The organism is Gracilibacillus sp. JCM 18860, assembly GCF_055395245.1.
This window is the reverse complement of the sequence record NZ_AP043868.1, coordinates 1,880,001-2,110,686: the sequence shown is the minus strand read 5'-3', so window position 1 is coordinate 2,110,686 and position 230,686 is coordinate 1,880,001. Positions and strand designations below refer to the sequence as shown.

The 230,686-nt window shown below is 37.5% G+C and carries 205 protein-coding genes, 9 tRNA genes, 2 pseudogenes and 3 riboswitches (2 of these 219 only partly in view); of the genes and pseudogenes, 166 read left to right on the top strand and 50 right to left on the bottom strand.

Annotated elements, in window-relative coordinates:
- The 3 genes from kduI to ACZ5R4_RS10625 form a co-directional block, all read left to right on the top strand.
- A protein-coding gene (gene kduI, locus ACZ5R4_RS10635) for a 5-dehydro-4-deoxy-D-glucuronate isomerase (protein ID WP_054788474.1) crosses the window boundary here: on the top strand, positions 1-458 show its 3' portion. Its footprint begins 373 nt before the window's first position; 458 of the gene's 831 nt are visible here — the last part of the coding sequence; its start codon lies beyond the left edge, outside the window; its stop codon occupies positions 456-458.
- A gap of 12 nt (positions 459-470) precedes the next feature.
- Positions 471-1,253 (top strand): 2-dehydro-3-deoxy-D-gluconate 5-dehydrogenase KduD, encoded by a 783-nt coding sequence (gene kduD, locus ACZ5R4_RS10630; RefSeq protein ID WP_109984700.1) that lies wholly within the window; start codon positions 471-473, stop codon positions 1,251-1,253.
- Between the two features lie 65 nt (positions 1,254-1,318).
- Positions 1,319-2,170 (top strand): sugar phosphate isomerase/epimerase family protein, encoded by an 852-nt coding sequence (locus ACZ5R4_RS10625; protein WP_109984701.1) that lies wholly within the window; start codon positions 1,319-1,321, stop codon positions 2,168-2,170.
- A gap of 308 nt (positions 2,171-2,478) precedes the next feature.
- Here ACZ5R4_RS10625 and ACZ5R4_RS10620 read toward each other — a convergent pair whose 3' ends face one another.
- The gene (locus ACZ5R4_RS10620) at positions 2,479-3,021 is read right to left on the bottom strand and encodes a hypothetical protein (protein ID WP_277677993.1); all 543 of its coding nucleotides are present in this window, start codon (positions 3,019-3,021) and stop codon (positions 2,479-2,481) included.
- Between the two features lie 82 nt (positions 3,022-3,103).
- On the opposite strand from ACZ5R4_RS10620, the gene ACZ5R4_RS10615 reads away from it, so the two are divergent.
- Together ACZ5R4_RS10615 and larC2 are read left to right on the top strand one after the other, a co-directional pair.
- Positions 3,104-3,724 (top strand): TetR/AcrR family transcriptional regulator, encoded by a 621-nt coding sequence (locus tag ACZ5R4_RS10615; protein ID WP_464368451.1) that lies wholly within the window; start codon positions 3,104-3,106, stop codon positions 3,722-3,724.
- Positions 3,705-4,169 (top strand): nickel pincer cofactor biosynthesis protein LarC2, encoded by a 465-nt coding sequence (gene larC2, locus ACZ5R4_RS10610; protein WP_464368450.1) that lies wholly within the window; start codon positions 3,705-3,707, stop codon positions 4,167-4,169. Before ACZ5R4_RS10615 ends, larC2 begins: the two co-directional genes overlap by 20 nt.
- Here larC2 and ACZ5R4_RS10605 read toward each other — a convergent pair.
- Together ACZ5R4_RS10605 and ACZ5R4_RS10600 are read right to left on the bottom strand one after the other, a co-directional pair.
- The gene (locus ACZ5R4_RS10605) at positions 4,161-4,598 is read right to left on the bottom strand and encodes a PH domain-containing protein (protein ID WP_054788478.1); all 438 of its coding nucleotides are present in this window, start codon (positions 4,596-4,598) and stop codon (positions 4,161-4,163) included. The two genes, larC2 and ACZ5R4_RS10605, sit on opposite strands and share 9 nt — an antisense overlap.
- Before the next feature lie 50 nt (positions 4,599-4,648).
- Positions 4,649-5,641, bottom strand: a complete 993-nt coding sequence (locus tag ACZ5R4_RS10600; protein WP_277677992.1) for a LacI family DNA-binding transcriptional regulator — start codon at positions 5,639-5,641, stop codon at positions 4,649-4,651.
- Positions 5,642-5,789: 148 nt separating this feature from the next.
- Between ACZ5R4_RS10600 and ACZ5R4_RS10595 the strand changes: the two genes are divergently transcribed.
- The gene (locus ACZ5R4_RS10595) at positions 5,790-7,262 is read left to right on the top strand and encodes a tagaturonate epimerase family protein (protein WP_054860723.1); all 1,473 of its coding nucleotides are present in this window, start codon (positions 5,790-5,792) and stop codon (positions 7,260-7,262) included.
- 21 nt (positions 7,263-7,283) lie between these two features.
- The gene (gene uxaC / locus ACZ5R4_RS10590; protein WP_277677990.1) at positions 7,284-8,684 is read left to right on the top strand and encodes a glucuronate isomerase; all 1,401 of its coding nucleotides are present in this window, start codon (positions 7,284-7,286) and stop codon (positions 8,682-8,684) included.
- Positions 8,685-8,763: 79 nt separating this feature from the next.
- Here uxaC and ACZ5R4_RS10585 read toward each other — a convergent pair whose 3' ends face one another.
- Positions 8,764-9,138 carry a PH domain-containing protein gene (locus tag ACZ5R4_RS10585; RefSeq protein WP_054860721.1) on the bottom strand — a complete coding sequence of 125 codons (375 nt, stop codon included), beginning with the start codon at positions 9,136-9,138 and terminating at the stop codon, positions 8,764-8,766.
- Positions 9,139-9,256: 118 nt separating this feature from the next.
- Positions 9,257-9,658 (bottom strand): secondary thiamine-phosphate synthase enzyme YjbQ, encoded by a 402-nt coding sequence (locus tag ACZ5R4_RS10580; protein WP_109984707.1) that lies wholly within the window; start codon positions 9,656-9,658, stop codon positions 9,257-9,259.
- A gap of 104 nt (positions 9,659-9,762) precedes the next feature.
- On the opposite strand from ACZ5R4_RS10580, the gene ACZ5R4_RS10575 reads away from it, so the two are divergent.
- Both ACZ5R4_RS10575 and ACZ5R4_RS10570 read left to right on the top strand, forming a co-directional pair.
- Positions 9,763-10,140, top strand: a complete 378-nt coding sequence (locus ACZ5R4_RS10575) for a RidA family protein (RefSeq protein WP_109984708.1) — start codon at positions 9,763-9,765, stop codon at positions 10,138-10,140.
- Positions 10,141-10,256: 116 nt separating this feature from the next.
- The gene (locus ACZ5R4_RS10570; RefSeq protein ID WP_109984709.1) at positions 10,257-11,174 is read left to right on the top strand and encodes a DUF1002 domain-containing protein; all 918 of its coding nucleotides are present in this window, start codon (positions 10,257-10,259) and stop codon (positions 11,172-11,174) included.
- Positions 11,175-11,851: 677 nt separating this feature from the next.
- Here ACZ5R4_RS10570 and phnE (ACZ5R4_RS10565) read toward each other — a convergent pair.
- The 4 genes from phnE (ACZ5R4_RS10565) to ACZ5R4_RS10550 all read right to left on the bottom strand — a co-directional run bounded on the left by phnE (ACZ5R4_RS10565) (position 11,852) and on the right by ACZ5R4_RS10550 (position 15,223).
- Positions 11,852-12,661 carry a phosphonate ABC transporter, permease protein PhnE gene (gene phnE, locus ACZ5R4_RS10565; protein WP_109984710.1) on the bottom strand — a complete coding sequence of 270 codons (810 nt, stop codon included), beginning with the start codon at positions 12,659-12,661 and terminating at the stop codon, positions 11,852-11,854.
- The gene (gene phnE, locus ACZ5R4_RS10560) at positions 12,661-13,461 is read right to left on the bottom strand and encodes a phosphonate ABC transporter, permease protein PhnE (protein WP_464368449.1); all 801 of its coding nucleotides are present in this window, start codon (positions 13,459-13,461) and stop codon (positions 12,661-12,663) included. The genes phnE (ACZ5R4_RS10565) and phnE (ACZ5R4_RS10560) overlap by 1 nt, the downstream gene beginning before the upstream one ends.
- A complete protein-coding gene (gene phnC / locus ACZ5R4_RS10555) occupies positions 13,454-14,233 on the bottom strand; it encodes a phosphonate ABC transporter ATP-binding protein (RefSeq protein WP_054860718.1) in 780 nt (259 codons plus the stop codon). Before phnC ends, phnE (ACZ5R4_RS10560) begins: the two co-directional genes overlap by 8 nt.
- Before the next feature lie 75 nt (positions 14,234-14,308).
- A complete protein-coding gene (locus ACZ5R4_RS10550; protein ID WP_109984712.1) occupies positions 14,309-15,223 on the bottom strand; it encodes a phosphate/phosphite/phosphonate ABC transporter substrate-binding protein in 915 nt (304 codons plus the stop codon).
- A gap of 201 nt (positions 15,224-15,424) precedes the next feature.
- Between ACZ5R4_RS10550 and ACZ5R4_RS10545 the strand changes: the two genes are divergently transcribed.
- The 5 genes from ACZ5R4_RS10545 to ACZ5R4_RS10525 all read left to right on the top strand — a co-directional run bounded on the left by ACZ5R4_RS10545 (position 15,425) and on the right by ACZ5R4_RS10525 (position 22,889).
- Positions 15,425-17,152 carry an ABC transporter ATP-binding protein gene (locus ACZ5R4_RS10545; RefSeq protein WP_277677985.1) on the top strand — a complete coding sequence of 576 codons (1,728 nt, stop codon included), beginning with the start codon at positions 15,425-15,427 and terminating at the stop codon, positions 17,150-17,152.
- Positions 17,139-18,953, top strand: coding sequence for an ABC transporter ATP-binding protein (locus tag ACZ5R4_RS10540; protein WP_464368448.1), 1,815 nt, complete (start codon positions 17,139-17,141; stop codon positions 18,951-18,953). The genes ACZ5R4_RS10545 and ACZ5R4_RS10540 overlap by 14 nt, the downstream gene beginning before the upstream one ends.
- A 66-nt stretch (positions 18,954-19,019) precedes the next feature.
- On the top strand, positions 19,020-21,380 hold the full coding sequence (gene helD, locus ACZ5R4_RS10535; protein WP_109984715.1) for an RNA polymerase recycling motor HelD: 2,361 nt from the start codon (positions 19,020-19,022) through the stop codon (positions 21,378-21,380).
- A gap of 103 nt (positions 21,381-21,483) precedes the next feature.
- Positions 21,484-22,323: an aldo/keto reductase gene (locus ACZ5R4_RS10530; protein WP_109984716.1), complete on the top strand. Its 840-nt coding sequence runs from the start codon at positions 21,484-21,486 to the stop codon at positions 22,321-22,323.
- Between the two features lie 329 nt (positions 22,324-22,652).
- On the top strand, positions 22,653-22,889 hold the full coding sequence (locus ACZ5R4_RS10525) for a DUF362 domain-containing protein (protein WP_054788484.1): 237 nt from the start codon (positions 22,653-22,655) through the stop codon (positions 22,887-22,889).
- A 92-nt stretch (positions 22,890-22,981) separates the two neighbouring features.
- On the opposite strand, the gene thiW is transcribed toward ACZ5R4_RS10525, so the two are convergent.
- Positions 22,982-23,455: an energy coupling factor transporter S component ThiW gene (gene thiW, locus ACZ5R4_RS10520; RefSeq protein WP_464368484.1), complete on the bottom strand. Its 474-nt coding sequence runs from the start codon at positions 23,453-23,455 to the stop codon at positions 22,982-22,984.
- Between the two features lie 122 nt (positions 23,456-23,577).
- A riboswitch (TPP riboswitch) is annotated at positions 23,578-23,688 on the bottom strand.
- Between the two features lie 127 nt (positions 23,689-23,815).
- Between thiW and ACZ5R4_RS10515 the strand changes: the two genes are divergently transcribed.
- The 23 genes from ACZ5R4_RS10515 (at position 23,816) to ACZ5R4_RS10405 (ending at position 56,420) form a co-directional block, all read left to right on the top strand.
- Positions 23,816-24,784 carry a ring-cleaving dioxygenase gene (locus tag ACZ5R4_RS10515; protein ID WP_464368447.1) on the top strand — a complete coding sequence of 323 codons (969 nt, stop codon included), beginning with the start codon at positions 23,816-23,818 and terminating at the stop codon, positions 24,782-24,784.
- Positions 24,785-24,964: 180 nt separating this feature from the next.
- Positions 24,965-26,104: an oligogalacturonate lyase family protein gene (locus ACZ5R4_RS10510; protein WP_109984718.1), complete on the top strand. Its 1,140-nt coding sequence runs from the start codon at positions 24,965-24,967 to the stop codon at positions 26,102-26,104.
- Between the two features lie 338 nt (positions 26,105-26,442).
- Positions 26,443-26,904, top strand: coding sequence for an SRPBCC family protein (locus ACZ5R4_RS10505; protein WP_109984719.1), 462 nt, complete (start codon positions 26,443-26,445; stop codon positions 26,902-26,904).
- 607 nt (positions 26,905-27,511) lie between these two features.
- Positions 27,512-28,786 (top strand): extracellular solute-binding protein, encoded by a 1,275-nt coding sequence (locus ACZ5R4_RS10500; protein WP_464368446.1) that lies wholly within the window; start codon positions 27,512-27,514, stop codon positions 28,784-28,786.
- 27 nt (positions 28,787-28,813) lie between these two features.
- Positions 28,814-29,695, top strand: coding sequence for a carbohydrate ABC transporter permease (locus ACZ5R4_RS10495; RefSeq protein WP_109984720.1), 882 nt, complete (start codon positions 28,814-28,816; stop codon positions 29,693-29,695).
- 119 nt (positions 29,696-29,814) lie between these two features.
- Entirely contained in the window at positions 29,815-30,663 is an 849-nt protein-coding gene (locus tag ACZ5R4_RS10490) for a carbohydrate ABC transporter permease (protein WP_109984721.1), read from the top strand.
- Between the two features lie 74 nt (positions 30,664-30,737).
- A complete protein-coding gene (locus ACZ5R4_RS10485; protein ID WP_464368445.1) occupies positions 30,738-32,591 on the top strand; it encodes a glycoside hydrolase family 127 protein in 1,854 nt (617 codons plus the stop codon).
- Positions 32,592-32,671: 80 nt separating this feature from the next.
- Positions 32,672-33,535, top strand: coding sequence for a Cof-type HAD-IIB family hydrolase (locus tag ACZ5R4_RS10480; RefSeq protein ID WP_109984723.1), 864 nt, complete (start codon positions 32,672-32,674; stop codon positions 33,533-33,535).
- 177 nt (positions 33,536-33,712) lie between these two features.
- Complete coding sequence (locus ACZ5R4_RS10475) at positions 33,713-34,639, top strand: ArsR/SmtB family transcription factor (RefSeq protein ID WP_054860707.1); 927 nt, start codon at positions 33,713-33,715, stop codon at positions 34,637-34,639.
- Positions 34,640-35,022: 383 nt separating this feature from the next.
- A complete protein-coding gene (locus tag ACZ5R4_RS10470; protein WP_464368444.1) occupies positions 35,023-36,870 on the top strand; it encodes a family 43 glycosylhydrolase in 1,848 nt (615 codons plus the stop codon).
- A gap of 276 nt (positions 36,871-37,146) precedes the next feature.
- Positions 37,147-38,928, top strand: coding sequence for a glycoside hydrolase family 2 protein (locus ACZ5R4_RS10465; protein ID WP_109984724.1), 1,782 nt, complete (start codon positions 37,147-37,149; stop codon positions 38,926-38,928).
- Positions 38,929-38,947: 19 nt separating this feature from the next.
- Positions 38,948-40,510 (top strand): arylsulfatase, encoded by a 1,563-nt coding sequence (locus ACZ5R4_RS10460; RefSeq protein WP_277678457.1) that lies wholly within the window; start codon positions 38,948-38,950, stop codon positions 40,508-40,510.
- Between the two features lie 93 nt (positions 40,511-40,603).
- Positions 40,604-42,154, top strand: a complete 1,551-nt coding sequence (locus tag ACZ5R4_RS10455; protein WP_464368443.1) for an extracellular solute-binding protein — start codon at positions 40,604-40,606, stop codon at positions 42,152-42,154.
- Positions 42,155-42,259: 105 nt separating this feature from the next.
- Positions 42,260-43,195, top strand: a complete 936-nt coding sequence (locus ACZ5R4_RS10450; RefSeq protein ID WP_054860751.1) for an ABC transporter permease — start codon at positions 42,260-42,262, stop codon at positions 43,193-43,195.
- Positions 43,196-43,223: 28 nt separating this feature from the next.
- Positions 43,224-44,117, top strand: a complete 894-nt coding sequence (locus ACZ5R4_RS10445; RefSeq protein WP_109984727.1) for a carbohydrate ABC transporter permease — start codon at positions 43,224-43,226, stop codon at positions 44,115-44,117.
- 44 nt (positions 44,118-44,161) lie between these two features.
- Positions 44,162-48,277 (top strand): carbohydrate-binding protein, encoded by a 4,116-nt coding sequence (locus ACZ5R4_RS10440; RefSeq protein WP_464368442.1) that lies wholly within the window; start codon positions 44,162-44,164, stop codon positions 48,275-48,277.
- A 124-nt stretch (positions 48,278-48,401) separates the two neighbouring features.
- Positions 48,402-49,484: a glycoside hydrolase family 172 protein gene (locus ACZ5R4_RS10435; RefSeq protein WP_109984729.1), complete on the top strand. Its 1,083-nt coding sequence runs from the start codon at positions 48,402-48,404 to the stop codon at positions 49,482-49,484.
- Between the two features lie 161 nt (positions 49,485-49,645).
- Complete coding sequence (locus tag ACZ5R4_RS10430; protein WP_109984730.1) at positions 49,646-50,416, top strand: DeoR/GlpR family DNA-binding transcription regulator; 771 nt, start codon at positions 49,646-49,648, stop codon at positions 50,414-50,416.
- Positions 50,417-50,528: 112 nt separating this feature from the next.
- Positions 50,529-52,262 carry a sensor histidine kinase gene (locus ACZ5R4_RS10425; RefSeq protein WP_277678453.1) on the top strand — a complete coding sequence of 578 codons (1,734 nt, stop codon included), beginning with the start codon at positions 50,529-50,531 and terminating at the stop codon, positions 52,260-52,262.
- Between the two features lie 6 nt (positions 52,263-52,268).
- On the top strand, positions 52,269-53,036 hold the full coding sequence (locus tag ACZ5R4_RS10420; RefSeq protein ID WP_054860705.1) for a response regulator transcription factor: 768 nt from the start codon (positions 52,269-52,271) through the stop codon (positions 53,034-53,036).
- A gap of 114 nt (positions 53,037-53,150) precedes the next feature.
- Positions 53,151-54,479, top strand: a complete 1,329-nt coding sequence (locus ACZ5R4_RS10415) for an ABC transporter substrate-binding protein (RefSeq protein WP_109984732.1) — start codon at positions 53,151-53,153, stop codon at positions 54,477-54,479.
- Positions 54,480-54,654: 175 nt separating this feature from the next.
- Complete coding sequence (locus tag ACZ5R4_RS10410) at positions 54,655-55,533, top strand: carbohydrate ABC transporter permease (RefSeq protein WP_054789188.1); 879 nt, start codon at positions 54,655-54,657, stop codon at positions 55,531-55,533.
- Between the two features lie 20 nt (positions 55,534-55,553).
- Entirely contained in the window at positions 55,554-56,420 is an 867-nt protein-coding gene (locus ACZ5R4_RS10405) for a carbohydrate ABC transporter permease (protein WP_109984733.1), read from the top strand.
- 42 nt (positions 56,421-56,462) lie between these two features.
- Here ACZ5R4_RS10405 and ACZ5R4_RS10400 read toward each other — a convergent pair whose 3' ends face one another.
- Complete coding sequence (locus tag ACZ5R4_RS10400) at positions 56,463-57,092, bottom strand: YesL family protein (protein WP_245902332.1); 630 nt, start codon at positions 57,090-57,092, stop codon at positions 56,463-56,465.
- Positions 57,093-57,287: 195 nt separating this feature from the next.
- Here ACZ5R4_RS10400 and ACZ5R4_RS10395 point away from each other — a divergent pair, with 195 nt between their 5' ends.
- From ACZ5R4_RS10395 to ACZ5R4_RS10305, 19 genes and pseudogenes are all read left to right on the top strand, one after another.
- Positions 57,288-58,784: an extracellular solute-binding protein gene (locus tag ACZ5R4_RS10395; RefSeq protein ID WP_245902333.1), complete on the top strand. Its 1,497-nt coding sequence runs from the start codon at positions 57,288-57,290 to the stop codon at positions 58,782-58,784.
- 386 nt (positions 58,785-59,170) lie between these two features.
- On the top strand, positions 59,171-60,025 hold the full coding sequence (locus ACZ5R4_RS10390) for an AraC family transcriptional regulator (RefSeq protein WP_109984735.1): 855 nt from the start codon (positions 59,171-59,173) through the stop codon (positions 60,023-60,025).
- Between the two features lie 334 nt (positions 60,026-60,359).
- Positions 60,360-61,343: an aldo/keto reductase gene (locus tag ACZ5R4_RS10385; RefSeq protein ID WP_109984736.1), complete on the top strand. Its 984-nt coding sequence runs from the start codon at positions 60,360-60,362 to the stop codon at positions 61,341-61,343.
- A 687-nt stretch (positions 61,344-62,030) separates the two neighbouring features.
- Positions 62,031-63,779, top strand: a complete 1,749-nt coding sequence (locus ACZ5R4_RS10380) for an ABC transporter ATP-binding protein (RefSeq protein WP_109984737.1) — start codon at positions 62,031-62,033, stop codon at positions 63,777-63,779.
- The gene (locus ACZ5R4_RS10375; protein WP_109984738.1) at positions 63,776-65,800 is read left to right on the top strand and encodes an ABC transporter ATP-binding protein; all 2,025 of its coding nucleotides are present in this window, start codon (positions 63,776-63,778) and stop codon (positions 65,798-65,800) included. Before ACZ5R4_RS10380 ends, ACZ5R4_RS10375 begins: the two co-directional genes overlap by 4 nt.
- 73 nt (positions 65,801-65,873) lie before the next feature.
- Positions 65,874-67,061: an ROK family transcriptional regulator gene (locus ACZ5R4_RS10370; protein ID WP_109984739.1), complete on the top strand. Its 1,188-nt coding sequence runs from the start codon at positions 65,874-65,876 to the stop codon at positions 67,059-67,061.
- A gap of 105 nt (positions 67,062-67,166) precedes the next feature.
- Positions 67,167-68,006 (top strand): AraC family transcriptional regulator, encoded by an 840-nt coding sequence (locus tag ACZ5R4_RS10365; protein ID WP_109984740.1) that lies wholly within the window; start codon positions 67,167-67,169, stop codon positions 68,004-68,006.
- A gap of 119 nt (positions 68,007-68,125) precedes the next feature.
- Positions 68,126-69,406, top strand: a complete 1,281-nt coding sequence (locus tag ACZ5R4_RS10360) for a sugar ABC transporter substrate-binding protein (RefSeq protein ID WP_109984741.1) — start codon at positions 68,126-68,128, stop codon at positions 69,404-69,406.
- A 76-nt stretch (positions 69,407-69,482) separates the two neighbouring features.
- Positions 69,483-70,790: pseudogene (locus tag ACZ5R4_RS10355) on the top strand (carbohydrate ABC transporter permease).
- The gene (locus ACZ5R4_RS10350) at positions 70,790-71,632 is read left to right on the top strand and encodes a sugar ABC transporter permease (RefSeq protein WP_109984742.1); all 843 of its coding nucleotides are present in this window, start codon (positions 70,790-70,792) and stop codon (positions 71,630-71,632) included. Before ACZ5R4_RS10355 ends, ACZ5R4_RS10350 begins: the two are co-directional and overlap by 1 nt.
- Before the next feature lie 22 nt (positions 71,633-71,654).
- Positions 71,655-72,731, top strand: a complete 1,077-nt coding sequence (locus tag ACZ5R4_RS10345) for a glycoside hydrolase family 53 protein (protein WP_109984743.1) — start codon at positions 71,655-71,657, stop codon at positions 72,729-72,731.
- Between the two features lie 9 nt (positions 72,732-72,740).
- Positions 72,741-74,795, top strand: a complete 2,055-nt coding sequence (locus ACZ5R4_RS10340) for a beta-galactosidase (protein WP_109984744.1) — start codon at positions 72,741-72,743, stop codon at positions 74,793-74,795.
- 487 nt (positions 74,796-75,282) lie between these two features.
- Positions 75,283-76,281 (top strand): substrate-binding domain-containing protein, encoded by a 999-nt coding sequence (locus ACZ5R4_RS10335; protein ID WP_181397554.1) that lies wholly within the window; start codon positions 75,283-75,285, stop codon positions 76,279-76,281.
- Between the two features lie 21 nt (positions 76,282-76,302).
- Positions 76,303-78,108: a cache domain-containing sensor histidine kinase gene (locus tag ACZ5R4_RS10330; protein ID WP_109984849.1), complete on the top strand. Its 1,806-nt coding sequence runs from the start codon at positions 76,303-76,305 to the stop codon at positions 78,106-78,108.
- A complete protein-coding gene (locus tag ACZ5R4_RS10325) occupies positions 78,105-79,304 on the top strand; it encodes a response regulator transcription factor (protein ID WP_109984746.1) in 1,200 nt (399 codons plus the stop codon). The genes ACZ5R4_RS10330 and ACZ5R4_RS10325 overlap by 4 nt, the downstream gene beginning before the upstream one ends.
- Positions 79,305-79,961: 657 nt before the next feature.
- On the top strand, positions 79,962-81,068 hold the full coding sequence (gene chvE, locus ACZ5R4_RS10320; RefSeq protein ID WP_277678444.1) for a multiple monosaccharide ABC transporter substrate-binding protein: 1,107 nt from the start codon (positions 79,962-79,964) through the stop codon (positions 81,066-81,068).
- Between the two features lie 67 nt (positions 81,069-81,135).
- Positions 81,136-82,668 (top strand): multiple monosaccharide ABC transporter ATP-binding protein, encoded by a 1,533-nt coding sequence (mmsA, locus tag ACZ5R4_RS10315; RefSeq protein WP_464368441.1) that lies wholly within the window; start codon positions 81,136-81,138, stop codon positions 82,666-82,668.
- A 3-nt stretch (positions 82,669-82,671) separates the two neighbouring features.
- Entirely contained in the window at positions 82,672-83,832 is a 1,161-nt protein-coding gene (mmsB, locus tag ACZ5R4_RS10310) for a multiple monosaccharide ABC transporter permease (RefSeq protein ID WP_054860697.1), read from the top strand.
- Between the two features lie 373 nt (positions 83,833-84,205).
- On the top strand, positions 84,206-86,485 hold the full coding sequence (locus ACZ5R4_RS10305) for an Ig-like domain-containing protein (protein ID WP_464368440.1): 2,280 nt from the start codon (positions 84,206-84,208) through the stop codon (positions 86,483-86,485).
- 46 nt (positions 86,486-86,531) lie between these two features.
- Here ACZ5R4_RS10305 and ACZ5R4_RS10300 read toward each other — a convergent pair whose 3' ends face one another.
- Entirely contained in the window at positions 86,532-86,819 is a 288-nt protein-coding gene (locus ACZ5R4_RS10300) for a hypothetical protein (protein ID WP_054789211.1), read from the bottom strand.
- A gap of 395 nt (positions 86,820-87,214) precedes the next feature.
- Here ACZ5R4_RS10300 and ACZ5R4_RS10295 point away from each other — a divergent pair, with 395 nt between their 5' ends.
- From ACZ5R4_RS10295 to ACZ5R4_RS10260, 8 genes are all read left to right on the top strand, one after another.
- Positions 87,215-88,147, top strand: a complete 933-nt coding sequence (locus ACZ5R4_RS10295; RefSeq protein WP_277678458.1) for an ABC transporter permease — start codon at positions 87,215-87,217, stop codon at positions 88,145-88,147.
- Positions 88,148-89,017, top strand: a complete 870-nt coding sequence (locus tag ACZ5R4_RS10290) for a carbohydrate ABC transporter permease (RefSeq protein ID WP_054860692.1) — start codon at positions 88,148-88,150, stop codon at positions 89,015-89,017.
- A 17-nt stretch (positions 89,018-89,034) separates the two neighbouring features.
- On the top strand, positions 89,035-90,576 hold the full coding sequence (locus ACZ5R4_RS10285; protein WP_109984750.1) for an extracellular solute-binding protein: 1,542 nt from the start codon (positions 89,035-89,037) through the stop codon (positions 90,574-90,576).
- Positions 90,577-90,724: 148 nt separating this feature from the next.
- Complete coding sequence (locus ACZ5R4_RS10280) at positions 90,725-92,257, top strand: extracellular solute-binding protein (RefSeq protein WP_109984751.1); 1,533 nt, start codon at positions 90,725-90,727, stop codon at positions 92,255-92,257.
- Between the two features lie 134 nt (positions 92,258-92,391).
- Positions 92,392-94,656: an AraC family transcriptional regulator gene (locus ACZ5R4_RS10275; RefSeq protein ID WP_464368439.1), complete on the top strand. Its 2,265-nt coding sequence runs from the start codon at positions 92,392-92,394 to the stop codon at positions 94,654-94,656.
- Between the two features lies 1 nt (position 94,657).
- Positions 94,658-96,712 carry a glycoside hydrolase family 65 gene (locus tag ACZ5R4_RS10270; protein ID WP_464368438.1) on the top strand — a complete coding sequence of 685 codons (2,055 nt, stop codon included), beginning with the start codon at positions 94,658-94,660 and terminating at the stop codon, positions 96,710-96,712.
- 25 nt (positions 96,713-96,737) lie between these two features.
- Positions 96,738-99,122 carry a glycosyl hydrolase family 95 catalytic domain-containing protein gene (locus ACZ5R4_RS10265; RefSeq protein WP_464368437.1) on the top strand — a complete coding sequence of 795 codons (2,385 nt, stop codon included), beginning with the start codon at positions 96,738-96,740 and terminating at the stop codon, positions 99,120-99,122.
- Positions 99,123-99,137: 15 nt separating this feature from the next.
- Positions 99,138-99,827 (top strand): DUF624 domain-containing protein, encoded by a 690-nt coding sequence (locus ACZ5R4_RS10260; RefSeq protein ID WP_109984755.1) that lies wholly within the window; start codon positions 99,138-99,140, stop codon positions 99,825-99,827.
- On the opposite strand, the gene ACZ5R4_RS10255 is transcribed toward ACZ5R4_RS10260, so the two are convergent.
- Entirely contained in the window at positions 99,824-101,401 is a 1,578-nt protein-coding gene (locus ACZ5R4_RS10255; RefSeq protein WP_109984851.1) for a Vga family ABC-F type ribosomal protection protein, read from the bottom strand. The genes ACZ5R4_RS10260 and ACZ5R4_RS10255 overlap by 4 nt on opposite strands.
- 477 nt (positions 101,402-101,878) lie before the next feature.
- Here ACZ5R4_RS10255 and ACZ5R4_RS10250 point away from each other — a divergent pair, with 477 nt between their 5' ends.
- Positions 101,879-102,001: a GapA-binding peptide SR1P gene (locus tag ACZ5R4_RS10250; protein WP_425454586.1), complete on the top strand. Its 123-nt coding sequence runs from the start codon at positions 101,879-101,881 to the stop codon at positions 101,999-102,001.
- Between the two features lie 158 nt (positions 102,002-102,159).
- Positions 102,160-104,235 (top strand): glycosyl hydrolase 115 family protein, encoded by a 2,076-nt coding sequence (locus tag ACZ5R4_RS10245; RefSeq protein ID WP_464368436.1) that lies wholly within the window; start codon positions 102,160-102,162, stop codon positions 104,233-104,235.
- Positions 104,236-104,300: 65 nt separating this feature from the next.
- Here ACZ5R4_RS10245 and ACZ5R4_RS10240 read toward each other — a convergent pair whose 3' ends face one another.
- Positions 104,301-104,948 carry a helix-turn-helix transcriptional regulator gene (locus ACZ5R4_RS10240; protein WP_109984757.1) on the bottom strand — a complete coding sequence of 216 codons (648 nt, stop codon included), beginning with the start codon at positions 104,946-104,948 and terminating at the stop codon, positions 104,301-104,303.
- A gap of 172 nt (positions 104,949-105,120) precedes the next feature.
- On the opposite strand from ACZ5R4_RS10240, the gene ACZ5R4_RS10235 reads away from it, so the two are divergent.
- The 8 genes from ACZ5R4_RS10235 (at position 105,121) to ACZ5R4_RS10200 (ending at position 113,376) form a co-directional block, all read left to right on the top strand.
- Positions 105,121-105,741 (top strand): superoxide dismutase, encoded by a 621-nt coding sequence (locus ACZ5R4_RS10235; protein WP_054789132.1) that lies wholly within the window; start codon positions 105,121-105,123, stop codon positions 105,739-105,741.
- Between the two features lie 109 nt (positions 105,742-105,850).
- Positions 105,851-106,843, top strand: coding sequence for an acrylyl-CoA reductase family protein (locus tag ACZ5R4_RS10230; RefSeq protein WP_109984758.1), 993 nt, complete (start codon positions 105,851-105,853; stop codon positions 106,841-106,843).
- 336 nt (positions 106,844-107,179) lie between these two features.
- Positions 107,180-108,307, top strand: a complete 1,128-nt coding sequence (yfkAB, locus tag ACZ5R4_RS10225; protein WP_109984759.1) for a radical SAM/CxCxxxxC motif protein YfkAB — start codon at positions 107,180-107,182, stop codon at positions 108,305-108,307.
- Between the two features lie 100 nt (positions 108,308-108,407).
- Positions 108,408-109,463: a Delta(5) desaturase DesA gene (desA, locus tag ACZ5R4_RS10220; protein WP_054860686.1), complete on the top strand. Its 1,056-nt coding sequence runs from the start codon at positions 108,408-108,410 to the stop codon at positions 109,461-109,463.
- A gap of 92 nt (positions 109,464-109,555) precedes the next feature.
- A complete protein-coding gene (locus ACZ5R4_RS10215) occupies positions 109,556-110,032 on the top strand; it encodes a DinB family protein (RefSeq protein WP_109984760.1) in 477 nt (158 codons plus the stop codon).
- Positions 110,033-110,131: 99 nt separating this feature from the next.
- Positions 110,132-111,271, top strand: a complete 1,140-nt coding sequence (locus tag ACZ5R4_RS10210; protein WP_342767746.1) for a sensor histidine kinase — start codon at positions 110,132-110,134, stop codon at positions 111,269-111,271.
- Positions 111,268-111,867 (top strand): response regulator transcription factor, encoded by a 600-nt coding sequence (locus tag ACZ5R4_RS10205; RefSeq protein ID WP_109984762.1) that lies wholly within the window; start codon positions 111,268-111,270, stop codon positions 111,865-111,867. The genes ACZ5R4_RS10210 and ACZ5R4_RS10205 overlap by 4 nt, the downstream gene beginning before the upstream one ends.
- A 90-nt stretch (positions 111,868-111,957) precedes the next feature.
- Complete coding sequence (locus ACZ5R4_RS10200; RefSeq protein WP_109984763.1) at positions 111,958-113,376, top strand: DHA2 family efflux MFS transporter permease subunit; 1,419 nt, start codon at positions 111,958-111,960, stop codon at positions 113,374-113,376.
- Positions 113,377-113,426: 50 nt separating this feature from the next.
- On the opposite strand, the gene ACZ5R4_RS10195 is transcribed toward ACZ5R4_RS10200, so the two are convergent.
- Positions 113,427-114,254: an MBL fold metallo-hydrolase gene (locus tag ACZ5R4_RS10195; RefSeq protein WP_054789128.1), complete on the bottom strand. Its 828-nt coding sequence runs from the start codon at positions 114,252-114,254 to the stop codon at positions 113,427-113,429.
- 252 nt (positions 114,255-114,506) lie between these two features.
- Between ACZ5R4_RS10195 and ACZ5R4_RS10190 the strand changes: the two genes are divergently transcribed.
- Together ACZ5R4_RS10190 and metA are read left to right on the top strand one after the other, a co-directional pair.
- Entirely contained in the window at positions 114,507-115,106 is a 600-nt protein-coding gene (locus tag ACZ5R4_RS10190; protein ID WP_109984764.1) for a YpjP family protein, read from the top strand.
- Between the two features lie 208 nt (positions 115,107-115,314).
- Positions 115,315-116,220, top strand: a complete 906-nt coding sequence (gene metA, locus ACZ5R4_RS10185; protein ID WP_109984765.1) for a homoserine O-acetyltransferase MetA — start codon at positions 115,315-115,317, stop codon at positions 116,218-116,220.
- A 53-nt stretch (positions 116,221-116,273) separates the two neighbouring features.
- Here metA and ACZ5R4_RS10180 read toward each other — a convergent pair whose 3' ends face one another.
- On the bottom strand, positions 116,274-116,636 hold the full coding sequence (locus tag ACZ5R4_RS10180; RefSeq protein WP_109984766.1) for a carboxymuconolactone decarboxylase family protein: 363 nt from the start codon (positions 116,634-116,636) through the stop codon (positions 116,274-116,276).
- A 155-nt stretch (positions 116,637-116,791) separates the two neighbouring features.
- On the opposite strand from ACZ5R4_RS10180, the gene ACZ5R4_RS10175 reads away from it, so the two are divergent.
- From ACZ5R4_RS10175 to ACZ5R4_RS10145, 7 genes are all read left to right on the top strand, one after another.
- Positions 116,792-116,947, top strand: coding sequence for a hypothetical protein (locus ACZ5R4_RS10175; protein ID WP_181397558.1), 156 nt, complete (start codon positions 116,792-116,794; stop codon positions 116,945-116,947).
- 127 nt (positions 116,948-117,074) lie between these two features.
- Positions 117,075-119,009: a BglG family transcription antiterminator gene (locus ACZ5R4_RS10170; RefSeq protein WP_109984767.1), complete on the top strand. Its 1,935-nt coding sequence runs from the start codon at positions 117,075-117,077 to the stop codon at positions 119,007-119,009.
- Positions 119,010-119,135: 126 nt separating this feature from the next.
- Positions 119,136-121,055 (top strand): PTS fructose transporter subunit IIABC, encoded by a 1,920-nt coding sequence (locus tag ACZ5R4_RS10165; RefSeq protein WP_109984768.1) that lies wholly within the window; start codon positions 119,136-119,138, stop codon positions 121,053-121,055.
- A gap of 194 nt (positions 121,056-121,249) precedes the next feature.
- Positions 121,250-122,518 carry an ammonium transporter gene (locus ACZ5R4_RS10160; RefSeq protein ID WP_109984769.1) on the top strand — a complete coding sequence of 423 codons (1,269 nt, stop codon included), beginning with the start codon at positions 121,250-121,252 and terminating at the stop codon, positions 122,516-122,518.
- Positions 122,519-122,543: 25 nt separating this feature from the next.
- Positions 122,544-123,506, top strand: coding sequence for a DUF294 nucleotidyltransferase-like domain-containing protein (locus tag ACZ5R4_RS10155; protein ID WP_109984770.1), 963 nt, complete (start codon positions 122,544-122,546; stop codon positions 123,504-123,506).
- Positions 123,500-124,222, top strand: a complete 723-nt coding sequence (locus ACZ5R4_RS10150) for an exonuclease domain-containing protein (RefSeq protein WP_109984771.1) — start codon at positions 123,500-123,502, stop codon at positions 124,220-124,222. Before ACZ5R4_RS10155 ends, ACZ5R4_RS10150 begins: the two co-directional genes overlap by 7 nt.
- Before the next feature lie 22 nt (positions 124,223-124,244).
- Positions 124,245-124,484 (top strand): MerR family transcriptional regulator, encoded by a 240-nt coding sequence (locus ACZ5R4_RS10145; protein WP_054788226.1) that lies wholly within the window; start codon positions 124,245-124,247, stop codon positions 124,482-124,484.
- Between the two features lie 46 nt (positions 124,485-124,530).
- On the opposite strand, the gene ACZ5R4_RS10140 is transcribed toward ACZ5R4_RS10145, so the two are convergent.
- Entirely contained in the window at positions 124,531-125,313 is a 783-nt protein-coding gene (locus tag ACZ5R4_RS10140; RefSeq protein WP_109984772.1) for a TIGR00266 family protein, read from the bottom strand.
- A gap of 319 nt (positions 125,314-125,632) precedes the next feature.
- On the opposite strand from ACZ5R4_RS10140, the gene ACZ5R4_RS10135 reads away from it, so the two are divergent.
- Positions 125,633-125,809, top strand: coding sequence for a hypothetical protein (locus ACZ5R4_RS10135; RefSeq protein WP_181397560.1), 177 nt, complete (start codon positions 125,633-125,635; stop codon positions 125,807-125,809).
- Between the two features lie 101 nt (positions 125,810-125,910).
- On the opposite strand, the gene ACZ5R4_RS10130 is transcribed toward ACZ5R4_RS10135, so the two are convergent.
- A complete protein-coding gene (locus ACZ5R4_RS10130) occupies positions 125,911-126,696 on the bottom strand; it encodes an RDD family protein (RefSeq protein ID WP_109984773.1) in 786 nt (261 codons plus the stop codon).
- A gap of 88 nt (positions 126,697-126,784) precedes the next feature.
- Here ACZ5R4_RS10130 and ACZ5R4_RS10125 point away from each other — a divergent pair, with 88 nt between their 5' ends.
- Positions 126,785-127,756, top strand: a complete 972-nt coding sequence (locus ACZ5R4_RS10125; RefSeq protein WP_109984774.1) for a stage II sporulation protein M — start codon at positions 126,785-126,787, stop codon at positions 127,754-127,756.
- On the opposite strand, the gene ACZ5R4_RS10120 is transcribed toward ACZ5R4_RS10125, so the two are convergent.
- The 8 genes from ACZ5R4_RS10120 to pepT form a co-directional block, all read right to left on the bottom strand.
- Positions 127,736-129,091: a DUF58 domain-containing protein gene (locus ACZ5R4_RS10120; RefSeq protein WP_109984775.1), complete on the bottom strand. Its 1,356-nt coding sequence runs from the start codon at positions 129,089-129,091 to the stop codon at positions 127,736-127,738. The genes ACZ5R4_RS10125 and ACZ5R4_RS10120 overlap by 21 nt on opposite strands.
- Positions 129,045-129,974, bottom strand: coding sequence for an AAA family ATPase (locus ACZ5R4_RS10115; RefSeq protein WP_109984776.1), 930 nt, complete (start codon positions 129,972-129,974; stop codon positions 129,045-129,047). The genes ACZ5R4_RS10120 and ACZ5R4_RS10115 overlap by 47 nt, the downstream gene beginning before the upstream one ends.
- Positions 129,971-131,113 (bottom strand): DUF4350 domain-containing protein, encoded by a 1,143-nt coding sequence (locus ACZ5R4_RS10110; RefSeq protein ID WP_464368435.1) that lies wholly within the window; start codon positions 131,111-131,113, stop codon positions 129,971-129,973. Before ACZ5R4_RS10110 ends, ACZ5R4_RS10115 begins: the two co-directional genes overlap by 4 nt.
- The gene (locus ACZ5R4_RS10105; RefSeq protein ID WP_054860676.1) at positions 131,110-131,772 is read right to left on the bottom strand and encodes a DUF4129 domain-containing protein; all 663 of its coding nucleotides are present in this window, start codon (positions 131,770-131,772) and stop codon (positions 131,110-131,112) included. The genes ACZ5R4_RS10110 and ACZ5R4_RS10105 overlap by 4 nt, the downstream gene beginning before the upstream one ends.
- A 13-nt stretch (positions 131,773-131,785) precedes the next feature.
- On the bottom strand, positions 131,786-132,712 hold the full coding sequence (locus ACZ5R4_RS10100) for a DUF7847 domain-containing protein (RefSeq protein WP_109984778.1): 927 nt from the start codon (positions 132,710-132,712) through the stop codon (positions 131,786-131,788).
- 178 nt (positions 132,713-132,890) lie between these two features.
- Entirely contained in the window at positions 132,891-134,372 is a 1,482-nt protein-coding gene (locus tag ACZ5R4_RS10095) for an MDR family MFS transporter (RefSeq protein ID WP_109984779.1), read from the bottom strand.
- A complete protein-coding gene (locus tag ACZ5R4_RS10090) occupies positions 134,372-135,202 on the bottom strand; it encodes a TetR/AcrR family transcriptional regulator (RefSeq protein WP_181397562.1) in 831 nt (276 codons plus the stop codon). The genes ACZ5R4_RS10095 and ACZ5R4_RS10090 overlap by 1 nt, the downstream gene beginning before the upstream one ends.
- A gap of 201 nt (positions 135,203-135,403) precedes the next feature.
- A complete protein-coding gene (gene pepT / locus ACZ5R4_RS10085) occupies positions 135,404-136,633 on the bottom strand; it encodes a peptidase T (RefSeq protein WP_109984781.1) in 1,230 nt (409 codons plus the stop codon).
- Positions 136,634-136,752: 119 nt separating this feature from the next.
- Here pepT and fni point away from each other — a divergent pair, with 119 nt between their 5' ends.
- Complete coding sequence (gene fni, locus ACZ5R4_RS10080) at positions 136,753-137,784, top strand: type 2 isopentenyl-diphosphate Delta-isomerase (RefSeq protein ID WP_109984782.1); 1,032 nt, start codon at positions 136,753-136,755, stop codon at positions 137,782-137,784.
- Positions 137,785-137,800: 16 nt separating this feature from the next.
- Positions 137,801-138,799, top strand: a complete 999-nt coding sequence (locus tag ACZ5R4_RS10075; protein WP_277678542.1) for an NAD(P)/FAD-dependent oxidoreductase — start codon at positions 137,801-137,803, stop codon at positions 138,797-138,799.
- A gap of 107 nt (positions 138,800-138,906) precedes the next feature.
- On the opposite strand, the gene ACZ5R4_RS10070 is transcribed toward ACZ5R4_RS10075, so the two are convergent.
- On the bottom strand, positions 138,907-139,446 hold the full coding sequence (locus tag ACZ5R4_RS10070; protein ID WP_109984784.1) for a M15 family metallopeptidase: 540 nt from the start codon (positions 139,444-139,446) through the stop codon (positions 138,907-138,909).
- A 120-nt stretch (positions 139,447-139,566) separates the two neighbouring features.
- Here ACZ5R4_RS10070 and ilvD point away from each other — a divergent pair, with 120 nt between their 5' ends.
- Positions 139,567-141,258, top strand: coding sequence for a dihydroxy-acid dehydratase (ilvD, locus tag ACZ5R4_RS10065; RefSeq protein WP_464368434.1), 1,692 nt, complete (start codon positions 139,567-139,569; stop codon positions 141,256-141,258).
- 157 nt (positions 141,259-141,415) lie between these two features.
- On the opposite strand, the gene ACZ5R4_RS10060 is transcribed toward ilvD, so the two are convergent.
- On the bottom strand, positions 141,416-142,537 hold the full coding sequence (locus ACZ5R4_RS10060) for an NAD(P)/FAD-dependent oxidoreductase (RefSeq protein WP_464368433.1): 1,122 nt from the start codon (positions 142,535-142,537) through the stop codon (positions 141,416-141,418).
- Between the two features lie 193 nt (positions 142,538-142,730).
- Between ACZ5R4_RS10060 and ACZ5R4_RS10055 the strand changes: the two genes are divergently transcribed.
- From ACZ5R4_RS10055 to ACZ5R4_RS10045, 3 genes are all read left to right on the top strand, one after another.
- On the top strand, positions 142,731-143,723 hold the full coding sequence (locus ACZ5R4_RS10055) for an ABC transporter substrate-binding protein (RefSeq protein ID WP_054860749.1): 993 nt from the start codon (positions 142,731-142,733) through the stop codon (positions 143,721-143,723).
- A gap of 81 nt (positions 143,724-143,804) precedes the next feature.
- Positions 143,805-144,797, top strand: coding sequence for an ABC transporter permease (locus tag ACZ5R4_RS10050; protein ID WP_109984787.1), 993 nt, complete (start codon positions 143,805-143,807; stop codon positions 144,795-144,797).
- Positions 144,790-145,584, top strand: a complete 795-nt coding sequence (locus tag ACZ5R4_RS10045) for an ABC transporter ATP-binding protein (RefSeq protein WP_054788236.1) — start codon at positions 144,790-144,792, stop codon at positions 145,582-145,584. The genes ACZ5R4_RS10050 and ACZ5R4_RS10045 overlap by 8 nt, the downstream gene beginning before the upstream one ends.
- Positions 145,585-145,895: 311 nt before the next feature.
- Here ACZ5R4_RS10045 and ACZ5R4_RS10040 read toward each other — a convergent pair whose 3' ends face one another.
- Positions 145,896-146,894 (bottom strand): Gfo/Idh/MocA family protein, encoded by a 999-nt coding sequence (locus tag ACZ5R4_RS10040; protein WP_464368432.1) that lies wholly within the window; start codon positions 146,892-146,894, stop codon positions 145,896-145,898.
- Between the two features lie 474 nt (positions 146,895-147,368).
- On the opposite strand from ACZ5R4_RS10040, the gene ACZ5R4_RS10035 reads away from it, so the two are divergent.
- Positions 147,369-148,556: an aminotransferase-like domain-containing protein gene (locus ACZ5R4_RS10035; protein ID WP_109984789.1), complete on the top strand. Its 1,188-nt coding sequence runs from the start codon at positions 147,369-147,371 to the stop codon at positions 148,554-148,556.
- Between the two features lie 31 nt (positions 148,557-148,587).
- Here ACZ5R4_RS10035 and ACZ5R4_RS10030 read toward each other — a convergent pair whose 3' ends face one another.
- From ACZ5R4_RS10030 to ectA, 4 genes are all read right to left on the bottom strand, one after another.
- On the bottom strand, positions 148,588-149,016 hold the full coding sequence (locus ACZ5R4_RS10030; protein WP_054788235.1) for a YueI family protein: 429 nt from the start codon (positions 149,014-149,016) through the stop codon (positions 148,588-148,590).
- A gap of 318 nt (positions 149,017-149,334) precedes the next feature.
- A complete protein-coding gene (locus ACZ5R4_RS10025) occupies positions 149,335-149,721 on the bottom strand; it encodes an ectoine synthase (protein WP_054788215.1) in 387 nt (128 codons plus the stop codon).
- Between the two features lie 68 nt (positions 149,722-149,789).
- Entirely contained in the window at positions 149,790-151,058 is a 1,269-nt protein-coding gene (gene ectB, locus ACZ5R4_RS10020) for a diaminobutyrate--2-oxoglutarate transaminase (RefSeq protein WP_054860669.1), read from the bottom strand.
- 86 nt (positions 151,059-151,144) lie between these two features.
- Complete coding sequence (ectA, locus tag ACZ5R4_RS10015; protein WP_464368431.1) at positions 151,145-151,654, bottom strand: diaminobutyrate acetyltransferase; 510 nt, start codon at positions 151,652-151,654, stop codon at positions 151,145-151,147.
- Between the two features lie 347 nt (positions 151,655-152,001).
- Here ectA and ACZ5R4_RS10010 point away from each other — a divergent pair, with 347 nt between their 5' ends.
- On the top strand, positions 152,002-152,859 hold the full coding sequence (locus ACZ5R4_RS10010) for a VanW family protein (protein ID WP_109984790.1): 858 nt from the start codon (positions 152,002-152,004) through the stop codon (positions 152,857-152,859).
- A 46-nt stretch (positions 152,860-152,905) separates the two neighbouring features.
- Here the strand turns inward: ACZ5R4_RS10010 and ACZ5R4_RS10005 are convergent, their stop codons facing one another.
- A complete protein-coding gene (locus ACZ5R4_RS10005; RefSeq protein ID WP_054860668.1) occupies positions 152,906-154,375 on the bottom strand; it encodes a catalase in 1,470 nt (489 codons plus the stop codon).
- Between the two features lie 407 nt (positions 154,376-154,782).
- Here ACZ5R4_RS10005 and ACZ5R4_RS10000 point away from each other — a divergent pair, with 407 nt between their 5' ends.
- The 4 genes from ACZ5R4_RS10000 (at position 154,783) to ytzI (ending at position 157,344) form a co-directional block, all read left to right on the top strand.
- Complete coding sequence (locus ACZ5R4_RS10000) at positions 154,783-155,556, top strand: ABC transporter ATP-binding protein (RefSeq protein ID WP_109984791.1); 774 nt, start codon at positions 154,783-154,785, stop codon at positions 155,554-155,556.
- Between the two features lie 12 nt (positions 155,557-155,568).
- Complete coding sequence (locus tag ACZ5R4_RS09995; protein ID WP_109984792.1) at positions 155,569-156,498, top strand: bile acid:sodium symporter family protein; 930 nt, start codon at positions 155,569-155,571, stop codon at positions 156,496-156,498.
- Positions 156,499-156,566: 68 nt separating this feature from the next.
- A complete protein-coding gene (locus tag ACZ5R4_RS09990; protein WP_054860665.1) occupies positions 156,567-156,914 on the top strand; it encodes a DUF1360 domain-containing protein in 348 nt (115 codons plus the stop codon).
- A gap of 253 nt (positions 156,915-157,167) precedes the next feature.
- Positions 157,168-157,344 (top strand): YtzI protein, encoded by a 177-nt coding sequence (gene ytzI / locus ACZ5R4_RS09985; protein ID WP_464368430.1) that lies wholly within the window; start codon positions 157,168-157,170, stop codon positions 157,342-157,344.
- A gap of 316 nt (positions 157,345-157,660) precedes the next feature.
- Here ytzI and ACZ5R4_RS09980 read toward each other — a convergent pair whose 3' ends face one another.
- The gene (locus ACZ5R4_RS09980) at positions 157,661-158,827 is read right to left on the bottom strand and encodes an iron-containing alcohol dehydrogenase (RefSeq protein ID WP_464368429.1); all 1,167 of its coding nucleotides are present in this window, start codon (positions 158,825-158,827) and stop codon (positions 157,661-157,663) included.
- A 332-nt stretch (positions 158,828-159,159) separates the two neighbouring features.
- Between ACZ5R4_RS09980 and ACZ5R4_RS09975 the strand changes: the two genes are divergently transcribed.
- The 3 genes and pseudogenes from ACZ5R4_RS09975 to ACZ5R4_RS09965 all read left to right on the top strand — a co-directional run.
- Positions 159,160-159,579 carry an Ohr family peroxiredoxin gene (locus ACZ5R4_RS09975; RefSeq protein ID WP_054860663.1) on the top strand — a complete coding sequence of 140 codons (420 nt, stop codon included), beginning with the start codon at positions 159,160-159,162 and terminating at the stop codon, positions 159,577-159,579.
- Between the two features lie 91 nt (positions 159,580-159,670).
- Complete coding sequence (locus tag ACZ5R4_RS09970; RefSeq protein ID WP_464368428.1) at positions 159,671-160,426, top strand: helix-turn-helix domain-containing protein; 756 nt, start codon at positions 159,671-159,673, stop codon at positions 160,424-160,426.
- Positions 160,384-161,217: pseudogene (locus tag ACZ5R4_RS09965) on the top strand (IS3 family transposase); the annotation flags it as partial. The gene ACZ5R4_RS09970 and the pseudogene ACZ5R4_RS09965, both read left to right, overlap by 43 nt.
- 242 nt (positions 161,218-161,459) lie before the next feature.
- Here the strand turns inward: ACZ5R4_RS09965 and ACZ5R4_RS09960 are convergent.
- On the bottom strand, positions 161,460-161,774 hold the full coding sequence (locus ACZ5R4_RS09960; protein ID WP_054861623.1) for a hypothetical protein: 315 nt from the start codon (positions 161,772-161,774) through the stop codon (positions 161,460-161,462).
- 113 nt (positions 161,775-161,887) lie between these two features.
- Positions 161,888-163,066: a CynX/NimT family MFS transporter gene (locus tag ACZ5R4_RS09955; RefSeq protein WP_464368427.1), complete on the bottom strand. Its 1,179-nt coding sequence runs from the start codon at positions 163,064-163,066 to the stop codon at positions 161,888-161,890.
- Between the two features lie 185 nt (positions 163,067-163,251).
- Between ACZ5R4_RS09955 and lepB the strand changes: the two genes are divergently transcribed.
- The 12 genes from lepB to ACZ5R4_RS09895 all read left to right on the top strand — a co-directional run bounded on the left by lepB (position 163,252) and on the right by ACZ5R4_RS09895 (position 174,294).
- A complete protein-coding gene (gene lepB / locus ACZ5R4_RS09950) occupies positions 163,252-163,800 on the top strand; it encodes a signal peptidase I (RefSeq protein WP_054788213.1) in 549 nt (182 codons plus the stop codon).
- 64 nt (positions 163,801-163,864) lie between these two features.
- A riboswitch (TPP riboswitch) is annotated at positions 163,865-163,973 on the top strand.
- Between the two features lie 93 nt (positions 163,974-164,066).
- Positions 164,067-164,891 carry a bifunctional hydroxymethylpyrimidine kinase/phosphomethylpyrimidine kinase gene (thiD, locus tag ACZ5R4_RS09945; RefSeq protein WP_109984798.1) on the top strand — a complete coding sequence of 275 codons (825 nt, stop codon included), beginning with the start codon at positions 164,067-164,069 and terminating at the stop codon, positions 164,889-164,891.
- Positions 164,891-165,697 (top strand): hydroxyethylthiazole kinase, encoded by an 807-nt coding sequence (gene thiM / locus ACZ5R4_RS09940; protein ID WP_464368426.1) that lies wholly within the window; start codon positions 164,891-164,893, stop codon positions 165,695-165,697. The genes thiD (ACZ5R4_RS09945) and thiM overlap by 1 nt, the downstream gene beginning before the upstream one ends.
- On the top strand, positions 165,697-166,341 hold the full coding sequence (thiE, locus tag ACZ5R4_RS09935) for a thiamine phosphate synthase (RefSeq protein WP_464368425.1): 645 nt from the start codon (positions 165,697-165,699) through the stop codon (positions 166,339-166,341). Before thiM ends, thiE begins: the two co-directional genes overlap by 1 nt.
- Positions 166,342-166,399: 58 nt before the next feature.
- Positions 166,400-166,924 carry a type 1 glutamine amidotransferase domain-containing protein gene (locus ACZ5R4_RS09930; RefSeq protein WP_109984800.1) on the top strand — a complete coding sequence of 175 codons (525 nt, stop codon included), beginning with the start codon at positions 166,400-166,402 and terminating at the stop codon, positions 166,922-166,924.
- A 383-nt stretch (positions 166,925-167,307) separates the two neighbouring features.
- Positions 167,308-168,456, top strand: coding sequence for an MFS transporter (locus tag ACZ5R4_RS09925; protein ID WP_109984854.1), 1,149 nt, complete (start codon positions 167,308-167,310; stop codon positions 168,454-168,456).
- 102 nt (positions 168,457-168,558) lie between these two features.
- Positions 168,559-170,067, top strand: a complete 1,509-nt coding sequence (locus tag ACZ5R4_RS09920) for a BCCT family transporter (protein WP_464368424.1) — start codon at positions 168,559-168,561, stop codon at positions 170,065-170,067.
- Between the two features lie 207 nt (positions 170,068-170,274).
- Positions 170,275-170,751, top strand: coding sequence for a DUF456 domain-containing protein (locus ACZ5R4_RS09915; RefSeq protein WP_054861635.1), 477 nt, complete (start codon positions 170,275-170,277; stop codon positions 170,749-170,751).
- Between the two features lie 19 nt (positions 170,752-170,770).
- Positions 170,771-171,574 (top strand): bifunctional hydroxymethylpyrimidine kinase/phosphomethylpyrimidine kinase, encoded by an 804-nt coding sequence (thiD, locus tag ACZ5R4_RS09910; RefSeq protein ID WP_109984802.1) that lies wholly within the window; start codon positions 170,771-170,773, stop codon positions 171,572-171,574.
- A gap of 422 nt (positions 171,575-171,996) precedes the next feature.
- Positions 171,997-172,902: an ABC transporter ATP-binding protein gene (locus tag ACZ5R4_RS09905; protein WP_054788231.1), complete on the top strand. Its 906-nt coding sequence runs from the start codon at positions 171,997-171,999 to the stop codon at positions 172,900-172,902.
- Positions 172,895-173,845 carry an ABC transporter permease gene (locus ACZ5R4_RS09900; RefSeq protein WP_109984803.1) on the top strand — a complete coding sequence of 317 codons (951 nt, stop codon included), beginning with the start codon at positions 172,895-172,897 and terminating at the stop codon, positions 173,843-173,845. The genes ACZ5R4_RS09905 and ACZ5R4_RS09900 overlap by 8 nt, the downstream gene beginning before the upstream one ends.
- Before the next feature lie 17 nt (positions 173,846-173,862).
- A complete protein-coding gene (locus ACZ5R4_RS09895; RefSeq protein ID WP_109984804.1) occupies positions 173,863-174,294 on the top strand; it encodes a DUF4064 domain-containing protein in 432 nt (143 codons plus the stop codon).
- Positions 174,295-174,341: 47 nt separating this feature from the next.
- Here the strand turns inward: ACZ5R4_RS09895 and ACZ5R4_RS09890 are convergent, their stop codons facing one another.
- The gene (locus ACZ5R4_RS09890; protein ID WP_054861629.1) at positions 174,342-175,277 is read right to left on the bottom strand and encodes a DUF4349 domain-containing protein; all 936 of its coding nucleotides are present in this window, start codon (positions 175,275-175,277) and stop codon (positions 174,342-174,344) included.
- 287 nt (positions 175,278-175,564) lie between these two features.
- Between ACZ5R4_RS09890 and ACZ5R4_RS09885 the strand changes: the two genes are divergently transcribed.
- The 6 genes from ACZ5R4_RS09885 to murB all read left to right on the top strand — a co-directional run bounded on the left by ACZ5R4_RS09885 (position 175,565) and on the right by murB (position 184,741).
- Complete coding sequence (locus ACZ5R4_RS09885; RefSeq protein ID WP_109984806.1) at positions 175,565-176,824, top strand: argininosuccinate synthase; 1,260 nt, start codon at positions 175,565-175,567, stop codon at positions 176,822-176,824.
- The gene (gene argH, locus ACZ5R4_RS09880; RefSeq protein WP_277678191.1) at positions 176,821-178,248 is read left to right on the top strand and encodes an argininosuccinate lyase; all 1,428 of its coding nucleotides are present in this window, start codon (positions 176,821-176,823) and stop codon (positions 178,246-178,248) included. The genes ACZ5R4_RS09885 and argH overlap by 4 nt, the downstream gene beginning before the upstream one ends.
- A gap of 190 nt (positions 178,249-178,438) precedes the next feature.
- Positions 178,439-179,533: a carbamoyl phosphate synthase small subunit gene (locus ACZ5R4_RS09875; RefSeq protein ID WP_109984808.1), complete on the top strand. Its 1,095-nt coding sequence runs from the start codon at positions 178,439-178,441 to the stop codon at positions 179,531-179,533.
- On the top strand, positions 179,526-182,762 hold the full coding sequence (gene carB / locus ACZ5R4_RS09870) for a carbamoyl-phosphate synthase (glutamine-hydrolyzing) large subunit (protein ID WP_464368423.1): 3,237 nt from the start codon (positions 179,526-179,528) through the stop codon (positions 182,760-182,762). Before ACZ5R4_RS09875 ends, carB begins: the two co-directional genes overlap by 8 nt.
- Entirely contained in the window at positions 182,759-183,700 is a 942-nt protein-coding gene (gene argF, locus ACZ5R4_RS09865) for an ornithine carbamoyltransferase (protein ID WP_109984810.1), read from the top strand. The genes carB and argF overlap by 4 nt, the downstream gene beginning before the upstream one ends.
- A 117-nt stretch (positions 183,701-183,817) precedes the next feature.
- Positions 183,818-184,741: a UDP-N-acetylmuramate dehydrogenase gene (gene murB / locus ACZ5R4_RS09860; RefSeq protein ID WP_464368422.1), complete on the top strand. Its 924-nt coding sequence runs from the start codon at positions 183,818-183,820 to the stop codon at positions 184,739-184,741.
- Between the two features lie 398 nt (positions 184,742-185,139).
- Here murB and ACZ5R4_RS09855 read toward each other — a convergent pair whose 3' ends face one another.
- Entirely contained in the window at positions 185,140-186,066 is a 927-nt protein-coding gene (locus ACZ5R4_RS09855) for a helix-turn-helix transcriptional regulator (protein WP_054861631.1), read from the bottom strand.
- Between the two features lie 65 nt (positions 186,067-186,131).
- On the opposite strand from ACZ5R4_RS09855, the gene ACZ5R4_RS09850 reads away from it, so the two are divergent.
- The 8 genes from ACZ5R4_RS09850 to ACZ5R4_RS09815 all read left to right on the top strand — a co-directional run bounded on the left by ACZ5R4_RS09850 (position 186,132) and on the right by ACZ5R4_RS09815 (position 192,787).
- Positions 186,132-186,647 (top strand): GyrI-like domain-containing protein, encoded by a 516-nt coding sequence (locus tag ACZ5R4_RS09850; RefSeq protein ID WP_347836736.1) that lies wholly within the window; start codon positions 186,132-186,134, stop codon positions 186,645-186,647.
- A 240-nt stretch (positions 186,648-186,887) separates the two neighbouring features.
- Positions 186,888-187,220 (top strand): PadR family transcriptional regulator, encoded by a 333-nt coding sequence (locus ACZ5R4_RS09845; RefSeq protein ID WP_054861632.1) that lies wholly within the window; start codon positions 186,888-186,890, stop codon positions 187,218-187,220.
- The gene (locus tag ACZ5R4_RS09840; protein ID WP_277678189.1) at positions 187,220-188,197 is read left to right on the top strand and encodes a permease prefix domain 1-containing protein; all 978 of its coding nucleotides are present in this window, start codon (positions 187,220-187,222) and stop codon (positions 188,195-188,197) included. The genes ACZ5R4_RS09845 and ACZ5R4_RS09840 overlap by 1 nt, the downstream gene beginning before the upstream one ends.
- 580 nt (positions 188,198-188,777) lie before the next feature.
- Positions 188,778-188,929: riboswitch (FMN riboswitch) on the top strand.
- A gap of 162 nt (positions 188,930-189,091) precedes the next feature.
- Positions 189,092-190,180: a bifunctional diaminohydroxyphosphoribosylaminopyrimidine deaminase/5-amino-6-(5-phosphoribosylamino)uracil reductase RibD gene (ribD, locus tag ACZ5R4_RS09835; protein WP_464368421.1), complete on the top strand. Its 1,089-nt coding sequence runs from the start codon at positions 189,092-189,094 to the stop codon at positions 190,178-190,180.
- Complete coding sequence (gene ribE, locus ACZ5R4_RS09830) at positions 190,180-190,815, top strand: riboflavin synthase (protein WP_054788203.1); 636 nt, start codon at positions 190,180-190,182, stop codon at positions 190,813-190,815. Before ribD ends, ribE begins: the two co-directional genes overlap by 1 nt.
- A gap of 10 nt (positions 190,816-190,825) precedes the next feature.
- A complete protein-coding gene (locus ACZ5R4_RS09825; protein WP_277678187.1) occupies positions 190,826-192,046 on the top strand; it encodes a bifunctional 3,4-dihydroxy-2-butanone-4-phosphate synthase/GTP cyclohydrolase II in 1,221 nt (406 codons plus the stop codon).
- A gap of 1 nt (position 192,047) precedes the next feature.
- A complete protein-coding gene (ribH, locus tag ACZ5R4_RS09820; RefSeq protein ID WP_464368420.1) occupies positions 192,048-192,515 on the top strand; it encodes a 6,7-dimethyl-8-ribityllumazine synthase in 468 nt (155 codons plus the stop codon).
- A gap of 53 nt (positions 192,516-192,568) precedes the next feature.
- A complete protein-coding gene (locus ACZ5R4_RS09815) occupies positions 192,569-192,787 on the top strand; it encodes a hypothetical protein (RefSeq protein ID WP_347836591.1) in 219 nt (72 codons plus the stop codon).
- 157 nt (positions 192,788-192,944) lie between these two features.
- On the opposite strand, the gene ACZ5R4_RS09810 is transcribed toward ACZ5R4_RS09815, so the two are convergent.
- The 4 genes from ACZ5R4_RS09810 to ACZ5R4_RS09795 all read right to left on the bottom strand — a co-directional run bounded on the left by ACZ5R4_RS09810 (position 192,945) and on the right by ACZ5R4_RS09795 (position 196,216).
- Positions 192,945-193,424: a glutathione peroxidase gene (locus ACZ5R4_RS09810; protein WP_054788202.1), complete on the bottom strand. Its 480-nt coding sequence runs from the start codon at positions 193,422-193,424 to the stop codon at positions 192,945-192,947.
- Positions 193,425-193,472: 48 nt separating this feature from the next.
- On the bottom strand, positions 193,473-194,123 hold the full coding sequence (locus ACZ5R4_RS09805; RefSeq protein ID WP_464368419.1) for a hypothetical protein: 651 nt from the start codon (positions 194,121-194,123) through the stop codon (positions 193,473-193,475).
- Positions 194,124-194,220: 97 nt separating this feature from the next.
- A complete protein-coding gene (gene trhO, locus ACZ5R4_RS09800; RefSeq protein WP_109984816.1) occupies positions 194,221-195,195 on the bottom strand; it encodes an oxygen-dependent tRNA uridine(34) hydroxylase TrhO in 975 nt (324 codons plus the stop codon).
- A 139-nt stretch (positions 195,196-195,334) separates the two neighbouring features.
- Positions 195,335-196,216, bottom strand: a complete 882-nt coding sequence (locus ACZ5R4_RS09795; RefSeq protein ID WP_281269931.1) for an NAD(P)-dependent oxidoreductase — start codon at positions 196,214-196,216, stop codon at positions 195,335-195,337.
- 97 nt (positions 196,217-196,313) lie between these two features.
- Between ACZ5R4_RS09795 and ACZ5R4_RS09790 the strand changes: the two genes are divergently transcribed.
- Positions 196,314-196,658, top strand: coding sequence for a TraR/DksA C4-type zinc finger protein (locus ACZ5R4_RS09790; RefSeq protein ID WP_054861489.1), 345 nt, complete (start codon positions 196,314-196,316; stop codon positions 196,656-196,658).
- A 32-nt stretch (positions 196,659-196,690) separates the two neighbouring features.
- Here ACZ5R4_RS09790 and ACZ5R4_RS09785 read toward each other — a convergent pair whose 3' ends face one another.
- Positions 196,691-197,947: a S1C family serine protease gene (locus ACZ5R4_RS09785; RefSeq protein ID WP_464368418.1), complete on the bottom strand. Its 1,257-nt coding sequence runs from the start codon at positions 197,945-197,947 to the stop codon at positions 196,691-196,693.
- Between the two features lie 242 nt (positions 197,948-198,189).
- On the opposite strand from ACZ5R4_RS09785, the gene ACZ5R4_RS09780 reads away from it, so the two are divergent.
- From ACZ5R4_RS09780 to ACZ5R4_RS09765, 4 genes are all read left to right on the top strand, one after another.
- Complete coding sequence (locus ACZ5R4_RS09780; RefSeq protein ID WP_109984819.1) at positions 198,190-198,879, top strand: response regulator transcription factor; 690 nt, start codon at positions 198,190-198,192, stop codon at positions 198,877-198,879.
- Positions 198,876-200,231: a sensor histidine kinase gene (locus ACZ5R4_RS09775; RefSeq protein ID WP_109984820.1), complete on the top strand. Its 1,356-nt coding sequence runs from the start codon at positions 198,876-198,878 to the stop codon at positions 200,229-200,231. Before ACZ5R4_RS09780 ends, ACZ5R4_RS09775 begins: the two co-directional genes overlap by 4 nt.
- 80 nt (positions 200,232-200,311) lie before the next feature.
- Positions 200,312-202,141: a translational GTPase TypA gene (gene typA / locus ACZ5R4_RS09770; protein ID WP_277678179.1), complete on the top strand. Its 1,830-nt coding sequence runs from the start codon at positions 200,312-200,314 to the stop codon at positions 202,139-202,141.
- 107 nt (positions 202,142-202,248) lie between these two features.
- Positions 202,249-202,527, top strand: a complete 279-nt coding sequence (locus ACZ5R4_RS09765; protein WP_277678178.1) for a YkvA family protein — start codon at positions 202,249-202,251, stop codon at positions 202,525-202,527.
- Between the two features lie 22 nt (positions 202,528-202,549).
- Here the strand turns inward: ACZ5R4_RS09765 and ACZ5R4_RS09760 are convergent, their stop codons facing one another.
- Both ACZ5R4_RS09760 and ACZ5R4_RS09755 read right to left on the bottom strand, forming a co-directional pair.
- On the bottom strand, positions 202,550-203,887 hold the full coding sequence (locus ACZ5R4_RS09760) for an ABC transporter permease (RefSeq protein WP_464368417.1): 1,338 nt from the start codon (positions 203,885-203,887) through the stop codon (positions 202,550-202,552).
- Entirely contained in the window at positions 203,884-204,576 is a 693-nt protein-coding gene (locus ACZ5R4_RS09755; RefSeq protein WP_054788953.1) for an ABC transporter ATP-binding protein, read from the bottom strand. Before ACZ5R4_RS09755 ends, ACZ5R4_RS09760 begins: the two co-directional genes overlap by 4 nt.
- 183 nt (positions 204,577-204,759) lie before the next feature.
- On the opposite strand from ACZ5R4_RS09755, the gene ACZ5R4_RS09750 reads away from it, so the two are divergent.
- From ACZ5R4_RS09750 to ACZ5R4_RS09710, 9 genes are all read left to right on the top strand, one after another.
- Entirely contained in the window at positions 204,760-205,935 is a 1,176-nt protein-coding gene (locus ACZ5R4_RS09750) for a CapA family protein (RefSeq protein ID WP_464368416.1), read from the top strand.
- Positions 205,936-205,983: 48 nt separating this feature from the next.
- Complete coding sequence (locus tag ACZ5R4_RS09745; RefSeq protein WP_464368415.1) at positions 205,984-206,796, top strand: DUF368 domain-containing protein; 813 nt, start codon at positions 205,984-205,986, stop codon at positions 206,794-206,796.
- Between the two features lie 70 nt (positions 206,797-206,866).
- Positions 206,867-207,187, top strand: coding sequence for a thioredoxin family protein (locus tag ACZ5R4_RS09740; protein WP_109984825.1), 321 nt, complete (start codon positions 206,867-206,869; stop codon positions 207,185-207,187).
- Between the two features lie 101 nt (positions 207,188-207,288).
- On the top strand, positions 207,289-207,981 hold the full coding sequence (locus tag ACZ5R4_RS09735) for an ABC transporter ATP-binding protein (RefSeq protein ID WP_109984826.1): 693 nt from the start codon (positions 207,289-207,291) through the stop codon (positions 207,979-207,981).
- A complete protein-coding gene (locus tag ACZ5R4_RS09730; protein WP_054861496.1) occupies positions 207,978-209,375 on the top strand; it encodes a hypothetical protein in 1,398 nt (465 codons plus the stop codon). Before ACZ5R4_RS09735 ends, ACZ5R4_RS09730 begins: the two co-directional genes overlap by 4 nt.
- 110 nt (positions 209,376-209,485) lie before the next feature.
- The gene (locus tag ACZ5R4_RS09725; protein WP_054861497.1) at positions 209,486-209,950 is read left to right on the top strand and encodes a MarR family winged helix-turn-helix transcriptional regulator; all 465 of its coding nucleotides are present in this window, start codon (positions 209,486-209,488) and stop codon (positions 209,948-209,950) included.
- A gap of 101 nt (positions 209,951-210,051) precedes the next feature.
- Positions 210,052-210,291: a glutaredoxin family protein gene (locus ACZ5R4_RS09720; RefSeq protein ID WP_109984827.1), complete on the top strand. Its 240-nt coding sequence runs from the start codon at positions 210,052-210,054 to the stop codon at positions 210,289-210,291.
- Positions 210,292-210,360: 69 nt separating this feature from the next.
- Positions 210,361-210,702 (top strand): YppG family protein, encoded by a 342-nt coding sequence (locus ACZ5R4_RS09715; RefSeq protein ID WP_054788948.1) that lies wholly within the window; start codon positions 210,361-210,363, stop codon positions 210,700-210,702.
- Between the two features lie 217 nt (positions 210,703-210,919).
- Entirely contained in the window at positions 210,920-211,651 is a 732-nt protein-coding gene (locus tag ACZ5R4_RS09710) for an alpha/beta hydrolase (protein ID WP_109984829.1), read from the top strand.
- Here ACZ5R4_RS09710 and ACZ5R4_RS09705 read toward each other — a convergent pair.
- On the bottom strand, positions 211,648-212,553 hold the full coding sequence (locus ACZ5R4_RS09705; protein WP_109984830.1) for a DMT family transporter: 906 nt from the start codon (positions 212,551-212,553) through the stop codon (positions 211,648-211,650). The genes ACZ5R4_RS09710 and ACZ5R4_RS09705 overlap by 4 nt on opposite strands.
- A gap of 634 nt (positions 212,554-213,187) precedes the next feature.
- Between ACZ5R4_RS09705 and ACZ5R4_RS09700 the strand changes: the two genes are divergently transcribed.
- Entirely contained in the window at positions 213,188-214,654 is a 1,467-nt protein-coding gene (locus tag ACZ5R4_RS09700; protein WP_109984831.1) for a DEAD/DEAH box helicase, read from the top strand.
- Between the two features lie 43 nt (positions 214,655-214,697).
- Here the strand turns inward: ACZ5R4_RS09700 and ACZ5R4_RS09695 are convergent, their stop codons facing one another.
- Both ACZ5R4_RS09695 and ACZ5R4_RS09690 read right to left on the bottom strand, forming a co-directional pair.
- Positions 214,698-215,144 (bottom strand): hypothetical protein, encoded by a 447-nt coding sequence (locus tag ACZ5R4_RS09695; protein WP_277678171.1) that lies wholly within the window; start codon positions 215,142-215,144, stop codon positions 214,698-214,700.
- Positions 215,145-215,191: 47 nt separating this feature from the next.
- Positions 215,192-215,956, bottom strand: coding sequence for a rhomboid family intramembrane serine protease (locus ACZ5R4_RS09690; RefSeq protein WP_464368414.1), 765 nt, complete (start codon positions 215,954-215,956; stop codon positions 215,192-215,194).
- 150 nt (positions 215,957-216,106) lie between these two features.
- On the opposite strand from ACZ5R4_RS09690, the gene acpS reads away from it, so the two are divergent.
- From acpS to ACZ5R4_RS09615, 15 genes are all read left to right on the top strand, one after another.
- Entirely contained in the window at positions 216,107-216,475 is a 369-nt protein-coding gene (acpS, locus tag ACZ5R4_RS09685; RefSeq protein ID WP_054788946.1) for a holo-ACP synthase, read from the top strand.
- A 45-nt stretch (positions 216,476-216,520) separates the two neighbouring features.
- A complete protein-coding gene (locus ACZ5R4_RS09680; protein ID WP_464368413.1) occupies positions 216,521-218,020 on the top strand; it encodes an NAD(P)H-hydrate dehydratase in 1,500 nt (499 codons plus the stop codon).
- A 54-nt stretch (positions 218,021-218,074) separates the two neighbouring features.
- On the top strand, positions 218,075-219,091 hold the full coding sequence (locus ACZ5R4_RS09675) for a LolA family protein (RefSeq protein WP_054861504.1): 1,017 nt from the start codon (positions 218,075-218,077) through the stop codon (positions 219,089-219,091).
- Positions 219,092-219,237: 146 nt separating this feature from the next.
- Positions 219,238-220,353, top strand: a complete 1,116-nt coding sequence (gene alr / locus ACZ5R4_RS09670) for an alanine racemase (protein ID WP_054788945.1) — start codon at positions 219,238-219,240, stop codon at positions 220,351-220,353.
- A 126-nt stretch (positions 220,354-220,479) separates the two neighbouring features.
- Positions 220,480-220,761, top strand: a complete 282-nt coding sequence (locus ACZ5R4_RS09665) for a CopG family ribbon-helix-helix protein (protein WP_054788944.1) — start codon at positions 220,480-220,482, stop codon at positions 220,759-220,761.
- 3 nt (positions 220,762-220,764) lie between these two features.
- Positions 220,765-221,115: a type II toxin-antitoxin system PemK/MazF family toxin gene (locus tag ACZ5R4_RS09660; protein ID WP_109984836.1), complete on the top strand. Its 351-nt coding sequence runs from the start codon at positions 220,765-220,767 to the stop codon at positions 221,113-221,115.
- Positions 221,116-221,443: 328 nt separating this feature from the next.
- Entirely contained in the window at positions 221,444-222,310 is an 867-nt protein-coding gene (locus tag ACZ5R4_RS09655) for an RsbT co-antagonist protein RsbRA (RefSeq protein ID WP_054861506.1), read from the top strand.
- Positions 222,311-222,323: 13 nt separating this feature from the next.
- Positions 222,324-222,680 (top strand): STAS domain-containing protein, encoded by a 357-nt coding sequence (locus ACZ5R4_RS09650; RefSeq protein ID WP_109984837.1) that lies wholly within the window; start codon positions 222,324-222,326, stop codon positions 222,678-222,680.
- 2 nt (positions 222,681-222,682) lie between these two features.
- On the top strand, positions 222,683-223,087 hold the full coding sequence (locus ACZ5R4_RS09645) for an anti-sigma regulatory factor (RefSeq protein ID WP_054788943.1): 405 nt from the start codon (positions 222,683-222,685) through the stop codon (positions 223,085-223,087).
- 134 nt (positions 223,088-223,221) lie between these two features.
- Complete coding sequence (locus tag ACZ5R4_RS09640; protein WP_109984838.1) at positions 223,222-224,232, top strand: PP2C family protein-serine/threonine phosphatase; 1,011 nt, start codon at positions 223,222-223,224, stop codon at positions 224,230-224,232.
- Between the two features lie 169 nt (positions 224,233-224,401).
- Complete coding sequence (locus tag ACZ5R4_RS09635) at positions 224,402-224,737, top strand: STAS domain-containing protein (protein WP_054788941.1); 336 nt, start codon at positions 224,402-224,404, stop codon at positions 224,735-224,737.
- 2 nt (positions 224,738-224,739) lie between these two features.
- Positions 224,740-225,216: an anti-sigma B factor RsbW gene (gene rsbW, locus ACZ5R4_RS09630; protein ID WP_054788940.1), complete on the top strand. Its 477-nt coding sequence runs from the start codon at positions 224,740-224,742 to the stop codon at positions 225,214-225,216.
- Positions 225,188-225,979 (top strand): RNA polymerase sigma factor SigB, encoded by a 792-nt coding sequence (gene sigB / locus ACZ5R4_RS09625; protein WP_109984839.1) that lies wholly within the window; start codon positions 225,188-225,190, stop codon positions 225,977-225,979. Before rsbW ends, sigB begins: the two co-directional genes overlap by 29 nt.
- Positions 225,979-226,584 (top strand): SpoIIE family protein phosphatase, encoded by a 606-nt coding sequence (locus tag ACZ5R4_RS09620; protein ID WP_109984840.1) that lies wholly within the window; start codon positions 225,979-225,981, stop codon positions 226,582-226,584. Before sigB ends, ACZ5R4_RS09620 begins: the two co-directional genes overlap by 1 nt.
- A 78-nt stretch (positions 226,585-226,662) precedes the next feature.
- Positions 226,663-228,831 (top strand): Tex family protein, encoded by a 2,169-nt coding sequence (locus ACZ5R4_RS09615; RefSeq protein ID WP_109984841.1) that lies wholly within the window; start codon positions 226,663-226,665, stop codon positions 228,829-228,831.
- An 86-nt stretch (positions 228,832-228,917) separates the two neighbouring features.
- Here the strand turns inward: ACZ5R4_RS09615 and cmpA are convergent, their stop codons facing one another.
- On the bottom strand, positions 228,918-229,031 hold the full coding sequence (cmpA, locus tag ACZ5R4_RS09610; RefSeq protein WP_109984842.1) for a cortex morphogenetic protein CmpA: 114 nt from the start codon (positions 229,029-229,031) through the stop codon (positions 228,918-228,920).
- Positions 229,032-229,133: 102 nt separating this feature from the next.
- Between cmpA and ACZ5R4_RS09605 the strand changes: the two genes are divergently transcribed.
- The 10 genes from ACZ5R4_RS09605 to ACZ5R4_RS09560 form a co-directional block, all read left to right on the top strand.
- Positions 229,134-229,589: a SprT family protein gene (locus ACZ5R4_RS09605; protein ID WP_054788939.1), complete on the top strand. Its 456-nt coding sequence runs from the start codon at positions 229,134-229,136 to the stop codon at positions 229,587-229,589.
- Between the two features lie 169 nt (positions 229,590-229,758).
- Positions 229,759-229,833: transfer RNA gene (locus ACZ5R4_RS09600), tRNA-Asn, on the top strand.
- Between the two features lies 1 nt (position 229,834).
- Positions 229,835-229,925 (top strand) — tRNA-Ser (locus tag ACZ5R4_RS09595).
- A gap of 10 nt (positions 229,926-229,935) precedes the next feature.
- Positions 229,936-230,007: transfer RNA gene (locus ACZ5R4_RS09590), tRNA-Glu, on the top strand.
- A 76-nt stretch (positions 230,008-230,083) separates the two neighbouring features.
- Positions 230,084-230,160 (top strand) — tRNA-Asp (locus tag ACZ5R4_RS09585).
- 4 nt (positions 230,161-230,164) lie between these two features.
- Positions 230,165-230,239, top strand: a tRNA-Gln gene (locus ACZ5R4_RS09580).
- Positions 230,240-230,350: 111 nt separating this feature from the next.
- Positions 230,351-230,426 (top strand) — tRNA-Lys (locus ACZ5R4_RS09575).
- Between the two features lie 21 nt (positions 230,427-230,447).
- Positions 230,448-230,531, top strand: a tRNA-Leu gene (locus ACZ5R4_RS09570).
- A gap of 69 nt (positions 230,532-230,600) precedes the next feature.
- Positions 230,601-230,677, top strand: a tRNA-Arg gene (locus tag ACZ5R4_RS09565).
- Between the two features lie 4 nt (positions 230,678-230,681).
- Positions 230,682-230,686: transfer RNA gene (locus ACZ5R4_RS09560), tRNA-Pro, on the top strand; it runs 72 nt beyond the window's last position.

The window sequence follows — 230,686 nt, the reverse complement described above, 5'->3', positions numbered from 1 at the left end:
ATATTAATTCAGCACCAGCACACCATACTTATCCAACCGTGAAGATCGATATTAAAGATATTAAGCCACTGGAATTAGGAGAGCCAGGTACGTTGAATGAACGAAAAATTCACCAATATATTCATCCAAATGTGTGTGAAAGCTGTCAATTACAAATGGGCTTAACGATGCTTATGCCAGGAAGTGTTTGGAACACGATGCCTGCACATACTCATGACCGTCGAAGTGAAGTCTACTTATATTTTGATATGGAGGAAAATACGCGTGCCTTCCACTTTATGGGCGAGCCAGAAGAAACAAGGCATCTTGTTCTGAAAAATGAACAAGCCGTTATCTCACCAAGTTGGTCCATCCATTGTGGTACAGCAACTAGTAACTATACATTCATTTGGGGAATGTGTGGCGAAAACATTACTTATGATGATATGGATCATATAAGTATGGATCAGTTACGATAAGGAGGTAGTGTTATGAGTGCAGGAATCCAAGATTTTTCACTAAATTATTTTTCATTAAAAGGAAAAACAGCGATCATTACTGGTGGTAACACGGGTCTTGGTCAAGCGTATACCGTTGCACTGGCAGCAGCTGGAGCGGATGTGTTCGTTGTGACACATGGAACGAATTGGGATGACACAAAAGCATTATTAGAAGGAAAAGAAGGGAAAGCACAATTCTATCAGGCTGATTTAATGGATCGTGAGCAACTATCCAATGTGGTTCCTGCTTGTCAAAAGGAGTTTGGCACAGTAGATATATTAGTCAACAATGCTGGGACAATTCGCCGTAATCCTTTATTAGAGTATAAGGATGAGGATTGGGATGATGTGATGGCACTAAATTTGGATGCTGTCTATTTTCTAAGCCAAGCGGCAGCAAAGGCTATGGTCGCACAAGGTTCAGGCAAAATCATTAATATCGCCTCCATGCTCACATTCCAAGGAGGAAAATTTATACCGCCATATACAGCAAGCAAGCATGCGGTAGCGGGCTTGACTAAATCGTTTGCCAATGAATTAGCAGAGCATGGGATCCAAGTGAACGCAATCGCACCTGGATATTTTGCAACCAAAAATACAGCGCCCATCCGTGCCGATGAAAAACGAAATGCAGAGATTTTATCAAGAATTCCTGCGGGCTATTGGGCAGAGCCAAGTGATTTAATGGGTACAGTAGTCTACCTCGCAAGCCGAGCATCTGATTATATGAATGGTCATGTATTAGCCGTAGATGGTGGCTGGTTAGCAAGATAATAAAAGAGTGACTAGCTGTTTGGTTAGTCACTCTTTTCATTTTTTGATGATGAGGAGGGTCCATATTGGAACTTAATCTAGGAATACGAGCACACGATATCACCTATCAAGATCCAGAGCAGATCGCAGAAGAGGTATCTTCCAAAGGATTAGGCTCTGTTCAATTAGCATTGGCCAAATCCTTCCCAAATCTCCCGACCCAAACAGGAGCCTTAAGTCCAGGCTTTGGCAAATATATGTACCAAGCTTTTTCCAAAAAGAAGGTAAATATCGCCATACTAGGTTGCTATATTAATATGATCCATCCAAATGTAGAAAAACGTAAGCAGCTTTTGGCAAGATTCAAGGAACATATTCGATTTGCGAAAGACTTTGGATGTAGTATCGTCGGCTCTGAAACAGGCAATATTCGTGAACAAATGGGTTATACAGAGGATAATTTTACAGAAGAAGCATTCCAAAAGGTAGTAAAAAGTATTCGTAAATTGGTAGAAGAAGCTAAAAAGTGGGGCATTATTGTTGGGATAGAAGGGGGCATTAATCACCCGATCCATACGCCTCAGTTGATGAGACGCTTATTGGATGAGGTTCCGTCTAGCCAGCTACAAGTTATCTTTGATCCTGCCAACTTTATGTCAATGGAAAATTATCAGAATCAGGCAAAAGTGTTTCAAGAATCATTTGAGCTCTTTGGTGAAAGAATTGTAGCGATTCACGCAAAGGATTTTATTATTGAAGACAACTGGATTAAAATGGTGCCCGTTGGACAGGGAATGCTGCGCTATGATTATTTATTTTCTTGGATCAAAAAGCATAAGCCCTTTGTGGAAGTCTTGTTGGAAAATACGAAAGAGCCGTATATTGATGAAAGTATAAAGTATCTGCATAAAAAGTTTGCGGAAGTAGATGGGGCATAGACGTTTCACAATATTGCCAAGTGTAGACTGATGAAATTGGGAAATATAACTAACCCAAGCGAGAGCTCAAGTGTAGGTGTCTGAATTAATCTGTATATCGGACATCTCAGTTGAGAGATCAGGCTGAAATGTCTAATAAAACCAGATATCGGACAATTTAAACGAGAGGTCAAGCGGAGTTGTCTGGTAAAACCAGATATCAGACAATCCAAGGGAGAGCTCAAGACAAAACTGTCCAATAAAACTAGATATCGATCAATCTAAGCGAGAGCTCCAGCCAAACTATCCGATAAAACGAAGATCATCACTTAAAATGTGCCTTTTTGTTGACGAGGAAATACCGTATAACTAAAACTAATCAGGAAATCTATTATTAAAATAATAGACCAGAGACGAAAGATATGGAAAAGCTGTTCCGTCTGAGGATTATTATTAATATAATAAATAATTGCGAAAATAATGCCACTACCAATAACCCAGGATAATAAATGGCGGAACCAGCCTTCTCTTTCAATTTTTGCATATTCACTTCCATATTTTTTCTTCTTATCTGGCTTCGGCCCATTGCGAAAATAATAGGCAAAGCGAACATCCGCCCATGCAATCATGCGATGGCCAAAGGCTATACTTACCCCGATATAAATAGCTGCAATCCCGTGAACCGTCGTTGCTACTGCGCCGTTCTTTAAATCTATTACTGTTGCCACGAGTAATAACAAGTCTACAATTGGGGTGCAAATTAATAAAAGGTTTCCTAACTTTCGTTGATTGAACACATATCTAGCGATTAGACCAGCCAATACAAAAATCCAAAAGCCTACCTCACATGCAATAATAATCCACGCAATCAAAATTTTCTTCACTCCTTTTTAGTACAACTGTATTAAATCATATCACATTTCTTAAATAATACAAGTGTGTTAAAATAAAAATATGCCAAAATTCGTGGATCATGAAAAAAGAAAAATAAAAATTGCAGAAGCAACCTGGAAGTTAATCGTCGAGCAAGGAATTGAGCAAGCTACGGTTAGAAAAATAGCACAAGAATCAGGCTTATCGGTTGGGGCCTTACGACATTATTTTACAACACAGTCTGAATTATTAAAATTTTCAATGGAGCTAGTCGTACAGCGGGTAATGGATCGTACGCATTCGACTAATTACAAAGGCTCCCCCTTTGAAATAGCAGTGGATGCTATTAGCGAAGTACTACCAATTGACTCTGATCGTAGGGTAGAAATGGAGGTGTGGTTTGTTTTTTCAGCCAAAACCCTTGTCGATCAAAGCCTTCGTTCTGTTGGAGAAAAAACGTATCAAAATATGCATCAAGGATTGTATCGGGTTTTAGAATTCCTATACTCCCAACATTTATTAAAAAAGGACATTGACCTAGAAATGGAGGCAAATCGCTTGCACCCATTAGTAGATGGAATGGCTTCCCACCATCTACTCTATCCGTCTATTTATACGTATGAAAAAATGATAGCAACATTGAGGTACCATTTAAAAACATTATGGAATGGAGATGATCTAAATGAGTCTACATCCTCCTAATCATGAGCACACAGATGAACAGATGTTAAAGGTAGAAGTCAACTTAGATGATACACCTGGCGAATGGCTAGGATATGTGATGGATCAATTATTTGAAATGGGCGCAAATGATGTATATTATACACCCATTTATATGAAAAAAAATCGTCCAGCTGTACAACTCCAAGTCCTTTGTAAAAAGAATATTTTAGAGAATATTAAGCAGATTATACTCACCGAAACGACAACACTTGGTATTCGCTACTATCCTCTTACCGTTTATCGAATGGAAAGGAAAATGCAAACAATCGATACGAAGTGGGGAAAAGTAACGATAAAAGAGGGGATTTGGGAAGGGAAAGTAATCCAAGCATCCCCTGAATATGAAGATTGTCGTAAGCTAGCAGAGCTACATCAAGTTCCATTAAAGGATATCTATGCAGCAGTTTGGCAACAGCTAAAATAATGAAAGATGGGGGCACCTTTTATGTAGCTCGTGTAAAAATGTTTCCTTCTTGCAAGGTGAAATTTTCACACTACCTAACATTCCTTTTTTATAGTAAATTTCAACGCCATCCTTAGACGACATAATGCGGTAGCCTGTTAACATATCGTTAGTTGAAGTGATTTTAGTAATATCGCCATATGGAATTTTACTTCTGAATGGCCCGCCTTTTACATAAAGATAATCGTTTGTAAGCACATACCTTATGCCGATAAATGGCCAAATGATGATTCCGATTAACAATAGAAGAATGGATAATAAAATTGCTACATCTAATCGTGTAATATGAGGATCTAAAAACAACGGTAATAGAGTAACTGATGTGATAATCATCATAGCGATACCAATCAATAAGGCAAAAGAACGGTCTAGTTTTGAATAAAATACCATGAAATTACCTCCTACGACTGATTACGGAATAGGAGGTAAAATGGTTTCGTTTATTTTTTCTTTGGAGCAGGACCTGAGCTTTCCCTTTCTGTTAGTATGGGGGATAGTTTTTTCACTAAATTCTTCTCTTCCTTTGATTCAATTTGTTCAATAATGGCATGGACGATTTCCTCTGCTAATAAATCTACAGGTACACCGATACACGTCATGGGTACCTCTAATGTTTCCATTTGTGGGATATTGTCATAGCTAATCAAGGAAATATCCTTTGGAATCTCCAGATTTTTCTCCTGAAGGGCTCTTAGAATACCTCCACTAATATCATAGCTTCCACCAATAATTGCTGTTGGTTGCTGTTGTTGATGAAAGATCTCTTTTACAGCACTATATCCATCAAACCAATTTAATCCTCCAGCATCAATAATTTGAGTATGTCCCGTTAACCCATGCTGCTTCATTGCCTTTGTGTATCCTTCAACTTTTTCTAATTGAAGCACATCGTCTGTTTCGTGGAGACCAATGTAGGCAATATTCCGATGTCCAAGCTCGTACAAATATTGGACTGCATGCTGCATTGCTTTTTCGTGATTAGCGTCTATAATCGGATAGGAGAAGGTTCTTTTTTCCGACACACCATAGGCTACCATTGGTATATTCTCTTGGGTGATCGGTGAACTGGTCGATTCCTCAAACACAATCATGCCATCTACTTGAAATTTTTTAAAGGTTTCAATGGCTGTTTCTGGTTGATCAACTGATAAAATCATCGAGTATGGAGTTGCTTCAAAGGCTTTGCTTATATTCGTAACTAAAGTGGCTAGTACAATTCGTTCAATAGTTGGCCAAAGTAGTCCAATTACTTCCGTTTTTTTGCGAACGAGCTGCTTAGCTGCTAAGTTTGGTTCATAGCCCATTTCTTCAGCGACTTGAATGATTTTTCTTTTGGTTACTTCCTTTACTAGCGGGCTATTGTTCAATGCTTTTGATACCGTCGAATAGCTAACACCAGCCACTTTAGCAATATCTTTAATGGTTATTGACATAACATCACCTATAACTTTCTTAGAAAATATTTATTTATTGGTTGTGTTCTATTTTTAAATAGTATATCATAAAAATAACAACGTTGTTATTTATTTCTTAAAAATAACTGAAACCGTTAACATGTAATTTAAAAGGAGTGGAGACATAGTGGAACAATTTACAGATGTAGTGCAGGCATTAGCGCAAGGTAAGCAACCAGCCTCTAATAATCATATCTCGGTTTATGAAAGCTCATTTGAACAAAAAGATGGAACAAATGTGATAATGGCAAAAGCAGGAACAGAAAAATATTTAGTTGCTGCAGGGCAAGGAGAACTATTCAATAGCCTGACAGGTGACACCGTGGCAGGTGGAAAAGTATGTGGGTTAACACATGAAAACCGTATAGTCCTAAATAAATTTTTTGCTTACACGGTACCTCAAGCATTTGGTACAGAAATAGCGACAATGGGACTTGGAGATCGATTGGGTGTGGCATCCCCTGGCCATATTGAAACAACACGAAATCGCAAGGTAAAACCAATTTTGGCACAACAAAGTATTCGAGAACTAACCCTATTAAATCGAACAATGACAGATATATTAGATGCAGCAAGCTTTGCTGTGTTCCAGGAAGGCTATAAGGATGGATATGGTGCCGATGCAGATCATATCAAACTAGAAAAGGACATAGAATATGCTCTAGAATTGGGCTTTAGTTTTATTACATTAGATTGCTCAGAGCAGATCCGAAATGACGTTGAGGATGCTCAAAAGGAATATGCTGGATTACCTGTCGATCGAAAAGAATATTATAACCATTATTTGAACAAAACATTTGAAGTACAAGGCTTGAATATTACATTTGACGATGAAAGCTTAGCGAAAAACGTTTTAGTATATGGAGAAGCAATAGATTTTATGGAGCATGTCTATAATGAGTATATTTCAAAGGCGGAAAAAGCAATAGATTTTGAGATTTCCATTGATGAAACAGAAACTGTAACAGCACCAGAGGCTCATTTCTTTGTGGCAGAGGAGTTAAGAAGAAGAGGAGTTACAGTACAAAGCTTAGCACCAAGATTTTGCGGTGAGTTCCAAAAGGGAATTGATTATATCGGTGATCTGGAGCAATTTGAAAAGGAATTGCATGAACATGCAGAGATTGCTAAATACTTCGGTTATAAGCTAAGCATCCACTCAGGTAGTGATAAGTTCAGTGTATTCCCGATAATTGGTAAGTATACAGAAGGGTTATTGCACATCAAAACAGCAGGAACGAACTGGTTAGAGGCTGTTCGTGTTATTGCTGTAGAGAATCCGGATCTGTATCGTCGTATGCATGTATATGCAGAGGATCATTTTGAAGAAACATTAAAATATTATCATGTAACACCTGATTTAGACAGTATTGCTCCATTAAATGAAACGGCTGACGCTGATCTACCAACATATATGGATCATGATGCAGCTCGTCAATTATTCCATGTCACTTATGGAATTTTATTAACAGCAAAAAATGAAGCAGGTGAGGATTTATTCCGCAAAGAATTTTTTGATACCCTATTGAATAATGAAGATACGTATCGTCAAGGCTTAGTGAAGCATATTGGTCGTCACTTAGACTTATTAGGACTTTAATCAAGAGAAAGTAGGGATAAAATGAAAGCATTTATGGACGAGAATTTTGTCTTAACCAATGAAACTGCTAAAAAACTTTATCACAATTATGCGAAGGATCTACCAATTATTGATTACCATTGTCACCTAAGTCCTCAGGAAATCTATGAGAATACGAAATTTGAAAATATTACGAAGGTATGGCTATATGGAGATCACTATAAATGGCGTGCAATGCGTGCAAATGGTGTGGAGGAAAAGTACGTAACAGGTGATGGCAGTGATTATGAGAAATTTCTAGCATGGGCAAAAACTGTCCCAATGCTAATAGGTAATCCACTGTACCATTGGACACATCTCGAGCTAAAAAGATATTTCGGTATAGAAGAGCCTTTAAATGAAGATACTGCACCAGCGATTTGGAATAAAGTAAATGATCTATTAAATAGTGGTGAATGGAATGTTCGTGATTTTATTGTGAAATCAGGTGTGGAGGTGGTCTGTACAACAGATGATCCAACAGATTCCCTTGAATATCATGAAAAAATTAAGGCAGATGCTGATTTTGATGTCAAGGTATTACCAAGCTTCCGCCCAGACAAAGGACTAGAAATTAATCGTGAAACCTTCCTTCCATGGGTACAAAAGCTAGCAGAAGCATCTAGTATTTCCATTGATTCCTATGATGCTTTCTTGAAGGCACTTGCTAATCGTATCCATTTCTTCCATGAAATCGGTGGGCGTGTTTCGGATCATGCATTGGATGTGATGATGTATGAAGAAGCGTCTGAAGAAGAGGTTGCTAGTATTTTTGAAAAGGCATTAGCAGGCAATAAAGTTAGTTTAGAAGAAGAAAAAAAATATAAATCCTATACCCTTACCTTCTTAGGAATGCAATATCACCAAAAGGGCTGGGCGATGCAATACCACATTAATGCCCATCGAAATAACAATACGAGAATGTTTAATGAATTAGGACCAGATACTGGGTATGATTCGATGAATGATGATCTTTTAGCAAAGCCTTTACAGAAACTATTAGATTCATTAGATCAAGCGGATGCTTTACCGAAAACGATTCTTTATTCATTGAACCCGCGTGATAATGTGACGATTGCGACACTTATTGGTAGCTTCCAAGGTGGCGGGATTCCTGGGAAAATGCAATTCGGAACCGCATGGTGGTTTAATGATACGAAGCTTGGCATGATTAACCAAATGGAAACATTAGCAGATATCGGTGTATTCAGTCGCTTTATCGGTATGCTAACAGATTCGCGAAGCTTTTTATCTTATACACGTCATGAATATTTCCGCCGCATCATGTGTAATTTGATTGGTGAATGGGTGGAAAATGGGGAATATCCTAATGATGAAGAAACATTAGCAAAAATCGTCCAAAATATTTCTTATTATAATGCAAAAGAGTATTTTGGTTTTTAATGGAGTGCTTTGCTCTGATGGTTTTTATTCGGCCCTTACATGCATTCGTGGATGAATGCATGTAAGGGCTGTTTTGCCTCTATAAAACATAACTAGCTAATACACTCTGAACCTCATAAATATTCAAGCTTTTATTAAACTGTTTTTGAAATGGAGTAGAGCTTCCAGAAACCCATATTTTTAATTCAGCGTCTAAATCAAAGCTCCCAGCAGTCTCAATACTAAAGTAGGTAATATTTTTATACGGAAGTGAAAGGATTTCTGTTTTCTTTCCAGTGACGCCTTGCTTATCCACTAAAATCAATCGTTTATTGGTGAAAATAAACAGATCACGAATCAATTTGTAGGCTTTTTCCACTTGTTCGCCTTGTGCTAAAGTGGTGGAGAATTCCTTTTCGATATCACTCACTTTCATTTCAGAAGCATTTCCCATTAGTCCATCTAAAAATCCCATCTTTAAAACCTTCCTTCATTGTTTATCCTTTGCCTTATTATATAATCAAGAACGATTTATCATGCACTTTCTTTATTGCGAAAAGTGGAATAATAGCATAGATGTAGTAAATGATATGCTATCCTTCGATCAGCTTCACATGAAATTTCCGATGTCTAGGTCCGTCGAATTCACAAAAATATACGCCTTGCCATGTTCCAAGCACTAGTTCTCCATCTGAGATCACTAATGTTTGATTATGCCCAACTGTACTCACTTTTAAATGGGCAGCCGTATTTCCTTCCATATGCAAATCCTTCTGGTGCTCCCAAGGGTAAACCTCATCTAAACGGCGTAGGAAGTCTGTTTTAACATCAGGATCAGCATTTTCATTTACCGTAATTCCAGCAGTCGTGTGTAACGATGAAACAATGATAATTCCATTTACAACATTATTTTCCTGGATGAATTGCTGAACATGTGACGTAATATCAATCATCTCATCATGTTTGCTCGTTTTTAATGGGAATAGCTTTTCCATTTGTTCTCAACCCTTTCTAAAAATGTCTCTATAAATATTCTACTAAAAATCGTTTCTATGTTAAAATTTCAAGTGAAGGAAATGATAGAAAGGATGCGATTCATTTGGTAAAAGCACTACATACAAATAAAGCCCCACAAGCAATAGGGCCATACTCACAAGCAATAGATATTGGAGATTTAGTTTTCGTATCTGGTCAAATTCCATTAGATCCAGAAACAATGGAAGTAGTGGAAGGAGATATTGCGGCACAAACAGAGCAGGTGATGAAAAATCTTCAAGAAATTCTTTCTGAAGCAGGACTAACGTTTGCGAATGTAGCAAAGTTTACTATTTATATTACAGATATGGATAACTTTGCGACAATTAATGAAACTTATTCAATGTTTTTACAAGAGCCATACCCTGCTCGTGCGACGGTAGAAGTGAGTAAACTACCAAAAGGAGTAGGCGTAGAGATGGATGTTATCGCCAAAAAGTAATGTAGATAGTCTTCTTTCTAGTAGCTTTGTTAGAAAGAAGATTTATCTTTTTTCTTCCCATATTTTCATAAATCCTGCATAATATAAGTGTAAGTCTAAGAAAAAGGAGAAAATCTATGAAAAAGTTAATTTGGATGCTTGTATTAACAGCTTTGATAGGACTAGCTATCGTGCCAGTAGCTTTTGCTAGTGAAGGTAATACCAATACGGATGATGTAGGAATAGATGAGCGTAACGGAAAACCAAAGGTCGTACTCGGTGAGGCTCTGTCTGAGGAACAAAAGGACAAGGTTCGAAGCTTACTAAAAGCAACCGATCCAGACCAAGTGGAGGAATATATCGTTACAGCTGAGGACCTAGTGAATTTTATTGGTGGCGACCCAAGCTCCAACATGTATTCTTCTGCCAAAATTACACGTAAAAATGAGGGTTATGGTGTTGTTGTTAATATTGTAAACCCAGAAAATATTACCCAAGTAACTAATGAGATGTATGCCAATGCTTTACTGACAGCTGGAGTAGAAAACGCGCTAATTGAAGTGGCATCTCCTTTAAAGGTAAGTGGCCATTCTGCTTTAACAGGAATTTACAAAGCCTTTAATGTTGATGGGGAGCAGTTAGATCAAGAACGAATGGAAGTAGCGAACGAGGAATTAGATGTCGCAACAGACCTTACTGAGCAATCTGGCATTGAAAAAGAAAAGGTTAGTCAACTTTTAACAGAGATTAAGCAGGAAATAGCAGACCAAAATCCTGCAACTAAAGAAGATGTCGAAAGAATTGTTAGTGAACAATTAGAGAAATTAAATATAGAGTTGAGTCCAGAAGATAGAGAAATGCTAACAAACCTATTTGAAAAAATGCGTAATATCAATATTGATTTCGGTAAAGTGACCGATCAGTTAGATAGTATTGTCAGTGATTTAAAAGGAAAATTAGATGAAGTGACCGGTGGAGATACAGAAGGATTCTGGCAATCAGTCAAGGATTTTTTCAAAAATATCGTTGATGGAATTAGAGGATTGTTTAATTGATGAATCTGACTTAGCTTGGTGAAAGCACTGCGCATGTTTAGGCAGTGCTTTCTTTGTTCAATTTTTATATTCTTGCGTGCATTGAAGCATTTGATAAACAAGAACGAATACTACCATAATAAAACGTATTATAAACGGAGCCCCTTGCCGAGGTAATGATTAAAGATCGTATAAAACGCATTATAAGCGAAGCCCCTTTGCGAAGTGATGATTAAAGATCGTATAAAACGCATTATAAGCGAAGCGCCTTGCTGAAGTGATGATTATAGCCCGGATAAAACGCATTTCAATCGAAGCCTCTCACCGAAGTGATGATTATAGCCTGTATAAAACGCATTATAAGCGGAGCCTCTCGCCGAAGTGATGATTAAAGATCGTATAAAACGCGTTATAATCTAAGCGCCTTGCTGAAGTGATGATTAAAAGATCGTATAAAACGCATTATAAGCGAAGCTTCTTGTCGAAATGATGGTTAAAGATCGGATAAAACGCATTTCAATCGAAGCCTCTCGCCGAAGTGATGATTATAGCCTGTATAAAAACGCATTATAAGCGGAGCCTCTCGCCGAAGTAATGATTAAAACCCTAATAAAATACATTTTAACAAATACTCCCGCCATAAGGATGTCCACATAGCTTCAAGCAAGAACACAGACGTATTACAATTGAACATCCACCTATACTAATCTTTTCCGGATAAACCCAGAAATCTGGTCAATGATCGTGACAGTGATAATAATAACTAAAAGGATCATTCCGACCTCTTCCCAGTTCCGATTCATATAAGCAAACGTAATGAGTGTTCCGATACCTCCTGCCCCTACAATACCAAGAACAGAGGATGCGCGAACATCGATTTCAAACCGATAAATAGCATAGGATAAAAACTCGGGCAAGACCTGTGGTAAAATCCCATAAAAAAGGATTTGTAATTTATTCGCACCGCTTGCTTCCAATGCTTCCATAATATCCATATCGATCGACTCTATTACTTCCGCATACAATTTTCCTAACATTCCAGTTGAACCAATCGCAATGGCAAGTACTCCGGCAAAAGCATTTGGGCCAACAGCCGCAACAAAAATAATCGCCAAAATAATTTCAGGAAAAGCTCGAACTGCCCCGAGAATCCACATTCCGATATTATTTAAAAATTTATTTCGTACAATATTGGTGGCACATAAAAAGGCAAGTGGAACCGCAAGAACAGCAGCAGCTAATGAGCCAGTATAGGCAATAAAAATTGTCTCGAACATCTTACCGAAAATAGAAGAGGTTTCCTGCCATGCAGGTTGGAAAAATCTTGGAATTATTCGATCGAAATTCTCCATTGTTCTTGAACTAAAAATGACATCCCATTTAATCGTAACACTTGAGATCGTCCAAATATAAATCCATACAATAATTATCAAAGTTATGATTCGTTTTATTAAAGTCCATTTACTTCGTGGTTTTGTCGGAAGGGTAATTTCAACATTTTTCGCCATTACAAAAGACCCTCCCTTAACTTTGCGCTTAGGAAGTCAATGATGACAACTACTACAAAAATGATGATAACGATCGTACTTACAGCAGGATAGTTCATGAAATTAATTTCTTTATTGATTAATTGTCCAACCCCACCTGCACCGACGAGTCCAAGAACGACAGATGCCCGTATATTAATCTCAAAAACATATAAACTAAAAGAGATAAATTGGGGTAGGATTTGTGGTACAATCGCATAACTAATCGTTTGAAGTGCATTTCCTCCAGTTGATCGAATCGCCTCCGTAGGATTCATATCTATTGCTTCAATAATTTCACTCATTAATTTTACTAGAATTCCAACGGCAAAAATAATTAAAGCGATAATACCAGAAAAAGCGCCAATTCCGAATAATCCAACGAAAACTACAGCTAATATAATGTCAGGTATGGTGCGAATAATATTTAAGATAAATCGCATAAATTGATAAATAATGGAATTAGTCATGACATTTCTAGCAGCTAATAGGGAAAAAGGAATACTGATCAATACGGCAAGAGTTGTTGCAATAATCGCCATATGGATTGTTTCAAACAACTTTGGCCAAATTTGCTCGACATATCCCCAATCTGGTGGAAAGAAATCACCGATTAGGCCAAAGATGTTCGGAATTTTGATGAAAAAATCAATTATAAAGGATTCAGTAATGATGGAACTAAGTAAATAAAAGCCGATCACAACAACAGCAGAAATAGTAAAAATTCGTTTTGTTCTGAGAGGGTATAGACCCCGAGGAATGAAGGATGCTTTCTTATCCATCGATTTCCCCTCCTCCACGCTTATCCTCTTCACGGATCGATCGACCATAGATCTCTTCAAATGTCTTCTCCGTCACTTCACTCGCTGGCCCATCGAATACGATCTCACCTGCTCGCATGCCGATAATACGATCTGCATATTCGATTGCCATATCGATAAAATGCAAATTAACAATCGTTGTAATATGGTCTTCTTGATTAATTTGCTTTAAATATTGCATGACCTGATGAGAGGTAGGAGGATCAAGGCTTGCGACAGGCTCGTCTGCCAAAATTAATTTTGGCTGTTGTGTCAAGACACGAGCAATGCTTACCCTTTGTTGTTGTCCGCCACTTAATTCATCGGCACGATTATAGAGCTTTTCCTCAATATTTACTCTCTTTAAGTTTTCATAAGCAAGTAGTTGTTCCTCTTTAGAAAAAATATTAAAAATGCTTTTCCATGTTCCGGTATAACCCAATCTACCGGAAATAACATTTTTCATTACTGTCGAACGCCTAACAAGGTTATAGTTTTGAAAAATCATGCCGATCTTCGTTCGGAGCTTGCGTAACTCCTTGCCTTTTAAACGAAGAATATCGTTGCTATCTACTAATAACGCTCCGTCTGTTGGAGTCACTAGTCGATTAATACTCCGTATAAACGTTGACTTACCAGCACCAGAAAGTCCGACAATAACAACAAATTCTCCTTGATTAATTTTAATATTGATATCTTTCAACCCTTGGGTTCCGTTGGGATAGACAAGGGAAACATTCTGAAATTCAATCATGACACTGTCCCTTTCTTTCTCTAATTAGATGGAAAAACAGGAGAGAGCGTGCTCTCTCCTGTTATTTTCAAAATTTTAAAGATCATTGATACTAATGGAGTCACTAAATTTCTCATACGTGTCTCTTACAACATCATATTCGCTATCTTCAGCTTCAATAATAGCATCCCAGCTGTATACATCATTCATAATTTTAATCATTTCTTCCTCTTCATTAAAGCCTAAGAAGGTATCCTTTATTTTTTGTACAAATTCATCATTTAGTTCACTTGTGACAGAAATCGTATCATTTGGAATTTCAGAGGTATACGTAAGAACGCTTAATTTATCCATTATGTCTGGGTATTCTTCTTCTAATTCTGTACGAACATCATCAAAAGTTGTTGCCACATCAGCTTCTTCGTTGTAGACAGCAATTGCTGAGTTGTCGTGGCCACCAGTTTGAATGGAATTGCTGAAGAAGTCTGTTTCAGGATTCTCCACATTAAACTCGTCCATTATTTGTGCAGCTGGGAACAAGTATCCACTTGTAGAGGTAGGATCACCATATGCCCAAACTTTTCCTTCTAAATCCTCTAGATTTTTAATATCCGAATCTGAACGTACTAAATATTGTGCTTTATATGTTCCACTGCCATAACGCTCAGACTTAAGAATTACCTCCACATCATGCTTTTCGTTTGCTAATACATAGGCAAAAGCAGGGATGAAACCGATCTGTACTTCATTTGTACCCATTGCCTCAACGAGTGCTGTATAGTTTGTCATTACTTTTCCTTCAACCTCTACCCCAAGTTTTTCTGCAAGCTTGTCCGCTAAAGGTTTTACCGTATCAGCAATCGTATCCGAATCCTGTGAAGGGACGAATCCCATGACCAATTTATCAGGTGTTCCTTCTCCACCTCCGCTTGCTTCTCCGTCACTACTACCACAGCCTGCAATGATTAGAACAGCAATCATTGAAATAAAAAGCCAGCCTATTTTTTTCATTCTTTCTTTTCCCCCTAGAGATCTTTTTGCATTACAATAGTATTATCTATACAAAAAATGTGGAAATCTAGGGTATTTACCAAAACCTAACAAAACTATCAAAAAATTTATAAATTTTACGTCAGTTTAAAAATACAATTAAATGGAGTAAGCGTTTTACTTCCTATATAATAAAGAAGTAAGCTGATTTGGGGGAAGAGTATGAAAAAAGTATTTCAATATGCCATGCTGTATAAAACGGCGATGTTCATCGCATTAGCGCTCATGATTGTTGAATTAATTGTGGAATTAGTCCAACCAATGATTATGTCCAAAATAATTGATGATGGGATTATAGCTGGAGATATGGAGACGATTTATTTTTATGGGGCTATTTTATTATTCATGACACTGGCTGCATTTATTGCAGGAATAAGCAGTTCCTTTTTTGCTGCAAAGGTGAGTCAAGGTGTTGGCTATGATCTTAGAAAAGATATGTTTCACCAATTGCAGATGTTCTCTGCTATGAAGATAGAACAGTTTCAGACATCTACCTTATTAACAAGGCTCACAAATGATGTTACCCAAATACAGGGCTTGCTGTTTGCCTTTATGCGAATAATGCTTCGTGCACCATTATTTATCATTTTTGGTATAGTAATGTCCTTTACCATTAATCCATCATTAGCATTTATTTTATTATCCACTATTCCAGTATTGTTTATCATTATGATTTTTCTCATGGTAAAAGGAATGAATCTTTTCCGCATGGTACAAGAGAAAATCGATCAGGTGAATAACATTATTCGTGAGAACTTACTTGCGATAAAATTAGTGAAAGCTTTTCATCGGATTGGATTCGAAAAGAAACGTTTTTCTAAGGTGAATCATTCCTTAAAGGAACAAAATAAAAAAGCCTTATGGGTAATGGAAATGGTGATGCCGATTGTGATGCTAATTATGAATATCGCCATGATTGTCCTATTATGGTTTGGGGCAGTACAGCTTGAATCAGGATCTGCTCAAGCAGGTGAGGTTGTCGCAATCATTAATTATGCGACAAGAATGCTTGCTTCCTTCGGTGTCTTTTCCTTTTTATTGATGAACCTTTCAAGAGGAAGAGCTTCCGCAATCAGAATAAATGAAATTCTTAATACTGCAACAGATGATGCGGTATCTACCACTTCGGTGAAAGGCTTGGTAAAGGGAGGGGTTTGCTTTGAAAAAGTATCCTTCCAATATCCGAAATCTGATCAACTCACATTACATTCTATATCGTTTGAGGTAGAATCAGGGCAAAAAATTGGTATTCTCGGTGAAACTGGTTCTGGTAAAACAACCTTACTTCATTTGATTCCCTATTTGTATCAAGCAACAAGTGGTATGATTAAGATCGATCATGTGCCAATTGAAAAGTGGGGAAACAAGGTGCGACATGATATCACCCTAGTGCCACAGGAAGGGTTTCTCTTCTCAGGTACGATCCGTGAAAATATCTCTTGGGGGAATGACCATTTAACCGCCGATGAAATTGAAAAAGTCGCGAAAGAAGCACAGTTACATACTTTTATTGAAACATTACCCGAAAAATACGAAACACTAATTGGTCAACGAGGAGTGAATTTATCTGGTGGTCAAAAGCAACGCTTGTCGATCGCCCGTGCACTAGCAGATAATCCAAGTATTCTGTTGTTAGATGACAGTACGAGTGCCCTTGATGCTGCAACAGAACACCTTGTACTAGAAGCCATTCGTGAACGACAATGTACTACCTTTATTGTTTCACAAAAGATTAGTTCTGTTATCGATGCCGATCAAATTATCATTCTCGATAAAGGGAAAATAAAAGGAATAGGATCACATGAGAAATTAATGCAAAAGCTTCCACTGTACCAAAAGATGTGGAGATCCCAGAAGAAGGAGGGAATTGGAACTAATGAAACAGAGTAACCAATCTAACATTCTTAAATCAAGACACCACCCTCCGATTGGGAAAAAGCCAAAAGTGAAAAATTTACGTTATACGGTGAGGAGAATATGGAGTTACATGGCAACAGATCGTTGGTTATTTTGGCTTGTTATTTTCTTTGTTGTTCTTAGCTCCATCCTAGGATTGTTAGGCCCCTATTTTATAGGAGTAGCTGTTGATACAATGACAGGAGAGGCAAACTTATTTACTTTTTCACAAATTTTAGGTATTCTCATTGTCGTATTTATTTTTCATTCCCTAACGTTAGCCCTGCAAAATTATTGGATGATCGAGATTTCGCAACAAACTGTCTATTCTATGAGAAAAGATTTATTTGCACATGTTCTTCTTTTACCACTTTTATATTTCCAAAAATCTCAAAGTGGGGATTTGATGAGTCGGCTGACGAATGATATAGAGAATGTCAGTCGTACATTGAATACAGCGGTTATCCAATTAACAACGAGTATATTGACATTAGTCGGAACATTAGCTGTCATGTTTTGGCTTAGCCCATTGCTAACATGGATGACGTTAACGATAGTTCCGATGATGTTTTTTGGGATGAAGTGGATTACGAATAGAACAGGAAAATATTTCAAACAACAACAGAATGAATTGGGGAAAATGAATGGTTTTTTAGAGGAAACCTTATCTGGCCATACAATGGTAAAACTATTTCATCAAGAACACAGGGTAATCGACCAATTTGACAGCCACAATCAACCATTACGAAATGTAGGGTACTGGGCACAAGTCTATTCTGGATTTATTCCTAAATTGATGAATACATTAAACAACTTTAGCTTTGCAATTATCGTCGGTATAGGTGGTTGGGTTGTATTATCTACAAACGCCACAAGTGTCTCCATCGGAATCATTGTTACCTTTACGACTTATGCCCGTCAGTTTACCCGACCATTGAATGACTTAGCCAACCAATTTAATATTATTCTCTCAGCAGTTGCAGGGGCAGAGCGTGTGTTTGAGGTAATGGATGAAGAGCCGGAGGAAAGGAAAAAGAAACAATCACTGACAAACGTTGACGGAGATGTATTGTTCCAAAAGGTAACTTTCTCATATAATGAGGAAGAGAAAGTATTAAGAAATGTTTCTTTTCATGCAAAGCCTGGTCAAACGATTGCACTTGTCGGACCAACGGGCGCGGGGAAAACAACCATTATTTCTTTATTAGCAGGGTTTTACCAGCATTATAATGGCAGTATCCTATTAGATGGTCAGGATATTTCCGCTATTTCTTATGCAAGCTTACGTGATCAACTAGGAATTGTCTTACAGGATGCCTATTTATTTGATACAACTATAAGAGAAAATATTCGGTATGGAAAGCTTGATGCAACAGATGAAGAAGTGATGACAGCAGCAAAGCTTGCCAATGCCCATTCCTTTATTGAGCAGCTTCCAGATCAATATGATACGATACTAGAAGGAAATGGACATGGAATTAGCCAAGGTCAAAGACAGCTAATTTCAATCGCTAGAGCTATGTTGCGCAACCCATCCATTCTTATATTAGACGAAGCAACGAGTAGTATTGACACCATTACCGAAATAAAGATAACCGATGCGTTAAAACGATTAATGAAAGGGAAAACTAGTTTCGTTATTGCTCATCGATTGAACACCATTCAAGAAGCTGATTTGATACTTGTCTTGAAGGACGGAGAAATTTTAGAGCAAGGAAATCATCAAACACTTATACATGAAGGTGGTTTTTATGCTAATCTAGTAGCAACACAACAAAAAACTGGTCATGGATAATTTTACCGGTATAAAACTTTTGAAATTATTGGGTATAGTAAAAGTAAGCGTCATGGAGGTGAAAAAATGACGGAAGATAGACAAAAGCATGAACGAATACAGGAACAAAAAAGAGTCGATGAAGTAGTAGCGGAAATTAAACGCAAAATTAATCTTTTACAAACAAAGGCGAAGCAGCTAAAAAAAGACGTGATCGATATTCGTCGTGATTTCTGGGAAGACGTTACCGTTAATATAGAAGAAATGGATGATAAAATTGAAACAGAAGCAAGTATAAAGCAGCAAGCAGAATTCCTCTCCGAACGTGAGCGGAGCCATGGGCAGGTAAGCGAAAGACTAGATATTTTAGAGCGTTTGAAGGATACCCCTTATTTCGGACGGATTGATTTTCGACCAGAGAGAGAAGAGAAGGAGCTGCCAATTTATATTGGGCTTGCCTCTGTTTTGGATAAAGAAGAAAATGATTTCCTAGTCTATGATTGGAGAGCTCCAATAGCGAGTATGTATTACGATTTTCCTCCAGGTCCAGCAAATTACGACACAGTTCAAGGAAATATTTCCGGGGAAATAACACTAAAACGTCAATATATGATAAGAAATGGCGAACTAAAAGGAATGTTTGACACTGGTCTCACAATAGGAGATCATTTATTACAGTCTGTATTGGGGAATCAGGCAAACACAAAAATGAAAAGCATTGTGGCCACTATTCAACGAGAACAGAACCAAATTATTCGTAACGAGAGAAGTAAGGTATTAGTCGTACAAGGAGTTGCTGGAAGTGGTAAGACATCTGCCGCATTACAAAGGGTGGCCTATCTTCTATATCGTTATCGAGAGACCTTAACCTCAGAACAGATTGTCCTATTCTCGCCGAATCCATTGTTCAATAGCTATGTTGCGACAGTATTGCCTGAGCTAGGTGAGGATAATATGCAGCAAATGACTTTTTATCAATACTTACACCTACAGTTAAATGATAGTTTTCAACTAGAAACCCCTTTTGAGCAAATGGAGTACTATTTGCAGGAAAAGGGTGATAATTATACAGCAAGAGTAGAGGCAATGCATTATAAAGCTAGTCTATCCTATAAGCATGTGATCGATGACTATTTAGCACAGCTAGCAAGCAATGGTTTAGTTTTTCGAAATATTACTTTTCGTGGCCAGATTATTATTCCTAAGAAGGCAATCGAACAATATTTTTATCGAACAGAATCCAACCTTTCTATTCCAGAACGTTTGGAAAAAGTTGCTAACTGGTTATTACATCAGTTAAAAAAAGTTGAAAAATACGAAAGAGAAAAGGATTGGGTACTTGAGGAAAGTGAATTGCTGGAAAAAGAAGATTATGTCGATGTCCACCATACATTACAGGAAGAAAATCGGTTCACAGAGGATACCTTTGATGATTATGAACGGGAAGAGGCACTATTAAGAAAAAGGGTGGTAGCAAGTAAATTAAGACCACTTCGTCTCAAAATAAGAAAATTGGCTTTTGTTGACCCATTAAAAACATTTCGAAAATTATTTCAACCTTCTTTCCAAGTTAAGGAGAACATTTCCCTTCCATCACATTGGGAGGAAATATGCCGATTAACAGATAATCATTTAAAGAAGAAATTTTTAACATGGGAGGATGCTCCAGCATATATTTATTTCGAAAAAAGTCTGCTCGGTTTCAACGCACAACGTACGATCCAGCACTTGTTTATTGATGAAGCACAAGATTACACGCCATTTCAATTTGCTTTATTGAAAAAAATGTTTCCTGTTAGCAGGATGACCTTATTAGGAGATATTAATCAAGCAATCTATGCTCATGCACTAGAAAATGAGACGTTGCTATCTGAGAAATTAGAGGAAAAGCATGAAAGAATTGTATTGACGAAAAGCTATCGATCAACAGAACCGATTGTATCTTTTACGAAAGCTTTTATGCCTAATGGTGATTTGATTGAACCCTTCGAAAGAGAGGGGAATCTTCCTATTCTAATGGAAGTTGAACAAAATGAAATGGCAGAAGAAAAAATGATTTCACAAATACGACTCTTTCGGGATCAGGGCCATGAGACGATTGCCATTGTTGGTAAGACCATGGAGGAATGCCAGCAATTACACGAAAGACTACGTCATCGCATTCCTGTCAGCTTAATGACACAAGAAGCACATACCTTTAGTAAAGGAATTGTGATTATTCCCGCATATCTTGCAAAGGGAATAGAGTTTGATGCTGTTATTCTGAGCAATGCTTCTGACAAAAACTTCCATCACGCCTTAGATCGAAATCTGTTTTATACAGCATGCACGAGAGCAATGCATGAGCTTGCACTATTTTCTATTGGACGCCCAAGCCGTTTTATAGATGAAGTACCTAAAGCAAGATTCAAGCATTATAAAATTCACGAGATTATGGCGAAAAAATAGTGATCGTTTCAAAACGGTCACTATTTAAGTTGAGCTACTTATTTTCATTATCGAGCATTTTGTGGGAAGATAATATCGTAGTGAAACAAAGGGAGGAATGAAAATGGTGAAAAGTTTACAATCCACCACAACGTTAAACAATGGGGTAGAAATGCCTTGGTTTGGTCTTGGTGTTTTCCAAGTGGAAGATGGAGAAGAAGTCATTAATTCTGTAAAATGGGCTCTCGAACATGGCTACAAGAGTATTGATACTGCCGCCGTCTATAAAAATGAAGAAGGTGTAGGACAGGCCATAAAAGAATCAGGAATTCCTCGCGAAGAACTATTTATCACATCAAAGCTTTGGAACAAAGATCAAGGCTATGAAGAAACGTTACAAGCTTTTGAAACGACGTTACAAAAATTAGGTTTAGATTATTTAGATTTATATTTAATCCATTGGCCAGTACCAAAGCAAAATAAATACAAGGAAACATGGAAGGCGATGGAAAAGCTATATCAGGATGGCAAAATTCGTGCTATTGGTGTAAGTAACTTCAAAGAGCATCACTTGGAGGATTTATTAACTGAGGCAAAGATTGTGCCGATGGTAAATCAAGTAGAATTCCATCCACATCTACAACAAAAAAGCTTACATGAATTTTGTAAAAAGCACAACATACAGCTAGAGGCATGGTCTCCCTTAAAGCAAGGTCAAATTTTATCTGATGAGACGATAACTAAAATTGCGAAGCATCATGGAAAATCAACCGCTCAGGTTATTTTACGATGGGATCTACAAAAAGAGGTTGTGACAATTCCGAAATCGGTGAAACAACATCGTATTCATGAAAATGCCGATGTGTTCGATTTTGAATTATCAGAAGAAGAGATGAAATTAATTGCTGATCTGAATAAGGAAGAGCGTATCGGACCAGACCCAGATGATTTTGATAAGAGATAATAAAAAAAGAAAGACGCTGAGACATAACTAAATAGAGAGAATCAAAATCCGAACAATATTCTGACTAAGCGTAGTCAAAATACGCAGACTCCAGTGGGAACAGCACGAGCTGAAGATCCACTTTGCAAAGCGGTTTTCTTTGCAAAGTTAGCAGATCGCCGTGCCCACGGAAAGCGAAGTATTTTGACGAAGCGATTGCAGTGCAGAAATATTAACGTTCGGATTTTTTCCTTCTTACTAATCTTTTGTCCCAGGCGCTTTTTCTTGCAAAATGCTAGGAAGATAAGATATCGTAGTTAATAGATTTAAACACTTAAGGGGGTTTCGAATTGGCTTTTGTAATAACGGAACCTTGTCAGGCAGAAAAAGCTGGTGAATGTACTACTGTTTGTCCAGTTGACTGTATTGTAGAAGGTCCAGATCAATTTTATATAGATCCTGATGTGTGTATTGACTGTGGGGCATGTAAAGCTGTCTGTCCAGTGGATGCCATCGAAGAGGAGTATGATCTTACTCCTGAACAGGAAGTTTTCTTGGAAAAAGCAGAGGCATATTTTGCACGTTAGAAAATTAAAAAGCTAACTTATTCGTTAAAAAAGACGAGTTTCTAACGTAGTAATAGCAAAATGCGACCATCATAAGCATGGTCGCATTTTCTTTACTTAGAGGAAAGTGGTTGGTGTAACAGATTCGTAGTTTTTATCTTTGATAGAATCAAAAGTCCAATTAAAGCACCAGTGACACTACTTACTAAAAAGCCTGGTAGGAAGGCAAGTGCCCCAACAGAAGTGCCCATAAGAAGATAAGCATATGGGACAGATAGAAAGGAACCAACAACACCTGTACCTATCACTTCTCCAACTGCTGACATTTGTTTCTTACTTGTTAGTCGATAAAGAATTCCTGCAAGTAATGCACCAATCATCCCACCTGGGAATGCTAATAGTGTACCTAGTCCAAGAAGATTTCTCAATAGACCGATCACAAATGCAATCAATAAAGCCGGAATTGGCCCTAGAGTTACGGCTGCCATCACGTTAACGGCATGTTGAACAGGATAGGCTTTGGCGATGCCAGTTGGAAACCATAAAAACTGTGATCCAATCGTTCCAACCGCGACATATACTGCCATCGTTGTAAGTATTAATGTTCTTTTTTTCACAATATTCTCCCCTTATTTTTGTGTATAGAAAACGGTAGTAGAGGGAAAATATAAAAAGCCAGCTCCAAAATGGACCTGGCTTCACATACCAATAGTAAGATCAGCTACTTCCCTCCGCTGGTATAAACCAGATCAGGTCCTTAAGGGTTGAAAAGCACATGTGCTTCTCTCTCAGCCATTCATTGGCACCCCTAGTAGTTATACACGTATAGAATTTAATGAAAATTTTATCATAAGTGGGTGAAAAGTCAATAGGTGATGCTAATTACTTTGAATTCGAGATATTTTGTCATATAATTGTAGAATAGAACAACGTGGAGGGGTGACTACATGGAATTAAAAGGTATCCATCATGTATCAGCAATAACTGCTAATGCTAAGGACAATTATCGTTTTTATTCTAACGTGCTTGGGATGAGATTAGTAAAGAAAACGGTAAACCAGGATGACCCCAGTATGTATCATTTATTTTATGCCGATGAACAAGGAAGTCCTGGTACAGATCTTACCTTTTTTGAAATAGCAAGAGCAGGACACACCTATACTGGGAATCAAAGTATTTCACAAACTTCTTTAAGGGTACCAGATGATGAAGCTCTAGCCTATTGGTTAGATCGTTTTCGGCAATTTAAAGTGAATCATGAGGGAATGGGAGAGCAATTTGGGAGAAAGGTAATTCGATTTCGTGATCATGAAAACCAACGATTAGTTTTAGTGTCAGATCAGACCAACCAAGGGGTAGCTTCTGGTATTCCATGGACAAATAGTGCAGTTCCACAAGACAAAGCGATTACAGGTCTTGGGCCTGTTCAATTAACCGTTCCAGATATCTCCCCTACTGCACGAGTATTAACAGAATTATTAGGTTTTCGCCAAGTTGGAAGCTACCCTTCTCGTAATAAAGGGATGCCAGATGTAGAAGTTTTCTCAACTGGAGAGGGTGGAACTGGGGCAGAATTGCATGTAGAGCTAAGCTCAGATTTGCAGAAAGAAAGACCTGGACGTGGAAGTGTGCATCACGTAGCATTACGAGTCGACAACCGAGCAGAATTGGAAAAATGGCACGAAAAAATTCGAAGGGAACGACTACCAAACTCAGGATTGGTGGATCGATACTATTTTCAATCCTTATACTTTCGAGAGCCAAATGGTATTTTAATCGAGTTGGCTACAGACGGACCAGGGTTTGCTACAGATGAAGAAACGGAGCATTTGGGTGAATCTTTAGCTTTACCTCCATTTTTAGAAGACCGTCGAGAAGAGATTGAATCGAGGTTAGAGCCATTGGATACAAAATAGGACAAATGGTAGATCGATAACGGAAATAGATTGGTTATATGAGCACCTCTAATCAGGTGCTTTTTTCTTTTTGGCTGAATAGTATAGTTAATATATAATCGGATCATTGTTCATTAAGAGTTAGTAAGCTATTGTAAATGTAAATGTTTTATATTGTAGAAGAAAAAAGGAGATGAGAAGATGGGGAAGGGAAAAGAGTGGCAACCGGAATGGAGGAAATTTCAAGATAGAATTACTGGTATATCTACTCTCCAACTAACAAGCTATACTGGACATAGTCATCATTTTTATTTTACGGAGAATGGCTGGTATGACGAAGGTCGTAAACTATTATTTTGTTCAGATCGTAATAATAAAACAGATTTATTCAGCATCTGTATAGAAACAGGTGTAATTACCCAATTGACTGATCATGATAAAACCTATGAAGGACTTTCACCATGTTTACATCCTGATGAAACGAGAGTTTACTTTCGTAAAGATCAGCAGATAATAGAATTAGATCTAAATACTTTGAAAGAAAAAGTAATATATGAAGAATTAAGCTCATGGTTAGGTGGAAACCTAAATTGTACGGCAGACGGAAAATACTTAATTACTTGTAAGAGAGAGGATCTCTCAGATAAGGTTTATACAGATCTAGGGAATGGCTATATTGGTCATCGTGCATTAATGGAAGCAAGACCAAAATCTCAAATCATCAAGATTTCTCTCGAAACAAATGAGGTAACAGTAGTGTATCAAGAAGATAACTTCATTACCCATATTAATACCTCTCCAACAAAAAAAGAATTAATTACGTTTTGCCATGAGGGACCATGGAATTTGGTGGATCATCGTATTTGGGTACTTAATATCGAGTCTTTGGATGTGTGGAAAATTAGAGAGAGAAAAGAAGAGGACGAAATGATTGGACATGAATATTGGTATCAGGATGGAGAAACAATTGGCTATCATGGATTTAGGCAAGATCGGACAGGCTTCTTTGGCAAAATTAAATATGATCATACGGAAGAAGAAGAAGTTGAGTTTAATTTTGTAAATTGGCATGCCTTTTCGAATGATTTTTCAAAAATAGTGGTAGATGGTAGAGCCCCTTTAAAGAATATCATTATATGGTACAAGAACGAGGATGGATTTTCTAAACCAAAGGTTCTTTGTGAGCATAGATGTAGCTTTCATGTACAAAAGGTTCATGCACACCCTAGGTTTACACCAGACGGGAAGAAATTACTTTATACAAGCGACCGAAACGGCTATGCAAATCTTTATCTTGTAGATGTTCCAGATGATGCAAATGAACTGCCGGATTATGTGTAGCTTTGAAATATAATCGCGACGTTTTACCCTTTGGATATCCTTTTGTCCAAAGGGTATTTTAATAATAACAATAAAATAAAGTTGTATATATAACGAATATGAATTACTTAGTTAAGCGGAAGTCTGATCCAATATCGATTTTCCTTATAAATTAGATCTTGTTGTTCCCAATACTTTAGATTATCTATACACACCAATGTGTTATGCAAGAATTTAATAGAGAATGAACTTTTAAGCAATCGGAAAGAAATACTTATCAGTCATATATGATAAACTTAAGATTGATACCAAAAGTAATAAAATAAGGAATGAAGCTAGAAAGAGGAAGGAGAAATAAGATGGTAACATTGAATCATATCCCGACTGTTAAATCAGAAATGCTAATTCGGAGACCAGTTGATGAAGTATTTGAAGCTTTTATTAACCCGGAAATTACTACAAAGTTTTGGTTCACCAAAAGTAGTGGAAGATTAGAGGAGGGAAAGCATATTAGATGGGAATGGGAGATGTACGGCGTTTCTGATGATCTATATGTAAAAGAAATTAAGCAAAACAAACTGATTCGGATCGAATCATCGGACAACACAAAAACCGAGTGGTCGTTTTTCCCGCGAAATGAAAATGAAACATTTGTTTCAATTACAAACTCAGGGTTTGCAGGCAATGGAGATGATATGGTAAACAATGCCATTGATTCAATGGGGGGATACACGATGGTGCTCTGCGCGTTAAAAGCACTTCTTGAGCATAACATCATTCTGGCTGTTGTAGCTGACAAAGCCCCTGATGCTCACGTTTAATGTGAAGAATTAGTGACTTTTGACCTGAAAGAAGCCACTTTAAGGGATAAAAATATTGCTCTCCACGCATACAGTTGGTTCAGTTACACCTGTCAGTTGAAAAGCTGTTCTGTTCAAAATGTTTGTATAAATCGAAAAACCCAGATCAAATATTCAAATACTTTGGAATGGAGTTACTCACTATTCCCTCAAGCTACACATGGATATAAGAAGACCTAAGTCTAATGAAAATTAGATTTAGGTCGTTTTTATTGAAATTGTAGACTATAATCTATTTTCTCTGATACCGATATCCATAGGTTCTTATTTGGCTTGTGTAACCTGGTTCACCCTTTCCGCCTTTTAATCCAATTAATTTTCTAAAGTCCCCTGATAATTATTTCCCTTCTAATGATAGATTTAAATCTCAGAGATTAGATGGAAACATATATTTTCCCTGTTTGCTCCAATAAAAACATAAAATGTGTAATAAAACACAAATGAGATAAATTAATGTTGACATATTAAAAATGTAAGCGTATTATTTTACTAATGTTACATATAATTTGTAATAAAACAAAAATTGTAACGATTTACCCTTTTTTTCGTTACAAGGAAAGGAGAAAAAATGAATAAAATTTTCAAACTGATGCTGATTTTACCTTTCTTTCTTTTTGTGTTAGCTTCGTGCTCCTCAGACAGTGAAACGAATAATAATGCCAAAATTAAATTAGACTTCTGGACATTGTTTGGTGGAGGTGATCTCAGTTTTATGGAAGAAATAGTAGAGGAATTTAATAACAGTCAAGATGAGATTGTTGTCAATATGCCGGCGATAAGAAACAGTGATTACTATACCAAACTGGTAACTAGTGTTGCTGCCAATCGAGGACCGGATGTAGCAATAGCGCATACTTCTAAAATTCCTGAACTTAACAGTCGGGGGTTAACAGAGCCAATTGATGATTTTGCAGAAGAGGTAGGGCTCGATTTTAATGAATTCACTAAAAATCTAGTCGAAGGAACTAATTTGAATGGGAAGCATTACGGTGTTCCGATTGATACACATCCATTTATTATGTATGTAAATAATGATCTTGCAGCCCAAGCGGGAGTGTTAGATGAAAATGGAAACATCATAATGGAAGAAACACCTGAAGGGTATATCGATTTTCTGCTCAAAATAAAGAAAGCGCTACCGGATAAAATACCATTAGCGATTAGTAATGCTGGCGCAGACCCATTTCGTATGTGGTGGGCATTTTACTTTCAAATGGGAGGGTCACCAATTTATTCAGGGGATCTGTCCAGTCCAGATGTAACGATCGATCGAGAAATAGCGATTAAGGCGGCGAACTATGTGCGTTCTCTCTTTCATGAGCATGAGATTGTCCCATTAAACCTTGCCGATTTTTATCAGGATTTTCAAACAGGTCGAGCAGTTACCATGACAACAGGGGTTTGGGCGACTGGAATCTGGGAAACAACGGAAGGGTTAGATTTTACTGCGCTGCCTTTACCGAACCTTTTTGAGCAAAAAGCAACATGGGGAGATTCCCACACACTAATTATGCCAATAAAGGAAAATACGACTAGAGAGAAACAACTCGCTGTTGTAAAGTTTATGGATTTCGTAACAGACCGTGGGGTTGATTGGGCGGAAGCAGGTCATATTCCAGCAAAGAAATCGGTTGTAGAGTCACAAGAGTTTCAAGATCTTCCTTATCGATCTGATTATGCAAAAGTAGCAGAATATGTTGCTCTACCAAACAAGACAGCCTATGGAGATATGTCTAAAAGAGTCTTTGAACAAAATCTGGATTTAGCCTGGACAAACAGAGAATCTACAGAAAAAGTGATTGACACACTGATTAAAGATTTAGAGAACCTCGTGAAGAAGTAAATTTTAGTTGAAAGGAGAAGAAAACGAATGAAAAAATCATTATGGAAAAAGGACCTTTATGCTGGTTTGTTCTTGTTACCCTTTTTTCTAGCTTATGTAATTTTTACGATATTTCCAATCTTTAAAGGTTTACAAATGAGCTTTTTTAATTGGTCGTTAATAGAAAAAGGTGAATTCACAGGGTTTAGCCAATATATTGCTTTGTTTACAGATATAGACTTCTGGCAATCGTTATGGAATACGACATTGTTTGTCATCCTATCAACCCCAGGAATGATCATACTAGCACTTTTGTTAGCTTTACTAGCAAATTTAAATTCGAAATTAAAGACATTATTTCGCAGTGCTTATTTTCTCCCAAGTATATTATCGGTTTCCGTTATTTCTTTCTTGGCGATTTTTATATTACAACCTTATAATGGTTTCCTTAACAACTTCATTCAGTTATTTGGAATAGATGCAGAGCCTTTTTGGTTAAGTAATCCTGTATTGGCATGGGTAAGTATTGTCGGGGTTACGTTATGGTGGACAGTGGGTTTTAATATGATTTTGTTTTTAACAGCTTTACAAGACATTCCTGATCACTTGTATGAAGCGGCAGAAATAGATGGTGCCACTCGCTGGCAAATGTTTAAATCGATTACATTGCCACAGCTTATACCGATTTCAAGGGTGATTTTGTTGCTACAGGTTCTTAGCTCATTCAAAGTATTTGCTCAAATTCTATTAATTACAGATGGAGGACCCGGGACTTCCACAAGGCCACTAATACAGTACATTTATGAGATGGGATTTGAGAGATATGACCTTGGTTATGCTGCTTCTATGTCCTATGTTCTGTTCTTTATCCTGTTAGTATTATCTATTATTCAAATTCGTGCAGGAGGTCAAGGAGGGCGAATGATTTAAATAGATTGGCAAAACTTCAGTAAGTCAGCAATGCACTGCATCTATAATGGGAAATTAAGACAAACACATTAACTCTAAGTATAAGGAATGCAAGTTTTTCTAAAGAAAGGAGAATTTTTATGAGTACCCCTAATGCACTACTAGAACGGAATCGTGATCCACTCCGTTTATTAAAGGTTATCATTGCTTTAGTTGTGGCTTTACTATTTATCTTTCCGATCATTTGGATGCTATTTGTTTCGTTAAAACCAAAAAATATGGCTGTCGCCAATCCATTAGATTGGTTTACTCCACCATATACCTTTGCTAATTATACGGAGATTTTAATGGAAAGTGATGTGCTTCTCTGGCTGTGGAATAGTGTGATTATTGGTGTAATCACAACAGTATTAACATTAATTATTACTTCTTTAGCTGCTTTTGCACTATCGAAAATGCAATTTCGTTATAAGACTCCAATTTTTCTATTCTTTTTGGCTGGAATGATGGTCCCAGGGGAGGCTACGATTATTCCACTCTTTGAGATTGTAAAAAGTATGAATATGCTAGATACCTATGCTGGATTGATTTTACCTATGATTGCCTCCCCAATTGGTGTAATCATATTAAAGAGCTTTTTTGATAGTGTCCCGCACGAGGTAATGGAAAGTGCTAGAATTGATGGTTGCTCCAACTGGCGTTTATTTTGGAATATTGTGCTTCCTTTAGCCAAACCTGCTCTTGCTGCAATAGCTATTTTCACTTTTATTGGATCCTGGAATAACTTTTTGTGGCCTTTTCTAGCTATCGTTTCTGAGGAATTATATACCTTACCAGTAGGAATTCCAACATTTAATTCTACTTATTCCTCTAGTTATATGTTACCGATGACCGTCAATGCTATCGCATCGATCCCTGTCATTATTGCCTTTTTACTATTTGAAAAACAGATAGTAAAGGGTGTAAGTTTTACAGGATTAAAAGGTTAATTAGTTAAGGAGATCGGTGGCTGGTAGCCGATTTCCTTCCATCTCGCTGTTATTTGAAAGGTAGGGAATAAAGCATGAAACAAACAAGATGTTCAGAAGTATCATTTACGAATGTCACCATCCTAGATGGTTTTTGGAAAGACCGATTTTATGACCACCAAAAAACAACATTACGTGCCTCTCTAGATAAGTGCTGGCAAACGGGCAGAATTGATAATTTCTCAAAAGCTGGTGGGTTAATGAGCGGTGATTTTGAAGGGATTTTTTTCAATGATTCCGATGTATATAAGGTGTTAGAAGGGGTCGCCTACTCCTTAGCTAATCAATATGACTCAGAACTTGAATGTGAAGCGGATGATATCATTGATAGAATTGCAAGTGCGCAAGAGGAGGATGGCTACCTCATGACTTATTATACTTTAGTAGAGCCAGAGAATAAATGGACAGATATGGACAAACATGAAATGTATTGTGGAGGCCATTTAATAGAAGCAGCTATTGCCTATAAGCACGCTACTGGAAAAGATAAGCTATTGGGGGTTGCTTGCAGATTGGTAGATCATTATGATACCATTTTTGGCCCAAGTAAACGACACTGGGTTTCTGGCCATGAAGAAATCGAACTTGCCCTAACGAAGCTTTATCAAGAAACGAGTGAAAAGCGTTATCTAGATTTGGCAATATGGTTATTGGAGCAAAGAGGAAGAGGGCTTGGGGAAGGTGCGATTTGGAATAAAGAAGATTGGGGCCCAGCATATTGTCAAGATGATCAGTTAGTACGTGAAATAGAAAAAGTCAAGGGGCATGCGGTGAGGGCGATGTACCTGTATACCGCTATGTCTGAGGTTGCCCGCTTAACAGAAAAGGAAGATTATTTAGCTGCTTTAGATAGAGTATGGGAAAATGTGATCACTAAAAATATGTACATTACAGGGGGGATTGGCTCTTCTCATCATAATGAGGGTTTTACGAAGGATTATGATTTGCCAAATGAAACTGCCTATTGTGAAACCTGTGCATCTGCAGGAATGATATTTTGGAATCATCGAATGAATCTATTATATGAGGATGCCAAATATGCGGATATTGTTGAGACCGAGCTATATAATGGACTTTTGAGTGGTGTATCTCTTGATGGAAGGAAATTTTTTTATGATAATCCACTCGCCTCGAATGGACAGCATCATCGAGTAGAATGGTTTGGCACTTCGTGTTGCCCAACTCAGTTAGCTAGATTTATACCTTCGATTGGGAATTATCTGTATAGTGTTAGTAATGATACCCTTTATATTAATCAGTTTATCCATAGTAAATCTAATGTGACATGGAATGAAAAGCAGGTGTCTATTACACAAAAAACGAATTACCCATGGGATGGGAAGATTGATCTGCAGTTCGATCTCCAAAGTGAGTCATCGTTTGAATTAGCTGTAAGATTACCAGGCTGGTGCAATCAATATAGGCTACTGCTTAATGGGGAACTATTAGAGGAATATCAATCGGAAAATGGTTATGTAAAAATAAACAGAGTATGGCATGCAGAAGACCGGATAACGCTTGATCTACATATGGAAGTAGAAAAAGTCTATTCTTCTCCAGCAGTTAGAGAAAATGTTGGTAAAGTAGCTTTGCGAAACGGTCCATTAGTCTATGCGTTTGAAGGTGTGGATCACCTCAATAGAGATTTAGAAAGAATTTTTTTATCCGATTCATCACATTTCACCACAAAATTTGATGAATCGATTCTTAGCGGAGTGAGTGTCATAAAGAGTAATGCGTTATACGTGAAGGATGAATGCTTAAAGGAACCCTTATATCACAGCAATAAACCTGATTTAATACCAATTGATATCAAAGCAGTGCCATATTACAGTTGGAATAATAGAGGTAATGGTCAAATGCGTGTTTGGTTGAATCATAGAATATAAAACTGCTTATTAAACGATGAGTCCCCCTATTAATTATCTCTGTGCTATAATGGATATTGTGTTGAAAGGGGGATATTTTGATGTCTTTTTTTATGCCTAAAGCTATTTGTTTAGATATGGATGGCACATTACTAAATAATAAAAATGAATTAAAAAAACAAACGATTGATGTAATACAAGTCATCAGAGAGAAAGGGATCCGAGTATTTATTGTCACTGGTAGATCGTTGAATGAGATTTATGATTCTGCTCCGAAGGATTTAGAACTAGATGGATTTGTAACAGCAAATGGAATGATTACTTACGTAGAAGAAAAAAAATTGGTAGAACATAGCTTGTCCACAGACCTTGTTCAGAATGTTATTTTATCTGCCAGAGAGCATGGGATTTATTATGAAGTACATCCGAATGACGGTCAGCGCCTGAGCTTGAAGCAGGATCAATCTTATATGAAGGATATGATCGAAAAAGACAAGCCGGAGGAAGTAGGAATAAATGAATGGTTAGAGAGAGAAGCCGCTATAGCTGAAGACATTGCTTGGGTTGAAAAAATACCTGAGCAAAAGTATGCCAAGATATATTGTTTCAGTACAGAACATAAGCAAATGGATGCTTGGATTCAGGAGCTAGAAAGAATGAAAAAAGAAGAGGATTTTACAACCTCCTCCTCTTCCTATCATAATGTGGAAGTAATGGTAGCAGGAGTAAACAAGGCTACCGGAATTAAAGCACTGCTGGAATTATACAACATAGCTCCAGAGGATACGATGGCAATAGGTGATAGTAATAATGATTTGCCGATGATGCGTTATATTGGTTACCCAGTTGCTATGAAAAACGGAACAGATCAAGTGAAGGAAATCGTAAAAGAGATCACTGCATTTACGAATGAGGAAGACGGAGTAAGAAAATACTTGCAAGAATACTTTTCAATAAACAAATAGTAGCCAGCTTCAAAAATCAAGTGATCGAGCCATCGCTTGATTTTTTTAATAAAAATTAAAAAATTTAAACCAAATGCTAGAATTTTATATAAACACTAGATAAAAACATTTTTTTTGTTTATATTTATGATAGACTTAATACTAATTGGGAACAAACTGTTTAGGGAGGGGTTAGAATTGTTGGAGCTTTCTATTAATGAACCAGAAAAATTAAGTAAAGTAACACATGCATTATCCTCGAAGGTAAGACTTAGTATTCTTGAATTATTAAATAAAGGAAATTTAAACATACATCAGCTAGCGGAGTCTTTAAATATACCGATCTCTACAGCTGCTTCGCACGTCAGAGTATTAGAAGAAGCAAATCTTATCTTGACTGAATTAAGGCCAGCTAGTAGAGGTGCGATGAAGGTGTGTACCCGCAATTTTGATGACGTACATATTGTTTTGAACAGTCTACATAAGTCGTCCGCAAGTGATTTAAAAACATACGAAATTGAAATGCCTATTGGGCAGTATGTGGACTTTCAAGTAGCACCTACTTGTGGGATGGCAAACCATGAAAGGTTTTTAATTCCGGAAGATTCCCCGGTTTACTTTCATAATCCCGAAAGAATTCAGGCTCAAATTATCTGGACGCGAAAAGGATTTCTAGAGTATAAATTCCCTATCGTGATTCATCCTGATTCTGTCATAAAAGAAATTCAGTTTTCGCTAGAATTATGCTCTGAAGCACCTAATTATGATCCTAATTGGCCTTCAGATATCACGGTCTGGGTAAATAATGTCGATATAGGTACATGGACTAGTCCAGGTGATTATGGGGATCGGCCAGGAAAGCTGAATCCAACCTATTGGAAAGATACTACAAGTACTCAATATGGAACATTAAAAACATGGAAGATTTCAAATGAAACTACCATGATAGATGATTTTCACTTATCTAATACCACATTAGCAGATTTAGCGCTATCAGATAAGGATTATATTACCTTTAAAATTGGAATTAAAGAGGATGCGGTTCATAAAGGTGGTATTAATATATTTGGAAAAGAGTTCGGTGATTATGAGCAGGATATTAAACTGAAAATTCTGTTCGAATAATGTGATTCGAGAAGAGGTCTTCGGTCAAAGAAAACTAACGCATTTCTTCCTTCATTGAGAGTGTGTTAGTTTTTTTATTTTCTGCTTGAGATTTCAAAATGCCCTCCCTTTATTGTGAAATAGCTTGTATCCGAATGGAATGATTAGTAAAAACAAGCATTGACTTATCTATAATGAAAGCGTATTCTTTAACCTATGAACAGCTAATGTGTATAAAAACATGAATATTGAATGAAAGGGAGGGAAAATTGTTTCATCCATTGCTAAATGAGAAAGGGAGTGATGAAACAAGGACTTGAATACCTTGATATTTTGATTGATTACGGAAAAATGGCTCTGTCCCTATTTGCTTTGGATTATATTTTTTAAAGGAGATGATAAAAATGAATTCAATAAAGAAAAAAACCTATATTCTTTCCTTGTTTTTACTTGTGTTGTCCTTGTTTATTGCATCCTCTTATTTTGCTAAAAGTAAATCTGGAACAAAATCAATAAAAGCTTCTACTACTACATTTACTAATCCAATTAATACAGCGGGAGCAGACCCGTATGTCATGCTGCATTCGGATGGATACTATTATTTCACGCGTACTTTAGGCCATCGTATCGATATTTGGAAGTCAAGAACGCTGACAGGGATCGAACTTGGTGAACGAAAAACAATCTGGACGAAGCCGGATCACTTAAAAGACATTTGGGCTCCGGAAATCCATTACATTAACGGAAAGTGGTACATTTACTACACGGCTAATACAGGTTGTGGTGATGCGTGTCGTGGCGTGTATGTCCTAGAAAATGATTCACCTGACCCGCTTCAAGGAGAATGGATCGAGAAAGGTAAGGTCAACACACAATACGATGGTCTTGATGGATCTGTTTTTGAGCATAAAGGAAAGTTATATTTCATGTATGCGGCATATGGTGACTGGTCGGGAGAGCATGGTAGTGCAGTCGCTGTTGCACCTATGTCTAATCCATGGACATTAGATGGTGAAAATGTGATCCTAACCTATCCAGAGTATGACTGGGAAAAGAAAGGCATGCATGTAAATGAAGGGGCGGTGATCTTAAAACGAAATGGCAAAGTTTATCTTGTTTATTCAGGTAGCGCTTGTTGGGAGGATGATTATGCAATCGGAATATTAACTGCTTCCGAGGATAGTAATTTATTGGACCCACACGCTTGGTCCAAATCAAAGGAACCAGTTTTTAAGAAGTCTATTAAAAACAGTGTCTACGGTCCAGGTCATAATTCTTTTGTTCCATCTAAAGACGGAACGGAAGACTGGATTGTTTATCATGGTAACAGCGCTCCTGGGCAAGGGTGTAGTGCTCGCCCGACGAGGATCCAAAAATTCAGTTGGAACGAGGATGGTACACCGAATTTTGGTGAGCCATCAACAGAATTAATGAATGTTCCATCAGGGGAATATAAAATAGAGGCTGAGCATGGGATAATAAACAAAGCAAAAGTAAACGACCGACCGGGCCAAGAAACGGTGACACTGAATAATAAAAATAGCTCCATACTTATTGAGGATGTGAATGTTCCGGAAGCTGGGACATACACCATAACAGTTAAATATGCCAACAATGCTAGACCTGATGCGGAAAATTATATCTACGTGAATGATCAACCTGTATCGATATTGACCTATCCATATACTGGTAAGAAAAACTTTGAAGAAGTCACAATGGAAGTTGATCTTAATAAGGGGTATGATAACACGATTAAATTCATGAAGAAAAAACATGTGGTGGAAATTGATTATGTCGAAATTTCTGGAGAGGTTAATTTTTCAATAGAATCTGGGGTTGAGTACAAATTAGTAAATCCTAATGGTGGGAAAGTATTAGATGTAGAGGATGGTTCATATAATGTTAGAACATGGGATGGATCTGATGTTACTCTGTCGCAACGTTGGAGAATGACAGATGTCGGTGACGGCAAGTATAGTGTAAAAAATACTAACAGTGGAAAATATTTAACTGTTGATGGTGATCTGACCGCACCGTGGGTAAATGTAAACCTCCAAGCGTGGAATGGAACGGATGCACAAAAGTGGAGTATAGAAAAAGTAAGTAATAAATATTATAAATTGATCAATGTAGCTAATGGAAAAGCATTGGATGTGGATGGTGCGAGTATTGATCGCGGTGCGAATATAGGTACATGGGAAGATCTCCCTAGTGGGCCAGCACAAATGTGGTTGTTTTATCCATTAGATTAATGATTGATGAGAAGAGACTAACTATTGAGTTAGTCTCTTCTTCTTTAGGTGATGTGATATCACTTCATTTATTAAAACAGAAAATTTGAATTAAACTATAAAAATTAAATTTAAGTATTGACTTTTAGGATTTGAAAGCGTAATCTTATACATAATAAACAGATATTAGGAATTAAAGCAGAAATAGTGAATAAAAATAAATAAATACTGCTTATTTAAAAAAAGAATAATATCTGATGGGTGTATTGATTATTAAGGAACAAAGGAGAGAATAGTATGTCAACAAATGTAACCACTTATCAAAGAACAGAATATCCACGTCCTCAATTTCAACGGGATACTTGGATGAATTTAAATGGCCAATGGAATTTTCATTTTGATGATGAAAATATTGGGGAAAAGGAGTCATGGTACAAAGCGGCAAGTTTTACTAAAGATATTCAAGTACCCTTTACTTATGAAACCGAAGCAAGCGGTATTGGGGAAGAAGCATTTCATCCCAACGTTTGGTATCAAAGAGAATTTGAGATTCCTAAAGATCAAATAGGAAAAAAAGTTATCTTACGTTTTCAAGCAGCTGACTATTTAACGAAGGTGTGGATCAACGGTATTTTCATCGGAGAGCATGCAGGCGGAAATTCGGCCTTTTCCTTTGATATAAGCCATGCAGTTGAAGAAACAAAAACTAATAAAATCGTTGTAAAAGTCGAAGATAGTCAGAGCTGTATGCAACCAAGAGGAAAGCAGCGTTGGATTGATGAAAACTTTGGTTGCTGGTATGTACAGAACACCGGTATTTGGCAGACTGTCTGGCTTGAATTTCTGGAAGAAGAACATATGGAAAGCGTAAAAATAACCCCAAATATCGATAAAAATACCGTAGCGATGGAGTACAAATTGAATGGAAAGGTGCAGGATAATTGGAGATTAGATGCTGTGATCCACTTTAACGGGAAAAAGGTAAAACAGTTGTCCATTGTACCAGATCGTGAAAGCGGAAGATTTGAGATAGATTTGCAGTCTGATCTCCATGAATGGAAGGTGTTTTATTGGTCACCACAGCATCCTAATTTATATGATGTCACTTTTCAGTTAACAGTAAATGGATCTGTTAAAGATGAGGTGGATTCCTATTTTGGAATGAGGAAAATATCTATTAAAGATGGCCAGATACTTTTAAATAATGTGCCTATCTATCAGAAGCTTTTGCTAGATCAAGGATATTGGAAGGAAACGATGCTTACCCCTCCATCAGATGAAGCGATGATTGAAGATATCGAGAAAACCTTGGCTATGGGATTCAACGGTGTTCGTAAGCATCAAAAACTAGAGGATGAACGATTTTTATATTGGTGCGATAAAAAAGGGTTACTCGTTTGGTCAGAAATGGCTGCAACCTATGAGTTTAGTGATCAAGCCATTGAGAACTTTACAAAAGAATGGTTAGAAATCATGCAGCAGCATTATAATCATCCATCTATTATTACGTGGGTTCCTTTCAATGAGTCGTGGGGTGTTCCAAAAATATTCAACGATAAGAAACAACAGGCATTTACGGAATCGATTTATTACTTATCGAAAGCAATCGATGGGGAACGTCCGGTAATTGTCAACGATGGCTGGGAGCATACTGTTTCCGATATTATCGCCCTTCATGATTACGAAGAGCTCGGATCTGAATTTGCTCAGCGTTATAAAGATAAGCAACTGATCTTAGAAAATAAGCTTCCTCACAATAAGCATAAATATGCGTTTGCAGAGGGGTATAGCTACCAAGGTCAGCCAATAATGATTACAGAGTACGGTGGTATCGCCTTTAACCATGAAAGTGGCTGGGGATATGGTAATCAAGTAGAAACTGAAGAGGAATTTCTAAAAAGATATCAAGATATTACAGATGCTATTAAGTCCATTCCATACATTTGTGGCTATTGTTATACGCAAACAACGGATGTTCAACAAGAGGTGAACGGTTTATTGAGAGAAGACCGTACTCCGAAAATCGCCTTAGAAAAGATTAAATCTGTCAATGATGCGAAAAGAAAACCAAATACCTAATGATTTAGGAGGAATTAGAATGACGTCCAATAATAAACCAAATATTGTGTTAATTCTTGCAGATGATCTAGGGTATTCTGATTTAAGCTGTTTTGGAGGGGAGATCGATACACCGAATATCGATAGTCTTGCCTCCAATGGATTGCGATTCACTCAATTTTATAATTCTGCTCGGTGTTGTCCTAGCCGAGCCTCCCTTTTAACAGGGGTTTATCCACATCAAGCAGGGGTTGGAGAGATGACTGAGGATCGTGAAACACCTGGATATCGGGGGTTTTTAAAGGATCAATGTGTGACACTTGCTCAAGTACTAAAGGGTGGAGACTATCACACTTATTTAGCGGGTAAATGGCATGTTGGGAAGCAGGGTCCGATTAAAAAAGGATTTGATGAATTTTATGGTCTTTTAGGTGGCTTTACGAGTTTTTGGGATCAGAAGGATTATTCCCGATTACCAGAAGGAAGACCTCAGCACCAGTATAAAGATGGAGAGTTTTATGCAACAGACGCTATTACTGATTATGCACTAGATTTTATGGAGGATTCTAGAAAGGATGATAAGCCTTACTTTTTATATCTCTCCTATAATGCTCCTCATTTCCCTTTACAAGCACCTGAAGCGGATGTTGCTAAATACGAGGGAATGTATGATAGAGGCTGGGACAGAATTAGGGAAGAACGTTTTAATCGATTGAAGGAGCTAAAGCTTATTCCAGAGGATGCCAAGTTACCACCGCGGTCAGAATACTGGAGTCGTGACAGAGAGATTCATGGTGTTATTCCTTCGTGGGATTCACTTGATCCGGATCGCCAGAAGGATCTATCAAAAAGGATGGCAATATATGCAGCAATGGTGGACCGGATGGATCAAAATATTGGAAGAGTGATAGAGGACTTAAGAGAGAATAATGAGTTAGACAACACATTGATCTTATTTTGTTCAGATAACGGTGCATGTGGTGAATGGGACCCATGGGGATTCGACAATTGGATCACCACCTCGAATTTCCTCCATCGTAAAGGAGATTTAGACAAAATGGGTGGTCCAGATTCCTATCATAGCTATGGATCTGGCTGGGCAAGCGCATGTAGTACACCACTTCGTCTCTATAAACATTATGGACATGAAGGAGGAATCAGTACACCATTAATTGCACAATGGCCAAAGGTTGTCACACGTCAAGGAGAGATTGATCATCGACCAGGTCATTTCATTGATTTTATGGCAACAATGGTTGATATTGCTGGGGTAGAATACCCTGAAAAATATGAAGGACATCAAATTCTTCCAATGGAGGGTAAAAGTATGCTACCTGCATTCCTTGGGAAGGAAGAAGAGCAAAGGACACTTTGTTTTGAGCATGAGCAACATTGTGGTATCAGACATGGAAAATGGAAGCTATCGAAAATAAAAGAAAGAGATTGGGAGCTTTATAATATAGAAAATGATCGAAATGAATTAGTGAATGTAGCGGATATCTATCCAGAGCTAGTGGAGAAATTAACATCAATGTGGAAACAATGGGCAGATAGAACAAATGTTACTCCAAGACCGAAAACGAACCTTTATCAATCATCATGATCTTGACACTCCATCTTCATTTAGATGGATTTCTTTTTACCATTTATGAAAACGCTAACAAAATTTGTTTTTAAAAATGAAGGAGGTAAAAAAATGAAAAAGTTTGTCTTGTTACTTATTCTGGTAGGTTTCTTGGCTGGGGGATGCTCGAATTCAGAGGAAGTTAAGCAAGATCATGTGGATGAAGGACCTTCCGAAGGTTTCCGTGAGGAGGGTATGCCCATTGTGGAGGAAGAAATAGATTTAAGGTTTTTTGCAAGAAGATCACCTGTAAATTCGCCATATCAAGATATGCGAATGTTTCAGGAATACGAGGAAATGACTAACATGAACATCGAATGGGATGATGTCCCTCAAGATGGATTTGCTGAAAGAAAGAACTTAGAGTTTTCCTCAGGCGAATTGCCGGATGTATTCTATAAATCTGATATTTCGCAATTAGAGGCAGTGGAGTACGGATCATCAGGTATTCTCATTCCACTTGAAGAATTGTTAGAGGAGTATGCGCCTAACCTAACAGCACTCTACGAAGAGTATCCTGAAATAAAAGCATCGATCACGGCTCCTGATGGGCATATATATGCATTGCCTGCATTGATAACATTAAATGCAGCTCGTACGGATAAAATCTGGATTAATAAAACATGGCTAGATAACTTAGGGCTTAAAGAGCCAACGAATCCTGATGAACTGATAGAGGTATTAACGGCTTTTAGAGATAATGATCCAAATGGAAATGGCGAACAGGATGAAGTACCAATGACTTCTCGTAACTGGGGACAATTAATGAACTCCATGGCTGGTTCGTGGGGACTGGTTAATCAAATGGGATATCAGCTTAATATTAAGGACGATCAAGTAAATATATGGATGACAGATGATAGACTCAAGGAATATTTGCAATTTTTAAACAAATTATACACTGAAGGATTAATGGATAGAGGGATATTCACCCAGGAAGAATCGATATTTGTCGGAAATATGACGGCAGGAAAGGTCGGCATTTTTTGGAATCAAACAACAGATGCCTTTAATGATGTGAAAGAGCATTATATTGGAATGTCACCAATTGTCGGTCCACATGGCGATCAACTACATCCATCTTCTCCAATCGCAAGGGATTTCGGAACATTTGCTATTACTTCGGCAAATGAATATCCACAGGAAACCATGAGATGGATTGACCATTTCTTTAGTGAGGAAGGCTCTATTTTCTTCCGTTATGGAGTGGAAGGAGAAACCTTTGAATATGATGAAGAAGGAAATCCCCAATACTTAGGATCCGTGTCTGGAGAGAAAATTGGCCAGTTTACTCCATGGCCAGGTGGAGGTTCACCTCAGCTCGTGACAGAAAAAAATGCATCTGCTATTAATCCACCAGAAGCACAAGAGGCACAAGGAAAGTTAGATCCTTATTTACCAGAAGCAGTCTATGGTGCTCCGATTTTCGATGAGGATACAACGAAAGAAGTTGAGCAATTAAGGCAGGATATAGATATGTATTATCAAGAATCGACGGCTAAGTTTATTACTGGTGACCTAAGCTTTGAGAAGTGGGAAGAGTATGTGGCAACACTTGAAAATATGGGATTAGATCGTTTGGAGGAGATCTATCAGGAAGCATACGATTTAAATTATAAATAACTTTTAGAAAAAAATGTCGCTAAGTACAATTAGTGCTTAGCGACATGATAGAAGAGAGGGTGTTATAGAGTGGCTACTTTTAAGAGTGATGCTTCTCATTCAGACATAGAGCTAAGGAAAAAGACGGTACCAAGAAGTAAAGTCATACTCAAGCAAGTAATAAAGCGCTATGATTTGTATCTTATGCTCTTATTACCACTACTTTGGTATATAATCTTTCAATATGGCCCTATGTATGGATTACAAATTGCTTTTAAGGATTTTAATCCAGCCTTAGGCTTCATGGGGAGTGATTGGGTAGGCTTTGAGCATTTTGAACGGTTTTTTTCTTCCTACTATTTTGGTAGATTGCTATGGAACACATTTTCCATTAGTGTACTGTCCTTAGTCATCGCTTTTCCTATCCCTATTATGCTAGCACTATTAATTAATGAAATACGGAGTACAGCGTTAAAAAAATGGGTGCAAAATGTAACTTACATTCCTCACTTCATCTCTGTTGTTGTTATTGTTGGGATGTTAAGTTTATTCTTAGATCCTGATAGTGGATTTGTTAATGTTTTGCTTCAATCCTTTGGAAAGGATTCGATCGCCTTTTTAGAGAAGCCAGAATGGTTTAAGACAATATTTATTGGATCGAATATTTGGCAAAGTATGGGCTGGCAATCCATTATATATGTTGCCGCACTTAGTGGAATTGATCCACAGTTGTATGAAGCTGCTAAAATAGATGGTGCGACAAGATTTCAACGAATTATCCATGTTTCCTTGCCCGGAATCTTTCCCATCATTATCATTCTATTAATTTTGGATATCGGACAATTTATGAATGTTGGATTTGAAAAAATTTTATTAATGCAAAATAGTTTAAATTTGGAATCCAGTGAAGTCATTCAAACCTTTGTCTATAAGAACGGTATTTTAAACGGAGATTTTAGCTACAGTTCTGCTATAGGTTTATTTAATTCGATAATTAATTTTATTTTATTAGTCTTAGTAAACCATTTTGCACGGAAAAAGGCAGAGACGAGTTTATGGTAGAACACTTTTCAAGAAAGGAGTACTTGTCATGACTTCTCGTACGAAAGGAATATCCGATGGAAAAGTATTTGACTTCTTGGTTGGCGTAATGTCTTTCATTATTTTGGCAGTGGTGCTATATCCTTTGATTTTTGTTGTAAGTGCTTCCTTTAGTGATCCTTCAAGAGTGATGAATGGCGAAATGTGGTTATTGCCGAAAGGCTTTACTGTAGATGCCTATACGGAAATCTTTAAGAATAGTGACATTTGGAATGGCTATAAAAACACATTTATCTATACAACATTAGGTACCTTTATCAATATTATTCTAAGTACACTTGCTGCTTATCCACTATCGAGGCGAGATTTACCTGGTAGGAACATCTTTATGTTTTTAATAACATTTACGATGTTTTTTCATGGAGGTCTAATTCCAACCTTTTTAGTTGTCCAAGATTTAGGGATGGTAGACACGATTTGGGCTATGGTTATTCCAAATGCAATTGCGACCTATAATTTAATTGTCATGAGAACATATTTTCAAACAAGCATACCATGGGAGCTTCAAGAATCCGCCATGATTGATGGTTGTTCTAATATTAAGCTTTTATTTAAGATTATTTTGCCACTGTCCAAGCCGATTATTGCAGTAATGGTTTTGTTCTATGCAGTGGGGCATTGGAATGCATTTTTCAATGCATTAATTTATTTGCGAGATGATCAACTTTACCCATTACAGCTCATCCTTCGAGAGATCTTACTTGTCAATCAACTAAGTGGTACAGAGTCCGCTGGTATGTTTGGCATGGATGAAAAGATATTACTCGGTGAAAGTATTAAATATGCCTTAGTAGTCGTTGCTAGCGTGCCAGTACTAATTATGTATCCATTTGTACAAAAGCACTTTGTAAAAGGTGTCATGATTGGTTCTATAAAAGGATAAGCACAATTTTGATAATATTTATAAAAGCGAAGGAGCTGAACATGATGAATAAATTCACTTTATCCTTCATCACTTGTTTGATTGGCTGTTTTGTATTTTTTCCTTCTATTTCTTTAGGTTATAGTAATCCATTAGATATACCTGATTCCTGGGTGTGGGATCATGGAGGATTCTATGGAGAAGGGGATCCTTATATACTTAAGCATAACGGAATATACTACCTCTATGTGAGTACAGTCGATGATAAGAGTGGAGTAAAGGTATGGAAATCTAATAATCTAATAGATTGGGAGTATGGTGGTCTGGTCACAGAAGAAGCAAGTACAAAAGCAGCATATGCGCCAGAAGTAACGTATTGGAATGGTGCTTTTTATATGTACACATCTCCAGGAGGTAATGGTCACTATGTATATAAAAGTGACAGTCCTCTTGGTCCTTTTAAGAAACAAACAGAGAATCTAGGGATGGGTATAGATGGCCATGTGTTTATAGATGATGATGGTAAGTGGTATTTTTATAGCACAGGATCGAATCAGATTATAGCTAGGCCAATGAGTGATCCCTATACCTTCGGTGAACCAGTGGATACGGGAGCTGCTATGAACGGCTGGACAGAAGGAGCTACACTACTTAAAAGAAATGGGAAATATTTTATGACCTATACTGGTAACCATATATGGAATAAAGCATACCGAATTAACTATAGTAGCAGTGATGTGCCAACAAATGGCTTTGGAGATGATTCCTATCAAAATCCAATTATCATTCAAACCGAAGGATCACATACAGGATTAGGTCATAATTCCATTATTAAAGGCCCAGATCTCGATACTGATTATATCGTTTACCATAGTCATGCTAATCCAGGACGAGAAACGAATATCGATAGAATTGTTTGGAATGGGGATAAAATGCTTACTCTTGGCCCAACGACGACGGCACAGCCTAATCCAGATATGCCTGAATTTAGTGATCTATTTAAAAGAGATATAATCGGTGACGACTGGGAGAACGTTAATGGCGGAGATTGGAAAATAAGTAATAAGAAATGGTTATCTCAAGATAAAAAAGGGGATGAAAACTGGTATCGATTAGTCACAACGGAAAAAACAGCTGAAAATTATACAGCGGAGTTCAATATGAAGATGAAAGAACAGGGAACTAGTGATAATCCTAGATTTGGAGCGATATTTTCCTACACAGATGAAGAAAATTATGGTGTGGCGCTGTTAAGCCCTAAGAAAAATCGATTAGAAACCTTCTTTAAAGTAGATGGTATTGATCAAGGGTGGGAGAGCACAGATTTACCATCTGGATATGACTACTCTAATCTTCATCAAATTCGAGTGGAAAAAGAAGACGACACCTTTAAGATTTACGTTGATGGAATGTTAAAACAAACGAGAAAGGGTCTTAAACTGAATGGTGGAAAAACAGGATATACCACTCAAGATTTAAGTGCGCACTTTGGTTATGTTGCCTTTAGTAATAAAGTAAATGGAAGCAATGCCTTTGATGCTTATAAGCCTTTACCTGGATCAATTGAAGCTGTACATTACAACACTGGCGGGGACGGAAAAGGATATCATGAATTAACAGATAAAATTAATTTGGAGTACAGAAAAGATACAGTAGATATTGAACGTAATTCTGAAGGTGGATATATGGTTGGATCCAATCAGAAAGGTGAATGGCTGAAGTATAACACGAATATAAGTGCGAGTGGGAAATATGATTTGTCCTTGAGAGTAGCATCTGAAGAAGAAAATACTAGAGTAAAGCTTTGGTTGGATGAAGAAACGGATTTAACTGGAATAGTAGCCATTCCAGACACAGATGGCAATTGGCAGAATATCCTCGTGGATGGAGTTGCGTTGCCAGAAGGAAAACACACGATTAAGGTGGAAGTACTTGAAGGTTCCTTCGATTTTTCTCAATTGAAAGTGAACAAGCATAAAAAAGTAACTGCTCTTTACGATGACTTTAATGATGGGAATGATGAAGGTTGGACTAGCTATGATGGTGACTTTATAGTGGACACGAATTTGCCAAGTCCTTTTGATGCCTATAAACCAGTGCCAGGGAAAATAGAAGCACCATATTACAATACAGGCGGAGAAGGCGTTGCTTATCATGATAGAACATCGGATAATATTGGTGGCGTTCTTCGAGAGGATGCGGTCGATATTCGGAACAAACCCCAAGGCGGTATGGCGGTTGGATGGAACCAGACAGGTGAATGGCTAAAATATAATATAAACGTAAAAGAAAGTGGTGAATATCATTTCAGTATTGATACAGCTACTACGTTTACGAATGCCAAAATGAGATTATGGCTAGATGACGAAATAGACTTAACTGGCGTAGTGGATGTTCCGAGTACAGGTGACTGGAATAATTGGAATCCCGTTACGGTCGAAGGGATACGCTTACCTGAGGGTGAACATACAATTAAACTAGAAATAGTCAATGGAGAATTTGATTTTGCCAGCCTTCAGTTTGCTTCTTATGAAATTTACAAGCCTCTTCCTGGATTACTTGAAGCAGAAGATTATAATTCTGGTGGTCAAGGAGTAGCTTATCTGGATAATACGGAAGGTAACAGTGGTGGTGAATATCGCGACGAGGATGTGGATATTCGACTGCTACCTCACGGTGGATATGCTATAGAAAGCTTCGAACAGGGAGAATGGTTGAAATATAACGTCGATATTAGTGAGGAAGGCAATTACGGCTTGGATTTAGTGGTATCTTCAACCGATGACAATGCCCAAGTAAAATTAAAGTTAGATGATGAAGCTATTTCAGATACAATAACCATTCCTAACACCGGTGGCAATAACAATTGGGAAACTATTACTTTTAACGATATTCCATTACCAGAAGGCAAGCATGTAATTACCGTGGAAGCAGTAGAGGGCGAATTTGAACTTTCCAAAATGATCGTGCAAACCTTTGATAATCATAAAGAACTCCCAGGCACCATAAAGGCTGTAGACTATATCACTGGTGGTGAAGGTGTGGGCTACCACGATCTTACTGCTGGTAATACGGGAGGAGAGTTCCGTGAGGATGATGTAGATATGAGAGTACACCCAGACGGTTCTTATAATATTGGGTGGAATCAAAAAGGAGAATGGTATAAATATAATGTAAATGTAAGTGAAGGTGACAACTATACGTTGGATATGAAGGTTGCCACAACTTTTAAAGATAGCCAGGTAAGATTATGGCTAGATGATGAGATTGATTTAACAGGAGTAATAGATATACCAAGTACAGATAGCTGGGACGACTGGTCAAGTGTCATTAAAGAGAACATCTCATTACCTGCTGGAGACCATACGATTACAGTAGAAGTTGTAAATGGCGAGTTCGATTTTCATAGCTTTCGGTTTTATCAAGGGCCGAAAGAAGAAATGGAAATAGAAGGGGAGTATACCGCAAGCCTTGGAACATTCGCAAAATCGGTTATCGGGGAAAAAGATTGGAAAGATTACAGTGTGGAAGCAGATATTAATTTAGTGGATGGCAATGGTGAAGCCGGATTAATTTTTAGAGTAAACAACCCAGCCGATGGAATCGAATATAATCAAAACAGATCAGACTTCATGCAAGGCTATGTAGCCTATCTAGATGAAGATGGGGTGCATCTAGGAAAACTAAATTATAATTGGGGGTATTTGGATGGGGTGAAGATACCTGGTATAAAGGATGAGTGGCAGCATATGAAGGTAGAAGTGTTAGGATCCAATATTCGTGTATATGTAGGGGATATGGAGACCCCGAAAATTGATTATGATGATCATAGTGTCACGGCAATTAGTCATGGGAAAGTTGGGGTGAAAAGCTTATTTAGTAACGCTAAAATTGACAATTTCCTTGTAAAACCTATAGATATTAATCATCTTTCAATTGAGGAAATACTCAAAACAAATGAGAAGCTCGGTAACCTAAGTACACCCTTGTATAGGAAATTATACAATAAATTAAATCAATCACAGCATCATATGGACAAAGGTCGGATCGGACAAGCAACAAAGCACCTTAAGGACCTACTAATGAATCTAGAAAGAAATAAAGAAAAAATGGCTTTCCGTATTTATGAACAATTAAAATATGATGTAAATTATTTGATAGAATATTTGCAAAATAAATAAGAAATATTTTAGTTATTAATCCTTGTGCTAATTTTTCTTAAGACCCCACTTCAACATTGGGAAGTGGGGAATCTCTGTCAGAAAATGTCCAATGGAAGATTTCATTTAATGGGAGGTTAGGAAAATGAGTGGATTTAATGGGTTAGGAATGGGCTTAGGAAGCTTATCGAGATTATCCAAAGCGAAAACAAGGTCGATTAGTGCAGAAAACTTTGATGGGGGAAAAGGTAGAGGGGGAATGGCAACAGAAGGAACAGGTGCAGAAGCAGCAAGAGACTTAGGTCAAGGATGGAAGGTTTCCCCGTCTGTGATGTTGAAATCGAACACTTCTTTTACGATTGCTAATATAGAAGGGCCTGGTGTTATCCAGCACATTTGGATGACTACTTTCCCAGCACATTGGCGCGATTTAATTATCCAAATGTTCTGGGACGATGAAGATCATCCCTCCGTCGAAGTTCCATTTGGTGATTTTTTCTGTAACGGATGGAACGAGAGATGTCATGTTAATTCGATACCGATATCTGTTAATCCTGCTGGGGGAATGAATGCCTATTGGGAAATGCCGTTTAGAAAGTCAGCAAATATGAAGGTCGTTAATCTCAGTGATCAGGAATTCCCTCTATATTATCAAGTGGATTATAGCTTAACTGACATCCCAGAAGATGTTGGGTATTTTCACGCACAGTGGAATAGGAGTAATCCGTTGGCTTATAAAGAAGTTCATACAATTGTTGATGGAATTATGGGTCATGGTCATTACGTTGGTACTTATTTGGCATGGCAAGTAAACAGTAATCAATGGTGGGGCGAGGGAGAGATTAAGTTTTATATGGATGGAGACGAGGATTTTCCGACGATATGTGGAACTGGGACAGAGGATTATTTTGGCGGTGCCTGGAATTTTGAACAACCAAAAGGGGAGTATGGTCAATATTCAACAGCTTTTTTAGGTATGCCCCAAGTGATTAAACCTGATGGGCTTTACCGAGCGAATCAACGATTTGGAATGTATAGATGGCATATCATGGACCCAATACGCTTTGAAGAAGATTTGAGGGTAACGATTCAAGCTCTAGGGTGGCGTTCAGGAGGAAGGTACCTCCCGTTGCAAGACGATATTTCTTCTGTAGCTTATTGGTATCAAACGGAACCGCATGGGGATTTTCCAACACTACCTAATAAAGATGCGTTGGAAATTATTTAGATGGTGAATAAAAATCTTCTATTACATTACCTAGCTATAAACCATCTATAATTTGCTTATTTTTTTGTATAACCTATGATAGAATGAATACAAATAAAAACTGGAAGCTTCAATTATAAATGGGAAATAGGTAGCCGTAAAATAGAAGGTGGGCATAGACTATGTTAGTTGCAGAAAGACACCAACGCATTGTGGAGGAAGTGAATCAGAAAAAAAGTGTGCGGGTATCAGAATTATCTGCACTTTTCTCCGTAACAGATGAAACAATCAGAAGAGATTTAGAGAAGCTAGAAAAGGAAAAAAAGCTAGCCAGAAGCCATGGAGGAGCTGTAAGTATTGAACCTTCTTCAGATGGACCAGAGATTCCTTTTCAAGAACGGGAAATTACTCATGTAGAGGAAAAGAAACAAATAGCAAAAGAAGCGGTAAAACACATTGTAGAGACCGATAAGATCTTATTAGACGCTAGTACAACCGCTTTATATGTTGCCAAAAATTTACCGAATATACCCATTACCGTTTTAACTAATTCGGTGAATGTTGTCTTAGAATTAAGTAAAAAACATCATGTAACGGTTATTTCAACTGGTGGGACGTTACTTGCCCGCTCCTTTTCATATGTCGGTCCCCTAGCAGAGCGTTCGATTGATTTATATCATGTGAATAAGGCATTTCTTTCTTGTAAAGGGATCCATTTCGAAAAAGGCATTAGTGAGTCCAATGAACAACAGGCACGTGTCAAACAGAAGATGATCGAGATTGCAGATACGACTTATATATTAGCAGATCATCATAAATTTCATCAACAAGCCTTTGCACATGTTTCGAAATTAGATCAAGTTCAACGGATTGTAACAGATAGCCAAGTGGATGAAGAGGATGTTCATCAAATAGAAGAATTAGGATTACAAGTGATCAAAGCCATTACTTAACTTGTAGAGACACTTAGTAAGAAATTACTAGGTGTTTTTATTTGTCGTAATATGATAGTATAATAGTATCATAACTTAGGTTATCCGATAAACAAAGTCGCGGAGTGATAGAATGCTCAAACATATTAAAAAGTGGAATACATTAAGAAATCAATTACTAGTCGTCTATTTATTCGTTATCTTACTAGTACTAATCATAGTTAGTGCCATTACTTACATTTCGGTAGAGGATTTGTTACAAAATAATGCAGAAGAACAAATTAGACAAACGGCTATTGAATCAAGTGGCCGTTATGATTCTTTATACGAGCAATTAAATATGGTAACGAAACAAGTAATTACGAATGAAGAAGTACAACATACCCTATTCAATGAAACAAGAGGAGATACCATTACATTTGACCAAAGACAATCCTTAATGAATACCGTGAATCTAATTCAAGCAAATGCGGATGGTATTTATTCCATCGAAATTTATACAAAAAATTACGAGCGTGTCATCCCGATTGATTCTACGAGTCTAGTTGATAGGGTAAATAAAAAGTGGATTACAGCTGCCAATGAAGCAAGAGGGGGATTAATCTGGCTTGGTGAAGACCCATATGACGAAAATTATTTTTTGGTTGGTCGTCAAATCAACTTAGTCGATCGGAATTTTCTTAGAGGTGGTTACATCCTTGCAAGGATAAGCAGAAGTCATTTTCAGCTTAATCCTACTAAGCAGGAGGAGGGGCTCAAGGATTATACGGTGGTGTTAGATGAACAGAATAGACCAATCGTTTCTAATTTTAATGGAGATAGGAATCGTTTACTGCATACGGATTCGGACAGGCTCATGATCGATGATGAAGAATATATGATTGTACAACATACCTCAGAACTCACAGGCTGGACCACTTATATGTTAACACCTGTTAGGCATCTAACCAATGGGATGTCTACCGTTCAGGCAGGGATTGTAGTGGCAGGAATAATTGGTATTATGATTTTCTTAGTATCCTCCTATTTTTTATCTACGTTTATCACCAAGCCGATTACACGATTAACGAAAACAATGCGTGAAGCAGGGGAAGGTGTGCTTGCACAGAATCCTGTCATTCCATCAACGAACGAAATAAATGAATTAAATCAAACCTATAACCAGCTAGCAGCTGAGACGAACTATCTTGTGCAAATGGTCTATGAAAAAGAGCTATTAAAGAATAGAACAGAGCTGAAGGCATTACAAGCACAAATTCACCCACATTTCCTTTTTAATACATTAGATGCCTTGTACTGGTCATTAGATGAGAAGGAAGAAGAGGAATTAGCCAATGTTGTACTAGCGATGTCAGAGCTATTCCGTTATACGATTACAAAGGAGAATGAAGAGGAGTGGGTAATGATTAAAGACGAACTAGCCCACATTGAAAGATATATGGAAATCATGCGCATGAGATTTGGAGATCGATTAAATTGGGAAAAGGAAGTAGATTTTCAATGGTTAGATGCAAAAATTCCGAAGCTGATGATTCAGCCAATCGTAGAGAATGCGATATTACATGGGGCTGGAAATGTAGTTGGCCCATGTCATGTGACGGTTAATATTGAAAAAACGGAGCTAGAAAATCGATTGCGTATTTCAGTAATTGATAATGGACCAGGTATGAATCAAGAAATGCTTGCACATGTCAACAGCCTGATGAGTGGTTATCACAAAAACAAAAGAGGTTCAGGACTAGCTTTATATAATGTTCAGAAGAGACTGAATTTATTTTTTGAAGAAAAGGAATATCAGCCAATTGTGATTGAAAGCGAAGAGAAAAAGGGTACGAGGGTTAGCTTTGAAATTCCGATAAGGAGCTGAGAGTGAATGGAACGAAAAGTGATATTAGTAGTGGATGATGAGCCTAGAAGTCGCCAAGGGATAAAAAAGACAATAGAGAGAAACGCCATTGACCGATACGAGGTACTAACGGCAGAAAATGCAACAGAAGCAATCAAGCAAATTCATCAACAAAAGGTCCATGTTTTAATAACAGATATTCGCATGCCTGAGGTAACAGGACTAGAGATGTTACAGCAATTAAAGGAAAAGGCCCAAGATCCAGTAGTAATCATTATCTCTGCTTACTCTGAATTTGACTATGCTCATCAAGCACTGGAGCTAGGTGTGGTCAATTATTTGTTAAAGCCGATTGCGAAAGAAAAGCTAATGGAAGCAATCGAGAAGGCGATAGCAATGGAAGAAGAATTAAAAAGAAGAGGGATGGTAAAGAGAATCGTAGATGAAAAATGGATGGAAGTAAGCAATGAAACATCCTATAACCGAGCCGTAAAAGAAACGATCGCCTTTATTGAATCGCATTTTGCTGAGGAGCTTACTCTGAAAAAAGTTGCAGGAGAAGTCCATCTAAATGCTAGTTATTTAAGTGCACTCTTCAAAGAAGAACTGAATATGACCTTTAGTGAATATCTCACTCGCAGAAGATTGCAGGAAGCAAAAAAGCTATTATTATCAACTGATTTAACCATTTCTGAAATCGCAGAACAAATAGGTTATCAAACTTCTAAATATTTTATCAAGCTATTTAAGCAATATGAAAATATGACACCAAATGTGTATCGAAAAAGTAATTGAAAACGATTTCTAAAATTAGTGGTATTTTACCTAATCATTGATACCTTACAGAGAAAAAAACTTGGTGCTAAACTGAAATGGAAATGAAAAAACATATTTCAAGGGGGTTTTACAATGAAGGGCAAATGGAAGAAGAGTTTGTTCGTTTTGTCTCTCGCTTTTGTTTTCATTCTTGCAGCATGTGGAGGAAATTCTGAATCTGAAACGAGTGATGATTCAAATGAAAGCGGTTCAGACTCAGGGAAGAAGACGATTGAATTTATGCACTTATGGCCAGAAGGTAGTTCTAAACAGCATCATGAAATCGTCAATAATATTATTAAAGAATTTGAAGAAGAAAATCCAGACGTTAAGGTGGAAGTGGAGATATTAGGAAATGAACAATATAAAGAAAAATTAAAGGTTTTATCCACCTCTAATGAGCTTCCTGATGTGGGAATGGCATGGCCAGCTGGATTTTTGGAGCCATATGTAAGCGGTAATATGTTTGCTTCATTAGATGATGTTCTTGAAGGTCCATTAAAAGACAAATTTGTAGCTGGTACTGCAGAAGCTTATCAAATTGATGGAACGACTTATAGTTTACCATTAGAATTAAATATTACGCCAATCTATTACAACAAACGTATTTTTGATGAAAATGGAGTGGAAGTTCCAAAGACATATGAGGAGTTAAAAGCTGCGATTCAAACATTGGCAGATAATGGCGTTACTCCTGTAGCTCTTGGAAACAAGGATCGTTGGACAGGGTCTATGTGGTATATGTACTTAGCTGATCGTATTGGTGGTCCAGAAGTATTGAATAATGCGATTAATCGCACAGGTAGCTTTGAAGATCCTGCATTGATTCAAGCAGCAGAGGAGATTCAAGAGCTTGTAGATATGAATACATTTATCAATGGTTTTAACGGTCTTGGTAATGACGAAGCAAAAGGATATTTTATTAATGAACAAGCAGCCATGTATCTTATGGCAACTTGGGATTTACCAGAATGGACTACTAATGAAGATAATCCAAAGGAATTTAGAGATTCTGTGGAATATATGAAGTTTCCAACGGTTGAAGGCGGAAAAGGCGATATAAATAGCTTCGTAGGTGGTCCAGGTGTTGGATTATTTGTGGCAGAAAATTCAGATGTAAAAGAAGAAGCAAAAGATTTTGTTGCCTTTTTTGTAGAAAAATGGGGCGAAAAATCGGTTACAGATGCTGGTGTTATCCCTGCGACAAAAGTAAACACAGAAGGTATGGAGTTACCACAAATGTATATTGATATCTTAAATGATTTAAATGAAGCATCTAATTTAACACTTTATGCAGATGTACAAATGAGTCCAAGTGTTGCAGAAGTTCATCTAGATATGATACAAGCATTATTTGGTAAAGCTGTTACACCAGAGGAATTTGCAAAAGAGCAAGAAGATGCACTAGCAGCAGAAGAATAAATTAGTATTCTCTATCGAAGTAACCAATCAATCATTATACAACAACTTCGAAAAGGAACTGTCTTAAAAGCTAGTTTACAAATGTATGGAACTTGTCATTGCTCCAGTCCGCCGTGAGCTAGCTTTGAGTACAGCTCCTTTTCTTTTCTAAAAATAAGGAGAAGGGGATTTTTCTATGAACAAAGTAATGTCAAATAAACTAGTCATTGCTTTATATGTATTGCCAGCGCTAATACTAATCGTTGCTTTAATTTATGGGCCAATTTTATTAACTGGATACTATGGGCTAATGGAATGGAATGGTATTGGTCCCATGACATTTATTGGTCTTGAAAATTATATGGAATTAGTAAAAGATGCGAAGTTCTGGGAAAGTGCAGGACATTCCTTTTTACTAGCATTATTTTCAACGATCAGTCTTGCAGGATATTTAATTATTTCTTTAATATTAGCTGGAAAAATAAAAGGATCTAATCTATTAAGAAAAATTTACTTAATCCCAATGCTGTTGTCATCTGTTGCGATTGCGCAGCTATGGATTAAGATATATGATCCAAATAATGGAATGTTAAATAGTTTATTAATGAGCTTAGGTGTTGAGTCTCCTCCAGCATGGCTTGCAGATCCTAATTTAGTTTTATATGCAATTTTTGTAGCGATCTTATGGCAATATGCAGGCTTTTATATCATCATCTACTATGCCGCTTTAAAAGGTATTCCAGAATCGTTGATTGAAGCAGCAAAGATTGATGGAGCAAATCCTATACAAATTGCTTATAAAATTAAGGTACCTTTAATTTCCGGGGTTATAAAAGTAACCGTCGTTTTAGCTATTGTTGGGTCATTGAAATATTTTGATTTAATTTATGTGATGACCGGTGGTGGACCAAATGGAGCGAGTGAAGTGATTGCTTCCTATATGTATCAAAAGGCCTTTGGAAGCTATGAGTTTGGCTATGGTAGTGCAGTAGCATTCTTCCTATTGATCATTACCTTAATCGTAACATGGTTGACCCGTAAGCTGACGGCTTCAGAAGATGAAGTGCAATATTAATGGAAGGAAGGTATAACAGGATGGCTTTGAGTAGACAAAACGTTAAGTCCGACCAAAGTGCTTGGACAAGAATTGGTATGACTGTGCTTTATATAGCTTTAATTATAGTAGCTATTTTTCAAATATATCCATTAATCTGGTTGTTTCTATTTTCGCTAAAAAGTAATGCAGAGGTATTTGGATTGTCTCCATTCGCTTTACCACAAGAACCGAAATGGGAGAATTATGTTAGGGTATGGACAGACGGTAATATTGATCTCTATTTCTTTAATAGTGTCTGGATTACAATAGTATCGGTTATTTTAACGGTATTACTTGCAAGCTTTGTCACATTTGCGATAACGAGAATGCAATGGAAGCTAAATAAGCTCGTTCTTGGATTATTTATGGTTGGCTTGATGGTTCCCATTCATTCTGCCTTAATTCCACTATTTGATTTTTTCTTACAGCTAGACTTAGTAGATCATCCGTTATCGATTATTTTATCCTATACGGCTTTTAATTTACCTTTGACCATTATGATTTTATTAGGATTTTATTACACGTTACCACGTGAGGTAGAGGAAGCTGCTGTCGTAGATGGTTGTTCTGTTCATCGTATCTTCTTCCAAATCACATTACCAATGACAACACCGGTGATGGCGACAACAGCGATCATTAATATGATCTACAACTGGAATGAGTTTGTCTTTGTAAATACATTTATTAGCTCAGATAAATTTAAGACATTAACAGTAGGTATCCAAAATTTTATCGGTCAATATTTGACAGATTGGGGTGCGATTGGGGCAACACTAGTCATTAGTATTATCCCGATTTTAATTGCCTTTTTAATCCTAAGTGATCGTATCGTAGAAGGGATTGCAGCGGGATCGATCAAAGGTTAAATTTTATATAGCTTGATGAAAACCTGAAGCTTTTAAGGAGCTTCAGGTTTTACTACTTTCTTCTAATAGCTTCTCTTGTTTCGCCTCAACTCTCTTAAATGTGAGATAGCTATTCCCCATTATTAGAAAGGCGATGATACTTCCACTAAAGAATGGAATTAATCCAGGTATTGCTTGCATGACGAATAAAAGGATGATAATACTTACAACTAAAGCAATGTTATGCATTGGATGTAATAACATGAGGAAGAATGCATTTCTCCATATTTGTGTAAACCGGACATCGTAATGTACATATACCGGAATCACATAAAGGATAGTTAAACTAATTAAGAACATAAATAGATATAATGGAATTTTAATAATATCATGAAATCCACCTTGATTCATGCCGATGTATTGAAAATTAACATAGAACAAAAAGGCAATGATCATAATAATTAAACCGATTACATTACTCTTTAAAAATTCTTGTTTATACGTTTTCCAAAAGGTTGAAAATACCGGATCATCGATATTCCCCATAATCCATTGCCTAACAAGCGTAAACATGGCTACCGTCGCAGGGAAAAACCCGAATACGACTAACCCGAGTAAGGAAAAACCTATCCACAGGATATTAACATAGGCAAAGCGCGTAATCCATTCTGTTCCTTTATATAAAGCATTCATTATTTATAATCTCCCCTGCTTATTTGTGATATCTCTATTTTAACATAAAGTAGTGCCATATTGCGGATGAAAATGGACAGAAATAAGCTCAAAATGTAAGAATAATAGGTTAAATCAATAAAAATATGTAAACGTTTAATTGATAAAATAGTGTTAAGTGTTAAGAGAAAGAAATTTAGAAAGGGTTGTGGTCAAATGAAAAAAATATGGTTAATTAGTGCATTGTGTATGGTTGCTTGTTTGATCGTTGCATGTAGTAATAATACGACAAGTAAGAAAGAGAATGACTCCTCTAGCTCAAGCAATTCAGATGGCCCTTTTGAAATGTCAGTCATGCTGAATCTTCACACACCTGAAGTCCCTCAAGATAAATTAGAGAAATTGCTCGAAGAAAAAACAAATACAGAGCTGGAAATACAATGGGTACCAGATGGCAATTATGAGGAGCGTGTGAATACAGCTTTCTCAACTAATACATTGCCTGATGCCTTTTTAGTTAAGACAGAACAGTTTGTTCAATTTAAGGATGCTATTCGGGATGGACAATTTTGGGAGATTGGGCCATATTTAGAGGAATTCGAAAATTTAAGTAAACTAAGAGAAAGCACACTAGAAAATTCGAAGGTAGATGGTGGATTATATTCTTTATATATGGGGCGTCCCTTATCCCGATCTGGTCTTATTTACAGAAAGGATTGGGCTGATAACCTAGGAATCGAAACACCAAAAACCATCGATGAATTCTATGAAATGCTCCGTGCTTTTACAGAAGACGATCCAGATGGTAATGGAAAGAACGATACGATCGGTCTTACAGACAGAGGAAATTTAGGTACTTTTGTAACCGTCTTTTCATGGATGGGTGGACCTAACAGATGGGGAGAACAGGATGGTAAGCTATTACCAGAGTTTATGTTTCCGGAATATAAAGAGGCGATGGATTTCTTTAAGGATTTGCACAGTAATGGCTATATGAATAAGGATGCACAAGTAACGAGCAAAACAGATCAGCAGGAAATGATGAAAAATGGGACAGCAGGCGCCTATATTGGCTCCATGCAGGATGTTCACGGAATCTATCAAGATGCAAAAGTGATTAATCCTGATGTTTCCTTTGATGTACATAATTATATTGAGGGGGCAAATGGTGAGTTCGGACTTCGAGCGATCCCTGGCTATGGTAGTCTTATCATGTTTCCGAAATCAGCTATCACATCAGAAGAGGAGCTGAAGGAAGTACTGAAATTCTTTGATTATTTAATGACAAAAGAAGGAGCTAACTTGCTCATCTGGGGTCAGGAAGGAGAGCACTACGAAGTGGTAGATGGCCGTGCGGATGTCATTGACCAAGATAAATTCGATGTAGAAATCAAGCCATATACAGCTTTTGAAATAGGAGAGCCGATGACTAATGGCAGATATGAATCCTATTATGATTATGAACCAGCAGCAAAAGCAACAGAATTATATAAGGATAATGATAATTATGTCGTCAATGACTTAAGTGTGGGGCTTGATTCGGAGACATATATTAAAAATGCAGGTACATTGGATCAAATTATCGAAGATGCTACCTATCAATATATTCAAGGTCAAACAGATGAAGCAGGTTTTGATGCAGCAATAGAAAAGTGGAAAGAAGCAGGCGGTGAGGAAGTAATAAAAGAGTACAATGAGCAATGGAGTAAATAAAAAAGGATAATAATGGACATGTGCAGGGGCAAGGAGAGCTGTTGCACATGTTTTTTTATTGCTTAGGAAATTATAAAATTTTAGGTTGTGGATAACATATAGAACCATGATTAGCCACTTCCAGCTCCGAGCGCCAGAAACTAGGCGACTTCCCGAAAGCGCCCTACGATAAGTCATCATCGGTTCGTAACCTCACCGTGATTCCTTTATCTCAGTTGCTTCGCTCCAGCCGCTACGTTTCTAAGCAGGCGCTCTGCGCTTTTGTTCTTGGTTTTTTACTGAAGATTTCTTCCATCAACTATGGTCATAGGTATTATGACACTTTCTAGATTTTGTGAAATCCGATATGCTAAAACTACTTCACCATACTTTGAGGAGGGGTAGTTTTGGTTGATAAGGTTAATGTCTCATTGAGAAATCAATCCTTTTACCTAGATTATTCACGAGGATATGAGAATAGCCAGGATATGCAACATTATCACCTTCATCAAGATTATGAGATCCTATATCTTTTAGAAGGCGAAAAAATTCTTTTTATGAATGGTGGAAAATTTACGGTTAAAAAGGATCATATCATGTTCATTGATAAAAATGTAATGCACAAAACGATTGTCAATGACCACAAGTATCAACGAATTGTCATGAACTTTAGAGATGGTTTCCTGTTGAAGGAGGACCAGGCACTAATTATGAGTCTATTTAAGCAGGGGCCACTTATGTTATCGATAAGGAATCAACAACACTTACCCTTTATTTTAGAGAAAATGCTAAAGGAATATTTCCTCAACAAGCAAGACAGTTACCGTTATTTGCAATTGTTATTATCTCAGTTTCTAACAGAATGTAAGCGATTACTAAACGAACAAACACCATCTTTAGAGCAAGAACACGTCCATCCGTCATCTGAAATTATTGACGATCTTATAGCATATATTAATGAGCATTTCCATCAAGAGATTACATTGTCCGTGCTTGCTGAGTCATTTTACCTTCATGAGCAATCCATTAGTAAGCTATTTAAAAAGTCGATAGGGTGTAGCTTTATTGAGTATTTAAATGCAGTAAGAATAACAGAGGCTAAACGACTGTTAACAGAGACAACTATGAAAATAAATCAAATTATGAAGCGAGCGGGTTATACGAACCATGTCCACTTTTGGAGAATATTCAAAAAATTAACAGGTCTATCCCCAAATGAATACCGAGAACAAGAGATATCTAAGATAAATAGAACCATATAATGTGGATAAAGTATACCTATCCACAAAAATCTGTGGATAGGTATAGAATGTGTGGATGATTCTAATCCTTATTTTTTGGCATTATGGAACGATTACGAAAAAATATATAAATCCGAAAAAGGTGATGAGAACAAGCATGTTGAGTCTTATAAACAACTTTTGTGGATAACCTGTGGGTATGTTTGATCCCTTGTGTATAATTTTCTGTGCAAAAGCTTTCCAGGATGAAAACGAATTCTTTTTTAATCCAAGGAAAAAGACGTATAATGTTAGTTGAGACTCTGGACAAAGTCTAAGAAAACCTATGACTGATAACAAAGGAAAGGGAGATTACATGGAGTATCGTCAATTTGGTAAAACAGATATGAAAATAAGTGAATTAAGCTTTGGTACTTGGGCAATTGGGGGAGCTTGGGGAAAAACAAATGACCAAGAGGCATTAAATGGACTAGCCCGTGCGATGGAAGCAGGAGTTAACTTTTTTGATACAGCAGATGTTTATGGTGATGGTCATAGTGAAGAGCTATTAGCAAAAGCCACAAAGGGCAAAGAGGATAAAATATATATCGCGACGAAGTTTTGTCGTGCTGGTGATATTCATGATCCAGAGAACTATTCAGAGGAGTCTGTCACCAATTATGTCGATAATAGCCTAAGACGTCTTAAGCGAGAGCAACTAGATCTCCTCCAAATTCACTGTCCACCCATTGAAATATTACGAGATGGGTCGGTATTTGAAGTATTGGACAAGCTACAACAAAAAGGGAAAATTCGCCATTATGGTGTAAGTGTGGAAACAGTAGAGGAAGGTTTGCTTTCCATGGAGAATCCTAATGTAGCTGCTTTGCAGGTGATTTTTAACATCTTTCGTCAAAAACCAATGATGGAGTTATTTCCAGTGGCGAAAAAGAAAAAGGTGGGAATTCTCGCAAGGGTGCCATTAGCTAGTGGTCTTTTAACAGGTAAATTTCAATCCAACCATCAATTTGAGGCAGATGATCATCGCCACTTTAATCAAAACGGGGAAGCCTTTAATGTTGGGGAAACCTTTGCTGGACTTCCGTTTCATAAAGGTGTAGAGCTTAGCAGACAATTAGAATGGATTGCGGACAGGAGAGGTAATATGACTCGTGCTGCCTTAAAGTGGATATTAAGTCATGATGCCGTTACTTCTGTAATACCAGGCTTCAAAACAGTCCAACAAGTAGAGGATAATTTAGCAGCAATGAATGTGCCTGAATTCTCAGAATCTGAACTAGAAAAATTACGTGAATTTTACCAATTAGAAGTTCATGATTCTATCCGTGGGCCATATTAATAAAGAGAGGAAATTTTTTCAATAAATGCTTGCAATCTATCCGATGAAAAGGTATACTTCTAAGGGATTAACCAAAAAATAGGTAAAGGAGGTCACGTGAGATGAGGAAAATAACGAAGAATAAACCACCTAAATTAAATAATGAAATGAACGTGACCATGCCTATATGGATTTTGCATCTTGATAAATAAAAGGGATGCTTTTACAGGATATTTGAGCTATCAGTGTGTCGCGATTTCTTAGTAGATCGCGACATTTTTGGTTTATCGCAACGCTAATCGTCCACTATCCATTTACTTTACGCTACGGTCGTGTCGGGTTAATGGACGCTAAGCCTACGATAAGTTTCTTTAACCAACAATAGGGGATAAGAATACCCCACTGTTGGAAGTCTCAATTGATAGCTTATTAATGAAACACACTTGGCTTTAGGTCTGGTGTGTTTTTTTAGTTTACGTTTGGAACATATAAATTTTTTGCAGGGAGTAAAGCGATGAAGCGAAAATTTTGAAGTCCAAAGTATAAGAAAAGCTAACGCATCCGCTAAAAGACGAGCGAATGCGAGTGTTTTTCTAATCGATACAAGAGATTGTTTCATGTGATCAGAAAGGGGTGGATAATATGAAGGAACTCGAATGGGAGGATCGTTATGGAGGTAGTTAGCTAATGTGATGAGGAGGAGTAACAATGTTTAGTGTAATGAAAAAATTATCATGGTATTTTAAAGAACAATGGGTGCGTTACATACTTGCTATTCTCGCACTGACGACATCAAGCTTATTATTTATCATTCCACCTATGATTGTGGGAGATATTATTGATGCCATTCAGACGAATCAGCTTAGCTATCAAGCATTAGCGCAAGCGACATGGCTGTTTGTCATTTTATTAGTCGTGATCTATCTCTTATCCTTCTTCTGGGGACATACGTTGTTTGGAAGAGCGATATTTTTAGAGAGAACATTACGTTCAAAACTAATGCATCATTTTATGAAAATGACGCCATCCTTTTATAGTCGTTACCGTACAGGAGATTTAATGGCACGGTCTACGAATGATTTACGAGCAGTGGCGACAACAGCTGGATTTGGGATTTTAACACTAATCGATTCAACGGTTTTTATGGCATTCATCATTGGGGTGATGTTTGTTGTGATTGATTGGAAATTAACGCTTGCTGCTTTAATTCCTCTACCTGTTATGGCATTAATAATGCAAAAATACGGTGCCAAGATCCATACAAGGTTTATGAAGGCACAAGCATTGTTTAGTGAATTAAATAATAATACGTTGGAATCGATCCAAGGTGTACGTGTTATTCGAGCATTTACCCAAGAAAAACAAGACGAACATCGCTTTAATGAAAAAGCAGAGGAAGTTTTTCAAAAAAATATTGCAGTTGCAAAATTAGATGCGCTTTTTGAACCAACTATCAAAATATTAGTAGGTTTATCCTACACCATTGGGTTAGGCTATGGTGCTTATCTAGTTATTCATGGGGATATTACGATAGGGCAGCTCGTCACCTTTAATGTGTATTTAGGAATGCTAATTTGGCCGATGTTTGCAGTAGGAGAATTAATTAATGTAATGCAACGAGGGAATGCATCACTGGATCGAATTGAAAATGTACTTGAACAAAAAGCGGATGTAAAGGATCCTTCAAAACCAATAGAGGTTAAAGCACCAGAGAACATCGTGTTTCAAGACCTTTCTTTTCAATATCCAGAAACAGATGCTATAGACTTGAAGAATATTAATCTTGAAATAACAAAGGGTGAAACTATTGGTATTGTAGGCATGACTGGAGCGGGTAAAACAACGCTTGTCAAGCAGCTTTTGAGAGAGTATCCGCCTGCTAAAGAAGGGAAACTTTTTATCAATCGTACACCTATTGAAGAGATTGCCTTAAAGAAAACAAGAGGCTGGATTGGTTATGTACCACAGGATCATATTTTATTTTCGAAAACGGTAAGAGAGAATATTATGTTCGGTCATGCGGAAGCGACGGAGAAGGATATACAGCATATCTTAGAGGCTGCATCCCTACTAGAGGATATCGAGAATTTACCTCAAGGCTTAGAGACACTTGTCGGGGAGAGTGGTGTCACCCTGTCAGGTGGACAGAAGCAACGGGTTTCGCTGGCGAGAGCCTTAATAAAAAATCCGGAAATTTTAATTCTAGATGACTCCTTATCGGCAGTAGATGGAAAAACCGAAGCAAATATTATTAAACATTTAAAACAAGAACGTGCAGGGAAAACAACGATTATTGTGGCGCACCGTCTATCTGCTGTAAAGCATGCCGATCAAATATTGGTCTTGGAAGACGGACAAATAAAGGAGCAAGGAAGACACGATGAGCTGATGCTTGAACATGGTTGGTATTATCACCAATTTCTAATCCAGCAAATGAAGGGAGGGGAAACGGCATGAACAAACAAACAACAGAAAAGCGACTATTTCAATATGCGCTTTATTTTAAGAAGACAATTATTATTGGATTGGTCTGTTTAATGTTTGCCGTAGCATTTGAATTAAGTGGACCGTTTATCGCTAAGCGACTAATTGATCAGCATATAGTCGGTGTAGAAAATCATTATGTTATCACAGACAGTCAAGATGGTGTTGATTTGGAGGGAAAGCATTATGTCCGAGTAGACAGAGCAAAAGGTAAGAATCCAACACCTGATGTGACATTATTTCAGGATGGATTAACCTTTTATTTATTAGAAGGAAAGGTTCCATTACAATCCACGATCAAAGATGTAAATGGTTCCGCAGTCACATTAGCATATCAAGAGGAAAGCATAGAAGTGGCTGGAGAGAAATTATCGGCTACGGAAGTTTTCGCTTTTTTCAAAGGAGAGATGAAACCGGTCATCTGGTTACTTGTCCTCTATATGGCACTCATCTTACTCGCTTCCATCTTTGTATATTATAAAACTTATTTATTACAATATGCTTCCAACCGTATTATTCAAAAAATGCGTAAGGATGTTTTTCATCATATCCAAAGGCTACCAATCCAATACTTTGTGGATCAACCAGCAGGTAAAATCGTAGCAAGAGTGACAAATGATACAGAAGCAATACGAGAATTATATGTGAAAGTGTTAGAGGTATTTGCCTCTGGGATAATATATATTTTTGGTATTTATGTTGCCTTATTTCTCTTAGATGTTCAATTGGCGTTGATCTCCTTAGTATTAGTCCCGATTCTATATATTTGGATGAAGGTATACAAAAAAATTGGAGGCCATTACAATCGTATCATTCGAGAAACAAACAGTAATATTAATGCAAATATCAATGAATCGATCCAAGGAATGACTGTTATTCAAGCTTATGATCAGACTGAGCGAATGCGACAAGAGTTTGAGGTTTTGAATGAAAAGCAATGCACTTATCAAACAAAGATGAACACATTTAATGCGATGTCTTCGTTTAACTTAGTAGATCTATTAAGAAATATAGCATTTGTTGCATTTATCTTATATTTTGGTACCCACGCATTAGATGGAGTAACTATTGCCTCCGCTGGTTTACTGTATGCGTTAGTGGACTTATTGACCCGTTTATTTGAACCAGTCAATCAAATCGTAAGTCAGCTTGAGCAATTGGAACAGGCCAGAGCCTCTGGAAGTAGAGTATTCCATTTACTCGATGAAAAAACAGAGGACATGAATGATCGTCGAATCTCTCGTTATCACGGTGAGGTGCAATTTGAAAATGTTTCTTTTGCGTATAAAAAAGAGGAGTATGTACTAAAGAAAATTAGCTTTAATATAAAGCCAGGGGAAACGGCTGCATTTGTAGGACACACTGGATCTGGAAAAAGTACGATTATGAATCTGCTTTTCCGATTTTATGATCCAACAAATGGACGCATACTTATTGACGGGGAAGATACGACAACCTACGCCAAGCAACAAGTAAGACAGCATATTGGCATTGTATTACAAGATCCATTTATTTTTACTGGTACGGTTCTATCTAACATAACGATGAATGATCCTTCTATTAGTAAGGAGACAGCAATAGAAGCATTAAAAGCAGTAGGAGCTGATCGTTTTATTGAAAAACTTCCACGAAAATATGAAGAACCTGTAAAAGAAAAAGGAAATGAATTCTCAACAGGTCAACGACAGCTCTTATCATTTGCACGAGCGCTTGCCTTTGATCCAGCGATTTTGATCCTAGATGAGGCGACCGCGAATATTGATACAGAGACAGAAGGGCTTATTCAAGAGGCTCTCGAAGTTTTAAAAGAAGGGAGAACGACCTTAATTATTGCGCATCGATTATCCACTATCCAACAGGCTGATCAAATCTTTGTATTGAAACATGGGCAAATCATAGAGACGGGGAACCACCAATCACTCCTAGAAGCTGAGGGAGAATACTTCAAGATGTATGAAATGCAGCTAGGTAGAAACAACGAAAATGCTTCATAAACATTTACGAGATGAAGCGATAGCGGAACCATGTTATACTTAATGAAGTATCTTAAGAAAGTTGGGGAAAAGCATGCAGCGCGGCAGTTTTCAATGGATGAAATCCTTAAATAAAGCAATCATTTTAAACAAAATACGGACATCAGGTTCTATCTCGCGGGCTCAAATTGCTAAAGAAACGGAGCTCACACCACCAACTGTTGGAACAATCGTGAAAGAGCTTTTGGATCAGGAATTGATTAAAGAGAGTGAGCTAGGAGAATCCCAAGGTGGGAGAAAACCAACCATGCTTGTATTAAATACAACAGGTTTTCACATTATCGGGATTGATGCTGGGCCTAGTAATATCTTATTTATTTTGTCTGACCTGTCAGGAAATGTAGTAGATAAGATTGATAGAGAGATCGGAAATCCAATAAATGAAACAAAATTTCTTGAGCTTCTCACACATGGTGTGCAGCAATTGATCGAACAAAATTCTCAATTAAAGTTTATCGGAATCGGAGTAGCTATGCACGGGGTAGTAGATTCTGAAGCAGGATTGGCTATTTTTGCCCCTAATTTACAACTACGAAACATTCCTATTAAACAACATCTAGAATCTACCTTTGATATGGAAGTAAAGGTAGAAAATGATGCAAAATCACTCGCCCTCGGAGAGGCATGGTTTGATGACAATCAAATATCATACAAAAGTATGGTAGCAGTAAATGTTGGTCGTGGAATCGGTGCTGGTATGGTGATTAACGGGAAAGTCTACAATGGAGAGCATGGTATAGCTGGTGAGATTGGTCATATGATGATTGATATTAATGGCAAGAGATGTACATGTGGTAACAAGGGCTGCTTACAAACACTAGCTTCAGGTCCAGCAATAGCCGATAGAGCGATGGAATTATTGAAACATGGAGAGAAAAGTGTACTGGCGGAGCACCAAATAGTCACTGCCAAAAAAGTTTATGAAGCAGCGGAACAGGAAGATGTTTTAGCGAAGCAGTTATTATATGAAACAGGAGTCTATCTCGGCATTGCCTTTACGAACCTTATCCATATCTCGAACCCGAGTAAGATTATTATCGGTGGTGGAGTTTCCAAAGCTGGTAAGCACCTCTTAGCGCCAATAACGGAAACAATTAGAAAAAGGGCTATATCAGAAAAAGCGCAGAACACTCCTGTTACGATTTCTACATTAGGGGATTATGGGTCTTCCTTAGGTGCGGTTGGACTCGTTTTAAGTGAACTTTTTGAACCGAATGTATAACTAATCAATAGGTGCTGAAATGTTAGAACTTCCTTTCATTAATGAGTAAAATGTCCTATAATAGTGAGTGTTTAGAACAAATCTTAATGAAAAGAGTTGTTACGATTGACGGAGAAATTACGATATACCTTTTCTATTTCGGAGAACCCTTTGCCTTTATATATCGAGAGTATTGGCTATAACCCTGAAGAGCTAGACTTTGATCGTCCAGAAGGCTATCCTTACTATCATTGGTTACAAACAGTGAAAGGGGAAGGGATGATTGAATTGGCTAATCAAACCTTCTCACTACCTGTTGGAAAAGGAGTATTGTTAACCCCATATACGCCACATAAGTATTACTCTGACCATGATGCAGAGGAGCTTTGGGAAACCTATTATATTACTTTTACAGGTGCCGCGATTGATCCGATCCTTAATTCTCTTGATATGAACTATTCTGCCTTTTACGAAGAAACTGATAATATATCATTTCCTCTTCATATTGAGAATATATTGAAGAAGCTTGTCAATGATGATGCCCCACATCATTTAGCCTACGAAACTTCAGCTGATTTGTATCAATTTTTAATGCATCTTAAAAAATTTGGGAAAGTGAATAATCAGCTATCGATCTTGCAGTCGTTTGAGAAAATTAGATATATCGTAGAATGGTTAGAACAAGTATACCCACAAGATATTGGCTTAATGGAGATTTCGGAAAAAGCAAAGGTAAGCTCACAACATCTAAATACGATGTTTCATGATACTTTTGGCATAAGTCCATATTCCTTCTTAGTGCAATTAAGAATAAGGGAAGCAAAAAGAATTTTAATCACCAATCCAGAGCTATCGCTAAAGGAAATTGCGAAAAAGGTTGGCTTTAATGCGGTTAGCCATTTTGTCACAACCTTTAAGAAAAGAGAAGGAGTTACACCTAGTATGTATCGAAACCTGCATCAATAGGATGCAGGTTTGTTTTTTGAAAGTAAGTTAGAATAATTTAATATATAATTAATTCTGAAATCGCTTTATAATAAGCTGTAGAGAGATAATTAAAATAATTTATTAAGGAGGTCATGAAGTTGTTCAAAAACAAAACTTTATGGGGTTTATTATTAATTGTGTCATTTGTACTACTTTTAGCAGCATGTGCTCCAGAACGAGAAGGGGCAGAGGAAGCAAACGGAACAGATGAAAGTAAAAATAATTCGGAAGAATCAGGGGAATCAGACAAGCCTGAAAAACTAGTTGTTTGGATAAATGATGAAGATATTGCAGAAGATGTTTCCAAGCAAATGTTTGAAAAATATACCGAAGAAACAGGTATTGAAATCGAATATAAAAGGGTTGCCATACCAGATCAGGTTCAAGAATTAGCTTTAGCCGGACCAACTGGAGATGGACCAGATTTGTTCTTCCAGCCACAGGATTCTTTAGGTGATATCGTTGCCCAAGGTCTTGCTGTACCGATAGAATACACTGACGAAGAAAAGGGTCAATTTACAGACGTTGCCATGGATGCCTTTACTTATGATGGCGATATCTACGGTGCTCCTGTCGCAATCGAAACCTATTTTACTTTCTATAATAAAAGTTTAATAGATGAAGCTCCAGAAACGATTGAAGATGTGTTTAATATGTCAAAAGAACTAACAGATGCAAGTAAAGATCAATATGGATTTCTTATTTCACCAGAATTTTATTATCTCTATTCCTTTATGAATGCTTACGGAGGGTATGTGTTCGGTGAGGAAAATGGTGTATATGATCCAACTGATATTGGTTTAGACAATGAAGGATCAATCGAAGGATTGAACAAGTATAAAGAGTTTATTGATGCAGGGTTACTTCCTAAGACATTGACTGTAGACATACTTGATGGTCTTTTCAAAGAAGGAAAAGTAGGGATGGTTGTCAGTGGTCCGTGGAATATGCCGATCTATAAGGAAGCATTAGGAGAAGATGTAGCTACTGCACCACTTCCGAAAATGAATGGAGAAGTTGCTCCTTCCTTTGTAGGTGTTAAGTCTTGGTTAGTATCCTACTTTAGTGATAATCAAGAATGGGCAGCTGATCTTGCGAAGTTTATGACAAATGATGAAAATTCACAAGTTTACTTTGATGTAACAGGTGAATTACCACCAAGACCAGAGATTTTGGATGCAGTGAACGATCCGATGTATGCAGGTTATACAGAACAAGTTCCACACGGTACACTAATGCCTAATATTCCTGAAATGTCCCCAGTATGGGATATGGATACGGCAATCGAATTGATCAATAATGGTGCAAAAGTAGAGGAAGCTGTTCCAGAAACAGTGCAATCCATTAAAGACAAAATTGCCGCATCTGCATCACAGTAATGATAAATGAGTGGAAAGGATATTCTTTTCCACTCTCCATTTTTCTAAAGCTAGTAAGACGAAAGAGGTGGATTTGATGCCTAGTAATGAAGCTAGTATTGAAATGAAAGAAAAAAAGCTTAATCCTACCATTGCGATGGTGTTATCGATTCTCCTAGCAGGATTAGGCCAGATATATAACAAGCGTTATATAAAGGGAATTTCTTTTATTGTATTGGAAATTGCCTTTATTGTAGCGACTTTTGATTTTCTATGGCTAGGTTTATGGGGGATTATTACATTAGGAACGATACCAGGTGTGGACCATTCTATATTTTTATTAGTCTATGGAATTGTCGCATTGATTTTACTAGCATTTGCGGTTACTTTTTATGTTTTTAACGTACTAGATGCTAGAAAGCAAGCAATCAAATTGAACAATGGCTGGGAGCCACCGACATTTTCACAGGCCGTAAAAAACGGATATGATAAAGCTTTTCCTTATATTATGACAGCTCCGGGGTTAATCCTATTAATTTTTACGGTTGTTTTTCCGTTACTATTTGCCATTGCATTAGCCTTTACAAATTATGACTTGTATAATTCTCCTCCAAGAAATCTCGTGGAGTGGGTTGGGCTGAGCAATTTCTTAGACCTAGGTACGGTAGATATCTGGAAAAATACCTTTGCAAGTGTATTTACATGGACAATTGTCTGGACGATAGTGGCAACTTCGTTTCAAATCGTTGTTGGATTAATTCTTGCAGTATTAGTCAATGACAAACGAATTAAATTTAAGAAAACGATACGAACTATTTTAATTTTGCCATGGGCCGTTCCTGGATTTGTCTCGATCTTAATTTTTGCAGCAATGTTCAACGATGAATTCGGAGCGATAAACCAGGATATCATTATTCCTTTGATAGGTGGCGAAGGTTTACCTTAGCTGACAGATCCTTTCTATACGAAAATTGTTTTAATTCTTATTCAAACATGGTTGGGATATCCTTTTGTTTTTGCATTATTTTCAGGTGTGCTTCAGAGTATATCCTCTGAATGGTATGAGGCAGCAGAGGTGGATGGAGCAACTCGTTGGCAAAAATTCCGTCACATTACCTTACCACATGTTTTATTTGCAACAGCACCACTATTAATTATTCAATATACAACGAATTTTAATAACTTTAATATTATTTATTTATTTAATGAAGGTGGACCAGCAGTGCAAGGTCAGAATGCCGGAGGAACGGACATTCTTATTTCATGGGTATATAAATTAACCTTTGAAACAAATGACTATAGTATGGCTGCAGCTATTTCCTTAATTATCGGTTTGATCGTTTCGATTTTTGCGATTTTCCAATTCAGAAGAACAAGCTCATTTAAAGAGGAGGGGAACATGTAATGAATCCAAAGGTAAAGTCAAAACTAGAAGTAGCAGGTATATATACGATTTTTGGCTTGATGGCTGTTATCATCATTTATCCCCTTGTTTGGGCATTTGGGATGTCTCTGAATCCAGGAAATAGTCTGTATTCTGCTTCCATCATTCCAGAGAATTGGTCACTCGAGCATTATAAATGGTTATTTACAGATCCAAATAGTGATTATTTACTTTGGTATAAAAATAGCATGATTGTTTCGGGATGTGCGGCACTATTTTCGGTGATTATGACTTCATTTGTTGCTTTTTCCTTTTCACGATATCAATTCGTTGGGAAAAAATCAGGACTCTACACTTTTTTAATATTACAGATGTTTCCGGTCATGATGGCGATGGTAGCCTTATATATCTTTTTACATCTAATTGGATTATTGGATACATTAACGGGATTAATTTTAATTTATATTGGAGGACAGATTCCGTTTAATGCATGGTTAGTAAAAGGTTACTTAGATACGATTCCAAGAGAACTAGATGAGGCAGCTAGAATTGATGGTGCAGGACATTTTACGGTTTTTGTTCGAATTATTCTACCACTTGCGAAGCCTATTCTGGCCGTAGTAGCACTGTTTAATTTTATGACACCATTGTTTGATTTTATCTTGCCATCAATCATATTAAATAGCCCAGAAAAATACACGATAGCATTAGGGTTATTTAATTTTATAAATGATCAATTTTCAAACAATTTTACTAGATTTTCAGCAGGGGCTATTTTAATAGCAGTACCAGTTGCGATTGTTTACTTATTCCTACAACGCTTCCTGATTTCAGGCTTAACTGCTGGTGGTACAAAAGGTTAAATAAAGCTTGGAGGAATAAATGATGACAGAAAAAAATAAAGAATTTCTAAAGGGTGTAGACCTATCCTTTGTCGATGAGGTAGAAAGTGAAGGTGGGGTTTATTACGAAAATGGTCATTCCGTTGATGTGATAGATTTATTACATCGATCTGGTGTGAATACGGTACGCCTTCGCTTATGGCATACACCTTCAGGGGGATATTGTAATATAGCGCGGACGATAAAAATGGCGCAACGGATAAAGGAATATAACATGCATTTTCTACTAGATTTCCATTATTCCGATTATTGGGCAGATCCAGGTAAACAAACGAAGCCAAAGGCATGGCAAGCTTTAACCTTTCCACAACTTACAGAGGAAGTGAAAAGGTATACCTATGATGTGATGCATGAATTGAGTCTTGCGAAGGCTTTACCAGACATGGTGCAGATTGGAAATGAAATAACAAATGGTATGCTCTGGGACGATGGGAAAATATATAAAGAAAAAAACGGAGTAGAAGTAGAAGAATGGGCAGGAATTATTGCCTTAATTAGGGCGGGGCTTGAAGGGGTCAAAGAAGCAACAAATGAGAAACAAGTAGAAACGATGATTCATATTGATCGAGGCGGAGACAATGAGGGGACTCGTAAATTTTTTGACAAGATGGTAGATGCATCTATGGAGTATGATGTTATCGGACTTTCCTATTATCCATGGTGGCATGGTCCTTATCAAGATTTCGTTACGAATTTAGAGGATGTTGCCAATAGATATCAAAAGGAAATTATCGTTGTAGAGGTCGCATATCCGTGGACGGTGCCAGCTGACTTGCCACAAGTAGATAATGAACCGGACATTCGAAAATATCTGGTAGATGGCTATCCTGCTACACCAGAAGGCCAAAAAGCCTATCTAACTAAATTAATCGAAACGATAAAAAACGTTCCTGGACAATTAGGTAGAGGTTTTTACTATTGGGAGCCATGTTGGATTCCTAGTAAAGAGAAGTGGTCAGTAGGACATGAAAACAATTGGTCCCACTTAACCTTATTCGATTACGAGGGAAATAAATTAATAGGCTTGGATGCCTTTTATGATAAAAATACAGAGAAGTAAGGTGATCATATGAAGAAATTCAATCCAGTGAGTGAGAAAATACCAAAAATGCTACATGGTGCTGATTATAACCCAGAGCAATGGGAAAAGTATCCAGAAGTTTTAGAAGAAGATATTCGTTTAATGAAGCTTGCTAATTGTAATGTGATGTCTGTGGGGATTTTCTCTTGGGCAAAGCTAGAACCAGAGGAAGGCAAGTTTAATTTTGAATGGATGGATCGATTATTAGATACTTTTCACGAAAACGGGATCTATGCCTTTTTAGCAACCCCGACAGGTGCAAGGCCTGCTTGGATGTCAGAGAAATACCCAGAAGTGCTTAGGGTAGGGGCTAATCGTGTCCGCAATCTCCATGGAATGCGCCATAACCATTGCTTCACTTCACCAGTATATCGTGAGAAAACTACGATGATGAACACAAAGCTCGCAGAAAGATATGCACATCATCCAGCTGTAATCGGTTGGCATATATCCAATGAATATGGTGGAGAATGTCATTGCTCTTACTGCCAAGATGCCTTTAGAGAATGGTTAAAAAAGAAATATCAAACTTTAGATGCACTCAATGATGCGTGGTGGACAACATTTTGGAGTCATACGTATACTAGCTGGTCCCAGGTAGAGTCTCCAGCACCTCATGGCGAAACAATGGTACATGGTCAGAACTTAGATTGGAAAAGGTTTGTAACAGATCAAACGCTAGATTTTTATCGCCATGAAATCAAGCCATTGAAAAAGGCGAATCCAGATCTACCTGCAACCGCCAATTTTATGGAGGCATTTGAAGGACTAAATTATGCGAAATTTGCGGATGATTTAGATATCGTATCATGGGATTCTTATCCAACCTGGCATGATGAGCAGGATGAATCGAATCTTGCAGCATGGACAGCAATGAATCATGATATGTTTCGCTCTCTGAAGGGTGGAAAGCCATTCCTATTAATGGAGAGTACACCAAGCTTAACGAACTGGCAGCCTATTAGTAAATTGAAGAAACCGGGAATGCATGTCCTTTCTTCTTTACAAGCTGTCGCACACGGATCGGATTCTGTTCAATATTTCCAATGGCGGAAAAGCAGAGGATCCAGTGAAAAATTTCATGGAGCTGTTGTAGATCATGCTGGACATGAAAATACACGTGTATTTCAAGAAGTATCGGAGCTTGGAGGGAATTTATCCAGACTTGATGAGATCGTAGGAACAACGGTGAATGCGGAAGTAGCGATTATATTTGACACAGAAAATCGTTGGGCAGTAAAGGATTCACAGGGCCCAAGAAATAGTGGTGTTCATTACGAAAAGACGGTTAGGGAGCACTATCAAGCATTTTGGGAGCAAGGAATTGCGGTAGACGTAATTGATATGGACAGAGATTTGTCAAAGTATAAACTTGTTATAGCGCCAATGCTTTATATGGTCAAGCAAGGTGTCGGTGAGAAAATAGAGAAATTTGTTCAAAATGGTGGAACCTTTGTCACGACGTATTGGTCTGGAATTGTAGATGAAAATGATCTCTGCTTCCTTGGCGGGTTTCCAGGTCCATTGCGTAAAACACTAGGCATATGGTCAGAGGAAATTGATAGTCTCTATGACAGTGAAGTGAACAAGGTGGAAACAATCGGAAATAATCGCTTCGGATTGGAAGGTGAGTTTGAGGCAAAAGAACTTTGTGACCTCATTCAACTAGAAGGCGCAGAAGCAATTGCACAATATACGAACGATTTTTATGCGGGTAAGCCCGCATTGACAGTGAATCAATTTGGAGAAGGTGAAGCGTATTATATTGCTTCAAGAAATAATTCGTCCTTCCACCAAGCCTTCTATAGTAATTTGGCGAAACAATTAGGATTGAAAAAAGCACTTGATGGTAGTTTACCAAAGGGTGTAAGTGCACAGGTTCGTACAGATGGAGAGAAGGAATTTATCTTTCTTATGAATTTTTCTAATCAAACTAAAAGTGTTGATCTAGCAGATAACAGGTATCAGGATCTGTTAAATGATCAAGAACTTACAGGGATAGTAACACTGGATGGCTTTAGTGTAAAGATATTAAAAAATTAGTTTATTTTAAAAGGGTACTCTCAATGTGAGGGTACTCTTTTTTTAAAGTTTGTTGAAAGAATTATGGTGAAGCTTGTTTTAAAAAGAACGCATTTTTAATGATCAACCAATACAATCAAATGTCGATAAAGAATATTTCAACATTTATGGGACTGATTCGAGGCAGATCCTCGTTGAACCGTCCTATATTTGAATATATTGGACAGAACGAAGCTAGGCGCACGTGGAAATGTCTGATATCGGATTAAATGGAACAGACAGAAGTCAGAAGAGTCAGAAGCACGCTGGAATGTCTATTGTATTGGGACTATAGAGAAACAACCTCCTCACATCATTAAGCTTGAAAAGTTTTCCTCCATTATAGGAAACACACGCTATGGAAAAGGTTTTCAAAAAGGTGTTGTAATAATAATAGGAATCTTTATACTATAAAAGGAGAACTAGAAAATAGGTAAAACTCCCTATTTTTATGAAAGGGGTTACAATATTGAGGAAATTATTATTCGTTTATCTCATTCTAATTGGTGTATTTGTCGTCTATGTCTATCAGTATCAATCAGAGAACACCTCCAATAATCAATGGTCAGAGCATGAATTACGAGGGACAATTGATGAAAATTATGTAATGGTCACCTTCCAATCAGGAATTGATTACTGGAAAAGGGCATTGAAAGGATTTGAGGATGCGGCAGAGGCATTGAATGTATCGGTAGAATATCGTGGTGCCACACAATATGATGTGAATGAACAAATAACCGTTTTAGAACAAGTTATTGCGAAAAAGCCTGCTGGTATTGCTGTTTCGGCAATGGATCCTGATGCATTAAATGATGTAATAAACAAAGCGGTTGAGGCAGGGATTCCAATTGTTGCATTTGATTCAAATGCACCTGAGAGTAAGGTGTTTTCCTTTTTAGGGACTGATAATTATTATGCTGGAGTGACGGCAGCCCATAAAATGGCGGAATTATTAAATGGCGCAGGAGAAATTGGAATTGTTACACATCCTAAACAATTAAATCATAAAGAACGAACAAAAGGGTTCCGAGAAACTATTGCAAAGGAATACCCAAAAATGAATATCGTTTCCATTCAAGATGGTAGAGGAGATCAAATGACTTCCAAAGAAGTAGTGGATGAAATGATCGGAAAGTTTCCTAATTTAAAAGGAGTCTTTGCCTCAGAAGCAAACGGAGGAGTCGGCGTTGGACAATCGATATTGGAGCAGCAAAAAAAAGGGGAAATACACATTATCAGCTTTGATACGGACAAGGGTACATTAGATATGGTGGATGAAGGGGTTATTTCTGCTACACTGGCACAGGGAACCTGGAAGATGGGATATTGGTCCTTGCAATACTTATTCCATCTGCAGCATGGCTTGGCAGAGAACATGGAGGTAGGTAGGAGCTTACCGCGTTATGTAGATACTGGTATCACGATTGTTACGCAGGAAAATGTAGAAGCATTTTATCCAAATGAATGATAGAGAATGGGTGAGGAAATTTTGAAAAAATGGACACAAATAAACAATATACCGATTCGATATAAGTTAATCACACATTTTTTATTAGTTGGTATTTTACCCATTCTTTGTCTAGGGTTACTCGTAAGCTGGACAGTTGAAAGGGTTCTAGAAGAACAGGCGAATGACAACACGATGCAACTAATTAGCAAGGTTAACCAAACGTTTGAATTCTACATTAATAACATGCAAAGCATTACCTATATGATTGCCTCCGATAACGAGATTCAACAGTTTTTCGATTCACCAGATGGTGCAGAGAATAAGTATGAGCTTCAACGTTATCTTCGTAGCTTTACGACTATCACTTCAGAGGTTGCAGGCATCATGGTAGTAAACAAAGATGGCGAGTATATTAGTAATGAGCTGTATGCTCCTTCGGTTATCGATTTAACCCAAAGCTTTTGGTATCAAGAGGCGGTAGAAAGTGATGGTATTTTCCATATCATCGGTAGACCGGATGGAAGAAGGCTTATTTCGATTGTGGATTATAAAAATGAGGATGTTGTATCTGTAGTTCGTGCGGTGATGGATCCTTTTACAAAAGAGGTAAAAGGAGTTATTCTTATTGATCTAAAATTACGTGTCATTGCCGAGACAGCACGAGATATTCAGCTTGGTAAAAGCGGTTATCTGATGGTAGTTGATAATAAAGGGAAGAATATTTATTTACCGAACCAGCCTATTGTTAAAGATATACCATTAGATTGGATTCATCGGCAAGCTTCTGGAAATTTTTCCAAGACGATAAACAAGGAAAAAATTCAATTTATTTATCAGCGTTCCCCTTTTGCAGACTGGACAACTGTTGGTGTTTTTCCTGCAGAGGAAACATTGTTTGAATTAAGGGAAATCCGATTTTATTTGATTGTCTTTATTTTTATCATTATGCTTTTCGGCATTCCAGTAAGCTATTATTTATCACGTTCTATCTCAAAGCCAATCGTTGATCTGATGAAATTTATGCGCAGGGCAGAAAGCGGAGATTTACACGTTCGCTACAAGGAAAAAAGGGAGGACGAAATCGGGCTGCTCGGCAGGAGCTTTAATACAATGCTTCAAAAAGTGCTGGAGCTCATGCGTGTTACAGAGAGACAGGAAAGACAAAAGCGTGATGCGGAATTTCGTAGTTTGCAGGCAAATATTAATCCACATTTTCTATACAATACATTGGACACCATTCAATGGATGGCACGTAAACAAAATGTAATAGATGTTGCAGAAGTGGTCGAGTCCTTAGCCAAGTTATTTAGAATTGGTCTAAGCAAAGGACGCGATATTATTACCGTATCAGCAGAGATGGAGCATATTGAGAGCTACTTAAAAATACAAAAAACACGTTATAGAGACAAACTAAATTATCAAATGAATATAGACCCACAAGTTCGGTCCTTTTATACATTGAAATTTATCCTACAGCCGATTGTGGAAAATGCGATTTATCATGGAATAAAGGAACGAAGAGGTCCTGGTACTGTCCTAATAAATGCTAGCATTGCGAGAGATGATCTTCTGATTATTATTGAAGATAATGGTGCAGGGATGACAATAGAACAGCTTCATGATATGAAGCAGGCGTTAGCAGAAGCTATGCAAAGGACAGAAAAGGTAGAGGATGGTCATAAGAAAAAGGGTTACGGCATATTAAATGTACAAGCAAGAATACAATTAACGTATGGAGAGAAGTATGGGCTATCGATCGATAGCGAAAAAGCCAAAGGGACAAGGGTAGAGATTCTGTTACCTGTTATTAGAGAGCAATATTCAGAAAAGGGGAAATCATCATGACAAAATGGAAAGTATTGATTGCCGATGATGAATTTATTATACGAGATGGTATTCGCACAGCAGTAGACTGGGCTAAATTTGATATGGAGGTCGTAGGAGAAGCAGAGGATGGAGAAGAAGCGGTTGAGATCGCCTTAGCCGATAGGATAGATATTTTGTTAATTGATTTGAATATGCCAATTTTAAATGGTATTGAGGCAATGAAAAAAATTAAAGCAGAAATAGATTGTCGAATGATTGTTATTTCTGGGTATGATGATTTTCAGTATGCGCAAGAAGCCATTCGTTTACAGGTAGAGGATTATATTCTTAAACCAGTAAACCCTGATAATTTGATCCATATATTACAAGGAGTTAAAAATGATTTAGAAAGGAGAGAAAAGCAAGAAGCTTATTTAGAGCAAGCCTCCAAGCAAATAAAGAAAAACCATTCGCAGCTCAAGGAACGATTCTTTTTTGATTGGATACACAATCGTCTCCAACCAAATGAAATACAATCACAGCTAGAGTTTCTGCAATTACCAACAGCAGTCCCAAAGCAGCTAGTATTACTTAAATGGTCGAATGATCAAGTAAATTATGATCTACTTTCCAACCAAGACCGAAAGATCTATTTGTCTGCTATTGAAAACATAGCAGAAGAAATTTTAGCAGACACCGTCAATGTTATCATCCATGATTCATCTCAATGGTTACAGATCTTTGTGTGGGAGGATGTGACAAAGGAGATAGCTGTTCCAATAGAGGAAGCAGTCAAACTATACTTGAACCAAACGGTCTATACTGGGATGGTGCGGGTGGAGGATGGTGACTATCAGCATTTAATCGTCGCCTATGAAAGGTGCAAAAACGAGATTAATAACTACATTCACCTCTCCCCTATTGTTAAACAAGCGTTAACGATTATGCGCCGAAATTACTGTAGGTCTGATTTAACACTAGAATTGGTTGCCGAAAACCTCCATGTTTCCACGGTTTATTTAAGCAAGATGATCAAACAAGAGCTCGGGCAATCATATGTTCAGATTGTCGCAAATATGCGAATACGTCGAGCAAAGGAGCTTCTGAAGGACTCTGATTTAAACATCCGAGACATCGCCGAAAAAGTAGGATTTGATTCTCAGCATTATTTCAGTACGGCCTTTAAGAAGAAGGAAGGTGTTTCTCCAAAACAATATAAAATGATCAAGTCATAGCAAACGTGATCGTACAATCAGCAGTAGGGTCTACTCATGAATAAAAACTATAATGTATTCGTGAGTAGATCCTATCATTCGTTTCATCTAGCCTCTTGGCCCCTCCTAAATCCTAAAAGAAGCTTCATCAAGTAATATATCAAAAGCCCAAGGAGAAAGGCTAAAATACACCCAAACCCGGTTGCTTCCGTAGAGAAGGTAGTTTCCTCTATTTCTATTATATACAAAGAGGATCCTAATAGAGTTGGCTTCGATACAATGTTGGAATATCCTAGTAACAACATAACGATTGGTGCAATGAAAACAGTTAGTACATATAAAAATAGAACACTTAGGCCAGTTGAAAATGCTTTCAAAAGCTGAGCCATGGTATTATTCCTCTCTTCCTTTATTAATAATTCTCAATGTATTATTGCTCCCCTGTTTCCTTCGTATGTCCCCCTAACAGATTCCCTTGAGTTTTTGTTTATTTAAACTGGAAAATTTTAACTAAATAAATCATGCCATATGATCAGAATGGAGTTCAATAAAGTTTTGAGGAACTTGTTTAAAATTTTATAAAAACTGTTTAAATAAGTGTAAAGCCTTTCCTTTTAATTATTGGTATATTAACGATTGTAACGATAATCCATTCTAATATTGAAAGGGGTTTCAATGATGAAGAGAAAAAAATTAGGTTTTCTTGCAATTTTGTTTAGTCTTCTATTAGTACTAGCGGCATGTGGTGGAGGAGAGAAGTCCAGTGGTTCTGGAGAGGATGGTGAGTCATCCGAATCAGGTTTAATTGGAGTTGCGATGCCAACGAAATCATCCCAACGATGGGTAGATGATGGAAACAATATGGTCGAGCAATTAGAGGCACTTGGATATGAAACAGACCTTCAATATGCAGAAGATGATGTAGATAAACAAATCGAGCAAATAGAAAACATGATTGTAAAAGGTGCAAAGGTTTTAGTAGTCGCATCCATTGATGGTACTGCTCTTACCAATGTATTGCAAAAGGCAAATGATCAAGGAATAGAAGTAATAGCTTATGACCGTTTAATTATGGAATCAGATCATGTGAGCTATTATGCTACCTTTGATAATTTTCAAGTAGGGGTGTTACAAGCATCCTATATAGAAGAAGCGTTGAATTTAAAAGAAGAAGCAGGTCCTTTTAATATTGAATTATTTGGCGGATCACCAGATGATAACAATGCCTATTTCTTCTGGGATGGTGCGATGAGTGTCCTTCAGCCATATATCGATGAAGGTAAATTGGTTGTTCAAAGTGGTCAAACAGACTTTGAGCAAGCAGCAACCATGCGTTGGGATGGAAATACAGCAAAATCACGAATGGAAAATATTCTAAGCAGCTCTTATTCTGGTGGAGAAACAGTGGATGCCGTGCTCTCACCATATGATGGTATTAGTCGAGGTGTCATTCAAGCCTTAAAAGGTGTAGGCTATGGATCTGGTGATCTATCATTACCAGTTATATCAGGACAAGATGCTGAACTTGCTTCCATCAAATCTATTATTGCGGGTGAACAAACCCAAACCGTTTTTAAGGATACTCGGGATCTAGCAGCTGTCGCAGTCAATATGACAGAATCTATTCTGAATGGTGAAGAAGCAGAAGTGAATGATACGGAAACATATGATAATGGAGTAAAAGTGGTTCCAACCTATCTAGTAGAACCAGTATCCGTGGATATAGACAATTACCAGGAAGTAGTCATTGATAGTGGTTATTACTCTGAAGAAGAGCTTCAATAAATAAGGAGATGAAGTGGTGAATTCGCCACTTCATTCCCCATGTTTTTTTATAAAAGAGGTGATGGACATGTCTGCATATATATTGGAAATGGAGAGCATTACAAAGACCTTTCCTGGAGTTAAAGCATTGGACGATGTAAATTTACAAGTGGAGCAAGGTGAAATTCATGCACTTGTTGGTGAAAATGGAGCAGGAAAGTCAACACTGATGAAGGTGTTAAGTGGTGTATATCCATATGGAACGTATGATGGCAAAATTCTTTTCGAAGGTCAGGAATGCCAATTTAAAAATATCAAGCAAAGTGAGGAATTAGGCATCGTCATTATTCATCAGGAATTAGCGCTAAGTCCATTTCTGTCGATTGCAGAAAATATTTTTTTAGGAAATGAACGCCAATCCAAAAGTATGATTAAATGGCAGGAAACCTTTGCCCAATCCAAAAAGCTCCTAGAAAGAGTTGGCCTAAAGGAATCGCCAGAAACACTAGTAATGGAAATAGGGGTAGGGAAGCAGCAATTGGTAGAAATCGCCAAAGCATTATCAAAAAATGTTAAGCTTCTTATCTTAGACGAACCAACTGCAGCATTAAATGAAACCGATAGTGAGAATTTATTAAAACTATTACTTGAATTAAAAAATCAAGGCATTTCCTCTATTTTAATCTCCCATAAATTAAATGAGGTTTCAGCTGTGTCTGATTCGATTACCGTATTACGTGATGGGCAGACGATCGAAACAATAGATGCCACAAACGAGAAAATATCAGAAGATCGAATTATTAAAGGGATGGTTGGTCGTGAATTAACGAGCAGATTCCCAGAAAGAGTACCAAAGATTGGCGAAACCATCTTTGAAGTGAAAAATTGGAATGTTTATCATCCACAGCAGACAGATCGCAAGGTTATTCGGGATGTAAATATACATCTCCGCAGCGGGGAGATTGTAGGAATTGCTGGGCTTATGGGAGCAGGACGTACAGAATTTGCGATGAGTATCTTTGGAAAAAGCTATGGTAAAAAAATTAGTGGTGAATTATACAAAAATGGAAAACTGATTCAAGTGAACACAGTGAGTCAAGCAATAGATCATGGTATTGCTTATGTGTCAGAGGATCGTAAAACATATGGACTGAACTTAATTGAGGATATAAAGCGAAATATTACATTAGCCAATTTAACTAGGATCTCCAATGGATCGGTTGTTGATGAAAATAAAGAAATTATGGAAGCACAGCAATTACGAGAAAAGCTAAATATTAAAACACCAAGTGTAAAACAAATTGTAGGGAATTTAAGTGGTGGAAATCAACAAAAAGTAGTATTAAGTAAATGGATTTTCGCTGAACCAAATATATTAATTTTAGATGAACCAACTCGCGGTATCGATGTTGGTGCAAAATACGAAATTTATTCACAAATAAATGAACTCGCTGAGGAAGGCTTAGCGGTTTTAGTGATTTCATCAGAGCTACCCGAGGTTTTAGGATTATCTGATCGAATTTATGTGATGAATGAAGGTCGTATTACAGGAGAGTTAAGCAGTGCTCAAGCAAATCAAGAGAATGTTATGCATCTCATGACCGGAACAGGGGGGAACTAGTTCATGCAAACACTTATTCATTTATTTAGAAATAATATTCGCGAATACGGAATGGTTATTGCATTAGTATTTATTACCGCATTATTCTGGTTCTTAACAGATGGTGTGAATTTTAAACCATTAAATATAACGAACTTAATCTTGCAAAATGGTTTCATTCTTGTATTAGCTATTGGAATGGTACTTGTCATTATTACAGGTAATATCGATTTATCCGTTGGATCGATCGTTGCCTTTATTGGAGCAATAGCAGGTGTTTTAATTATTAACAATAATGTACCCGTTTGGCTAGCAGTAGCTATCGCTCTGTTAGCAGGCGCTCTGATTGGAGTATGGCAAGGCTTTTGGGTCGCCTATGTAGGGATACCATCGTTTATTGTAACCTTAGCAGGAATGCTTATATTTAGAGGATTAACCTTATATTTATTGGATGGTCAATCTCTCGCGCCATTCCCAGAATCCTTTCAAAAAATAAGTAGTGGTTTTATTCCAGATGTATTTGGTGGAGCATCCATTCATATTTTTACGTTAGTGTTATCCGCTGTCTTATCCATCGTTTTAATTTATTTGGATTTTCGAAAAAGAAAAATTCAGCTTCAATATAATTTTGAGGTGATTCCAATATGGATCACGATTGCAAAACTAGCATTATTGATTCTAGCAATCAATTGGTTTATGTATCAATTAGCATTAAATAAAGGTATTCCAACTGTTCTCGTTATCGTCATAGTGTTAATTATCGTCTACACATTTATTATGAAAAATACGATCATGGGTCGTCATATTTATGCAACAGGTGGAAACAAAAAAGCGGCGGATCTATCCGGTATTAAAACAAAGCGCGTCGTATTCTGGGTGTTCGTCAATAATGGGCTTCTAGCTGCGTTAGCTGGTCTAATGTTCGCAGCAAGGCTAAATTCTGCCACACCTGCTGCTGGTAACATGTTAGAATTAGATGCAATTGCTGCCGTATTTATCGGTGGTGCTTCCATGGCAGGTGGTGTTGGTACAGTCATTGGAGCAATCGTCGGTGGATTAGTAATGGGTGTGATGAATAATGGTATGTCCTTGATCGGTGTTGGTATCGACTGGCAACAAGCGATCAAAGGGATGGTTCTTTTAATTGCAGTTGGCTTTGATGTGTATAATAAAAATAAAGGTTAGAAAAGGCTCGCTTTGAAAGCGGGCTTTTTAGTGTGATGACGTAATTTTTACGAATAACTTTAGTAAAACTACAGATTTTTGTATTATCAAGCTTTCCCTTTTTATTTTGGCAATCTTCCCCCGGGAGAGCAAGATAACCAAGATATCAACTTATATCTTGGCGATCTCCCTACAAGAAAGCAAGATATCCTCCCCTCAGTCCGCCTGCATTAACCCTTCTTAAAAATTCATTTCCACTGGCAGAAAGCATGTATCTAATTCAAAGCCCAAAAATGTAAGCATTTAACGCGAAAAAGAGGAAAAAATGTAATCCTTTCCTTGATAAAATGAAGACAAGCTATAAAATTCATTAAGAAAGGGTGGTAATGGTAATATGAAAAAATTCATATTCATAATTACGCTATTGCTTACATTTTCCCTAATACTTGATGGAGTTTCCGTGCAGGCAATTAGCACAAGCGAAAATCCAGAAAACGTATTGGCCTTCCCTGGAGCGGAGGGGGGAGGGAAGTACACATCAGGTGGTAGAGGTCAGGATGTATATGAAGTTACAACAATAGAAGATTATGGAGAAGGAGAAGAACCGATTAAAGGTTCATTAAGAGATGCGGTTAGCCAAGATAATCGCACGATTGTCTTTCGGGTTTCTGGTACGATTCATTTGAAACAACCATTACGAATTAAACGAAAAAACATTACCATTGCAGGTCAAACTGCACCAGGAGCAGGGATTACAGTTGCGGGATATGGAACAGATATTGGTGGCTCGGAAAATATCATCGTCCGATATATGAGATTTAGACCAGGTAGCGACAATCTAGAAACGGAATTCGATGCATTTGGTGGGAGAGATATTAAGGATGCGATCATAGATCATGTTTCTGCAAGCTGGGGAATAGATGAAGCCTTTTCCTTCTATCGGAATGAAAATACAACGGTACAGTGGAGTATTATAAGCGAAAGTCTTTTAATATCTGGTCATTCTAAAGGCCGTCACGGATATGGTGGAATATGGGGTGGGGAAAATGCTACCTTTAGTAATAATTTAATTGCTACACATATTAGTAGAAACCCCGCTTTAGGTAATACGGGAAATGAAATGCACCCAGTTTCCCATGCAGACTTAGTGAATAATGTTATTTATAACTGGGGATTTAATTCCATGTATGGTGGGGAAAATCAACAAAATAATATTATCAACAATTATTATAAGCCTGGTCCAGCAACCTATGATCAAGTAAAACAAAGAATTATTAGTCCCGGAAGAGATGGAGAGCCAGGTTGGTTCTATATTGATGGCAATGTGATGCATGACAACGAAGAAGTTAGTAATAATAATTGGTTAGGCGTAGAGGATATTAAAGAGGATGTAACCTTTGGCGATAGTCCATATCCTGTATTAGGGCATGATACATTGAATATTAAACGAGCAGAAGAAGCCTATGATCTAGTATTAGAAAGAGCTGGTGCTACATTACCTCGAAGAGATGCAGTCGATGCTAGAGTCGTCCATGATGTAAAAAATGGAACAGGACGTATCATTAATAATGAGTGGGAGGTTGGAGGATTTCCAGAAATGGAGTCGGAGGAGCCTCCGACAGATTCTGATCATGATGGTATGCCGGATGAATGGGAAATAGCCAACAGTCTTGACCCGGATAACGCAGAGGATGGAAAACTAATAACAGAATCAGGGTATTCTAATCTTGAGCTTTATCTTCATTCCCTTGTAGATATGGAGCATGAAGCAGAAAATCCTTCTGTGGAATTAGTATCACCAAAAGCAAATAGTGTCCACAAAGCACATAAAAAAATCCAATTTAATGTAAAGCTTGAAGATAAGAAAAATATTGAAAAAGTAGAGTATTTTAAAAATGATGAAAAAATCGGAGAGGCGACAAGCGGTTCCTTCTCATTCACATGGGAGGATGCTCCTGATGGAACATGGTTCGTTTCAGCAAGGGCAACAGATAAGGAAGGAAATGCGACGCAAACAACCTCCACTGCCATTTATGTGAATAGTAAAAACCGAAGTGATTGGAAATCAAAGGATATTGGCTCTGTTGAGGTGAAGGGCAATGCAAGTATAAAGGATGGTTTATTAACGGTAAAAGGAACAGGAAGAATTATGGGGGAAAAGGATGCCTTTCAATTGGCCTATCAAAAGCTAGAAGGAGATGGATCGGTAACGGCTAAGGTGGAATCCATCACCAAACGAAACAATAATGCGATATCTGGTTTAATGATTAGAGATCAGTTAAGCCCAGATGCCAAAACGGCGATGATCAGTACTTCTGTCATAAAAGCAGATCGTCAGGATACATTATATGCGATACACTTTTCTTCAAGGGATACTAAAGGAGAAAGCATTGTGGCTCCTGGAGAGAATGATAGACCAGAGGAAAATGGTGTCCCGTCCTTATTAAATACAACTATTCCTTATTGGTTAAAAATTGAAAGAGAGGGAAATGAATTCATCGGTTATGCTTCTGCAAATGGAAATGAGTGGATCGAGGTAGGAAGAAAAGAGATAGACATGAAGAAGAAAGTTTATATCGGATTTGCCGTCGATGGGGCAAAGAATCCGAATGATCTTGTTCATTACACAACAGCAACCTTCTCAAACATCCAATTGGAAGGTAATATTAAGTAACGTACTGCTCTCCATCCATTTAGCTGATGGAGAGATCTTTTTAATACTAGGAGTAACCCATTATGATCATTAACAATGCAGTAATCCAAACTGCTATCATTCCAACAGAAGAGATGACTTCTAGTTTCTTTAGCCCCTTCATTTTCCCTTTGAGTAACAGATACACGAGAAGTAAACTGGACATACACAATAGGGTAAGTAAGAGAGGATTATATTGTATTTCTATGCTCCAAAAAATGGTATAAAGTAATAACCATATGGCATTAAAAATGATGAGCTTTAAGCCTTCATACTTAGGACCGAATAAGTTGTGTATCCATCTCTTGTTCTCCAATCCACCATCCTCCTTTATGAAATGCTCTTACCGATTTTAGAACAAACAAAACCAACAAGTCCTCAACAAATTATTGATTATGCCTCGAAATAAGAATTGAATAGTAAATGTAGGAATGGTTGATTGTTTGTTAGATTAAGTTCACGATATGATTTTATCACAGTGATAGCTGTCTGCAACCTTCATTCTAAGATTAAATGAGGGATAACAGACGATAATATCCTGAAAAGTTTCGCTAACCATCGGTGGGAAACTATCAATCCTTTGACAAAAAGCCTAGTCCAACACTGGTGGGGGTCCCAATTTATCAGGATAGTTCACTGATCGAAAGTGAGGTTCAAAAAAGAGAAAGGGGGGAGTGCATGGAGGAGCATGTAGGAAATGAACAAGCTGTAATGAAAACAAATAGCCGGTTTGATCGATTGCTTCAAAATGGATTGATCAAAAATGTACGTAAACATTGGATGCTTTATTTAATGATTTTACCTGGTATTATTTATTATATTGTCTTTAAGTATATTCCGCTTATGGGTAGTGTAATAGCATTTCAAGATTATCAAATTTTCAATGGGATACTAGGTAGTCCATGGGTAGGTCTTGAAAATTTCAAGCATCTACTACATTATCAGGATTTTCATGAAGTATTGAGAAATACGGCATTGATTGCCTTATATCAATTGATATTTCAATTTCCAGCACCAATTATTTTAGCTTTACTATTCAATGAAGTAAGATTATTAATTGTGAAGAAAACTGTACAAAGCTTATTTTACCTTCCGCACTTCTTATCATGGGTTGTAGTTGGAGGTATTGTGTTTGAGCTTCTGGCAAGCCAAGGCTTAGTAAATGCAATAAGAGACCTTTTTGGACTGGAACCGATATTGTTTATGCAGGAGGAAGGTTATTTCCGATCGATTGTTATTATTTCTGGGATCTGGAAGGAAGTTGGTTGGGGTACCATTATATATCTAGCTGCCATAACAGGAATTAATCCAAGTCTATATGAAGCAGCAGTGATTGATGGAGCGAACCGATTTAAACAAACGATTTACATTACCCTTCCATTATTGTTACCAACGATTTCTGTCTTGTTCTTATTAAACATTGGTAATTTCTTAGAATTAGGCTTTGACCAGATCTTTAACTTATTAACACCGATGACGTACTCCGTTGGGGATATCATCGAAACTTATGTATATCGCGCAGGGGTTCTACAAGGACAATATAGTTTAACAACAGCCATTGGCCTGTTCCAATCGGTTATCGGTTTTGCGTTACTGTGGATATTTAACAGACTGGCAAGAAAATCAGAACAGGGGTTGTGGTAAATGAAACAATCAATTGGAGAAAGATTATTTCAAGTGTTTAACTACACGGTGCTTATCGTATTGGCATCCACGATGATTGCGCCTTTATTGCATTTATTGGCGGTTTCCTTTAGCTCCCCAATAGCCGCTGATTCGAAAAAAGTATTTTTAATACCGGTAGAATTTACACTAGCTACTTGGGAGCATATCCTTCAAAATGAAGTATTATGGAGAGCGTTCGGTGTCACGGTATTTATTACGATTGTCGGAACCTTACTAAGTATGCTGTTCACCATTTTGACAGCGTTTCCATTATCGAGGAAGGAATTTTTGCTTAGAAGACCGATTATGTTAATCATGGTGCTCACGATGATATTTAATGCACCGATGATTCCTTTTTTCTTGACCGTAAGAGAAGTGGGATTGATGGATTCGATATGGGCCTTAATTATACCAGGACTTGTTAGCACCTTTAATATGGTCATTGTTCGTACATTCTTTATGGGAATTCCAAAGGATATTGATGATGCAGCACGCATCGATGGCTGTAATGAATTTCGCTTATTGTTTCAAATTTATTTACAGTTATCCAAACCAGTATTGGCTACAATTGGCTTATTCTATGCTGTCGGGTATTGGAATACCTTTAAGACGGCGGTGCTTTTCTTAAGAAATCCAGAGCTTTGGCCATTGCAAATGCGTTTACGAGCATTTTTTACGTCAGAAGAGGAGCTTGCAGCTGTCGATTTAATAATGGGTGATTTTGACTTCAATACCACTACATTAAAAGCAGCTACGATTATATTTGCTACGATTCCCATTGTTTTAGTTTATCCCTATTTACAAAAATACTTTGTTAAAGGTGCGGTACTTGGGTCATTGAAAGAATAATGAAGGAGGAAAAGGGTATGAAAAAAAATCGTTATCATGTATTCCTGTTTTCTATAGTCGTGTTGTTCTTGTTGGTACTGACAGCTTGTTCTAGTAGCAATAATGAATCGACCAGTAAGGATGAAGGAAATAAAGAAGAAACAGCTGATGGATCTGCAACTGTAACGGTGTTTAAGAGTCATATGGGAAAAGGGACAATTCCTGGTAGTGATGATCCTCATGTTCAATATATTAAAGAAAAAACAGGTGTGGAATATCAATTGGAATCCACCCCTCCAGGCTCAGAACCAGCCGAATATATTAATCTAATGATTGCTTCAGAGGATTTCCCTGATATTTTAAGACCAATAGGCGGTGTGGAGCAAACGCTAATTAACCAAGGTGGAGCACTTGCATTAGATGAATTATTACCTAAACATGCACCAAATGTATGGGAGAGAATTCCTGAAGAAGCGTGGAATATCGTAAGATCTGCTTCTCCTGATGGGAAAATCTACTATGTGCCTAAAGTCTATTTAATCCCTGAGAGAGCTGCTTTATTACGACAAGACTGGCTAGACGCAGTAGGGATGGAGATGCCAAAAACACTAGATGAATATAAAGAAATGTTAATTGCTTTCCGCGATCAGGATCCGAACGGAAATGGAAAAAAGGATGAGCTACCGACAAGTGGTAGGGAGTTCGGTAGATGGATGGATCATTTATTCGCCATGTTCGGTGTAGCAATGTGGGAAGGCTATCCGGAATGGGATATTTATGATGGTGAAATCAACTATGCTGGGACTTCTGAAAACATGAAAGCAGCAATCGCATTTATACGTGAGCTTTATGCAGAAAAGTTACTCGATAATGAAACATTCTTGAACAAAGGGGATGTTTGGACAGCCAAAATTAATAACAATTTAGTTGGAAGCTGGTATCATCTCCCAGCAAACCTTCGTGAACGCTATGCGGCAATGAAGGAAGGAGCACCAGATGCCTATATTACAGGTATGCCTTTACCTGAGGTAGAAGGGTTTGATGGATTTATCACGCAGAAGAGTATGGGAGAACCTGAGTGGATGATCCCGAAAGCATCAGAAGATAATGCAATTAATGCACTGAAGCTTCTTGACTTTTTCTATGACCCGGAAAATGCAGAGTTTGTTCAGTATGGTATTGAGGGTGTTCAACACGAAGTAGTAGATGGCGAAAAAGTTCTTCTACCATCATCAGATGATAAACCACTTGCATTAGGAATGCTGAATTTAACGACAGATGAATCAATGAAGCTAAGAATCGAAAATTCCTTCGTTGAAGAGGAACAGCAGATGGTGAAGGATATTTTTGAAGTAAGTAAGGCAGATGCAAGAAGAATCGCAGGCGATGGATTACCAAGTACGGTTTATGAGGGCTATCCCGATATTCAATCACACAAGCTATTCCAAGAATATTTGACAAAAATTGTGATTGGGGAATGGGAGCTTGATAAGTTTGATGAATTCGTAGAAAAATGGAAGCAATCTGGTGGAGAGGAAGTAACGAAACAAGTACAAGAGTGGTATGAGAAAGTAAAATAAAGCTATAACTCCCCTGCCGTTGTGCAGGGGAGTAGAATCGTAAGATCCCACATCAAGATTTCGAGAGGTATAAAGCAACTATGTGGAGATCGGCCATTAAGTATTCTGATAGGTTCTGCTTGATAAAAATGCTTGGGGAGAGAAAAGCATGAAAAGAAATCATAATTATTTATTAACGGTTTGGATCTTATTTTTAGTGTTATTCACCGCTTGCTCTACAAATGAGGAATCAACTAGTCAGAAGGATAATAATGAAGTAATAGAAAAAGACAATAAGGCCACTGTAACTGTCTTTAAAAGTCACTTAGGAAAAGGAACGATCCCTACTAGTGATGATCCGCATGTGCAATATATTAAAGAAAAGACTGGAGTAGAGTATCAATTGGAAACAACACCGCCAGGATCAGAACCAGCAGAATACATTAACCTAATGATTGCTTCAGGAGAGTTTCCTGATATATTAAGACCAATTGGTGGTGTGGAACAAACATTGATCACTCAAGGCGGCGCACTAGCACTAGATGAATTATTGCCCAAATATGCACCAAATGTTTGGGAGAGAATTCCTAAAGAAGCTTGGGATATTGTTCGTACAGCTTCTCCTGATGGAAAAATCTATTATGTGCCCCAAGTATACATGGTGCCTTCACGTGCAGCATTATTACGTCAAGATTGGCTCGAAGCTGTTGGAATGGAAATGCCAAAGACGTTGGAAGAATATAAAGCTATGTTAATTGCTTTTCGAGATCAAGATCCGAACGGAAATGGAAAGCCAGATGAAATCCCAACAACTGGGAGAGAATTTGGAAGGTGGATGGATCACTTGTTTTCCATGTTTGGTGTGGCAATGTGGGAAGGTTATCCGGAGTGGGATATATATAATGGTGAAATCCATTATGCTGGTACTACGGAAAATATGAAAGCAGCTATTGGATTTCTTCGTGAATTATATGAGGAGAAATTACTTGATAATGAAACATTTCTGAATAAAGGAGATGTTTGGCAAGCAAAAATTAATAATAATTTAGTAGGAAGCTGGTATCACCTTCCAGCTAATTTGTTAGATAAGCTTAATGCCATGAGAGAAGAAGCACCTAATGCTTATGTGAGTGGAATGCCTTTGCCTGAGGTAGAAGGGTTTGATGGATTTATCACACAGAAAAGTATGGGACTTCCCGAATGGCTAATTCCTAAGGCTTCAGAGGCTAATGCTATCCATTCCCTGAAACTACTAGATTTCTTCTATGATCCAGCCAATGCTGATTTTATTCAATATGGCATAGAAGGTGCCCAGCATGAAGTGGTGGATGGTGAAAAAGTATTACTTCCAGCAACCGATGAGACACCATTGGCACTAGGAATGTTAAATTTCCAAACAAAGGAATCGATGGATATTCGTATCGAAAACTCTTTTCCAGAAGAAGATCAGCAAATGATAAAGGATATTTTTGACGTAGCTACTAGTGATGCAAGAAGAATCGCAGGCGATGGATTACCGAGTACGGTTTATGAGGGTTATCCCGATATTCAATCACATAAGCTATTCCAAGAATATTTGACGAAAATTGTAATTGGCGAATGGAAGCTTGATAAGTTCGATGAATTCATAGAAAAGTGGAAGCAATCTGGTGGAGAGGAAGTAACGCAACGAGTACAAGAGTGGTATGAGAAAGTAAAGTAATCATTGGGAGCTGTCGCTTCGCAGGACAGCCCCCCTAGAATAATCTTATCAAATGGTTGGACATATCATAGAATAAGGAGAAAAGGGAAGCAGGTGAATGTATGTCAAAGTTTTTTCCGTCAAGAATTAGGAATATGCTTCGAAAGAATCTTTCCGATACCCAGACAAGGTTGCTGCTCATATTAATGATACCTGTTCTTTTTATAATTTTAACGGTTGGTTTTTCTTCTTATTACACATCTAAGGATATTTTACAACAGGAATTAAACGAACCACAGCACCAAATGTTAAAAATTAATATGAATTATATTGATGAATATTTAGTTGAATCGGATAAAATAGCGGTTAAACTGGCGCTTGATCATAATATCAACCATTTTTTAACTAATCCATCCCCATTCTCGTATCAAAATATGAGGGAGATTTATGGTAAGCTGACAACCTTAACCCAAAACTCCTCCTTTATTAAGAGTATTTATATTTATAATATCGTAAAGGACAGCTTTGTAGCTATTCCTCAAGGCTATAGCTCAAGCAGTGCTAATTTTAATGATGCAAAATGGACTAATGTACTAGAGGAATTTAATGAAAAGTCGATGATCGTAAAATACCGAGAATTACCAGATGGGGCAAGACATAAAGGCTCTAACATTACTCTGTTTCGGAAAGTGAATGTAAAAGGAGAAACAAAAGGAATCATTGCGATTAATCTTAATCAAGGAGAGCTATTCTCCAAATTAAGGTCCTCGGATGATCCACAATCTAATAGCATGCAATATATTTTGGACCAAAACAATTCCATATTACATATGACAAGAAACCATACATTTGATGCAGATACCGTTCAATTTGTGAATGAGGAAGTTAGTAAAGGTAATCTTACTAATATTACGTATAACGATAAAATTTTATTAGCTAATCAAATCAAATCAGAATTTACTGGCTGGAAATATATTTCCGTAGTATCACAAGAGAGTATTCTCGCTAAATCAAAAACCATTCGTAATGTAGTATTTATCGTATCACTAGTTGCACTTATTATAGGCGGAATTGCCATTTTCTTTATCCATTCTGTTGAATTAAGGCCAATCAGACGTTTGAAGAAACTGTTCTTTGTTGATGATAACCAGCATTACAGACGGGATCTTCTTCATTTAGAAAATATTGTAGATGACCTAGTTAGTGACCATGCCCAGCTATCACGACTAATCCAGAAAATGAAGGTAGAGGCCAAATCTAAATTTCTATATGACATGTATATTGGAAAATTAGTGAACTCCTCCGAACAGAAGGAGAAGTGGCAAACCTATTTTGGGGAATGGAAGAGTGACCAGATTCAATTATTGGTCGTTTCAATCGATAACTACCCAGCCTGGAAGGAAAGTGTTACAGCTAATTACCGAGCAGTTGTAAAATCCGGAATGATTAATATTCTGACAGAGGTGCTATCCACCCATTATGAGGTAGAAGCGGTCGATATCGGTAAGGATAAAATGATGGTTATTATTCAACAATTAGAGGAAAAAGTACAGTTAGAAAACCATTTAAAGATAGCGCTTTCGAACATTGATAACATTCTAGGGTTTTCTGTTTCGATAGGTCTTCACCAAACGGGGGTGAAAGTACAAGACTTGAAAAATAAGATGAATGAAGCGGAGGAGGCACTGCAATATCGCCTTTTTGACGGTTACCGCAATATTTATACTAAGGTTCCAAAAGAAGAGGATAAGGATACGAAAAATATAGAGTTAATGGATCAAATCGTATCATCCATGACAATGGAGAACCCGATGCAAGCCATTGAGAATGTGTCGAAATTATTTCAATTAATAAAGAATAGTAGAATTAGTCCGAAATTATCTTTTTATTTTATCGAACAGGTGAGAAAGGTTATTTTCTCCAATGCTAATAATATGAATCCATCAACTTACTATTCATATGAAGAAATTCTAACAATGAATTTGGAGGATATCTACAAGCTGTTCCAAGATAGAATTTCCGAAAGAATAGAAAATATTAAGAAATTAAATGACACGAAAAGATATGTTCAATGTAGGAAAATGATTCAATATATGAATGATCATCTCGGTGAGCCGATTGGAATTCCAGAAATCGCTGAATCCGTTCAAGTGAGTGTTAGTCTCGCAAGTCAGTGGTTTAAGGATGAGATGGATGAGACGATTTATGGCTATTTTACTAGATTAAGAATGGAAAAGGCGCAGGAGCTTTTAACGAAAACAGATAAGAAAATTGCAGACATTGCCTCAGAGGTAGGCTATCAGCATGAGAATAGCTTTATTCGGAAGTTTCGCGAATATAAAGAAATGACACCAGGGAAGTACAGAAAATTAAACAAAGTATTAGAACACCCTGATGAAAACATTCGAGGAGGAGACTAATTTGAATAGAAAAAAAACCGTACAAAAGCATAATCCTAAAATACATGGTATCGAACCACTATCACCGTTGTCTATTGGAAACGGGGAATTTGGTTTTAGTGTTGATTTCACCGGCTTACAAACATTTCCCCATTTATATGAAACACCATTAGGAACTCAATCTAATTGGGGATGGCATGATAGTGGTGGCAAAGATTTATATACGGAGCAAGATATCGAATATCAAGCCTTTAATCATTATGGAAGAAAGATACCTTATCCAATGAAGCCTGGTGAACAAGCAAAAGCCTATCATTGGCTTAGACAAAATCCACATCGATTACAGTTGGGGCAAATTTCCTTTCAATTTCTGAACGATAAGGGAGAAGAAATAGATATAAATGAGATAAAAGAAATCGAGCAGGAGTTAGATCTATGGTCTGGAGTTATAAACAGTCGCTTCCTCGTCTGTGACGAAGAAGTAATCGTAACGACAATTTGTGATCCTGTTATGGATGCGATTGGAGTCAAGGTGGTGTCCAATCTCCTACAAAAAGGAAGGCTTCGAATTCTTCAATCATTTCCATCTCCTGATATTAGTCATAATAGTTGGGCGAAAGCAACAAAGCTTAACTGGGATCATCAAGATAGGCACGAATCGGAGCTAATTGATCAAAATGAGCAAGAAGCCCATATAAAACGAGTGATGGATGAGGACAGTTATTATGTGAAATGGGACATAAATGGTGCTAGCTTTACAAGGTTAGATAGGCATTTTTTTCAGCTCGTCCCACCAGCAAATGAAGAATATTCCTTCACAGTATCCTTTAGTCCGAAGAAAATTACAAATTCACATTCAGTAGAGGCAATAATTAAAGGCTCTGAGCGATACTGGGAAGATTTCTGGAAAAGTGGATCCTTTGTATCCTTTGAAGGTAGTACCGATACTCGAGCAACAGAATTAGAACGGAGAATCGTTCTTTCACAATATTTAACGAACATTCATAGTAGTGGATCGATCCCACCACAGGAAACGGGCTTGATGTATAATAGCTGGTTTGGTAAAGCACACCTAGAAATGCATTGGTGGCATGCAGCTCATTTTCCGTTATGGGGAAGATCGGAAAAGTTAGAGAAGAGTCTAGAATGGTATTCGAACATTCTACCACTAGCAAGAAAATTAGCTAGAGAACAAGGATTCGAGGGAGCAAGATGGCCTAAAATGGTTGGAATAGATGGAAGACAAAGTCCCTCTCCAGTGGCACCTGGACTTATATGGCAACAGCCCCATCCGATTATGCTACTAGAATTACTCTATAGGGCAAATCATGAAGAAGAGGTGATTAAACAGTATAAGGAGCTGGTATTTGAGACAGCAGATTTTATGGCAGATTTCGCAGAGTGGGATGAAGAGCAGGAAGTATATGTATTAGGGCCTCCTTTAATACCTGCACAGGAATGTCATCGTATGGAGGACTCCATTAATCCACCATATGAGGTCGAGTATTGGAAGTATGGCTTAGAAATATCGATCAAATGGTCAGAAAGGTTAGGAATCCATCCTAAAGAAAAATGGCTCCATGTTGCAGAAAATATAAAGGCTCCCCGTGTGAAGGATGACGTTTATTTAGCCCATGAGCGTTGTGACAATACCTTTACCGAAAAAAATCATGATCATCCTTCGATGGTGGCCGCCTTTGGTATTTTACCAGGATCATTGATTGATAAGGAAAAGATGAAACTTACACTAGATAAAGTGAAAAAGGAGTGGCAATGGGATACAGCATGGGGCTGGGATTTTCCGATGTGTGCCATGACAGCTGCTCGCTTAGGGGAGAAGGAATTAGCTGTTGAGTTCTTATTAATGGATGCCGTAAAAAATACTTATTTGCCGAATGGACATAATTACCAAAGACCTGGATTAACCGTATATCTTCCTGGTAATGGAGGCCTTTTAACTGCGATTGCAATGATGGTAGCAGGATGGGATGGAGTAGAGCAAAAGGAAGTAGTACCAGGCTTTCCTGACAATGGAAAGTGGAATATTCAAGCCGAAGGGTTCCAAGCCTATATCTAGTATAGGAAATGGGAGGAGGAGCATCATGTTTGACAATGTAGCAGATCGAAACAAGCTTGTACTTCAATACCCTGCCTCCTGGTGGAGAAATATGTGGCGTGAAGCATTGCCAGCAGGAAATGGTGAGATCGGTGCAGCTGTATATGGTGGAATAAAAAATGAAACAGTTTTAATCAATCATTCTCAATTATGGCATATGGGCGTGAAAGGGGAATTGCCAGATGTAAGCTATACTTTAAATGAAACAAGGGAACTTATGGATAAAGGGAATTTTCAAGAGGCTAATTGGCATTTAACAAAGGAAGTAAAAAAACGCGGTTACTTTTCCAAATTAGAAAGCCCCTTACCACTTGTTGATCTATGTCTTACAATGCCTTTCGAATCAGGATTTAGCCACTATAATAGAGGAATCAATTTAGAAACAGGCGAGGTTTCTGTGTCTTGGCAGGAGAATGATACGAGCTTCACACGAAACCTTTTCGTATCCCGAGCTGACGAGATCATCGTTTATGAAATCTTTTCGGATAAAAGCAATGCCATTGATACAGATATAAGCTTTCAGCTCCATCCAACGGACTCTCCTCGTATGAAAGAAAGGCATGGGGAGTTAAGGAATACTGTTCAGGTGGAAACGGAGGATAATTTTTTGTTTTACAAGGCAACGAATCAGGATGGTACGGATTTTGGAGCCGTTGCTCGTATTATCACAGAGTCAGGCGAAATTAGCTCTAGTGAGGAAAAAGTAGTTTGTACTGGTACTAATCGTTTATTAATCCTTGTCAAAGTATTCGTCCAAGCGGATAGTCAAATAGAGTGGAAAAAATTAAAACGAGAATTAAGCGAAATAGAGAAAAACTATGAGCAATTACTAAATGAACATCTTATGATCTATCAGCCATTATTTTTTTCGTCTAGTTTGGAGTTATCGAATGATCCTAAGGAGCATTCCAATGAAGTATTACTTCTACAAGCATATAAAGAAAAGGCACCAACAAGACTAATCGAGAAATTATGGACCTTTGGGCGTTACTTATTCCTCTCTGGAACGAAAGTAAATGGTCAACCTTTTTCGATGTATGGTCTATGGCATGGCGATTATCAATTAATGTGGAGTCACCGAATGGCGAATGAAAATATTCAGATGATGTATTGGCATACCGCAGTGGGAGGGTTGAACCAATTACAATTGTCGTTTACTAAATATTATGAACAATTGCTTGATGATTTTCGAGATAATGCGAAAAAGCTCTTTGGCTGCCGTGGGATCTACATACCGGCTGGGACGACCCCAGGAATTGGGAAGCCGAATCAATTAGTACCCGTTATTATGAACTGGACCACTGCTGCTAGTTGGATAGCACAGCATTTTTATTCTTACTATCAATTTAGTGGTGATGAAACCTTTTTAAGGGAAAAGGCACTTCCCTTTATGAAAGAAGCTGTCCAATTTTATCAGGATTTTTTAGTTATAGGAGATGATGGGTATTATCAGTATTTCCCGTCCGTATCTCCAGAAAATACGCCTGGCAATTTTATGCCGGACAGCAAAGAACCCATCGCTCACCCAATGCCAACTGCGATTAATGCAACAATGGACTTTGCCGTGATGAAGGAATTACTCACCAACTTGATCGAAGGAAGTGAGCTTGTTACCACAGAAGATACCTCTACTTGGAAGGCAATGCTTGAAAGAATTCCTCCTTATCAAGTTGATCAACAGGGAGCAATTAAGGAATGGATGCATGATGAGTTTGATGAAAATGATGAACATCGACATTTATCGCATATTTATCCGATTTTTCCTGGCCGGGAATTAGTAAAGGAAGCAGGGATTTTATTTGAAGCCTTTAGAAAAGCGGTTCGAAAAAGAAAGCTAGGTGCACAAACAAGCTGGTCTTTTGCTCATATGGCAAGTATTTATGCAAGGCTTCAGGAGGGGAACGAAGCCCTTCGTTGTTTAGAGCATTTAACCCGTTCTTGTTTATTAAATAATTTGTATACTGTTCATAATGACTGGCGTAACATGGGCTTGACAATGGAAATTGATACTGCCCCTGTGCAAATGGATGCTAACTTAGGAGTGGTAAATGCGATACAGGAAATGCTGCTTTATGTGTCGCCAACAATGATAAAGCTACTACCAGCCCTACCAGATGATTGGAAGGAAGGAAAGGTCAAAAGCTTTCATTTTTGTACAGGAACAATAAGCTTTCAATGGAATCTTTTACGAAATAGTTTCTCAGTAACCGTGAAAGCAGAGCGCGAGACTGAGTTAACAATAGGATTGCCTGTTCACTTTCATGATTATGAGTGGAAAGGAGAGGGAGAAGTTTCACGATCCAAATTAGGGGAGGCGTACGTTCACGTTAAGCTGGCACCGGAAGAAACGGTAGAGATGTTCACTAAATAAAGAAAGGTGATTAGGATGCATTATACAGGAGTATTGGGTGGTTTTTATACTGTAGCTGATTGGGTCTATAAATTCTTTTTTGTAAATATTATCTGGTTCTTCTTTAATTCACCGATTGTTTTCCTATTATTTAACCTTTTGATAGCAGATTCCCTTGCTGTCATCATTGGTTTATGTTGTCTGATTTTTGCCATACTTCCTTTTGTCTTTTATCCATCGATAATGGCATTGTTCTCGGTCGTCAATCAATTCATCCATAAGAACGAGACTAGCATATTTCGAGATTACTGTTCTTTTTTTAAAGAAAATTATAAAAAAAGTATGAAGCTGGGCACTATCTTCACTATTTTTTGGGCTATCTTCTTCATCGACTTTTTCTACATGTTAGATATAAAAAATACCTCACTAATCTATCTATTCTTGATTATCGGATTTTTCGGTTTTATTTATCAATTGCAGGTGTTTTCTGGTGCTATCTATATGAAGGGGAAGCTCCGTTCCATATGGAAACATGTAGCCATATTAATGTTCGGTCACCCATTTCTATCGATGTCTTTAGGTTTGATTAGTTCAATCTATCTTTATGTCATGATCGAATGGTTTGCTTTTCTGTTACCTATCTTTTCAGGGTCTATTCTAGTCTTTTTCTCTCTTCTTGTTTTTTTGAAGATATATAGAACAGAGGAAAGAGCACTGATCACTTAGTGATCAGTGCTTTTGGATAAGTTTTGTTTTTCTTTTAGTAATGCCTGGAATTCTTTTTCCAATGCCTCGGAAGGTTCGATGCTTAGTCTACTAAGTACATCGGTGATTCTTGTTTCTAAAACAAGCTTTTGTTCCGCTAAGGTATCTTTTGTTTTTACCTTTTTTCTATTTCTAAATTGCTCGTAGCTTCCTTCAAAATAGGTTATCTTTTGATTTTCGATGGAAATTACTTTTGTTGCTAACTTTTCGACAAATCTGCGATCATGCGATACAAAAATGATTGTTCCTTCATACTCGTTCAATAACCTTTCTAATGCTTCCATCGCTTCTAAGTCTAAAAAATTAGTTGGTTCATCTAGTATCAACGTATTACAATCACTGACAAACAGCTTTGCGAGAGTAACCTTTACTCGTTCTCCGCCACTTAGCACTTCTACCTTTTTATGGACTTGTTCACGATAAAAATGCAGTCTAGCAAGCACTGTTCGAACTAAAGTATCATCATGAACAGAGCCTTCCTGTACATTTTCTAAGATGGTTTTTTTCGGATCTAAAATGGATAGATCTTGTTTGAAATATGCCATCCTGCATGCTGGTGAAAGGTGAATACCTTCCTCATTTTGGATAATTTTTCGAATTAAGGTGGTTTTTCCTGTTCCGTTTGCTCCAATGATCGCGGCTTTATCGCCACCATGAATGAGTAGATTCGCTTTATCCCAGAGAGTTTTGCTACCGATTGTGCCAGGGAGATTTTCTACTTGAATAAGCTTGCGACCTTTTATTTTATCCTGCTGAGGTAGCTCCATTTTTATCGGTGTTTCTTCATATGGTTTTTCTACCTTATCCAGCTTCTCAAGTCGAGTTTCTATTGCTTTGGCTGTTTGCTGTAGCTTTTTTTGCTTTTTGGCAAAATAAGGCTTTGCCCCGGTGATTTTGGCTTCCGATGCACTTGTGTTCTTTGGTTTTTTAGTGGCTCTTGCAGCTTTTTCTGATTTTAATACTAAAGCATTTTCTAATTGCTGCTTTTTTGTTTGATATTTTTCATATTCTTGTAGTTGCTGTTGTTTTTCGAGCTCCTTTTGTTCCTTGAATCGCTGGTAATTTCCTTTATATTCCTTCAGCCGTCCTTGATCTATTTCCCATATCTTACTACAGGTAACATCTAAGAATTTACGGTCATGGGAAACTACCACATAAGCCCCTTGCCAATGCTTTAACGTATTTTCTACCCACTCAATATGATTGGTATCTAAATGGGTCGTTGGTTCATCGGCTAATAATAGGCTGCTTTGATTTGAGAAAGCCCGTTGAATGTATGCCTGTGTTATTTCTCCACCACTTTTATGTCCATCTGATAATTTAAGCTGGGGCAAGAGCTCCAAGGTGCCATGATAGGTAATGCTTCCCTTCTCTGGTGCAAGCTGTCCAGATAGTGTGTGAAGTAAGGTGGACTTTCCTGTTCCGTTTTTCCCAACAAGTCCGATCCTATCTCCTTCGAAAATCTCCAATAGATCAATCTCTAGTAATGTCCTTGCCTGAACGGAAATCGTAAGGTTTTTCGCTTGTAATAGCATAGGATTATTCACTCCATTTCTTGATGGAGACAAAAAAAGCCTCCTTATTCACATTCAGAATAGGAGGCATAATTCAGGTGTATAAAGACACCAAGACAATTTGTTTAACTAAGTCGATTAGTATGCCATATAAAGCTAATCCTATTCTGAACATTTACCATAAAGACAGACGTATCCCAATGTCGAACTTCAACAAGTCTGTATTATGGAAATATTGCATAAAAATAGGATTAATACTTCATTTTAAATGGCTCACCCTTTCAAATTAATTACTGTAAGTATATGCAAAATGGAGAAGAATGTCAATATCACTTTTGTTAACCTAGGCTAATATATAATGTGCACTATATTTAATTTTAAATTATATAATGTACATTATATAATATTTATGTTATTATAAATTCAACATAATTAATTTTTAGTACAACACAAAGGAAGGGATGGTGTAAATTGAAATCAAATAGACAAACAACGAAAATGGGTACCATTATTTGTGTGCATTGTAATAACGTTGTTGCATCGGTGGAAACGAATGGAGTAACTAAATATTATTCTTATTGTAATGCCGAATGCAGGAAGAGTAGACAAAATAAAATATAGCTTAATTATTCTGTCTGGATTCTTACGGGATCTAGGCTTTTTTATCTCCTTTTTAATCATTTCTCTCTGTTATTTCATCCTATATAAAGCATAAAATTGTTATACTTGTAACAATTGAAATCGTTTTCTAATGATATTATGTGCGAGGAGAGGTTATCGTGATTCATTCATTTATTCTAGACAATAATGTGTTGATAAAATACCCACAAAATCGTACAACACCCATTCAGCATGGAATTTCGATGTTTGAGCGAGATTTTAAAAAGGTATTCCAATCTTCACTAAAAGAAACGGAACAGGAGGATAATGCCACAATTGTTATTCGATATGCCGAGGAAGACGAGCCTGTTTTTCATAGACAGGAGTCCTATTCTATACGATTTATTAAAAGAGAAAAGACTGTCATGCATGTAGTCGGTAGCGATGACTTAGGTATTATTTACGGTTTGCTTCATATTAGTAACGAATACTTTGGTATTGATCCTTTCTGGTTCTGGGCGGACCTTGAGGTGGAAACGAAAGAGCAAGTGCGTATTCCGATAAAAAATTATGCTTCAATTGAGCCTGTTGTCCGATATAGAGGCTGGTTTGTCAATGATGAGGTTTGTCTGATTGGCTGGAAGCCTGAATATCCGCCAACTGAAGAGGTTTGGTATCCTGTATTTGAAGCATTGTTAAGATGTGGGGGGAACATGGTGATCCCTGGAACGGATTTACCGAAGCATGGTATTCACTTTCATTTAGCATCAGAGATGGGGCTATGGATTACGCATCACCATGCGGAGCCACTCGGTGCAGAGATGTTCCTCAGAGCCTATCCAGGAGAAAAAGCAAGCTATAAAGAAAACCGTGAACGATTTGAACAACTTTGGGAGGAAGCCATCATCAAACAAAAGGACAAAAAAGTCTTATGGATGCTTTCTTTCCGAGGTCAAGGAGACCAGCCTTTTTGGGACTTTGATCCGAGCTTTAATACACCTGAAAAGAGAGGGGAAATGATCAGCTATGTTATCAATAGACAGAAAGAATTGATCGAAAAGCACGTGGAGAATCCTGTCTGTGGTGTTGCTTTATATGGCGAGATCTCTGAGCTTTACAAACAAGGAGTAATGAAGCTACCTGATAATGTGATTAAAATGTGGGCAGATAATGGGTATGGGAAGATGGTTTCCAGAAGTCAAGGGAATGAAAACAACCGAGTTCCAGCATTGCCTGATCTCGATGATAAGGGATTACATGGTATATACTATCACATTACTTTTCATGATTTGAAAGCTTCTAATCACTTAACCATGTTTCCATCCTCGTCTACCTTCATTTTAAAAGAGCTACAAAATGCTTTTCATCACCAGGCAGATAAGTATCTTTTGCTCAACAGTGGAAATATTCGTCCACATCTATATCAGCTGGATCTTGTCAGTGAAATCTGGAAAAATGGCACTACAGACATCGATAGCCACTTAGATAGCTTCATAAATCGCCTATTTTCTACTTGTCAAGAGGAAATTGGAAAGATTTATAAGGAGTATGCTACCTGTACGGTTTCATTTGGTGGATATGCAGATGAAAAGGCGGGGGAGGAGTTTTATCATCATCCTGCAAGAATCATCATTGGTCATTGGCTAACCGGAAGCATAGCAAAACGGGCTGAAAAACTAGGCTGGGTTCCGGAAAATAGAACATTCGATGAACAGGTAAGCTTTTTTTATCAGAAATGTACAGAAGGCTTGGAAAATTGGGCTAAATTAAAGAAAAAATGCTGGAAGGTTTTGGCACAATTGTCAGACAAGGAGAAAACTCGTTTTCGTGATCAAGTTTTATTTCATGTAGAATTACATGAATCAGGCTGTCTGGGGTTTGTTCGTTTATGTAAAGCTTTTTTCTCTTTTAAAGAAGGGAATTATCCTGTTGCTTTTGTATGGGCTTCAAAGTCAATGGCGGCATATAGCATGGGTGTGGATACATTAAGAAAATCAGAGCACGGAAAATGGAAGAACTTCTACCGGGCAGATTGGTTGACGAATATTCAATCAACCGTAGACAATTTAGACACATTGCGAAAATATCTTCGCGTGTTTGGAGATAGTCCTGACTTCTTCTTATGGTATAAGGAATACATTATGCCAGAAACAGAAAAATATATTTATCTAGAGAACACCCATAGAGAGCCTCTATCTGATGATGACCTAGCTCAGAAACTAGAAGAGAAGTTTTTAGAAAATGGAACCATATAGCGTGGAATGCAAAACATCACCACTTTAAAAGCCTGTCTTTAAAGTGGTGATGGTGTACCATGAAATCATACCTTTAAAGCTACCTCGTCTGAAAAATGAACGCTAAACTTACAGTGATTGTCTCCTTCTGCTCTACATTGCACTCTTTCAACTTGATCGGTAGCCAACACCTGCTTAAACATATTGGTCTCACATTGACAGGCGATATGATACTCGTTTGCAACGGCAAATATAGGACAGTTGTATTCTGTCATTTCATATTGATTTTCATTAATCTGTCTTAGCTCCGCCATATAGCCTTTTTCATTTTGAATCTTCACCATTTCCTCAACTTTTTCTTTGTTTGTTGCTCTTGTAACACGTTTTTTGTAATCATTAGTAAGTCGTTCTTCCCGCTTTTTAAAGAGCTGATTTATCGACTCATCCCCATGTATTGCTTGAATATCTTTTAGAAATTCGACACTAATAGATTCATAATTGTTAGGGAATAATCGATTTCCTTTTGAGGTTAAACAGTACCTTTGTATTGGTCTACCGATAGATTGTTTATGATGCTCACTTCTAATCAGGCCATCTTTTTCTAATCTATGAATATGTTTGCGAACAGCCATATCTGTCATGTTTAAAAAATCGGTTAATTCTTTTACAGACATGGAGATTTCTTTTTTAAATAATTCTAGTATTTTATCTTTCGTTGTTTTAACGGATGGCATCTTCAGAACCCTCCTATTTATAAATGAATGTCCTTTCTTTATTATACAAATGATAAAAAAAGATTGGAAATATTAAGAAACAAATTAATTGAATCCTAGAAAAATATGGTTTATGATTATATTATACTTTTTATACCCAAAAGTATAATAATTAATCTTGGAGGTAGGAAAAATGGGAAAATTCACGTTACCTGCATTAACTTATGCCTTTGATGCCTTAGAACCACACATTGATCAAAAGACAATGGAAATTCATCATGGAAAACATCATCAAACCTATGTAGACAAATTGAATGCAGCACTGGAAGGTCAAGAGGGATTTGCTAACAGTAGCTTAGAAGAGCTTCTTGCTAATATAGACAACGTACCTGAAAGCATTCGTACCGCTGTGAGAAATAATGGTGGAGGCCATCTTAATCACACATTGTTTTGGGAAGTGATTGCACCAGGATCGAAAGCAGATAAACCAGAAGGAGAGCTTGCTAAAGCGATTGATCAACAGTTCGGAAGCTTTGATCAATTCAAAGAGGAATTTTCCAATGCTGCTGTAACAAGATTTGGTTCTGGTTGGGCATGGTTAGTTGTTAACTCGGATGGGAAGTTAGAAGTGACAAGTACGCCAAATCAAGATAATCCTATTTCAGAAGGGAAAACGGCTATCCTTGGGATTGATGTCTGGGAGCATGCATACTACTTAAAATATCAAAACAAGCGTCCAGATTACATTGCTAACTTCTATCAAGTCATTAATTGGGACGTAGTTGCAGAAAAATATCGACAAGCAATTAAATAATTTTAAATGATCGGATGGAAAGATACTAATGGTTATCTTTCCATCTTTTTATGTGTTAAGATTCTGTTAAAAGTGTAAGGATTCGATAATTAAAAAAGGAGCGATAATGATGGATCAGTCCTTTCAATCTTTAGTTGTGGATAAAGATCAAGATCAATTTTCAGTGAAAATTCAGGAGCTTTCCTTAAAAGACTTACCAGAAGGTGAAGTATTAATTAAAGTACACTATTCAAGTGTAAATTACAAAGACAGTCTTGCAGCCATTCCAAATGGTAACATCATTAGACACTATCCTATGGTTCCTGGTATTGATCTAGCGGGAATTGTGGAATCATCCACAGATCCACGCTATAAAGAAGGTGACAAAGTAATTGCTACTAGCTATGAGATCGGCGTGAATCATTTTGGTGGCTATAGTGAATATGCGAAGATTCCAGCTGATTGGCTAATACCTTTACCTCCACAGCTTTCACTAAAGGAGGCAATGATTATAGGGACTGCAGGTTTTACTGCAGGATTGTCAGTAAAACGTTTAGAGGAAAATGGTTTTCCTTCTAAAAAGGGAAAAGTCCTGGTTACTGGAGCAACAGGTGGTGTAGGTAGCTTCGCTATATCGATTCTGTCTAAACTAGGCTACCACGTGGAAGCAAGTACAGGCAAAAAGGCGGAGCAATCTTATTTAATGGAATTAGGGGCAACATCTGTTATTTCAAGAGAAGCGGTTTATGATGGGCAAATTCACTCTTTACATAAACAAAAGTGGACAGCAGCAGTGGATCCTGTTGGTGGTGAACCACTAGCATCCCTTTTAAGTCAAATCGAGTATGGGGGATCTGTTGCGGTAAGTGGGCTAACTGGTGGAACAAAAATACCTACAACTGTATTCCCGTTTATTTTACGAGGAGTTAATCTTCTTGGTATTGATTCGGTGTATTGTCCTATGGAAGTGAGAAGAAAGGTATGGGAGTGCTTGGCTACTAATTATAAACCAAAAAATTTGGGGGCACTTCTTCAACAAGAAGTAACACTCCAGCAATTGCCAGAAGTTTTACCAACATTATTAAAGGGACAAGCAAGAGGAAGAATAATCGTGAGACTTTAATCGATCGTTTAAGCCGATTTTTCTTTATGGAAAATCGGCTATTTCTATTATTTATATCCAACGATTGAAAAAAGATATTCAACGACCGAGTGGGCAATGGCAATTAGAATAATAAAATGAGCGGATTAAAGCTAGCCCTAGCAATTATGTTGCTAGGGCTAGTAAGCTACAATAGTTTTCTTGTTACATGTCCCCTCATCATTCCTCTTCAAAGAAAAAGATGATTTTCGATAAGCATTTGCTATTTTTCTGTTACAATAATATGGATATGTATGGACATAATTCTATACGTCTTAGAATAGATAGGTTAGAAAGAGAAAGGATGTTTTATAGAAAATGACATCAACAGAAACATGGACTCCAATCACTCCAAAGTTTGACCCTTGGGAAGCTTATATGGATGTGGATGAATATGGGGAAATGACGTTAACCAATATAGAATTTACGACAACACATCTTTGTAATATGAGGTGTGCACACTGTGCCGTAGGATATACATTAAGAGATAAAGATCCGGAAGCTCTACCTTTTGAATTATTAAAACAACGTCTAGATGAAATTCCACATCTTAGAACATTGAGTATCACTGGTGGGGAACCGATGATGTCGAAAAAGTCAATTAGGGAATATGTCGTCCCATTGTTGCGATACGCCCATGAACGAGGTGTCAGGACCCAAATTAATTCTAATTTAACCTTACCCTATTCTCGTTATGAAGCAATTATTCCTTACTTAGATGTTTTACATATTTCACATAATTGGGGCACACCAGAGGAGTTTGCTGAAACAGGATTTGCGAATATGGACAGAAAGCCATCCGAAGAAAATCGCAAAAAATATTTTGAACGAATGGTAGAAAATTCACAGCGTTTAGCTGCTGAAGGTGTTATGGTATCAGCAGAAACGATGCTGAATAAGCGTACTTTTCCTTACTTAGAGTCCATTCATGATCATATTATCAAAATGGGCTGTGCTAGACACGAAGTACATCCTATGTATCCTGTTGATTTTGCTAGTGATCTCCAGACATTATCATTGGAGGAAATGCAGGAAGCGATCGAAAGGCTATTAAATCATCGCGATTCATCGATCTGGATGCTTTTTGGTACCTTACCTTTTTACCCATGTAATAAAAATGAAAAGGAGCTAGCACTATTAAAACGTCTCTATCAGGAGAAAAATGTCACTATTCGAAATGACCCGGATGGTCGTTCCCGTCTCAATGTCAATATTTTTACAGGAGAGGTTATTGTAACAGATTTCGGTGATGAGGAACCATCATTAGGAAATATTCAGCATACAACCTTACAGGAAGCCTATGATCGTTGGATGAATTCGAAGACTGCTCACTCTCTCAATTGTCATTGTCCTAAGGTGCGATGCCTTGGTCCAAATATTTTAGTGAAGAATACGTATTATCAAGGTGTAGATTTTTCGGAGAGAGTTAGTAATATCTCGAGATAAATATGACATTTGTCATATCGAAATACTGACAGCTGCCTCTAATAATTATCCTGAAAAATTCGTAAAATACTAACAAAGAAGCTACGAAAGTAGGGATAAGATGAGTAAACAAAAACAGGCGCAGCTCCGAAAAGATGTAATGCCATACGCTACATCACATACTAAAAAGAGTGTTTTTCAAATATTAAATACCATTTTACCTTTTTTTCTACTATGGTTTTTGGCATATCAAAGTCTATCCATTTCCGTTTTCTTAAGTATTGGAATTTCAGTGATTGCTGCAGGCTTTATGGTCAGGACCTTTATTATTTTTCATGATTGTGCTCATCAATCATTTTTTAAAAATAAAAAATGGAATCGTATATTAGGTACCATTACGGGTGTAATTACTCATTTTGCTTTTGAAAAATGGAAAAGAGAGCATGCCATCCATCATGCGACAAGTGGGAACCTTGACCAACGTGGTATTGGTGACGTATGGATCATGACAGTAAAGGAATATAAGGAGGCATCTAAAGGGCTTCGATTACAATATCGTCTATACCGTAATCCACTCATTATGTTTGGACTTGGCCCATTGTCCTTGTTTCTATATTCCAATCGTTTTAATCGGAAAGATGCAAAGAAGAAGGAGCGCTGGAATACGTATCTAATCAACGTTTTACTTCTATTAATTTATACCGTAATCATATTAACACTTGGTTGGGAAGCTATTTTGTTTGTACAGCTACCAATTGTTTATGTTGCGGGAATGCTAGGAATTTGGTTATTTTACGTACAGCATCAATTTGAAGATTCTTATTTTGAAAATGAATCAGAATGGGATTATGTCAAAGCAGCGGTTGATGGGAGTTCTTATTATAAATTACCTAAATGGTTAGAATGGCTAACAGGAAACATCGGCTACCACCATGTACACCATTTAGCACCAAGAGTTCCAAATTATAATCTAGACAAAGCACATCAACAAACACCGCCACTTCACAATGCAACCACTATTACGATATGGACTAGCCTAGAGTCAATACGTTTTCGTCTATATGATGAAGAGAAAAAAACCTTTGTTAGCTTTAAAGAAGTGAAAAGGGAATGGAATAGGGAAAATTCGATGTCTATTTCTTCAACTGCTAAAGGATCTCAAACGCTTCGATCTTAATTCGAAGCGTTTTTTTCTACTGCTAGGAACAGGATTCCTCAGGAAAAGGTCGAACTTATTAGTAAAGATAATTTTTACTAGGAGGGAATCTTTTGCAAAAGAGAGAGCAGCTAATGAAGGAATTTTCGGAGCTCATTCAGTTTGTTGAATCATTAAGGGAGTTAGACCAATTAACTTGGATTACGCCGCTAGCTGAAGGGAAGTGGACATTAAGAGATGTGGTCGCCCATATCATGCTTTGGGATAAATATTTTCTGGAGGAAGGAATCCAAAAAATAACAAATAACCAACCGGTAACAGTTCAGCATCTAAACTTTGATCAATTTAATCAAAAAGCTGTAGACTATGCCAAAAGAACGAGCCGGCAGGAAATCATCGATAGGACTATTCAATATAGGTCTGAGTTGATCAATCAAATACAATCCTTATCAGAAGAAGCGTTTATAGAAGAACGCGTGGATGGAGATGGGAATAAATTCTCCGCCTATCAATACTTATTAGACTTTATCTGGCATGATCATCATCATATTAATCAATTAAAAACCTTCTTGTCAAAAAGGGAAGCATAACAGAACAATGATAGAAAAAGGTATGGATTCCTTGTGAATGCATGCCTTTAAATAGTTTTAGGTTAAGTAAATCGGTTATACTGGAAAAAGCGATGAGAGGTGACTATTTTGCAAAATTGGTATCATTTATTCCCTAAAAATACTGGTTTGAGTTTATACATATGGATTATTTTTTGTGTATTGCCATTTTACTTTATTTTTCGTTCTACGGCATTGTATGAAATTATTTTTGGTATTGCTGTCACTTTAATTTTCTTTATTACCTACTGGATTTCATATACTTCTAGAGGAAGACTTGTGTACATAGGATTAAGTATTGAATTTGTGATCAATATTGCGATGACCCTATTATTTGGTTATGTTTATTTCGCTTTGTTTTCCGCTTTTTTTATTGGGAATATTAAGAGAAAGGCAGGGTTTGTTACTTTTTACGTGATCCATCTCGTTACAACGGTAGCGGCGATGGCACTTGCCTTCTGGTTAAACTATGATTTAATTATAAGACAAATCCCATTTCTTGTGATGACAATACTAGGAGTTATCCTTATTCCGATTAATCGATATAGTCGCTTAAAGCAAGAGGAGCTAGAAGGGAAGCTAGAGGATGCTAACCGAAAGATTGCTCGGTTAGCGATCGTCGAAGAAAGACATCGAATTGCTCGTGATCTACATGATACATTAGGACAAAAGCTTTCTTTAATCGGACTGAAAAGTGAACTTTCTCGAAAATTAATGAAAAAAGACCTCATGGCAGCAGAAAAAGAGATGCAGGATATTCAACATGTAGCTCGTCAAGCTTTAAAGGAAGTACGAGAAATGGTCTCGGAAATGAGAATGATAAAATTAACGGACGAGCTCGACCATGTTCAGCAATTGTTAACAGTAGCAGGAATCCAAAATCATGCAGAGATGAAGGTGAACATTGACCATATTCCATTACTTATTGAAAATGTGTTAAGTATGTGCCTAAGAGAAGCAGTAACCAATGTTGTCAAACATAGTGAAGCAAGCCATTGTACTATTTCCATTATCGAAAAGCAGGATAGTTTTCAACTAGAGGTTACGGACAATGGTGTTGGGACAAATCAAACGATAGCTTTTGGTAATGGTTTAAAAGGAATGAGAGAAAGATTGGAATTTGTAGAAGGCAAAATAAAGTTATTAAAAAAAGAAACAGACTTTACTATCCAATTAACAGTACCAAAAGTAATTAAGCAGATGGAGGTGGATGAGGTTTGATTCGAATTGTATTGGCTGAGGATCAACAGCTTTTATTAGGAGCGCTTGGTTCCCTGCTTGACTTGGAGGAGGATATGAAGATTGTTGGCAAAGCAAGCAATGGGGATGAAGTTCTGGCATTAGTAAAAAGGGAAGATCCTGATATTTGTATTATGGATATTGAAATGCCAGTTAAAACAGGGCTAGATGCAGCGGAGGAGCTGACTGATCATCCGTGTAAGGTGATTATCTTAACAACCTTTGCAAGACCGGGTTATTTTGAACGGGCAAGAAATGCAGGGGTAATGGGCTATCTATTGAAGGATAGTCCAAGTGAAGATTTAGCACAATCGATTCGCCAAATCATGAGAGGGAAAAAAATTTACGCACCAGAATTGATTGACTTAGCGTTTGCAGATTGTAATCCATTAACGGAGAGAGAATTGGATGTCATGAACCTGATGGCAGAGGGCAAAACTACTAAAAATATTGCAAAGGAACTTTTTTTAACAAATGGAACCGTTCGAAATTATATATCGATTATTTTGGATAAATTAGAAGTAGAAAACCGAATTGAAGCGATTGCAAAAGCAAAGGATAAAGGGTGGCTAAAATAGGGACATGAACTCGAGTTCCTATTTTTTGCTTTTTTCTATGAAAAAGCATACAATAGCTTTCGTGATTATACGTGAAAAAGGAGTGAAAAGATGACTGCATCGACTCAGAAGAGAAGTACTATTGTAGCATTACTATTAGCTGGAGCATTTATTGCGATCTTAAATCAAACGTTAATGATTACCGCTATACCACCAATTAAAGATGAAATGAATATTACAGCCAATTCTGCACAATGGTTGACGACCATTTTCATGCTGGTAAATGGTATTATGATTCCTGTTAGTGCATTTTTAATTGATCGTTTTACAACAAGGCAACTATTTATTACGGCAATGAGTGTTTTCACTCTTGGTACTTTAGTTGCAGCTATTGCGCCAAACTTTGCCATGCTCCTTGCGGGACGTGTGATTCAATCTGCGGGTGGGGGGATTATGCTACCATTAATGCAAACAGTGTTTTTAATGATTTTCCCTGTAAATAAGCGAGGCACTGTAATGGGGCTAGTTGGTTTAGTTATCTCTTTTGCTCCTGCTATTGGACCAACATTATCTGGTTGGATAACAGAGCATTATTCTTGGAGGATGTTGTTTTATATTATTCTTCCTATTGCGATTATCGATATTATCATCGCTTATTTTGTTATGAAGAATGTGACAGAGGTTTCTAAACCAAAAGTAGATATATTATCTATTATTCTATCATCATTCGGTTTTGGAGGATTATTATACGGCTTTACGAGCGCGGGTAACAGTGGCTGGAGTTCACCAGTTACGATCATCGTTATAACCGTTGGCGTATTATCGCTTATCGCCTTTATTCTCCGTCAATTCAAACTAGAAAACCCTATGTTAGAGTTTAGAGTGTTTAAGTATTCCATTTTTCCATTAACCGTTAGTATTGGTATGATTTCGTTTATGGGATTGATTGCAGTAGAAACACTAGTCCCTTTATATATGCAGGATGCTAGGGATTTTTCAGCTGTAGATTCTGGCTTGGTTATACTACCGGGGGCCTTAATTACCGGTTTGATGTCACCGATCACTGGACGTATATTTGATAAAATTGGTGCAAGATGGCTCACAATTACTGGACTTTTCCTAATGACTGGTGCCACCTTCTTCTTTTCGTTCTTGGATGATAAGACATCGATCACTTACTTAACACTTGTTTTTGCGATAAGAATGCTTGGAGTTTCCATGGTCATGATGCCTGTTGCTACTGCAGGGCTAAACCAGTTACCAAAACGCCTAATTGCCCATGGTGCAGCTATGGATAATACTTTGCGAATGGTGTTTGCTTCTGTTGGTACTGCAATTATGGTATCCATCATGACAACTGCCCAACAAAAAGCCCAAACAAGTGGAGAAGCTTTTCCTGGAATCGTAGGAGCTAATACAGCATTTTTAGTATTATCATTTGTTACACTTGCTGGCTTTATTGTATCGCTATTTATTAAAAATAGTAAACCTTCAGATATTGATCAAGAGTCATATGAAAAAGAGGATTAAATAGAACAAAGGGATAAAGGAGTGTTATTACTCCTCTATCCTTTTTTTATTTAATGATATTTCCTATGCTTCGGGATTGCTTTTTCAATAAAATTGTCGGCAAGCTCTTCTAATTCTTCTTGCATTTCTTCTCCATCCATCGGTAATCCGTGCCCTGCTATTACAATGGAAGGCTTTAGCTCGGCAATCTTTTTGACGGAATTGCCTGCTTCCACCCAGTCTTCTGTAAAATAGGCTGGAGGTCCATAAATATGTTGGATCGGAAAGAGAATGGACCAAGAGGATTCGGGTTTTTCGGTGGAAATGGCATCACCCGCAATAAGGACACGATCCTTCTCGCGGAAAAAGCTTATATGTCCCTTTGAATGTCCTGGTGTCTCAATATAATGCCAATCTTCTAAAAATGGAACAGATCCATCACTTGGTAATGGTTGAACGAATTTTTCTAAATGCTCTGGTTGAGTAGGGAAGATGACCGATAAAATAGAGATTATCCCACCACCAACTGTTGGATCTCCTGGTGGATAAGATTCTTTTCCAGTGACATAATCCATTTCCTTTTCATGAACATAAATCGGTACATTCCAATATTCTGCTAGCTTTCTTGCCGATCCGGAATGATCGAAATGACCATGTGTAAGGATGATAGCCTTCGGTGGTTTATTTCCATAACGTTCCTCACAGGCATGAATGATTCTCTGTTGATATCGTTTGAGACTTGTATCGATTAATACCCAATCCTGATCTGGTGCACCAATCATCACCACATTTGTCAAAAGAGTACGATAATAAGCGATATCATCGGTCACTTTCTCTGGTACGGCATGTTCATAGTTTTGTTCCATTTCTTCTAATTGTTTTAAACGTTCATGTTCCATGTCGATTCCCCCAATCTATTGATCATAATGCTAAAAAACTCCTGTGATTAGAAATGATAAAATGTAGATGATAGAACTCTCTCCTTATATCTTGATAATATTGGACGTATTTTATACAAATCAACAGTGTTGGCCGATGAATATGTTTTAGTAAAAAATGTGTAAAATGAGAAAAATCGCTTTACACATATAGACAAATGTAGGAAACATGATAAACTTTTATATAAGATGAAGTGAGGGAGCTCGGTTACAATGAAAATGTGGACGAAAAAAATAATGGTATGGTTAGTGGCGATTCTAACACTTGGTTTATACGTTCCCCCAATATATTTGGATGCAGATATCGATAAAACAGATAAAGGTGAGATTACACCTAATGAAGAGAATGATTCGACTTCCATAGAGCAGGTAGCGGTTCTAGAGCAAGTAGAAGAGACTTTATCGAATGAGGAACTGTATTTAGAGGCTTTGAATCATCAAGCACAGGAGCATTTATTTTTAAAGCTAGGTAACAAGATCTCCCATCAAATTGATGAGGAAATAGAAAGCGCTATTGTACCTCATTTAGAATTGGTTTTGGAACAGCTTTATGACCAGCTCGGTGAAGAAAGAAGCCAATACTTAATCATTTCAGAGGGTCCATCGTCGGGATATGGAGAACGTATATTTAATTTATATGATACGGTCCAAAAACAAAATATAGCAACCTTCCATGTAAACCGTGTGAAACGACCGCAATCTGGTTATTATTTTCAATTCCACTATCATTTACAACAAGATAATTTTGAAGAACACTATCCAATCGGGGATGTTTATTGGGGAAAAAATACACCCCCAAGATGGATGTCCTAGAAGAAGTAATAAGAGATGCCTTCTGTAGTAAAAGGGCATCTTTTTTGCCATAGTGAGATCATTCTTTTATTACAAAGAGAATTATAAGAAAATTTAGAACTTTTTTCTTTATTTTATCGAAAGAAATAGGTACAATAGAATCTATCGTGTTAAATGATTAACAAGGAAGAAGAGATCAAAGAATATTCATCATAAAGGAGTATTGTCAATGCCTATTAAAGTGCCAGATTTATTACCAGCAAAAAGTAAATTGCAGGATGAGAATATTTTTGTCATGGATGAGAGCCGTGCTTTTTCGCAAGATATTCGTCCACTTAAAATTCTTATATTAAATCTGATGCCATTAAAGCAACAAACAGAGACACACTTGTTGCGTTTATTAGGCAATAGCCCGTTACAAATCGAAATCGGGTTGCTTCATACGAATACACATACTTCAAAAAATACATCACCAGAGCATTTAAAGCAATTTTATAAATCGATTGATGATGTGAAAGCAAATAAATATGATGGACTAATTATAACAGGTGCCCCGATAGAAAACTTAGCATATGAAGACGTTAATTACTGGGAAGAGTTGACACAAATCATGGAGTGGAGTAAGAAAAATGTCACGTCAACACTTCATATTTGTTGGGGGGCAATGGCTGGTTTATATTATCACTTCGGTGTAGACAAATATATGATGGATAAAAAATTATCTGGAATCTATACCCATACATTGAATGATCCTAGAGAGAAGCTTTTAAGTGGATTTGACGAAGAGTATTTGGCGCCACATTCTAGGCATGCAGATATACGAAGAGAAGATATTGAAAGTGTTCCAGAACTCAAGATACTAAGCGAATCTGATGAAGCAGGGGTTTACCTGGTTGCTTCCAAGGATGGTAAACAAATTTTCATTACGGGACACCCCGAATATGACTCCTATACCTTAAAGAAGGAATATGATCGTGATGAAGCAGCTGGTTTGAATCCGATGTTGCCAATAAATTATTTTCCAAATGATGATCCAACACAACAGCCAAGGCTGCGCTGGAGAACACACTCCAATATTCTCATCTCTAATTGGCTTAATTATTATGTGTATCAAGAAACACCTTACCAATTGTAAAAACCTTTAAAACCCGGGCTTATCTGTAAAAGATGTCCGGGTTTTTTCTTAAATTAATGCAACTTTTGCTCGTAATGATGATACGTATCCATTGCAAGGGTTACGGCTTGGGCAAATGCTGCTCCCCCGCCTAATGCTGCACTTATCGCTAATGTCTCCATTATTTCTGTTTCGTTTGCTCCATGCTCTACTGCCCCTTTTGTATGATAAATGATACAATATTCATCTTGAGCATAAATGCTTATCGCCAGGGCCATTAATTGTTTGTTTTTTTGATTAATCTCTCCAGCTTTAAATGCCTCTTCTGTAAAATGAAAGAAGCCCTTTGTCATTTCGGGTAATTGTTCTTGCATTCTGGTAGTACCACGCTTGTAGTCCTCTATTGCCTGATCAAAATAATTAATATGATTATCCATTTTATTTTCTACCTACCTTTCCTTATTTAATCTGAGTATTATGCCACATTTTATACAAAAACGTTGAACACAAGCCTATCTAAATTTTTCCAAAGTTTTAAATTTTCATAATAGGGGTAATATTTAATAACTCGAATTCGAGAGGAGTGGTCATCTTGGATGAAAACAAAGAAGTAGAGGTTGAAAAGAAAGAGAAGAAATCTGATTCAAGTAAGGTTGGCGTAGCAGCAATCAAATATATAACTTATTTAATTATTTTCTTCGGTATTCTTTGGTTCCTAATCAATTACGTATTTGGGCAATTATTATAACTTTTCACAAGACAAGTCTCCTATAAAGGAGAGCTTGTCTTCGCTATTTACGCTATAAAATGCTTGTTAGTTTTCTTTTTCTACAACACCCTCTAAGATAGAGATATGGAGAAGGGGGTGATTCATATTGCGTGTAAGACAACAAGAAATATTGAAGGAACTTTTATTTACAGAAAAGGATACGCTTTTGATTCATCATTTCGCAACCGAATTTAATTGTTCAGAGAAAACGATAAGAAATGATTTGCAAGAGATTGAGAATGATTTAAAAAACTTTAAGAGTGCCAATTTAATTAGAAAACCTGGTGTAGGCATCTCTTTACAAATATCAAAAGAGGACAAAAAGCGGTTAATCGCTTTACTGTACTCCAATCAATCCAACTACCTTGAAAAGCTAGAACTAACAGGAGCAGAAATACAAGAAGTTACTTACCGACTTTTAATGGAAAGAAATCTTACGGTAAGATCATTATCTCAACACTATTTTGTTTCTACTCCTAATATGCGAAGAGAATTAGAGAAAATCAGAAATTGGTTAACTACAAAAAATATTAAATTGAAAACTAAGCAACGTGTCGGATTAATGATAGAAGGTATGGAACAGGATATTCGTATGGCTCTAATCAGTTTGGATGAAATATTTCCTAAGAGTGATAGGAAACCATTCTTATTTCAGACAATGCATTCATATGAAATATCGAGGATTGAATCCAGTGTTTATAAACTGCTGAATGAGCAGAGAATTCCTATAACAGATGAGAGTATTATACACCTAATATTTTATGTGATGGTGATGATTAAGCGAATTAAGACTGGTCATACCCTAGAAATAAAAGAGCAGCAACGAGCGTTAATCCAAGGGAAAAGAGAGTTTAGCTGGATGAAGGAAATTGGTCAGCAATTAGAGCATGAGTTTCAATTAACCTTCTCTCAAGATGAAATCATCTATCTGACAATGCAACTACTTGGCGCAAAGCTTAGTGACAAGCATGGAGCATTTTATTCTTATGATATAGAAACAGAGAAACAAGCGGAAAGAATTACAGATATTCTCAGCAAGCGGCTAAGTATTTTAGCATTAATGCCATTTAATCAGGATGCCCGCCTAAAAGAAGGATTGCATACACATTTCTATTCCGTGCTACATCGTTTAAAATATGATCTGCCACTAAAAAATCCGCTAGTCTCTGATATTAAACAGATGTATCCTTTTATGTTTGATGCAATTATAACTACCTTAGCAGAGATGAAAGAAGAATTACCATCTGCATTACCGGAGGATGAGGTTGCTTTTTTAACCTTGCATTATCAAGCGGCAGTGGAACGGATTCGTTCAAAAAATAAAAAAATGAAACGTGTTGCCATTGTTTGTCATATGGGTGTTGGTGTATCAGAGATTTTACGTTCCAAATTACAGGGGCTTTTTCAAGATATAGAAATAATCGCAACATTGTCACAGAATGATTTAAAAAAATATTTGAAGCATAAGCAAGTAGATTTCATTATAACAACGATGTGGACAAAGGATATTACGATCCCACAAATTATCGTATCTCCACTGTTAACAGACGAGGATAAACAGAAATTGAGAGTAGCATTTTCTAAAAAAGATTCAGTGAACCATGAAACAGTTCCGATATTAAAACAATTGATGGATGAAAAGTATATCTTTATTCATGGCCAGTTTGAGCATCGTTTTACTTTGATTGAGAAAATTGCGGACAGATTGCATCATGATGGAATCGTTGAAAGAGATTATGGACATCAAGCATTGTTAAGAGAAAGAGCTGCAGCGACAGCAATCGGTGGGGGTATTGCCATTCCACATGGTAGTCCAGGCCTTGTAAAGGAATCTAAAATTGTTGTTGCAACATTGGACAAACCTATGATGTGGGGAACGGAAATGGTGACTTTGGTATTCTTCTTAGTCCTTAAACACGAGAATTCGGATAAAAGGAGGAGACTATTCCATCAATTATCCAGACTTGCTGGAAATCCAGAAATGGTAGCAAAGATTACCGCACAGACAGATCGAGAGCAATTAATCGAATTATTAATCTAATCCTATGACAATACTGTGATAGGATTTTTATCTTTTTACCACAATTTCCGGTAATAAATAAATATTTTGAAATGGTTATATAGGGGTATACTAAAGAAAATAAAAGGAATAGAGAGGTGTGAACAGATGAAGCTATTAGCCATAACATCTTGTCCTAATGGTATCGCACATACGTATATGGCTGCAGAAAACCTAGAAAAAGCAGCAAAGGAAATGGATATAGATTTAAAAGTCGAAACACAGGGGTCTATCGGCGCTGAAAATCAACTGACTGCAGCAGAAATTGAAGAAGCAGAAGCTATCATTATTGCGGCAGATAAAGCAGTAGATAAGAGTCGCTTTATCGGCAAAAAGTTGATTTCAGTAGGAGTACAAGAAGGAATTAGAAACCCAAAAGATCTCATCAATAGAGCGATCAGTAACAAAGCTCCCGTTTACCAAGGAGAAAAGGGAAATAAGGACAAAATGCCGACTTCCTCTGAGACTACAAAGCAAAATCCAATCTATCGTCACTTAATGAATGGTGTTTCCTTCATGGTACCATTTATTGTTGTTGGGGGATTATTAATTGCCATTTCTTTAACACTTGGTGGTGTTCCAGGTGAGGGCGGAATTGTTATTCCAGAAGATTCCTTTTGGAAGACGATTGAACAGATTGGAAGTGCTTCCTTCAATTTTATGGTTCCGATCTTAGCAGGGTATATTGCTTATAGTATTGCGGACAGGCCTGGTTTAGTACCAGGTATGATTGGTGGATACATTGCAGCAAATGGTAGCTTTTATGGAAGTGAAGCAAGTGCAGGTTTTCTAGGTGGGATTATTGCCGGCTTTCTTGCGGGATATGTCGCACTTTGGATTAAGAAAATCAAAATTCCTAAGATGATGCAGCCGATTATGCCGATCATTATTATTCCGGTATTATCCTCTTTAATTGTCGGACTCTTATTTGTATTATTAATTGGAGCACCAGTAGCACAAGTGTTTGAAGCTCTCACATCATGGTTAAAAGGAATGCAAGGAACCAGCTCGATTCTACTTGCCCTTATATTAGGTGCGATGATTTCTTTTGATATGGGTGGTCCTGTCAACAAAGTAGCCTTCTTGTTCGGTTCAGCGATGATTGGTGAAGGAAACTACGAAATCATGGGTCCGATTGCGGTTGCGATTGCAGTGCCTCCTATCGGCCTAGGACTAGCAACCTTAATATTCAAAAATAAATTTGAAAAGGCACAACAAGAGACAGGTAAGGCGTCCTTAACTATGGGACTATTCGGTATTACAGAAGGTGCCATTCCCTTTGCGGCCCAAGATCCTTTACGAGTTATCCCAAGTATTATGGTCGGATCGATGACAGGATCAGTTATTGCCATGCTAAGTGGTGTAGGTGATCGAGTGGCACATGGTGGCCCTATTGTTGGTGTATTAGGTGCTGTAGATAATGTACTGATGTTTTTTGTGGCGATCATTATTGGCTCTATTGTTACAGCATTAATGATTAAGCTATTAAAAAAGGATGTTGTTAGCCCAGAAAACAACCAAGCATCATCACAGCAAGAACCAGAAGTGACGACTGAAAAGCTTGAAGGTATAAATAAATTAACAGATATAACAAATCTAGATTTGATGGATGTTAACCTTCAAGGAGACACTCGAGATACAGTAATAGATGAATTAATTGAAAAGCTTTACGAAGAGGATATACTAACTTCAAAGACAGAATTTAAGCAAGCAATTCTAGAGCGTGAGGCAGAAAGCTCAACAGGGATAGGTATGAATGTGGCAATCCCTCATGGAAAATCTGATGCTGTGAAAACTCCAAGGGTAGTCTTTGGGATAAAAAAGGATGGCATTGATTGGCACAGCTTGGACGACTCATTAGCTAAATTAATTTTTATGATTGCTGTTCCAAAACAAGCGGAAGGGGATGCACACTTAAAAATATTACAAATGCTTTCCCGAAAATTAATGGACGAAGAATTTAGAGAGCAATTATTAAGGGCGAAATCAGATGAAGAAGCATTTCAATTATTAGAACAAATTCAATAAAAACTTTTACAGTCACCAGGGTAACGCCCCCTGGTGATTTTTGTGCATTCCGAAGAAGTTTTACTATTGTGAACCTCTTCCTTTAGAAAAAGCATGTAAGGAAACCTTACATGGAAATGGTGTGCTTTCTAAAATCAGATTACACTATGTTTAACAGTTGATGTTAATACTTTTTACAAGGAGAGAGAAATCAGATGGAAACTGTATTGATGGATAATGTATGGGTTATTATTGGGACTTTTTTAGTTTTATTAATGCTTGGTGGTTTTATTTTATTAGAAGCTGGTTCCACTAGAATGAAGAATGCCGGTCATATTGCCGGTAAAACAATCTTTACAGCAGGAATAGGTTCACTCGTCTTCTGGGCAGTAGGATATGGCTTTATCTATGGAGACGGCAACTGGTTTATTGGACTTTCTAATTTTTTCTATGGGGATACAAGCTTTAGTGAAGAAGGACTTTCACCAGCGGTAGACTTTATGTTTCAGATGATGTTTGCCCTTATCGCTTTAACGATTGCATTTGGAGGCTTTGCTGAGAGAGCGAAATTATCGGCTTATGTCGTATTTGCAGTTTTATTCTCTGCTATCGTCTATCCGGTTGTAGCCCATTGGATATGGGGTGGAGGATGGCTAGCAGATCATGGAAAACAGGACTTTGCAGGATCTACTGTTGTCCACTTAACTGGTGCAATGGCGGCCCTTGCTGCAACGATTATTTTGAAGCCACGTATAGGTAAATATAATAAAAATGGTTCCACAAATAATTTAGCTGGACATAACCAAGTGTACACTGCTTTAGCTGTTTTGCTTTTGTGGGTAGGATGGTTTGGCTTTAATGGGGCAAGTACATTCGGAGTTTCTGAGGCTTTCTTTGGTTACGTTATTTTAAATACACAACTAGCAGCAGCAGCTGGTGCACTTGCCGCCATGTTTACAGTTTGGGCAATTACTGGTAAAGCAGACGTACCGACAACACTGAATGGTGCATTAGCAGGATTGGTTGCCATTACCGCTTCATGTGGCTTTGTAGAACCTTGGGCAGCAGTGGTGATAGGTGCAATTGGGGGCATAATCGTATATGGAAGCATGAGATTCTTCGATCGAGCAAGAATCGATGATCCGATTTTTGCCTTATCTGTTCATGGAACTGTAGGAGTATGGGGAACGATCTCTACTGGTTTCTTCGCAACAGAATCCTTATCAATTGGTGCTGACTGGGGCTTGCCTGGGTTGTTTTATGGAGGAGGCTTAGAACAACTAATGGTACAAATTTTAGGTGTTGTAGCAAGTGGTGCCTATGCATTCATTGCTTCCTTCATTATTCTTAAGGTAATGGATAAAGTCATGGGCGGTTTACGTGTAACAGAAGAAGAAGAAATAATTGGTCTTGACTTGAGTGAGCATGGTAGCTATGGCTATCCAGAGAATATCTCTCCATTAAATGAACAACAGGCTAAATAATTCGGAAAAGGGGATGACTTCCGACATGAATTATGAAGCGATCCATCTTATGCGGAAGCAAGAAATCCATAAGCAAACCACATCAGAACACTTGAATCAATGGCATGATGAACTGATGAAAAGAGTAGTCCATCTTGCCATTGAAAAAGTAGAAGCAGAGCAGGGGAGAATACCTGCTCCCTTTGCCTTTTTTGTCATGGGGAGTGCTGGACGAAGGGAGCAATCCATTTGGAGTGATCAAGACCATGGGATTGTATTTGATGGAAAAAAAGAGCATAAACGATACTTTCTAAGGTTAGGAAAGGAGATTGTGACTGGACTTGAGCTAACAGGCTATCAACGCTGTGATGGTAAGGTAATGGCTTCTGAATCAATGTGGACTCAAACTCTTGCTAGCTGGAGCGAACAAGTAATTGGATGGCTAGAGCAGGCTTCCTGGCAGTCATTAAGGCATTTTTCTACCTTTTTTGATTCAAGAGTATTAATTGGTCAAAAAAATTTATTAGCAAAGGTTAAGGTTACGACCTTCTGTTATTTAGAAAACCATCGACAGCTTTACAATAGATTTATTGATAATTTTGACTTTATTCGAAAAGGCACAAATATCTTTGGAAAGCTTCTAACAGAGCAATCTGGACCAATGTCTGGAAGAGTTCCGATAAAAACTACGACTATCCTTCCTTATGTTAATGCGATGCGTTTATTAGCGCTTCACCATCAAGAATCGCGAGCCTCTACACTGCAACGCATGCAAGAGCTAAAAACAAAGTATACCTTTTTACAAGAATATGAAGCAATTTACCACCAATTGATGGAATTTAGATTTGTTCATACAAAAGCAGCGGAAAATTATGATGCCGTTCATTACATTCCTTTGCATCAATTATCTAAGGATGACAAGAAGGAGCTGAAGCAATTCATGAAGAGTGGTTCAGAGCTATTTCAATTGGCTAAAGAGGCGATCGAAACTGAGTGTTCCAAATGGTAATGAATCAAATGCTACAATTTCTGAAGCAAATCTATGGGAATCAGGTTACTTCCATGTCTAGTGAGACAGATCCAAATAAAATTGCTTATATTAGGAGCCTGCAACGGGAATTAAAGAAGAAGGATGTACTGAATTTACCCATATATGAACTACCAATGGTTGTCTTTGATTTAGAAACAACTGGCTTTTCTCCATACCATGGTGATCGTATCCTATCGATTGGGGCAATCAGGATGGTGGGGCCAAGGGTGTTAACTGATCAACTCTTCTATAAAACGGTGAATCATGAATGGCCTCTTTCAAAGGAGATTGAAGCATTAACTGGTATAACAGCCTTTGAACTAAAAAAAGCGGCACCACTCGTCACAGTGTTACGACAATTCTATCAGTTTGTGAAAAGTGATACGTTAGTAGCACACCATTCCAGTCATGAAAAGCAATTTATGAAGCATGCCAGCTGGACCGAGTTAAAAACTAGCTTTCAGCACCGCATACTGGATACGACGTTTTTAACAAAGGTGGTGGCAAATGGATGCAATTATGTTAGTCTGGATGACTGGTGTAATCATTACGGGATAGACATTGGAATTAGGCACCATGCTCTTTATGATGCAGTTGCGACAGCAAGAATTTGGTCTGCATGCATAAGACAAGTGGAAGCAATGGGATTTCAAAGCTTAAAGGAAGTGTATGCTCATATTGCTAGACAATCATAATATCTGAAAGGAGCAAAACAAGTTGAGTCATGATATTCCTGAATATAAAGCCACCTTTCCAATAAGTGTCGTAGAGGAATTGACCGAATTATCAGGACGACAAATTCGTTATTATGAAAAGCAGGGTCTTATTTCACCGAGGAGGAATAATGGCAATAGAAGAATGTTTTCCATCCACGATATTCATCAACTAAAGAAAATAAAAGCATATATTGATCAAGGTATTAATATTGCAGGGATAAAAGCAATGCTAAAGGATTAACACCCTTCGCTGTTACAAGAGGTAGCGAGGGGTGTTTATGCTTACACTATTCATTAAACAGATTAAATACACCGCCAATTCCACCTTCCCCTTTGTTTCCACCTTTTTGAGGAAGAGCAGCAAATACTTTACTAGCTAAACGACTAAATGGCAAGGATTGAATCCATACTGTACCAGGTCCAGATAATGTAGCGAAAAAGATCCCTTCTCCACCGAATAGTGCTGTCTTAATGCCACCAACAAATTCGATATCATATTGGACGTTACCTGTCATCGCTACTAAACAGCCTGTATCTACCTTAAGCCTTTCTCCTGGTTGAAGTGTTTTTTGGTGGATGGTACCTCCAGCATGGACAAAAGCCATACCATCTCCTTCAAGCTTTTGCATAATAAATCCCTCCCCACCAAAGAATCCAGTTCGAATCCTTTTCTGGAATTCGATACCTACAGATACACCTTTTGCAGCTGCCAAAAAAGCGTCTTTTTGACAGACGATTTTTCCTCCTTGCTCACTCAAATCCATTGGTACAATTCTTCCGGGATAAGGAGAGGCAAAGGATACACGTTTTTTTCCCATTCCTTCATTAGTGAAGGTAGTCATAAATAAGCTTTCTCCGGTAACTACACGTTTACCTGCCCCGAGCAATTTACCTACAATTCCACCATGATGGGAGGATCCATCTCCAAAAATCGTTTCCATTTTAATGCCATCATCCATCATCATCAAACTACCAGCTTCCGCAACTACTGTTTCATGAGGATCTAGTTCTATCTCGACAAATTGCATATCATCTCCATGAAGCTCATAGTCAATTTCGTGAGTATTCATATTATCCACTCCTTATAGATTTATCCTTTCTAACTAAGCATACGTTAAATAGGTTGAAAAAGTTTCAACTATAGAAAAACAGATATAACAGAAGATTCAGAAAAGTATGTGAATAAATATTCAAAAATTTTATAAAAAATTCGAGGTCGTTTCTTCTATTTTTAGGGGTAAATCATGAGTATTTGAGGATTAATAAGAGTATTAAAAAGAATTATAAAGAATTTCGAAAAATATATTTACAAATTAAAAAAATATGGTACGATATAAGTGAATTCATTAATAAATGGATAAATTTTATTGGGAAAGGGGATAGTTGACTATGGTGACATCTTTATACATGGTTTCTTTAACTATTCTACTAACTTTTCTGGTTTTGTCTGTCGTGGAAAAAATCTCTTCACGTCGTAAAAAGCTAAAAGTAGAGATAAGTTTAGACACAACAGAACAACCCAATCCACAGGTCCAACCAGTCATTGCTGGAAAAAATATGAGATAATCCAAACTAACCTTTTCGTAAGGATAGATAATGCGAAATAAAACCTCCTGAAAAATTCAGGAGGTTTTTTGTATGAATATATAAGAGAGCGAGACGATATTTTAGAATTCCCATTCTTCTTTTAAATGTAAATAAAGCAAAAGAAGGATATCTTCATCGCTTCGATGAAGACTAGCTACTTCTGATTCAATCTTAGGAAGTAGGATATCTGCAATCTGTCTAGTTAATTCGGTACGCTCTTCCTGCTTGATATCAGGTAGACGAGAACAATAAGTAGAAAGTAAGCGCCAATCCTTGTTAGTGAACTGTTTTAAGTGGAAGGCATCGATCGCTAGTTCTTCTTTTTGTAAATTCTTCTTCTGAATATATTTTTCTAATGGTGATAGTCTGTTCGATTTATTTGCTCGTTCATGAACGACAATGGTGCCTGCTGTTAAATCTCCTAATCTTTTATGCTTTTGGTGAGAAAAAATCATAATCATTCCAACGAGATAGCCAAAAGGGAGCATATCTACCACTCGCAAAAAGTTTCGAATAATACTCGATAAAAAGGTAATGTTATGACCATTTTCTTGTATTACGCGAATATTTAACATCCTTTTTCCGATAGTTCGCCCACTCCAAAAATACTCCAAAAAAATAAAGTAGCCGAATTGAAGGAGTAGGGTGATGATAAGATAAAAGGCGATGGCATACCCAATTCCTTCATCAAACAAAATAAAATCATTGATACCGGAAAAAATGATTAGGAGAAGAAGGATGATCTCAACAATTGCAATAATCGTATAGTCAATGATTTGTGCAGTAGCTCGAGATCCTAATCCAGCCAATTGAAATTGTAATGAGACGTATTCAGGGGTTTTGACATTAACCTGTTCCTGTGCCATAAGTATTCCTCCATGAAAAAATGTGATCTGTTCATTTGCTGTTCGTTGCAGTATAATGTAGTAAAAAGTTAGAAAATTAGGTGAATATATGCAATTAAATCAATTTATGAAACAAAACCGTGACGACTGGAGAAACTTAGAAAAGCTTATCAAGCTAATCCAATCAAAAAAAGATCCAGAAACGATCGATTCGTTTCAACTAACCTATCAAAAGGTAGCAAGGCAGTTGTCGTATAGTCAAACCTATTTTCCTGATGAAGAGATTACTCGTTATTTAAATGAGCTAGTTGCAAAAGCACATAATGTCTTATATAAATCTGAGCAAACCTCTGGAAAGCAAATCTACCATTTCATAAGTTCAAAATTCGTAGGTTTGCTCTTAGGACAGTGGAAGGCTATCGTGCTCGCGATGCTATTGTTTGGATTCGGATTTTTGGCAAGCTATTTGGCCGTAATAGAAAACTCCACTTATGTATATGCTATTCTTCCACAAGAAATGGTACAATCGGTTGAGCCTGAAACTTTAGGAGAAGAGCCAAGAATGGAAGTGGATTCTGCCTCAATGTCTGCAGAGATTATGGTCAACAATATCCGAGTAGCAATATTGGCATTTGCTGGTGGAATTACGTTTGGCATCTTGACAGTATATGTTTTAATATACAATGGTATCATTATCGGTGCTTTAGCAGGTCTATTTTATCAGTATGATAATTCCTATGCATTTTGGGCATATATTGTTCCACATGGTGTAATCGAATTGTTAGCGATATTTATAGCAGGTGGAGCGGGCTTGCTGATGGGATATAAATTATTTGTCCCAGGTGCTTATACAAGAGGATACCAATTAAAACTGCAGACATTAAGATCTGTTCAACTTTTATTAGGTACCATCCCGCTCTTTGTTATTGCCGGTATTATAGAAGGATTTATTACACCTGCTAACTTATCATTAGAAATGAAATATGCAGTTGCTATTTTAACAGGATTAGGCTTAATCTTTTATATGATATTCGGATATTACCATATGCAAAAAAGAGCACTACAGCAATCCTCTATTTAATGTATCAATATATTGAGAAACTGCGGTTACCGCAAGGTCTTCTGCAGGGGATTCTAGCATGGGCAAACCATGCTTCTCCCATTTTCTCATTCCTTTCTTTTGAAGGAGATACTGCTTTTGTGCCACGCTTTTTTCCATTGCCAGCTTTACTGTTGTTGGTTTCTTTTCTATTTTTTGATGTAATAACAGATCTTTTATTCCTAGCATCAAAAATAAGTGCTTCCTCCGGAGCTCCTTCAAATAAAATAAATGATGGTCCTCATGGATAAATGTTTGGATGTCACTAAATAAAATAATCATACTCCGTTTGTTTTGAACGGATTGTATATATCTTATCGCTAGTTCATAATTCGATTCCTGAGGATCTACTTGAAGTGAGTATATTCCTTGAAGAATCGTATTTAAATGATCCAACCCTTTTCCTGATGGGATAACTGTCTTAATATCTTTAGAAAATGCAATCACCGAGACATGATCACCATTATCTAATGCAGCAGTAGCTAGCGTGATTGCTGCTTCGATCGATTTTTCTAAGCGATTTCCTTCCTCGAGCTCCACCCCCATCATTCTTCCACAATCAATTAATATGGTAAGGTTTTTTCCATGCTCAGGCTCATATTCGTTTGTCATCATCTCTTGAAGTTTGGCAGATTGCCTCCAATTCATTTTTCGAGGATCATCACCAACCACATAGGATCTAACCTTAGAAAATTCACCCATCCCACTTTTCATTTTTCTAATTTTAATTCCTTCATGTAGTAAATAATTTTGTGCACTTGCTAAATATTTCTTTGTTTCTGATAGGTTAGGAATGACCTTTAACTCATCTTTTTGGTTAAAAGTTAATTGTCTCTCCCATAATCCAATCTTACTCCTATATCTTGTATAAAGCTTATCAATCGTGTATTTCCCTCGTATTAGTGGTTTTATCTCATAAGAAAGCATGGTTTTTTGAAGCTTTGGTATCGATTGATTTTCAGGGAAAGTAGTCTGAAACGATACAGGAAAGCTATCCTTTATTCTAATGATACAGTCAAAGCTTGATTTATTTTCGATCGTCATCTTTACTAAGTAATTTTCATAGCGCTCCATTTCTTTTGTCAATTCGCGTGTAATTGTTAGTTCCTTGCGTCCTGGCATTAGATATAAATCTATGATACTAAGACAAAGAAACAGGATTGTTGCAAACATTAAAAATAACCAACTGAAACGCCAAAAGGATAAGAAAAACAAAGCGATGATGAATAAGCTAAAATATATAATAAAGGTTTTCGTTGGTAATACACCTTTATCTTGGAACAGCAATCGATCCCACAAGGGCTTTAATCGTTTCATCAATATCAGATCCCTCCAATTCTGCATAGGGAGACAGTTGGATTCGGTGTCTTAGACTCGGTACTGTCATTAATTTCACATCATCTGGAGTTACATAATCTCGATTGTCTAAATATGCCCATACTTGAGCAGTTTTGGCGATAGCGATAGCTGCACGAGTGCTTGCTCCGTGTTGAATTTGTTCAAGCTCTCGTGTTTTCCTCACTATTTTCAAAATATAATCGGCTATACTATCACTAATTTTAACCTGTTGTACTTCTGTTTGTATGGAAGCAAGCTCCTCTTTGGTAAACATTGCCTTGAGCTCCGTTGGGTGTAGCTGTTCAGTTATCACCATTTGTAATACTTCGATCTCCTCTTCTAATGAAGGGAAATTGATTCTAAGCTTGAACAAAAAACGGTCCTGCTGTGCTTCCGGTAAAGGATATGTACCTTCAAATTCGATCGGATTTTGAGTTGCTGCAACGAAGAAAAAATCTGGCAATGGATAGGTTTCTCCTTGGATCGTCACTTGTTTTTCTTCCATTGCTTCTAATAATGCCGCTTGAGTTTTAGCCGGTGTACGATTAATCTCGTCTGCAAGCAAAACATTGGTGAAAATAGGTCCTTTTAAGGTTTGGAAGGCTTGCTCCTTCATGTTATAAATCGAGCTACCAGTGATATCACTTGGCAGTAAATCGGGAGTGAATTGGATTCGATTAAACTCCCCGTCCACTAACTTAGCCAATGTCTTGACCATTTGTGTTTTTCCTGTCCCTGGTACGCCTTCAATAAGTACATGGCCACCAGCCAATGCTGCGGTTAATAATAATCGAAGATTTTTTTGTTGGCCAATAATACGTTGTTCATATTTTTCTAATAGATTGATCATCGTTTGACTCATCTAGTTTCCACCTCTTCTCTTATTTTTTCGATACTTGCTGATAGAGTTAAGAATTGGTATTTATTTATTTTATCCTTATTCAGTACTGTTTCTAATTCTTGAGCGAAGTAAGTTGCGTCCTTTGTAGATAAGGATTCTAACGTAGGAACTAAATGTTCCATTCTTTTTTGCCAGGAATTGTCGTATGGTATACCATATCTTTCTCGTATAGCCTCTTTTAAATAGTCCACTTGATGAAGAATCGCCGATTTGTAATTTTTCCCTTTCAAATGCCAAATGGCAACAGCATTTAATCTTTCATCACCTAATCGGACATGTTCCTCTCTGGCTATTCGAATAGGTCCAAAACGTTTTCCTTGATACCACAGTACAAAGAGAGCAAAGATAATTCCTTCTACGAATAAAACATATGCCCACCCAGGGAATATTTTCAATGGAGAGACAAGGCCGTTTGATGAATGAAAATGGAATTCATCAAAGGTAATGGATGGAAATCTCTCGAAGGACAGTGTATCAAAAATGATTTCTGTATGCTCATAATCGGTAATTTGGTCATTCGTCAACCAATTTGGTTCTGTTATGACAATCAAATGCCCATCACCGATACGTCTTTCTAAGGCAAGTACACCATAGGAATCCTCTAATAGCACATTATCTTGTTCCGTTGATTCAAGTCGATAGGCGCTATTTATAACAGCTTCATAACTATTGTTAGGGCTTTGCACCTGACTTGGTTGCTGCGTTTGTTTGGTATAGGGATCCACTTGTAATGTTGCTTCTATACCGAACAAATCATTAGGATTTTCTTTCCATATCACAAGCGTATTTCCCTTTTCGATATATTCCAGATAACTTTCTTCTGCTACTTTATCTGTTAATACAGGAGGATTTATCATCATGCGTAATTCCTCTGTATTCGTTTCCTCATGTGGTAGTGATGTTACTCTTGTGACATCATCTGATTGTTGCCTTAAATAAGTATATATTGCTTTCGTTCCTGTTAAGGAAGGAGATTCTGTTAAAAAACTGGGATATTGCTTGGGTGAATCACTTGTAGAGAAAAAACTTAACAAAATAAGCAGTAAAAAGAACACTACACCAACTATCCATGTCTTTTTATGAAATTTGCTAGAATTCATGATGAATCACCCGTTCCTTCGTTTGGAAACCCTTCTATTATCGCTGAGATCAATTCATTGATCGTTGTATAATAAGTCTGATAATCATTTTCTTCTACTTTCCGCTCGCCATAGGTTGCTTGCTCGAAAAATAGAGCAGCTTGATAGAAGTTATTTGCCAGATCCTTATCTTTTTTTCTTAATTCATCGTAATACTCCCAATTCGTTTTCCACCTTTTAACTTCTAGTAGATTTCTTTCACGGAGTATTAGTAGTAAAGCTAAAAAATGATGTCTAGTAGCAATACGAAATTGGCCTTCATTTGCTTGCTTTTCGGCTTCACGTAAATGTTTCTCATAGCTCCATTCAAGCTCCCTATTAGACTGGAGTGGTTGGGAACTCCTTAGCTTTCGACGTCTTACAATATTCATAATAACCAGAAGGAATAGAAGGATTATCGCAATAGCAAGAATAGCCATGACGGTAATAATGATAGTATTACCGATTGCTGAGTCACTGGAGACAGGTATGTTTAGCTTTGATAATAAATCTGTAAACCATTCCTTAATATTAGACCAAATGATTTCTAGTAAGCTACGATTATCCTCATAATAGACTTGGTATTCTTCCTGATTGAGTATTTGATTCATTTCTTCTCTTGCGTTCGTATAAGCTGACATCGACAAGTCTCCTTTAAGGTCTCTCCGTCACGTCATATTCATCGATCATATCTTTAAGATCAGTAGCTTCCTGTCTTACTCTAGCATCAAAATACATCACCGAATAACCAACCGTAAATATGATGGAGGTGATCATGGTAAGGAAATTGTATAACAATTGGTATAGTACGCTGTCTCCCAACCAACCTAGAAGTAATTCAAATATGGAGCTAAAGATCCCAATAATAATGGCTAAAACAATAAACATCCCAAAAAATTTCCATGTTTGTCTTTTCGTTAATCTCCAGCTCTTTGCCAGACCAGGAGCAACTCTTTCAAATAAAGTGGCAGGTAGATACAAGCTCCATCTTGTAAATAATAGCCCTGCACCTAATATAAAACCAATAATTAAAAGAATTAAAATAGGAATACCTGCAATAGGCTGTAGTGGGATCATCACGAGTAGTGTTAAGAAAACGAACATAAAAAATGCAAACATGATACCAAAGATAATAAGGCCAAGTAAGAACGTACCACCTAATAAAGGCCAATATCTTTTAGAAGCTTTTTTTAACATATCCTTTGCCATGAAGGACTCTCCATCACGGGCATGCTTCACACCCCAAACAGTGGCACCAGCAATCAACGGTGTGGCAAAAATAACTAATAATGAGGAAAGTAAAATTAATGATTCCTGAAAAAGATCTCCTGCAGCATATCCTAGCTCATATCCCTGTACATACGGATCATTCAAAATCTGGTCAAAAAAGCTCTCATTCGGATCAATACTTGAGAATAAATCTCGACCACTTAGGGCTAACATAATGGATTGGATGATCAAAATCGGTGCCATGACAAGAAAAGAAATCATAAATAATGACCCGAAATTCGTTTTTACAATTCGAAAGGTTTGGTCTAAAATCTCTCCAAAACTTAAAGGTTTTTTCATATTATTATTCATTAAATCGGTCCCCCTTGATAAATACTACATAGTGACTATTTTAACATGATTTAGACGATATGGAATAATTTTTAATAAAATAGTGAAGGATTGGAAGGAGGATAGAAAAGGACATAGGGAGGTCAACTCCAACCTGAAAAAATCAGTGGGGTATGGATCAGCCCCACTGAAAGGATAATTAAGCAATTTTTTCTTGTTGCTCTTTTGTTTTTGGCTTGGAGCTTAAGAAGAAGGAAAGGGCTAATCCAACGATTGATAAAGCAGTAGCAAGCCAAAATGCTGTATTAAATCCGCTCATCGATGCATTGTTAGCAACCTGCAAGATTGCCTCTTCTTCAGATAATCCGGCTAATGCTGCTTGCTCTGGCTGGTAATTTTTAGCTGCTGACGTCATTACAGTTATGAGAATCGCAGTTCCAATCGAGGCAGATACCTGTTGGAAGGTATTTGCCATCGCTGTACCGTGTGGATGCCATTCCTGTGGAAGCTGATTCAGTCCTGCAGTCATAACTGGCATCATTACTAAGGACAAACCAAGCATTCTAATGGCATAAACAACGACAAGCAAGGTATAGGAAGTATCCATAGTTAAATTGGTGAAAAAGTATGTTGTAATCGTTACAATGGTTAACCCAATTGCAGCAAGCCATTTAGCTCCATATTTATCAAAAAGCATTCCTGTAATAGGGGACATAATCCCCATCACAATAGCACCTGGTAGCATCATCATACCAGCTTCCAATGCAGAAAACCCTCTTGTGTTTTGCATATAGAGTGGAAGCATTGTTTCAGCCCCGATTAGTGCCATTAGTACAATCATCGTAATGACTAATGATAGGGAGAAGATGGGATAACGAAAAACCCGAAACTCTAGCATTGGTTTTTTCAATTTGATTTGGCGAATAATAAACAATGCTAAAATGATTGCTCCTCCAAGAATGATGAAAAGAGCGGTTTGGCTCAAGCCATCAGAAGACTCGCCACTATGTCCACCAATTGTACTAAAACCGTAAAGTAATCCTCCAAAACCTAAAGAAGAGAGAAGAATAGATAGAATATCAATCTTGGGATACGTTAATTTGGTCACATTCTTCACAAACATAGAAGCAACGATAATCGCAATCACGACAATTGGTAGGACGACATAGAACAAGCCTCTCCATGAGAAAAATTCAAGTAACCATCCTGATAACGTAGGGCCAATTGCTGGTGCAAAGGAAATAACAATCCCCGCCATCCCCATGGCAGCTCCCCTTTTTTCGACTGGGAAGATCGTTAACATAACCGTCATCATTAATGGTAGCATAATCCCTGAACCAGCTGCTTGAACAACTCTGGCTACTAATAACAGCTCAAAGGTGTGGGAGATAGCTGCAATCAATGTCCCTAATGCAAAAATACTTAATGAGGTTAAGAATAATTGTCTTGTTGTAAATCTTTCAATAAGAAAAGCAGAAATGGGGATCATCACCCCATTTGTTAACAAAAAGGCGGTAGTTAACCATTGAACTTGGTTTTCTTGAATTCCAAAATCATTCATGATACTTGGTAATGCTGTAGCAAGAAGTGTTTCATTTAATAGACCAACGAAAGCCCCAATTAACATCACTGCCATCATTGGTATTCGTCTCACTTCCTCTATATTAGGTTGCTGTGTCATTATATTTCCTCCTGTAAAATTAATTGTTCTAATTGCAAAATATCAAAGCAAAGCGTGTTTTCTGATTTCAAATAATGAAATAAAATTTCGAGTAACGTTTTATTTTTGTTTGTTTTTTGCCACTCTAATTGTATTAAATGAAGCGTCTCCTCATACTTCCTTTTTTGGTTCTCATCAGGCCATACCTCTATTTGTTTCTTTAAATTTTTAAAAATGTCTTCTACACTTTGAGTTTTTTCGTGTAGTAGAGGTTGTTTTTCTTGTAAGTGCATAACAATGGAATGAATTAGGTGACCGATCCATTCACTTAACTCGTGCGCATGGATGCTTCTATTATTTATCTCTACGTAGAAGGTATATTCTTTCACCAGTCCTTGCATAATTACGATCAAATCCGTGTAATAAGACTCAAATTCCTTTCCATAGATAAGCCGAAAAATATTTAACTGATTATTTGTTATCGTTATTTGTGTTTCGTCCATCCACTTGGTTACTTGTTCATCTGCTTTTGGCGGAAACTCCTTGAATACAACATAGAAAAAAGATTGATGTTCAAGCAATGTACGAATTTCGAGCTCTATATAACTTGCTAATTGCTGCCAAGGTGAGGCATTCTCTAATAATTGAAATTGACTTGCTTGATCGATGATTTTGTCATGGTATTCTTTAATCATTTCAAGCATTAGGCCTTTTTTGGAAGAGAAATAGGTATAAAATCCGCCTTTGGATATATGTGCTTCATTTGCAATTTCTTGAACCGAGGTTTCATTAAAGCCCTTTTCAGAAAAAAGCCTTAGTGCAGCTTGTAAAATTTCTTGCTTTTTATCCAATTTGATCACCACTTTGACTTTATAGTCATTATTATGACTTATTGGTCATGTTAGGAGTTTATAGGATGAGAGAAGGATTGTCAATGAAATAAAATTTAAGAGATTGTAAAGTTTAGTGCAGGGTTGGAAGGATTATTTTATAAAAAAACAAATAAGAGGACGATCTAATTTTGAATCGTTCCTCTTATTTGCCTTAAAATCCTAATTCTTTGTAGCTAATTCAGCAATTTTTGTAATCGTGTGGACGGCTTTTTCCATATTTTCAATAGATATATATTCATATTTTCCATGGAAGTTTTCGCCTCCAGTAAAAATATTCGGTGTAGGTAAACCCATGAAAGAGAGCTGTGATCCATCTGTCCCCCCACGAATTGGTTTCACATTAGGGGTAACACCTGCTTCAGTCATTGCTTGATAAGCCAAATCAACAATATGCTTTACTGGTTCGATTTTTTCAGCCATATTATAATATTGGTCTATCATTTCTAATGATATTCTTTCTCTTCCATACTTCTGTTGAAGTACTTCTACCATATCATTTAAATTCTGCTTCTTTTGATCAAATTTTTTTCGGTCATGGTCACGGATAATATAATAGAGCTTGGCTGTTTCTACATCGCCTTCAAAAGATAATAAATGGTAGAACCCTTGATATTCCTCCGTATACTCAGGTGCTTCTTGATTTGGTAGTAAGGAATGGAGTTCCATCCCAATCTTTATAGCATGGATCAGTTTCCCTTTTGCAGTACCTGGATGTACATTGTTGCCTTTAATTGTGATTTTTGCTGCGGCAGCATTAAAGCTTTCATACTGTAGCTCTCCGAGAGGGCCACCGTCTATTGTATAGGCAAAATCTGCCCCGAACCGTTGCACATCGAATTTATGTGGTCCTCGTCCGATTTCCTCATCTGGAGTGAAAGCCACTCTTATATCTCCATGCGGAAGCTGAGGGTTTTTGATTAAGTATTCCATTGCAGTCATAATTTCAGCAGTTCCTGCTTTATTATCTGCACCAAGTAATGTCGTTCCATCTGTCGTCATCAGTGTATGGCCAGTATAATTTTTAAGTTCTGGAAACTCTTTTGGTGAAAGAATAATATTTAAGGCCTGATGAAGAATAATATCCTTACCATCGTAATTTTTTGTTAGTTGTGGATTTACACCGTTACCTGTAAAATCGGTTGCAGTATCCATATGCGCTAAAAAGCCTATGACTGGTAGTTCTTTATCTGTATTGTTTGGTAAGGTTGCCATCACATAGCAGTTTTCGTCAATAGTGACATCCTTCATACCAATAGATTTTAATTCATCAACGAGGAGGTGTGCTAACTCCCATTGCCCATCAGTAGAAGGACAGCTCGAATTATTCTCATTAGATTGGGTATTGATTTTCGCGTAGGTGGTAAGTCTTTCTATTAATTTATTTTTCATATAAAAATCCCCTTCTTTGCAATTAAGAAAATCAAAAAATATGATAATAATATATAGTATATATCAAATTGGATACACTTACACATTGGAAGCAAAAGAGATAAGAAAGGAAGGATCAGATGACAGACTCTATTCATCGTAGAAAACAAGAACATATAGAGCTGAGCTTGTCAGACGAGGCACTAGGCCGTAATATCACTAACGGATTCGACCGTTATCGTTTTAAGCATAATGCATTACCAGAGATTGATTTTAATCAAATAGATTTGGCAACAAGTTTTTTTCATCACCTACTTCCTACCCCTTTTTTGATTAGCTCCATGACTGGAGGAGCAGCGCTTGCTGAATCGATAAATCAGAATCTGGCCATTGCAGCAGAGGAACGGGGATGGATTTTTGCCCTAGGATCTACTAGAGTGATGCTAGAGAGTGATAAGTATCGAAGCTCCTTTCAAGTGAGAAGATTTGCACCGACCATTCCAATTATTGCAAATATCGGTGCTGTACAGCTTAATTATGGGATAGAAATTAAAGAAGTAAAACAAATTTTAGAGTGGACAGAGGCAGATGCGCTTGTGTTACACTTGAATTCCATTCAAGAGATTATTCAACAAGGTGGTGACGTTAATTTCTCTTATCTATTACCGAAAATCGAAAGGCTCGTAAAGAATCTTCCGGTTCCAGTAGGGGTGAAGGAAGTTGGATTCGGGATAGATGAGGATGTAGCCAAACGTCTCATCGATGTTGGGATAGCTTTTGTTGATGTAGCTGGTGCAGGAGGAACCTCCTGGAGTCAAATCGAAAAATTACGTTCCAATGAACCGATAAAAAAACAAGCCGCAGAAGCTTTTGCAAGCTGGGGCAATCCGACAGCAGAGTGTTTATTTAATATTAGTGAAAAATTGCCGAATCAAAAGCTTATGGCAAGTGGTGGTATTCGAAATGGTTTAGATGCTGCTAAAGCTCTAGCGCTAGGGGCTAGCCATGTAGGATTTGCTCGCTCGGTGTTAAAGGAAGTAATAAAATCTCCGGAAGCATTAATGGAATGGATGCAAACGAGAGAGCTAGAACTGAAGATAGCGATGTTCGGAATCGGAGTGGAGAATATTTCTGAATTAAAGGCTACGGACAGATTACAAATACTTTCATAAAAAAGGAAGAGAATTTATGGGGAAAAGAGTAGAAGAGTGCGTTGATTTAATTATCATTGGTGGAGGAACGACAGGACTTTTTGCTGCTTACTATGCAACAATGAGAGAGATGAAGGTTATGCTCATAGAGGCACAAGAGCAGCTTGGTGGCAAGGTTATGCAATTTCTTCCTGAAAAGATCATTTATGATGTCGGTGGCTTTCCCGATATTTCTGGTGAAGCATTAGTAGAGAATATGATTGAACAAGCAAAACGTCATCAGCCTGAGGTGGTAATGGGGGATTTTGTAGAGAAGCTAACGAAAGTCAATCATTTGTTTCAGCTAGAAACAGCTAAAGGTCATATAGTTACCGCCAAAACCGTTTTAATTGCGACAGGTTCAGGGACGTTTCATACGAAAAGACCTTCTGAATGGCCTAATTTACCTCATTCTGTCTTTAAAGAATCCGTTCCTACAACGCTAATGCATAAAGCTAACTATGAAGGGAAAAAAGTCGTGATCTCTTCAAATAGCAAAGTAGGTGTTGGTTGGGCATTGTTTTTAGAAGGCTTAGCGAAAGAAGTGACACTGATTAATCCTGCAGACAAGTTTCTACAAGTGAAAGATGAAGATATAGACAGCCTATATAAGAGTAAGGTGAAGGTATATTACCAAGTAGAAATGACGGATTTCATCGTCGAGGGACAAGAGCTAACCCATATAGAGATAAAAGAGAAGGGGCAACGTATTGTGATGGAGGCGAATAAGTTGCTTACTTATCATGGTTTAGAGCTTCAAGCAGTGCCTTTTGAACATTGGGGAATTCAAATCGAAAAGGGAAGGATACCTGTAACGCCTTTAATGAAGACAAACCTTGAAGGGGTTTTTGCTGCAGGTGATATTGTCCAATATCCAGGTAAAACCACCTTAATCGCTTCGGGATATACAGAAGCAATCACTGCTGTGAATCATGCTCATCTAATGATTGATCCTAAAGCGACCGAGCAATTGTATAGTACCGTTATTTACCGATAATTGCTAGTGCCCATCAATTGGTAATGCCGCAGACTTTAGAGCGCGATGTCAACGTGAAAGTAACTCCTAATGATAGAACTTCAGAGGGGCATATAGAACATCACGCTCTATTCATCTAAAACATCGCTTGGTCTTTTTCCTCTTTGTAGGTCGCGAATACTCAAGCCGAAATCCATCTGCAAGTGAGGGTAATCTTTAAAACGGGTAAAATCGCCACCCCAGCTAAACCCTAAATCCTTCGCTATTTCAACTACCTCCATCCAGTCACTCTTTCCATTATTGTTCCCATCATATTCCATGTCCCAGCTTGCTTGATCCGGCTGTGGTAAGAGGGCAAAGTCAATAGCTAACCCATAATTATGGTAAGACTCTCCTCCCTTTGCGTAAGTGACAACACTGCCTTCTGTTGTCCTTCCTTGTTCATAAATTTGGTCTTGGTCTGCAATGGAACGGAAATCATCTGTAATTAAAATCGGTATTCCGATGGATGCTGTCCTTTTTATTAAATCATCCCTTGCTTGCTTGACTAGTGGATGAAGGTCTGTAGGCATAGGTCTGTCTTGATATTTTTGGTATAAATAGTACTGATAGCTTCCAAATAATACTAGAATCAACAATAAAAAAATAAAAATTTTGCGAATTTTCATTATTTTCTCCTTTATGAGACATTTCGTATATCCTAAATATATGATACTATATCTGTATTGAGATTTGATAGAAATAGATTTCTATATATTTTCGAAGATAATGGTTGGGAGGCAAAAGGTATGGGGAAAGATTTACGTATCAAAAGTAAAGTGTTTGATGATTCCAAGCGTGCGCCAAACCGTGCTATGCTTCGTGCGGTAGGTGTAACAGACGAGGACTTTAAAAAACCAATGATCGGGATTGCTAGTACATGGAGTGAGGTTACACCTTGTAATATTCACTTAGATGATCTAGCAATTAGTGCAAAAGAAGGGGCTAAAGCTGCGGGCGGTGTGCCTATGATCTTTAATACGATTACCGTTTCTGATGGTATTTCAATGGGGACGTCTGGCATGCGCTATTCTCTTCCGAGTCGTGATGTCATTGCAGACTCTATCGAAACAGTAGTAGGGGCGGAGAATCTAGATGCATATGTAGCGATTGGAGGCTGTGATAAAAATATTCCTGGATGCTTAATCTCGATTGCTCGTTCCGATGTTCCAGCAGTATTCGTATATGGTGGTACGATTTCACCAGGCTTCCGCAATGGTGAAAAACTGGATATCGTTTCTGTTTTTGAGGGCGTTGGGAAACATAACAATGGGGATATAGATGACGAGGAATTAAGAGGAATTGAATGTGCTGCTTGCCCGGGAGCTGGGTCTTGTGGTGGTATGTATACTGCGAATACAATGGCCACAGCGGTAGAGGCGCTTGGAATGAGCTTACCTGGTAGCTCCTCTAACCCTGCTGAATCCAAATTAAAGGCAGAGGATTGCCGTAAAGCGGGAGAAGCTGCCTACAAACTATTAGAACAAGGCATATATCCAAAAGATATTTTAACGAAAAAAGCCTTCGAAAATGCGATTACTGCTGTAATGGCATTAGGTGGATCAACGAATGCGGTACTCCATTTATTAGCTATTGCGAATGCTGCGCAAGTGGACGTAACAATGGATGACTTTAATCGTATCCAAGAAAAAGTACCTCATTTAGCAGATTTAAAGCCAAGTGGAAAATACGTTATGGAGGATTTACACAATATCGGTGGGGTTCCGGCTGTTATGCGTCTCCTACTAGACAACGGATTTTTACATGGAGATTGTTTAACGGTAACTGGCAAGACGATTGCCGAGAACTATGAAGATGCACCGGTATTATCTGATGACCAAGTTATCATCCATCCATTAAGTAATCCATATCGTGAAAATGGACCACTCGTTGTGTTAAAAGGAAACCTCTCACCAAATGGTGCTGTAGCAAAGGTTTCTGGTGTTAAGGTTAAACGTCACACAGGTCCTGCTCGTGTATTTAATACAGAAGAGGAAGCAACAAATGCAGTGATGAACAATGAAATTAAAGAAGGCGATGTTCTAGTAATCCGTTATGTGGGGCCAAAGGGTGGGCCTGGAATGCCTGAGATGCTCTCTATTTCTGCGATTCTAGTAGGAAAAGGCTTAGGGCAAAAGGTTGCTTTACTAACTGATGGTAGATTTTCAGGTGGTACCCATGGACTCGTTGTCGGTCACATTGCACCAGAAGCACAGGTTGGAGGGCCAATTGGTCTATTAGAAGAAGGGGATATGGTAACCATTGACTCTGAATTGAAAGAGATTACTATGGATGTTTCCGATGAAGAATTAGAAAAACGCCGTGCCAATTGGAAAGCTCCAGAACTTTACAAACGCGGAGTACTTGGGAAATATGCTCATAATGTCTCCTGTTCCTCACAAGGTGCTGTCACTGACTTTATTAGAAGAAACGATCAATAAAAACATAAAAAGTGGAGAAGCCAATTTGGTTTCTCCACTTTTTCATTTTAAAAGTAGGATAAATAGCTTGGGAATAACCGAATTACTGTACGATAAAGCCAAGATAAAAGTACATATCTTGGCAATAGCACAGGAACCGAAGAAATTAACTATCTGTTTATTCAGAAGATTTTATAATAGAGTGAATCGGGTAATCTTTCGCATCTAAAATACCATCTTTTCTTAATATCATTTTGGCGAGCTCTCTTCCGATAAAAGGACCAGTAGTTAGACCAGAGGAGCCAAGGCCATTGGCAGCATAAATTCTTTCATAACCAGGGAGCCTGCCGAAGACTGGTAAAAAATCTGGAGCAACGGGTCGAAATCCTACATTTACCTTTACTAAAGCACTGCTTAATAAAGCTGGTGCTACTTCTCTCAGATCCGAAAAGATTTTTTGTAAACCTATTGGCGTTACATGTGTATCCCAACCAACATCATCCTCATGTGTAGTACCTGCTGCAATTTGCCCGTGTTCAAAAGGAACAATGTAGTGTGTTCCTCTTGGCATAATTACTGGCCAATCACCTGTGTCATCCTCCTTCCATTTTAAGGAGACAATTTGGGCTTTTTGTGGTCTGATCAATCCATTTAACCCTAAGGACTCCACAATAGTGGAAAACCAGGACCCATTGGCTAAAACAATTTGATCTGCTTCAATAAGAGTGTCGTTCACTTTGATATTTGCATGGTTGGCTGTTTTCACTAAGCTTGCTTCTCCAGTGATTATTTTTACTCCATAGTTCATGCAAGCTTCTAGTAAGGATTTTCGCAATTTTCCACCGTTTACTCTAGCTGCACCACTAACGTAAAGGGATTGATACTTTTCATCAAGTAAAGGAAATCTTTGCTTTGTTTCCGCAACATTTAATCGAGTAACCTCCCCGATTTCAGGAGCATCGACCAGGCGCTGCTGGGTCATCTCATATATTTTTTGTAGTGTTTTCTCTTCCTTACGGATAACAAGAGCTCCCGTCTGTTTATATCCTGTATTGGAAATACCTTGATTCTTCAGTTCATCGATAAGTGTTGGATAAAAGCTAGCACTGTTTTTGGCAAGCTGATACCATTTTTTATTTCTACGCTGTGAAACCCACGGGCAAATGATTCCTGCTGCAGCAGTAGTTGCCTGCCCAGTATGGTCAGCATCGACAAGGGTTACTTCAACGTTTTCTTTTGCTAGATAATAAGCAACCGATAAACCTACAATTCCTCCACCAATTACTATAACATTAGCCATCTATTCATCACCTTTTTCTGTATGCACCTATCCATAGTTTGCAGTATTTTGTCGAACCAAGCAAGAATTCCATTAATTTCACGCGTAAAATCATAAAGAAAGTATACTATTGGACAAAAACATATGCTATAATGTATCATAACTATTTTTGCTGTTCATTTAATGAAGAAATTGGGGGAAATAAATAAAAATGATGAAAAAAGGGATTTTGTTACTGTTGGTAGCAATGGCTATGAGTGTTCTAGCAGCTTGTGGAACAGAAGGAGAAAGTGATTCGTCAGGAGATGGAGAAACATACACAATCGGTGCAACACAAATTGTAGAACATCCGTCTCTAGATTCAGCATATGAAGGATTTCAAGCAGCAATTGAAGATGCTGGTTTAAACGTAGAATATGATTTCCAAAGTGCTCAGGATGATCAAAATAATGCTATGACCATTGCGAATAACTTTGTGGCAGATGGAGTCGATTTAATTTTTGCTAACTCCACACCAAGTGCACAAAGTGCTCTACAAGCCTCTAATGGTATACCGGTTCTATTTACATCTGTAACAGACGCGGCAGGAGCAGGGCTAGTTGAGTCAATGGATCAGCCAGGTGAGAATATTACTGGTGTACTTGATCTTCACCCAGAGGCCATTACGAAGACCATTGAATTTATTGATCAAAATTTCAAGGATGCCACTATTGGATTAATTTATGATTCTGGTGAAGCTAATTCTATTGCTCAAATCGAAGCTGTGAAAGAAGCGGTGGAAGGAACTAGCTTGAGCACTGCTGAAGCAACCGTTGGTAACTCTTCAGAGGTACAGCAAGCGGCAACTTCCTTAGTCGGAGAAGCAGACTTATTTTACATTATTACCGATAATACCGTTGTTTCTGCGTTAGAAACGGTTGTTGGAGTAGCAGAAGAACAAGATCTTCCGTTAATCGTAGGAGAGCCAGATTCAGTGAAACGTGGAGGCTTTGCAGCTTACGGTTTTGAATATTACGATATCGGTTATCGTACTGGAGAAATGGCAGTAGAAATTTTAACTGGTGAGAAAACTCCTGCAGATATTCCTGTAGAATATCCACCAGAAATCGATCTATATCTTAATAAAGATGCAGCAGAAGCCCAAGGTATTGAATGGAATAGTGCCTGGGAAAAGGATGCTGAGCTAGTAGAAGTCAACGAAGAATAAAATGAAGAAAAACCTCGACATGAAGTTGGTGTCGAGGTTTTCTCACAAAATGCTTGTTATAGGATAGAGAGGAAGATAGACATGTTTATATCAATTTTTACGGCCTTTGAGTCAGGAGTGATTTATGCACTAATGGCTTTAGGTGTCTATCTTTCGTTTCGTATTTTAGATTTTCCAGATTTAACGGTAGATGGGAGCTTTGTAACAGGTGGAGCAGTTGCGGCTGTGTCGATAGTGAATGGTGTACCACCTGTTTTGGCAACCTTTTATGCTTTAATTGCTGGATTTATTGCAGGGATGATAACTGGAATTTTGAATACGAAAGGGAAGATAAATCCCTTGCTATCTGGGATTTTAATGATGATAGCTTTATATTCGATTAATTTACGGATAATGGGTGGAAAATCAAATGTTGCACTGTTGAATGAGCCCACCTTATTTAAGCAAATCGAAGGATTTTGGGGCACATTAGGTATTGATACGTTGCTAAACGATATGTTAGCTGCACTAAATATAGACCCTTTACCTAGTACTTGGGCTGTTCTAATTATTATGATTATCGTTACATTACTAATCAAGCTTTTAACAGATTACTTCTTGAAGACAGAAGTAGGACTCGCCCTACGTGCAACAGGTGACAATGAGAAAATGATTCGAAGCTTCTCGGCAAATACTGATATTTTAACCATCGTAGGATTAGGTATTTCGAATGGATTAGTAGCATTGTCTGGTGCGTTTATTGCACAATACGGTGGTTTTACCGATGTTGGAATGGGTATCGGTATGATCGTAATTGGATTAGCCTCTGTTATTATTGGTGAAGCACTCTTTGGTACAAAAACCATTGCCAGAACAACATTAGCCGTTGTCTGTGGAGCGATTGTCTACCGGATTGTGCTAACATTAGCGTTAAAGGCGAAGTTTTTGGAAGCTGGAGATACGAAGCTGATTACAGCAATTATTGTTATTGCGGCATTAGTTATGCCAAAAATAATAACAACTCGAAAAGAAGCTGTCCGAAAAAAGAAAAAACGACGGATGCTTGAAAATGGAGAGGAGGGTAAAGGTGCTTAGTTTAAACAACATCTCCATTACGTTTAATGAAGGAACTTTAGATGAGAAAAAGGCATTACAAACTGTGAACCTTCAATTAGAAAAAGGCGATTTTGTTACAGTAATTGGTAGTAATGGTGCTGGAAAGTCAACTTTGATGAATATGATCTCAGGTTCGTTAAAGCCTGATGTCGGATCTGTTAAAATTAATGAGAAAAATGTAACTTTGCTACCAGAGTATAAACGTTCTCGTCTGATTGGACGTGTATTTCAGGATCCTATGGCTGGAACGGCTCCAACGATGACGATCGAAGAGAATCTTGCAATGGCCTATGCTCGGAATAAAAAGCGTACATTGAAGTATGGAGTAAGTAAGAGAAGAAAGTCTCTTTTTAAAGAGCATCTTGCTACTTTGCATTTAGGATTGGAAAATCGTTTGAATGCAAAGGTAGGTTTACTATCAGGTGGGGAACGTCAAGCACTTTCTCTTTTGATGGCGACTTTTACTGAGCCAAATATTTTATTATTAGATGAGCATACAGCAGCACTGGATCCGTCTCGAGCAGATTTAATAACCAAGCTTACAGGAGAAGTAGTCGAACAATTTGGATTAACTACTTTAATGGTCACACATAATATGCAACAGGCATTAGACCTAGGAAATCGACTGATTATGATGGATAAAGGTCAAATTATTCTAGAGGTTTCTGGTGAAGAAAAACAAGCACTTACGATCGAAAAATTATTAGCAGAATTCCAACGGATACGTGGAAAGCAAATGGATAACGATCGAGCGGTGTTAGGTTAATATTAATTTTAGGCAGTTACTTTACAAAAGTAGCTGTCTTTTTAACATGATAAGGAGATTTTAGCAGGGAGTAATGCACGTAGCTGAAATCGAGACGAAATGTAACTCGTTTGTTCCCTTCATAGGATTTCGTTTTTTAATTCATAGGAAATGAAGTATCTAAAACTAAAAAAATAAAGAGCCCGAAAAGGGACATCTTTACGCTAATAGACGTGGTAAACCTTAGCTTAACACGAATAAAAATATTACTTCTCTATAATAAACTTAAGTTCTTTACTTTAAGTAAAAGAAAGCAAGTTTTTGATGATAAGTTAGTTGTTTGCTACTTTATCTAGTAGTACTCTTTCACCAGTCTCATTTGATTGTGCTGCTGCTTGATTAATAAGGGTAAGATGGTAGAAATCTTCTGCTTTCAGACTTGGTTCTGCTGTCTTATTGATGGCATGCACCCATTGCTCCATTGGCATTGGTTCATAAACAGTGTCTGTCACATCCACCCAGTCTGTATCTGTTTTTAAACGAACAGATTGCTCTTCTACCAATAAAGTACCCTCTGTACCATATAATTCTAATTGGAATGGACTTCCACTAGATAAAAAGCTAGTCTCTAGGATACCAATTGCTCCAGATTCATATTCTACTAAGACTACCGAATTGTCATCCACATCGTACTGATCGCTAGTTGATTGTAACATTGCTGATAAAGATCGAGCAGGCCCTGCTAAACGATTAGTTAAGTAGATAGGGTGTGCACCTAAATCAATTAATGCCCCACCTCCGCATTGCACTTTATCAAAGAAATGTGCTGGAAGCCAGCCTGTTGCACTATTTTTTGATGGAACGGCACCATTATGTGCAAAGCGGCAACGAATCGTTGTAAGCTTACCTAAAGCACCATCATCTAACACTTTCTGTGCGCGCAAATAATAATCATCTGTTAATTTCGGTAAAGAAACCATTAACACTACCCCAGCCTCTTCAATTGTCGCAACAATCTCTTGATAATCCGATACCGTAATTGCTAACACTTTTTCTGTAAAAATATGCTTTTTATTTTTCGCTGCTTTCATGATGACATCTTTGTGCATATTAGTTGGTGTATCTACAATTACCCCATCAATATCTGATTGAGATAATAATTCGTCTAAATCTTCATAAAATGGAACATCTAATTCATCTGCCCATTTCTTACCACGTTCAAGGTCTTCATCCCATACGGCACTAATATTTATTCCATCATTTGCTTTTGCTTGTTGTGCATAATCATCAGCATGTACGTGCCATCTACTTAATAATGCTGCGTTTAACATGTCTCTCACTCCTTATTCGTATGTATGCGCTTTCCTTGTAGTATATCAAATCCCTATATTTTTGCATAATAATTTAATACAAGTAATATTTAACGGATATCCGATAGAAGTATCTCTTCGATCATTAAGGAATGTAAAAGGACATTGAGTAGATGGAGATGAATTTTGGTATGCTTAAGCCAAAGCCTATGATATAATCAGTCATAAGAATTCTCTACGATACTTCAAATATATCAAAAAACTGAACAGTTTATGCAGAGATCTCGTGAATAACATGAGAGGAAAGGTTTACACTACAAGCAATAATCGATGATAATGTAAGCTACTGGGTTTCTATATGAACAGTATACTCTTAAATGAAGACTGTTAACTAGAATAGTTTGAAATATCTAAAAATTTCAACATAAATAAGAGGCAAATAATTAAATAAGTCTTTTTATAGGTCTTAACATCATATACGGGAGAGTGAGTGGGTTGAAGTATGGTTTCTCTGAACGCGTAAAATTTTTAAAATCATCTGCTGTAAGGGATATATTGAAGGTAATTAATGAAGGCAATATTATTTCATTTGCTGGCGGATTACCAGAGGAAAGTCTTTTTCCTGTAAAGGGAGTAGATGAAGCATTTCATAAAGCAATAACAACCAGTAGTAAGACATTACAATATGGAGAAACAGAAGGTGTACCTGCGTTAAAAAATGCTTTAGCTGAGCAGATGCGAAAAAAAGGTATCGATAGGGATCCGGGAAATATATTGATCACCTCAGGGAGCCAGCAGGCAATCGACTTGTTTTCTAGAGTGATGTTTAATAAAGGGGATATTATTTTAACGGAAAATCCAACTTATCTAGCTGCATTACAGGTTTTTGAGTCATATGAAACAAAGGTTGTAGCAGTAGACTCTGATGAAGAAGGTATGGTCATTTCAGATTTGGAGGATAAAATAACGAAGCTTAAACCGAAATGTATCTATGTTGTTCCAACTTATTCTAATCCCACTGGGAAGGTGTGGTCCTTAGAACGACGAAAAAAATTATTAGCATTAGCAGAAAAATACCATGTGGTTATTTTTGAGGATGATCCCTATGGCGAATTAAAATTTGATACAGATGTGGCACCACCTTCTATTGCCTCCCTTGATCAAAATGAACTGGTTCTATATACAAGTACTTTTTCTAAAACCGTTGTACCTGCTATGAGAATTGGTTGGATTGTTGGTCCACATCAAATTATTCGAATTATGGCGCAAGCCAAACAAGCAACGGATTTACACACAAACTCCATTAGTCAGCATGCATTGGTTCATCTTTTGGAAGATTTTGATTTGGATGCCCATATTCAATTAATCCGAGAGACGTATTATGAACGAATGATTGTGATGAAAGAATTATTGGATTCTGTAAAAATAGAGGGTTTATCGTATATCGAACCAAAGGGCGGGATGTTCTTCTGGGTGACCTTACCAGAATATATAAACACGACTAAGCTTTTAAATGAAGCGGTTAAAGCAGGTGTTGCTTATGTACCAGGAGCACCGTTCTATGTATCTAATCCAGAACAAAACACCATGCGTCTTAACTTTACTAATTCTAAACCAGAACTCATCCAAACAGGGATGGAGAGATTAGTACACATACTTGAATCTACTCAAATGAATGTTTAAAGAAGAACCCAAAGATTTTGGGTTCTTCTTTTTATAGGCCGAAAAGCTTTTTCCACCATGGTTTATTAGCTTTCGTTAATTGTACCGGCTTTGTTTCCTGTAAAAAAATATCCTCTTTATCAATGGCATGGTCGGAAGTGAGAACGAGGCCATAGTCACTGGAAACATTTTTGTTCGAGACGGAGGTATAATGTATTTTTAAAGTTCCAGCTAAGTCACGGTAAGGTTTAAAATAACGAAAGCTCATATTTCCATTCATGAGCATGGTAGCTTTAGGGTAGGTTTTTGCTAGTTGTTGCATTTCTTTTATTCCCTTACCACTGCGCACTTCTGATTTTGTTAAAGCAAGAATAACACGTTCCCTAATTGTACCGAGGAACTTCTTTCTTTCATCTAGTTTAATCGTTTTTGGACCATATACACCTTCTTGAATATAATCCTGAACATCCTTCTTAGGCATCTTTCCACCTCTCATAGATTCATCCTTCTTATAAGGAGATTACTACAATATCTATATGTTCTATATTAGAAAAACTTGCATTCGCTTGTCTTTTAGCGGATTCGTTAGCTTTTCTTATACTTTGTACATTTCAAAACCACTACGACGAGTTTCTCCTTGCTAAGATTTTATATTTTCCTAACGTGTAAAAGTAGTAGAAGATACATTATTTTTAACACTAATTATATAGAAAGAGCAAGAAAAAACTCCTCAAATTTGAGGAGTTTTCGGATAAGAATGTTATATCAACAAAAGAACTGGGGTTGTTCTAGTCAATTATTAATCTTCATCAACTGGATAAACACCGTTTTCATCATGAACCTCTTTACCTGATAATGGTGGATTAAATACACAAACCATACGCATATCGGTTTTTGCTCGTAATAGATGTTCATCATGTTGATCAAGTGCATATAGAGTGTCTTTAGTGATTGGCCATACTTTATTATCACTCAATGTGACAACTTCGCCTTCTCCTTCAATACAATATACTGATTCCAAATGGTTTTGGTACCAAATGTGAGTTTCTGTACCTGCTTTAATAATTGTATCATTAACGGAATAGCCCATTCCATCCTTTTTATTGATTAGACGGCGACTTACCCAAGTACCTCCATCTACATCATGTTCTGTACCTAATACATCTGCTAGTTTTACTACTTTCATAAAAAGTATTCCTCCTGTTAAAATTTCTATATATTTAAGGCTTCATCATAAAAGCCTTTTACACATATTTAATTTGCTACTGGATCTTTTACTAATTGTTTAATGCTTTCTTCAATTATAGCTAACCCTTTTTGTAAGTCCTCTGTTGGAATATTTAGAGGTGGGAATAGCTTAAATACTTCATCATTGGGACCAGCCGTCTCCATAATTAAACCTAAATCAAAGCATTTTGCCGTTACTTTTGCAGCAAGGCCTTCCACTTCTGAAGCAATTCCTACCATGAATCCACGACCACGAACTTCTCCTTTGATCTCTGGATATTTTGAAACAATATCCTCAAGGAAGCTATAAATAACCTCGGATTTTTGATGAATTTCTTTTTCAAAGGATTCATCCTTCCAGTAATCAAGAGCAGCTGTAGCTGTTACAAATGCATGATTATTTCCACGGAATGTTCCATTATGCTCACCAGGCTTCCAAATATCAAGCTCAGGCTTGATTAACGTTACGGCGAGTGGAAGTCCATAACCACTTAATGATTTAGATAGACAAACAATGTCTGGCTTAATTCCAGCAGCTTCAAAGCTAAAGAATGTACCAGTTCGTCCAATTCCTGCTTGAACATCATCAATGATTAATAAAATACCCCAGCGACGGCAAAGGTCCTCTAGATTCTTCAACCATTCAAATCGAGCAGCATTAATTCCGCCTTCACCTTGAACGGTTTCTACAATCATAGCAGCTGGAATCGCAACACCACTACCGTTGTCTTCTAAGAATCGCTCTAAATATACTAGGGTATCGTGATCAACATAGTTATCATAGGCCATCGTTACCGTATTTTGAAGTGGAATACCAGCACCTTTACGTTTCATGGAGTTTCCAGTTACGGATAAAGAACCAATTGTCATACCATGGAAACCACCTGTAAAGCTAATAATATCTGTTCTACCAGTTACTTTACGCGCTAGCTTTAATGCACTCTCCACACTGTTTGTCCCCGTTGGACCTGGAAACATGACTTTATAATCTAATTCACGTGGTTTTAAAATAACGTCTTGAAATTTCTCAAGAAACTCTGCTTTTGCATTAGAGGCCATATCCAAGGAATGAGTAATGCCGTCATTCATAATATAATCTACTAGTTGCTTTTTCATGTGATCATCATTATGGCCATAATTTAAAGCTCCGGCACCTGAAAAGAAATCAATAAATTCTTTGCCATCTTCGTCCCACATTAGATGTTTTTTTGCTTTCGTAAAGACTGTTGGAAAGTTGCGTACATAACTACGTACAACAGATTCATGTTCGTTAATAATATTAATATGTTTACTCATTAATCATTTCCTCCTAATTTATAAATAAGAATGATGATTGAAAAAAATCCTACTGAATATCTGAAAATTCAAAATATTCAGATGATTTAATGCTGAATTGGCCCCACGACGAATCTCCATTCTTCCTCATGTTCATCTCCAGGAAAAATATCTTTCGTAAAGAACTCGTCGGAGTGAATTTCAGTATGAAAATCACGTGCTAGCTTTTGAAATAAGGATTGTGATGCACGATTTGTAGGTGTGATGGTTGCTTCCACAAATTGAATGGATTGACATGCTTCGCTTTCTAATAAAAAATGTAACATTTTGGAAGCAATTCCTTTTCCACGCTGATTGGTGTCTACACCTACTTGCCAAATAAAAACGGTATTTTGCTTTTTAGGGGGGATAAATGCGGTTATAAAACCAATTACTTGGTCATTTTGTTTTGCAATAACACAGGTTTCATTAAAGTATTCACTCATCAAAATATACTTGTAAGATGAGTTTGTATCTAGAGTTGATTTGGTTACTAATTCCCACATCGCTGCTCCATCCTTTTTGGTAGGATGTTCTAAAATAATATCAGCAGCATTACTAGTATGATTAACTATCACAATGAACTCCTTTCTTATTTGGCCAAGTTTCCTTGTTCAAATAGTACATTGTTAATAATAAAGGGAACTGGGCTTTATCGCAAACTGCCTATAAAGTGATTAAACAGTTTTAATCTGCTTGAGTTAGGGTGAGCGCCATTCAATTCGGCGTAGGTTTATAAATCCTTCGATATTGTCACGTATCCTTACAAATGAGCAGAATTTGTTTTTGACACAGTTCTTTTTAGTTATAACCTTTTTATCTAAATACGAAACATAAAATAATGAGAAAATGTTAGCTATAGAAGAATAAGTTTACTACATGAAATGATGTGATCTAATTCATACTATTGAAAGGAGGAATTTTTATGATGACAATTATAGCAGCTTTTATCGTATGGTTTTCGCAAGTCATTGTTCAGAATGAAGTAATCGTGACTTTTGATGGTCAGCAGGTGGCGAGTGCTCAAAAATCTGACTTTACGGTTCCTTTACTGGAAGAACAAATCATTGATACAAGGAATTATACACAATTTATAAAGAGGATTAATGAAAAGATTTATCAGAAGCCTTTGAATGCTACAATTAATGACCAAGGGTCCATTGTACCTGGAAAGGTGGGAATTCAATTACATCAGGAGAAATTTAAAGAACAATTTTATCGCCATTTTTTTGAAAATAGTACTACGCAAATAGAAGCACCAGTCGTAGAGATCCATCCAAAAGTAGACACAGAGCTTTTAGCGAATATAAGAACACATAAAATTGGACAATATGTTACGTATTTTAATCAAAATAAAAAAGCTCGTGCTCACAATATATCTCTTGCTGGAGAAGCAATTAATAACCATGTTGTTTTTCCTGGAGAAACATTTTCTTTCAACGAAGTAGTAGGGAAAAGAACGAAAGAAAAAGGATATCTTCCTGCACCTGAAATTGTGAAAGGTGAGTTAACGGAGGGGATAGGTGGCGGGATTTGTCAAATATCTTCCACTTTATTTAATGCAGTCGACAGGGCAGGAGTAAAAATTTTAGAACGATATTCCCATAGTAAAAGGGTACCCTATGTCCCTCCAGGACGGGATGCAACAGTAAGCTGGTATGGACCTGATTTTACCTTTAAAAATAGTCTGAATCAGCCATTGTTAATTCAATCTAAGACACAAAATGGGCAAGTAATCATTGAAATTTACTCTTCAGATATAGTAGAGAATCGTAATGAATAAAAAGGAGCATTAAATGTCACCATTCAATGCTCTCTTTTTTACGTTATTATTTTTTTAAATGTGCTGGAACTTCTACATTTAATTTTGCTGCGATTCTTTCTGCTAGCTCTGGATCTACTTTATAGAAGTTTTCCAATTGACGTTCAATAATACCTTCGCGTGTTACTCCACTCATGTGATCAGCAAAGTTTTGAACTAAATGTTCGCGTTCTTCATCATTCATTACATCACGGAATAATGCACGTGGTTGAGAATAGTGGTCATCACTATCGTAAGCGACACTATCAGCAAAACCACTTACTTCAAATGGAGTAATATTATTTTCCGGTGTTTCTTTTGGTGTTTCGCTAAAGCTATTAGGCTCATAGTTTGGCGCACTACCACCATTGCCATCAAAACGCATCTGTCCATCACGTTGGTAATTGTTTACCGCAGATTTAGCTCGATTGATCGGTAATGCTTCATGATTTGCTCCAATACGATAACGATGAGCATCAGAATATGCAAATAAACGACCTTGAAGCATTTTATCTGGAGATGCTTCAATGCCAGGTACAAAATGTCCAGGTGAGAAAGCAGCTTGTTCTACTTCTGCAAAGTAGTTTTCAGGGTTTCTGTCTAACACCATGCGTCCTACCTCAATTAATGGATAATCAGCATGTGGCCATACCTTTGTCACATCAAAAGGATCATATCGATAGGTTTTAGCATCTTCAATTGGCATAATTTGTACTTTTAATGTCCAAGAAGGGTAATCCCCTTTGGCAATAGCATTAAATAGATCTGCTGTATGATAGTCAGGGTTTTCTCCAGCGAGTTGGTCGGCAACTTTTGGATCTAGTCCTTTAACACCTTGATCGGAGATAAAGTGATATTTTACCCAAACAGCTTCTCCGTCTTTATTTACCCACTTAAATGTATGGCTTCCATATCCGTTCATATGACGAAGAGTTGCTGGAATACCACGGTCAGAGTGTAAATACGTAATTTGGTGTAGAGATTCTGGAGATAATGACCAGAAATCCCATACTGCGTTCGGATCCTTTAGGTTTGTTTGTGGATTACGTTTTTGCGTATGAATGAAATCTGGGAATTTTATTGCATCACGAATAAAGAAGATGGGCGTATTGTTTCCAACTAAATCGTAATTTCCTTCTTCTGTATAGAATTTCACAGCAAAACCACGAGGGTCACGAACTGTATCTGCTGAACCTAATTCCCCAGCAACAGTGGAGAAACGAATAAACATAGGTGTCTTTTTGCCAACTTCTGATAAGAAATCAGCTTTTGTATATTTTGATACATCATTTGTCACTTCAAAGTAGCCGTGTGCACCTGCACCTTTGGCGTGCACGACACGTTCAGGTACTCTTTCGCGGTTGAAATGTGCAAGTTTTTCGAGTAAATGTACATCTTGGATTAAAGTAGGACCTCTATGTCCCGCTGTAATTGAATTTTGATTGTCGCCAACAGGAGCTCCTGAGGCTGTCGTTAAGTATTTTTTATCTTCACTCATTAAAAAGCACCTCTCCTTTATAAATAATTCATCTTTTATTATAATACAAGTTTTATAAAAATCAATATTTATTTAAAATAATTTTAATTAAAAAAGTAAAAAAAAAGAGAGGCACCTATGTAAAAATAGTTGCGCTCCATGGATTGGGAAACATCCTTAGTAAAAAAACAAAGGCTTCTACCCTAAGGGAGCGGGAAAGAAGCGTTTGTTTCTCTTTTGTTGATTGGGGGTAACAAAAGATATGTGTAAAGGGAATGTTTCGGGCACATGTGAGTGTGCTACGATTTCATTATATCGATAATGAGAATCATTTTCAATAGTTTTGGTGAAAAAATACAAAAAATTTGTGAAATGGACAATTTAAGTTTATAAAAGAAGGATAGAGCTATTTAGGTGAGGTGAAGGAAATGATACTAGACTTAGAGAAAGTCGGATTAAAGAAAAGTGGAAAATGGATTCTTCATGATATTGATTGGACCATTAATCAGGGAGAGCACTGGGTAATACTCGGATTAAATGGTGCGGGAAAAACAGCGCTCTTACATATGCTTTGTGCTTATTATTTTCCGACAATCGGAAAAGTACAAGTAATTGGGAAACAATTTGGACAAGATATATTAGGAGAACAATTACGTCAGCAAATTGGCATTGTTTCATCCAAAATAAAGGATCGGATGTATGGATCAGATAGTGCTTATCAGGTTGTGCTCAGTGGTGGTTTTGCATCGATCGGTCTTTATGAAGAGCCTACGGATGAAATGAGAGCAAAAGCTCAGCAATTATTGAAAGATTTGAAATGTTTTCACTATGCTAATCAAACATTTCAGACCTTATCACAAGGGGAACAACAGCGGGTATTAATTGCTCGAGCACTCATGGGCGATCCGAAGCTCTTAATTCTCGATGAACCAACAAATGGATTAGATTTTATTGCAAGAGAAGCATTGTTAGAATCCATTGAGAATATTGCAGCAAAACATTCTCCTACCATTATATATGTTACCCATCATGTAGAGGAGATTTTACCAGAATTCAATAAAACTCTTCTATTGAAAGAGGGTACTGTCTTTGGGAAAGGAGATAGTCGTGACATGATTACTTCGACAAGGTTATCAGAGTTTTTTGGTATATCTGTGGAAGTTAGCTGGAACGGCCAACGTCCATCCATCCAAAAAAAATAGGAGCCATTCTTTATGTTAAGACAGCTTAATCAACTATTACAACGAATTATGCCTTTCATAGCACCTTCAAGTGTTGTGTTAGGTGTTAGCTTTTCTAGCTTTTTTAGCCATTTTGACGCAATGGTTATTTATATTTTTGCCTTTATGACCTTTGCTGGAAGTTTAAGCTTAAACTTTATTACACTACATCGAGTCTTATCTCATCCACTTTCGATCATTATTGCTCTTATTTTGTTGCATTTTATTATGCCACTATGGGCATGGCTAGTTGGATGGATAGTATTTACAGAGGATGTATTAACGATTACGGGTTTTGTTATTGCGATGATTATTCCAACAGGTATCACTAGTTTTATATGGGTATCCATGAATAAAGGAAATGTTGCTTTAACTTTATCGATTATATTGATCGACACGATTTTATCCCCTTTTATTGTTCCATTGAGTTTATCCTTTGTGGTTGGTCAATCCGTGGAGCTTGAGGTTTGGTCGATGATGAAAGGACTCTTAATTATGATTGTCATTCCATCTATTTTAGCGATGATTTTACATGAATGGACAAAGGGAAAGATTCATGAGGTGTGGAGTCCAAGACTTGCTCCATTCTCCAAATTGGCATTAGCGATCGTTATTATGATTAACAGTGCGGAGGTAGCTCCTTATTTACAAGCAATAGACTGGAAGCTTTTGAAGATTGCACTATGTATGTTTTTCATTGCAGCAACAGGCTATTTACTTGCATGGCTTGTAGCTAAATGGCTAAAGCGGTCAGGTAAGGATGTGATCTCGTTAACATTTAGTGGTGGAATGAGAAATATAAGTGCAGGTGCTGTTATCGCAGTACAATACTTCCCTGGTCCAGTAGCGGTACCAGTAGTTGTTGGTATGTTATTTCAGCAGGTGCTTGCCTCCATTTACAGCAAGCTACTCATACGAAAGTAACATTCGAATTAGTCATCTTTTGGGCAAATCAAAAATAAGATAGTAAAAAAAGGAAAGTAGGTGCCCAATTGATCACTTGGCTCTCTTTTGTATTATTATCACTAGCTTCTTTTAGACTTACACATCTTATTGTCTATGATAAAATCACTGGTTTTATCCGAGCACCATTTTTTGAAAGGGAGGAAAGGCCTTTATCAGATGGTACGGTGGAAGAGATTATCTCTTATAAGGGGACGGGTTTAAGACGATGGATAGGAGAACTATTAAGCTGCCATTGGTGTACAGGGATATGGGTAGCTTGCCTTTTATTTATCGGCTTTCACTTTTTTACTTCATTGTTCATGCCGATTCTAATCATTTTGGCTGTTGCAGCAGTGGCAGCAATCATTGAGGTCATTATTTCCTATTTTATTTAAACACTATTTTCTTTCACCTCTTAAGGAACTCAAGCAACCACATGACTTTCTTCTTCTGGATTTTTTATTCGTATTGACCTTTTTCGTAGACTTTTCATATCCCATAAATCTCTCTCCTTTATGTTTGATTAAAAGGTATACCATGCTTTAAGATATGTAAGTCGCTAATATTAAGTTCGGGAAAGTAGAAAAAATGTGTTCCTGCTGGATTGGGAGATTCTTAGCTCTAGAAGGTATGTTATAATGATGGAAAATGACGAATGATGGGGGATTTACTGTCATGTGGATAATATTAATCATTTGTATCGTAATTGTGATCGGAGTATTATTCCTATCTGTTGCGACATTAAGTAAAGGTTACGCCTACAAGCATACTATTGATCCGTTACCAGAGGAGCAAAAGAAAGAAAGTCAATCCGTACAGGAATAACCGAGGATGTTTTGTCGTGTTAATCAGAGCAATGGAAAGAACTATTTTCAAGATAGAGGAATATATCCTGGTAAAGAGAGCAAGCAGAGGATCTATTGCCAAGATAAAAGCATATATCGTGGTAAAGAGAGAAACATGAGAGCGTTTCGCCAAGATAAAAAAATATCTCTTGGTAATCTAAGCAATTCAATGTACTGTTACCAAGATGAAAATTCTGGCTTTTACCATTATATAGAAAGCATCCATGTATACATTCCTCAAAAATTCACGGCACATTGTAGGATAACTTGATCCATACAATGTGCCGCATTTGTATTTATAGTGATGCTTTATAAATGGCTATTGCATCATCTCTGTTTAATTTTTTGAAATTGCCAAATTCACTTTTTGCGATGACTGTTTTGTCTGCCATTACGTCGATGGAATCGTCTGTTATACCATAATCTCCAAGTGTGGAAGGGGCATCAATGCTGTTCCAAAAGTCTCGAAGCTTGTCGATTCCCTCTAGTCCAATTTCTTTATCAGATTTTCCTTCTGGATCCACGTCAAATACTCTTATCGCTAATTGCTTGAACCGTCCTACATTCTCGTCAATAGCATATTTCATCCAATTAGGGAAAAGAATCGCTAAACCTCCGCCGTGCGGAATATCATGGACGGCAGAAACGGCATGTTCTAGATTATGGGTTGCCCAGTCGCCGTGATATCCCATATTTACCATTCCATTGAGAGCCATTGTTCCATTATAAAGAATGGTTTCTCTATGATCTGTATTTTTAAGATCCTCTAGTAATTTAGGGGCTGTCTCGATCACCGTTTTTAAAATGCCTTCTACCATTCGATCCTGTAGAAGAGTATTTTCTTCATGATGAAAATAATGCTCTAATGCATGGGACATAATGTCTACCATTCCATATATGGTTTGGTCCTTAGGTACCGTTTTTGTGAAATCTGGATCTAAAATAGAAAAAGTAGGGAATGAATAGGGGCTACCCCAACCATGCTTTTCATTCGTTTCCCAATTCGTAATAACAGACCCTGAATTCATTTCAGATCCTGTTGCTGCAAGGGTGAGTACTGTTCCGAAACCTAGTGCTCCATTTGCAGTTTCTTTCTTCGTTACAATATCCCAAATATCTGTTTCAGATTTAGCTCCTACCGCGATGGCTTTCGTACAATCAATTGTACTGCCTCCACCAACAGCGAGAATGAAATCTATCTGTTCTTTTTTACAAATTTCAATACCTTTCCTTGCTGTTGTCACTCGTGGATTCGGTTCAACACCACTAAGTTCGAAAATTTTCTTACCTGCTTTATGTAATATCTGGGTAACCTGATCATATAAGCCATTACGCTTAATGCTTCCTCCACCATATACAAGTAAAATATTTTCTCCATACTTCGTTATTTCATCAGATAGATTAGTGAGCTGCCCTTTACCGAAATAGAGCTTTGTTGGATTGTAAAATGTGAATTTTTGCATGATTTTTCCTCCTATTCACCATAATAGAAACCACATCTTTAAATATCGCAATAATCTTAATTTATGTAAAGAATTTTGTTTTATCCTTAGCCACTAGCTAGTAATGTTTAATATTTGGAGAAAAAGGAATAGTATTGGTAGAATATAAATGTAAGCCATTAATGGTTTTATATACTATCATAAAATTGGTTGATAGTATAAGTAAAACTTAGGCTTTCGCCATTACTTGCACCCAAAGGGCACAAGTCATTCTTTAGCAAGTAAAATACTCTTGCTAAGTAATGCTACGACGATAAGCCAAGTTTTCTAATTAAAAAAAGGAGTGGATAAGTATGAGTAATGTATTATTTACATCAAAAGCAACTGCTAAAGGTGGCCGCGATGGTCATGTAAAGTCAGATGATGGGTTAATTGATTTAAATCTAGTGAATCCAGCAGGTGATAGTAGTGGTACAGGCTCCAATCCTGAACAATTATTTGCTGCAGGATATTCAGCCTGCTATGATGGTGCATTAAACCTAATGGCTTCTAAACAAAAAAAGGACATTGATTCCTCTATTACTGCAGAAGTAAGTCTCCTTAAAGACACTGATGATGGTGGATTTAAAATTGGTGTTGTTTTGAATGTAGAGATTAAAGGTGTATCTCAACAAGAAGCAGAAGAGCTTGCAAAAGCTGCACATGATTTCTGCCCATATTCCAAAGCAACTAGAGGAAACATTGACGTGGAGTTAAAAACAAAAGCAGTTTAAAAAACATAATAAGAGGCCCTCACCACATTAGGTGATATGCTCCCCCTAAAGTAGACACTTAAAAAAGTAAAACTACTTTAGGGGGATTTTTATGCGTTTAAATAGTAAGCATACAGCTGAAGAGTTGGAATGGTATATTCAAATGTATCTGAAAGATGGAATGAGTATTAAAGAATTACGTGAAACATTTGGTTTATTATTAAGTGAATCGGCCTTTCGTCAAAAGGTGCTGAGATACCAAAATCATGGTCTAAAAGGAATTCAAACGACATCAAGAAATAATCATTACAGTGAAGAGTTTAAACAGTCCGTTATTAACGAGTACCTCGTAGAATGTATACCCTTTAAACAATTAGCTCGGAAATATAGTATTCCAAATCCTGATACTGTAAGAAGTTGGATCATCAAGTATACTAGAGGGGAAAAGAATCGGAGTTATTCTCCCAAACCCGAGGTGTATACGATGAAGAGTCGAAAAACGACACAAGAAGAGAGAATTGAAATCGTCAAAGATTGTTTAAATACTGGTTTATTGTATAAGGAAACAGCTAAAAAATATCAAGTTTCTTATAATAATGTTTATTCATGGGTTCAAAAGTACAAAGAGCATGGCCCTGACGGGCTGGTAGATGGACGAGGTCGCGGAAAGCCAGACAAGATCCAAACAGATGAAGAAAAGTTACGAACGGAAATTGAGGCATTAAAAGCACGAAATGAGTACCTTGAAACAGAGAATACTGCGTTAAAAAAGTTAGAAGAAGAGGAAAGAGAGTTGATGTTACGCAAACGCGGCATGAGGCCGAATACCAAACCATTAAAAAACTCGAAAAAAAGGGATTCAAAATAACCATACTTTGTGAAGCATTAGGTGTGAGTCGCTCGGGTTATTATAAGTGGTTCCATCGGAAACCAACAAAAACAGAGAAGCGCTTAAGACACTTGAGCGCTTGCATTCAAAAGATATATGACGAACATAAAGGGATTTATGGTTATCGTCGAATCACGATCTATCTCAACCACTTCCTTAACGCTCAAGTGAATCATAAATGTGTGTACCGCTTGATGCGCTTAGTAGGCTTAAAAGCCGTTATCCGTCGGAAACGTTACAACTATAGACCACATAAACCGCAACACGTGGCTGAAAATGTCCTAAATAGAGAATTTCAAGCAGAGTATAACGCGATGGAGGTCTTATTAACAGATGTCACTGAATTTAAGTACGGAGTTCATTCGAAAGCTTATTTAAGTGCCGTCTTAGATTATGGTGAAAATAAAATTGTAGCCTATAAATTATCCCGACATAATAACAATGCCTTAGTACGAGATACGATTACTCAGATTAAAGATACCATTATACCAGCGAAAACATTATTTCATAGTGATCGCGGCTTTCAATATACGTCCCATGGATTTAAACGTTTTGTGGAAGAACACCAGATTACCCAAAGCATGTCGCGTGTTGGTAAATGCATTGATAACGGTCCGATGGAAAACTTTTGGGGGATCATCAAGGAAGAGATGTATCGACTAACCACTCATAACACATTTGAGGAATTAGAAAAAGATATTGAGGCTTATATTGAATTTTATAATACAAAGCGCGTGACGTTGAAGATGGGGTTAAGAATTCCAGCATAAAAAAGCCATGCATGGAAACCATACATGGCACAAAATATTTTGTTTATTTACCTGTCTACTTGACAGGGGGCAGTTCAAGGTGAAGGGCCTTTTTAGTTATTGTTTATTTTGAAAAAGATCCTGAAATGCATGGAAAACCTCTATCCCTTGATATACAAATAGGGAAATAGCTGTTATAGAAAACATTCCGATCATAATAAAACGCGCCCAAAGCATGAAACCTCCTCCTCTCCTTCTTAAACTTATCCTTTAAGAGAGAGGTGGGTGATCAAATAATTTGATTGACACATTTTTGGAATGAGTTTTCTTTCTCTTATCTCTGTACTCGCAGTTCCGTTTGAAGTTAATACAATCGAAATCAGAATCGAACTCCAAATAAATGCTGATAGAATGAATAGTGAATTATCTGGTTGAAAATCAGTCTTCGAAACGGAATGATCTGCGACATCCATACTATGCTCCATCACGAGCACAGGGTGCATCGCTCCTGTTGAAATCGGGAGCATGCCATGAATAAGAATAGTGAACAAGAAGATGAGGGCAACATATTTTTTCAATTCTAATCCCTCCATTTTTAAACCATTCTCATTATATGTTCATTATACGCTTCAGATGACAATTCGTAAAGCAAGTGAAAGATCGGAGTCTAATCAATTAGATAAGCTTCACCTTATAAAACATATTTGTTGCGACTAGCACCAATACCAAAGCCAATCATTACGATCGTTACAAGGATAATGGCCATAAGAGAATTATCCCAGCTTCCAGTAAGATCAAATAATAATCCAACGATAATTGGTCCTACAGAAGCTAAAAGGTATCCAAATGACTGGGCCATCCCTGATAACTCTGCAGCTTGTCTGGCATTTTTTGTCCGTAGACCTAGAAGTGCTAATGCTAAGCTAATACTAGAGCCTAACGTAAAACCGATAAGCGTGATCGAAATTGTTGTTAGGATGATGGATGAGTGAAATAGTAACCCAATATAGCCGATAACTCCTGCACTACCGAAACCAAGAACGAGACTTCTTTGATTCTTTAATTTACCAGCAATAATAGGGGTAAGAAAGGTTGCTGGAAGACTTATAAATTGCATATAGGCGACAAACCAACCGGCAGTTGATGGTAAAAATCCATCTGCGATCAGAATCTCAGAAAGCCATGAAATCGTCACATAAAATAAGAAGGATTGAAGCCCCATAAATATGGTAACCTGCCAAGCAATACCAGATTTGAGCATCTTTCTAGCACTAGGCTCATATAGTTTTAAATCCTTTTCAGCTGGGGTGTTCTTCATCACAAATAGCCAAATAGCTATTCCAATTATTGTTATAACACTCCAGCTTGCCAGGGACAACTTCCAGCCGAGATCTATACCAGATGTTAGTGGGACACTGAGACCAGATCCAGCTGCTGCAAATGTAGACATACAGGTTGTATATACTCCTGTCATGATACCAATTTTACTAGGAAAGCTCCCTTTTATGAGACTCGGAAGAATAACGTTAATGATCGCAATACCAACGCCAACCAACGTGGTTCCGAGATAGAGAAGAGCGATTGTTGCAATGGATCGGATCCAAATTCCACTCATTAAAATAATTAATCCAATCAGTAATGCACGCATATTTCCAATTCGATTTGCTAACCTTGGTGCAATTGGAGACATGAAGGCAAATGCCAGTAGTGGTAGACTAGTAATGAACCCTACGCTCCAGTTACTAAGGGATAAATCATCACGAATCATACCTATTATAGGTCCAACCGATGTAATGGCAGGACGTAAATTGAAGGAAAGTATAATAATTCCAATGATTAAAAGCACTGTCTTTTTTTTAGTTAACTGCATTGATTTTCACCTGTTTCATAAGTTTTAATATCTATTCACATACAAATTATGTTAATATAATAGAAGAACACCTTATCTATCTTCGTAATTCATAGATAGAAAAATGGTAAGCTAATACCCTATAAAGGATAGCACAAAAACTTTATAAAAAAAATTTCCTTAGTTCAGACGAAAGAAGGTTACCTATGGATAACAAATTTATATCAGAATTACTCTCATGGTTAAAAGCACTATTAATAGCAGTAGTTATTGTTCTAGTTTGTCGCCATTTTTTATTCACTCCATCTATTGTTAAGGGTGAGTCCATGATGCCTAATTTACAGGATGGGGATCGCATTATTTTAAGTAAGATAAGTGAAATAGAGCGATTTGACGAAATAGCTTTCGAAGCCCCGGACTCTGAAGATAATTATGTTAAAAGAGTAATTGGTATTCCAGGTGATAGTATCGAAATGAAAAATGACCATTTATTCATAAACGGCAAGGAATATAAAGAAGATTACTTGACAGCATACAAAGAAACGCTACCTGAAGGGGAAAGCTTAACGAATGATTTTACCCTCTATAATTTGACAGGTGAAGAAACAGTTCCTGATGGGAAATTCTTTGTGCTTGGAGATAATCGTCGTGTGAGCAAGGATAGTCGCTCCTTTGGATTCATTGATGAGGAATCCATTATTGGAGATGTGAAAATGAGAATCTGGCCACTCGATTCGATTGGGTGGATCAACTAGACATATATATCGCTTTCTTGACAGAATGGAACTCACATGTTTTATTAGAATTAATTGAATACAAAAATTCCACTAGGGGTGCCATCGGAATGGCTGAGATAAGAATAGTTCTTCTTGATCCCTTTGAACCTGAACTAGTTAAAGCTGGCGGAGGGAAGTGGAGTCGGTCAAAAGTGATAGATTGATGTAATAAATAACCGCTCCATTTATATAAGGGGCGGTTTTTTTATTTCCCTTCATTTCGTAAAAAGAGAGGAGAAAGGTTTATGTCCAATCAAATAGTAAGTGCAGTAACGATAGCCGGTACAGATCCTTCTGGTGGTGCAGGGATCCAAGCAGATCTAAAAACATTTCAGGAAAGAGAAGTCTATGGAATGAGTGTCATTACATCGGTTGTCGCACAAAACACTAAGGGGGTAAAGGCAGTAGAGCATCTCCCCATTGATTTTATAGAAAAACAGTTTGATGCGGTATGGGAGGACATTACCCCACATGCCGTCAAGACTGGAATGATTGCTACCATTGAGATGATGGAGCTCATTGCAAAAAAACTTACAAACAGTAAAATCCCATTTGTTATTGATCCAGTGATGATTGCTAAAAGTGGTGATCCATTAATGGAAGAGAAGTCTCGCGAGGTTATTCGGGATATACTCCTACCACTTGCAACGGTTGTTACGCCAAACGTACCAGAAGCAGAGTTTCTAGTAGGTTTTTCCATCAACTCACAAAAGGACACTGAAAAAGCAGCCAAAGTGTTGGTCCATCAATTAGGGGCAAAAGCGGCTGTAGTGAAAGGTGGACATCTTGATGGCGATGCGAAGGATGTATTATATGATGGGGCTCAATTTGATTATTTCAGTACGAAAAGAATCGATACACCTCACACCCACGGAACAGGCTGTACGTTCTCAGCAGCCATTACGGCCGAGCTAGCTAAAGGTAAATCAATTAACGAAGCGGTGGGGCTTGGAAAAGAATTTATTACAGATGCTATTCAACATTCTCTGTTACTAGGCAAAGGGAATGGCCCAACTAATCATTGGGGATATCGACTAAAAGGATTACCAAATAGAGGAGAAATGGAATAATGAAGCTAACACAGATTCAACTATTGCGGGAAAAACAACCATTAATTCATAATATTACCAACCAAGTAGTGATGAACTTTACAGCAAATGGCTTATATGCAATAGGTGCATCACCTGTTATGGCGCATGCTAAAGAAGAAGTAGAGGAAATGGCTCAAATAGCGGATGCGGTCGTTTTAAATATTGGTACATTGACGCAAGATCAGGTGGATGCCATGATCCTTGCAGGTAAATCAGCTAATAAAGCGGGAGTGCCCGTCGTTTTAGATCCAGTAGGTGTAGGAGCAACTACATTTCGCACATCCTCTGCTTTAAGAATATTAGACGAAGTAGATGTAACGATTATAAGAGGAAATGCTGGCGAGGTTGCTAATTTAGCCGGTATGGAGGTAAAAGTGAAGGGGGTTGATGTGACGGGTGACCTTCAGAACGAAAATCTTGCAACACTTGCTGCTAAAAAATTTAATACAAATATTGCGATAACAGGGGAAGTGGATGTAGTGACAAATGGGCTATCAAGATATAGGATCACTAATGGTCATCCATTGCTAACAAAAGTCACAGGTACAGGCTGTCTATTATCCGCTGTGATTGGGGCATTTTTAGCAGTAGAGAAGGATGTCTTAACCGCAGCTACTACAGCCATCAGCTATTACGGGGTTGCTGCTGAAGAAGCAGCCCAACAGTCCAATTTGCCAGGCAGTTTTCAAATCACCTTCTTGGATCAACTGAATCATTTAAACATGGAGGCTTTTGAGAGAAAATCACGTATTTCAATGGGAACATTAGGGAGTGAACATTTTTGATGAAGCCGTCTATTTTGCAGGTTTATTTTATTTTAGGAACGAATAATACAGAACAAGATCCATTAGAGGTATTGGAGGAAGCCCTTCAAGGAGGAGTGAGCCTTTTCCAATTTCGAGAAAAAGGGAAAGGAGCACTCATCGGAGAGGAAAAGAAGCAGATGGCTTTGAAGATGAGAGGGCTTTGTCACCAGTACGATGTCCCATTTCTGATTAATGATGATATCGATCTCGCGCTAGAAATCGGGGCAGATGGTGTTCATATTGGGCAGGAGGATGAACCTTTTGTACAGGTGAAAAGCAGATGCCCGGATCATTGGATTATTGGTGTTTCTGCAACGAATGAAAAGGAAGCAATTAAAGCAAAAGAGGATGGAGCAGATTACATCGGAGTTGGCCCCATATATGGAACGAATACAAAGGAGGATGCAAAGCAGCCAATAGGAGAAAATGGTTTAAGGAATATTCGTGAGCAAGTCGGAGATTTGCCAATTGTGGCGATTGGTGGAATTAAGTTGGGCCATATATTCGGACTAAGAAAAGCTGGCGCGGATGGCGTATCTATTATTACGGCCATTAGTCGTTCGAAAAAACCAAAGGAAATGGCTCACTTATTTAGAAAATTTGCTCATTATCAATCAAATTGAATCAATAGCCACTTGCTTGGGTTGTCTGATAGACTAATATATAGAGGAGGCAGATAGGATGCGTTTAAAGGATAAGAAAGTGATTGCATTATTAGAGGAAGACTTTGAAGATTTAGAATTATGGTATCCTGTATTAAGATTGCGAGAAGAAGGCGCAATCGTAGATTTAGTCGCAAAAGAAGCGAAGAAAAAGTATTTCGGAAAATACGGAGTACCGGCAGAATCGGATTATAGTTTTTCACAAATCGATGTAAATGACTATGATGCGATACTCGTACCAGGTGGTTGGGCGCCTGATAAACTTAGGCGTTATCGAGAAGTGTTAGATATGGTGAGATCTATGAATGAGCAGCAAAAGCCAATTGGTCAGATTTGCCATGCTGGCTGGGTACTTATTTCTGCTGGCATTTTGCGAGGGAAAAAAGTCACCAGTACCCCAGGAATCAAGGATGATATGACTAACGCTGGTTCCTTATGGTTTGATGAAGCTGTCGTAACGGATGGACACATTGTTTCTAGCCGCAGACCACCAGATTTACCCCCATATGTAAAAGCATTTGCTGATCTACTAGCAGCAAATTAAGGAGGAGCCGCAGAAGGCTCCTTTTTTTACACGTTAGAAAAGTATAAAATCTTTACACAGCAGAAGTTCGACGTAGCGGAGATTTTAAGGTGCCAAGTATAAGCAAAACTAGGCATTCTCCAAAAGACGAGCGAATGCGAGTTTTTCTAACATTATTTTTTGGTGAAGATGTGCTTATCTAGCATTTTTAACTTGAAATGATGAAGAGATTTGATACAATGAAGCTTATCGTTTTTGTTAAAGTACTAGCAGAGTAAATGCTGGAAAAAAAGCAGTAGATGGAATGGCAATGGGTACACTACCTACATTTTAGCCAGCAGTTAGGGGCGGAATACGAAGTGAAGCAAATCAATGTATCATCAAAGATAGTCTTAGCAATCTTTATGATTGGTACCTTTTCTGTTGGGATGACAGAGTATGTTGTAACAGGATTACTGACACAATTTGCAAACGATTTAGATGTCGATGTTTCAACAACAGGATTACTATTAAGTGTTTATGCGATAAGTGTAGCAGTGTTTGGACCAATTCTTAGAATGGTTACATTAAAATTCTCCCCCAAGCCACTCCTAGTTGGACTGATGGCTTTATTTGTTATCAGCAATATTATTGCTGCAACAGCACCAAGCTTTGAAGTATTATTACTATCTAGATTATTGTCTGCTGCTATGCATGCTCCGTTTTTTGGCCTGTGTATGGCGATAGCTGTGAATATATCTGCACCACATAAAAGAACAGGTGCGATTGCAGCTGTGCAAGGAGGACTTACCATTGCCATTATGCTAGGTGTACCTTTCGGCTCCTTTCTAGGCGGTATGTTAGATTGGAGATTGGTTTTTTGGTTTATGGTAATTCTAGGAATAATTACCTTAACGGCTCTTGTAATCGTGACACCCAATCAGGAGACAACAGATGTACCAAAATTGAAAAAAGAGCTTAAAATATTCCGTAATAAAAATGTCCTGATGGTTATATTCATTATCGTCTTTGGTTTTTCAGGTGTGTTCACTGCATATACGTTTATGGAACCAATGATTAGAGAGTTCACAGGCTTTGGAGTTACAGGTATTACAGCTACTTTATTTTGCTTTGGTGTAGGATCCGTTATTGGGAATTTTGCTTCTGGAAAAATTCAGGAAGCACGCTTAACAGAGTATCTTATGCTAGCATTAGCTAGTTTAGCAGTTGTTTTGTTGATTTTTGCGTTTACTGTTCAATTTGCTGCACTAGCACTGATTGCCAGCTTTTTATTTGGTGCAGGGACGTTTGGGACATCTCCAATCCTGAATTCTAAAATAATTTTGGCCGCAACAGAAGCTCCATTACTATCAGGAACTATTGCAGCTTCTGTTTTCAACTTAGCAAATTTTATTGGAGCAACACTCGGAACCGTATTATTAAAGAATGGCTTCTCTTATGTCATGATTACAGTAATTGCTGCAGGTATCATCGGATTGGGTTTCATTTTAGCCATTGTGACACATTTGGTGGAAGACAAGGAAGTATTTCGGGTAGTGCGGTCTGATTCATGAGTAGGAATGATGTCTTTCAGGATGTATAGTGTCAAAAATTGTTTGATAATGTTTGAAAACGGGCATAATATAGAGACTGGACGTGGAATAGGGGTTGAGTAAATGAGAAAATACAATGCTGTTTTTTGGATAGCACTTTCCATCTGTGCCCTCATTGTTTTATGGGGCATGATTGATCCAAAAAATTTGAAGGATTCAACACAAGCAATCACTACATATATTTCTGAATATTTTGGCTGGTATTATTTACTTATCATCATGGTTTTCTTAGCTTTTTGTATTTATCTTATTTTTTCTCGTATAGGGAAATTGCGGTTAGGTAAAGACAATGAAAGACCTGAATATTCAACCGCTTCATGGTTTGCCATGCTTTTTAGTGCAGGTATGGGAATGGGGTTAGTATTTTGGACTACAGCAGAGCCTATCTCACATGCTTTTAAAAGCTCACCAAATGCAGAAGTAGGATCAAATGAAGCGATTCGCGAGTCATTACAATATTCCTTCTTTCATTGGGGAATTCACGCATGGGCGGTATATGCTATTGTCGCCTTAGCACTCGCTTATTTTAAATTTAAAAAAGATTATCCAGGACTAATTAGTGCTACCCTTACACCTGTTTTTGGGGAGAGGGCAATGAAAGCGACTCCTGGTAAATTAATTGATATCTTAGCCATTTTTGCAACAGTCGTCGGTGTGGCATCCACGCTAGGCTTTGGATCTGCTCAGATTAATGGTGGTCTAGCTTATCTATTTGATACACCTAATAATTTTACGATGCAGCTTGTTATTTTAGCTGTGGCGACTGCCCTTTTTATTTTATCTGCATGGTCAGGGATTGGTAAGGGGATCAAATACTTAAGTAATATTAATATGGGGCTAGGATTTTTCTTATTACTTTTGTTATTTATTGTAGGTCCTACACTTTATATTCTGAATATGTTTACTGCTACATTAGGAAGCTATATCGCTAATTTTTTCGATATGAGTTTTCGTCTTGCCCCATTAAATGAAAAAGGACGTACTTGGATTGATAACTGGACGATCTTCTATTGGGCATGGTGGATATCATGGGCTCCATTTGTCGGTATATTTATTGCAAGAATATCTCGTGGTCGAACGATTAAACAATTTATGGTCGGAGTATTATTCGTACCAGCCCTAGTCTGCTTTATTTTTTTCGCAGTCTTTGGGGTATCTGCGCTAAATATTGAACAAAATGGAATAGAGGCAATTTCTGCATATACGTTAGAGACCACAACTTTTGGGATGCTGCAGCATTATCCATTAGGTGACTTTATGGCTTTAATTACAGTCTTTGTGATCGCGATTTTCTTTATCACTTCTGCCGATTCTGCTACCTTTGTCTTGGGAATGCTTAGCTCTAATGGATCGATTAATCCAGCAAATTCGATCAAAATTGCTTGGGGGTTAGCAATGTCAGCGATGGCTGCCATTATTGTATACTTTGGTGGAACAGCGGGACTACAGAACATGTTAATTATTGCCGCACTCCCATTTTCGGTAATTATGATTCTGATGTTAGTATCCTTTCTTAAGATAGTAAAAAAGGATGTTAGAAAGGATAAAAAACCAAGAAAAAGAGTGAGTTAATTTATTTTGCTGATTACTGAATATTTAAGAAAAGAACCTCCGGACTATTTTATTCGGAGGTTTATGCTTTTGCTGATAAGGAATATAGTCAATATAAAGGCTTTGATTGCATAAATTCTCCTAAAATCATTTGTCTTTTGCTACAATAAATATAACAAATGGAAGAAAATTGTGGAGATTGTATCTAGATTAGATGGGAGTATGAATATGGATATTTTATGGTGGATATTAATTATTGCTTGTTTTGTGCTGGCATTTGTAGGGATTGTTTTTCCGATTATACCGGCAGTGTTAGTAATCTGGGTGGGATTTTTTCTGTATCAATTTTTATTGACAACAGACAATATTGGCTGGGTCTTTTGGATTGCAATGGCCATTTTAACGATTATATTAATCCTGTCTGATATTATTGCAAATAGCTACTTTGTCAAAAAATATGGTGGCTCCAAGTGGGGCGAGCGGATGGCGGGTTTAGGAGTGATTGTCGGTTCCTTTATCATTCCGCCGTTTGGGATTATTATCGTTCCATTTATCTTAGTCATTATCACAGAATTAATACAAAAAAGAACGAGTGGTGATGCAATGAAGGCAGCATATGGTTCCTTACTTGGTTTTTTAGGTGGGACAGTTGCTAAAATCGTCATTCAACTAATTATGATCATTTGGTTTTTCATCGCCATTTAAATACATCGAGGTGTTAGCAATGGAAAGAGTATTGACGATTGCAGGTGCTGCTGCACAAGGAAGTGCAGGAATTCAAGCAGATTTAAAGACGTTTCAGGAAAGAAACGTCTATGGAATGTCTGCAATCACAGCAACAGTAACAAATCAATCAAGAACAGAAAAGAAAATTTTTTTGCGTACGATAGAGGAAATCGAAGCACAGCTATATACAGCAGTAGAAAAGGTAGGAATCGATGCGATCAAAACTGGAATGCTTTTTTCTACTACTATTATTGAAAGGGTAGTGACATTCATAGCGCGAAACAAGTCCCCTTATTTAGTAGTAGATCCAGTCATGATTGGCAAAATGGGCTCTCAATTATTAGCAGATGATGCGATCGAAGTATTGAAAAAGCAATTAATTCCTTTGGCCACCATTATAACGCCAAACCGATTAGAAGCAGCAAGGCTTTTAAATAAAAAAATTCCCGAAACGGTAGAGGAATTAAAGGCATATGCCGTTCAATTACATGAGCTAGGCGGTTCCTATGTATTTGTAAAAGGTGGGAAAATGGAAGGGAAGGCAGTAGATGTATTGTATGACGGAGAAAGTTGTCACATATATGAGACAGAATTTGTTGATACGATACATACAAGTGGTGCTGGATGTAGCTTTGCGGCTTGCTTAACTGCTGAATTAGCAAAAGGAGTCGAGATAAGGGATGCAATCGAGATAAGCAAATCTTATGTCTATTATGCGATTAAGCATAGCTTATCCTTTGGAAAAGGGGTGGGCTCCGTTCAACCAGCAGCCTACCGCTTGTTTCATAATTCTAGTCAATAAAGGAAGTGGTGGGGTCATAATAATTATATAAGGTGAATGAGAATCCGAACAATCCTCTGATTGAGCGTAGTCAAAATACGGAGACTCCTGTGGGAACAGCACGAGCTGAAGATCCACTTTGTAAAGTGGTTTTCTTTGCAAAGTTAGCAGACCGCCGTGCCCACTGTAAAGGAAACACTGCGAAAGTTTACTTGAGCAGATGTTGACTTATGCCCGATGGGTAAAAGCGGAGTATTTTGACGGAGCGGTTACAGTGCAGAAGTTCGGATTTTCTCTATTTTATTACTCTTTTGTCCCAATCTCTTTTCTTTTTTTGTTTAAATAAACAGAATTTTGGAAAAAAGTGAAACCATGTTTATTTTTGGACGTATATATTAATAGAGGTAAAAGTATTTAATGGAGGTGTCTGCGTGCAACCAGCAATGCAGTTAAAGAATGTGAATAAAAGCATTGGTAAGAAAAAAATTATTAAAGACTTAAGCTTTGAGATTTATCCAGGTGAAGTTTTCGGATTTTTAGGACCAAATGGGGCCGGAAAAACGACAACGATTAGAATGATGGTAGGTCTAATGAAGATATCGGCAGGGGATATCCTAATTAATGGGGTAAGTGTGAGCAAAAATTATAAACAAGCAGTCCGACAAGTTGGGGCTATTGTGGAAAATCCAGAAATGTATCCATTCATGAGTGGATGGAAAAATTTAAAGCATTTTGCTCGAATGATACCTGGTATTACGGATGAACGTATCAAGGAAGTGATTGCATTAGTAGGTTTAGAGAAGGCAATTCATGAAAAAGTAGGAAAGTATTCCTTAGGTATGCGTCAGCGTATTGGAGTGGCTCAGGCATTATTACATAATCCTTCTATTCTTATTTTAGATGAACCAACCAACGGACTCGATCCTGCAGGAATAAGAGAAATAAGACAGTATATTAGAAAACTTGCAGAGGAAGAAAATGTTGCGGTCATTGTTTCTAGTCACTTATTATCAGAAATTGAGCTTATGTGTGATCGAATTGGTATTATTAAAAATGGAGAGCTTGTAACAGTGGAAAAGGTTGCAGATGAGTCAAACGAAGATCAAGATCTTCAAGTATTGATAGAGGTCTCTCCTATTGATACAGCAGTTAAAGTGATAGAAGATGCCTTTAACATATCGGCATCCATAGAAGAGAACAAATTAGCTATCAAAACAAAGAAGGAAATCATACCTCAGATCATTCAAGAACTAGTGAAACACCAGCTAGAAATCTATGAAGTAGTAACAAATAATGCTAGCCTTGAAGATAAATTCTTTGAAATGATTGGAGAGAACACGATTGCGTAACTTTTTTTCTTTAATAAATAATGAACAAATCAAGCTCTATAGTCGATTTTCGACATGGTCGATGTATATAATCCTTGCTGGTATTATCCTAGCATCAGGATTAATTACCTTCTTCTTTTCAGATGGACTTGAGGAATATGGAGATAATTGGCGAGAAGAATTACAAGCAAAAAATGAAGAATATTTAGAAATGCAAGCAGAAGACGAAGTGTTTGGTGATTTGTATGCATATGATATTGCCAAAAATGAATATTACTTAGAGAACGATATTAAGCCATTGTCTTATGATGCATGGCAATTTGCCCTGGAGAACGCAGGCTTAACCATGTTAGTTAGTTTATTTACGATCATTGTTGCTGCAAGTATCGTATCAAGTGAGTTTAAATGGGGGACGATTAAGCTTTTATTAATTCGCCCAATTTCTCGAGGTAAGATTTTATGGACAAAATATGTGAATGTATTAATCTTTTCTATTTCGATGCTTATATTCTCCTTTTTAATTAATTTAATCATTGGAGCTATTCTATTTGGTATAAATGGATTAAGCCCTAATATAGTAATAGAAGGGGCAAATGGGTTTGAACAAGTAAGTGTTGTTTCTGAAATATTGACAAAGTACGGCTTAAATATGGTAAATTTAATCATAATGGCTACATTCGCTTTTATGATCTCCACTTTATTTAGAAATAATAGTATGGCAATTGGACTTGCGATTTTCTTGATGTTCGCAGGGGATATCATTGTGAGTTTCCTGTCTAAATACGATTGGGCGAAATTTATATTATTTGCAAACACGAACTTAAATCAATATATGGGGAATCAAAGCCCTGTAATTGATGGAATGACCTTAGGCTTTTCCATAACCGTGCTTGTTGTATACTATATTATCTTTTTACTTGTTTCATGGTTATCCTTTACAAGAAGAGATGTAGCTGGACATTAAAGAGAGGAGAATGAAAATTGAGAAGAACTGCTGAAGTAGTATTAACCTTTATTGGAGCATTTGTTTATTTAATTGGCGCTTTTTTAGGAGGTATGTTTACGATGTTCGAAGACCTCCTAAACCAACAAGAGTTTGTTGATCAAGTAGAACAAACCGACCCTAGTCTTAACCCTAAAGATATTGAAATGGTGTTAGAAAGTGCAAGTAGCTTCGGTGTATATATTCTAGTCATTTCGATTGCTGCTATCGTTCTAGGAATTGTTTCCATGTTCTTGTTTAAAGGAAATAATAAACCAAAGGCTGCAGGTATTATTCTGATCGTAGTTGGGGGATTATCCACTTTACTTACCATTGGCTTTGGTATCTTTGCAGGAATATTCTACATCATTGCAGGTATTATGGGAGTTGCCCGTAAACCAAAGCAGGAAGTATCCCTCGAACAGTATTAATAAAGATCACAACGTTCCACGATATATTTTGGAATCAAAGCCAGACATTAATTCGTGTCTGGCTTTTTCTTCTTTCTCCGTTTGAGAAGAACAATGGTGATAACGAAGATTATCAATAAAAGAACGATAATCGGTGCATTACCAATTAAAAAAACAAAAATGGTAGATACCAATGTGACTAGAAATTGAATACTTTCTTTAAATTGTTCCTTCGTTTTTTCCCAGGTACTAGCCGACTCGTTTTGTACGGATGGTAAAGAGGTATTATTTTCTTTGATATAGAGATCAATTGTAGCAAAGTCTGATTGGTTTTCTAAATATTTAATTTTACCCGTTAGTTGTTCTATTTCTTCTTGTACTTCCGCTAAATCGGCAGATATTTTTAGTAAATCCTCTGTTTTCTCTGCCTTTTCCATAAAGGAAAGCAAGCGTTTTTCCACTACCTCTTTTGCTTCTAGTCTTGCGGTTAAATCCACATATTGCTCTGTTACATCCTCCCCGCTAACAGCTTTCTCCTGCACCTTCATATTCCCTTCATCTAAAATCGTCAAAAAGGATTGAAATTGCTTTGCCGGGATTCTTACGGTCATGCTTCCTTGTTGGGTTTTTTCTTCTTGATGCTGAGAAGCTTGAGACGAAACGATATAGCCACCTTTTTTTAAGGTTTCCTCTTCTATAAATTTAGTTGCTTCAGTGAAATTAGAAGTTTCAATGGTTAGACTGGCATTATAGATGATTTTTCGGTTAGCAACCTCTGTTTCTGTGGCATTCGAAGAATCGTTAGCATTCTTATCATTCTCTACAGCCGATTCAGTTTGTAGATTGTTTGCTCGACTATCTTCTTTATTGGCCATACTGAAATCCTGTGGAGCTTCAGCTTGCTCGTCCGCTGTACTCTCCGCTAATTCACTACTATCATTGTTCGAACAGGCTGTGAGAAATAGAATCAAAACAAAAATGAATAAGCACCATTTTTTAAACATAGGAACCCCCTTTTTTTAGATTAGACGTCCGATCTGTTGATTGGTTACAAGAAATTGAAATTAATAATTATTCATTTCCTTGTATGATTTACGGCACTGTCCTAAGCAAAACGTATTTATGTAAATAATACTTTTGTTAGTTAGCGTAATAATTCAAACGACTTTTTAAAAAAATAAATTTTTTTCAGCATAACTATTGAATTAATATACTGAATAGTGCATAATAATACATAATTACTTCAAACGAATAGGAATTAATAGATATTAGACTTAAGGAGAGATTATTAATGAGTAAAGAAAAAGTAGTATTAGCATATTCTGGGGGACTTGATACTTCTGTTGCTATTAAATGGTTACAGGATAAATATAATTATGATGTGATTGCAGTAGGCTTAGATGTAGGGGAAGGTAAGGATTTAGAATTTGTTAAAAATAAAGCGATCGATGTTGGTGCGATTAAATCTTATTCAGTTGATGCAAAGCAATTGTTTGCAGAAGATTTTGTATTACCTGCACTTCAAGCGAACGTCATGTATGAAAATAAATACCCGTTAGTTTCCGCACTTTCTCGTCCACTAATTGCAAAAGTATTAGTAGACATTGCAGAAAAAGAAGGTGCGGTTGCCGTTGCGCATGGTTGTACTGGTAAAGGTAATGACCAAGTTCGTTTTGATGTGGCATTTACAGCACTAAATCCAGAACTGAAAATTGTAGCACCAGTTCGTGAATGGAAAATGACTAGAGACGAAGAAATTAAATATGCAGAAGAAAACGGTATTCCTATTCCAATAGATTTAGATAGTCCATATAGTGTTGATCAAAACCTGTGGGGACGTGCGAACGAATGTGGTATTTTAGAGGATCCGTGGGCAGTTGCTCCGAAAGATGCCTTTGAGCTAACAGTTGATCCTATTGATGCACCTGACCAACCAGAAATTGTCGAGATTGAGTTCAAACAAGGAAAACCTGTTGCCATTAATGGTGAAGAATATCCATTACACGAATTAATCTTAAAATTAAACGATATAGCTGGTAAACATGGTGTTGGAAGAATTGATCATGTCGAAAACCGCCTTGTAGGTATTAAATCACGTGAAATTTATGAAGCACCTGCAGCGATCACTTTAATTAAAGCACATCAAGAGATCGAATCCATCACTTTGCCAAGAGAGGTGACGAAGTTTAAGCCAGTGGTAGAACAGCAATTAGAGCAGGCAATTTATGATGGTTTATGGTTTACCCAGCTAACCGATGCGTTAAAAGCATTTATTACAGAAACACAAAAATATGTAAATGGTGTAGCAAAGGTTCAACTATACAAAGGTCAAGCATTTGTTGTTGGTCGTAAATCGGATAATTCACTGTATGATTTCAATTTAGCGACATATAACAAGGGTGACGCATTTGATCATGAAGCAGCACTTGGCTTTATCAAGCTTTGGGGCTTACCAACAAAAGTGCATTCAACCGTGAATGATGTTCATGCAGACAAAGCAAAAATTATGGAAAAAACGAAAATTGATATAAAGGAATCAGTGACACAATGAAATTATGGGGCGGACGTTTTACAAAACCAACAAATGAATTAGTAGATGAGTATACAGCATCCATCAGCTTCGATCAAAAGCTTGCACAATATGATATTCAAGGTAGTCTTGCACATGTAGAAATGCTAGCAAAATGTGAGATTATACCGAAAGAAGATGCAGAGAAGATTAAACAAGGCCTACAGGTAGTTGCAGAAAAAATAGCAACAGGAAAAGCAGAGCTAACCGAAGCAAATGAAGATATTCATATGAACGTAGAAAAACTTTTAATCGATGAAATAGGTGCTGTTGGTGGTAAGCTACACACCGGGAGAAGTAGAAACGATCAGGTGGCATTAGATATGCGTCTGTATCTAAGAGATGCACTAGTAACATTAGTGGAGCTTTTAACCAAACTACAGGATGCTTTAATTAAGCAGTCTAACGAGAACCTTGATACGATTCTTCCTGGCTATACACACCTACAACGTGCGCAGCCAGTATTGTTCGCCCATCATATGATGGCATATGTCTCCATGTTCGAGCGAGATGTAGAGCGGCTAAAAGATAGCTATAAACGCGTCAATCGTTCCCCATTAGGAGCAGGGGCGTTAGCGGGTACGACCTTTCCAATTGATCGCCATTTCGTAGCAGAGCAATTAAATTTCGATGGTGTGGTGGAGAATAGCTTAGATGCCGTGAGTGATCGGGATTTTGTTGTCGAATTTTTGTCCAATGCATCCTTAGTGATTATGCACTTATCTCGCTTAAGTGAGGAGCTCGTGCAATGGTCAAGTGCAGAATTTAATTTTATTGAATTAGATGATGCCTTTTGTACAGGAAGCAGCATGATGCCACAAAAGAAAAACCCAGACGTAGCAGAGCTTGTTCGTGGTAAGTCTGGTCGAGTTTATGGACATTTAATGGGCATGTTAACAACACTAAAGGGTTTACCAATTGCGTATAATAAAGATATGCAAGAGGACAAGGAAGGTATGTTTGATACAGTAGAAACAATCAAAGGCGCATTGGCATTATTTGCACCAATGATTGAAACAATGGAAGTGAAAAAGGATAATATGTATGCAGCAGTTGCGGAGGATTTTTCGAATGCTACAGATTTAGCAGATTATTTAGTAAACAAGGGTTTACCTTTCCGTGAGGCGCATGCAGTAGTTGGGCAAGTGGTGCTTCATTGTATCCAAGAGAACAAGTATTTGTTAGACCTTCCGCTTGAGGCGTTCAAACAGTTTTCTGACCTTATCGAAGAGGATATTTATCAAGTACTTTCGCCTAAAACGGTTGTCAATGCAAGAGACATTGTCGGAGGAACCGCGAAAAACAGAGTAGAGGATCAAATAAAGCTTGCTAGCAGTCGATTAGAAGAAAGCAAGCATTGGATAGCAGTTTTTGCAGAAAAAGTAAATGTACTAAAGAAAAACTAAGTCCCTTCCTTATAAGAGGCTTAGTTTTTCCTTTCCTTTATCGAACAAAATGAAATGAGAAGTAAAAGTTCTCATTTTTTTGTAAAAATAAATGCATAAATATAAATTTTATAGTATAATTATAAGAAATTGAAAATTCATCTTTAAATGAATAGATACAGTTTCTTGGTTTGACAAGGAGGAGATAATATTGCAGCAAACAAAAGGTTATCTTGTTTTAAATACTGGGGATGTTTTAGAAGGTAAATGGCTAGGAGCCCCGAAAAAAATGGAAGGTGAGCTCGTATTCAATACTGCAATGACAGGCTATCAGGAAGTGATGACAGATCCATCCTATGCAGGACAAATTGTTACGATGACTTATCCATTGATCGGAAATTATGGCTGGAATGAAATCGACTATGAAAGCTTAAAGCCCTCTGTCGCGGGTTTTATTGTATCAACATTAAGTGAAAACCCCGAGCATTATGAATCGAAAAATACAATGATTGAGATTCTTGAAAAATATCAGATATCTGCATTAGCTAATATTGACACACGTGCACTAACTAGGATTATTCGAGAAAAAGGGGAAGTGTATGGCAAAATTACGGACGATCCGGCTGACAAACCAATACTGAATGATGTTGATCCAGCAGTCGTATCCAGTGTATCAACGAAGGAAAAGCTTTTCTATAAAACAAGTAATCCTGCAAACCATCCAACCCCGCACGTTGTCGTGATGGATTTCGGTTATAAGCATTCGATTGCCCATTCATTACTAGAACTGGGCTGCGATGTTACAGTTGTACCATATGATACGGCTTTCCTTGAGATTCAACGAATAGCTCCAGATGGTGTATTATTATCCAATGGACCTGGAGATCCAAAAGCATTAAAAGATTTATCTGAAAATATCAAGCAAATTTCCGAGAGTTTTCCGACATTAGGAATTTGTTTAGGCCATCAGTTGATAGCTTTAGCACATGGTGCGACAACGAAGCGCCTTCCATACGGACACAGAGGAAGTAATCATCCAGTCAAAGATTTACAAACTGGTAAAGTCATGATTACCTCACAAAATCATGGCTATGTTGTAGATTATGATTCTGTTAATAATACGAATTGGTATGTATCTCATATCAATGTTAATGACAAATCGGTGGAAGGATTAAAACATAAATCACTGCCTTTAATGACCGTGCAGTTTCACCCTGAAGCACATCCAGGACCAATTGACACACACCATTTATTTGTAGATTTTATTCAGCAGTTTATTACTAAGGGAGAGAGACAGCATGCCTAAGTTGACAGATATAAAAAAAGTATTAGTAATTGGCTCCGGACCGATCGTTATCGGTCAGGCAGCCGAATTTGATTATGCTGGTACACAAGCATGTCTAGCTTTGAAAGAGGATGGAGTAGAAGTTGTTCTTGTTAATAACAACCCAGCAACCATTATGACAGATGAAAATATTGCCGATAAGGTTTATCTAGAACCATTAACGTGTGAATCGATAACGAAAATTATTGAAAAGGAACGACCTGATGGAATTTTGCCAACATTAGGTGGGCAAACCGGCTTGAATATGGCAGTACTCTTAGATGAGGCAGGAGTGCTAGAAAAATATCAAGTTACCTTATTAGGAACACCGCTTGAAACTATACAAAAAGGGGAAGACCGTGAAATATTCAAATCAATGATGAAGGAAATTAAAGAGCCAATTGCCGAAAGCTTGTCCACTTCTTCTGTTGATGAAGCACTCGATTTTGCTAGGAAGGTTGGTTATCCAATGATTGTACGTCCTGCATATACACTAGGCGGGGCTGGTGGTGGAATAGCGGATACAGAAGAAGAGCTCCGTCAAATTGTGAAAAACGGCCTTCATTATAGCCCAATTAATCAGGTATTAATTGAACAAAGTGTAAAGGGATGGAAAGAGATTGAATATGAAGTAATGCGTGATTCCAATGATACTTGCATTATTGTTTGTAACATGGAAAATTTTGATCCAGTTGGAGTGCACACAGGGGACAGTATTGTCGTAGCACCTTCTCAAACGTTAACAGATCGCCAGTATCAAATGCTCCGAACTTCTTCTGTAAAAGTGATCCGTGAATTAGGTGTGATTGGGGGTTGTAATATTCAATTCGCTTTAAATCCGGAAAACGATGATTATATTATTATTGAGGTAAACCCTAGGGTTAGTCGTTCCAGTGCTCTTGCATCCAAAGCAACCGGCTATCCAATAGCTCGGATTGCTGCTAAAGTTGCTCTTGGCTACCACTTAGATGAGGTCATTAACCCAATTACTGGTGATACATATGCCAGCTTTGAACCAGCGATCGATTATATTGCAGCCAAAATTCCGCGTTGGCCATTTGACAAATTCACACAAGCAGACCGATTACTTGGTACACAAATGAAAGCAACTGGTGAGGTGATGGCTCTAGCGCGCAATTTTCCAACTGCTATCAATAAAGCGATTCGTTCATTAGAGATCGGTCTCGACTCTATTTATCTACCTGGTATAGAGAAATGGACAGACGAAAAGCTTGTGCTAGCTTTAGATAAAGCAACTGATGAGCGATTGTTTGTCGTTACGGAAGCATTAAGACGTGGAAAGACAGTGGAGGAAATCCATAACATAACCCAAATTAATAATTATTTTTTGTATGAGTTAGAAGCAATGGTTAAAAAAGAGAAGGAGCTTGCCACAAAAGAATGGGATCAAATAAAAGTAGAGGATATTAAAGAGGCGAAAAGCTATGGCATATCTGACACTGCTCTTGCCAAAATATTAAATGTTTCAATTGAACAAATACAAGAAAAAATAAAAACAGAGAAATTAGCCCCATCCTTTAAGATGGTGGATACTTGTGCGGCGGAATTCTCTGCTGAAACCCCATATTTTTATAGTTCATGGAATGAAAGAGACGAGGTAGAAGCTCTAAGTGGTGAGAAGATAATGATCGTACTGGGGTCTGGTCCAATACGGATCGGACAAGGGGTAGAATTTGATTATTGCTCCGTTCATGCGGCTAAATCATTACAAGATCAAAAGATAGATGCCATTGTTATTAATAACAATCCAGAAACCGTCAGTACGGATTTCAATACAGCAGACCATTTGTATTTCGAGCCACTAACAGTGGAGGATGTTTTACATGTTGTTAGAAAGGAACAGGCTGAAGGAGTGTTAGTACAGTTTGGAGGCCAAACAGCGATTAATCTAGCAGACGGATTACAAAAAGCTGGTGTGAAGATTACAGGTACAGCTCTTGAAGCAATTGAAGCAGTGGAGGACCGTGACCAGTTTTATCAATTATTACAGAAATTAAACATCCCTCATATCCCAGGTGATACGGTAATGGCAGTAGAGGATGCAAAGGCAGTAGCCGAAAAAATCGGTTATCCTATCCTCCTTCGTCCATCGTATGTAATCGGTGGTCAGGGCATGGTCATCCTTTATAGTGAAACACAACTAGTCAATTATTTAGCAAATCTTGAGCAAAGCTCTCACGATAATCGCATCTTTCCACTCTTAATTGATCGTTATATTGAAGGCTACGAGGTCGAAGTGGATGCGATTTGTGATGGAGAGGATATTTTAATACCAGGTATTTTTGAACATGTAGAAAAAGCAGGAGTTCATTCAGGGGATAGTGTTGCTATTTTCCCTTCCCCTACTTTAACGGAAGCACATAAACAAACGATAGAAGCATATACACAGCAGATATCAAAGGCATTACATGTAAAAGGGATCATGAACATTCAATTTGTCCTAAGTGAAGATCGAAAAACAATTTATGTCTTGGAGGTAAACCCTCGTGCATCACGTACAGTCCCTATTGCAAGTAAGGTAACAGGAGTTCCAATGGTGGATTTAGCTACTCGTGTTCAAATGGGTGAAGCATTACAGGATCAAGCATGGAAATTAGGACTTCACCGTGAGGTCCCATACTACGCAGTAAAAATGCCAGTATTTTCCACAAATAAATTACCTGGTCTTGATCCGATCCTCGGTCCTGAGATGAAATCAACTGGGGAAGCAATCGGAATTGGAACAACCGTAGATCAAGCGATGGCTAAGGCATTTGGTTGGAAGGAAAATAGCTTAAAAGCTCTTACTGTAAATGATGTAATCTTCTTATCCTTAACAAAGGTAGATAAGGTACTAATCGAAGCATTACAACTACTCAATATACAGATTGAGGTAGATCCAAAAACAAAAGCCTTATTAGAAACGGAAGGTGTAACCATAAGTAAGGTAGTTAGTTTAGAAGTTGCGACCAACAATTGTCTTGATGAAAAATATGCCCTGATTGCTGATACGAACCGTACAGGAGAAAAAGATGAACATGTTGTTCTAAGAGAGGCAGGCTTGAAATCTGACACATTATGCTTCTCATCTAATGAGACATTAGTAGCCTATTTAAACGCAACAGAAGAGGCTTTAGAGGCACCTCAATCCATCCAGACCTATCGAAAAGACAAGAACCAAGTGAATAAGAAGGAGCGTGTGATCGGATGAGTTATAAAGAAAAGTTAAAAGGCAGAGATTTACTTACATTAGCGGACTACTCAAAAGCAGAAATCAGCTATTTATTAGAATTAGCTGACCAAATTAAGCAAAAAAGAAAAAAGGGCGAGATTTATGAACCTTTAAAAGGAAAAACATTAGGCATGATCTTTGAGAAGTCATCAACTCGTACACGCGTTTCCTTTGAGGCAGGTATTTATCAGCTTGGTGGAACTGGTCTATTTTTAAGTGCCAATGATATACAAATTGGTCGTGGGGAACCAATTTCTGATACAGCTAAGGTTTTGTCAGGTTACTTGGATGGTATAATGATTCGTACTTTTTCTCAACAGGATGTAGAGGATTTAGCCGAGAATGCTACGATTCCTGTTATTAATGGTCTTACAGATGAGTATCATCCATGCCAGGTTCTTGCTGATTTGCAGACAATGAAAGAAATAAAAGGTAAGCTTGAAGGCTTAAAACTCGCCTATATTGGAGACGGGAACAATATGGCACATTCCTTAATGATTGGCTGTGCCAAGATGGGCTTAGACGTAGCTATCGCAGCGCCAAACGGTTATCAGCCGAAAGACGAAATTACAGCAGTCGCTAAATCATTTGCTGAAGGAACGGAGGTATTAGTGACAGACGATGTTATCGAGGCTGTAAAAGATGCTGATGTCATCTATTCAGACGTATGGGCAAGCATGGGGCAGGAAGCTGAGCAGAATGAACGGGAAAAGGCATTTGCTGCTACTTATCAAGTAAACACGGAGCTTTTCTCCCATGCAAAGGAAGATGCCATATTCATGCATTGCCTTCCAGCGCACAGAGGAGAGGAAGTAACGTCAGAAATTATTGATGGGCCACAGTCTGTCGTATTCCAAGAAGCAGAAAACAGATTACATGCACAAAAAGCATTGATGGTTGCATTGATGGGTAGCTAGATTCCAATTAGGGATCTAGCTTTTTTCCTCTTCATTTGCAGTTCATATTTCATTATTGATATAATAGAATGAATTGTGAGTTATTTTCACAATAGAATAATAAAGGATTGAATCTACATGAACAAACAAACTGTTATCTCAGAATTGCAGGATATTTTGGCAAAAGACCATATTTTAATAGATGAGGAATTAAAAAATCATACTTATACAAAACTTGGTGGAAAGGCAGATTTTTTTATTACACCAGGTACGATAGAAGAAGTACAAGAAGTCATTCGTTATGCAATTAGAAAGCAAATTCCTTTTACTCTGCTCGGTAATGGCTCGAATGTCATCGTGCGTGATGGAGGTATTCGAGGAATTGTATTGAGTCTAAAGAAATTTCGTGCGATTAGACGAGAGGGCAATAAAGTAGTTGCAGAGAGTGGTGCGAGAATTATTGATGCATCACGATTTGCTTTGCAAGAAAAATTAACAGGCCTTGAATTTGCTTGTGGCATTCCTGGAACCGTTGGTGGTGCCTTATATATGAATGCAGGTGCATATGGTGGGGAGATTAAAGATTGTCTAGAGCATGCATTAATTGTCGATCGCGGGGGCGATGTGCATCAAGTATTGGCAGAGGAGTTTGATCTAGATTATCGAACGAGTAATATCGCAGAAAAAGGATATATCGTTTTAGAAGCAACCTTTCAGTTAAAGGAAGGACATTATGAGGAGATTAAGGCTGTGATGGATGATTTGACTTTTAAGCGTGAGTCAAAGCAGCCATTAGAGTATCCATCCTGTGGTAGTGTGTTCAAACGTCCACCAGGCTATTTTGCAGGGAAACTGATTCAAGATAGCGAGTTACAAGGTAAAGGTGTTGGAGGGGCAGAAGTATCCACCAAACATGCTGGATTTATTGTGAATAAAGATAATGCAACGGCAAGTGATTATATTGCTGTGATTGAGATGGTACAGCAGACGGTGAAAGCGAAATTTGGTGTAAAATTGGAGAGAGAGGTTAGGATTTTGGGAGAGGATGAAGAGATGGCTTAGGTTGTTTTGTTAATCTGGATTTGTAACAAACTGTGTAGGTAAGAAAGGCGTAGGTACTGACCCAGTGAAAAATCTAACTTTCGTTGGTTACCATCTTACTCACTCAGCTTTTTATTTAGCTAACTCTTTTATTCAAACGACTTTAATTCTCCTTTTTTAGATGAATTCAATAGATGTAGTTAAATAGTGGCTGGGACATAATTAAATAGGGTGAATGAGAATCCGAACAATCTTCTGATTGAGCGTAGTCAAAATACGGAGACTCCTGTGGGAACAGCACGAGCTGAAGATCCACTTTGCAAAGTTAGCTGAAGCCGTGCCCACGGAATGCGGAGTATTTTGACAGAGCGGTTACAGTGCAGAAATCTATTGCCATTTTTCTCTCTATACTATTAACCCTAGTATTTTTCCATTATTTGAGCCAAATATTTTTTGAAATTATTTCTGATACTTTGAGGCTCGATAATTTCACATTTATCCCCAAACTGTAGGAGAGCATTGTATCCGTGTTCATTATCAACTATGGGATACTTTGCAATATAACCATTCTTATGTTGAGATATAACATAATCTTCTCCAAATCGTTCAATGATCTTGTCTTTGATAGATTTATCAATTTTTATAATCACTGGAACGGTTTCTTTTGTCATCCAGTTAGATCCATCCATAGGTAGGGAAACAAATTCCTTAGGTGAGAAGGATTCTACAGACATACTTACATCGTTCATTCTAGCTATCTTAAATGTGCGATAATCCTTTCTTTTAACGCAGAAGGCTTGTAAATACCAACTACTTTCTTTAAAAATGACTTTGTAAGGCTCTACTTTGCGAGAAGTATCCTCACCATTTTTATCGATATATTGGAACACCAAATATCGATGATCCTCCATAGCAGTTTCGATTAACTTCAAGCGATCTCGAAGGAATCGATTACCCTGATTCAAGGTAAGATCAACCGAGAAATGTCCATCGTTTTTCCACTGCTGTATTAAATCTGTTTCACTTTCCATACTTTGTACTTTTGCTAACGTATTTGCTATTTCATTTTTTTCCAGTAATTGATTATAGCTCTCTAAACTTGTTATTAAGCTTCGAACATCTTTTGGAGTGAATAACTTTTTGTCTACTTTATAGGACTTCATTAAGCTTACTCCACCATCCGACCCTCTAGTAGTGAAAATTGGTAGCCCAGCCATAGTTAAGGTATCAACATCCCTAAATATTGTTCTTCGGCTAACCTCTAATCTTTCAGCCAATTCGCTAGTAGTTACTACTTCTCGATCCAACAGCAGCATGATAATGGCAACAAGTCGATCAATTTTCATAGTAATCTCTCCCTTTAACTATCATTATGACATACAGGTGTCATAATTGACATTGTAAAATAAACTTGTACTCAAAAATAAAGAAATACAGGGAGGTAATTTCAATAAGTAATTACAAGATTTTAGAAAAAGACGCATTTCGGTTCATAGGTTTCAAAACAAAATTGGAAGGTTCGGTAAATATCCATGCAGAAGAATTTTCTAGCCAGAAAACCGAATTTTTCAAGGGAATCATTCATGATGGAAAGATGGCACTATTACAACCTCTTTCGGAGAGTAAATACGGGTATGGGGTCGTCACAACAGATAAAAAAACTGCCTATTACTACGCGGGTGTACGAACTACTCAAAAGGGAGTAGCAGGAACAGAGGAAGTGCTATTTTCGGGAGGTAAGTACCTCGTGCTTAGTGATGAGGGTGGCTTATCCCGTTTAGCCTTTGATAAGCTAGAGAATCAAGCATTTAATCAAATTCTTACTAATGACTTTGAGTATACCTATAATGGGAAGCCAATTGCCGAAGTGCTATTAAATGGAAATCCAGCAGATGCTGAAGTGGAAGTATGGATACCTATTGAGTAACATTGTTTTAGCAGGGGATAGTATAAGCTATCTCCTGCTATTTTTTATACGATTTTTTGCTCTCAGTGCAAGGCAGACTCTCGTCTATATAGACAATCCCATCTGTAGCCCCCTCCTTTTGATTGCAAATTTTACTTTACCTGTCGTAGTAATCATGATAAAATAAAATTACTACGACAGATAAAGTACGGCAGTCGTAGTAAAATCAATCGCTGACATAGTAGAAGGGAGGATCAGCTTTTGATTAGTAGTGATGTAATTCGTGGCTATAATGACACCATCATTCTTTCTCTCTTATTAGAGCAAGAATCATATGGATATGAAATTTCCAAGAAAATTAAAGAAATATCAGAGGAAAAGTACGTTATCAAAGAAACAACCCTATATTCGGCATTTAATCGACTTATGAAAAATGGATATATCGAAGCCTTTCATAAACAACAAACCTTTGGCAAAAAAAGAACGTACTATAGAATGACAGAAGCAGGGTTGCTTTTTTATAAAGAGAAATGTCGCGAATGGGAGCTAACAAAAGAAGTGATGAATCGATTTATTAAGGAGGAGTTTCGATAATGGACACCATTATGAATTATTTAGAAAACATGTTTGCTTCAATGCCAAAATCTAAACAGATGCAGCAATTAAAAGATGATTTGCTAGTGCATATGGAGGATAAATATCAAGAATTAAAACGAGCTGGAAAATCAGAAAATGAAGCAATCGGTGTAGTGATTGCAGAGTTTGGAAACATGGAAGAAATTATGGACGAATTTGGTATTGATTTAGATGATGATAGAGCTAATGAGCCTTTTTTAATGGATGAAGAAATAGAAGAATATTTACATGTGAGTAAAAAAACAAGCATTTGGATTGGTATAGGTGTCGGTTTGTGTATAATAAGTGCTGCGATGTTTGTGTTTATAGCAGGATTACAAAACAATGGTTTTTTAAATGAAATTCCAGTAAAAACAGCTAATATTATTGGAGTTATTTGTTTAATTGTATTTGTTGCCATTGCTGTTGGTTTGTTCATTTATAATGGCATGAAGATTGAAAAATATGATTATATTCATACAGAGCATGCCTTTCAATTATCGTTTGAACAGAAAAATAGTATTCAAACCCGTAAAGAAGCTCATCAACCAAAGTATCTTGCAGCCCTAATTTGTGGGATTGCCCTTATTATTCTTTCACCAGTTGTCCTTTTCACCACTCTAGCAATAAACGAGCAATTCACTCATTTTGGTGTTGTTGGACTATTATGGATAGTAGCTATAGGAATATTCCTATTAATTTTTTTCACTACGGAGATGGACGCATATAAAAATCTGTTAAAGGAAGGGGTAGCCTCCAAGTCTAAAAAGAATGAGAAGCGAGACAGAATAACAGGAGCAGTAGCTGTAATCATTTGGTCATTAGCTACTATCATCTTCCTAATAAGTGGTTTCCTCTACAATCAATGGCATATAAATTGGCTCGTATTTGCGATTGCTGGTATTTTTATCGGAATGTTCAATGCAGCTTATTCCATTCTAACAAAAAATGAATGAAAAGGAACTGGCATCCATAGCACGATAAGTTCTAAAATGCTGGCGATCTCTATTAAAATGGCAGTAATAATGAGGATAAGTACCAAAATGCCAGAGTCAGCATCTCAAAATGGCACTTATAACAAGGATAAATGCCAAAATGCCAGAGATCCCGCTCGAAATGGTACTTAAAATGAGAATAAGTACCAAAATGCCAGAGTCAGCGCCTCAAAATGGCACTTATAACAAGGATAAATGCCAAAATGCCAGAGATCCCGCTCGAAATGGTACTTAAAATGAGAATAAGTACCAAAATGCCAGAGTCAGCGCCTCAAAATGGCACTTATAACAAGGATAAATGCCAAAATGCCAGAGATCCCGCTCGAAATGGTACTTAAAATGAGAATAAGTACCAAAATGCCAGAGTCAGCGCCTCAAAATGGTACTTATCAAACGGATAAAGCCCAAAATACCGGTGATCCCGCTCAAAACGGTAGTAACAAGCGATTAAAATGCTCGCACAAATGACCATGTATAAGCTAATTTTTTGCAAATCATTTCAAGATTCTATATAATAAAAACACTAACTAAATAAACGCATGTATTCCTTTGGGGCAGGGTGTAATTCCCGACCGACGGTGATAAGCTAAGGAGCTTTTAGTCCGTGACCCGGATCATTTTTCATTAAATGTGAAGGTGGATTTGGTGAAATTCCAAAGCCGACAGTGAAAGTCTGGATGGGAAAAGGAATGGTGGAGAAGTGGTTATTTTTTCTATGGAATAAGCATTGTTTATTGCTGATTCTGTCGAAAATTTCTTGATTAATTCAAGGCTTCTTTGCTATGAATGAAAGACTATCCAGCCCTAGGGTCATTATCCTAGGGCTTTTCTTATTTTAATATAGAAGGTGATGAAGTGAGAACAAAGGAAGAATGGATGGAGCTCGCTTTAACGATGGCCGAAGCTACTACTGGTCAAACTAGTCCAAATCCGTCTGTTGGAGCGGTTGTCGTCAAGGATGGTGTACTGCTTGGGGTTGGTACACATTTAAAGGCAGGAGAACCGCATGCAGAGGTCCATGCTATCGCACAGGCTGGTGAAAAGGCAAAAGGTGCTGATATCTATGTAACGTTAGAGCCTTGTGCCCATTATGGCAAAACTCCTCCATGTGCGGAATTGCTAGTAGAGAAGGGAATTAAAAAGGCTTATATCGCATCGGTTGATCCAAACCCAAAGGTAGCTGGAAAAGGGGTAGCAATTCTTGAAGCAGCAGGAATCGAAGTGGAAGTAGGATTATATGAAGAAAGAGCGCTCCAATTGAATAAGCACTTCTTTTATTTTATGAATAAAAAACGACCATTTATCACCTTAAAAGCAGCGATGACATTGGATGGGAAGACAGCGACAGTGACAGGGGATAGTAAATGGATCACATCAGCCGAAGCTAGACTAGATGTGCATAAGGAAAGACATAAGCATGATGCGATATTAGTTGGCAAGGGAACGGTCGGGGCTGATAATCCAAGCCTGACAACTCGCTTACCTCAAGGTGGAAAAAATCCAATTCGGATTATCCTTGATACTAAGCTATCATTGCAAGAGGAATTTGCGATCTATGATAAAGAAGCAACTACCTGGGTTTTTTGCGGAAATGAAGCAGATCCGATTACTTTTCAAGAAAAACATCCTCACATCAAGGTGGTTCAGTTAAAAACAGAAGATATTCAATTAGAAGATGTCATGAACGAATTAGCACAAAATAAAATTCAATCATTATATGTCGAAGGTGGCGGAACCATCCATCAAGCCTTTCTACAGGAGAACCTCGTAGATGAATGTCATTGGTATATTGCACCAAAGCTTTTAGGTGGCCAGGATGCTAGATCTGTTATAGCAGGGAATTCGCCACACTGGATGGAAGATGCAAAGGAATTAACTTTCATTGATTTTGAGAAGCTGGGACCAGATCTGAAGATTATTGCAAAACCAAAAGGGGGATTCTAATGTTTACTGGTATTGTCGAAGAAAAGGGTAAAATTGAAATGATTAAACAATCCAATCAAGCATTACAACTGAAGATTCAAGGCGAAAAAGTGACAGAGGATGTGGCGATTGGCGATAGTATTTCCGTAAATGGTGTTTGCTTAACCGTGACTAACTTCACTAAGGAGTGGTTTACAGTAGACGTCATACCTGAAACATTTCGTAGCTCCTCTTTATCCACACTAAAAGCACAGTCCATGGTTAATTTAGAGCGCGCCATGCATGCAAACGGAAGATTTGGTGGTCACTTTGTGTCAGGACATGTCGATGCAGTTGGTACAATCGAACGAACTTGGATCGAAGATAATGCAAAATATTATTACATCACTGTCCCGGAAACACATTATGTGACTCTAAAGGGATCAGTAGCCGTAGACGGCACTTCATTAACTGTATTTGGAGTAGACGATAATGGGTTCACTATCTCCTTAATTCCAGAAACACAAGCAGCGACCATTCTAGGTGATAAAAAACAAGGGGATATCGTGAATGTGGAATATGATATGTTAGCAAAATATATGGAGCGATTACTTCGTTCCTCCCATCAACAGCCACAAGGAATAACAGAAGAGAAATTGACGCAATTGGGTTTTTAGGGGGCCAATAATGAAACATTCAGTAGATGAAGCAATAGAAGCATTAAAAAAAGGTGAAATTGTGATCGTTGTAGATGATGAAGACCGTGAGAATGAAGGAGATTTTGTTGCACTAGCGGAAAAAGTAACACCTGAAATTATTAATTTTATGGCAAAAGAAGGACGTGGATTGATTTGCACACCTATGTCCCAAAATTATGCCGATCGTTTCCAATTAGGTGCAATGGTAGCACGTAATACAGATGATCATGGCACCAATTTTACAGTGAGCATTGATTATCATACCACTCATACAGGGATTAGCGCTCATGAAAGATCGTTAACGATTGAAAAGTTAGTCGATGAAACAACGACTGCTTATGACTTCAAACGTCCAGGGCATGTATTTCCTTTAATTGCAAAAAATGCAGGAGTTTTGGAACGATCTGGACATACCGAGGCAGCCATTGACTTAGCCCGTTTATCCAATTCAAAACCGGTTGCAGTTATTTGCGAAATTATGAATGAAGATGGCACTATGGCTAGACAGGATGATTTAGAAAAAATTGCTGAAATCCACAGTATGCCAATGGTCTCCATTCAAGAGTTGATTCAATACCGAAAGAGATATGATAAATTAATCACGAAAGAAACAGAAGTAAATATGCCAACAGCTTATGGTGAATTTAAGCTTGTTGCTTATACAGAAAAATATACTGGTAAGGAGCATGTCGCCTTATATAAAGGGGAATTAACACCTGATGAGCCAACCCTTGTCCGTGTCCACTCTGAATGTTTAACAGGTGATGCATTTGGTTCGCAGCGATGTGACTGTGGCCCACAGCTTAAAAAAGCGTTAGAAGAAATCGAAAAAGCAGGACGCGGTGTGTTAGTGTATATGCGCCAAGAGGGCCGAGGCATTGGGTTAATTAATAAAATGAAGGCATACAAGCTTCAAGAGGAAGGCTACGATACAGTGGAAGCAAACCATCAGCTAGGCTTTCCAGATGATCTTCGCGATTATGCCATAAGTGTTCAAATTTTAAGAGATTTAGGTGTCGGGAAAATTCATTTATTAACAAATAATCCTCGCAAGCTTTCAAGCATGAAGGAATATGGTTTAGAATTAGTAGCACGAAAAGCGATTGAAATACCCGCTAATAAGAATAATGAAAAATATTTACAAACGAAAGTAGAAAAGCTTGATCATTTATTACACATTGAAAGTAACCGAGATGGGGGAGGAATTTAACATGGGGAAAATATATGAAGGTAATTTAGTTGGTACAGGTTTAAAGGTTGGTATCGTTGTAGGAAGATTTAATGAATTTATTACCGGGAAACTGCTAAGTGGTGCAGAAGATGCATTTAGAAGACACGGTGTTGGTGAAGAAGATGTAGAAGTAGCTTGGGTTCCAGGAGCATTTGAGATTCCGCTTGTCGCGAAAAAAATGGTAGAAACGGGTAAATATGATGCCGTAGTTACATTAGGAACGGTTATTCGGGGCTCTACGCCACACTTTGATTATGTGAGCAATGAAGTGTCAAAAGGGGTAGCAAGTGTTTCTATGGATGCAGGAATCCCAGTCATTTTTGGTGTTCTAACTACTGACACCATCGAGCAAGCAATCGAACGTGCAGGAACAAAAGCAGGAAACAAAGGGGCAGAGGCAGCGATATCAGCAATTGAAATGGCTAATCTGTTGAAAGATATTGAATAGAGCACAATGGCAGTGTGGCGGATAAATCAATCTCGTCACACTTTTTTATACGTTTGAAAAAACGCACATTTTGGATATCGGAGAAAATGGGAGGTATCGCATCTAGAGGTGTCGAATATAATCGGATATCAGACAAAATGCGTGGTGCTGCATCTAGAGGTGTCGAATATAATCGGATATCGGACAAAATGCATGGTGCTGCGTCTAGAGGTGTCGAATATAATCGGATATCGAACAAAATGCGTGGTGCTGCATCTAGAAGTGTCCAATAAAATCAGATAAAGGACAGAATAAATGGTGACGAACCCATATCTGTCCAATATATAATTGGTTCACCCCAATCACTTTACATCTGCTTTCACTTTCGATATGAAATTTACAGCGCCAAAGAGGAATCACCAATTCCCCTTTGACAAAAACTCATACAACTCACTTATTAAGTAATGTTTTAATATCATCTTCTATCTTCTCTGGTTCTGTTTTTGGAGCATATCGTTTTACTACATTGCCATCTTGATCGATGAGAAATTTTGTGAAATTCCATTTGATTTGGTCAGACACGATGCCTGGAGCCTCTTTCGTTAAATACTTATATAATGGATGTGCATCTTTGCCGCGAACATTAATTTTGGCAAACATCGGGAAGGAAACTCCAAAGTTTAATCGACAGAATTCCTCTGCCTCTTCACTCGAACCAGGCTCTTGATTCATGAATTGATTGCAAGGAAAGCCTAGTATCTCTAATCCTTCTTCCTTATACTTCTGATATAGCTTTTCTAGACCATCGAACTGAGGGGTGAAGCCACACTTACTTGCTGTATTGACGATAAGTACTGCCTTCGCTTGAAACTCAGCTAATTCCTTTTCTTTTCCCTTTACTGTTTCAACCTTGAAATCATATATAGACATAAAAAAAGCCTCCTTACTATAAGATTAGCATAAGGAAGCAAAAATTGTTTAATCAGAAGTTCTAAACAGATAGTAATTCGTTAAAACGAGAGAAAGTAGCAATATTGCTTCACCTATATTCGTCATTGCCTTTGTGGGGATAGGTAATTGAACAATGCTGGTAACACTAATAATCAAGCAACCAACAAAGAAAAGATAGAATCCAGTTTTTCGCCAAACAATAATAGAGGTTAAAAGTAGGATGATACTAATTGCAATAACCATAATCGGCAATCGATCCTCTGTCTCTTGATAACTGAGAATGCCATATTCCCATACTGGCTCTAAATCAATCGTTAGTATACCAATTATTTCCGCTAAAATTAAACAAGCTGTGATCAGAAAAGTCGCTAATTTGGCAAGGGAATGTTGAGCAAAATGAACGTTTATCCTTTTTAAAACGGCATATGAATATAACACAAGAAATGGTGTAAAGAATGCATGGAGCCAATATCTTAATTCATTCCATTTCTCCAACCAACTACTTTCTCCAATGAAACGCCCTACTGTTAGTATTCCATTGTCATAGATTAAACCAACAATAACTAGAAGAATAACATTTAGCAGCGATCCCCATCCAATCCATTGCGCTTGACGTATCACAACAATCCATAACACTACATAAAAAAACGTTAGTAATGCATATAAATAGAGATCCATCATATCACCACTTTTCTTATTTCGTTACTGTCATTATTATAACCAAATAAGAAAAAAGATGCTTCCTTTCATTAAAAAGGAAACATCTTTCAGACTATTATTCTTGTGTAACCCCATCTTCTTCGGCAATACGATCAAGGCGTGCTTGGATTTCTTCCTCTGTTAGGTTATGTTCCGCGATATATAAATTACGAGGATGGGTACGGCATTCATGAGAACAGCCGCGCATATATTTGTGTTCATTTTCTTCTGAGCATAGCATTTGTCGATTACATTCGGGATTTGCGCAATTCACATAGCGTTCACAAGGTTCCCCGTCAAAATAATCCTTTCCAACAACGACATGTTCTTTGCGATTTACTGGTACAGAAATACGTTCATCAAATACGTAAAGCTGTCCATCCCAAAGCTCCCCTTGAACTTCTGGATCTTTACCATACGTTACGATACCGCCATGTAATTGTCCGACATCCTCAAATCCTTGTTTTACAAGCCAACCAGAGAACTTTTCACAACGGATTCCACCAGTACAATAGGTTAGAACCTTTTTACCTTCTAATTTATCTTTGTTTTCCTCCACCCATTTAGGAAGCTCTCGAAATGTTTCGATATCAGGTCTAATCGCTCCACGGAAATGACCTAGCTCATATTCATAATCGTTACGAGCATCTAAGACTACTGTATTCTCATCACGCATAGCTTCATAAAATTCTTGTGGTGACAAATATTTTCCAGTTGTCTCTCTTGGATTAATATCCTCTTCAAGACGTAGGGTAACTAACTCTGGGCGAGGTCTAACGTGCATTTTTTTGAAGGCATGTCCATCTGCTTCATCTACTTTAAACACCATGTCCTTAAATCGAGGATCATTATGCATTGTCTCCATATACGTATTCGTTTGCTCGACGGTACCGGAAACTGTTCCATTAATACCTTCATGTGCAATGAGAATACGGCCTTTAAGTCCTAATTCTTTACAGAACTTTAAGTGCTCATTTGCATAGCCTTCTGGATCCTCCAAATCTACATAGTGATAGTACAATAATACTTGGTACTTTTCCTTTTTTTCCATTCTTTCTACCACCTATCAATTCATATTTGCAAGATATAAATGTGTTTAGGTTGGTTTATACTTTTATTATCTTGCAACACTTTATTCTATCATGTTTTTTCTCTCTTCACAATGCTAGTAGGAGGAGTCATACTCCACATTATCCTTGCTCAAACCACTTCATCAATGCTTGCGTTCCTTTGTCGCCTTCTCCAGCTTGCTCTAGCTCTGTATACAGCTTTAACGATAATTCAAGTCCTGGAGTGGTTAAATCCATTTCCTTAGCAGACTCAAGCGCAATTTTCATATCTTTAATAAAATGCTTGATGTAAAATCCTGGTTGATCATCCCCGTTAATCATTCGAGGTGCTAGGTTGGATAACGACCAGCTCCCTGCTGCCCCTGTTGAAATACTTTCTAATACTCGAGTAGGATCTAGTCCAGCTTTTTTCGCGTACATTATCGCTTCTGTTACACCAATCATGTTGGAAGCAATTGTGATTTGATTAGCCATTTTCGTATGCTGGCCAGCACCTGCTGGACCTTGAAGAACAATGTTTTCTCCCATTATTTCAAAAATAGGTAGCATGGCATCAAAGTCTTTCTGTTTCCCACCTACCATAATCGCTAGTGAGCCATTCCTTGCGCCGATATCACCACCAGAGACAGGTGCATCTAGAGCGTGTAACCCTTTTTCCTCTGCAGCTTCCGCAATCCTTTTGGCAAGCTTTGGATTAGAAGTTGTCATATCAATTATATAGGTGTCGGTGCTTGCATTTTGGATAATCCCATTTTCTCCGAAGTAAATTTCTTCTACATCAGAAGGGTAGCCAACAATGGAAATAATGATATCTGATGATGTAGATAATGCTGTTACACTGTTCTTCCAGATCGCTCCTTGTTCTACTAGATCACTGGCTTTTTCTTTTGTTCTTGTGAAAATCTGTACATGGTAGCCTTCCTGCATTAAATTCCTCGCCATACTTTTTCCCATCACACCAATACCAATAAAACCAATCGTTTTGTTCATTGAGCATTCCATCTCCTTTTTCTTCTACTTTATCATGGTGGGATGGCCGCTACAATAATGTTTTTTATGATAGCGAAAGTGGAATATATGCAATAGGAGGAGATAAATCATGACACAAGATATTTGGAAGGAATGTAAAAGCATGCTGGAAAAAAGGAAGAAGGAGCTACTTGAAAATAAAGATGATGGCCTCGAGCAATCATTAGAGGATACTGTTGGAGAATTGTCCACCTTCGACAACCATCCAGCAGATATGGGAACAGAATTGTTTGAAAGAGAAAAAGAAATTACGTTAAATGAACGGAAGAAGCAAGAATTAGAGGAAATTGACCAAGCGCTACAAGCTATGAAAGACGGGACATATGACCTTTGTCAGGAATGCGGGAGAAAGATCAAGGAAGAAAGACTTCTTGCAGCACCAACTACTCGTTATTGCTTTGAGCATGGAAAATAAAAAATCCGAGCACTGCTCGGATTGTTCTTTGATTACTGTTGCTCTTCTTGTTCGGCTAGCTTCAGTGTAGTCGTATCCTTTTTACCATCACGATAGTACGTTATGTTGATTTCATCACCAATGTTTGTATTGTTATACAAATAGGTTTTTAATTCAAGCATGGACGTAATTTCTTTATCATTAATTTTCGTAATGACATCATATTTTTGTAAGCCTGCTTCTTCTGCTGGCGATCCAACTTGAACCTTTGCTAAGACTACTCCATTTTCGACATCTTCATCTAAATTCAATGTTCCCTGTTTATGTTGTTCTGGCACGGTATTTAAATCAACGGCACTAATACCGATGAATGGGCGAGTAACCTCTCCATCTGTTTCTAATTGCTCGATTACTGGCTTAGCATCATCAATTGGGATCGCAAATCCAATCCCTTCCACAGCATCTAAGGCGATTTTCATTGAATTAATACCAATTACTTCACCATCGGAATTAATCAAAGCACCACCACTGTTTCCTGGATTGATGGCAGCATCTGTTTGAATAACCTGAGTTGTCCAATCTGGAGAACCATCCTGGTTTAAGTCAACATCAACGGCACGTTCTAGTCCACTAATGATACCCCTTGTTACAGAGCCCGCGAATTCTGTTCCTAATGGGTTACCGATTGCAATAGCTGTTTCCCCAACTGTTAGTTCTCCTGATGAGCCGAGTGGGGCAACAGTTTCTACTTGCTCACTGGATATTCGTAGTACCGCCAAATCTGTTAGAGAGTCTTTACCAAGAACATCTGCTGGAACCTTCTCCCCATTAGTAAGAATAACCTCTACTTCTTGAGCTCCTTCGACAACATGATTATTGGTAACGACGTATGCATATTCTCCTTCTTTTTTATAGACTACTCCAGAACCAGTACCAGCTGCATCCGTTTCTTCCCACAAACTCGTTTGTTGTATATTAGATACCCCTACGACAGCATCTGATACTCGATTAATTGCTTCACTCAAGGAGTCGATGTTTTCATTTGATACATTGGATGTTGGAACAGATTCTTTATTCTCGTTCGTTTCCTGTTGTGTTTCTTCACTTATATCTTGTTCTGTTTGTGCAGATTGTGCTTGGTTATCCTCATCATTTAGTATAGATAGGAAGATACCACCACTAAAAAGGGCAACAATTAATCCCCCTGCAATACCACTGAGTAGCATGCCGCCAAAATTTTTATCCTTCGATTTATGATTGCTATTTTCGGTTTTTACTTCATTTATTTCTTGCTTTTCGTTTTCATCCATTGTGTTCCCACCTTTCTGTTCAGTTGATTATTTTTGGATTGTAACCTTATTATAAAAGAGAGTTACGGAACAATCATGTGACAAATGTAGAAAATCTGTGTAAGAATAGCAGAAAACCGTCACTTAATTTTTTTTAGAGAATGTGCGAAAATAAGTTAATGATATATTCCTTTATAGGGGCTCTATGTACTTTATACCCCAAAACCAAAAAATTAATCTGTTATTAGAAAGGTGGTTGCATCTTGAACCAGCATATATATATCGTGGAGGATGATCCTAATATTCGGGATATCGTAAAAGCGTATTTAATAAAAGAAGGCTATCAAGTAACCATGATGGAAACAGCAGAGGACGCATGGGAAAATGCAAAAAAGCAACAGCCTAACATGTGGATATTGGATATTATGCTACCAGGGATGGATGGTTATGAATTATGTAAGAAAATTCGTGCAAGAAGTGAAGTACCTATTATCATTATTTCAGCAAAAGATGAAGAGGTTGATAAGATTCTTGGATTGGAGCTAGGAAGTGATGATTATCTCACGAAACCATTTAGTCCAAGGGAATTAGTTGCTCGAGTAAAGCGATTATTTAAACGCTTAGAGAATAGTCCTATGGTTCAGAAAAAAACGAATACTGTGGAGATCGATGATTTGAAGATGGACCAAGCTGCAAGACAGGTGTTCTGGAGGGATCAAGAAATAGATGTAACCACAAAGGAATTTGATATGCTTGAAATCTTTGCTAAAAGGCCTAATCGTGCTTTTGCACGAGAAGAGCTGCTCTCCTTAGTTTGGGGAGAGGATTATTTTGGCAGTGATAGAGCCGTGGATGATCTTGTAAAAAGGCTTAGAAAAAAATTAGAAGGGCTACCAGTGGAAACCGTCTGGGGCTATGGTTATCGATTGCATATTGATGAGGAGCAATCATGAAGCTTCAATACCAATTAACGATAGCATTTACAACTCTTTTAATTGTCATCATGACGGTAACGGGAATCACCCTCTATTCTCAAATGCTTCAAATGTTAATTCAGGATGAACAACGCCAATTAGAGGATAAAGGGGAATTAATCGTAAATTTTTTACTATATGAAGATTTAAACAGTACGTATAATGTACAGCGTTTAGCAGAAATGTTAGATAAATATAGCTTGCAGGTTTTTGCGTATGACGAAGGTTCAGACCAAATCATTTTTACTTCAATAGCAGATCTTCAAGTGATTGAAAAATGGGTGGACCGCTATGATATGGACAAGGCGGAACAACCATTATGGCAAAACGGTAACGAAAAATACGTTGTATCGATCATCCCCTTTTATGGTGCTGTATCTACTCAGCACTTGGTATTATTAACACCATTGGATGACCTACAAGAAGTTAGACAAATTATAATGGAAAGGCTGCTCTTAATCTTTTTCATTGGAATCGCGGTCGCTGTGCTTCTTAGTCACTATTTAACAACGAAGTTAGTCACACCATTGACAAAGTTAAGGCATCAGTTAAAGAAAATCGAAAAGAGAAATTTTAGTGAGATGGAAGAAATCAAAGCAACTGGAGAAATTAAAGAAGTAGAGCAGAGCCTCAGAGATATGGCGAATGAATTGAATAGCTTTATACAGACACAACGACACTTTTTCCAGAATGCTAGTCATGAGCTGAAAACCCCTTTAATGACCATCCAAGGATATGCTGAAGGGATTAAGGACGGCATATTTGAAGGAGAGGAAGCAAAGCGCGGTTTAAATGTCATGATTGAAGAAATAAACCGTTTGAAAAAAATTATTAATGAAATTATATTGCTAGCAAAGCTCGATAGTGAGGCCAATATTTATGAGGAAGAGCAAGTTAACTTACAGGAATTCATTGAGCAAGTCATGGCCCGAGCAGTACCGATTGCCAATGAAAAAAATATATCAATAGAACTAAAGAATTCTGTTCCATATATGGTCTATTTTGATTATGATAAAATGCTGCAAGCAGTAATGAATATTGTAGCAAATGGAATTAGGCATGCGACTCATAAAGTAGAGGTTAGTGTTTATGCTAAGAATAAACAGGTTATTATGGAAGTAAGAGATGACGGAGAGGGTATTGAAGAGGAACTGTTAACCAAACTATTTCATCGCTTTGTAAAAGGAGAAGATGGAGAAACAGGGCTTGGTTTAGCGATTGCTAGAGCAATTGTAGAACGCTCTGGTGGAAGTATTCGAGCAACTAATCATGAGGAAGGTGGAGCTGTATTCCAAATTCGGTTCGTAAATTTTCAAAAAAATACCGATTAAATTGTAGTATTTACTTCCTTTTATGTTATAATCATTAAGTTGTTAAACTATTGAACGCATCATTAAGAGGAGAGAATGAGATGACGCAGGTAAGAGAAGATCTTCGCAATATTGCAATCATTGCCCACGTAGACCATGGAAAAACAACTTTGGTAGACCAATTGCTCCATTATTCTGGAACCTTCCGTGAAAATGAGCAAGTAGCGGAGCGAGCAATGGATTCGAATGATATTGAAAAAGAACGCGGAATTACAATCTTAGCTAAAAATACAGCCATTAATTATAAGGATACACATATAAATATTTTAGATACGCCTGGACATGCGGATTTTGGTGGTGAAGTGGAACGAATCATGAAAATGGTGGATGGGGTGTTGTTAGTTGTCGATGCCTTTGAAGGCTGTATGCCCCAAACCCGTTTTGTTTTAAAGAAAGCACTTGAACAAAAGCTACGTCCAGTTGTTGTATTAAACAAGATTGATCGTCCAAATGCACGACCTAGTGAAGTAGTAGATGAGGTGTTAGATTTATTCATTGAGCTTGGTGCAGATGATGATCAGCTAGAATTTCCTGTTGTCTATGCTTCTGCATTGAACGGAACATCCAGCTATGAACCTGATGCTCAAGAGGAAACAATGCAGCCGATTTTTGATACGATACTAGAGCATATTCCTGCACCGATAGATAATCAAAATGACCCACTACAGTTTCAAGTAACCTTACTCGACTATAACGATTATTTAGGACGTATCGGTATTGGCCGTGTATTCCGAGGAACGATTCAAGTGGGGCAACAGGTAGCTTTAATGAAAACAGATGGAACGGTCAAAAACTTCCGTGTGTCAAAACTGTTTGGCTTTATTGGTCTAAAGCGCGTAGAGATAGAAGAAGCAAAGGCGGGAGATATTATAGCAGTTGCCGGGATGGAGGACATTAACGTCGGGGAAACGGTTTGTCCAATAGAGAACCAGGAAGCACTACCAACCCTTCGTATTGACGAACCGACCCTGCAAATGACGTTTGTTGTAAACAATAGTCCTTTCGCTGGAAGAGAAGGTAAGCATATTACTTCAAGAAAAATCGAAGAGCGTTTAATGTCCCAATTAGAAACAGATGTAAGCTTAAGAGTAGATCCAACCGCTTCTCCTGATGCATGGATAGTTTCTGGACGTGGCGAGCTTCACTTATCTATTTTGGTAGAAAATATGCGTAGAGAAGGCTATGAGATTCAGCTATCCAAGCCAGAGGTCATTATTAAAGAAATAGATGGAGTAAAATGTGAGCCGATTGAACGCGTTCAGATTGATGTTCCTGAGGATTATACTGGCCCTGTCATGGAATCTCTTGGTACTCGTAAAGGAGAAATGGTTGATATGGTCAACCATGGGAATGGACAAGTTCGAATGGAATTTCGAGTACCATCTCGTGGGCTGATTGGATATGCAACAGAGTTTATGACCCAAACTAGAGGATATGGAATTATCAACCATACCTTTGAAGAATATGCGCCATTTGTAAAAGGTCAGGTTGGCGGAAGACGTGAAGGTGTTCTGGTCGCATTAGAAAATGGTAAAGCATCCACTTATGGAATTATGAACTTAGAGGATCGCGGCATTATCTTCGTCGATCCTGGGACAGAAGTGTATGCAGGTATGATTGTTGGGGAGCATAATCGCGAGAATGATCTTACGGTTAATATTACAAAAGAGAAGCATTTAACGAATGTTCGATCCGCAACAAAGGATCAAACGGCAACGATACGAAAAACACGCACGTTATCATTAGAAGAGGCTATCCAGTACTTAAATGATGATGAGTATTGTGAAGTAACACCTGAATCTATTCGTCTCCGCAAGAAAATTTTAAATAAGAGTGAACGGGAAAAGGCAGCAAAAAGAAAAACTAATTAAACAAAAACCAGCGGATTGTTAAGATCTCCGCTGGTTTTTTCGCTAGAGTAGATAGATACCAATAAATTAAGCTATCATTTATAATCAAAGAAGGAGGAGGAAATATCATGCGTTTTTGGCGTCGTTTAATGTTTATATTTAAGTTTCATCGGTCCATTCCATTTTTTAAGGATTTTTTCATTTCAAATGAGATTACAATAGGAAAGAAGCTGGTTTCTATTCTATTGATCGTAGGTTATATTATATTTCCATTTGATGCAATCCCTGATTTTCTACTCTTTTTTGGCGTGCTCGATGATGTAATGGTAGCTACGCTAATTTTACAGCAAATCGTCAAAATGGCCCCAGCTTCTTTAAAGGAAAAATATAAAGTGAGTCTTCCATAAATAGAGATCACAGGTGATCATTTTAAATCTCGCGGCGCATAGCTTTTAATACATCTATCTTTGTTGCTCGTTTTGCTGGTTTTAAGCCAGAAACAATGGTAACTAACAAACAAATAGCAACAGATATGGCAATCAGACTCCAAGGGATTGCTGAGAACTGAAAGCCTTCTGGTAGTTGTTCATCAAAGGCGTTCTCTACAATCACAGGAAGGAATAGATTCACTAAGAAGCTAATTAGATAAGCTACAGCTATTCCTACAACGGCACCAAGAATACCGATATACCCACTTTCTAATAAGAAAATTTGTTTAATTTTCTTTGGATGTGCACCAAGAGCCTTCATGATACCAATGTCAGGGGTTCTTTCCGTAACGGCCATTGTCATCGTATTATAAATACCAATGGAAGCAATAATAATGGCAATTGTACCAATAAAAATGAGTCCTGCCTTGGCAATAGTGAAAACAACATCCATACTTTTTAGTTCATCCGCTGCTGAATAGACTAAATAACCTTGATCCTTTAATTGCTCGGAAATATCGCTCACCTCTTCCATATTATGAGCATATCCCCTTACCTCGTCATAGCCTTTTGGTTCTTCTATCCCTTGCATGTCAGGTTGAGTAATCATACCTCTAGCTGTTTTAGTAAATGCTTCGACCTCTTTTAATATAGAATCAGATATAAAGACGGTTTGATCCATCATCCAATCACGTGCAGGCTTCTCGGTAATACCAGTGATGATTAAAGGGATCGTATGCTCCTTCTGCTCTCCATCAACGGTTTGCATGACCGTCATCTTAAGTTCTTTGCCAATCACTTCTCCATCATATTGAAATTCCTTTTTTAACATTCCATCTTCACCATATATATCCTCTGTTTCTTGTTGCTCACTAGAGACGAGGGTTTTCACAAAGTCATGGCCAACTATAATTTCATTTTCTTTTTCTGGTAAACGTCCTTCTGAGAGCTCAAGACCCGCATCTATCTCTGAGGGGAAATGGGCCATCACTGTTTGAACACTTCCTTCATATTGATCCAATTGAAATAAAGGAGTTTGTTGCAGGTTGATTCTTCTTGTCACTGCCTTCATACCATCTTTTTTTTCTAATTCTTCTATCTCTTTATCTGTTATTGGTTGGTATTTTCCGTCTACTTCCATCCCGCCAATCTGTAGCTGGGTAACAGAACGAGATTCTAGAATATCCTTTGCAAGAGATTTATGTAGTCCAAATCCTACCGATGCTAATACAATAAGGAATGTAACCCCCATAGCAGTAGCTAAAACAGTCATAAAAATCCTTGATTTACTTCGTTTCATATTGCGGCGGACGAAACGCCATCTATCCTTCATATTCATATTGCAATATCTCCTTTCAATACTTCACCATCATGTAAGTGGATCTGTTGATGACCAATACTGGCAACCTCATTGTCATGTGTAATAATGACGAATGTAATGCCATATTTTTGATTCAATGATTGAATGAAATCTAATATTTCCTTTTCCGTTTCACTGTCTAAACTACCAGTAGGTTCATCTGCTAGAATAATGGGTGGTTCAATAACTAATGCTCTTGCAATACTTACTCTCTGTTGTTGTCCACCTGATAACTCGCTTGGATAATGATTTTTATAATCGATTAAACCAACACGCCCAAGAGTTTGATTGGTTAATTCTTCTCTTTTCTTTTCAGCTACCCCTTTTAAAACTAAAGGAAGTTCAATGTTCTCATATGCTGTCATTGTAGGAATTAACTGAAAGTTTTGAAAGATAAATCCGATGTGCTGTAATCGAAAATCTGCAAATTCTCCTTCACTAAAGCTTGTAACCTCTGTACCATCGATGAATATCCTACCGTGTGTAGGTTTCATAAAGCCACCGATAAGGTTGAGCAAGGTCGATTTCCCTGACCCACTCCTACCTGTGATAACAGCAATATCTCCTTTTTTAACCTCAAAGGAAATATCCTTAAGTACATTAAGCTCTGTTTGATTATTTTTCTTTCCTAATAAAAATGTTTGGTGTAATGATTGTACTTTGATCATATAGATCCCCCTTCTTTTTGCTTTTCAATAATATGGACGAATTGTATTCGAAAAGTATTACATTTTTTTAAAAAAAGATTTTATTGTCTATGAAAAGGTGGAGACCAATTAGCTGGCATTACGAAAAAAATTTAGGAATATGGTAAAATAGTAAAGAATTGAACAAAAAAGGAGATTTACAGCATGAGAAAGCGACTTATACCCATTATTGTGGTACTTATTTTACTGGTTGGCTGTATGGGAATATCCCAACCTGAAAGTGCTTCTCATTCCAAACATAAAAGCTTATTAACAGAAAAAAATCAAAACGGAGAGCTATTCACCTCGTTAGCACCTGTATTGACAGAAATTGATATTACTGCAATTGGTGATTTGTTAATTCACTCACGGGTTTATGAAGATGCAGAAGTGGATGGGGGCTATGATTTTAGGCCAATGCTTCAATCCGTCGAGAGCTACTTGAAAAGTTCGACCATTACGATCGCCAATCAAGAAACTATTACAGGTGGTGCTGAAATAGGTTTGTCCACTTATCCTTCTTTTAACAGCCCTTATGAATTAGCGGATAATCTGAAGGAAGTCGGTGTGGATTTAGTAACAATGGCAAATAACCATACACTTGATCGTGGGGAAGAAGCGATTCAAAATGCTATTACGCACTATGAGGAAATTGGAATGAAGTACACAGGAAGCTTCAAAGATAAAGAAGACAGAGAGAAAATTCGTGTAATCGAGACTGATGAGAATATATCTGTTGCATTTCTGAGCTATACATATGGCACAAATGGCATCCCTGTTCCAGAAGGGAAGGATTATTTAGTCAATCTTATCGACGAACAACGAATCAAAGCAGATGTGAAAAAGGCAGAAAGGCTAGCCGACGTTACCGTGTTAAGCTATCACTTTGGTAATGAATATGAACGGATGCCTAACGGTTATCAAAAAGAGCTAGCACAGTTTGCTTCAGATTTAGGGGTCGAGGTGGTTATAGGACATCATCCACATGTACTGCAGCCAATTGATTGGATCGAAGGCAAAAATGGTAACCAAACATTAGTAGCCTATTCTTTGGGAAATTTCCTTTCTGGACAGGATAAGCTCTACCGACGTATTGGTGGAATATTCCAGTTCAAGGTGGAAAAGAAAGTAGATCAAAAGTCTGAATCGATCCGAATACATACTCCTGCCTTTTTACCAACCTTCGTACAGTATGAGATGAATGGTGGTAGAATGACAAACTTTGCTGTGTTACCATTTCATGAAGTGACAGAGGAACAATTACCTGATCATCAAGTGAAATGGGATGAAATAAAAGCCCATATGTCCCAATGGGTTTCTGACTTAACCATATTAAAATAATGAGATTACGAGGATAGGTAAAATTTTAAGATAGAGGAGAATAGTTGAATGGAATGGAAGAATATTTATAGAGGATTGTTAATGGGAGCAAGTGATGTAATTCCTGGAGTTAGTGGTGGTACAATAGCTGTATTGCTTGGGATTTATGATCGTTTGATTAAGGCGATTAACGGTTTTTTTAGTAAGGATTTAAAAAAGCATTTGATGTTTTTAATCCCGCTTGGAATAGGGGTCTTAACAGCCATTTTTCTATTAGCGGGCGTGATTGAATGGCTTTTTGAACATTATCCAAAACAGACACAATTTGCTTTTCTTGGGCTCATTATAGGGGTTTTACCTTTCTTATTCCAAAAATCAAATGCAAAGGTAAATTTTAAAGTTCCCCATTATTTATTTATTATAGTTGGGGTAATAGTGGTCGCTTCGATGGCTTTTTTTAATACTGGTGAGCCTGAAGCAGTAACTCATTTTACTACATCTACCTATCTCTGGCTTTTTGCATCTGGCTTCATAGCGAGCTCTGCCATGATTCTACCAGGTATAAGTGGTTCCTTTATGCTCTATGTAATTGGTTCCTATACAACGATTATAAGTGCGATCAAGAACCTAGATATAGTAGTCATTGGCGTAGTTGGTGTGGCCATTCTATTAGGAATAATAGTGATGAGTAAGATTATTCATTATTTCTTAGACCATTTTCCATTTGCCACCTATGCGGTTGTTATTGGCATGGTAATCGGCTCTATCTTCGTCATGTTCCCAGGTTGGCCAGTGAATACGGGTGAGATGATTTTCTGTATCCTCACTTTTGCAGGAGGTTTACTTTTTGCTTATTTATTAGGCAGAGTAGAATATAAGTAAAACAAATGATTTGCGAAAATAATATAAACATGCTAGATTTCACATATAGAGCAAAAAAGGAGACTTTCATATGGAAGCAATTCAAACAGTGGAACAGTTTAATGAAGTGATCCAATCAGATAAGCCAGTCATCATTAAATTCTATGCAGACTGGTGTCCTGATTGTAAACGAATGGATATGTTTATCGGAGATATTATGGAACAATATAATCAATATGATTGGTATCAAGTTAATAGTGATGAAGTAGAAGGATTAGCGCAAAAGTATGAAGTGATGGGGATTCCGAGTTTATTAATTTTTGAAAATGGTGAAAAAACCGCCCACCGCCACAGTGCTTATACTAAAACACCAGATGATGTCATAGAATTTCTCCAGCAGGAATTAGATTAATTCAAACGCCAAGGCCTAAAAGCTTTGGCGTTTTTTACTTTTCTTTAAAATAAGAAACCTATTTAACTGCTCAATCGTACTTCTTTTAGGGGTGATCTCACATGAGTCAATTAGTTGTTGAAAATGTTACGGTAGCCATTGGACAAGAATCGATTTTGAAGAATATTCACTTTACGGTTGAAACTGGCCAATTAATTGCGTTAATTGGCCATAATGGTGCAGGGAAATCTACGTTGATGAAAACGATTATGGGGTGGCAAGAAAAACAAGAGGGTAATATTTCTGTACAGGGTATCGACCAAGATCAGGAATTTCTACACTATAAGAGGCAAATAGCTTACATACCTGAAGAACCTTTTTTGCTTTCTGAGTTAACTGCGATGCAGCATTTTCAATTATACGGAAAAAGCTACCAACTATCCGAAGAGAAGCTTAATCAAAAGGTAGAGGAACTTACTAATCTTTTTGAAATTAAAGATAAATTAAACGTATATCCTGAATCACTTTCCAAAGGAATGCGACAAAAGGTACAAACGATTTGCGCTTTATTGCCAGAGGTAGATTTACTACTTATTGATGAACCATTTATGGGCCTAGATATTCATGCAGCAGCAGCTTTACAGCAATTATTATTAGAAAAGACACAGGGTGGTACTAGTATTTTACTAACTTCCCACCAGCTTGATAGGATAAATCAAGTTGCGGACAAGTATATTTTACTCGATAAAGGCGAAATCAGGGAATATGATGAAATGGCCAATTTTGATACGATTACGAGGAGAACATCTCAATGAGTCAAGCGTGGAGTGTATTTCTATTTTTGCGGAAAAACCGTATAAAGAAAAAGCAAAAGCTTTATAACCTTGCCCTCGGTGTTGCCTTTGATTGGACAATAAGTATTTATGTAGGTTTTTATATCGTTGTCTTAATGGCAATGGTCTATGATGCAGTTAGCCAATTCGAGAATTGGTTTTACTCTATAGAACAGTTAGCCGATCAATGGATACCGTTAATGGTGGTAGCACTTATGGTTCGTACTATTATACTTTCCTTTCACTCTCCTGGTATATCCTTTTCAAGTGCAGATTGGAAGGCAGCAACATTACCTATATTACGCCAATATGTTTGGCTTTTTACCTATTTCGAAGCGATCCTAAAGACGGTTATATGGAGTTTCGGTTTATTCTTGCTAGCATTTATTTTAACACCTTTATCAACCGGATTCTTATTAAAATGTTTGATGATCTTGATTCTAACAAACTGTTTACTCCTTTTACCTCAATGGTATTTATATCAAATAGAAGGAAAGAAAAAAGTCATTATCTTTCTACTTGTTACGGTTATGCTTGCTATTATTCGTTTTGTCTATTTATTTGTCTTACCATTTGAAGGCTTTTTATATAGCTTGCTTGCTATTATCTTTTCCTTTAATTTGGTAATTTGGAATAAAAGGTTGGAAAAGATAAACTGGCAAAGCGTTATCGAAGTCGTTGATACAAAAATTTGGAGTATGTTTTTTATTCAAAAAATGAGTAAGACAGAAACGAAACCAGTACAAAAACCTATTCTTCCAGCTCTTTTTCGGTCCGCAAAAGAGAAATTACCATTTCCGTATCATCATGAGACAATGATTTATCGTAAGCTATGGAAGATTAATTTTCGTCAGGAGAAGGCATATTTTGTTCAAACATTAGGTGTTAGCATCATTTGCTTAGTGCTCTTGAGCTTTAGAGGAGACTTGGTCCAAGGCGTTTCAGTAGCGATCGCTATATTTTTGTTCAATAAAATGTCTACAAGTTATTTTCAAGCAGGATTTAAAGATCGTCTACTGCACGCTATACCATGGGATATGAAAGCTATAAAAAAAGCCTACCTACAACGCATGACAGTGTTCATGGGCTTGATCATGGTAGTACTTGCGACCCTGTTAGTTATAACCGAGCACTTAAGTATTTGGGTGTTTTTACAGCTGTTACTTTATGGTACTTCATTATATGTATTGTTGGAGTTGAAGCTTCATATAACTGTGAAAAAAATGAATGATAAATGGTATACTCCGACCATATTAGAGCAACTAATCAGTCCCATTATTTATATCTTGCTTATTAGTAGTTTTGCCTACAATTTAGTAAGCATATTTGTTATAATTCTTTTGTTATATTTCTTTCTACCTAAGAAAGCGATATAAGTGATGTCTTTTCGTTATACAAAAATGGGGATTATTTCCTTTTGTGTTGACGAATGTGAAATCTTTCCATATAATACGTGCATATACATAAAGAGGAGAGGATGAAAGGGATGGATGATCGAACACGATATTTAGAAAAAAAACAAGACCCTTCCCTAAAGCTGTTTGTTGTCTTATCAAAAGCTTATCGAGCCTTGATGGATCAAGTAGCCGAAGATATTAGAGGTCATGGCTTGAATATAACAGATTTTGGTGTAATGGAATTACTATACCACCAAGGAGAACAGCCCTTACAAAAAATAGGAGATAAAATTCTCTTAGCTAGTGGAAGTATTACATATGTTGTTGATAAACTAGAGAAAAAAAATTACGTAAAGCGCATACCGAGTCCGACTGACCGAAGGATAACATATGCATCTCTAACGGAAGCTGGTGAACAGCTACTCAACGATATTTTTCCAGAGCATTGGAAACAAATTGAGGCTGTTACAGCAGGCTTATCGAAAGAAGAAAAATTAGAGGCAATAGATTTATTAAAAAAATTAGGTCTTTATGCGAATGCTCTTTCATCCTAATATTGACTAGTATCTCCTTATCATATTTTATTTCGTTTATCCAAACCGAAAAAAGGGTATAAATGACTAGGAAATGATTTTTGAAGTTTGGAGGAGCAACTATGAGGAAGCAGCATGTGATAGTCTATATTAGTGATGATTGTGAAGCCTGCGATCATCTCGTGGAGTTTTTAAGAAACCACAAGGTAAATTTCACATTGAAAAATACTTCAGAGGATAAAGTTTTTTTAAAAGAACTCCAGCAGAAAAATATTTATGTTACACCTGCAGTATTAATTGGTGACAGCCATAAGATATTGGGGTTTGATAAAGAAAAACTAAGAAGGATACTCGGGTTCTGATTTGAACCGATTTCCCCCTATTTGCATAGCCTATATTAGAAAACATAGATGGAGAAATGGGGGAATAGTATGTATAATTGGCAGAATCAACAGCATTCCACGTATTATCCTAATTATTATGGTGCCACACCGTTCCAATCAGTACCTAATACTTCTCAAAATTCTTATACACCATATCAATTTTATCAAAAACCATTATTGCCTGTGCCGCAGCAAAATAATTCACAAATGCCACCATTTTCTTTTGGCAAACAAACAAACCCAATGTTGAGCTATTTCCAGGATAAAAACGGTGAGATGGATTTTGATAAAATTTTCAAAACCGTTAATCAGTTAGCGAATACTTATCAGCAGGTTTCACCATTAGTTAAAAATGTTGGAAGCATTGTGAAATCATTTAAGGGGTTATAATATCCGTCAAACCGAAATCCTTGTCATTCGCTTGACAGGGATGTTTCATTTTAACAACATACTGTCGGTTTGAAGGCTTGATTAATTTTTGCGAATCATAAGCGGGATGAGGCCTGTTGTTGGAAGTCTCCTTAGTGATAGTGGATAATAGTGTAAAAGGAGTAAAGATCCTTCATATGGGTAAACTAACGGCATATTAATAGAAGGAGGATTCACGATGAGTGGCTGTCTTATCATTCATGGCTTTACAGGAGGGCCATATGAGGTGGAGCCATTAGCAGATCACTTACATCAAGTGACAGATTGGGAAATTGTTTCTCCAAGATTACCTGGTCATGGTTTAGGTGAAAACGGGAAGGAATTAGAATTGACAAAAGTCACCTACCAAGAGTGGATTCAAACATGTGAACAAGCCTATTTAGATTTAAAGAAAAGACATGAGAAAATTTATTTAATTGGGTTTTCCATGGGAGGGATGATCTCTGCTTTTTTAGCTGGAAAGTATTCTTGCGAGAAGCTTGTACTTTTGTCGACTTCAAGGAAGTACATAAGCATCCCGCGAATGGCGTTAGATATCATTGGCTTTGGACAGAAAGCTTTACAAAGAAAGCTAAAAACAGACCCACTATTCGTTCACTATATGGGAAAGTATGGTTCTGTACCAATTAGGGCAACTCTTGAATTTTTGAAGTGTATGAGGTTTACGAAGCCATACTTGAAGAAGGTTCATTGCCCAGTCTTTATCGCACAAGGAATGCAGGACGGTTTAGTTCCATATAAAACGGTTCATTATTTAGATAAGGAAATTCCGGGTGAAACAGAGATCATCTATTATTACGACTCCAAGCATCTTATCTGCCTAGGGGAGGATAAAGAAGTGGTAATTGATGGAGTCCACCGTTTTTTAATGCGTCCTACTACTACCAAAAACGCCTTAGCAATGAGCTAAGGCGTTATTGTCATTTTCATTTTGCGTTTTCTCCTTGTACTAGCAATAAAAAGTAGTAAGCCAAAAATAATAATCGTACCACCTAACCATTGAGACCATGTGATAGTCTCCTCTAGAAGGAAATAGGCTAGAATAGCTGCACCTACAGGTTCAAACACAATTCCCATAGAAATGACAGAGGAGCTCACCCATTTTAGTGACCAGTTCAGCAGATTCAACCCAAAAATGGTTGGAATGATAGCAATGAAAACAAATATACTCCATTCAAAGCTAGTATAGTGAAAAAACGAATTTTTTAGAATCATATTATACATAATAAGCATAATCGCCCCGATAGAGTATGCGATACAGGTATAAGTCATCATTGATACTTTTTTTCTGACCCTTTGTCCAAATAAGAAATATGCTGTGATAAATATAGCGCCTAATATTGCTAAAAGATCACCATACAATGCTTTACCAGCTATTTGAACGTCTCCCCATGCGATAATAATACTGCCAAATATCGCGATAAACATACTAATAATGGTACCTGATGAGAAACGCTCATGAAAGAAAAAGTAAGTGCCAATAAAGGCGAAAATCGGTTGTAAGGTTACTAAAACGACCGAACTGGCAACAGAGGTATACTGTAATGATTCAAACCAGACAATGAAATGGATCGCAAGGCTGATTCCTGCTAAAATCGTTAGAATCCATTCCTTCTTTTTTAGCATTTTTATTTCCTGTCTTTTTTTAACCACAACATAGGGGAGCATTAAGAACGCCGCCAATAGTAGGCGGTAGTTGGCGATAATGGAAGGTGGTACATCCCCAGCTAACTTAACAAATACTGCAGCAGTTGATAGAGATATGACGCCAATCACAATTGCAATATATGGATAAATTTGATTGTCTCCCATTCTGACACCTTCCGATATACAGATTTTTTATAGATAATCATAGTATAACAATATTTATGGAAAATAAAAAAAGAATCCATGTATTATTGTTATGTTTTTGTTATCCGAAACAGCAATGTTTGAAACAAAAGGAAAATTTTTATAGAATAAAAAAGAAGAGTGTGTTATGATATAATAATCCATTGAATGGTCATTATAAGCCTCTTCCAAATGTGGAGGAAGGCTTTTTTCATTGTTATTTATTACAGCTCTAAAGTCGTTCGTGCATCTACTTGAAGATTGAATAAATCAAGAAGCTAAATGCAATTGGCGGACGAATATCCTAAGATGTTCCGTTATCCATCTTTATACTGAGGAGACTTTTATAGGCATAGCACAATAATCAAAAGCGGTTATTGGGAAATGTAGTATGATTGAATCCTTATCGGGCAATTTAAGAATAGATAGCTACCTCTTAATAATCGAAATGCGTCCTAATTTAATTTATATAAAAGTTCCCTAAGAACGATTTTACTACCACTTTTACTATAAGTGGGATTCGTTTCTATTTGTGAATTATAGGGTACACTGTAGATAACGAAGAAAAATGATAATTGATGAGATTTTTAAAAGAAAAAAGGAGTAGAAAAAAATAGTGACAAATTTTAGTGAACTAGGTATTTCAGAATCAATCATGAAAGCATTAGAAAAAATGGGATTTGAAGAGGCTACACCAATTCAAGCACAAACGATCCCATTAGGAATTACAGGGAAGGATGTAATCGGTCAAGCACAGACTGGTACAGGTAAAACGGCAGCATTTGGTATTCCAATGATCGAAAAGATAGATCCAGGTCTTCGCAAAATACAAGGATTAGTAGTAGCTCCGACGAGAGAGCTTGCTATTCAAGTCTCAGAGGAGCTTCACAAATTAGCGAAGTTTAAAGGTGTGCGTACACTGCCTGTCTATGGTGGACAGCATATGGAGCGCCAAATTCGTGCATTAAAGGATCGCCCACATATCGTGGTTGCAACTCCAGGTCGTTTATTAGATCACCTTCGTCGCCGTACGATTCGTGTCGGAGATGTGCATACAGCAGTACTGGACGAAGCAGATGAAATGTTAAATATGGGCTTTATTGATGACATTAGAGATATATTAAAGGCGATTCCAGAAGACAGACAAACCCTACTATTCTCCGCTACCATGCCAAAGGAAATTCGTAATATTGCCGCAACCTTAATGAAAGAACCTGCAGAGGTTAAGGTAAAAGCGAAGGAGATGACAGTTTCCAACATTGATCAATTTTTTGTGGAAGTACATGAGAAGCAGAAATTTGATACATTAACTAATTTGTTAGATGTTCATGTTCCTGAGCTTGCGATTATATTTGGTCGTACGAAAAAACGTGTCGACGAATTAACGGATGGACTACAAGCAAGGGGATTCCGTGCAGAAGGCATACACGGTGATTTAACGCAAGGAAAACGAACCTCTGTCTTAAACAAGTTTAAGTTTGGTCGGATTGAGATTCTAGTAGCGACAGATGTTGCGGCACGTGGGCTCGATATTTCAGGTGTAACCCATGTTTATAATTTTGATATTCCTCAAGATCCGGAAAGCTATGTTCACCGCATAGGTCGTACAGGACGTGCTGGAAAAACTGGTGAGGCAGTCTCCTTTATCACACCAAGAGAATTGCCACATTTGAACTTGATTGAAAAAGTAACAAAAAGCAAAATGAAGCGCATGACACCACCTAGCTATGATGAAGCAAAGCGTGGTCAACAACAGGTAACAGTACAGAAGCTTACATCTACCATTAAGAATAAGGATTTGAAGGATTACAGAGAAACAGCGACAGAACTATTAGATGAATATGATTCTGTAACGATTGTTTCGGCTGCTTTGAAGCTTTTGACGAAAGAACGTCGTCAAACACCAGTTACATTGTCCTCTGTTCAGCCAGTTAGTGTAAAACAAGCAAATAAAGGTAAGAATAGTAACAAAAAGTTTAGAAATGATAATAAACGAGGATATGGTGGACGAAAAGGAAAGCCAAGCGGAAGAAACCGTAAATTCCAAAATAAACGTTCGAATACTAAGCAAGGTCGTCGATAGACATAAAAAAACTGCGTTCCCTATATTAGGGATGCAGTTTTTTCTAATTGATCAAGAGGATAATTCCGACAATGGAAATAACGGGGATACATAATATCGTGGAAAAACCGATTAACACAATTGTATTGATGTAGCTTTTCTCTGACTTTCCAATATCAGGATGAGACAATACTTCTTGTTTCGATGACCAAATCTGACTGATACAAATCAAAATAATTCCAAGTATCACAATCAATGGAATGCTTAAAGAAACGAGGCTTGCTTCATTATCCTTCATAAACATAAACCCGAGCACAAGTAAGAAAATCGGTATTGCTTCAAATAGTGCCACTTGGATAAAGTATCTTGTTTGATCCTTTTGTAATCCTTGTTGATTAAATTCCTTCCGCTCCATTCGATAAGATAACCCTCTTAGTAATCGTTTGAATGCAAATAAAATACCAAGACCTGCAATAATTGCTGCAGAAGTAAATAGCCATGCTGCTGTCATTTTCCCACTCCCTTTTCTCTATCTTTTTCACAGCGATGAAGGGCATTTTATAAGATGGAAGATAGTAAACCTAATAGAACAAGTATAATCAAAATTGCTGTAATAATAGGTTTTAGGTATGGCTTCCATTTATATCTCTTTTTATTCCATCGATTAGGATCGAAGCCGATATCATCATTTCCGTGACTCACTCTTCTTGTATTTTTCCATGGTGAAAAAGGCTGAACATTTTTTAAGATGATTGGACCTAAAGCAAACCCAGCAATAAAGCCGAATATATGTGCCTCGACATTTATATTTGCTCTTATAAACGTCATGATTAGTCCAAGTATAGAAACAATTAATATTAACCTTGCATTATTAGGATCAATTAATCTTTTTTCAAAAAACACCATGAATAAATAGAGTCCTAATAATCCATAAATCGCACCAGATGCTCCAAGATGGGTATAACCAAGACTAGGTTCTACGACAAATGTTAGAATATTTGCCACAATACCAGCAAAAAAATAGGTGAAGATAAATTTCCCTTTACCGAGCATTTGTTCAAGTGCTGGAGCAAAGATAACAAGTGCAAAGGAATTAAATAAAATGTGTCCGACACCACCGTGTAAGAAAATTGGTGTAACGAAACGCCAATACTCTCCCATACTGATAGCATAATGAAAACCAATGCCAAAATCAATGATCATTTGACCGAGAGGTGGGATGATCCAGTTGATGAGCCAAATACCAATTTGCAGTCCAACAATACAAGCGGTCACGGGGTAAAAAGAAAGAAAATCTTTAAAGCTTTCTGTTCGTAAAAACATCTCACACTTCCTCTGAAAAATTGATGCCTATATTTTAGCATAAATCCCTTACTATATATAGTTAGATATATGACCATTAGCTTCTTCTTTAAAAATAGGGTAGTAGTAGGCTATACTAAAAAAAAGACTAAAAAGAGGTTGAAGACGAAGATGATAAAAGGGATTGGTATCGATATAGTGGAACTAGACCGTATTAGAGAAATGGCAACAAAGCAACCGAGATTCATTAGTAGAATTTTAACAAAGAAGGAACGGGACCTATACGAAAATCTAAGCTCTGATAAAAGGAAAATAGAATTTTTAGCAGGTAGATTTGCAGCAAAGGAGGCATTCTCCAAAGCAATTGGAACAGGGATAGGAAAGGTAAGTTTTCAAGACATAGAAATATTAACAAATTTAGAAGGTGCGCCTATTTTCTATTCTAATATTACTGAAAAAGATAAAATCTTTGTTTCGATCTCTCATAGTAAGGCTTATGCAACTGCACAAGTAATAATTGAAGCAGATTCGGCATATTAAGAGAGGTTGTCTCATACTATTTTAATGCGGGTAGGAGGGAACAAGATGTACATCGTAACCGCGGAGGACATGTACGAAATCGATCGATTTGCTATCGACCAGGGGGGAATAGATGGAACGATTTTAATGGAGAACGCAGGTCAGGCAATTGCTAAGGAAATGATGGTCGCTGAAGAAAAGAGTTGTCATATGGCTATTTTAGTAGGCAGTGGAAACAATGGTGGAGATGGCTTCGTTATAGCTAGATATTTAAAAAATGAAGGCTATCCAGTGAAGGTTTTGCAATTAGTCCCAAATGAAAAAATAAAAGGTGATGCCGCATACCATAAACAGCTATTGATTCACCAAAAAGTTCCTATCCAAGAGGTGTTAACTACCGATAAGTTACTGGAATGCTTAGTGAATGTCGATATCGTGATTGATGCGATCTTAGGTATTGGTGTAACCGGAGAGATTCGTGAACCATTAAGAGGGATGATTTCTATTATAAATGAACAAAATGCACGTATCTACTCTGTTGACATTCCAAGCGGATTACCTGCCAATGAGAATCATACCATCGATATCGCGATAAAAGCAGATAGAACCTATATTGTAGAAGCACCAAAGCAATCCTTATTCTTGGAGAATACAGCTCCTTACTACGGAGAATGGAAGGTAATCCCTATCGGAATTCCGATTGAGGCGTATGGGATGATACCAAAAGTGAGAAGCTGGAATTTAAAGGATGTTAAAGTATCCTTTCCAAAGAGAGCAACTTTCTCTCATAAAGGATCTCATGGAAAAGGACTAGTTATTGGTGGACAAGAGCTAATGCCAGGCTCCGTTGCACTTAGTTCACGGGCTGCCCTAAAAGCAGGTGCAGGTTTAGTAACGGTTGCTACAATGGAACGGAATATTCCAGTTATCGCTAATTACTGCATGGAAGCTATGTACCAGAACCTAAGCAATATCGGTCATATAGATTTAGCTGGTTTTGATGGTGTAGCAATAGGGATGGGAATGGGTAGGAATCGTACTGCCAAAACCTTCGTAGAAGATGTGTTGGCACAGGAAGATGTACCAGTCATTATCGATGCCGATGGATTATACCATCTGAAAGAGCTTCTGGGTATGCTACAAGAGCGAAGATCTCCTACCATCTTAACACCACATTATGGTGAAATGGCAATGCTGACAAATCAAGAGATAGAGACAATTAAAAAAGCCCCGTTTACTATGGCAAAAGAGTTTGCACAGGAGCATCAAGTTTATCTAATTCTAAAAGGCAAATATACGATTATAACAGCTCCAGATGGCACGCAAATGGTAAATGCCACGGGCAATGCCGGTCTTGCCAAAGGGGGAACTGGAGATGTTTTATCCGGAATCCTTTTAGCCTTCATTATGCAGCATGAATCTGTGTTAGAGGCGATGAATAATGCTTGTTTTATTCATGGTATGTCGGCTGATTTGCGTATAGAAAGTGGACAAAATACGGTAATTGACCTGCTTGCTTCTGATGTGATTGATGGTCTTACAAATGTTTTTCGTACAATGTCCTAGCGCGTAATCGTGTTCCCTTTGTCCTCTTATTTGAGACAAAGGAGAGTTGTCGCGATGAAGAAATATATCATCTTTTTTATGAGTGTTTTGTTTGTTGTGTTTTTAGCTGCATGTGGGGAAAAGTCAAAGGACGATGTTTTAGAAAAGCTTGAAAGCACTGCTGATAAGATGAATGCTTATCAAACACAAGCATTAATGACATTACAAACCGGTAACGAGGACCAGGCTTATCGTATTGAAGTAACACATAAGAAAAAGGACTTTTACCGTGTTTTGTTGAAAAATGAGCAAGACGAGGAGAGTAGTCAAATTATTCTTCGAAATAAAGAAGGAGTATTTGTACTCACACCAGCATTAAATAAAAGCTTTAAGTTCCAAAGTGAGTGGCCAGATAATAAGAGCCAGCCATACTTATACCAGTCATTAATCCAAGACATTAAGGATGACAGTGAAGCAACCTTTACCTCAACGGATGATTATTTTGTTTTTGAAACACGGACAAACTATGAAAGTAATAGTAACTTACCATACCAAACGATTTATTTCGATAAAAAGACTTATGCACCAGTCCTTGTTAAAGTACTAGATAATGATAAAAAATCAATGGTGGAAGTAGAATTTACCTCCTTTGAATTCGATCCAGAGCTACCTGAAGATACTTTTAACATGGAAAAAAATATGACAAGCAGTATTTTTGGTGTGCCAACAATGGCACAAGAGGACTTACCTAGTGAGTTACAGATTTTTTATCCAGCGGAACAGTTAGGTGCAGAGCTAGTCGAAGAGAATAGGATGGAAACAGAGAATGGTGATCGAGTGATGCTGTCCTATGAAGGAGAGAGAAATTTCACGATTATTCAGGAAATGGTGACAAGCTATCCAACTAGTGCCCAATCTCCAGAGCTAGTGAACGGTGATCCAGTTGATCTAGGCTTTACGATGGGAGCCATGTCTGAAACAACGTTAGAATGGCAATATAATGGAATTAATTATTATTTGGCAAGTGAAGATTTAACGAAGCAAGAAATGATTGATGTCGCAACTTCGATACACCAAACAGCAGAAAAATAATAGAGAAAAAGCTTTAGCTAATAGGCTAGGGCTTTTTTTGTTTGTTCTCAAGAAATACACAGTCTTTGTTCCACCAATGTTTATAAGTTATAATGAAGTGTAGTCATTCAAAAGATAAGTAGTTCACTGAGGAGATTAAGGACATAATGAAAGAATTTTATCGGGATTCATGGGTAGAAATAAAATTAGCGCATATTGATTATAATATAAAGCAGTTGACGAAAAGACTGCGAAAAGAAACCAATATATATGCAGTGGTCAAGGCAAATGGTTATGGACATGGTGATATCGAAGTAGCGAGAACAGCGATCGATGCTGGCGCAAAACGACTTGCGGTAGCTTTGTTAGATGAGGCTATTAAGCTAAGGGAGGCAGGAATCCATGTTCCGATTTTAGTAATGGGAAGGGTTCGCCCAGCCGATGTCCCTGTTGCAGTAAAGTATGAGATTACCTTGACGTGTTATCAAAAAGAATGGTTAGAGGAGGTCCGGCAGCTTGAGCTCGAAAAGCCGGTTACCGTCCATTTGAAATGGGATACAGGCATGGGGAGAATTGGGATAAGAAGTACAACCGAGCTTTTAGACAATTTGAAATTATTAAAACATAAAGCTTTTTATTTAGAAGGAATTTTCACTCACTTTGCCACTGCAGACGAAGAAAACCTCGGACATTTTGAATCACAGTTAGTCCATTTTCAAAGGCTTCGAGAGGCTTTTGAGAAAAACTGGCACGAAAAAGTATTATTCCATACGGGTAACAGTGCTGCTAGTATGCGATTTCCAGATAAAATGTTTGATTTCGTTCGATTTGGAATTAGTATGTACGGACTTTACCCTTCGCCAACCGTTAAGTTAGAACAACCAATAGACTTAAAGCCAGCCCTATCATTGCAGAGTAGATTGATCCATGTTAAAAAGGTGGAGCCTGGTACAACAATTAGCTATGGAGCGACCTATACCGCGCAGACCGAGGAATGGATTGGTACTGTCCCATTAGGATATGCAGATGGGATCAGGAGAGGATTGCAAGGCTCAGAAGTATTAGTCAATGGCAAGAGATGTGAAATAGTTGGTCGAATTTGTATGGATCAATTTATGATAAGATTAACAGAACAAGCGAAAGTAGGAGATTTAGTTACCGTAATAGGTAAGCAAGATCAAGAAGAAATTGAAATGGATGAGCTCGCAGAAAAGCTAGAAACCATTAATTATGAGATTGCTTGCATGATTAGTTCAAGGGTTCCCCGTATATATGTTGACTAATTGTGACATAATTTATAAGGACAGGAAAAATTCAAAAAATCGTTAAAACCCCTTTGCAAGCATGTTAGAGAATGGTATGATATTAGTGGATAATTATTTTAGGCTTGTCAATGTTGGTGGAGGTGTATGGTTTTGTCTGAAGACTTACAAGAAGTTGCGGTGAGATTACCAAAAAACCTACTGAATGAGGTGGATGGCTTGATGAAGAATGAGGATAGTAATTTAAGTGATTTTATTTGTCAAGCAACAAAAACATATTTGCGTGAGAAGAAGAAACGTCATATTCAGGAATCCATGCAAAGAGGATATCTCGAAATGGCAAATATCAACTTAAACATTGCTTCAGAAGCTTTTCAAGCTGAAGAGGAGGCTGAAAATACCCTTGGTCGCTTAGTGAGCGGGGTGTAGGTTTTGATTGTAAAAAGGGGCGATGTTTACTTCGCCGATCTTTCTCCTGTAGTTGGCTCTGAGCAGGGAGGGGTTAGACCAGTACTTGTTCTCCAAAATGATATTGGGAACCGCTTTAGCCCCACCGTTATTGTAGCGGCGATCACTGCACAAATTCAAAAAGCTAAGTTGCCAACACATGTCGAAATTGATGCCAAAAAATATGGATTTGAACGGAACTCTGTTATTTTATTAGAGCAGATTCGCACAATAGACAAACAAAGATTAACAGACAAGATTACTCATCTAGATGGCTATATGATGGAGCGAATTAATAAAGGATTAGAAATTAGTTTAGGCTTAACTGATTTTTAGCGCCTTTACTCCAATTTAATGACAGATATTTAATGGGAGAAACCCAAGAATAGATCCTCAAGGAAAAAGCACCCTGTCTAATGTGGAGGCAATGGGTGTTTTTATATCTCATGACCTATTGTCATATTGCAAATTTTGTCAAATAAGTCATAAACAATAGAAAATAATCGTAAAAATAAGTATTATCATGTAGAATTATGATAATACTTATTTTTTACATGTTAGGAAAATATAAAATTTTCACATGGATTAGTGAAAATTTTGAAGTCCTAAGTACATAAGAAGAGCTAATGCGAGTTTTTCTAAAAATAATATCGGAGGGGTAAGTATGCCTGAAACCATGCGCAGAATTGTGATTGAAAATAGTGATGAAATCTCAAAGAAATGGCTAGAGGAAGTGGCGAAAAAAAAGAATGAGGATTATACCTCTACTATATCCGAAGAACTCTATGAATCGACAAACCGAGAATTTGTCAATGTTATTTTTGCGAGTATTAATAAGCAGCAAAACCTTAAGGTATTAACAGAATTCTCTGATCGATTAATTAATTTAGGGTGGCCACTTAGCTATATAACAGATGGTTTACAGACATTTCGCCGTGTAACTATTGATTTCATTCTGAATCAGTCTGAAAAAGTTGATTCTGACTATTTGTCAAGAATATTAAATGTTGTCGATGATTGGGTAGAGCCAATTATCAAACAACTAGTTCGTGAATACTCTGGTAGCTGGGAACATACTGTTTCTCTTCAACGATTAGCTTTACAAGAATTATCAGCACCATTAATTCCTGTAATGGAAAATATAACGATCATGCCACTTATCGGTACGATTGATACTGAAAGAGCCAAGCTCATCATGGAAAACTTATTAGATGGTGTGATTAAAAATAATGCAGAAGTGGTACTTATTGATATAACCGGTGTACCAGTAGTAGATACAATGGTAGCACACCACATCATACAAGCAGCTGAAGCTGTTCGTTTAATCGGAGCAACTTGTATATTAGTTGGTATTCGACCAGAAATTGCACAAACGATTGTCAATTTAGGTATTGATTTAAGCAAATTCCCTACAAAAAGTTCCTTGCGTAAAGGATTTAACACAGCATTGAAGTTGACTAATCGTGATATTGTTAGCTTGTCTGATGATAAGGATCAAGATATTAGTAATCTACTAGATTCGTTAAAATAAGGGGGTGCTAGGAATGAGAATACCAATTCTAAAACTTCACAATTACTTGTTGGTATCCATTCAAGTAGATTTAGACGATCAAACAGCAATTGAGTTTCAGGAAGATTTATTGAGCAAAATCCACAAAAGTGGTGCAACAGGAGTTGTTATCGATCTTACTTCTGTAGATATTATTGATTCCTTTATAGCAAAGGTACTCGGTGATGTCGTATCTATGTCAGATTTAATGGGGGCAAAAGTCGTCTTAACAGGAATTCAGCCTGCTGTTGCGATGACATTAATTGATTTAGGAATTCATCTACAAAATGTACCAACAGCACTTGATTTAGAGCAAGGGTTGATTAAACTTCGCCAGGAATTGGAGGAGTGATTATGAAGGCTCAATCCTCTGTGCAAATTAATAAAGAATGGGATATTGTCGGGGCAAGACAAATGGGACGTGAAAAAGCGAAAGAATTGGGATTTGGTAGCGTCGATCAAGCACGGATTGCCACTGCGATTTCAGAACTAGCACGAAACATCTATCTATACGCTCAAAGAGGTAGAATTCATGTTGAAGTGATCAATGATTTAAATAAAAAAGGCCTAAAGATTATCGCGCAAGATGAAGGACCCGGAATAGCAGATATTAGTAAAGTGATGGAGGATGGTTACTCAACATCAGGTGGTCTGGGAGCTGGTTTGCCAGGTGTGAAAAGATTAATGGATGAATTTGATATCCTTTCTGACAAAGAAAAAGGAACGACAATTAGTGCGATCAAATGGGTAAGATCATAATGGAAGGCTGCTTTAAATAGATTTCGATTTCAAAATAGGAGAACAGCCTTGTTTATACATATTGCTTCCTAAAATTAATCGCCTGAATTATATGATGTATGGAAATGTTAAAGTCATAATTAGGAGGTAATTCAGTGGAGCTAAATAAATTCGATTTTAATAATTACCGTGATTTATTAGATCGTTATATTCTTAAACAAGATGAAAGTGCGTTATACCAAGCAGAGCAATTTACCAAATTATCAATGCAGAATAACATTTTGCCAGAAGAGTTTATTAACATCCACATCCAAGCATTGAAGGAATTGTATCCGGATCTTCCCAAAGAAATATGTGCATCTCTAAACTTCTTATTAGAGACAATGATTTCGTATGGTTTAGCATACCAAGAATTTCAAACATTAAGAGAAAAGCAAGGAGAATTAGAGTCAGAAATTTCTGTTGCTGCAAGTATGCAACAAACATTACTATCGACAACAAAGCCAGAAATTTCTGGTTTAGATATAGGAGCAATTAGTGTCCCGGCTAACAGAATGAATGGGGATTATCATCACTTTGTGAAGGATGAATCAAATAATCTTGGGATTGCCATAGCTGATGTGATTGGGAAAGGCATTCCAGCAGCGTTAGCGATGTCCATGATTAAATATGCGTTAGATAGCTTTCCTGAATCCCAGCTTAGCCCGAGCGTAATCTTAGAGAACTTAAACAGGGTAGTAGAAAGAAATGTCGATACCAATATGTTTATTACGATGTTTTATGGATTTTTCGATTCGAAAAACAGTGTGTTACAATATGCCTCAGCAGGTCATGAACCTGGCTTCTATTACTGTGCGAAAGAAGACAAATTTATTGAAATAAAAGCAAAAGGCTTAGTATTAGGAGTAACACCTGACGCTATTTATGAACAATTCGAGCTAAAGCTAGAAAAAGATGATATTGTTATTCTTCTAACAGATGGAGTTACAGAGTGTAGAATTGGAGAACGTTTTATTGAAAGTGAAGAAGTGCTCCATGTTATTCGTCAATATATCCACCTACCTGCACAAGAGGCTGTCGAAAAAGTGTTCAAGTATTTTGAGAGAATCCAGGATTTTCACCTAAGGGATGACTTCACCTTAATATTTTTGAAAAAAGAGGTTTAACGATAAGTGAATGAGGGTAAATCTGTAGCATACCCCCTGTATTCATATAGATCGTTTTCATTCACTTTATTTACACTTACTTATATTCGTTTATTACTGGTATTAGCAAAGGGCTGATGCCAGTATAATTTCCATAACAGGGATAGGTTTTTTAAGGAGGAATAGCACGGTGGATTTAAATATTAACATTCTGGGAAATGTCGAAGGTACGAAGCAGATTTTGAAATTAACTGGTGAGATTGATGCATACACAGCACCTAAACTGAAAGAAGCTTTACTACCGTTAGTGAAAAAAGATGGGGAGCTTGTCATCGTTGATTTAGAAAATGTGTCTTATATGGATAGTACTGGATTAGGTGTTTTTATTAGTGCGCTAAAAGCAACAAAGGAACATAACAGTGAATTACGACTCGTATCGCTACAAGACCGTGTCGAACGATTGTTTGAAATAACAGGCTTAAATAGTATCATTAATATCGATTCAACTGTACAAGGTGGGAATTAAAAATGGAATCCTTTGACTTCATTGAAATGAAAGTGCCAGCAAAAGCAGAATATGTAGGTGTCGTCAGACTAAGTACATCTGGAATAGCAAATCGTATGGGATTTAGCTATGAGGAAATAGAAGACTTAAAAGTAGCCATTTCGGAGGCTATGTCTAATGCTACGACTCATGCCTATGATGAAAAAGATGGTGGAGAGGTTACTGTTGGCTTCGGATTATATCCAGATCGTCTCGAGGTCATGGTCGCAGATCGAGGTGGAAGCTTTGATTTAAATAAAATCAAGGCAGATATAGGTCCATATCAGAATAATCAATCGATAGAAGATTTGCGAGAAGGAGGGTTTGGACTTTTTCTGATCGAAGCATTAATGGATAAAGTCGAAATTAAGAATGATTATGGCGTAATCGTCCTAATGACAAAATACCTCCGCGAAAATGAGGTGGATATCAATGACGACCAAATCTCAACCACACAGTAATCGTGAGGATGAGATTTACCAGTGGATAAGAACTTTTCAACAAAATCCTGATGATAAAGATACCCAGGAAAAAATCGTTATGACCTATCAAAAACTTGTAAAATCCTTAGCAAGGAAATATGCTAAAAACAGTATGATATACGAGGATCTAGAACAGGTAGGCATGCTCGGTTTGCTAGCAGCGATCAGAAGATATGATCCTGACATTGGTAAATCCTTTGAATCTTTTGCTATTCCCACGATCATTGGTGAAATCAAACGATTTATTCGTGATAAAACATGGAGTGTTCATGTTCCTCGAAGAATTAAAGAACTTGGACCTAAAATCAAAAATGCCATAGATCGGTTAACACAAGAGAATCAAAAATCTCCATCTATTAAAGAAATTGCCAATTATCTAGAAGTTTCCGAAGAAGAAATCCTAGAAACCATGGAGATGGGGCAAAGCTATAATGCCCTTTCTGTTGATAGAAAAATTGAAGCAGATTCAGATGGTAGTGAGGTTTCAATACTAGATATCATCGGAAAAAGTGATAAAGGCTATGAGGACATTGATCGAGAACTATTACTGGAAAAGATTTTGCCAATACTGAGTGAAAGAGAGCAACAAATATTACGGCATACCTATTTCGAGAACAGAAGTCAAAAAGAAACTGGTGAATTATTAGGTATTTCCCAAATGCATGTATCAAGAATCCAAAGAAATGCGCTTAAGAAACTAAGAGAAGCGTTGCATGCAGAGAATCTGGAGGCCATTCGCTAATGCAAAAAAGTCAACAAGTAGAAGTTTCGGTTTTTCAAAAAGCAAAAGATGATAACTATTATTGTGGTGATAGTTATTTCTATAAAGAAGTAGATGGAACCTTTATTTGTGCATTGGCGGATGGGCTTGGAAGTGGTAAATATGCTAATGAATCTTCCCAGCTTGTAGTAGATATTATTAGAGAGTATAGTACCCTTCCTTTAAAATTAATAATGAAAAAGTGTAACGAAAGCTTATTTGGGAAGCGTGGTGTAGTGTTAGGAATTCTACAAATTGATTTAGAAACACAGGAGTATGCCTACACCTCGATTGGGAATATAGGTTTGATGACAATTACTGCTGATTCGATCAAAAAAAGAACCATTCCACAAGCAGGATATTTAAGCGGATATGAACGTCCGGTTAAGATAGTCAAGGATCGAGTGGAGGATGGAATGATTTTTGTGATGTTCTCAGATGGAGTAACGTCTAAAGAAATTTCCAATTCCTACTTTTTACATAAAGAAGTAAACCACATCACAGATACTTTTGCCTATTTATACCAGAATAAATTAAATGATGATACAACCTTAATAGCAATGAAATTTGTAGCTGGGACCTCTTGATTCAATTCAAGGGGTTCTTTTTACGAATGCGCATTGTTTTGATAAAATGATAAGGATGAGTACGAAGGAGGAAATAGTGTGTCGGATAAAGAGTCGAAACAATTATTAGTTCAAACGGTAGCGGATAAGACGAAGCTTGGAACGAAGTCGATTACCAGTGTTATTGCATTATTAGAAGAAGGTAATACAGTTCCTTTCATCGCAAGATATCGAAAGGAGCAAACAGGTTCATTAGATGAAGTTCAAATAAAGGATATACAAGAGGCATGGAATTACGCAAAGGCCCTATCTGATAGAAAGCAAGAAGTCATACGCCTTATTGAAGAGCAAGGAAAAATGACCACAGAACTAAAAGCGGATATTGAGAAGGCTACGCAATTACAAAAAGTAGAGGATTTATATAGACCTTATAAGCAAAAGAGAAGAACAAGAGCTACGATTGCAAAAGAGAAAGGATTAGAGCCACTAGCAAAAGAAATCTATCAACAGCAGAATATCTCTTCTATAGAAACAATAGCAGGAGACTATCTATCAGAGGAACATGAATTACATACAACGGAGGATGTCCTATCAGGAGTGAAGGACATTATTGCTGAGTGGATAGCAGATGAGCCTACCTATCGAGAAATGATTAGACAGCAAATTTCTCAAAAAGGATTAATTCAATCATCTGTGAAAAAAGCAGAATTAGATGAGAAGAAAGTATATGAAATGTACTATGAGTACAGTGAAGCAATTCGATCGATTGTTTCTCACCGGATTCTAGCATTAAACCGTGGTGAAAAGGAGAAAATACTTAAGATATCAGTGGAAACACCAATCGAAGCAATTATTTCATATTTAGAGAACCAAGTAATTAAGAAAAATGCCACCTCGCTTGTAAAAGAGCTTTTGCAGCAGACCATCGAAGATAGTTATAGTCGGCTGATTCAACCATCTGTTGAGAGAGAGATTCGATCAACTCTTACAGAAAAAGCGGAAGCTCAGGCAATTGAGATATTTTCTAAAAATCTTAAAAATTTACTGCTACAGCCGCCACTTAAAGGGAAATATGTTTTAGGAGTGGATCCAGCATTTCGAACGGGCTGTAAGCTTGCTGTTATTGATGAAACGGGCCAAGTGAAAGCAATAGATGTGATGTACCCAACAGCTCCTAGAAATGATGTAATAGGTGCGGAGAAAAAGGTGCGAAAGCTGTTAGCGGAATTTCCTGTTGAGCTCATTGCTATTGGGAATGGTACGGCATCAAGAGAAACAGAACAATTCATTGCTGATACGATTAAAAAGAATGAATTAAATATTGCTTATATAATCGTTAATGAAGCAGGAGCGAGTGTTTACTCTGCTTCGAAGCTAGCAAGAGAGGAGTTTCCTGATTTACAAGTAGAGGAACGAAGTGCTGTTTCGATTGCTAGAAGGGTTCAAGATCCATTAGCAGAGCTCGTAAAAATCGATCCGAAATCGATCGGTGTTGGGCAGTATCAACATGATGTTAGTCAGAAACAATTAAATGAATCCTTGGTATTTGTTGTAGAAACGGCAGTGAACCAGGTTGGAGTGAATGTTAATACTGCTTCCTCCTCCTTATTGCAACATGTATCGGGATTAAATAAGACCGTAGCGAACAATATCGTAAAATATCGCAATGAGAATGGTAAGTTTAAGAACCGAAAAACATTGAAGGATATACCAAGACTTGGTAATAAAACCTATGAGCAAAGTATTGGGTTTTTGCGTGTGATAGAAGGGGATGAACCATTAGATAGAACACCAATTCACCCCGAGAGTTACCTGGCAGCTAAGCAGTTGTTAACAGAATTAAATTTATCTACTGAAGACCTTGGAACTGCTCCGTTAAAGACAGAGTTGAATCATATAGATAAGAAGCGAATGGCAGAAAAGCTAGGAATAGGTTTACCTACATTAGATGACATGGTAAAAGCTTTAATTAGTCCTAATCGAGATCCACGTGATGATTTGCCACAACCACTATTGAAGAAAAGTGTATTATCCATGGAGGATCTAACAGAAGGAATGGAATTGCAAGGTACGGTGCGAAATGTAGTTGACTTTGGTGTATTTGTCGATATCGGCGTCAAACAGGACGGGCTTGTTCATATTTCAAAAATGTCTAATCAATATGTGAAGCATCCTATGGATTTAGTATCTGTCGGAGATGTGGTCACCGTATGGGTGGATAGTGTTGATCAACATAAGCAAAGAATTGCCTTGACGATGATAAAATGAAATGACCTTTAGTGGGGATTTTAACTTCCCCGCTTATGAATGACAAATAAGGCTTTTCGCTTTACCAAAATATGTAGTGAAAAGCCTTAATCATTTTCTCGTGTACAATAGAAAAACCAACATTGATTAAGCAAGCGTATTTGATATTTATCCTTTTGTAAAAAGGCACCTGTCAATTGTTTTTTTAGCCATGTAGGCATCGGATCTCCCTCCAGGTTTATTTTATACTATACTATGTTTATCCATTGAAGGTGTGAATGTTTGTTAGTTGCAGATACATAATCGTGAAAAGGTGAGGACAGATGGATCTTTTAAATGAACAGGAGCTAGTAACCATGGTGGAACAGTTATCCAAAAAGTATTTCAACAAACCTTTTGTAGATACTGTTACTTATAATCCCAGATTAAGGACTACTGGCGGAAGGTATATACCGAGCAAAAGAAGAATTGAGTTAAATCCGAAATATGCGCTTGAATTTGAAAAAGAAGAGCTTATCGGTATAATAAAACATGAATTGTGTCATTATCACCTTCATATAGAAGGTAAAGGTTATAAGCATCGTGACAAGGACTTTAGGGAATTATTGAAGAAAACAGGTTCCCCTAGACATTGTCGACCACTGCCATCTTTAGAAAGTACTTATCGATATCATTACGAATGTAAAGATTGTCAGCAATCTTTTCCGAGAAAAAGAAAAATCAATCTTTCACGTTATCGTTGCGGTAAATGTCATGGTAAGCTACAATTAATAGAATAGAAGAAATATGCTGCATTCTATTGACGAATATGCTTTTTCTATGTTAAATTATATAAGCCTTATACAGCGAAGTGATTTTTCGTGTATACATATTAAAAAAGTTGCGAAATCTATTGACAAACATTCTTGTTTGTAGTAATATTTTTAACGTCGCTGATAAAAAGATTATTCCACAGTAGCTCAGTGGTAGAGCAATCGGCTGTTAACCGATCGGTCGTAGGTTCGAATCCTACCTGTGGAGCCATGGAGAAGTACTCAAGTGGCTGAAGAGGCGCCCCTGCTAAGGGTGTAGGTCGTGTAAGCGGCGCGAGGGTTCAAATCCCTCCTTCTCCGCCATTTTTTAATTGGCCCGTTGGTCAAGTGGTTAAGACACCGCCCTTTCACGGCGGTAACACGGGTTCGAATCCCGTACGGGTCATTTCTTTAGTTGATTAGATACTTGGCGCTATGCCAAGTTTTTCTATCACATTTAAAAGAGAATATGTAGATGAGTTGGTCCGGTAGTTCAGTTGGTTAGAATGCCTGCCTGTCACGCAGGAGGTCGCGGGTTCGAGTCCCGTCCGGACCGCCATTGTTGGGCTATAGCCAAGCGGTAAGGCAACGGTTTTTGGTACCGTCATGCGCTGGTTCGAATCCAGCTAGCCCAGCCATTTTGTTTTTTGTTTTCTATTCGTTTATTAGAATATTACTGCACGACAAAGTTTGATCGTCTTTTCACAAGCTATTCTATTATTTAATGTTTAGTTCAGATGCGATCAGAAGAGCCATTAGCTCAGTTGGTAGAGCATCTGACTTTTAACCAGAGGGTCGGAGGTTCGAATCCTCCATGGCTCACCATTTCATATACTGTGTGTTTATGCGGTCGTGGCGGAATGGCAGACGCGCTAGGTTGAGGGCCTAGTGGGAGGTAATCCCGTGGAGGTTCAAGTCCTCTCGACCGCATTTAAAATTAATATCTCATTGACAGAGTCATTCGCTTTATGATATAATGATAGATGTCGCTTTTGTTGAGCGCCCGTAGCTCAATTGGATAGAGCGTTTGACTACGGATCAAAAGGTTAGGGGTTCGACTCCTCTCGGGCGCGCCATTTCCGGGA

Coding starts and splice junctions, on each gene's coding strand:
- kduD (WP_109984700.1), top strand. CDS start 471: ATGAGTGCAGGAATCCAAGATTTTTCACTAAATTATTTTTCATTAAAA.
- ACZ5R4_RS10615 (WP_464368451.1), top strand. CDS start 3,104: ATGCCAAAATTCGTGGATCATGAAAAAAGAAAAATAAAAATTGCAGAA.
- larC2 (WP_464368450.1), top strand. CDS start 3,705: ATGAGTCTACATCCTCCTAATCATGAGCACACAGATGAACAGATGTTA.
- ACZ5R4_RS10605 (WP_054788478.1), bottom strand. CDS start 4,598: ATGGTATTTTATTCAAAACTAGACCGTTCTTTTGCCTTATTGATTGGT.
- ACZ5R4_RS10600 (WP_277677992.1), bottom strand. CDS start 5,641: ATGTCAATAACCATTAAAGATATTGCTAAAGTGGCTGGTGTTAGCTAT.
- uxaC (WP_277677990.1), top strand. CDS start 7,284: ATGAAAGCATTTATGGACGAGAATTTTGTCTTAACCAATGAAACTGCT.
- ACZ5R4_RS10585 (WP_054860721.1), bottom strand. CDS start 9,138: ATGGGATTTTTAGATGGACTAATGGGAAATGCTTCTGAAATGAAAGTG.
- ACZ5R4_RS10580 (WP_109984707.1), bottom strand. CDS start 9,658: ATGGAAAAGCTATTCCCATTAAAAACGAGCAAACATGATGAGATGATT.
- ACZ5R4_RS10570 (WP_109984709.1), top strand. CDS start 10,257: ATGAAAAAGTTAATTTGGATGCTTGTATTAACAGCTTTGATAGGACTA.
- phnE (WP_109984710.1), bottom strand. CDS start 12,661: ATGGCGAAAAATGTTGAAATTACCCTTCCGACAAAACCACGAAGTAAA.
- phnE (WP_464368449.1), bottom strand. CDS start 13,461: ATGGATAAGAAAGCATCCTTCATTCCTCGGGGTCTATACCCTCTCAGA.
- phnC (WP_054860718.1), bottom strand. CDS start 14,233: ATGATTGAATTTCAGAATGTTTCCCTTGTCTATCCCAACGGAACCCAA.
- ACZ5R4_RS10550 (WP_109984712.1), bottom strand. CDS start 15,223: ATGAAAAAAATAGGCTGGCTTTTTATTTCAATGATTGCTGTTCTAATC.
- ACZ5R4_RS10545 (WP_277677985.1), top strand. CDS start 15,425: ATGAAAAAAGTATTTCAATATGCCATGCTGTATAAAACGGCGATGTTC.
- ACZ5R4_RS10540 (WP_464368448.1), top strand. CDS start 17,139: ATGAAACAGAGTAACCAATCTAACATTCTTAAATCAAGACACCACCCT.
- helD (WP_109984715.1), top strand. CDS start 19,020: ATGACGGAAGATAGACAAAAGCATGAACGAATACAGGAACAAAAAAGA.
- ACZ5R4_RS10530 (WP_109984716.1), top strand. CDS start 21,484: ATGGTGAAAAGTTTACAATCCACCACAACGTTAAACAATGGGGTAGAA.
- thiW (WP_464368484.1), bottom strand. CDS start 23,455: ATGGCAGTATATGTCGCGGTTGGAACGATTGGATCACAGTTTTTATGG.
- ACZ5R4_RS10515 (WP_464368447.1), top strand. CDS start 23,816: ATGGAATTAAAAGGTATCCATCATGTATCAGCAATAACTGCTAATGCT.
- ACZ5R4_RS10510 (WP_109984718.1), top strand. CDS start 24,965: ATGGGGAAGGGAAAAGAGTGGCAACCGGAATGGAGGAAATTTCAAGAT.
- ACZ5R4_RS10505 (WP_109984719.1), top strand. CDS start 26,443: ATGGTAACATTGAATCATATCCCGACTGTTAAATCAGAAATGCTAATT.
- ACZ5R4_RS10500 (WP_464368446.1), top strand. CDS start 27,512: ATGAATAAAATTTTCAAACTGATGCTGATTTTACCTTTCTTTCTTTTT.
- ACZ5R4_RS10495 (WP_109984720.1), top strand. CDS start 28,814: ATGAAAAAATCATTATGGAAAAAGGACCTTTATGCTGGTTTGTTCTTG.
- ACZ5R4_RS10490 (WP_109984721.1), top strand. CDS start 29,815: ATGAGTACCCCTAATGCACTACTAGAACGGAATCGTGATCCACTCCGT.
- ACZ5R4_RS10485 (WP_464368445.1), top strand. CDS start 30,738: ATGAAACAAACAAGATGTTCAGAAGTATCATTTACGAATGTCACCATC.
- ACZ5R4_RS10480 (WP_109984723.1), top strand. CDS start 32,672: ATGTCTTTTTTTATGCCTAAAGCTATTTGTTTAGATATGGATGGCACA.
- ACZ5R4_RS10470 (WP_464368444.1), top strand. CDS start 35,023: ATGAATTCAATAAAGAAAAAAACCTATATTCTTTCCTTGTTTTTACTT.
- ACZ5R4_RS10465 (WP_109984724.1), top strand. CDS start 37,147: ATGTCAACAAATGTAACCACTTATCAAAGAACAGAATATCCACGTCCT.
- ACZ5R4_RS10460 (WP_277678457.1), top strand. CDS start 38,948: ATGACGTCCAATAATAAACCAAATATTGTGTTAATTCTTGCAGATGAT.
- ACZ5R4_RS10455 (WP_464368443.1), top strand. CDS start 40,604: ATGAAAAAGTTTGTCTTGTTACTTATTCTGGTAGGTTTCTTGGCTGGG.
- ACZ5R4_RS10445 (WP_109984727.1), top strand. CDS start 43,224: ATGACTTCTCGTACGAAAGGAATATCCGATGGAAAAGTATTTGACTTC.
- ACZ5R4_RS10440 (WP_464368442.1), top strand. CDS start 44,162: ATGAATAAATTCACTTTATCCTTCATCACTTGTTTGATTGGCTGTTTT.
- ACZ5R4_RS10435 (WP_109984729.1), top strand. CDS start 48,402: ATGAGTGGATTTAATGGGTTAGGAATGGGCTTAGGAAGCTTATCGAGA.
- ACZ5R4_RS10430 (WP_109984730.1), top strand. CDS start 49,646: ATGTTAGTTGCAGAAAGACACCAACGCATTGTGGAGGAAGTGAATCAG.
- ACZ5R4_RS10425 (WP_277678453.1), top strand. CDS start 50,529: ATGCTCAAACATATTAAAAAGTGGAATACATTAAGAAATCAATTACTA.
- ACZ5R4_RS10420 (WP_054860705.1), top strand. CDS start 52,269: ATGGAACGAAAAGTGATATTAGTAGTGGATGATGAGCCTAGAAGTCGC.
- ACZ5R4_RS10415 (WP_109984732.1), top strand. CDS start 53,151: ATGAAGGGCAAATGGAAGAAGAGTTTGTTCGTTTTGTCTCTCGCTTTT.
- ACZ5R4_RS10410 (WP_054789188.1), top strand. CDS start 54,655: ATGAACAAAGTAATGTCAAATAAACTAGTCATTGCTTTATATGTATTG.
- ACZ5R4_RS10405 (WP_109984733.1), top strand. CDS start 55,554: ATGGCTTTGAGTAGACAAAACGTTAAGTCCGACCAAAGTGCTTGGACA.
- ACZ5R4_RS10400 (WP_245902332.1), bottom strand. CDS start 57,092: ATGAATGCTTTATATAAAGGAACAGAATGGATTACGCGCTTTGCCTAT.
- ACZ5R4_RS10395 (WP_245902333.1), top strand. CDS start 57,288: ATGAAAAAAATATGGTTAATTAGTGCATTGTGTATGGTTGCTTGTTTG.
- ACZ5R4_RS10385 (WP_109984736.1), top strand. CDS start 60,360: ATGGAGTATCGTCAATTTGGTAAAACAGATATGAAAATAAGTGAATTA.
- ACZ5R4_RS10380 (WP_109984737.1), top strand. CDS start 62,031: ATGTTTAGTGTAATGAAAAAATTATCATGGTATTTTAAAGAACAATGG.
- ACZ5R4_RS10375 (WP_109984738.1), top strand. CDS start 63,776: ATGAACAAACAAACAACAGAAAAGCGACTATTTCAATATGCGCTTTAT.
- ACZ5R4_RS10370 (WP_109984739.1), top strand. CDS start 65,874: ATGCAGCGCGGCAGTTTTCAATGGATGAAATCCTTAAATAAAGCAATC.
- ACZ5R4_RS10350 (WP_109984742.1), top strand. CDS start 70,790: ATGAATCCAAAGGTAAAGTCAAAACTAGAAGTAGCAGGTATATATACG.
- ACZ5R4_RS10345 (WP_109984743.1), top strand. CDS start 71,655: ATGACAGAAAAAAATAAAGAATTTCTAAAGGGTGTAGACCTATCCTTT.
- ACZ5R4_RS10340 (WP_109984744.1), top strand. CDS start 72,741: ATGAAGAAATTCAATCCAGTGAGTGAGAAAATACCAAAAATGCTACAT.
- ACZ5R4_RS10325 (WP_109984746.1), top strand. CDS start 78,105: ATGACAAAATGGAAAGTATTGATTGCCGATGATGAATTTATTATACGA.
- chvE (WP_277678444.1), top strand. CDS start 79,962: ATGAAGAGAAAAAAATTAGGTTTTCTTGCAATTTTGTTTAGTCTTCTA.
- mmsA (WP_464368441.1), top strand. CDS start 81,136: ATGTCTGCATATATATTGGAAATGGAGAGCATTACAAAGACCTTTCCT.
- mmsB (WP_054860697.1), top strand. CDS start 82,672: ATGCAAACACTTATTCATTTATTTAGAAATAATATTCGCGAATACGGA.
- ACZ5R4_RS10305 (WP_464368440.1), top strand. CDS start 84,206: ATGAAAAAATTCATATTCATAATTACGCTATTGCTTACATTTTCCCTA.
- ACZ5R4_RS10295 (WP_277678458.1), top strand. CDS start 87,215: ATGAAAACAAATAGCCGGTTTGATCGATTGCTTCAAAATGGATTGATC.
- ACZ5R4_RS10290 (WP_054860692.1), top strand. CDS start 88,148: ATGAAACAATCAATTGGAGAAAGATTATTTCAAGTGTTTAACTACACG.
- ACZ5R4_RS10285 (WP_109984750.1), top strand. CDS start 89,035: ATGAAAAAAAATCGTTATCATGTATTCCTGTTTTCTATAGTCGTGTTG.
- ACZ5R4_RS10280 (WP_109984751.1), top strand. CDS start 90,725: ATGAAAAGAAATCATAATTATTTATTAACGGTTTGGATCTTATTTTTA.
- ACZ5R4_RS10275 (WP_464368439.1), top strand. CDS start 92,392: ATGCTTCGAAAGAATCTTTCCGATACCCAGACAAGGTTGCTGCTCATA.
- ACZ5R4_RS10265 (WP_464368437.1), top strand. CDS start 96,738: ATGTTTGACAATGTAGCAGATCGAAACAAGCTTGTACTTCAATACCCT.
- ACZ5R4_RS10260 (WP_109984755.1), top strand. CDS start 99,138: ATGCATTATACAGGAGTATTGGGTGGTTTTTATACTGTAGCTGATTGG.
- ACZ5R4_RS10255 (WP_109984851.1), bottom strand. CDS start 101,401: ATGCTATTACAAGCGAAAAACCTTACGATTTCCGTTCAGGCAAGGACA.
- ACZ5R4_RS10250 (WP_425454586.1), top strand. CDS start 101,879: ATGGGTACCATTATTTGTGTGCATTGTAATAACGTTGTTGCATCGGTG.
- ACZ5R4_RS10240 (WP_109984757.1), bottom strand. CDS start 104,948: ATGCCATCCGTTAAAACAACGAAAGATAAAATACTAGAATTATTTAAA.
- ACZ5R4_RS10235 (WP_054789132.1), top strand. CDS start 105,121: ATGGGAAAATTCACGTTACCTGCATTAACTTATGCCTTTGATGCCTTA.
- ACZ5R4_RS10230 (WP_109984758.1), top strand. CDS start 105,851: ATGGATCAGTCCTTTCAATCTTTAGTTGTGGATAAAGATCAAGATCAA.
- yfkAB (WP_109984759.1), top strand. CDS start 107,180: ATGACATCAACAGAAACATGGACTCCAATCACTCCAAAGTTTGACCCT.
- desA (WP_054860686.1), top strand. CDS start 108,408: ATGAGTAAACAAAAACAGGCGCAGCTCCGAAAAGATGTAATGCCATAC.
- ACZ5R4_RS10200 (WP_109984763.1), top strand. CDS start 111,958: ATGACTGCATCGACTCAGAAGAGAAGTACTATTGTAGCATTACTATTA.
- ACZ5R4_RS10195 (WP_054789128.1), bottom strand. CDS start 114,254: ATGGAACATGAACGTTTAAAACAATTAGAAGAAATGGAACAAAACTAT.
- ACZ5R4_RS10190 (WP_109984764.1), top strand. CDS start 114,507: ATGAAAATGTGGACGAAAAAAATAATGGTATGGTTAGTGGCGATTCTA.
- metA (WP_109984765.1), top strand. CDS start 115,315: ATGCCTATTAAAGTGCCAGATTTATTACCAGCAAAAAGTAAATTGCAG.
- ACZ5R4_RS10180 (WP_109984766.1), bottom strand. CDS start 116,636: ATGGATAATCATATTAATTATTTTGATCAGGCAATAGAGGACTACAAG.
- ACZ5R4_RS10165 (WP_109984768.1), top strand. CDS start 119,136: ATGAAGCTATTAGCCATAACATCTTGTCCTAATGGTATCGCACATACG.
- ACZ5R4_RS10160 (WP_109984769.1), top strand. CDS start 121,250: ATGGAAACTGTATTGATGGATAATGTATGGGTTATTATTGGGACTTTT.
- ACZ5R4_RS10155 (WP_109984770.1), top strand. CDS start 122,544: ATGAATTATGAAGCGATCCATCTTATGCGGAAGCAAGAAATCCATAAG.
- ACZ5R4_RS10150 (WP_109984771.1), top strand. CDS start 123,500: ATGGTAATGAATCAAATGCTACAATTTCTGAAGCAAATCTATGGGAAT.
- ACZ5R4_RS10140 (WP_109984772.1), bottom strand. CDS start 125,313: ATGAATACTCACGAAATTGACTATGAGCTTCATGGAGATGATATGCAA.
- ACZ5R4_RS10135 (WP_181397560.1), top strand. CDS start 125,633: ATGGTGACATCTTTATACATGGTTTCTTTAACTATTCTACTAACTTTT.
- ACZ5R4_RS10130 (WP_109984773.1), bottom strand. CDS start 126,696: ATGGCACAGGAACAGGTTAATGTCAAAACCCCTGAATACGTCTCATTA.
- ACZ5R4_RS10125 (WP_109984774.1), top strand. CDS start 126,785: ATGCAATTAAATCAATTTATGAAACAAAACCGTGACGACTGGAGAAAC.
- ACZ5R4_RS10120 (WP_109984775.1), bottom strand. CDS start 129,091: ATGAAACGATTAAAGCCCTTGTGGGATCGATTGCTGTTCCAAGATAAA.
- ACZ5R4_RS10115 (WP_109984776.1), bottom strand. CDS start 129,974: ATGAGTCAAACGATGATCAATCTATTAGAAAAATATGAACAACGTATT.
- ACZ5R4_RS10110 (WP_464368435.1), bottom strand. CDS start 131,113: ATGAATTCTAGCAAATTTCATAAAAAGACATGGATAGTTGGTGTAGTG.
- ACZ5R4_RS10105 (WP_054860676.1), bottom strand. CDS start 131,772: ATGTCAGCTTATACGAACGCAAGAGAAGAAATGAATCAAATACTCAAT.
- ACZ5R4_RS10100 (WP_109984778.1), bottom strand. CDS start 132,712: ATGAATAATAATATGAAAAAACCTTTAAGTTTTGGAGAGATTTTAGAC.
- ACZ5R4_RS10095 (WP_109984779.1), bottom strand. CDS start 134,372: ATGACACAGCAACCTAATATAGAGGAAGTGAGACGAATACCAATGATG.
- pepT (WP_109984781.1), bottom strand. CDS start 136,633: ATGAAAAATAAATTAATAGAAAGACTTACCACCTACGCGAAAATCAAT.
- fni (WP_109984782.1), top strand. CDS start 136,753: ATGACAGACTCTATTCATCGTAGAAAACAAGAACATATAGAGCTGAGC.
- ACZ5R4_RS10075 (WP_277678542.1), top strand. CDS start 137,801: ATGGGGAAAAGAGTAGAAGAGTGCGTTGATTTAATTATCATTGGTGGA.
- ACZ5R4_RS10070 (WP_109984784.1), bottom strand. CDS start 139,446: ATGAAAATTCGCAAAATTTTTATTTTTTTATTGTTGATTCTAGTATTA.
- ilvD (WP_464368434.1), top strand. CDS start 139,567: ATGGGGAAAGATTTACGTATCAAAAGTAAAGTGTTTGATGATTCCAAG.
- ACZ5R4_RS10060 (WP_464368433.1), bottom strand. CDS start 142,537: ATGGCTAATGTTATAGTAATTGGTGGAGGAATTGTAGGTTTATCGGTT.
- ACZ5R4_RS10055 (WP_054860749.1), top strand. CDS start 142,731: ATGAAAAAAGGGATTTTGTTACTGTTGGTAGCAATGGCTATGAGTGTT.
- ACZ5R4_RS10050 (WP_109984787.1), top strand. CDS start 143,805: ATGTTTATATCAATTTTTACGGCCTTTGAGTCAGGAGTGATTTATGCA.
- ACZ5R4_RS10040 (WP_464368432.1), bottom strand. CDS start 146,894: ATGTTAAACGCAGCATTATTAAGTAGATGGCACGTACATGCTGATGAT.
- ACZ5R4_RS10030 (WP_054788235.1), bottom strand. CDS start 149,016: ATGCCTAAGAAGGATGTTCAGGATTATATTCAAGAAGGTGTATATGGT.
- ACZ5R4_RS10025 (WP_054788215.1), bottom strand. CDS start 149,721: ATGAAAGTAGTAAAACTAGCAGATGTATTAGGTACAGAACATGATGTA.
- ectB (WP_054860669.1), bottom strand. CDS start 151,058: ATGAGTAAACATATTAATATTATTAACGAACATGAATCTGTTGTACGT.
- ACZ5R4_RS10010 (WP_109984790.1), top strand. CDS start 152,002: ATGATGACAATTATAGCAGCTTTTATCGTATGGTTTTCGCAAGTCATT.
- ACZ5R4_RS10005 (WP_054860668.1), bottom strand. CDS start 154,375: ATGAGTGAAGATAAAAAATACTTAACGACAGCCTCAGGAGCTCCTGTT.
- ACZ5R4_RS10000 (WP_109984791.1), top strand. CDS start 154,783: ATGATACTAGACTTAGAGAAAGTCGGATTAAAGAAAAGTGGAAAATGG.
- ACZ5R4_RS09995 (WP_109984792.1), top strand. CDS start 155,569: ATGTTAAGACAGCTTAATCAACTATTACAACGAATTATGCCTTTCATA.
- ytzI (WP_464368430.1), top strand. CDS start 157,168: ATGACGAATGATGGGGGATTTACTGTCATGTGGATAATATTAATCATT.
- ACZ5R4_RS09980 (WP_464368429.1), bottom strand. CDS start 158,827: ATGCAAAAATTCACATTTTACAATCCAACAAAGCTCTATTTCGGTAAA.
- ACZ5R4_RS09975 (WP_054860663.1), top strand. CDS start 159,160: ATGAGTAATGTATTATTTACATCAAAAGCAACTGCTAAAGGTGGCCGC.
- ACZ5R4_RS09970 (WP_464368428.1), top strand. CDS start 159,671: ATGCGTTTAAATAGTAAGCATACAGCTGAAGAGTTGGAATGGTATATT.
- ACZ5R4_RS09955 (WP_464368427.1), bottom strand. CDS start 163,066: ATGCAGTTAACTAAAAAAAAGACAGTGCTTTTAATCATTGGAATTATT.
- lepB (WP_054788213.1), top strand. CDS start 163,252: ATGGATAACAAATTTATATCAGAATTACTCTCATGGTTAAAAGCACTA.
- thiD (WP_109984798.1), top strand. CDS start 164,067: ATGTCCAATCAAATAGTAAGTGCAGTAACGATAGCCGGTACAGATCCT.
- thiM (WP_464368426.1), top strand. CDS start 164,891: ATGAAGCTAACACAGATTCAACTATTGCGGGAAAAACAACCATTAATT.
- thiE (WP_464368425.1), top strand. CDS start 165,697: ATGAAGCCGTCTATTTTGCAGGTTTATTTTATTTTAGGAACGAATAAT.
- ACZ5R4_RS09930 (WP_109984800.1), top strand. CDS start 166,400: ATGCGTTTAAAGGATAAGAAAGTGATTGCATTATTAGAGGAAGACTTT.
- ACZ5R4_RS09925 (WP_109984854.1), top strand. CDS start 167,308: ATGATTGGTACCTTTTCTGTTGGGATGACAGAGTATGTTGTAACAGGA.
- ACZ5R4_RS09920 (WP_464368424.1), top strand. CDS start 168,559: ATGAGAAAATACAATGCTGTTTTTTGGATAGCACTTTCCATCTGTGCC.
- ACZ5R4_RS09915 (WP_054861635.1), top strand. CDS start 170,275: ATGGATATTTTATGGTGGATATTAATTATTGCTTGTTTTGTGCTGGCA.
- thiD (WP_109984802.1), top strand. CDS start 170,771: ATGGAAAGAGTATTGACGATTGCAGGTGCTGCTGCACAAGGAAGTGCA.
- ACZ5R4_RS09905 (WP_054788231.1), top strand. CDS start 171,997: ATGCAGTTAAAGAATGTGAATAAAAGCATTGGTAAGAAAAAAATTATT.
- ACZ5R4_RS09890 (WP_054861629.1), bottom strand. CDS start 175,277: ATGTTTAAAAAATGGTGCTTATTCATTTTTGTTTTGATTCTATTTCTC.
- ACZ5R4_RS09885 (WP_109984806.1), top strand. CDS start 175,565: ATGAGTAAAGAAAAAGTAGTATTAGCATATTCTGGGGGACTTGATACT.
- argH (WP_277678191.1), top strand. CDS start 176,821: ATGAAATTATGGGGCGGACGTTTTACAAAACCAACAAATGAATTAGTA.
- carB (WP_464368423.1), top strand. CDS start 179,526: ATGCCTAAGTTGACAGATATAAAAAAAGTATTAGTAATTGGCTCCGGA.
- argF (WP_109984810.1), top strand. CDS start 182,759: ATGAGTTATAAAGAAAAGTTAAAAGGCAGAGATTTACTTACATTAGCG.
- murB (WP_464368422.1), top strand. CDS start 183,818: ATGAACAAACAAACTGTTATCTCAGAATTGCAGGATATTTTGGCAAAA.
- ACZ5R4_RS09855 (WP_054861631.1), bottom strand. CDS start 186,066: ATGAAAATTGATCGACTTGTTGCCATTATCATGCTGCTGTTGGATCGA.
- ACZ5R4_RS09840 (WP_277678189.1), top strand. CDS start 187,220: ATGGACACCATTATGAATTATTTAGAAAACATGTTTGCTTCAATGCCA.
- ribE (WP_054788203.1), top strand. CDS start 190,180: ATGTTTACTGGTATTGTCGAAGAAAAGGGTAAAATTGAAATGATTAAA.
- ACZ5R4_RS09825 (WP_277678187.1), top strand. CDS start 190,826: ATGAAACATTCAGTAGATGAAGCAATAGAAGCATTAAAAAAAGGTGAA.
- ribH (WP_464368420.1), top strand. CDS start 192,048: ATGGGGAAAATATATGAAGGTAATTTAGTTGGTACAGGTTTAAAGGTT.
- ACZ5R4_RS09810 (WP_054788202.1), bottom strand. CDS start 193,424: ATGTCTATATATGATTTCAAGGTTGAAACAGTAAAGGGAAAAGAAAAG.
- ACZ5R4_RS09805 (WP_464368419.1), bottom strand. CDS start 194,123: ATGGATCTCTATTTATATGCATTACTAACGTTTTTTTATGTAGTGTTA.
- trhO (WP_109984816.1), bottom strand. CDS start 195,195: ATGGAAAAAAAGGAAAAGTACCAAGTATTATTGTACTATCACTATGTA.
- ACZ5R4_RS09795 (WP_281269931.1), bottom strand. CDS start 196,216: ATGGAATGCTCAATGAACAAAACGATTGGTTTTATTGGTATTGGTGTG.
- ACZ5R4_RS09790 (WP_054861489.1), top strand. CDS start 196,314: ATGACACAAGATATTTGGAAGGAATGTAAAAGCATGCTGGAAAAAAGG.
- ACZ5R4_RS09785 (WP_464368418.1), bottom strand. CDS start 197,947: ATGGATGAAAACGAAAAGCAAGAAATAAATGAAGTAAAAACCGAAAAT.
- ACZ5R4_RS09775 (WP_109984820.1), top strand. CDS start 198,876: ATGAAGCTTCAATACCAATTAACGATAGCATTTACAACTCTTTTAATT.
- typA (WP_277678179.1), top strand. CDS start 200,312: ATGACGCAGGTAAGAGAAGATCTTCGCAATATTGCAATCATTGCCCAC.
- ACZ5R4_RS09765 (WP_277678178.1), top strand. CDS start 202,249: ATGCGTTTTTGGCGTCGTTTAATGTTTATATTTAAGTTTCATCGGTCC.
- ACZ5R4_RS09760 (WP_464368417.1), bottom strand. CDS start 203,887: ATGAATATGAAGGATAGATGGCGTTTCGTCCGCCGCAATATGAAACGA.
- ACZ5R4_RS09755 (WP_054788953.1), bottom strand. CDS start 204,576: ATGATCAAAGTACAATCATTACACCAAACATTTTTATTAGGAAAGAAA.
- ACZ5R4_RS09750 (WP_464368416.1), top strand. CDS start 204,760: ATGAGAAAGCGACTTATACCCATTATTGTGGTACTTATTTTACTGGTT.
- ACZ5R4_RS09745 (WP_464368415.1), top strand. CDS start 205,984: ATGGAATGGAAGAATATTTATAGAGGATTGTTAATGGGAGCAAGTGAT.
- ACZ5R4_RS09740 (WP_109984825.1), top strand. CDS start 206,867: ATGGAAGCAATTCAAACAGTGGAACAGTTTAATGAAGTGATCCAATCA.
- ACZ5R4_RS09735 (WP_109984826.1), top strand. CDS start 207,289: ATGAGTCAATTAGTTGTTGAAAATGTTACGGTAGCCATTGGACAAGAA.
- ACZ5R4_RS09730 (WP_054861496.1), top strand. CDS start 207,978: ATGAGTCAAGCGTGGAGTGTATTTCTATTTTTGCGGAAAAACCGTATA.
- ACZ5R4_RS09725 (WP_054861497.1), top strand. CDS start 209,486: ATGGATGATCGAACACGATATTTAGAAAAAAAACAAGACCCTTCCCTA.
- ACZ5R4_RS09720 (WP_109984827.1), top strand. CDS start 210,052: ATGAGGAAGCAGCATGTGATAGTCTATATTAGTGATGATTGTGAAGCC.
- ACZ5R4_RS09715 (WP_054788948.1), top strand. CDS start 210,361: ATGTATAATTGGCAGAATCAACAGCATTCCACGTATTATCCTAATTAT.
- ACZ5R4_RS09710 (WP_109984829.1), top strand. CDS start 210,920: ATGAGTGGCTGTCTTATCATTCATGGCTTTACAGGAGGGCCATATGAG.
- ACZ5R4_RS09705 (WP_109984830.1), bottom strand. CDS start 212,553: ATGGGAGACAATCAAATTTATCCATATATTGCAATTGTGATTGGCGTC.
- ACZ5R4_RS09695 (WP_277678171.1), bottom strand. CDS start 215,144: ATGACAGCAGCATGGCTATTTACTTCTGCAGCAATTATTGCAGGTCTT.
- ACZ5R4_RS09690 (WP_464368414.1), bottom strand. CDS start 215,956: ATGTTTTTACGAACAGAAAGCTTTAAAGATTTTCTTTCTTTTTACCCC.
- acpS (WP_054788946.1), top strand. CDS start 216,107: ATGATAAAAGGGATTGGTATCGATATAGTGGAACTAGACCGTATTAGA.
- ACZ5R4_RS09680 (WP_464368413.1), top strand. CDS start 216,521: ATGTACATCGTAACCGCGGAGGACATGTACGAAATCGATCGATTTGCT.
- ACZ5R4_RS09675 (WP_054861504.1), top strand. CDS start 218,075: ATGAAGAAATATATCATCTTTTTTATGAGTGTTTTGTTTGTTGTGTTT.
- alr (WP_054788945.1), top strand. CDS start 219,238: ATGAAAGAATTTTATCGGGATTCATGGGTAGAAATAAAATTAGCGCAT.
- ACZ5R4_RS09665 (WP_054788944.1), top strand. CDS start 220,480: ATGGTTTTGTCTGAAGACTTACAAGAAGTTGCGGTGAGATTACCAAAA.
- ACZ5R4_RS09655 (WP_054861506.1), top strand. CDS start 221,444: ATGCCTGAAACCATGCGCAGAATTGTGATTGAAAATAGTGATGAAATC.
- ACZ5R4_RS09650 (WP_109984837.1), top strand. CDS start 222,324: ATGAGAATACCAATTCTAAAACTTCACAATTACTTGTTGGTATCCATT.
- ACZ5R4_RS09645 (WP_054788943.1), top strand. CDS start 222,683: ATGAAGGCTCAATCCTCTGTGCAAATTAATAAAGAATGGGATATTGTC.
- rsbW (WP_054788940.1), top strand. CDS start 224,740: ATGGAATCCTTTGACTTCATTGAAATGAAAGTGCCAGCAAAAGCAGAA.
- sigB (WP_109984839.1), top strand. CDS start 225,188: ATGACGACCAAATCTCAACCACACAGTAATCGTGAGGATGAGATTTAC.
- ACZ5R4_RS09620 (WP_109984840.1), top strand. CDS start 225,979: ATGCAAAAAAGTCAACAAGTAGAAGTTTCGGTTTTTCAAAAAGCAAAA.
- cmpA (WP_109984842.1), bottom strand. CDS start 229,031: ATGCCTACATGGCTAAAAAAACAATTGACAGGTGCCTTTTTACAAAAG.
- ACZ5R4_RS09605 (WP_054788939.1), top strand. CDS start 229,134: ATGGATCTTTTAAATGAACAGGAGCTAGTAACCATGGTGGAACAGTTA.